Raw genomic sequence first — 230,686 nt, 5'->3', positions numbered from 1 at the left:
AGCAGGAGCGGCTCATGGACCCGGGCCAGCTCTACCGCCCGAGCGACCGCATGCCGCCAGGGCACCGAACCACCCGCGAGCGCCAGCGCGGGACGCGGAACGAGACGCGGCACCGGCGCCTCGGCAGGGCGCGCTTCGAGTACGGCGACGATCCCGAGGACGCGGCCCTCATGCCGTACGGGAGTGATCTCTGCGGTGCACCCGGCGCCGGCGGGGAGCGTCACGCCGTAGGACTGCTCCTGCACCGGACGGCGTCCGGTGCCGTGGGACCGGTCCACTACTGGACCGCCTCCGGCGTTGGTCGGCCGTTCCCCGATCGGATCGCCCCCGGTGTCGTGGGACCGTTCCACCACGGGACCGCCCCTGGTGTCGGTCGGCCGTTCCCGGCTCGGACCGTCCTCGGTGTCGTGGGACCGGTCCATCACTGGACCGCCCCCGGCGTCGGCGCCCCGCTCCCGGACCGGACCGCCCCCGACGTCGTAGGACCGTTCCAACACAGGACCGCCCCTGGTGTCGGTCGGCCGTTCCCGGCTCGGACCGTCCTCGGTGTCGTGGGACCGGTCCATCACTGGACCGCCCCCGGCGTCGGCGCCCCGCTCCCCGACCGGACCGCCCCCGGTGTCCTGAGGCGGCCGTGAGTCCTGGGGCGGCCGTGCGCCGGAGGTGCGCTCGCTCGTGCTGGACCGTTCCAGCGCGGCCAGTACCTGAGGTGTCGCGAGGCGGACCGCGGCCTCGCTGATGAGGCGGTTGCGGCCGTCGAGGGCGACGATCGCGCGGTCCGGGCCGTGGGCGGCCGCCCGGGTGTAGGCGTCGAGGAGCACCCGTTCGGCGGTGCGGGAGCGGGCGAGTAGTTCCGCTTCCACTGCCGTGGCCGTCGCCTCGGCGAGGGCGGCCCCCGGGTGCGGGCCGCAGCCTGCGCACAGGCCGGACGTGACGGTCACCGTGCCCAGCGCCTGCCCGGAATCCGGGGCGAGCAGCGGCACGCTGACGGCGGACACGTCCTGCCAGACGTCGAGGAAGTGCTCGGGGCCGTGCACCTCGGCGCGGCGGCGGGTGCGGAGGGCGAGGGCCGCGCTGTTGTGGCCCACCTCCCGCTCGGACAGGTCGCGGCAGCGGTCGTCACCCGGCACTTCGCCCGTGGTCCACAGCACCCGCAGCCGCTCGTCGGTGAGCAGCAGCGCCGAGTGGCCGAGGGCCGGTGCGATGCGGTCCAGCACGGGCCGCGCCGCCTCCAACAGGGCGGATTCGGCGGGCAGTTCGGGTTCGTGGACCGGTCCATCGAGGTCGTGCCGTACGCCGAAGAAGCGGGCGCGGCGCCAGGCCGCGAGGACCTCGTCCGGGACGTCGTCGGGAAGCGGGCGGCCGCTCAGGAACCGCTCGCGCGCCTGGCGGAGCGGGGCGAGGGCGGGGGAGTGATCCAGGGTGGTCATGACGCCTCTCACCGTATCGGGCCCGTGGCGGCGGCCGCCGAGGGGCTGTAACTGTCTCGTAATGAGACACCCGCGCGTGTCCGGCCCGCATCATGATCGTGAAGAGTCGGTGCCTTTCTCACCTCTGCCTCACCTCGTCTCAACCTGCCCCAGCCCGCCTCAACCTGCCCCACCTCCGTCGCACCCCTGCCTCACCCCTGGAGTGTCCCGCCGTGCACGTTGTCGAGACCGACGTACTGATCGTGGGCAGCGGCCCGGCCGGGGCCTGTGCCGCGCTGGCGCTGAGCACCTACGGCGTGCCCCACATCGTCGTCACGCGCTATTCGCGCCTCACCAGGACGCCCCGCGCACACATCACCAACCAGCGCACCATGGAGATCCTGCGCGACCTCGGTGTCGAGGACGAGGTGCTGGCCCAGGCGACACCGCAGAACCTGATGGGCAACACCACGTTCTGCACCAGCCTCGCCGGCGAGGAGCTCGGCCGGATCCGTTCCTGGGGCAACGAGCCGCTCGTGCAGGCCGCGCACGACCTGGCCAGCCCGACCCGCATGTGCGACATGCCGCAGCACCTGATGGAGCCGGTGTTGATCGACGCGGCGCTCGCGCGCGGCTCCAACGTCCGCTTCAGCACGGTCTACAAGTCCTTCGTCCAGGACGAGGACGGCGTCACGGTCACCGTCGAGGACCAACTGCGCGGCGACGAGTACCAGATCCGCGCCAAGTACCTCATCGGCGCCGACGGCGGCCGCTCGCAGGTCGCCGAGGACGCCGGGCTGCCGATGGGCGGCCAGATGGGCGTCGCGGGCAGCATCAACATCGTCTTCGACGCGGACCTGAGCAAGTACACCGCGCACCGCCCCTCCACCCTCTACTGGGTCCTCGCCCCCGGCGCGACCGTCGGCGGCATCGGCGCGGGCCTGGTGCGCTGCGTCAAGCCGTGGAACGAGTGGCTGATCGTGTGGGGCTACGACGTGAGCGCCGGCGCCCCCGACCTCACCGAGGAGTACGCGCTGTCCGTCGTACGGCAGTTGGTCGGCGACGACGACATCCCGGTGACCATCAAGTCGTCCTCGGCGTGGACGGTCAACGAGATGTACGCCGAGACCTACGCCAACGGCCGTGTCCTGTGCGCCGGTGACGCCGTGCACCGCCACCCGCCGTCGAACGGGCTCGGCTCCAACACGTCGATCCAGGACGCCTACAACCTGGCGTGGAAACTGAAGCTGGTCCTCGACGGCACCGCCTCGCCGAAGCTGCTCGACAGCTACGACGCCGAACGCGCTCCGGTCGGCAAGCAGATCGTCACCCGCGCCAACAAGTCCATCGGCGAGACCGCCCCGATCTTCGAGGCGCTCGACGGCCTTTCCCCGCAGACGCCGGAGCAGTTGTGGGCCAACATCGAGGCCCGCAAGGACTCGACCGAGGCCGCGGCCAAGCAGCGGGCCGCGCTGCGCGAGGCGATCGCGTTCAAGGTGTACGAGTTCAACGCGCACGGCGTCGACCTCAACCAGCGCTATTCCGCGGAGAGTTCGACCGCGGTCGTCCCGGACGGCACGCCCGACCCCGGCTTCGAACGCGACCGCGAGCTGTTCCACCAGCCCAGTTCCCGCCCCGGCGCCAAGCTCCCGCACGCCTGGATCACCTCCGGCACCCGCACCGTCTCGACCCTCGACACGGTCGGCAAGGGCCGCTTCACCCTCCTCACCGGCATCGGCGGCGAGATCTGGCTGCGGGCGGCCGAGGCGCAGTCCCTGGACATCGCGACGGTCGTGATCGGCCCCGGCCAGGAGTACGACGACCCGTACGGCGACTGGGCCCGCCTCAGCGAGGTGTCCGACGGGGGCGCCCTCCTCGTACGCCCCGACGGGTATGTCGCTTTCCGCCACGCCGACGCGGCCGGGAACGCGGGACAGTTGCTCACGGACGCGTTGCGGCGCATCCTCGGGCACGGCTGACATTTCACACAGGGGCAGTTCGCACAGGGTAGGGAGCCGCAATGACCACTGACGTCACCGTCACGGACGAGGCCGTCGCCAGTCTGGAGGGGACGGCCGATCCCCGCCTGCGTGAACTGCTGACCGGCCTGATCCGGCACCTCCACGCGTTCGCGCGGGAGACCGGCCTGACCCAGGCGGAGTGGGAGCGGGCGATCGGCTTCCTGACGGAGACCGGGAAGATGTGCACGGACACCCGGCAGGAGTTCATCCTCCTGTCGGACGTGCTCGGCCTGTCGATGCTGGTGGAGACGATCAACGGGGACCGGGCCGCCGGATCCACCGAGTCGACGGTGCTGGGCCCCTTCCACATGACCGAGTCCCCGGTGCGCGAACTCGGTGCCAATATCGACCTGGTGGGCGGCGGCGAGCCCTGCGTGGTCAGCGGCCGGATCGTCTCCGGCGACGGCACCCCGCTCCCCGGCGCACTCCTCGACGTGTGGCAGGCCGACGGCAACGGCTTCTACGACGTGCAGCAGCCGGACGTCCAACCCCCGGGCAACGGACGGGGGTTGTTCACCGCGGACGCCGAGGGCCGCTTCTGGTTCCGCACCTGCGTACCGAGCCCGTACCCCATCCCCACGGACGGCCCGGTCGGCGAACTCCTCAAGGCCACCGGCCGTCACCCCTACCGCCCCGCCCACATCCACTTCATCGCCTCGGCCGAGGGCCACGCCCCGGTCACCACGCACATCTTCGTGGCGGGCAGCGACTACCTGGACTCCGACGCCGTCTTCGCCGTCAAACAGAGCCTCGTCGAGGACTTCACCCCGACCGACGACCCGTCCCTGGCAAGGGAGTTCGGCATCGAGAACCCCTTCCGCCACGCCCGCTTCGACCTCGTGCTGGACCGCGCGTGAAGAACTTCCTGGACTTCGCCTACGACGCCCAGCCCATGCGGGTCGTCTTCCGCCCCGGCGCCGCGCTGACCGCGACCGCCGGAGAGGCCGAACGGCTCGGTCTGCGGCGGGTGTTGGTGCTCTCGGGCGCCCGAGGTGCCGAGACCGCGCAGGCGGTCGCCGACTCGCTGGGGGAGGTGTGCGTCGGCGTGCACGCGGAGGCGGAGATGCACGTCCCGGTCGAAGTCGCCGACCGCGCGGTGGAGTTGGCGCGCACGCTGGGCGCCGACGGCTGCGTCGCGGTCGGCGGCGGCTCGGCGGTCGGCCTCGGCAAGGCGATCGCCCTGCGCACCGGCCTTCCGCTGATCGCCGTGCCCTCCACCTACGCCGGCTCCGAGATGACCCCGGTCTGGGGCCTCACCGAGAACGGCGCCAAACGCACCGGCCGCGATCCCGCCGTCCTGCCCCGGAGCGTCGTCTACGATCCCGAACTCACCCTGGAACTCCCCGTACCGCTCACGGTGACCAGCGGCATCAACGCGATCGCGCACGCCGTGGAGGCCCTGTACGCGCCGGACACCTCGCCCCTGATCGGCCTCATGGCGGAGGAGGGCGTAGCGGCGCTTTCGAGTGCGCTGCCCCAACTGGCCGTCGAGCCAAGGTCGTTGGAGGCTCGGGGCGGTGCCCTGTACGGGGCGTGGCTGTGCGGTTCCTGCCTCGGTGCCACGACCATGGGCCTGCACCACAAGCTGTGCCATGTCCTCGGCGGCACCTTCGGCCTGCCGCACGCGGAGACGCACACGGTGGTGCTGCCGTACGCGCTGGCGTACAACGCGCCCGCCGCACCGCACGCGGCCGCCATCGTGGCCCGCGCGCTGGACGCCGAGGATGCCCCACGCGCCCTGTGGGACCTGGCGCGGCGGCTCGGCGCACCGCGCTCGCTCGCCGAACTCGGCCTGGAGGAGGGCGACTTGGCGACGGCGGCCGCGCAGGCGGTGAGCCAGGCGTACGCCAATCCCCGGCCGGTCACCGAGGACGGGGTGCTCGCGCTGCTGCGCGCCGCGTACGAGGGAACGCCCCCCGCGTAAACGGTCGTTCAGCGGTCCGTGCGGTCAGTGGTCCGTGCGGTCAGTGGTTCGTGCGGACGCCGTCCAGCGCGATCGCCAGGACGCGGTCGCGCTGGGCGTCGTCCGTGAACTTCGTCCCGGTGACCCCGGCCACCAGGCGCAGCAGATCACCGAAGTCCATGTCCGTACGGGCCACGCCCGCCTTCTGCGCGCGCTCGAACAGCGGACCGCCCGCCGAGAACATCGACTCGCGGCAGGTCCCGAAGATCTCCGAGTCGTTGTCCAGCGCCTCGCGCACCGCCTGCTTGGTCACCATGTAGCCCGCGAAACGGTTCAGCCATGAGGCCAGCGCCTCCCACGGCTCCTGGTCGGCGACGGACAGGGCGACCTGGCACAGCGCGTTCACCTCGTCCGCGTAGACGCTCTCGAAGAGGGCCCGGCGGGTCGGGAAGTTGCGGTACAGCGTGCCGATGCCGACGCCCGCGCGGCGCGCGATGTCCTCCAGCGAGGCCTCCGACCCGTGCTCCGCGAAGGCCTCGCGGGCGGCGGTCAGCAGGGCGTCGTAGTTGCGGGCGGCGTCCCTGCGGTGTGGTCTCTGGGCCGCGACGATCTCGCTGACGGGGAACGGCTGGGCCGTCACGGGTGCCTCCCTGGGGTGGGGCCCGGTTGAACCGGAGGTATGCCTCCGTTATGGTGGAGGGGTACCTCCACTTTAGCAGTGTGGGCGCGTTCCGCCGTAGAGCAATGCGCGGGCGCACCCCCGTTCGCTTGTTCCGGAGAGGCTCTCGATGCCCCGCAAGTCCTCCCGTCTCACCTTCGCGGTCCTCGCGACCGGTGCGGGCGTGTTCTCCATGCTGCAGTCGCTGATCGCGCCGGCCTTGCCGACCGTCCAGCACGCGCTGCACACCTCCCAGTCCACCGCGACCTGGGTGATGACTGCCTACCTGCTGTCCGCCTCGGTCTTCACCCCGATACTCGGCCGCGTCGGCGACCTGGTCGGCAAGAAGCGCACCCTCGTCGCCGTCCTCCTGGCCGTCCTCGCGGGCTGTCTGGTCGCCGCGCTCGCGCCCAGCATCGGCGTCCTGATCATCGCCCGGGTCGTCCAGGGCGTCGGCGGCGCGCTGTTCCCGCTGTCCTTCGGCATCATCCGCGACGAGTTCGACGTGTCCCAAGTCCCGGGCAGCATCAGCAACTTGTCCGCCGTGATCGCCGCGGGCGGTGGCGTCGGCATGGTGGCCGCAGGGCCCATCGTGACCGCGCTCGACTACCGCTGGCTGTTCTGGTTCCCCGTCGGCATCGTCGCCGTCACCACCCTCATCGCCGTGCGCTACGTCCCCGAGTCGCCCAACCGCGCCCAGGGGCACGTCAATTGGCTCGGCGCCGTGCTCCTTTCCGGCTGGCTGGTCGCCCTGCTGCTGCCGCTGAGTCAGGCCGGCAGCTGGGGCTGGGGCTCCGTGCGGGTCGTCGGCCTGTTCGCCGCGGCCGTCGTCCTCTTCGCGGCCTGGCTGCTCTCGGAGGCCCGCTCCAGCAGCCCGCTCATCGACCTCAAGGTGATGCGCCTGCCGTCCGTGTGGACCACCAACACCGCCGCGCTGCTGTTCGGTGCGGGCATGTACGCGATCTGGTCCTTCCTGCCCGGCTTCGTCCAGACCCCGTCGTCCGCCGGCTACGGCTTCGGCGCCAGCGTGACCGCGTCCGGACTCCTCATGCTCCCGATGCTGATCGCGATGTTCGTCTCGGGCGTGCTCAGTGGGCGCCTGGAACCGATAGTCGGCGCCAAGGTCCTGCTCACCACCGGTGCCGCCCTCGGCGCGGTCGCCTGCGCGATCCTCGCCCTCTGGCACGACCAGCAGTGGCAGATCGCCCTCGTGGCAGGCATCTTCGGCCTCGGCATCGGACTCGCCTTCGCCTCCATGGCCAACCTCATCGTCGGCAGCGTCCCGCCCGAGCAGACCGGTGCCGCCACCGGCATGAACGCCAACATCCGCACCATCGGCGGCTCGATCGGCGCCGCGGTCACCAGCGTCCTGGTCACCGGCCACCTCCAGGCCTCGGGCCTGCCGTACGACTCCGGGTACACCCACGGGTTCACGCTGCTGGCGGTGCTGCTCCTCGGCGCCGCGCTGGCCGCGCTCCTGGTACCGCGACGGTCCGGCCGTAGCGGAGGAAGGACCGTCAGCGCCTCCGAGTCGGCGCTCCTGAAAGCGGAGGAGGAAGCGTCGGTGATGGCTCCCGGCGCCCTGAACTGACCCGTCCGGTGTGCCAGCATGAACCGATGATCGAAGAGAGCGCGCGGGGCTTCCGCGCCGAACTCCTGGACGTCCACCGGCTCCGGCTCGTCGAGACCGCCGCTCCTCGGCTCGCGCCCGAGGAGCGGCTGGCGATGAACGAGGTGTGGGACGGGTTGGTGCGGGTCAACCCGAGCTTCTTCGACGGGCCTGTCCTGGTGTGCGCGGGCACGGAACGGGAGGGATCGGACGGCCTGACCATCTCCTGGGTCAGGACGACGTTCCGGCACTTCGCCCTCCGCCGTGTTCCCGGCAGCACCTCGTGGCTCCCGTCCTTCTTCGTCGCCGTTCTCCAACCGGCCGACGACGGACGCCTGTTGGTCGGCCGGATGTCGAACTCCACGGCGGCTCCGGGGCGTTGGCAGTTGCCGGGCGGCTCCCTCGAACCGCCCGAGGGGGACGAGCCGCTCGACATGATGGCCCTCCGCCGCCACGCCGCGCGGGAGTTGATCGAGGAGACCGGCATCGACACCCCGCCCGACGACCTCACCTACTGGAACGTGACCCGCGCCGGAAACGGCAGCATCGGTGTCCTGTTCCGAGCCCCGTCCCTCCCGGAGGCGTTGCTGCGCGAGCGGCACGAGGTCATGGTGGCGGCGGAGGCGGCGCAGGGCCGTGACCCGGAACTGGACCGCATCGCCCTGATCCACTCGACCGCTCAACTCCCGCTCCTGGCAGTCCCGCACGTGGACTACCTGGAACCGATCGTCCGCCGCTACGAGGCATCGGAGGCGTAACGGGCGTAACGGGTGTCTCGATATGAGACACCCGTTTCACCGCCGGAGCGCCAAGGATCGGGAACGTCGTGTCGTCTGGCGCCCTATGCCTGTACGGCTGCACGTGAAGAAAGGTGATCACCATGGCCCTCGCACTGCTCCGGCGCTGGCGGCCCCAAGGCGCCTCCGCCACGGCGCCGGGCCTCTCGCTCCCCCTCCCGCCCGGCGCGGGCGGCCTCGGCCGTGAGATCGTCGACCCGATGGGCTCTCCCATGCCGGCCGCCGACGTGACCGTGACGGCCCTGGACTCGCACCGCGTCACCGCCTCCGGTACGACCGACCCGTACGGCTTCTTCCTCGCGGCCCTGCCGCCCGGCCGTTACAGCCTCCTCGTCTCCGCCCAGGGGCTCCAGCCGCACCAGGAGACGGTCGAGATCGTCGCCGGAATCGCCGAGCCCACCGAACGCGTGTGGCTCCAGCCCGGCCGTGCCCAGGAACTCCCGCCGCCCGGCACCTGGCTCTTCGACCCGCCGCACACCGCGATCCGCTTCATCGCCAAGCATGTCGGCATGGCCCATGTGCACGGCCGGTTCGAGCGGTTCCAGGGCGGTATCCAGATCGCGCAGGAGATGACCGATTCCCGGGTCCACGTCCGCATCGACGCGTCCAGCATCACCACCGGCAACTCCACGCGGGACAACCACCTGCGCTCCGGTGACTTCCTCGACGTGGAGCGCTACCCGTACATCGACTTCGCCAGCACCCGGTTCGCCTACCGGGGCGGCAGCAAGTGGACGCTGCAGGGTTCGCTGACGATGCACGGCGTGAGTCGCTCGGTGAACCTGGACACCACGTATCTGGGCACGGTCAACGGCGGCTATGCGGAGGAACTCCGCTGTGCGGCCCTGGCCACGGCCGAGCTGCACCGCGAGGACTACACGTTGAACTGGCGCAGCATGCTGGCCCGGGGCATCGCCGTCGTAGGCCCCACCGTCCAGCTGGAGTTGGACATCCAGGCGATGTACCGCACCCACGACACCCCGACGCCGCCGAAGTGACCCGCCGTATGCGGTAGGGTTCACCTGCGCGTTCATCCGGGCTCCGGGTGCGGCGCGAGCGGGACGTGGCGCAGCTTGGTAGCGCACTTGACTGGGGGTCAAGGGGTCGCAGGTTCAAATCCTGTCGTCCCGACTGGAGACAGTCGTAGTTCAGGGCCGGTTTCGGAGTCGTCCGAGACCGGCCCTTGATCATTCCTGGGGACCGGTCGGCACACCGGGACGTACTCGCCGCCGCTCCGGACTCGCCCTCACCGCCGCGCGGGCCGCGCCCACCAGTGCGGCGTCCCCCGCGGAGCCGGTACGTCTCATCGCGTGCATACGCGGGTCGTCCGGCGGCCAGCCCCCGGTCAGGAGGCCGGCGGACAGGGCGGGGGCGACGAGGTCCCAGGAGCGGGCCATGGAGCCTCCGACGACCAGGGCTGTCGCGCCGAAGTCCACCATGCGCGGGCCCAGTACGACGCCCAGTGCGGTGAAGACGTCGTCCAGCACCCGCCGGGCCCGCTCTTCCCCCGCTCTGGCTCGTCCGGCGATGTCGTGCACATCGGCGCCGGGGTCGCCGTAGCGGGCGAGGATCGCCCGGCGGGAGACCGTGTCCTCCAGCGGTCGGCCGTCGATCTCGGTGAGGTCCATCCGCCCCTCGGGTGGTACGCCGGGACCGTTGTCACGGATGCGCCCGTCGGCGAGGAACGCCGAGCCGACACCGGTGCCGAGGGTGATGCCCACGGCGCGGCGGTGCCCGCGGACGGTACCCGCGGACCACTCGCCGGTCAGAAAGGCGTGGGCGTCGTTGAGGAACACGACGTCGCCGGGACGCTGCCGCAGTCCGTGCAGGAGCGCTGCTCGCACGTCCACCCCGTACAGGGCGTCGAACTTGCCCACGCCCTTGAAGAGGGCAACCCCCTTTGCGTAGTCGAACGGCCCGGGCACCGCCACGCCCCACCGCGCACCGGGCCGTACCGACAGCCCGTCGGCGCAGTGTCGTACGGCGCCGAGGATGGTCTCGGCATCGCCGTCCGCGTCGAGCGGCCGGCGCGTACGGCTCGTGACGCGGCCGTCACGCGGGTCGACGAGTGCCGCGGTGACATGGGTACCGCCGATCTCCAGGACAGGGATCAACGGACCAACGCCTTCACGACGCGCACCGGGCCGCCAGCTGCCGCTCGCAGGGTGTACGCGCCGACCGCGGCCGGCACGGTCAGCGTCTCCGCGTGGGCCAGTTCGTGCCGGTCTCCGGCCGCCGTGTGCACCGTGACGCCTTCGCCCTCCACCACGTTCAGGATGTGGAACCGGCCCTGTGTGTCGTCGGTCGCCTCGGCCCCGGCGTCGAGCACGAACCTCCTGACCTCGTAGAACATCTCGGCCAGCGCGCCGATGACCTCCTCCCGCCAGCCGGTGCCCTCGCGCAGGGTGCGCGGTTCTTGAATGAGGTCGCGGGCGACGGCCTCCCCGCGTCGTCCGGTCTCCAGGTTCGCGAACCCGTGCTCGTAGGGGAGGGGGCGCGGGTTGCCGTCGGCGCCGGGCCGTAGCCAGTCGTAGAACCTCAGGCTGTACAGATAGGGGGTCGCGCTGATCTCCAGCACGAGGTTGCCCGCGCCGCTCGCGTGCGGGGTGCCTGCCGGGATCATGAACAGCTGGCCCTGTTCGGCGGGGAAGGCCAGGACGTGGTCCTCGGGGTCCATGGGCACTCCGTCGGTGACTGCCCGCTCCACCTCCTTGCGGAAGGCGTCAACGTCGGCGTCCTCGCGCAGGCCGAGGAACACCTTGGTGTCGGTGCTGCCGAGGGTGAGGTAGTACGTCTCGTGCTGGGTGTACGCCCAGCCGAAACGCTCGCGCATGTACGACTCCTTCGGGTGGCAGTGCACGGAGAGGCTGCCCCCGCCGACGGTGTCCAGGTAGTCGAAGCGGATCGGGAACGACGTGCCGAAGCGGGTGTGCGCCTCTGCCCCCAACACGCTCAACGGTTCCAGCACGCACAGGAGTTGGAAGGGCACCTCGACCTGAGCTTCCGGTCCGGTGCCGATGAGGATGCCGGCCTCGGGCGCGATCAGTTCATAACCGAGCGCCGTGTTACGGGAGTCGGGGTTGAAGCCGAGCTCGCGCTGTGCCCAATGGCCGCCCCAGGGAGTGGAGTTGAAGTACGGGCGGGTGCGGACAGGCTGGCGGGCCAGGGCCGCGTAGGTCGCGCGCAGGCCTGTTCCGTCGATCCATGCCGGGTGGTCGGGGCGCTGCATGTCGAGCCAGGCGTCGAGGCGGTGGGCGAGCGCGTCGCGGTGCCGGTCGAGCATCGGCCAGTCGATGTAGAAGAGCCGTCTGAAGTCCGGCCTCTCGCCCGGCAGTCCGAGGTTGACACCCGGCTCGCCCGCACCGACGGCGGCCTCCGCGTAGCGCTTGGGGACATCGGCGTACCAGAGCAGGTCGTGCCCCACGAGGGCGGCGCCGGGGCCGTAGACGAGGAGCAGTCCTGCTTGTGGTGGTGCGGGTGCCGGGAGGGTCTCGAAGAGGTCGTCGAGGGGACTGTCGGCGAGTTTGCGGAAGTAGGGGTCGTCGGCGTCCGCGAGTCGTTCGGTACGGCTTCTGATGTGCGCCGGCGGTGCGTAGTGGCTGCGGACGTCGAGCAGGGTGACGGCGATGCCGCGTCCGGTCAGCTCGTGTTCGAGGCGGTCGGCGAGGAGGGGCCAGTCGACGGACGGGGGGCCGTCGATGGCCAACACCGCGGGGCCGTCGGGGAGTTGGGAGGCCATTGCCTGCCAGCCCGTGTCAAGGACGGCCTGCGGTGCGGGGGCGTAGCGCGGATCGAGCCGGTACACGGGGTTTCCTTTCGCGGACGTGGCGCCGCTCATTCCTTGCTCGATCCGGCGAGCATCCCGGACACCAGGGTGCGCTGCGAGAAGACGAAGAGCACCAGCACGGGAAGGATGGCGATGAGGATGGCCAGGGCGAGTTCGGGGATGGTCACGTTCAGACCGGCGCCGGCGACGGGGTTGAACGACGGTGTGGAGGTGAGGAGTTGGTTCAGGCCCACCTGGACGGGGAACTGCTCGCTGTTCGGCAGCACGAGATAGGGCAGGAAGAAGTTGTTCCAGTTGCCCACGAAGCTGAAGAACGCGACCAGTCCGACCACCGGTTTGGCGAGCGGGAGCGCGATGCGTGCGAAGAGCTGCCACTCGGTGCAGCCGTCGATGCGCGCGGCGGCCAGCAGGTCCCTGGGGAGGCTGCTCCCGAAGTAGATGTAGACCAGGTACACGCCGAACGGATAGAAGGAGAAGGGGAGTATCACCGACCAGATGGTGCCGATGAGATGGAAGCGGTTGAGTTCCAGGAAGATCGGCAGCACCAGGGTGGCCTGCGGCATGATCATGGTGACCAGGGTGATCACGAGGAGCGTCTTGCGCCCCCGGAACTTCGTCAGCGCCAGCGCGTAGCCGGCCGGAACGCTGACGGCCAGCGTCAGGACGAGTGAACCGCCCGAGTAGATGGCCGAGTTGAGCAGCCACCTCGTCATGGCGCCGTCCTGGAAGGCGAACAAGTGCCGCCAGGCCGTGCCTATCTGATGGAACGAACCGAAGGAGAGCGGGTTGTCCCGCACCACTTCGCCGGCGGTCTTCGACGGTGCGAGCAGCAGCCAGATCACCGGTAGCACGAAGAACACCAGGAGAAAGGCCAGGAGGAGCCCAACTGCCAGGAAGGGGAGGGTCCTTGACGGGCGGACCCGTCGCTTCACGGCCGTGCGGAAGAGAGTCGTCTGTGTCATTTCTCGTCCAACGTGAACAGGTTCGAGCGGGCGACCAGGAGACCGGCGGCGACGAGACCCACGGCGAGGAGGACGACGGAGATGGCGGCAGCACCGTTGAAGTCGCCCTGCTGGAAGGCGTAGACGTAGGCCAGTTGGTTGGGTGACCAGGTGGGGCTCACCCTTCCCAGGCTTGCGGTCTGGAGGAGTTGGGGCTCGACGAACAGCTGGGTGCCCGTCGCGAAGGCCATGATCGCCATGTAGACGATCCACTGCCGGATCATCGGGATCTGGATGTGCCAGGCGGTGCGCCACGGGCCCGCACCGTCCATGCGGGCCGCTTCCAGGACCTCGTCGGGGATGTTGTTCAACGCCCCGTACATCACGACCATCCAGCCTCCGGCGCCGGTCCAGAAGGCGATCAGCATGAGGATCAGCGGCAGGTTGCCGGGCGCCAGGACGGCGGCGAACGTCTTGAACCCCAGGGCGGTCAACAGCCGTGACACCGGGCTGACATCGGGGTCCAGCATGAACAGCCAGACCAGCACGCTCGCCACGCCCGCGAGGGCGCCGGGGATGTAGTAGAGGAAGCGGAAGAGCGCCGAGGTGCCCGGACGCACCCGGCCGCGCAGGACCACGGCGGTCAGCACGACCAGGACGACGAGCGCCACCAGCCACATGACCAGGTAGATCAGCATGTGGCTGAAGGCCGGGGCGAAGCGGTAGTCCTGGATGACCTTCGTGAACTGGTTGAGCCCGGTGAACTGGCCCCGGTCGTTGGTGAGCGACAGGTAGAACGCGTATCCGGTGGGGAAGACGCCGAACGCGAGCAGCAGCAGCGCGTAGCCGGCGACGAAGAAGTAGCCCGCGCGACCGCCGCCCGTGCGCCGCGGCGTGGCGCGGCGGCGCACGGGGGAGACGGCGACGCGTTCGGTCTTCAGCAGGGTCACTGATCGACCACCTTGTAGCCCTGGGTCTTCGCCTCGCCGGCTATCTCCTTCTGCCAGGCCGGCAGCGTCTCGGTCAGGCTCTTCCCGGCGGTCAGCGCCGGGAGGACGACGCTGGACCAGGCGGTGGAGTCCGAGAACCGGGTGTTCGACCAGCCGGTCCACACCTCGTTCGCGGCCTGCTCGAACGGCCCGCTCACGTCATTGGCGAAGTAGTCCTTGTTGGCCGGGTTGGCCAGCCACGCCTTTGCCGCCTGCGCGTAGGCCGGGTACGTGGGCGCGGAGGCCTGGTTCGCGTCGGAGGTGGTCAGCCAGGTGACCAGGTCCGCGGACGCCTTGAGGTTGGCGCTGTGCGAGGACACCATCCACACACCGCCGCCGACATTGCCCGTGGCAGCCGTGCTCTCTCCCTTCCAGGTCAGCGGGGGCGCCGCCGCTATCTGCTTGGCCGGAGTCCTGAAGCCGGCCTTGAAGAGGTACTGGCCGTACCAGGAAGGGCCGTACGCCATCAGCACCTTGCTGCCGCTGTCCTTGGCGAAGCCCTGGCTGAAGAAGCCCTGCGTGGCGACGGCCTTTGCGCTGATGAGGTTGTCCAGGAGCTTCGCCATCCGGGTGCACTTCGGGTCCTGGAGGTCGGTGCGCAGGGTGTCCGGCTTCGTCAGGCTGAACGCGGGGCACTGGCCCGACCAGAAGTACGACTCATGGGAGTTGGTGTCGCCGACCGAGCCGACGAGGTAGCCGGGGTGCTCCTTGGCGACCTTCGTGCCGAGGGCCTCGTACTCCTCCCACGTGGTGGGGACCTGGTAACCCCACTTGTCCATGAGGGACTTGTTGTACCAGAGGACGACCTGCGCGATGTCGTTGCGCATGCAGTAGGTGTGACCGTTGAACTGACAGGGCGTCAGCGAGCCCTTGGCGAAGCCGTCGAGCGTGCTCTGCGGGACGAGCTTCTCGTCCAGGGGCGCGGCGAACGGCTGCGCGCCTGGCTTGGTGGCCTCCGACGCCCAGGTCACGTCGGTCGGCGTGCCGAAGACCACGTCGGGCCAGCCGCTGCCGGTCCGGTCGAACAGCTGCACCTTCGACTGGAGATACGTCGATCCGTCGGCCCCGCCGTCGTACGTGACGACCTTCATCTTCACGTCCGGGTGCGCCTTCTGGTACGCCTGCACCGACGGCAGCCGGGTCGAGTCGGCCCACACCGTGATCTGTGAACTCGCCTTCTGCGCAACCGGCTTGAACGCCGACTGCTTGGCGGAGGAAGGGGTGGTGTCGGCGCTGGCGCAGCCTGACAGGGCGGCCGTGGTGGCCAGGGACAGCGTGACGGCCGCCGTGCGGAGCAGTGAGTGCCGCCGGCCGGTTCTCGGAGATCGGGAAGACTCCATCGTCTTGCCTTGCCTTTCTGTTCTTGCGCGGGTCAGCTCTGTTCTTGTGCCGGTCAGCGCGGTTGCTCGACGAACGGCAGGAGCTCGTCGCCGTAGTCGAAGTCGAGGGGGAGGGCTATGCCGGGCCCCGTGGGGGCGTGCACCAGGCCCTGGGCGTCCACATGGCGCTCACGGACGACGTTCACCGAGGTCACCAGGGACTCGTAGTAGGTGGTGTTGGAGATGGCCATGCACAGGTGGTGGTTGGGAATGTCCGAACCGTGCACCTCGGCCCGCAGTCGGTAGGCGTCGGCGAGATGCGCGGTGCGCATGGCGCCGGTGATGCCGCCCCGGAGGGTGGTGCCGGCCCGGACGCCGAAGGTGGCGGCACCGGACCGGATGAAGTCCGCCGCGTTCATGTGCGCCCCGTCGGAGGTCTCGGCCACCAGGAGCGGTACGTCCACGGTCTCGGCGAGCCGCTGATAGGCCGAGATGCTGAACTCGCGGATCGGCTCCTCGTACCAGAGGTAGTCGGCCTCGGAGAGCGCCCGCCCCAGCCGGATCGCGTCCGGCAGGTCGAAGCCCGCCGAACCGTCGTACATCAGAGGGACGTCGGGACCGACGTGCGCGCGCAGGGCCAGGCACAGGTCCGCGTCACGGCGGGCGTCGCCCCAGGCGTGCAGTTTGATACCGCGGTACCCCAGCGCCAGGCACTGGTCCGCCACGTCGAGGAACTCCGCCGTGCTGGAGAACGTCGAGGTGGAGGCGTACGCGGGGATGGCGTCCCGGAAACCGCCGAGCAGGCGCCAGACCGGTTCGCCGTGGTAGCGGCCGGCCAGGTCCCACAGGGCGATGTCGATCAACCCCAGGGTGGGGAGCGGGAGTTCGTGGATACGGTCCAGCTCCCACACCCGGTGCCACAGCCACTCCCGCTGGAACGGGTCGGCTCCGAGCAGTTCCGCGCGGAAGACCCGGTCCACCAGGTCCCGCAGGGTGGCGTGGGCGCCGGGACGGGCGAACACCGCCACGCCCTCGGCCCCCTCGTCCGTCCCGATGCGCAGGACCGCGCCGTCGCCCGCCGGAGCGCTTCCGCTCAGCCCGTCGCGCCAGCGGAAGGGCGGACTGGCCGGCGGAACATCGATCCGGTGTACTTCGACATGGGTGATCTTCATCCTGGCTTTCGTCTTCTGTAGGGAGAAAGGTTTCGGCTCGGCAGCGGAGTACGCGGCATGGGAGTACTCGACAGCGGAGTGCTCAGAAGCCGCCGTACGCCTGGAGCGCGTAGACGCTGCCGCCGTTCCCGCTGGAACCGGTGACGGTCAGGCGCAGGTAGCGTGCGGTGACGGGGGTGTCGGCGAAGGCGTAGTCGGTCCGCGCAGTGGTGTTCTCGGCCGTGTGGTCCTCGAACGTCGACCAGTTCTGGCCGTCGGTGGAGTACTCCAGGCGGTACTTGTAGCCGCTCGTCAACTCGAAGGTGGTGACCACGGCGGAGACGGCGGTGTCCTTGCCGAGGTCGACCCGGAGCCAGGACGGGTCGGGCAGTCCCAGGCCCTGCGCCCAGCGGGTCGACGGATCGCCGTCGACCGCCTTCGCCGGGGCGTAGCCCTCCGACTCGGAGGACGCGGTCGCCGTCCTGTTCAGGGCCAGGTCGTTGTCGGCCGGGGTGGTGACGACGGCCGCCTTGCTGGGGGCTGAGGTGTTCAGCGCCTCGTCGCGTGCCACGACGGTGAAGGAGTAGGACGTGTCGGCGGAGAGGCCGGAGACCCGCAGGGTCGTGGCGTCGGTGACACCGATCCGCTTGCCGTCCTGGTAGACGACGTAGCTGGTCACGCCGGTGTCATCGGTGGCCGCGGGCCAGCTGACATCGACCAGACCGGGCAGCAGCGGCTTGACCGTGGGCTGTCCGGGGGCGGTCGGGGCCGTGGGGTCCGTGACGGTCCTGGGGGTGCCGTAGACCTGGAAGTCGTAGATGCTGCCGCCGTTCCAACTGGAGCCGGTGACGGTCAGTCGTACGAAACGGCCCGCGACCGGGGTGTCCGTGTGGGCGTAGTCGGTCGCCGCCGTGGTGTTCGCGGCGGTGCGGTCCGCGAGGGTCTTCCAGTGGACCTCGTCGGGGGACACCTCGATGCGGTACTTGTATCCGCTCGCCTTCTCGAAGGTCGTGATCGCGCCGTTCACGTCGTACGACGCACCGAGATCGACCTGGATCCAGGACGGGTCGGGCAGGCCGAGGCCCTGGGCCCAGCGGGTGGAGAGGTCTCCGTCGACCGCCTTCTCCGGGGTGTTGGCCTCCGAGTACGACGATGCGGTGACCGTCTTCTTGAGGGCGAGGTCCGTGCCGGAGGGCATGGTGACGTGCAGGGTCGGGCTGGGAGCGGACTCGTTGCCGGCGGCGTCACGCGCGGTGATGCGGAAGGCGTACGCCTTTCCGGCGGTCAGGCCCGGGAGGCGCACCGAGGTGGTGCCCGTGGCGCTGACGAGCTTGCCGTCGCGGTAGACGGAGTAGCCGGTGACGGCGGTGTCGTCGGCGGACGCGGGCCAGGTGAGGTCCGCGATCGTCGGGAAGTCCGTGACCGCGCTCGGGGTGCCGGGCCTGCTGGGCGCCCGGTGGTCGGCGACGGCGGGGTCTGGGTCGAGGTGGCGGTAACTCGCCTGCAGGCCGGCGTTGTTGACGATGGAGGCCGGGAGCTGGTCGCAGGAACCCACCGTGGTGTTGCCGGTGATGGTGCTGCCCGTGCTGTTGGCCTGGGTCGAATAGGCGGGCTGGGTCGTGAAGTTGCCCGTGGCGTCGATGTCCATGCCGTGGTTGAGGAACAGCCACTGGTAGGCGACGTCGCACAGGGCGTTGCCGGTGTTCGTCCAGTACCGGCTGCCCTCGTCGTGGTAGATCGCGCCGTAGGCGGGCGGTGGTGTGCCGTGGATGTAGTTGCCGGACACCACGCCGCCGGGGTCGGAGCTCAGCGTGTAGATGGCACCGCCGTCGGCCTGCGACTTCATGATGTCGGAGATCTCGTTGTCCGTGACCTCGGTGTCGCGGCTGGTCGTGGGGGTGTCCCAGACCGGAACGCCCAGATTTCCCGGGTAGTTGGTGTCGCCGCCCTGGTCGGTGAGGCCCCAGCCCCAGCCGACGGAGATGCCGGTGTAGGGCAGGTCGTAGACCTTGTTGTGGGTGATGGTGGTGTGGTCGGTGTAGCCGGCCAGGATGCCGATGGAGCCGTTGTACTGGTCGGCGACCTTGGTGACCACGTTGTTGGCGACCCTGGTGTCCTTGGTGATGTCCCGGGGGTCGTCGGGGTGGGCGTCGATCACCTCGACCCCGCCGATCTGGATGCCGGTGGCGGCGATCTGGCGGAAGACGTTGCCCGTGATGTCGGTGCCCTGCGTGCCGGTGTTCAGGTTCAGCCCGACCGCGCCGAGATGGGTGAAGGTGTTGCCCTCGAAGCCGATCCCGTGGCCGTAGTCGACGTTGACGGCACCCGGCGTCTTCTGCCACTTCAGGCGGGTCGCGTCGAAGGTGGGGTCGTTGCCGACCATCCGGAAACCGGCCTGGCCCTCGATGAGGCCCTCGGACGAACTGGGAGCCAGCCAGGTGGAGTCGGAGAAGGTGATGCCCTCGAAGGACACGTTGCTCACCGGGGCGGTCCTGGTGCCGTTGAGGTCCACCAGGTCCTGCACCAACGGCACGGTGACGTTCGCGGTGGACAGGTTCTGGCCGGCCTTGGGCATGTAGTAGATCTCGCCCGCGCCCTTGTCCAGGTACCACTCACCGGGGGTGTCCAGCAGCTCGCGGGCGTTCTCCAGCCAGGTCGGGTTCTGGATCTCCTGGCCCTGCTGGAGATGCGCGTTGTGCCAACAGGGCTGCTGCATCGTCATCTTGTAGTCGGCGATCGACTGCACGGGGCAGCGCATCAGCTTCCAGCCCCAGGAGCTGACGACCTCCAGGTCCGAAGGACGCTTGTACGCGTTGAGGGCTGAGTCGGTGAAGGCGTAGCCGGTGGACGTCTGGCTGAAGCCGGCGGGGTTCTTGCCGCTCCGCGCCCGGGTCTCCAACTCGCCGTCCACATACAGCTGTCGGGTGTCGATGTCGCCGACCTCGGCCTTGTAGACCTTCCCCGCCGAGTCGGCCGGGGTCCAGCCGGTGACCTGCTTGCCCCCGCTGATCACCGGATGCGCGCCGGGGGCGGCCTCGTAGACGATCCGGTGCCCGTCGCGGCCGGAGTCCCGGGCGGTCAGGGCGAACGTACGGCTGAGTTGATAGGTGCCGGACATGAGCCGGACGTGGATGTCGCCCTTGGCCTTCTGCTTGACGTCGCGCACGTAGTCCCGTGCGTGGTCAAGGGACTTGAAGGGGTGGGCGGCGGTTCCCGATCCCACGTCCCGGCCGGTCGGGGAGACATAGACATTCAGGTCCGGGGGCGGGGGAGCCGCCTGGGCCGGCGCGGCGTTCAGCAGGGCGGCCACAACGGCCACCGAGGAGGCGGCCGTGAAACTTCTTCGCAGCGGCGCGAAGACGCCCCTGCGCGCAGACGGATGAGACACACGTATCCAATCGCCTGAGGGAGGTTGATACCTGCAAGTCCCGGTCGTCCACCGGGACTTGCAGGGCGTCGGGCGGCCCGGTCGCTGTGCCGCGGCACAGGCGGGGCCGGCCGGTTCTACGAGGCCGGTGCCTCCGGAGAGGGCGGTTGGGCCCCGGGGCTGAACAGCCGGTCGCGGATCTTGTTCTCGAACTGGCTCTGGGTGGTGGCGATGTGTTCCACCATCAGCTGCTCGGCGAGATCGGCCGCCCCCGCGGCGACCGCCTCCGCTATGGCCAGATGCTGATGTGCGGCGACTTCGAGCGATCCGGGCACGTCACCGTGGAAGAGCAGTACGTCGGACTGGGACGCCAGGCGCCGCACACCGGCGACGCTCGCCCTGAGGAACACGTTGTGCGAGGCGGCGCCCACCGCGTCGTGGAAGGCCGCGTCGGCCTTGGCGAAGGTGTCCACGTCGTTCATCGTGGCCGCCGTCAGGGAGCTCTCCGCGCTCTCCCGGATGGCCCGGACCTCGATCGGGGTGGCGTGGGAGGCGGCACGGCGTGCCGTCTCCGACTCGATCACCTTGCGGTAGTCCAGGAGCATGCGGACGTCTTCCATGCCGGTCGGCCGGAAGTGCGAGAGTTCGTCGTCCAGCAGTCCGCCGACCGAGGCGGCGACGAAGATGCCGGCGCCTCGCCGCACGGTGAGCCGGCCGATGGCGGCCAGGACCTTCACGGCCTCGCGGGTGACGTTGCGGGACGCTCCCAGGATCTGGGCCAGGCCCTGTTCGGTGGGGAGGCGGTCGCCGGGCCGCAGGTTCTGCTGGGCGATGTACTCCAGCAGTTGCTCCGCGACCACTTCATATCCCGGACGGTAGGCCGGTGTTGAGTCGCCCAAGGCGAGTCCCCTCTTGCGCCGCGAATGAATCAGGTTCATTTTCCGGGGCCAATATGGCACCGCCGTTGGGAGTTGGGAAGAGATCGGACAGATTTCAGCCCGGAGGCCTGACCGGATCCTGATAAAGCGCCATGAACTACGCACTTTCCTCAGGGTGTTGCGTGAAATGGATCCCATCCTTAAGGTCCTGCCTGCCAGATGAAGCAGATCCTTCTCTATGCGGCGAGGGCCGTGGAAGCGGGAACCTCGTGAGGGCACGCCCACTCGGTCGTACGAGCGTCCAGGTCGGCACGCTGGGATTCGGTGCCGCCCCCATCGGCAACCTCCACAGCGCGATCGACGACCGTCAGGCACAGGCCACCCTTGCGGCCGCCTGGGACGTGGGGGTGCGCTACTACGACACCGCCCCGCACTACGGCCTCGGACTGTCCGAGCGGCGGCTCGGCGATGCGCTCGCGCACCGCCCACGGCGGGAGTTCACCGTCTCCACCAAGGTCGGCCGACTGCTGGAACCCCACCCGGCACCCACCGGATCCGACCTGACGGCAGGAGGCTTCGCCGTACCCGACACACTGGTCCGGCGCCCCGACTACTCACGGGACGGGGTGCTGCGAAGTCTGGAAGACAGCCTGGAACGCCTGCGGTTGGACCATGTGGACATCGTCTATGTCCACGATCCCGACGACCATCTGGACGCCGCACTCGGCCATGCCCTGCCCGCGTTGACCGCTCTGCGCGACGAAGGCGTCATCGGTGCCGTCGGTGTCGGCGCGAACACGGTCGCCCCGCTGCTGCGCGTCGTCGCGGAGGCGGAGGTCGACGCCGTGATGGTGGCCGGACGGTGGACCCTTCTGGACCGCACCGCCCGCCCCTTGCTGGATGCGTGCGCCGAACGCGGGGTCGCGGTGGTGGCCGCCGCACCGTTCAACTCCGGTCTGCTGAGCCGCGCTTACCCCGCGAGCGACGCCACCTTCGACTACGGCCCCGCCCCGGAATCAGCGCTGCGTCGCGCTCGGCTCCTCGCCGAGGTGTCCGCTCGACACGGCACCGCACTCCCGCACGCCGCCCTGCGCTTTCCGCTGCGCGCCCCCGGTGTGGCCTGCGTGGTCGCGGGTTTCCGTACCCCGGAGGAGGTCGTGTCCGCCGCCCGCTGGGCCGCCACCGATCTGACCGAGGAAGCATGGCTGGACCTCGACGCGGCGACGGCCCGGGCGGCGGAAGTCCGGCCCTCGTAGCGGCAGTTGAGACGGCAGAACGCATGACCGGACTGAGGAGGTTCCGTTGCCGGGGTGGGACCGGTCGGGACCGGAGATGGGACCCGGCCCCGTTCCCGATCCCGGCCCCGATCCCGGTTCCCGCTACCCCAGCATCCAGCCCTCCGCCCGTCGCGCCGTGGCGCGGATGTTCTTGCGTGCGCCAGGAGGAAGGCGCCTCAACACCTCGCGGACGCCATGCCGAAGCCGGTGGTCGGCGGTGGTCCGGAGCAGCACGCGGCGGGTGGTGCCGATCCGGCCGGGTGTGCCGACGGTGAGCCGGAGTTGGCCGCCGGGCCCGGCCCAGGTGGGGGAGACGAGACGCGAGGGTGCGCCTACGGCGACGGTGCCGAGGAGGATGCGGGTGCTGCCCGGGGCGGCGGCCAGCCGGGGGCGGCGTCCGACGCCCAACAGCTGTGCGCTGGCCCAGACTTGATAGGCACCCGGGTTCATCGGCGCGTCACCGGTGAGGGTCAGCGGGTCGATGACCGTCTCGCCGGTGACCACGACCCGGTGGAGGTTTCCGCCGAGCGGTTCCAACATCGGCGTCAACTCCCCTTCGGGGTACCACCAGTGGTTGCCGGCGGTGTCGTGCACGATGAGTTCGCCGTACGCGTGGGAGAACGGATCGGGGACCTCCCAGTTCTCCGCTCCCCTTATGCCGTCCAGGAGTTGGGGGTCGAGGAACATCCGGCCGTCGCGCTCCACGACGGTCAGCGGCTCGCCGTCGCTCCGGACCATGCCGACGCGGGTCCGGATCACCAGCTTGTCGTTGCGCCAGCGCATGTCGTCCACCTCGACCTGCGCCCTGATCTGCTCGGTGCGGCGGGCGAGTTCGACCAGGGAGTCCAGCCGGTCCTGTACCAGCAGCTCCGCCCGCAGCCGGCTGATCGCCGGGAGGCCTTCGCTCACCCCCGGCGGATAACTCGTCATCGCCATCCGGCGGACGGTGGTGAAGTACTCCTCCAGGTCCTTGCCCTTGCGCCGCAGTATGCGCGGCTCGCTCACCGGCCGCAGCAGCTCCACGCGGTACGAACGGCGCAGCAGCCGGTCCTGGAGGTCGCCCGGCGGGGTGCCCTCCTTGATCGCCTCCACGACCTTGTCCAGGTGGCCGTAGTAGTCGTCGGCGGTGATCCGGCGACTGCTGTTGTTGCCGCCGTCCTCGCGCCGATTCCATTGGTAGCAGGGGTAGTTGCCGAGTATCGACACCGTCTTGGCCCGTACGTAGGTGCGCGCCATGAACAGCTGGTCCTCCAGCCTGACCCGTCCCTCCGGGAAGCGGATCCCGTGCTCGCGCAGGAACTCCCGGCGGAACATCTTGTGCGGCGTCAGGCTCTCGATGAGCGGTGCGTCGGCGACGGTGCACCGCTCCACCGTCCGCTTGAACACATTGCTGGGCCCCTGCATCGTCCCGTGCACCTTGCCCAGCACGATGTCCGACCCGTTGCGCTCCGCCAGCGCGTACAGCCGCTCCAGCGCCTCGTAGGACAACTCGTCGTCCTGGTCGACGAATTGGACGTACTTCCCCTGGGCCCGGTCCACCCCCACGTTCCGTGGCTTGCCCGGCCAGCCGGAGTTCTCCTGCCGGTAGACCCGGACGTGCGGATGGGCTTCCGCCAACCGTCCGAGGCGTTCGGCCGAGTCGTCCGTCGACCCGTCGTCGACGTACACGACCTCATATGCGTCCGCCCCCAGGCTCTGGTTGACCAGCGAAGGCGCACAACGGTCAATGTAGGAACCGGCGTTGTAGACGGGTACGACAATGCTTACCTTGATCAAAATATCCCCCCCGGGACAAGTGTTGTTGCCCTACGAGACACTTGTTGTTGGGGATAAGTTGTACGGCTGTTGGTGTGCGCCTTACCGAATGTGCGAGGGGCCGGCCGGACACGGCCGCCGCGTCACGCGGATTCCCTGATCACCAGCTCCGTCGGCAGGATGAGGGGCGTCGGCTGCTCACCGGCCAGCACGCGCACCAGCATGCGGGTCATCTCGCTCCCGAGGGCCACGATGGGCTGGCGGATCGTCGTCAGGGCGGGCTGGGTGTGCCGGGCGGTGAGGATGTCGTTGAAGCCGACGACCGCGACGTCCTGCGGGACGGACCGGCCGCGCTCGCGCAGGACGTGCAGGGCGCCCGCCGCCATGGCGTCCGAGGCGACGAACAGCGCGTCCAGGTCCGGGTGTTCGTCGAGGAGACGGACCGTCGCGGTGGCCCCGCCCAGCTCGCTGAAGTCACCGTGCGCCACGCGGTGGTCCTCCAGGCCGGCCAGGGCGACCGCCTCGCGGAAGCCCAGGTAGCGGGCGACACCCGCGTGCATGTCGAGCGGGCCGGTGACGGTGGCGATGGCACGACGGCCCGTCGAGATCAGGTGCTCCACGGCCTCGCGGGCCCCGCCCCGGTTGTCGGCGTCCACGTACCAGCGCGGCGCCTTCTCGAGGGAGCGGCCTCCGTGCACGACGGGGACGTTCCCCGCCTCGGCCACCTTCGACAGCGGATCGTTCTCGCGCAGGGCCAGCAGCATGACGCCGTCCGCACCCCGGGACTGGAGGATGCGGGTGAGCCGGGCCCGGCCCCGCTCGCCCGCGGCCAGGATCAGCAGGAGTTCGAGGTCGGTCTCCTCGATGACCGCGTTCACGCCGGTGATGACCTCCGCGAAGAAGAGGTTGGCGAACAACGCCGGATCGTCGCTCGAGATCGCCAGCACCACCGCGCCGCGCCGCTGCGAGGCGAGCGAACGGGCCGCCACGTTCGGCACATAACCCAGCTCCGCCACGGCACTCTCCACCGCCTGCCGCGCCTTCTGGCTCACATGCCGACGGTTGTTGATCACACGCGAGACGGTTCCGACGGACACCCCGGCGCGCAGCGCCACCTCGTCGAGCGTCGGCGGCCGTGTGGTCATGGGGGGCGACTCCAGTTCGTACGGAAGGGATGGGGGACGGAAGGGGCGGGCGGTAGCAGCACTGTAAGCGCTGACGGAGTCACAGGCCGCCGCGCCGGATGACCCCGGCGTACCAGTGGGCACTGTCCTTCGGCGTACGGCGCTGGGTCGCGTAGTCGACGTGCACGATGCCGAAGCGGGGCCCGTAGCCGAAGGACCACTCGAAGTTGTCGAGGAACGACCAGACGAAGTAGCCCTTGAGCGGCACCCCTTGGCCGATCGCCCGTGCGCAGGAACGGAGATGGGCGTCCAGGTAGGCGATCCGGTCCGCGTCGTGCACCGCTTCGTGCTCCCCGTCCGGCTCGACCACGTCGTCGAAGGCGGCACCGTTCTCCGTGATGTACAGGGGTACGGCCGGATAGTCGGCCTTGAGGCGCAGGAGGAGGTCCAGGAGCCCGCGCTCGTCGATCTCCCAGCCCATCGCCGTCTTCGGTCGACCGCCGTCGGCGACACGGGCCGACGGCGAGCCCACATAGGCGGATTGGACCGGTCCACTGCTGCCCGCGACGAGCATCGGCGCGTAGTAGTTGATGCCCAGGTGGTCCAGCGGCGCCCCGATCCGCTTCAGGTCGCCGTCGCGGATGTGGTCGGTGCCGGTGACCTCGCGGAGGTCGCCGAGCACGTCGTCGGGGTACGCGCCGCGCAGCAGCGGGTCGAGGAAGAGGCGGTTCTGCATGCCGTCGACACGGCGGGCCGCGTCCAGGTCGGCGGGGTCGGTGCCGAGCGGGGTGACATGGGTGAGGTTGAGCGTGATGCCGATGTGCGAGGCGCCCTCCCGTAGCGCCTCCGTCGCCAACCCGTGGGCGAGCAACAGGTGATGGGCGGCGCGTACGGCGGCGGCGGGCTCGCGGCGGCCAGGGGCGTGGCGGCCCGTGGCGTAGCCGAGGAAGGCCGAGCACCAGGGCTCGTTGAGGGTGGTCCAGTGGGCGACACGGTCGCCCAGCGCCTCGTGCGCGAGGGCCGCGTACTCGGCGAACCGCTCGGCCGTGTCCCGCACCGGCCAGCCCCCGGCGTCCTCCAGCGGCTGGGGCAGGTCCCAGTGGTAGAGGGTGGGCCACGGCTGGATGCCATGGTCCAGGAGGGTGTCCGTGAGCCGGCGGTAGAAGTCGAGGCCGCGCTGGTTCACCGGGCCGGAGCCGGTGGGCTGGATCCGGGGCCAGGCGAGCGAGAACCGGTAGGCGCGCAGGCCGAGTTGGGCCATCAGCGCGATGTCCCCGGGGAAGCGGTGGTAGTGGTCGGCCGCGACGGCTCCGGTGTCACCGCCCCGGACGGCGCCCGGGACGGCCGCGAAGGTGTCCCAGATGGAGGGACCCCGGCCGTCCTCCGCGACCGCGCCCTCGATCTGATAGCTCGATGTGGCGGCGCCCCACAGGAAGCCGGGATCGAACGTGCTCACTGAGGTGAACCTCCGTCTGCGGGAATTCTTCCTGGCATGTGATGGAACTGGGGTGACGCCACAGCTCGGCCGGTTCCTGTGCGATGCCTCCGAAAGAAACTGGAAGCGCTAACAGTCACAGGGTAGGAGTGGGACGTTCACTCTGTGAAGGGTCCCGACGAGGAAAAGGCTTCTGTGCGTTAAGACTTGACAGCCTCGTCGGCCCCGCTCACCATCTGGCACTGACGCCGCACCGAGCCGACCCTGTCACCGAGAAGGGCTCGGTATGTTCCGCAGGACCAGCTTCCGTAAGACCAGATTCCGCAGGACCAGATGGGCCGCGGTCCTCCTCGCGCCCGCCCTGACCGTCGCCACCCTGGCCGCGACCCCCGTGCTTCCCGTGACGTCCGCGCAGGCCGCCGACGCGCCCTACGAGCGGGTGCTCAACGGCACGTTCGACAACGGCAGGACCTCGTGGTGGAGCAGCGGCAACACGCCCTCCACGGTCGACCTGGGTCGCCTGTGCGCCGACGTCCCCGGCGGGACCGTCAACGTCTGGGACTCGATGATCGGCCAGAACGACATCCCGCTGGAGACCGGTCAGCCCTACACCCTGCGCTTCACGGCCTCCGCCACCCGGGACGTGTCGATCCACGCCGTACTGCAGCTGCCCGCCGCCCCGTTCACGACGACCTTCAACAAGACCGCCGCGATCACCACCGCACCGAAGACCTTCCAGTTCACCGGCAACTCCACCGTCGCCAACCTGCACGCCCAGCTCTCCTTCCAACAGGGCGGCGCCGCCCAGCCGTTCACCCTCTGCCTCGACGACGTCTCCCTCACCGGTGGCGCGACACCCCCGGGCGGCGGACGCGACTTCGGCTCTCCGGTGCGGACGAACCAGTACGGCTACGCGGTCCACGGTCCGAAGGAGGCGTCGATCGTCAACTCATCGACGAAGCCCGTGCGTTGGAGCCTGCTCGACGACTCGGGTGGGGTGGTGAGGACGGGACGCACCCGTGTCCAGGGCACGGACACCGCCTCCGGCGACCATGTGCACATCGCCGACTTCAGCTCGGTACGCAAGGCCGGTACGGGATACACGCTCGTCGTCGGCGACGCGACCAGCTATCCGTTCGCCATCGCGGAGAACCCCTATATCTCCCTGCGGAAAGACGCGTTGGGGTACTTCTACGACGTCCGCAGCGGCACGCCCATCGAGGCGCAGTACGCCGGTGACGCCTACGCGCGTCCCGCCGGACACGTCGGCGTGGCTCCGAACAAGGGCGACACCAACGTGCCCTGCCTGCCCGGCACTTGTGACTACTCCCTTGACGTCCAGGGCGGTTGGTACGACGCGGGCGACCAGGGCAAGTACGTCGTCAACGGGGCCCTTGCGGACTGGCAGTTGATGGACTCCTACGAACGCTCCCGTGCCGAGGGCGACACCGCCGGCCTGCGCGACGGACTGCTGAGCATCCCCGAGAACCACAACGGCGTCCCGGACGTACTCGACGAGTCCCGTTGGGAGACGGAGTTCCTGCTGAGCATGCAGGTTCCGGCGGGCGAACCGCTGGCCGGCATGGTCCACCACAAGGTCCACGACCTGGCGTGGACCGCCCTGCCCACCCGGCCCGACCAGGACTCCCAACCCCGTTACCTGCACGCCCCGTCCACGGCCGCGACCCTCAACCTGGCAGCCGCGGGCGCCCAGTGCGCCAGGGTCTGGGCCCGCTACGACGCGGCTTTCGCCCACACCTGCCTGACCGCCGCCGAGACCGCCTGGAAGGCCGCGCTCGCCCACCCCGACGTGTACGCCCCGAGCAGCGACAGTGTCGGCGGCGGAGCGTACGCCGACACGGACGTGACCGACGAATTCTCCTGGGCCGCAACGGAGTTGTACGCAACCACGCACGACCGTGCCTACCTTGCCCGCATCGACACGGAGATCACCCCGGCCGGGTTCTCCTGGCGGGACACCGGCGCGCTGGCCGACCTCACCGTCGTCCGGCTGCCGAGCCGTTTCCCCGCCCGCATGGTCGCCGCCGCCCGCAAGCGGGTCCTCGCCGTCGCCGACGGGTTCGTACGCGACGAGCGGTCACAGGGCTACCCGAACCCCAACCTGCCCACCGACGGCGCCTACGTCTGGGGCTCCAACAGCGTCACCGCGAACAACGCCATGGTCATCGCGACCGCCTACGACCTCACCCACCGGGACAGCTACCGCAGCGCCGTCCTGGAATCGATGGACTATCTCCTCGGCCGCAACGCCCTGAACCAGTCCTTCGTCACCGGCTACGGCACCCGGGCCAGCCACAACCAGCACAACCGCATCTGGGCCCACCAGATCGACGCCAACTTGCCCAGCCCGCCTGCCGGTTCGCTCGCCGGCGGCCCCGACTCGGCCCTCCAGGACCCGGTCGCGCAACAGAACCTGGTCGGCTGCGCCCCCGCCACCTGCTACATCGACGACATCTACTCGTACTCGACCAACGAGATCGCCATCAACTGGAACTCCGCGCTGGCCTGGGTGGCGACGTTCGCCGCCGACTCCGCGCGCTGAGCACCGCGGCCTCAATGACCGCACCGCCGTGGCTCCGCCCGCGCTTGGACGAGCGCGGGCGGGAGCCGAGCCGAGGGGCTCGCGGCAGCCCCGCCCCGAGAGATAGGGACGCACCATGCGCTGGAAAGCCCTGCTCAAAGCCAACCCTCTGGGAACCGCCTCACTGAACACCGGCCCGCGGAAATCCGCCGCGTCGAAATCCGCCGCGCTGCGAACCGCCACGCTCAAGACGGCCAAGCTCAAGACGGCCAACCTCAAGACCGCCTCGCTCAAGACCGCCACGTTGCGAACTGCCCTGGTCTGCCTGCTGGTTGCCCCGCTCCCGCTCCTCGCGGCCGGTTCGGCGGCAGCCGCCAGCCCGGTCTCCCTGACGAGCGGCTTCTACTCCAACCCCGACTCCGGCCCAGCTGTCTGGGTCCGCAACAACCCCTCCGACTCCCGCGCCGCCCGCATCCAGTCGGCTATCGCCTCCCAGCCGATCGCCCGCTGGTTCGCCAACGAGAGCGCGGGCATCGGACCGGCCGTGTCCGGCTACGTCGGCGCCGCCGACAGCCACGACAAACTGCCGGTCCTGGTCGCGTACAACATCCCGGGCCGGGACGCGTGCGGCGGCGAGTCCTCCGGCGGTGCGGGCAGCGTGGCCGCGTACCGCACCTGGATCTCCACCTTCGCGGCGGCGGTCGGCACCCACCCCGCCGTCGTCGTCATCGAGCCGGACGCCCTCTCGGACTTCAGCTGCCTGACCAGTGCACAGATCAGCGACCGCCTCGCGATGCTCTCCTACGCCACCCAGATGTTCCAGCAGAAGGCACCCAATACCTGGGCGTACCTGGACGCCGGACACACCAACTGGGTGGACCCCGCGACCATGGCGAGCCGCCTGAGGTCGGCCGGCGTGGCCAACATCCGCGGCTTCTCCCTGAACGTCTCGAACTTCTACACCACCCCGTCCTCGGAGACCTACGGCAACTCGATCAACTCGGCGCTCGGCGGCACCTCCCACTTCGCCGTCGACACCAGCCGCAACGGCAACGGCTCCAACGGCGAGTGGTGCAACCCCGCCGGACGCAAACTCGGCGTCACTCCACGGGTGGGAGGTGCCGAGGACCTGCTCCTGTGGGTCAAGACACCGGGCAACTCCGACGGGCAGTGCGGCGTCGCACCGACCGTGCCCGCCGGTCAGTTCAGTCCCGATCTCGCCGTCAGGCTCATCGACGGCACGTGATCGCGGTGTGGGGCGTGGGCCCCTGACAGCCCGCGTCCCACCCCGTCCCGTTCATCAACTCGGCGGCTCCAGGCGGACGTTGTCCAACGTCCCGTCGGGCCAGGTGACGGCGGCGAGGGCGCTGCCGTCACCGTCGTAACAGACCTCCAGCCGTACCGTTTCGGCGGCACCCGGCCCCGCGGCCACTCCGGAGAGGCAGACCAACGCTGCGTAGACCGCGCCCAGTTGGACCTCCGCCGTCGTAGCGAGCCAAGGTGTCGCCGAGTGCGGCCCGAAGGCGTTGGCGTCGCGCGTGGTGGCGATGCCCGCCTCGTCGAAGCCGCGCAGCCCAACCACCGTGCTGGAAAGGCCGGTCGGGCTGCGCACCCACGCGGCCGGCTGGGGCAACAGGTGCACGTCCGGCGGTTCGGTCGCGGCCAGGCAGTAGCCACCGAGCCGCAGCCGCAACGGCTCCCGCACCGACCCGTCGACCCGAACGAGCCGCACCTCCAGCGGCCCGTTCAGCACGGACGCCGTCGTGATCCACGGTCCTGTACGGAAGTTGGGCGCGGGATCGTGGGCGTACGGAGCGGGTACCGGACCGGCCGGCCAGTGCGCGCGATGCCGGGAGACCGCCGTACGCACACCCAGGTGCAGCCGGGTCAGCGGTCGGCGATGCGAGGGCCGTCCCTCGGCGTCGAGCAGCGCGATGTGCGAGTCGAGCGGGTCGTTCAGGCTCAACTCCGTGCTGTCGGGGGCGGCGTGGGAGGAGTAGGCGAGGCGGCTGTAGACCGGGTCGTCCGCCTCGGAGGCGGTGGCGTCACCGAAGGCGTGGTCGCTGCCGTGGTTGACGACGCGTACGACACCGTCCGCCGCCGTGCCGGAGACGAGCCACCCCGGGGCGGTCAACGTCCGTCGCACGTCCCGGGTTTCGATCGGCAGGGCCTCCTCCTTCTCCGTCCACACCGGGTGTTCCGCCGACAGGACCAGCCCGGCGAAGCCCTTGCTCGACCAGTACGGTGAGCCGGGCCCGGAGTACGGCTGCCGGATGGACGTGAACTCCCCGTGCCAGCCCAGCGGTTGGAGCCCGCGCCCGTCGAAGCAGCCGGCCTCGGTGAAGTGCCGAAGGACTCCGCTCGCCAGGCGGCGGGTACGGCCCGCCGGCAGGGGAGTGGCGTCGAAGACGGCGCCCGCCCACAGCGGGCAGAGCATCGCGTAGCGGTACGTCAGGGAGCGGCCCTGGTGCACCGGGGCGCCGTCGGCCGCCACCAGATGCTGGGCGTCGGCCAAGTAGCGGCGCAGCCGGGCCCGGTAGCGGGGGAGCAGGGCGGGATCCACGTCGGCGCCGGAGATACGGCAGTACCAGAGCGGGTAGTAGTGCATCGCCCAGCCCGAGTAGTAGTCGAAGTGCCGCAACGGGCCGCCGGTGCCGCCTCCGTCGGAGTACCAGCCCTTGCCCGCGTACCAGGCCTCGGTGCGCGCGATCGCGTGGTCGACGTCGGGCGCGCTCCAGGGGGCGCCGACCGAGCGCAGGAACGCCGATGTGATCGCCCTGAACCAGACCCAGTTGTTGTCGGGAACCTCGCTGCCGAGCAGCTCCGTCATCCAGGCGACGATCCGTTGCCGTACGCCGTCGTCGAGCCGGTCCCAGATCCAGGGCCGGGTCTCGTGCAGCGCGATCGCCACCGACGCGCACTCCACCTTGGCCTGCCCGCACTCGCGCATGCCCGGCCAGTGTTCCGGCGAGTGCGGGTCCGTGCCGGCGGTCAGGCCCTCGGCGTACCAACTGGCGTGGCCGTGCGGGTCGTTGTCACCGGACTGGGCCAGGCGGAAGCCCGCGAGGAGGAAGGTGCGGGCGAAGCCTTCGAGGCCGTCGCTGTGCCGGCCGTTGCGGCTGGCCGGGCCGGGGAGATGGAGCAGGGCGTGGCGGTCGGTGGCGTACGGGCGGACGGCGGTCAGTTGGGCGTCGGCCAGCGCCTCCCAGTGGGTACGCGTCCAGCCGGTGTGCGGGGAGAGGAGCCGGTCCTCCGGTATCAACTGTCCACCTTTCCAACGGTGTTGAGGCGGGCCGGGGGCGCCACCGACTGGCGTACGACGACGTGTGAGCCGAGCACCACGCGGCGGCTCGGCGGGTCCATGGGGCGGCGGTGCAGGGCCAACCGGGTCGCGGAGCGGCCGAGTTCCTGCTGCGGGACGTGCACCGTGGTCAGCCGGGGGTAGAGGTCCTCGGCGAGCGGGATGTCGTCGAAGCCGACCACGGAGAGGTCGTCGGGGACCGAACGGCCCAGGTCACGGGCGGCGGCGATGGCACCGGCCGCGCTCATGTCGCTGGCGCAGAAGATCGCGGTGGCGTCGGTGTCGGTCAGCAGACGGCAGGCCGCCTCGTAGCCGGACTCCCGCGTCATGTCGCTCTCGGCGACGAGCGCCGGGTCGGGCTTGACGCCGTGCGCGCGCAACGCCCGTTCGTACCCTTCCAGACGCTGGCCCGCCACGCTGAACTCGTGCGGGCCCGCCAGATGGGCCACCCGGGTGTGCCCGGCGGACAGCAGATGGCTGGTGGCGGCGAAGGCGCCGCTCTCCATGTCGCACTCCACGACATCCACCGGCGCCTTCGCACCGCCCTTCCATGGCCGGGCGCAGAGCACCAGACGTGAGCCCGCCCGCTCCAACCCCTCGGCGGCGGTGGTGAGTTGGGTGAGATGCTCCTCGGTCTCGGCCATGCCGCCGACCAGGATGATCGCCTCCGCACCCCGCTGACGCATCAGCTCGATCACCGACAGCTCGCGCTCCGGGACGCCCTGGGTGGAACAGACCAGGCAGACGCGACCGTCGGCGACGGCCTGTTCCTCCACTCCGGAGGCGACGTTCATGAAGAACGGCGAGGTGATGTCGTTGACCACCATCGCCACCATCCCCGAAGCCGTGTTCAGGGAGCGGGCGTTGGCGTTGACCACGTAGTCGAGGTCCTGCACGGCCTGCATGACCCGCTCGTGCGTCGCCGGGGGAGCGGTGTACGCCCCGCTGAGAATCCGCGAGACGGTGGCGACGGACACGCCCGCACGCGACGCCACGTCACGGATCGTCGCCCGGCCTGCGGAACCCCGACCTTGAGCCATGCTCTGCATCTCCTCGCCCCGGTGAACTGCCGATGTAAGTAACACCGATGAAAAAGTTACACAACTGGCGAGAGTTTCTCTACGCCCAAGATGCAGGCACCTGTTGGAAGTTGTCCAGGATCGCCGAACCTCTTGACGGCTGCGAGACCTGCCCTTAACGTCCCGGTTACTGTAAACGGTTCAGTGAACGTTACATGCCGCTCGGCATCCCCTGGCATGCGCTTCGCATCCCCACCGCATCCCTCTTCTCCGCTTCGGAGGAACACCAGATGACTTCGTCGAACGTCTCCAGACGCGGCCTCCTGCGCACCGCCGCACTCGGCGCCGGCACCCTCGCCCTGGGCGGCGGCCTGAGCGCGTGCGGCTCCGGCTCCCCCTCGTCGTCGGCGGACGCGCTCACGTACTGGGACTGGTACGTCACCCAAGCCCCTTGGGTGGACAAGGAGATCGAGCTCTTCGAGAAGGGCCACAGCGGCGTCAGCGTCAAGAAGACCACCCAACAGAACGCCAAATACCCGGACTTGGTCGCGCTCGCCAACCGCAGCGGCAACCCGCCGGACGTCTTCATGATTCCGCAGGTCCCCAGCGTCGCCGAGCAGGTCGCCAAGGGCTGGCTGTACCCGCTCGACGAGTGGGCGACGCCGGCATGGCAGTCACGCTTCCCCGAGGGCACCTTCCTGGAAGGCGCCAACGTCTTTGACGGCAAGGTCTATTCGGCCCCGCTCAAGGGGTCCGGCCCGCAACTCCAGCTCTACATCCACCACGGCGTCTTCAAGTCCGTCGGCCTGACGAACCCCGACGGCAGCGTCAAGATCCCCCGCACCTGGGACGAAGTCACCAGCGCCGCCCAGACGATCACCAAGAAGAGCGGCGGCAAGTCGTACGGCTTCGGCTTCGGCAACGCCGACGGCATCGGCGTCCTCGCCTGGTGGCTGGACCTGTTCGTCCGCGGAGCCGGCGCACCGGGCGGCGCCCCCACCGTGCCCGGCACCGGCATGGACTACCGCGTCGGCAAATGGACGTTCGGCACCGACCGCGCGTACGCCGACTTCCTGGAGCTGTTCGTCGAATGGAAGAAGCGCGGCTTCTTCCACCCCAACTCCGTGAGCCTGTCCGACGAAGCGGCCCGCGCGTTCTTCGAGCGCGGCAAGTTCGGCATGACCGTCGGCGGCGTGTGGAACCAACCCGAGTGGACCCAGCACAAGTTCACCGACTACAGCCTGGTCACCCTGCCCTCGCCGACCACGACACCGAAGGGCTTCTACTACGCCGACCCGGTCGGCAACGGTACCTTCGCCGCGGTCTCCGCCAAGAGCAAGAAGGCGCACGAGGGCTTCCAGTGGCTGGACGCGCTGACGTCACCCGCCGCCGGACGCCGCTGGGTGCAGGACCTCAACGGCGTCTCCGCCCACCCCGCCGACAACGACCCGGACGGCATCGACTCCAAGCCCTTCGCCGCCTTCATCGGCATGACCGAGCAAGTGCTGCGCGGCCCGGTGCCCCTCGTGCGCAACCCGGAGCTGGCCGGCGTCGCGCCCGGTGTCCCCAAGCCGGACATCAGCGATGTGGTGACCGGCGTCTACACCGGTCAAATCAAGGACGTACAAGGCGCGTTGACCAGCCTGGCCGACAAGAAGTTCCAGCTCCTGTCCGACGCGGTCGCCGCGGTGGCCAAGCAGGGCAAGAAGGTCAGCACGTCCGACTACGTCTTCCCGGACTGGGACCCCACCAAGCCGTACACCACGAAGAAGAAGGCGTGAGCCGTCACCATGTCACTCCTCGACACCCGCGAGCTCCGGCGAACGCCCCCGACTCCACCCCCGGTCGCCGCCCGCCCCGGCCTCGGCCGCCGCATCCGCGCCGCCAAGTGGTCGTACCTCTATCTGGCCCCCATGGCCGTACTCCTGCTGGCCTTTGTGGTCTACCCGATCTTCGCGTCCTTCGGCTACACCTTCTACCGCTGGAACGGCATCGGCGAGCCCGGCAACTACGTGGGCCTGGCCAACTTCCGGCAGATCCTGAGCGACAGCATCTTCTGGGGCGCGGTCGAGCACACCTTCGTCTACGCCTTCGTCCTCGTCCCGGTGCAGCTCCTGCTGGCGTTGGCGCTCGCGCTGGTACTGAACAACCCGAAGCTCAAGTTCGCGCTGTTCTTCCGGACCGTCTACTTCATCCCCGTCGTCACCTCGGCCGCGGTCGTCGGTGTCGTCATCCAGCTCATGCTCGCCAACTTCGGTGATTCGGCGGGGAGTCTGCTCGCCAAGACCGGCATGACCGACGGGCACATCGACTGGCTCGGCGACCCGCACACCGCGCTCGCCGTGATCATCGCGATCGGTATCTGGCACACCCTCGGCTACAACCTCGTCTACTTCCTCGCCGGACTGCAGACCATCCCGGCCGAGTTGTACGAGGCGGCGAAGCTCGACGGCTGCGGACCCGTGCAGTCCTTCTTCCGCATCACCATCCCGATGCTGCGCCAAGTCGGCGTCGTCATCGTGGTGTTGGCGTTCATCGGCAGCTTCCAGGTCTTCGACCTGGTGCAGGTCCTCACCGGCGGCGGCCCGTACTTCGCCACCGAGGTCGTCAACACGTACATCTACCACCTGGCCTTCGGTGGCTCGGCCGGCGCCGCCGCGCAGCCCGACATCGGCCTGGCGTCCGCCGCCTCGTTCCTCTACGGACTGCTGCTCATCGTGTTCTCCGCGCTCCAGGTCCTCGCCCTGCGCGGGATCAGCCGACGGCGCACGGCCGCCAACCAATAAGCCAACCGGTCAACGGCCGCCAACCAGCAAAGGGTCACGTCGATGTCCACACTGTCCCAACGCCCGCGCCTGCGAACGCAGTTGAGCCTGCGCCGAGGCCGACGCGGTCTGCTCTATCTCGCACTGCTCGGCGGCGGCCTCGTCTGGCTCTACCCGTTCCTGTGGGCGCTCGGCAGTTCACTCAAGAGCACCGACGGCTTCTTCTCCGGCGGGCTCAACCCGATCCCGTCCGAGTTCCACTGGTCCAACTACAGCGAGGCCTGGACCCAGGCCGACTTCAGCAAGTTCTTCGTCAACACGGTCCTGTTCGCGACCGGCACGGTCATCGTCACCCTGCTCGCCACCTCCATGGCGGGCTACGTCCTGGCCCGCACCGACTTCCCCGGCAAGAAGATCTGGCTCGGTCTCGTCGGCGTGACGCTGTTCCTGCCGCACGGCTACACGATCATCCCGGTCTTCGACCTCATCCAGCGCCTCCATCTCCTCAACACCCTCTGGTCGGTGGTCATCGTCCAGTCGGCGGGCGGGATGGTCTTCGGCACCTTCCTCTTCATGGGCTACTTCACGACGATCGACCGGGGCCTTGAGGACGCGGCCCGCGTGGACGGAGCCAACTTCCACCAGATCTTCTGGCGGATCATGCTCCCGCTCTCCGGACCGATGCTGGCGACCGTCGGCCTGTTCGCCTGCATCAACGCCTGGAACAGCTTCTTCATCCCCCTGGTCTTCACCCTGTCCCGGCCCGAACTCCACACCCTGTCCGTGGGCATGTTCAACTTCATCGGCCAGAACTCCACCGCGTGGACCCTGGTGTGCGCGGGCTCGGTCATCACCCTGCTGCCCATCGTCCTGATCTTCATCGTGCTGCAGCGCTTCTTCATCAACGGGCTGGCGGGCGCGGTCAAGCAGTAACGAGCAGTGGCCGCAAAGAAGTTGGGAGCAGCTGGATCACCCGCCGCCGTCCAGATCGACGCGCTGCCGCAGCACTCGCAACTCATCACCGACGACGTCCATCTCGTACAACTTCCCCCGCGCGTTCTCGAACGGCCGGTGCAGGATCATCATCAACTGCCCCTCGAACGTCCGGAACAGCATCCCGTGCCCGCTGTCCTCCCGCACCAACGGCCGCTCCTGCCGCCAAGGCCCTTGGATCTCACCGGACTTGGAGACGGCGTAGGTCTGGACGTAGCCCCCGGTGAGGCTGCCGTCCGCGCCGAGGACGTTCTTCTCGTACGTCGACCAGAGCATGAGCAGCGACCCGTCGGGGGCGCGGTACAGCTGCGGTCCGTCCGTGACGTACGGCGGGAGTTGGTGCGGTGCGCCGGCCGGGATCTCCTCGCCGATCCAGGGCGCGTCCGAGGCCTTGAACAGGAAGACCGGGTCGCCGACCGTCCCGGTCAGGTCCGGGGCGAGCCGGATCGCCTCCATCGTGCCGTCGACGGTCTGCAGCCACTCGTGCGCGTACACCATCCACGGCTGCCCGGACGGGTCGACGTACAGCGTGCCGTCCAGGGTCATGAGGCGCTCGGGCGGGGTGGGGCGTCCGGGGTCGACCGATGTGAAGGGGCCGAGCAGGGATTCGGACACGGCCGTGATCGTGCCCCGCCGATGGTTCGCGAGCTGAAACGGTGTGCCCCACCGGCCAGTTGGGGGCACCGGCAGCGGACTGCCCTCGTCGTGCAGCGTGGTGAACAGGTAGTACCTGCCCTGCCACGCGTGCACCTCCGGCGCCCAACCACCGTCGCTCGCCCAGAGGTTGTCCTGTTCCGCCGCCAGGAACACCACCACGGGACGCGTCCAGTCACGCAGGTCACGGCTCCGGTAGACCATCGTGCCGACGCCCTCCACCCCTGACACGGAAGGGTCGTTGGACGTGTAGAGGTAGTACGTGCGGGTCGTGTCGTCGGCGACGACGAACGGATCGTGCAACGGCATGTCGGGAAGCCGCATCGGTCCGCCGGTGGGCCGCGTCGGTTCGCTGTCCGCAATGATCGCCACGGTCGCAGAATACGTCGGCACGGTGTCCCCGCAAGCCCCTCAACGCCCCCTCCGCACCCCTGCTGTTGAGGGAAAAACGCTTGGACTGCACGGACGCCGTCGCGGGACACTGCCAGTCCTGGCCAGTCCGTATGCCGGGCGTTGGACGACACCCTGGGGTGGGGATGGGATCGCCTGAATCGCGCGACGTCGGGCCGCGCAAGGGCTCGGTGTTACTCGCACTTCGTTACTACGGACGGGAGTTGGCCCGGCTCCGCCGCTGGACCGCGCCCGCGACTCTGCTGCCCGCGGTGGGCAACATCGGCATCAACTACATCGCGCCGCTGATCGTCGCCAAGCTCGTCGGCCGCATCGCCGCAGACGCGGACATCAGCGTCCGCACGACACTGCCGTACGTCCTCGGGTTCGCCGGAGTGCTGCTGCTCGCCGAGGTGTTCTGGCGCCTCGGACTGCACTGTCTGAACCGGCTGGACGCGCTCGGCATCGAGCACCTGTATGTGATCGGCATGGACGAACTCTTCGCCAAGGACGCCGCGTTCTTCCACGACAACTTCGCCGGGTCGCTCACCAAGAGGGTGTTGAGCTTCGCCTCCCGCTTCGAGGAGTTCGTCGACACGATGACGTTCCAGGTGGTGGGCAGCCTGGTCCCGCTGCTGTTCGGCTCGGTCGTGCTGTGGCGCTACGAACCACTGCTCGTCGTAGGCCTGTTGGCGATGATCGCGCTCACCGCCCTGGTCGTCGCCCCCCTCATCCGGCGCCGCCAGGCACTCGTCGACCTGCGCGAGGAGGCCATCGCCCGGGTGTCTGGCCATGTCGCCGACAGCCTGATGAACATGGACACGGTCCGCGCGTTCGCCGCCGAGGAACGCGAGGCCGCCGAACACCGCTCCCGCGTCGCCCAGTCGAGGCGCCTCACGCTCCGCTCCTGGGACTACGGCAACCTGCGCATCGACACCCTCGTCGCGCCGCTCTCCGTGCTCACCAACGCGCTCGGCCTGCTCCTCGCGGTGGCCCTCGGCGGCGGTGAACACGGCGTCGAGGCGGTCGTGGTCGCGTTCACGTACTACACGAACGCGACCCGGATCATGTTCGAGTTCAACCAGATCTACCGGCGCCTGGAAAGCTCGATGACCGAAGCCGCCCAGTTCACCGAGCTGTTGATGGCCCCGCCCACCGTGGTCGACCCGGCCTCGCCCGAGCCGCTGCGGTCCCGGGCCACCGACGTGCGCTTCGAGAACGTGACCTTCGCCCACGCGGGCGCCGACACCCTCTTCGACGGGCTCGACCTGACCGTGCCCGGCGGCACGAAGATCGGCCTCGTCGGCCGGTCCGGCGGCGGCAAGACCACCCTCAGCCGACTGCTGCTGCGGATGACGGACATCGACGCCGGCCGCATCCTGATCGGCGGCCAGGACATCAGCAAGCTGCGCCAGGCCGACCTGCGCAGCCTGATCGCCTACGTCCCGCAGGACCCGGCGATGTTCCACCGCACCCTGCGCGAGAACCTCACCTTCGCCCGGCCCGACGCCACCGACGCCGAGGTCCGCCGGGCCGCCGAGGCCGCGCACGTCACCGAGTTCGCCGACGCGTTGCCGGACGGATTCGAGACGATGGTGGGGGAGCGCGGCATCAAGCTCTCCGGCGGACAGCGCCAACGCGTCGCCCTCGCCCGCGCGATCCTGCGGGACGCCCCGATCCTGCTCCTCGACGAGGCGACCAGCGCCCTCGACTCCGAGAGCGAGATCCTCGTCCAGGAAGCGCTGTGGCGGCTCATGGAGGGCCGGACCGCACTCGTCGTCGCCCACCGACTGAGCACCGTCGCCGGCATGGACCGGCTCGTCGTCCTCGACCGCGGCCGGATCGTCGAACAGGGCGCGCACCAGGAGCTGTTGGCCGCGGACGGCGCCTACGCGAAGCTCTGGCGGCACCAGTCGGGCGGCTTCCTCGACGACACCCCCGAGCAGGCCGCCGACCTGCACTGACGGCCCGAACAGCGGCCGGACTCCCGGCAGTTCGGCCATCGGATTCCCGGGGCTTCGGCCCTGCCTGGTCGACAACCGGTTTCTAGGCGACCACGTTCCGGACCTGTCTCGCCGAGGTTACCCAGTCTTTTCGAAAGTTCGCCCAAGGCCTTGACGCCGTTTCCGAGCCGGAAGAAGCTCTGCCCCAACGCGTGACAACCGGTTTCTATTGGAGGTGGTGCGGTCATGCACCCACGTGCTGGTGCGCCCCTGAGCCGCCGACGATTTCTCGCCCTCTCGGCGAGCGGTGCGGCGGCCGGCGCGGCGGTGCTCAACGGCTGCGCCCTCCAGGTGTCGACCGGGGTGAGCGGTGCGGGCGAGACCGTCACGGTGATGGTCAAGGACGGCGACATCACCACCGACCAGATCACGCAGGCCCACAAGGACCTTGGCATCAAGATCCACCTGGTGCGCTACGACCTCACCAAGCTGATCGCGATGATGACCACCGGTGCCCCACCGGACCTGGTGCGCGGCGTCGGCGCCGTGGACGCCCCGTACTTCGTGGCCCGGGACGTCGTCGAGAACCTCGACCCGTACTTCGCCGCGAGCACCGTCCTCAAGGTCGACGACCTCGATCCGGTCAACGACCTGTGGCGCTACGACGGACACACCCAGGGCAAGGGTCCGCGCTACGGCATGGCGAAGGACTTCTCCCAGGACTCCATGTACTGGTACAACACCGCGCACTTCGACACAGCGGGCGTCGCCTACCCGTCGGAGACTCAACCGGTCACCTACGAACAGTGGTTGGAGGACGCCAAGCGCCTCACCCGGCGCAAGAACGGGCAGACGACCGTCTTCGGCGGCAGCTACAACGGGCTCAACGCCCCTGGTCTGCTGGCCGGGTTGACGGCCGCCGCCGGTGGCAACCTGTTCAGCGACGACTTCTCCCGCGTCGACTTCACCACCCCCGAGGCGCGCAAGGCGCTGGCCTGGTACATCGACTACTGCCGGGCCAAGGTCGGCCCGAGCCTGATCCAGCCCGACCCCAACGGCTGGGACGGGCCCACCTATCAGGCCGGCCGGATGGCCATGACGGGCAGCGGCTACTGGCTCGGCGGCATGATCGACACCGACAGGAAACTGGCCCGGGTGTCCCGGCTCGCCCCCGCCCCGGTCTTCGCGGGCGGCCCGCGCCTGAGCCCCTGTCAGGGCGGCACCGGGCTGTGGATGCCGAAGAAGGCCCCCAACAAGGACGCCGCGTGGCGGGTCTTCGAGTGGTTCTTCGGCGAGGCACCGGCCAAGGAACGCGCGTCGAGCGGCTGGGGCATCCCGAGCCTGAAGTCCCTGCGCCCCTTGATGCCCAGTCAGGAGTCGTACCAGAAGCGGGTGTTGCGGGTGCAGGAGGCCGAGCTGAAGCACTTCTCGGTGACCGCCTTCACGCCCTACGCCTCGGCCGACGCGCTCGCCGCCCTCTTCAACCAGGCCGCCCCCGCCGCCATGTCGGGCGGGATCACCGTCGACACCCTCGCGGGCCGGCTGAACTCGTCCATGAACGAGCAGCTCAAGCGCGGTAAGGAGCAAGTGGGATGACGGTCGATCAGATCACCTCGGTCACGGGCCGCCCCGGCTCGGCCGCGAGCGGTGAACGGGCGCGGGCGGTACGGCAGCCGCGGACCACCGCGACCGGGCGCAGGCACCGCGCGTTCTACATGTTCACCTCGCCCTGGATCGTCGGCTTCCTGCTGCTGACCGTCGTCCCCATGGCGTACGCGCTGTGGCTGAGCTTCACCACGTTCGACGGCATCTCCCCGCACTGGCGCTACGTCGGCCTCGGCAACTACCGTGAGCTGGTCTCCGACTCGGTGACCTGGCACGCGCTGGGCCGCACGGGACTGTTCGCGGTGACCTCCGTGCCGTTGTCGATCGCGGCCGGGCTCGGGCTCGCGGTGCTGGTCAACCGGCCGCTCACGGCACGCGGGTTGTTCCGTACCCTGCTCTATCTGCCCGCGGTGGTGCCGCCGGTCGGCGCGGGCATCGCCTTCAAGCAGCTCTTCGACCAGAACTCCGGTGCCGCCAACGGGGTGTTGAACATCTTCGGCATCAACGCCCTTGGCTGGCTTGCCGATCCCTACGCCCGTTACGTGCTGCTGATGAGCGTGCTGTGGGGCGCCGGAAACGTCATGATCATCTCGCTGGCTGGGCTCCAGGACGTACCCCGTGAACTCCACGAAGCGGCCCGCATCGACGGCGCGAGCGCCTGGCGGACCTTCCGCAGCATCACCGTGCCGCTGCTGTCGCCGGTGCTGCTCTTCCAGACCGTGACCGGCGTGATCGCCTCCGTGCAGACCATCATGCCGCTCCTGCTGGCCCCCGACGGCACCACGGGCGGCGTCACCGCCATCCCGCAGTCCAACTACCTCTACATGATGCACGTGTTCGCGGAGTACTTCGCGCTCGGCCGCTACGGCTACGCCTCCGCACTGCTGTGGGTGCTCTTCGTCCTGATCCTCGCCGTGACCGGACTCATCTTCAGGTTCACGTCCGGCGTGGTCTTCTACAACGTCGCCCCGGAGGCCAACAAGTGAGCGCCGTCAGCCCGTTGGCGAAGTCCCCGGTCCGGGTACGGGCGGGCCGCCTGGTCCTCTACACCGTCCTCGTCGCCGTCACCGGCTTGTTCCTCGGCCCCTTCGGCTGGCTCGTCCTCGCCGGTCTGAAGACCCCCGCCGAACTCGCGGCCTCGCCCGTGCACTGGCTGCCCCAGCACATCCAGTGGCACAACTTCGCCGACGCCTACCAACTCATCGACTTCCTCGGCTACGCCCGCAACTCCCTGATCATCGCGACCATTTACGCCACGCTCGTCACTCTCAGCTCGGCGTGGGTCGGCTTCGGTTTCGCCCGCCTCTCCGCACCCGGCAAGAAGACCCTGTTCGGCATCCTGCTCGGCTCGATGATGCTGCCCCAGATGATCACCCTGCTGCCGACCTACCTGATCTTCGCGAAGCTCGGCATGGTCGACATCTACTGGCCGTGGGTGCTGTGGGGACTGGCCGCCGCGCCGTATCTCGTCTTCCTCTTCCGGCAGTTCTTCGCGGGCCTGCCAAGGGAGTTGGAGGAGGCCGCGATCGTCGACGGCTGCGGCTACGCCACCATCTTCTGGCGGATCTTCCTGCCGCAGTCCTGGCCGGTCCTGAGTGCGAGTTTCGTGATCGCCTTCACGTGGACCTGGGGCGACTACATCGCCCCGCAACTCCTCCTGTCCACCGACCGCACCACCCTCGCGGTCGCCGTCATGTCCACCTACGTCACCTCGGCCGGCACCCCGGTCGCCGACCTCCAGGCCGCCGCCTCCGTGATGTACGTCGTCCCGATCCTGCTGGTCTTCCTCGTCGCCCAGCGGGGGTTCGTCGCCGGGATGTCCACGACCGGCCTCAAGTAAGCCCTCTTCTCGCCCTGTTGCAAGGAGTCGCACCATGAACACACCCCTGTCCCGTCGCACCGCCCTCCAAGCGGCCGGCGCCACCGCCCTCGCCGCCGGGCTGACCGGCCTGACCGCCACGGCGGCCCACGCCGGTGGCGGCCACAACTCCCGCCCCAAGCTGGTCACTTACCCGCGTCCGGCGACCATGCCGACCAACACCAGCTTCCAGGTGCGGGTCCGCAGCACCCCGCACGGCGCCTGGCAGACCCTCGACATCTACCGGCCGCAGTTCGAGGAGATCAACGCCACCACCGGGTCGGGCAAGGTCTACAACTCGTCGATGGCGTACTTCGACTTCGACGGCTCGGTCGAGATCGAGGTGACGTACCTCAAGGGCGGCACCACCAAGGCCCGGGTGAGACCGGACGCGCTGGGCATCACGCCCGAACTCCTCGGCGACACCCTGCGGTTCACCCTCGACGAGCCCAAGGACGTCGTCGTTCAGATCAACGACGAGATCTTCGACGCCCTCCACCTGATCACCAACCGCGTCGAGCACCACACCCCGTCCCCCGACGACCCGAACGTCATCTACTTCGGCCCCGGCGTCCACACCGTCACCGGCAACGTCCTCACCGTCCCCAGCGGCAAGACCGTCTACCTCGCGGGCGGCGCCGTCCTGACCGCGCAGGTCTACTTCAAGGACGTGGAGAAGTCCCGCCTCATCGGACACGGGGTGCTCTACAACAACCCCGGTGGCGCGATCCTCAGCGAGGGCAGCAAGAACATCCGGATCGAGAACGTCATCATCCTCAACCCGGCCGGCTACGCGGGCACGTTCGGCGAGAGCGAGAACGTCCACGTCACCAAGGCGCGGGCGTTCAGCTCGAAGGGCAACGGCGACGGCTTCGACGTCTTCTCCTCGACCGGGATCACCTTCGACGGCTGTTTCATGCGCAACTCCGACGACTGCATCGCCATTTACTGCCACCGCTGGGACTACTACGGCGACACCCGCGACATCACCGTCAGGAACTGCACCCTGTGGGCCGACGTCGCCCACCCGATCAACGTCGGCACGCACGGCAACTCCGACGCCCCCGAGACGATCGAGAACCTCGTCATCAAGAACATCGACGTCCTCGACCACCGCGAACCCCAGATGAACTACCAGGGCTGCATCGCCCTCAACCCCGGCGACTCCAACCTGATCAAGAACGTCCACATAGAGGACGTCCGGATCGAGGACTTCCGCTGGGGCCAGGTCATCTACATGAAGGTCATGTTCAACACGAAGTACAACACCTCGGTCGGCCGCGGCATCGAGGACGTGTACGTCAAGAACCTCAGCTACACGGGCACGCATGCCAACCCGTCGCTCTTCCTCGGCTACGACGCCGAACACGCGATCAACAACGTCACGTTCGAGAACCTGGTGATCAACGGGCTGGTCGTCGCCGACTCGATGAAGAAGCCGAGCTGGTTCTACACCACCGACGAGATCCAGTGGTTCTACAACGAGCACGTCACCAACCTGAAGTTCCTCACCACCGCCGAGGCCGAGGCGGCCGCGGCGTCATGACGATCCCTGTACCTAGACGCTCCGCTAAAAGTGTCGGGAGGGGTCTTCGGTCGGCTGCGGCGTCGTCGTGGCTGGTCGCGCCGTTCCCCGCGCCCCTTAAAAGCGCTGCCGAACCGCAGGTGACTACTTCGGGTCCGCTCAGCCGCCGAGGATTCCTCGGCGGTGCCGCGGCCTTGCTGTTGGCCTCGGGTGCGAGCGGACTGCTCGTGCCCGGCACCGCGCGGGCCGCCGAGAACCACACTGCGGCTTTCACCCACCCCGGTCTGCTGCACACCGCCGATGACCTCGCCCGTATGAAGGCGGCGGTCGCCGCCAAGCAATCTCCGGTCCACGACGGTTACTTGGCGCTCGCCGCGAACGCCCGGTCCTCCTCGTCGTACGCCGTGCAGAACACCGGCCAGATCACCACCTGGGGCCGCGGCCCCGCTAACTACCAGAACCAGGCCGTCGCCGATTCGGCCGCCGCCTACCAGAACGCCCTCATCTGGTCCGTCACCGGAGACACCGCACACGCCGACAAGGCCCGCGACATCCTCAACGCCTGGTCCGCCTCGCTTACCGCCATCACCGGAGCCGACGGCCCCCTCGGCGCGGGCCTCCAGGCCTTCAAGTTCGTCAACGCCGCCGAACTGCTCCGCCACACCGGCTACGACGGCTGGACCGCCGCCGACATCGCCCGCTGCGAGGAGTCCTTCCTCCGCGTCTGGTACCCGGCCCTGTCCCCCTACACCCTCTACGCCAACGGTAACTGGGACCTGACGTCCCTTCAATCCCTCCTGGCCATAGGTGTGTTCTGCGAGGAATCCACCTTCTTCTACGACGCGCTCCGCTTCGCCGCGGCCGGCGCCGGCAACGGCAGCGTCCTCCACCGCATCGTCACCGACGCCGGCCAGGGCCAGGAGAGCGGACGGGACCAGGGCCACGAACAGCTCGCGGTGGGCCTGTTGGCGGATGCCGCGCAGGTCGCCTGGAACCAGGGCGTCGACCTCTGGGGCTTCGACGACAACCGCATCCTCGCCAACGTCGAGTACGCCGCCCGCTACAACCTCGGCGGCGACGTCCCCTTCGTCCCCGACCTCGACCGCACCGGCAAGTACATCAAGACGGCGGTCTCGGCGACTTCTCGCGGCACCCTGCCGCCCATCTACGAGATGGCGTACGCCCATTACGCCGGTGTGCGCGGCCTGGACACCCCGTATACGAAGAACGCCGTCTTCCGAGGCACCGGCGGAGTCCGCGCCATCGAGGGCAGCAACGACGACCTCCCGAGCTGGGGCACCTTCGCCTACGCGGGTGCTACGACCCCCTCGCCGACTGTTCCTTCACCACCGGCCGGTGTCACGGCGGTCGGCAACGACCGTTCCGTCACGGTGACTTGGCTGCCGGCGACCTGGGCCGACGCCTACACGGTCCTACGGGCCACCGACGCGGACGGCCGCTACGAGAAGATCGCGTCCGGCGTTGCCCGGCCGACGTACACCGACCGGAACGTGCACGCGGGGCGGACGTACTACTACACCGTCGCCGCCTCCAACGCCCTTGGCGGGAGCAGCAGTTCGGCATGGGCGGCCGCCTCCGCCGGTCTTCCCTCGCCCTGGTCGACCCGGGACGTGGGTGGGGTGAAGATCCCCGGTTCCGCCGCCTTCGACGGCGAGCGCTTCGTCCTGGAGGCCAGCGGGACCTCCGACACCTACCGTCTCGTCCATCTCCCGTTGCGCGGCGACGGTACGGTCACCGCGCGGATCGTGTGGCCGCTCAGCTCGCAGTACTCCAAGATCGGCGTCACCGTCCGCGCCTCCCTCGACCCGGACGCGGCGCACGCCTCGATGCTGATCCAGGGGCTGCCGCTGCACACGTGGAGCGGGGTTTGGACGGCACGCCCGTCGAGCGGTGCGGGCATCTCCGCGACCGGCAGCACCCCCGTACCGCCCTCCCAGCAGCAGGCGATCACGGTGAACGCGGCCTTCCCGATCTCCAGCCTCGGCACGCTGCCCGAGTCGGCAACGCCTCTGGAGGCGCCGTACGTTGAAGGCGCGGGCGACGGATACCGGCTCCGGGCGCCCTACTGGGTCCGCGTGACCCGCAAGGGCGCGCGCTGCACCGGCGCCATCTCCCCGGACGGCGTCCACTGGACCGAAGTCGGCTCCACCGACGTCGAGTTGGGCCGCACCGCATACGCCGGGCTCGCCCTCACCTCCTGCCTCGGCGTTGACGAGGACTACGCCGAGACCGGCACCGGCGCCTTCGACAACGTCACCGTGACCTCCTCGTCCGGCACGGTCTGGCGCGTACCCCGCCCGGCCCGCACCGCCACTGACCTACGGGCCGAAACCGGCGCGGACGCAGTCGAGTTGGCCTGGACCGACCCCGACCTCTCCGCCGAGTACACGGTGCTGCGCGCCACGCGCACCGGCGGACCGTACAAGACCCTTGCCACCCGCGTCGGCCCGGTCGGCTTCGGCACCCGCATCCGGTACGCCGACGCGACGGGGACGCCGGGAACGACGTACCACTACACGGTCGCGAAGACCAACACCGGTGGACGCGGGCCGCGTTCGGCGCCGGCGCTGGCCGTGATGCCGACCCCGACGCAACCCCAACTCACCTCGGCCACCGCCGCGTTCACGAACCAGGGCACTGCTTTCCAGTATTTGCTGCGGGCCTCACACGAGGCCGTGCGGTTCACCGCAGTCGGCCTGCCCGCCGGTCTCCGCATCGATCGCCGTACGGGCCTGATCTCCGGAATTCCCACGGAGACAGGCGATTTCACGGTCGCGACGACCGCCGCCAACGCCTCCGGAACCACGACCGGCTCCCTCGCCCTCGCGGTCGGCACCGCGCCGCCCGCGCCGTGGACGTACGGCGATCTCGGCGACACCGTGCTCGACGACCGTGCCTTCGGGACGCTGGGCGTGGTGGCGATCACGACGCCCGGGAGCACGTCGTACGACGGCGGCACCTTCACCGTGCGGGGCGCGGGTGTCGACCTGAACGCCAACGGCCAGGGAATGACAGGGCAGTTCGTACGGCGGACCGTCAGCGGTGACTGCGAGGTCGTCGCCCGGATCGTCTCCCGTAGCGGTGTGACCACCGACCGGGTCGGGCTGCTGATGGCGAAGTCGTTGTCGCCGTTCGACCAGGCCGCCGGGGCGATCGTCACCGGCGGGACCGGTGCCCAGCTCATGCTCCGCAAGACCGTGGCCGGTGCTTCCGCCTTCACCGGCGGAGCCGCTGTCACCCTCCCGACCCTGCTGCGGCTGAAGCGCGTTGGGACCGCCTTCAGCGCGGCGCTGTCCACCGATGACGGTGTCACCTGGACCCCCCTCGCCGACGGAGAGATCCCCGGCTTCGGTGACGCCCCCTACCACGTCGGGCTGGTGGTCTGTTCGCGCAGCCAACTGGTCCGCTGCACCACCGAGTTCGACGAGGTGAGCATCACGCCCACCTGATCCTTCATGGATTGGAGATGCACCGCAATGAGCCGCACGTCCCCCCACGAGCACCTCCGCGGAACCGAGTTGAGCCGCCGCGGTCTCTTGAAGACCGCGGGCGGGCTCACCGCAGCCGTCGCCCTGGGCGGCGCCACGGTGGCCACGACCGCGCACGCGGCCCCGGCCACGTTCACCCACCCCGGCATGCTGCACAACGCCGGCGACATCAACCGCGCCAAGGTCAGGGTCGCGGCGGGAACCGACCCCTGGCTGTCCGGCTGGAGCAGGCTGACCGCCAACTCCCACTCCCAGTCGACCTGGACGAACCGGGCGACGGCGACGATCATCCGAGGCGGCACGGGACAGAACTACAGCCTCCTCTACAACGACATCGCCGCCGCCTACCAGAACGCCCTGCGCTGGAAGGTCGGCGGCACCGAGGCCAACGCGGTCTGCGCCGCGAACATCCTCAACGCCTGGTCCACGAAGCTCACTTCGATCGGCGGCGACGCCGACCGGTTCCTCGCGGCCGGCCTCTACGGCTGGCAGTTCGCCAACGCGTGCGAACTCATGCGGGACTACTCCGGGTTCGACCTCGCCGCCGCGCAGGAGCTGATGGCGAACGTCTTCTACCCGATGAACAACAGCTTCCTGACCAACCACAACGACGCCTGCATCACCAACTACTGGGCCAACTGGGATCTGTGCAACATGGCGTCCGTGCTGGCCATCGGGATCCTCAACGAGGACTCCGCCAAGTACGACCAGGCCGTCACGTACTTCAAGTCCGGTGCGGGCAACGGCTCCATCGCGCACGCCGTGCCGTATCTGTACACCGACGCGGACGGCTACGCGCTGGGCCAGTGGCAGGAATCGGGCCGCGACCAGGGCCACACCGTCCTCGGCATGGGCCAGATGGGCGCGATCTGCGAGATGGCCTGGAACCAGGGCGACGACCTGTACTCCTACGACAGCCGCCGCTTCATGAAGGCCGCCCAGTACGTCGCGAAGTACAACAGCGGCAGCGACGTGCCCTACACCACCTACACCTGGGGCACCGGACAGAGCTGCGCCCAGTCGTCCCAGACGGTGATCTCCTCCGCCTCGCGCGGCCAGATCCGCCCGGTGTGGGCGATGCTCCACTTCCACTACAACCGGCGGATCGGCCTCGACGACAAGAACATCTCGGCCATGTACTACAACCTCGTCGCACCCGAGGGCGGGGGAGGTGACTACGGCTCCGACAGCGGCGGCTACGACCAGCTCGGGTTCGGCACCCTGATGTACGCGAAGTAGCCGCCCTGCATGTCCACGGGTCGGGCATCGGTGCCCGACCCGTGGACGCCCTCTTGACCCCGGGCGACGGCGGATCGACACTCCAGTAGGGAATCCTAGTGAACAGGTAGGGAAACATGGGGCTTGAGCCGGTCACCACTCGTCGCGTGGGCCGTTCGCCTCTTCTGACCTCCCGCCGTCACATCGACCTGCTGCGGGTCTGCAGCGCGCTGAACCCCCTGCGCTGAACCCCCGTCCACCGCACGACGACGCTTCCGCCGCGCGTACGTCCACGCGCCCGTACCCGGGGAGTCCCATGTCCAGCACGCCTCTCGCCGCCATCCCCTCACCCCGGTCCGCCCCCACGTTCCGGGGCCGGATCGGACGCGACGCGCGCAGCGGGCACTACGCCGTGCCGCGCCGCTACCGCCTCCATCTGTCCACCGCCTGCGCCGACGGCCTGCGCATCGCCGTCACCCACAGCCTGCTCGGCCTCGACGAGAGCTGTCCGGCCGTGTTCCTGTCCGCCGTACCCGACTGTCCGAGTGGTGGACACTCCGCGCTGCGCCCGCTCTACGAGGCGAGCGCGCACCGGTACTCCGGACCCGCCGCCGCGCCGGTGCTCAGCGACGACTGGTCCGGCCGGATCGTCAGCACGCATGCCCCCGACATCACGCGCGACCTCGCCCGGCACTTCGGCGAGGGCGGACCCCAGCTGTACCCGTGCGGCGCCGAGTCGGAGATCGAGGCCGTCGAGCGGCTGTGCGCGGACGGCATCGAGGACGCCGCGCAGCGCGCCGGCGCGGCCGGTGTCGAGCAGGAGGAGCGCGACGAGGCGGTCGCCCGGCTGCTGGAGACGCTGGGCTCGCTGGACCGGTGGCTGGACGGCCGCGAACACATGATCCGCGACGAACTCACCGCCGCCGACGTCGAGTTGTGGGTGTCCCTGGTCCAACTCGACACCGTGCACCGCAACCACCTGGACGCCGCCGCCGTCCAGCGCATCGCCGACCACCCCCACCTGTGGGCCTACGCCCGCCGCCTCGCCGCCCACCCGGCCTTCGGCACCCACCTCGACCTCGACGGCATCGCCCGCCGTCACCACGCCCACTGCCGGGGCCTGGAGGCCGCCGGCGCGGCTGTCCAGATCCTGGACTGGGCGGCCCACGCGGCGGACGAAACGGGAGCTTGCCGCAGCTGAGCGCGGTCTGTGCCGTCCAGTTGCTGGACGGCCATTGACATACGTTCGGACAATTGTCTTAACTTGCGAACCAGAACGGTCATGAGTGTCAGCGACAGGCCCTGGCTTGCTGACCGGCAACCCTCGCACGCGGTGGGGTGCCCCAGGTGACGACCGGACCGGATGACCTTTTCGGTAAGCGCGAGGCCCCGCGGGGCCGGAACAGTGACGGGTGACGCCATGTACGCAGCTCTCAGGACGGCCACATGCCGCCCGCAGGGCTGCGTACGGTCGTACGCCAACCTGTTCGTCGCCGACCGTGCTGTCGATCTGCTCCGGGTCAGCAGCGCACTGTGTACCGCGTCGGGCCGCGCCCGCTGTCGGGCCTGACGACCAGTCGGCCGACGCACCTCTGACGCACACCCGATCCCGTCGGTGTGCCTGCCCCCTCCCCGCCCCCGGTCCCGTGCACCCGCGCGTGCCGTCCGCCGTCGCGCGTCCACCGCCACGGACCGGGGTCTGTGAACCTGCCGGAGCCCTCCATGACTGAACCCCCGGGCACCACCGTGTCCCTGGCCGACGCCCCGTCCGCCGACGCCCCGTCAAAACCCCTGACAGCACAGCGAGTTCAGCCGCTGCGCCGGCCCGGCCGGTGGATCGTCACCCTGGTCGTGCTGGTACTGGTCGCCCAGTTCGTCCACGGCCTGGCGACCAACCCCTTCTACCAGTGGAGCCGCTTCGGTTACTGGTTCCTGCGCCCGACGATCCTCGACGGACTCGTCATCACCCTCGAAGTAGCCGCACTCAGCGCGGTGTTGGGCCTCCTCGGCGGCATTCTGCTCGCCCTGGCCCGACTCTCGAAGAGCCCCGTGCTGCGCGCGACGAGCTGGACCTATGTGTGGGCCCTGCGCTCGATCCCGCTCATCGTGGTCCTGATCTTCCTCTACAACTTCAGCGCCCTGTACCAGACGCTCAGCATCGGCGTCCCCTTCGGCCCCGCCTTCTTCTCCTTCGACGAGTCGAAGCTGGCCACCGACATGGCCGTCGCCGTCGTAGGACTCAGCCTCAACGAGGCGGCCTACGCGGCCGAAGTGGTCCGCGGTGGCATCCTCTCCGTCGACCAGGGCCAGCACGAGGCGGCCTCCGCCCTCGGCCTGCCCAAGGGCTACCAGTTCCGCAAGATCGTCTTCCCGCAGGCGCTGCGCTCCATCACCCCGAACTACGTCAACCAGCTGATCGGCCTGATCAAGAGCACCTCGCTGGTCTTCTACGTCTCGTTGCTCGACCTGTTCGGCTCCGCGCAGACGATGGGCTCCACCTACCCCGGCGACATCGTGCCGCTGCTCCTGGTCGTCACCGTCTGGTACCTGATCCTGACCAGCGTCGTGTCCGTCATCCAGTTCTACGTCGAGCGGCACTACGCCCGGGGCGCCACCCGCTCCCTGCCGCCGACCCCGATCCAGAAACTCCGCACCGGTGTCACCGACCTGCGGGCCCGCATCCGCAGGGAGGCCGCCGTATGACCACGAACACCGCCGAACCGCCGGCGGACATCACACCCGCCGCCGTAGAGGTGCACGACGTGCACAAGTGGTACGGCGCGCACCGGGTGTTGGACGGCGTCGACCTGACCGTACGGCCCGGCGAGGTCACCGTGATCCTCGGCCCGTCCGGCTCCGGGAAGTCCACGCTGCTGCGGGTCATCAACCACTTGGAGAAGCCCGAGATCGGCTACGTCAGCGTCAACGGCGAGCTGATCGGAGTGCGGCAACAGGGCGGCAGGCTCAAGGAGTTGAGTGAGCGGGCCATCCTCGCGCAGCGCAGCCGGATCGGGTTCGTCTTCCAGAACTTCAACCTCTTCCCGCATCTGACCGTGCTGGACAACGTGGCCGCGGCACCCGTCGCCACCGGCAGGCTCGGCAAGCCCGAAGCCCTGGAACTGGCCCGGGAGTTGCTCGGCCGCGTAGGTCTCGCCGAGAGGACCGGGGCCTACCCGAGGCAGCTCTCCGGCGGCCAGCAGCAGCGCGTGGCCATCGCGCGCGCCCTCGCCCTGCGTCCCGGGGTCATCCTCTTCGACGAGCCGACCTCCGCCCTCGACCCCGAGCTCGTCGGTGAAGTCCTCTCCGTCATCAAGGACTTGGCGACCAGCGGCACCACCCTCGTCATCGTCACCCACGAGATCGGCTTCGCCCGCGAGGTCGCCGACCGGGTCGTCTTCATCGACGGCGGAAAGATCGTCGAGCAGGGCCCGCCCCACGAGGTCCTCGACAAGCCACAGCACGAGCGGACCCGGGACTTCCTCAGCAAGGTCCTCTGAGCCACCCGCACTGAGCCCTTCAGCAACCCCGCACTTCCCCCTTCAGCAGCCCTCAACACCGAGCCTAGGAACAGCCATGCCCACTCCCAGCCTTCGCGGCAGAATCACTCGCGGACTCACCGCGGGAACCGTCCTCGCCTCCCTCGCCGGCGGGCTCGCGGCCTGCGGCGGCGACAGTGACGCGGCCACCACCGGCAGCGCCGCCTCCGGCACGGTCACCGTGGGCGCTCTCTCCAACGGTGCCGCCAAGGAGGCGACACTCAAGGTCGCCGAAGTGAAGTCGATCAGCGCCGAGTTGCCCAAGTCCATAGCGAAGAACGGCAAGTTGGAGATCGGCGTCGGCTTCCTGCCCGCCGGATCCCCGCCGCTCGGCTACGTCGGCTCCGACCAGAAGACCCTCACCGGCTCCGAGACCGACATCGCCCGCCTCGTCGCCGCCGTCCTCGGTCTCAAGCCCGAGCTGGACAACTCCACTTGGGAGAACCTCTTCATCGGCCTGGACAGCGGCAAGGTCGACGTCGCCTTCTCCAACGTCACCGACACCGAGGAGCGCAAGGCGAAGTACGAGTTCGCCTCCTACCGCGAGGACAACCTCGGCTTCGCGGTGAAGGCGAGCAACTCCTGGAACTTCGACGGCGATTACGAGAACCTCGCCGGCAAGACCGTCGCCGTGGGCGCGGGCACCAACCAGGAGCGGATCCTCCTGGAGTGGAAGAAGAAGCTGGCCGCCGAGGGCAAGAAGGCGCTCACCGTCAAATACTTCCAGGACAACAACAGCACCTACCTCGCGCTGGCAGCCGGGAAGATCGACGCCTACCTCGCGCCGAACCCCTCGGTCGCCTACCAGGTCTCCTCGACCAAGGGCACGGCGAAGGCCGTCCGCAGTGGCGGCACGTACTCCGGCGCCGGATCCTCCCTCCAGGGCCTGATCGCGGCCACCGCGAAGAAGAACAGCGGCCTCGCCAAGCCCCTCGCCGACGCCATCAACTACCTGATCAAGAACGGGCAGTACGCCAAGTGGCTGGCCGCCTGGAACCTCTCCGACGAGGCCGTCGCCAAGTCCGAGGTCAACCCGCCCGGACTGCCGCTCAGCGACTCCTGACCCACCCTCTCCGCAAGGGGACCCCGCCGCGTCACAGCGGGGTCCCCGCCCGTGCGACCAGTACCGGAGCCGTCACCCGATGTCTTCCACCGCCAGTATCGAAACCACCACCTCCACGTCCCACGTTCTGGACAACCCCGCCTGGGCCGCACTCACCGGCCCGCACGCCCATTTCGCCGAGCGCGTCGGCCGTGCCGCCCGCTACCCCGTCGACGTGGCCGGCTTCCATGCCATCACCGACAACGACGACCCGCGCGCCTGGGCCGACCTGGCCACCCTCGTGGGCCCCGACGGCACCGCCGCGGTGCGCGGCGTGAGCGAGACCCCGGCCGGCTGGGAGATCGTCCGCTCCGGTCAGGGTGTCCAACTCGTGGACACCGGGTTGCGGGCCGAGCCCGACCCCGAGGCCGTACTCCTCGGCCCCGACGACGTCCCCGAGATCCTCGACCTGGTCGCCCGCACCGAACCCGGCCCCTACCTGCCCCGCACCGTCGAACTGGGCACTTATCTCGGCATCCGGCACGAGGGACGCCTCATCGCCCTGGCCGGCGAACGCCTCCACCCGCCCGGCTGGACCGAGATCAGCGCCGTCTGCACCGACCCCGACCACCGAGGCCGGGGCCTCGCCACCCGCCTGGTCCGCGCGGTCGCCGCCGGTATCAGGGCACGCGGCGAGCACCCCTTCCTGCACGCCGCGGCCGGCAACACCAACGCGATCCGGCTGTACGAGTCGATCGGCTTCACACTGCGCGCCCGTACGGCCTTCTCGCTCGTCCGGCGCACTGGCCCGATTGCCGCCGCCGATCCGGAAGAAACGGCATAGCCGTGCCGTTGCCCCTTATGAAGCCGGATTCCGTGGAGGTGGAGCACATGTGTGGCGCATTCATCCTTCCCGTGCGTCTCACCACGCGGCAGCACATCGACCTGCTGCGCACGGCCGGCGCGCTCTGTCGCCCCTGACCCCGTTGTCCCAGCCGCCGTGCGCCCGTCTTCGAGGGCCGGCGATCTCGTACGGACCTCCAGGAAGGCACCCTCGTGTCCTCGACCCCCGTTTCTCCCCTCCACCTCGCCGTCGCCCTCGACAGCACAGGCTGGCACCCGGCCTCCTGGCGCGAACCGGTGGCCCGACCCCGGGACCTGTTCACCGCCGGATACTGGGCCGACCTGGTCGCCGAGGCGGAGCGCGGCCTGCTCGACTTCGTGACCTTCGAGGACGGCCTCGGCCTCCAGTCCTCGCACTACGGCGAGCTGGACGGCCGCACCGACCAGGTCCGCGGCCGCCTCGACGCAGTCCTCATCGCGGCCCGCATCGCACCGCTCACCAGCCACATAGGCCTGGTCCCGACGGTGGTGTCCACGCACACAGAGCCGTTCCACATATCCAAGGCGATCGCCACCCTCGACTACGTCAGCACCGGCCGCGCGGGCCTGCGTGTGCAGCTCTCCGCCCGCCCGCACGAGGCCGACCACTTCGGCCGCCGCACCTTCCCGCCGATCAGCCTGGAGAGCCTGCGGAGCGAGGCCGGGCAGGAGCGCCTCGCCGAGCACTTCGACGAGGCCGCCGACTACATCGAGGTCGTGCGCCGCCTCTGGGACAGCTGGGAGGACGACGCCGAGATCCGGGACATCGCCACCGGCCGCTTCGTCGACCGGGAGAAGCTGCACTACGTCGACTTCGAGGGTCGGCACTTCAGCGTCAAGGGCCCGTCCATCACACCCCGCCCGCCGCAGGGCCAGCCGATCGTCAGCTCCCTCGCCCACCAGACGATCCCGTACCGGCTGGTCGCCCGTGGCACCGACGTCGGCTACGTCACCCCGCACGACACCGACGACGCGCGGGCGATCGTCGCGGAGATCCGCGCCGAGCAGCAGACCGCCGGACGCGCCGACGAACTCCTGCACATCTTCGGCGACTTGGTGGTCTTCCTCGACGACGACGAGGCCACGGCGGTGGCCCGCCGCGAACGCCTCGACGCCCTCGCGGGGGAGCCGTACACCAGCGACGCCCGCATCTTCACCGGCACACCCGCCCAACTCGCCGACCTGCTCCAGGAGTTGCAGGAAGCAGGCCTGACCGGCTTCCGGCTGCGGCCCGCCGTCGCAGGGCACGACCTCCCGGCGATCACCCAGAAGCTGGTCCCCGAACTCCAGCGCCGGGGCGCCTTCCGCCAGGCCTACGAGGCCGACACCCTGCGCGGACTGCTGGGGCTCGCCCGCCCCGCCAACCGCTACGCCGCTGCCGCAGCCACCGCCTGAGCCGGAGGGACCGTACGACATGAGCAAGCCCCTGAAGCAGATCCACCTGGCCGCCCACTTCCCCGGTGTCAACAACACCACCGTGTGGAGCGACCCCGCGGCCGGCAGCCACATCGAGTTCAGCTCCTTCGCGCACTTCGCACGGACCGCCGAGCGCGCCAAGTTCGACTTCCTCTTCCTCGCCGAAGGGCTGCGACTGCGCGAACAGGGCGGCAAGATCTACGACTTGGACGTCGTCGGCCGCCCCGACACCTTCACGATCCTCGCCGCGCTCGCCGCCGTCACCGAACACCTCGGGCTCACCGGCACCATCAACTCCACGTTCAACGAGCCCTACGAGGTGGCCCGCCAGTTCGCCAGCCTCGACCACCTCTCCGACGGCCGCGCGGCCTGGAACGTCGTCACCTCCTGGGACGCGTTCACCGGCGAGAACTTCCGGCGCGGCGGCTTCCTGCCGCAGGACGAGCGCTACTCCCGGGCCAAGGAGTTCCTCGCCACCACCCAGGAACTCTTCGACTCCTGGCACGGCGACGAGATCGTCGCCGACCGGGCGACCGGCACCTTCCTGAGCGATGCCAAGGCCGGGGCCTTCGTCCACCAGGGCCAACACTTCGACATCCAGGGCCAGTTCAACGTGCCGCGCTCCCCGCAGGGCCGCCCGGTGATCTTCCAGGCCGGCGACTCCGACGAGGGCCGCGAGTTCGCCGCGGCCGGCGCGGACGCCATCTTCAGCCGGTACAGCACCCTCACCGAGGGGCAGGCCTTCTACACCGACGTCAAGTCCCGCCTCGCCAAGTACGGCCGCAGGTCCGACCAGTTGCTGATTCTCCCGGCCGCGACCTTCGTCCTCGGAGACACCGACGCCGAGGCCGAGGACCTCGCCAAGGAGGTCCGCCGCCAGCAGGTCAGCGGTGCCACGGCCATCAAGCACCTGGAGTTCGTCTGGAACCGGGACCTCTCGTCCTGCGACCCGGACGGCCCGCTGCCCGGCGTCGACCCGGACGTCAGCGACAACCACATCTCCAAGGGCCGGGCCCAGGTCCGCATGTACCGCGACCCGTTGGCGACCGCCCGTGAGTGGCGTGAGCGGGCGGAGGCGAACGGCTGGTCCATCCGCGACCTGGTCATCGAGACCGGCAACCGGCAGGCCTTCATCGGCTCCCCGTCCACCGTCGCGAAGACCATCAACGACTTCGTCCAGGCCGACGCCAGCGACGGCTTCATCCTCGTCCCGCACATCACGCCGACCGGCCTCGACCCCTTCGCCGACAAGGTCGTGCCGCTGCTCCAGGAACAGGGCGTCTTCCGCACCGAGTACGAGGGCCCGACCCTGCGCGACCACCTCGGCCTGGCCCACCCCGACGACGTGCGCGAGGAGCGGGCGGCATCGTGAAGTTCCTCGCGATCACCCTCATCGTCCACCGCCCGGACCCGACGACCGGCGTACGGAAGTCGACGCACGAACGCTTCCGCGAAGTCCTCGACAACGCCCTGCTCGCCGAGGAGTTGGGCTTCGACGGCTTCGGCGTGGGGGAGCGGCACGAACGGCCCTTCATCTCCTCCTCGCCGACGGTGGTCCTCAGCCACATCGCCGCGCTGACCCGCCGCATCCGCCTCTTCACGGCGGTCACCACGCTGAGCCTCCTCGACCCGGTCAGGGCCTACGAGGACTACGCCACGCTCGACCATCTCTCCGGCGGACGCCTGGACTTGATCATCGGCAAGGGCAACGGCACCGCCCAGCGCGAGCTGTTCCACGTCACGCCCGAGGACCAGTGGGAGCGCAACGCCGAGAGCTACGAGGTGTTCCGGCAGCTCTGGCGCCAGGACAAGGTGACGGCGCAGACCCGCTTCCGTCCGGAGCTGAAGGACGCGGAGGTGTGGCCGAAGCCGTACCAACAACCCGTCCGGGTCTGGCACGGCAGCGCCACGAGCAAGGAGAGCGTCGACCTGGCGGCCCGCTACGGCGACCCGCTGTTCTCCGCGAACGTCACCAACCCCATAGAGCCGTATGCCGAGTTGATCCGCTACTACCGCGAACGCTGGGAGCACTACGGCCACGACCCGGCCGACATCGCGGTCGGCGCGGGCACGGCAGGCCTCTACGTCGCGCCCACCACACAGGAGGCGCTGGCCGTCTACCGGCCGATCTTCGAGAGCAACCTCGCCTTCCAGAAGCAGGTGGGCCTGCCGATCGTCTTCGAGACCCTGGAGGACTACGTCGAACGCAGCTCCGCGCTGATCGGCAGCCCGCAGCAGGTCATCGACAAGGTGCACCGCTACCACGAGCAGTTCGGGCACACGGTGCTCCATCTCCACGCGGATGCCGGCGGCTTGACGGACAGCCAGCACCGGGCGTCACTCGAACTCTTCCAGTCGTCGGTGACTCCCGTGCTGCGCAAGGACATCCCGGACCCGCCGTTCGACTGGGGACCGGTGCTGCCCGAGCCCGCGCCCGCCGACCACTGAGGAAGGAGCGAGCACATGTCCATCCCTCTCGGCGTCCTCGACCTGGTCCCGATCTCCTCCGGCTCCACCGCGCCCGAGGCCCTGCGCAACTCCATCGAACTCGCGCGCAGGGCCGAGGAGTTCGGGTACACCCGCTACTGGTTCGCCGAGCACCACCTGAACCCGGGCGTAGCGGGCACGTCCCCCGCGGTGGTCCTGGCACTGACGGCTTCCGCGACCTCCACGATCAGGCTCGGCTCCGGCGCCGTACAACTCGGCCACCGCACCGCGCTGTCCACGGTCGAGGAGTTCGGCCTGATCGACGCGCTGCACCCCGGCCGCTTCGACCTGGGCCTGGGCCGCTCCGGGGGCCGCCCGTCGCCCCCGCTGCCGACGGCGACCCCGATCGTCGACGGCAAAGCTCCCAACGGCCTGCGCATCCCGCCCCGTTTCTCCTTCGAGCGCCTCCTCGGCTCACCCAGAATCGCCCTCCAGCGCAAACTGCTCCTGCTGCCCGACGCCAAGTCCCAGGTCTACGGCGACCAGATCGACGACGTCCTCGCCCTGCTGGCCGGCACCTACCGCTCGCCGGAGGGCGTCGAGGCCCACGTCGTACCGGGCGAGGGTGCCGACGTCGAGGTGTGGATCCTGGGCAGCAGCGGCGGTACGAGCGCCGAGGTCGCAGGCCGCAACGGCCTCCGATTCGCGGCGAATTACCACGTCAGTCCGGCCACCGTCCTTGAGGCGGCGGACGGTTACCGCGCTGCGTTCCAGCCTTCCGACGCCCTCGACAAGCCGTACGTCACCGTGTCCGCCGACGTCGTCGTCGCCGAGGACGACGCCACGGCCCGCGAACTCGCCACCGGCTACGGCCTGTGGGTGCGCTCCATCCGTACGGCCGAGGGCGCCATCCAGTTCCCCACCCCCGACGAGGCACGCGCCCACGTCTGGACCGACGAGGACCGCGAACTGGTCCAGGACCGCGTCGACACCCAGTTCGTCGGCTCACCCGGCAGGGTCGCCGACCAACTGGAACAACTCCAAGAGGCCACCGGCGCCGACGAGTTGCTCATCACCACCATCACCCACGACCACCCGGACCGGGTCCGCTCGTACGAACTGCTCGCCCAGGAATGGAGCCGACGGTGACATGATCGATGCCATGGACGTCCGTATCGAACCCGCCGATGTCACCGACCTCCACCGGGTGCTGGAGGACCACGCACGCTACTGGGGAGAGCGTGATCTTCGCGCGCTCCATCTCACCGCGCTGGTGCAGGAGTTCGGGTCCACCTGTCTGGTCGCGCGGGCCGCCGACGGCATCCGGGGATACCTCTTCGGGTTCGTCACCCCCGACCACACCGGATACGTCCACCTGGTGGCGACCCGGGACGACACACGCGGCACCGGACTCGGACGGAGCCTCTACGCGGCCTTCATCGAGGCCGCCGGTCGGCAGGGCGCGGTCCGTCTCAAGGCCATCACCTCGGTCACCAACGAGGGTTCGATCGCCTTCCATCGGACCCTCGGCTTCGACGCGCGCATCGTGGAGGACTACGACGGGCCGGGCCGACCCCGCGTCGTCTTCACCCGCGAACTGTCGCCCCGCTAGCGCCGCAGAGGTCCAACAGGCGCCGTCCGCTCTCCCCGGCGAACCACTCCGCGTGGCCCACGTAATACTCGTACGCCAGCCGCGTGTTCTCCGCCGACCGCGTCACGCCGTGGAAGTAGCCGAGCTCCGAGAGCGCGAACTCGGCGTGGACCAGGGGGAGTAGCGCGGGGAGCGCTTTCGACTCGGTGGGGCTCAGTGGCCGTACGGACTGGTAGCCGGCCAGGAGTGCGAGCGCGTCCGCCTCGCGGACCGGGAAGCCGGGCTGGAGCCACTGGACGGTGTTGCGTTCGATGGCCGTGGCAAGGTCGTGCACGGCTGTCGTGCGGTCGCTCATGCCGAAGTCGAGGGCTGTCGCGACCGAACCGTCCTCGTTCCAGAGGAGGTTGGAGGCGTGCCAGTCGTTGTGGGTCCAGAGAGGGGTGAGGCCGGGGAGGTGCGGCGCCAGTTCCTCGTACAGCGGGAGCAGGGCGCGGCGCGTGTCCTCCCGCCACGGGAAGTCCGCCAGCCCCTTTGCCAGTTGGGGGCGTTCCTCGACGTAGCGCTCCAGCTCCGTCTGTGGGTCGGCCGAGGCGAACACCGTGAACGACGCGACCAGCGGCTGCACTTGACGGCGTGGTGCGTCGAAGCCCTCCGCCGCCAGGTGCAGACGGGCCAGTGCCTCGCCGGCCGCCCGTGCGTGGGCGGGGGAGCGGAACGGGGACCAGGACAGGGCGTCGCGGTAGAGGTCGGTGCCGACTCCGGCCGAGTGCACCTCGTACGTCCACTCGCCACGTGTCGCCGCGTCCAGCACCTCGACGACCGGGGCGCCGTGCAGCCGTAGATGCCGTAGGAAGGCGTGTTCCTCGGCCAGGCCCTCTGCCGTGCGGACGGAGGTGTGGTGGCGTTTCACGAAGAGGCGGCGGTTGGACCGTTCCACGACGGCCGCCGCTGACAGCGGGCGCGGGCTGCGCCACACCACCCGGGCCGGGCCCACGATGTCCGTGACCTCGGTGTCCGTCAGCGGTGGCCAGTCGGGTTCGACCGGGTCGGTGCCCAGGCCGTGGGCGAGGAGTGAACTCACGCTGTCCGCACCGCCGTTGTGCCGCGCAGGGCATCCAGGACGCGGCGCTCGGTCGTCGCGAAGTCCGGGTTCGTGAAGTCGTCGGCGCCGCGTGGGCGAGCCAGGGGGACCTCGACGCGGTCGACGATCGTGGCCGGGCGGGGGGACAGGACATGGACCGTGTCCGCGAGCAGGACCGCCTCGCGGATGTCGTGGGTGACCAGGACGACCGTCCAGCGGTGGCGTTGCCACATGCCGGCCAGCCACAGCTGCATCTCGGTCCGGGTGAGGGAGTCGAGCGCGCCGAAGGGTTCGTCGAGCAGGAGTACCGGTCGCTCCAGGACCACCGTGCGCAGCAAGGCCGCTCGTTGCCGCATGCCGCCGCTGAGTTGGGACGGGTACGCCTTCTGGAAGCCGTCGAGGCCGAAGTCCGGGAACAGGGCGTCAGCCCGGCGCCGTGCCTCCTTCTTCCCAACTCCCTGTGCCTCAAGGCCCAGTGCCGTGTTGTCCAGCACGGTTCGCCAGGGGAACAGCAGGTCCTTCTGCGGCATGTAGGCCACCTTGCCGGACTCCACGCCGGCCGGCTCGCCCTCCACCAGGACCCGGCCCGTCGTGGGGCGGTCCAGTCCGGAGACCAGGTTGAACAGGGTGCTCTTGCCGCTGCCGCTCGGGCCGATGACCGCCGCGAACTCGCCCGGTTCCACCGCGAGTTCGAGGTTCCGTAGAACCTCCAACTGCCCGAAGGACTTGCCGACGCCCTCGATACGAAGACTGCTCATGACGCCTTCTCCTCCCTCAACGCCCGCTCCCACGGCAGGACCAGCCGTTGCAGCAGATAGGTCGCCCCGAACAAAGCGATGCTCAGCGCGGCCGTCACCGCGACCGCCGCGAAGACCAGGTCCGTGCGGAACGCGCTCTTCTGCGCCTGCATGTAGATCCCGAGGCCAGCCTCGGCGCCCGCGTACTCGGCGAACACGGCGCCGACGACGGCGTAGGTGATGCTCACGCGCAGCCCGGCGAAGAAGTACGGCATCGCGCTCGGCACCCGGACCAGGCGGAACGTCCGCCAGCGGCCCGCGCCCAGGGAACGCAGCAGCCGCATCGCCTCGCGGTCGGTCGCCGCGAAGCCCGCCGCGAGGTTCGCGGCGAGCGGGAAGAACGTCGTCAGGGTCACCACCAGCATCTTCGGCAGCAGCCCGAAGCCGAACCAGATGATCAGCAGCGGTGCCACGGCGACGATCGGGATGGTCTGCGAGGCGACGAGCAGCGGGTACAGGCCCCGGCGGGCCGCCGAGGAGAAGTCGAGGAGGACGGCGACCAGCCAGGCCGACGCGAACGACAGTGCGAAGCCGAGCAGCGTCTCCTGGAGGGTGGGGAGCGTCTGGTCCCAGAGGTCCTGACGGTTCAGCCAGCCCTGCTCCACTACCCGTGCGGGGGAGGGGAGTGTTGTGGGATCGACGCCGGCCGCGGTGACGTAGAGCTGCCAACCGCCGAGGACCACGGCGAGGACGAGGAGCGGCGGCCACAACGACCGCAGGAGCGGCCTCACTTGGCGTCCGGGAGATACGCGTTGGTGAAGAAGGTCGATGCCTTCGGGGTCGACGTCAGCTTCTTGCCGTTGGCGTCGACCAGCAGGCCCGCCTTGTACTCGAAGTCCGCGAAGGCCTGCCAGCGCGCTGCGCTCTGCGTGCCGATCGAACCGTCCGTGCCCTTGTAGTACTCCTTGGCCAGCAGCGCCTCGCTCTCCTTCACCAGCTTGGTGTTGGTGAGGACGCTCTTGTTCGCCGAGATCAGCAAGTCGGCTGCCTGGGAAGGGTGTTCGGCGGCGTAGCGGTAGCCCTTGTCGACCGCGGCCAGGAACTTCTTCGCGAGCTCCGGGTTCTTCTTCAGGAACTGGTCCGAGGACGCGACGAGGGTCGAGTAGATCGCCGGGAAGCCGTAGTCGGAGAGCTGGAAGTTCTTCAGCGGCTTGCCGTTCAGCTTCGCCTCCAGGCCCTCCCAGGTCGGCATCGGCATCGCGAAGTCCGCCTGGCCCGCGTAAAGGGCCGCGTACGCCGAGGTGTTGAGGGTGATCTGCTTGAAGTCGCCCTTGCCGCCCGCGTTCTGGATCACCTTCTGCAGCAGCGGCTTTTCGTACGGCGCGCCGAAACCGGCGTACGTCTTGCCGTCCAGGTCCTTCGGCGTGGTGATGTCGTCGCGGTCGGCACGTACCGCGATCGTCACGTCCGTCTTCTGCGTCACCGCGTAGACGGAGGTGATGTCCTGGCCCGCAGCACGCGCGGTGGTGACGCCCTCCTGGTACGAAATGCCGAAGTCCGCCTTGTGGTTGGCGATCAGCGTCTCGGGCGCGGTCGAACCGTACGGCACGATCTTCAGGTTGATCCCGGCGGCCTTGAACCAGCCCTTGGCCTGGGCGACGTAGATGCCGGTGTGGTTGGTGTTGGGCGTCCAGTCCAGGGCGAGGGTGACGGTCGTGGTGCCGTCCTTCGTGGCGGCCGTGGAGTCGGCGGAGCAGCCGGTGACCGCGAGGAGGGCGGCCGCGGCTATGGCGGAGAGGGCGGTACGGCGATGCATGTCGGGTCCTTCGAGGGGTGGGAGGGCTGGCGGGTCGGGCCGGTCACGGCCGACACAGCGCGCTGCCCACCCGCATGAAGTCGACGGCGAGGCGCCGGGTCAGCGTCCGAGCCTGGCAGGCCAGGGCTCTCATGTGGCCACGTCCAGCAGGCCGTTGGTGAAGGACTTCGCCCAGTCCCGGTCGTCCGGGATCGCGCCGTTCTCGGCGAGCCAGTGTGCGTACGGGCCCATCCGGCCCTCGTCGATGACACCCCAACGGCCGTCCGTGTCCGTCCAGGTGGGCGCGATCAGTGCCAGGGAACGGGCGATCAGCGGGCGCGGGAAGTACGGGATGACCTGCTCCAGCAACTCCAGGGTGGCGTCCGGCTCTTGGGCGGCGGCCGTGTAGCCGCGCGCCGTGACGGCGAGGAAGTCCCGTACGAGAGAAGGGTGTTGGGTCAGCAGGTCCTCGTTCGTGCCGAGCAGGTAGCTGTGGTATCGCGGGGCGCCGATCTCGTCGACCGGCCAGGTCAGGCGCTGCTCCTCGGGCAGGTCGCCGCGCAGGGCGTCCCAGGACCAGTAGTTGCCGAAGGTCGCGTCCGCCTCGCCGGCCGCGATGTCGTCCACGGTCAGCTCGCGGCTGCCCGCGTCAACGCCGATCACGGCGTCCGGGTCACCACCGTCGGCCGCCACCAGGTGACGCACCATGGCCCGGCCGCGCGGGGTGGGGTTGTAGGCGATGCGGCGGCCGGCCAGGTCGCGGGGGCGGGTGATCCCGGTCGACGTGGTGGTCTGGATAGCCTCCAGGCCCCGGTGGTTGATCGCGGACACGGCGACCAGCGGCTGGCCGTGCTCCGCGCGCCGGGCCAGCAGCCGGTTCGGCGGGAAGATCCCGAAGTCCACCTCGCCCCGGGCCAGGTACTCCAGCGTGTCCCCGCGTCCCGGATCCTGGACCACCAGCTCGACATCCAGACCGGCCTCCTCGTACCAGCGGCGGGCACGGGCGACGTACAGACCGGCCGAATTCGGCCACGGGTGGAAATAATCGAGCATGACCCGTATGTGCGGCATGGGGGTACTCCGGGATGTGCGCAGGCGTGACGGCGCCTGAAGGGAGGAGAAGGGGAGGGGTGTGCGAGGCGCTGGATCAGTGCATGCGACAACAACAGGAGCGGCGCGCACGGGTGTTGACCACCGGATGCTGAGGCTCGACTGCTGCAGACACGTGAACTCCTACGCGGGCGCTGAGGCGCGAGTGGTGCGGTCGGCGTCCCCATGGGGGCCGGACTCTCGACGAGCCGGTCCCAGACGCCCTCTCAGCCCAACCGGGTAGGGGCTCCCGCGTAGATGGCCGAACGATAACCGCACCACCCGGATTCTGTGCAAGTGGGGTCCGATATCCGAGACGGCCGTGCCCGAGGGGTGAGACGCCCAGCTCGCAGGCGTACGATCGGCCGCCATGACCACCTCCCTGCTGCCCGGTCCGCTGGTCGACGACACCTGGCTCGCCGCGCATCTCGCCGATCCCCGGCTGGTCGTCCTCGACGCCACCGCGCTCCTGCCCTCACCCTGTGAGGACGGTGACTACCGCTCCGCGAGCGGGCGCGAGACCTGGGCCGAACGGCACCTGCCCGGGTCGCGACACGCCGACCTGACCGGCGAGCTCTCCGACCACGACGCGCCGTACCACTTCGCCGTGCCGTCCCCCGAGGCCCTCGCCGCCGTGCTGGCCCGGCTGGGCGTGGGAGAGGGCAGCGAGGTCGTCTCCTACGACAGCGGCGGCGGGATCTGGGCGGCGCGGCTGTGGTGGATGCTCCGGGCGATCGGCGTACCGGCGGCGGTTCTGGACGGCGGTCTCGAAGCGTGGGAGACGGCCGGGCGTCCGCTGGCCTCCGGGGACGACACGGACGCGGTTCCGGCTGTCCGGCCCGTGACACCCGTCGTACGTCCGGATCTGTGGGCCGGCATCGAGGACGTGGCCGCCATCAGCCGTGGCGAGCACCCCGGCACCCTCGTGTGCGCCCTTCCCACCGGCGGCTACGACGGCTCGGCGCCGACGCGCTACAGCCGTCGCGGCCACATCCCCGCCAGCCGCAGCCTCCCGGGCCGGGGCCTGCTCGACGAGTCCGGTCACGTGCTGCCCGCCGAGGAACTCGCGGCGCGGGTCGGCGCGGTCCTCGACGCCGACGACTCACCGGTCGTCCTGTACTGCGGCGGCGGCATCTCGGCGGCGGGCGCCGCACTCGCGCTCACGCTGCTCGGGCGTACGGATGTGTCGGTGTACGACGGTTCGCTGGAGGAGTGGTCCAAGGACCCGGCGCGGCCAATGGAGTTGGGGTCCTAGAGCACAAGGTCCCGCGCAGGTGCGGGAGTTGAGGGGCTGCGCTTCAAGGGCCTTGCGTGCTCGATGAGTTGGACATGGCGGCGTGGCCGAGGAAACGTCTCCCTCCCCCGAAGGCGACGTTTCCTCGGCCGCTTCCCCCGGCGCCGGACAGTGGTCCGTCCGTCCGCGTGCGGCTGTGCCCGTGCTGTTACCAGCACATCACTGCGGTGTCCCCCGACCCCCACGTGGAGTACAGGCGCACACGGACGAAGTAGCGGCGGCCCTTGACGAGCCGAACCTTGAATGTGGCGTTGTGCGGTGTGCCCCCGTCGTCCTGCCCGGCGAGGAAGCGCGGTTCGCCGTCCCGTTCCTCGAAGACCACGACGACCGTGTCGCTGTCCCCGAAGGCACCGACGGCATACTCGCGCGTCTGGGTCGGTTCGACCGCGAAGTCGGCCTGCTCGCCCGGTCCCAGACGCAACGGCGCCGACCGGAACGGCACCAGTTCGGTCGGCCGGGGAGGGCCGGCGGGCGGGTACCAGCGCAGGACGAACTCCTTGTCGGAGGGGGAGAGGCCGCCGTGCGGGTGCAGACCCGTACGGTACTCCTCCGGCTCCAGGAGCAGTCCCGACGCGAACGGGAACTCCATGACCGACTGCGGGTCCCAGACGGAGCCGTTGACCTCGTCCGGGTCGAGCTTGCGCAGGATGTTGAAACGGGTCCTGTCCCGGCTCCAGAAGTTCGGCGGGCCCGCCAACTCGGCGTAGACGGCCTCGTCGTCCCAGTGGATACCGGCGAACGGGCTCTGGTGCTCGTGCAACAGCCCCAGGGCGTGCCCGATCTCGTGCAGGGCCGTACCGCGCTGTCCCGGTGCGGTCAGGTCCCAGCCGAAGTTCATGGTGCGGTCGGACAGACCGACCGTGAGCGCGTCGCGGCCCACCGCCGACCAGGAGCCGTCACCGGGCTGGAACCCGATGCGCAGCTCCGCCTCCGAACGGTCCCCCACCTCGGCGAAGTCGACGCCGATACCGAGGCCCTGCCACTCACGGAAGCACTCGCGTACGACGTCCTGCTGCTCCTTGGAGCCGGCCCACGGCACCCGCCGCATCTCGCCCGTCCCGGGAACCGGGATGACGGAGGTGTCGGTGGCCGCCGCGTTGTCTGCGTCGAAGAAGTAGTAGTGCAGGACCGTGCCGTTGACCCACATGCGGCTTCCGCCGATGAGCGCACTGCGTCGCTCGGCGGTCAGTCCCGGTGCGAACTCCGGGGCCGACTGCTGCGCGAGGGAGCAGTAGCGGGTGGTCATGCGACCAGATTGCCGGTGACCGTTCCCGGGCGCCTGAGTCGAGGGCTACTCAAGTCACCCTGTATCAGGGGTGAGTAGCCCGGCTCATAACTGTGTGATGACTTTCGAACAGGACGCGAAGACCCTGGAGCTGCCCTGGCCGTTCACCGGCCGGGAGGACGAACTGGAGCTGATCCGCGGTTCGTTGGCGGCCGGGCGGCACGGCATCGTGGTGACCGGTCCGGCCGGCCGGGGTAAGACCCGGCTGGTGACCGAGGCCGTCCGGGGCAGCGACTGCGCCAAGGTCACCGGGACGCCCGAGACCAGCCGGATCCCCTTCGCCGCGTTCGCGCACCTGCTCCCCGAGAGCGTCTCCCTGCACCGCGCGGTCCAACTCCTCTCCGGTGTACGGCTGTTGCTGGTCGACGACGCCCATCTGCTCGACGACTCCTCGGCCGCGCTCGTCCACCAACTCGCTGTGCACTGCCGGACCCGGCTGGTGGTCGTGGTGGCCGACGGCCACCCGGTACCCGGTGCGGTGTCCCGTCTGTGGACGGGCGAGTTGCTGCCGCGCCTCGCGCTGGAGCCGCTGCCCCGCGAGGAGACGGCCCAGCTGCTGGCCCTGGGTGCGGGTGGTCCGCTGGAACCCCTCACCGTGAACCGCCTGTACGGCCTCTGCCAAGGTGATCTGCGCCTGCTGCGCGACCTGTTCGGCGCGGTGCGCGAACGCGGCCTGCTGACCCGGGCCACGGACTCCGACGAGTGGGCGTGGCGCGGCCCGGTGCCGGTCACGGCCACAGTCCGCGAACGCACCGCGCAGGTCCTGGCCCGCACCGGCCCCGAGGAGCGCGAGAGCCTCGAACGCCTCGCGTTCGCCGAGCCGTTGGCGTCCTCGCTGGACGACTTCGACCTCGACATCCTCGAACGCCTGGAGACCGAGGCCCTGATCCGCGTCGACGACCAGGGCGCCGTCCGCCTCGCCCACCCCCTGCACGGCCCCGCGCTGCGAGCCGCCGCCGGCCGGCTCCGGGCCCGCCGACTGGCCCGCACCCCGGACCAGTGCGCGCCGGCCCTCGCGGCCGAACGGGCCGCGCTGACCGACCGCATCGACCGCACCGACGTACGCCCGCTGCCGACGCCCGTGGGGGAGTGGCTGGTCGCGGAGGGCGCACCGGTACCGGCCGGGTACGCCGCCGTCCGTGCACGTTTCGCACGACTGCGGGGCGAGCTGCGTGAGGCGGCGGCCTGGGCGCGGGAAGGGTTGCGCGAGGCCTCGGGCAACCGCGCCTGCGCGGCCGAACTCGCTCTGGCCGCCGCCCAGTCGGGCGACGTACCGGCCACCGACGAGGCCCTCGCCCAACGCCCCGCGTCCGGCGACGCGGGCAGCTGGGTGGCGGCGGCACGCGTCGATGTGGAGGCGGCCCGCGAGATCGCCGACGGCAGGTGGAGAGAGGGCGAGGAGCGCCGCGGCCTCACCGCCGAGGACGGCAGGCCCGCCGCGTACGTCCTCTACGACGCCGTACGCCTCGGCGCTCCCGAACGCGTCGCCGTCCGCCTCGCCAAACTGCCCGGCGACGGACCGGCCGTCCTCGCGAGGCATGCGGAGGCACTGGTCGACGGCAACGGCCCCGCACTGGACAAGGTGGCCGGGGAGTTGGAGCAACGCGGCTTCCTGCTCTTCGCGGCCGAGGCGCACGCCCAGGCGGTCCGCGCCCACCGCGACCCCCGTGCCGCCCGCATGTCCCGCACCCGAGCCGTCGCCCTGGCCCGCCGCTGCCAGGGCGCCCGCACCCCGGCCCTGTCCGGCCTGGTCCTCGGCGAACTCACCGCCCGCCAACGCCAGATCGTCACCCTCGCCGCCGCGGGCCTCAGCAACCGCCAGATCGCCGACCGCCTCACCCTCTCCATCCGCACCGTCGGCAACCACCTCTACAGCGCCTACGCCCGCCTCGGCGCGAGCGACCGCGGCGCCCTGCCGTGGCTGGTGGAACTGCCTGCGGCGCAGTCGGCGTGACGGGGCAGCGGCGCGGGGCCTGACCGGTGACCATCACGGCCCGGGTCCGACTCGGTTCGGTCGGCACGTAACTGCCCTGCTTGTCGGGGTGGTTGCTCGTCGCGCTTCACCGCCGACCGGGCAAGCCGGACGGCCGGGCGAGAATCCGTCGGTTCGGCCTGACCGGTCGAGGGGGCTGGTCAGGCCGAACCGGCAGGCGCTCGGGGCGACTTCGGTACGTCTGCGGGGTGCGGGTGGGTCCGAGCGAGGTCGGGCAGGCTGCGCCGGGAAGCCCGCGTCGTGGCCGGACCCACCGCCGAAGCCGAGTCGCCCCGCTGGTCGCCCCCAACTGCCCGGGCTCCGCCGACCGCCCAATCGCCCAGGCTCCGCCGACCGCCCGGCTCCCGGGCTCAGTCGACCGCCAGCTCTCCGGGCTTCGCCAACCGCCCAATCGTCCGGGCTCTGCCAACCACCCAAGCTCCCGGGCTCAGTTGACCGCCAGCTCTCCGGGCTTCGCCAACCGCCCAATCGTCCGGGCTCTGCCAACCACCCAAGCTCCCGGGCTCAGTTGACCGTTAGATCTCCGGGTTCCGCCAACCGCCCAATCGCCCGGGCTCTGCCAACCGCCTAGCCGCCCGGCCCCCGCCAGCCGCCCAGCCCCCGGGCTCCATTGACCGCCCGATCTTCGGGCTCCGTCCACCGCCCAGCCCCCAGGCTCAGTGAACCGCCCGCTACCTGGCCTCCGTCGCGACCGTCCCCCATCTCCCCCCGACCCCTCAACCCGCCCCGAACGCCGAGAACGCCCACCCCGTCGCCTGATGCACCGCATCACCGGGCAACGACGCCCGGGCATCGCGCAGTGCCTCCGCCAAGGGCAGGCCGGCGCGCAGGCCCTTGTGCAGGGCGAGCATCAGGGGGACGACCGCGGCGTCGTTGACGGGGGCGCTGCTCGCGATCACGCCCGCTGTGCCCAGGGGGAGCAACGCCGTGACCAGGCCGAGGAGTTCGTCGGCGCCGACCGACGCGAGGCGGGCCGTGTCGCAGCTGGACAGGATGATGCGGTATGGGCTGCGGGCGAGGCGTTCGAAGTCGTGAACGATGAGCGGGCCGTCGGCCATGCGGAGGGACGAGAACAGGGGACTGTCCGCCCGGAACGTGCCGTGGGCCGCGATGTGGGCCAGTGTCGCGCCGTCCAACTCGGCCAGCACGCGCGGGACTTCGGCGTCGTCGTGCTCCAGGACCGTGGGCCTGACATAGCGGTCGGCGAGGTCCGGGACCTCGGCGCCGCCGGTCGCGAGGCCCGGGCCGCGCACCAGGACGTGCCGGTCGCCGGGCGGGGGTTCGGTGTCCAGGGCGCGCAGCCAACTGCCCGCCGACGGCGACACGCTGAGCACTCGGTCGCGAAGTGACGGCAGCAACGCCCAAGGCACCCGGTGGAGTCGGCCCGGCGGGACCACCACCACCGGGCCGGAGCCCAGGTGTTGGGCTGCCTCGCCGAGGAGGAGTTCCTCCAGGCGTCGGCCCGCCGCCTCCACCACCGGGAGCCTCGCCTCCGCTCCGGGATGCGCCAGGCGCCGTAGACCCGCCTGTACGTGTTCCGCCTCGGCCATCGCCTCCGCGAGCAGGCCCGCCTCGAAGCGGCGTACCCGGCCCTCCCCGCAGAGCAGGGCGTGCACCCGGCCGTCCACCACGGCCAGTTCGACCAGGCGTCCCTCACCGAGGCGCGCCAACAGGCGAGTCGGGTCGAAACGGTCGCCCTCGTCGGGGGCGTCGCCGCGCATGTGGAGGGTGCGGGAGCGGATCTCCCGTTCCAGGCGCCGCTGTTCGCGTTCCAGGGTCGGTACCGGGTGGCCCTCCATGCGCGCCTCCTCCGCGCGGGCGGCGATCTCGCGGAACGCCGTCAAGTGGCTGAGCAGGGTCGGGTCGGCGGGGGGCCTGGTGGGGGGCGTCGAGAGGGCGGTCGCCCGCCAGCGTTCGCTCCAGACCAGGAGGCGTCGGGGGCCGCCGGACGCCAGGCTCGCGCGCTGGGCCAGTGCCGCCAGTTCCGCGCCCTGTGCCGTCGCCCGCGCCCTCAACTCCGAGGCGCCCAGGGTCGTTCGGTGGTCGTCGAGAACGTCGAGGCCGCGTCGGCAGGCCTCCAGCACGCCCCGTGCGGAGCCCGCGGCCTGCGCGCGCAGCGCCTGCGCCGCCCAGCCGGTCATCCGGGCCAGCGGCGGGCCGCCGCGTCTGCTGCGGGCGGCCACCGCCAAGTGCCGTTCCGCGTCCGCCGTCCAGCCGAGGGCGAGTGCAATGCGGCCCGCCAACAGCGAAGCCTCCGGTGCGGACGGCGAGCCGAACGCGGCCAGCCGGTCGGCCACCGAGGCGGCGTCCGCCACCAGGCGTCCGGACGCGCGCCCGGCCGCCAACCGGGCCTCGATCAGCACCAGTTGGGCATGCGTCTCCCACCAGGTGCGCCGCTGTGCGGCGAACAGCCGTACCGCCACGGCTGCCCGCGCGATCGCCGTGTGCGGATCGTCCGCGAGCCGTGCGGCCCGGGCGGCGACGAGGAGCAACTCCGCCTTGCGGGTGGACTGTCCGCCGATGCCGTCGAGCAGCCCGACCGCCGTGTCCGCGTGCGCCAGCGCCTCCCCGGCCAGGCCCGCGCTCATCAGCACCTCGCAGCGGCGGACGGTGAGCATGAAACTCGGGGTGGCGAGCTTGGCGTACATCTCCTCAGCCTCGTCGAGGAGTTGGAGCGCCACCGGGATGTCGCCCGACCGGAACGCGGCCAGCCCCCGGCTCTCCACCACGTCCGCCTTGTCGTGCTCCTGGCCGGTGGTCTCCCACAGCCGCTCGGCCGCCGTGAAGTCGGCGTCGGCCCGGTCCACCGCGCCCAGCGCGAGATGCACGGTCGCGCGCAGGGTGATCGCCCGCGCGATCCAGATCACGTCATCCGCCTGCCGCAGCACGGCAATTGCCCGCCGTACGTCCTCCAGCGCCTCGGAGTGCCGGCCCAGCACCCACCAGACGTACGCCCGCCGGTACAGCACCCGCGCCCGGGTCTGTCCCGTGCCGCGGGCGATGCCCCGCTCGAAGGCCTCCAGGCCCTGCCGGGTACGTCCCGCGTGCACCAACGCCACGCCGAGCGTGCCGAGTACGTCCGCCTCGCGGTCCGCGGAATCCGCGCGGGCCGCCAGGTCACGGGCGCGCCGCAGATGGTGCAGGGCGAGCCGCAGATCGCCGAAGTCCCGCTGCCACATGCCGATCGCGTGGTGCGCGACGGAGGCCCGGAACGGCGTCGGATCGCCGTCGAGAACCTCCCGCGCACCGGCCAGCGCCTCGTTCGGGGCCGCGAACACCATCGGCAGCAGTTCGAGAACCGAGTCGCTTCCCGCTGTCACTTCTCCCATGCTAGTGGTCCCAGGTGCAGACCACACAGGTTTGGTGCTGTATCAAGCAGCGGCCTGGCGGCTCTGATTGACGACCGCCGCCGCAGTGGGAGGAACACGCCATGGCGCCACAGCGATTCCACGAGCAGTTCGACCAGATCCAGCGCTCGATGCCCGACGTCCCCCTGGCGATGGGGCCGGACGACTCCGCCGAGTTCTTCTACGAGAAGGGCGTCGTGCTCGCCCGCGACGGCGAGGAGGCCCGCGTCGTCGAGGACGCCGTCCGTACGCACTTCACCGCGGCCACCGGCCTCAGCGCGGACTCCGTGCGCCGGGCGGGCCCCGAGACCAACCGGTCCGGCATCACCCGCATCCAGGTCGGCGACCCCGGCGTCGGCGACCGGCGCGGCGACCACGCCGTGGCGAACGCGCTGCGCGCCCTGCGCGAGCCGGAGGGCCGTGCCGGACGCCGACTGGTCAGCCGCAACCACGTCGTGTCGATCGCGGTGAACGCCTGCCCCGGCGACGAACCCGTGCCCGCCCCGATCACCGAAGGCGCCAACCCGGCTCCGGCGGAGGCCGGTTACGACCCCGACACCGCCGTGGGCGTCCTCGTCATCGACACCGGCCTCATGCACGACTACCGGTCGTACCCGCTGCTCGCCCACGTCCAGGGCGACGCGCAGATCCGGGAGACCGACGACGCGGGAGTGCTCCAACAGTACGTAGGACACGGCACGTTCATCGCCGGGCTCGTCGCGGCCGTCTCGCCCAACACCGAGGTCACCGTCCGCAACACCCTCAACGACGCCGGCGCCATCCTCGAATCCGACTTCGGCGAGGCCCTGTTCGCCGCCGTCGACCAGAACGGCTGGCCCGACGTCATCAGCCTCTCCGCCGGCACCTCCAACGGCCGCACCGACGGACTCCTCGGCGTCGAGGGCTTCATGCAGCAACTGCGCGGCCAGCGGACCCTGTTGGTGGCGGCGGCCGGCAACAACGCCAGCGCCACGCCCTTCTGGCCCGCCGCCTACGCCGACCTGCCCGACTACCAGGACGTCGTCCTCTCGGTCGGAGCACTGCGCAGCGACGGCGAGTTCGGCGCCTGCTTCAGCAACCACGGCGCCTGGGTCAAGGCCTACGCCCCCGGCGAGCGGCTCGTCGGCCCCCTCACCGGCTTCGGCGCACCCACGCCGTACGCCTACCAGCACACCACCTACGACGCCTGCCGGTTCGGCTTCACCTACTCCTGCACCTGCCAATCACCCACCCACAAGGGCGTGTTGAGCCAGGCCGGGGACGCCGAGCCGGGCAGCCCGGACCAGGTGACGTTCGACGGGCTCGCGCGCTGGAGCGGAACCTCGTTCGCCGCGCCCGTCGCCGCCGGCCTGGTCGCCGCCTTCATGACGGCCAACAAGGAGACCGACGCACGCACCGCCCGCACCCAACTCCTCACGGGGAACACCGAGTACGCCGAAGTGCGCGGGGCGCACGTACCGGCGCTGCGCCCACCCACCTGGCGCCCGGTCCCCGTCGTACCGCTCTCCCCTCCGGCATGACGGCCGGAACCCTCCCCTCCACGGCGTACGATGACATGCCGTACACGAGGGGTGGCACCGTGGAACGTGCAGAGGTCGGCGCGCTCGTCCAGTCCGCCGTCGACGGCGACACGGCGGCCTGGAAGGCGCTCGTGGAGGGGTTGAGCCCACTGGTCTGGTCAGTGGTGCGCGCCCACCGGCTCTCCGACGCCGACGGCCACGAGGTGTACCAGACCGTGTGGTTGCGTTTCTCCCAGCATCTGCGGCGCATCCGCGAACCCGAGAAGGCCGGCTCCTGGCTGGCGAGCACCGCGCGCAACGAGTGCCTGAAGGTGATCAAGTCGCTGCGGCGGCTCATGCCGACGGACGATCCCCAACTCCTCGACCGCATCAGCGAGGAGCGCACCCCCGAGCAGTCGCTGATCGACTCGGAGGAGGCCGCCTCGGACGCCGAGCGCATCCGGCGGCTGTGGCAGGAGTTCGAGCAACTGGGCGAGCGCTGCAGGCAGTTGCTGCGGGTGCTGATGGCGGCGCCGCCGCCCAGCTATCTGGAGGTGTCCGCCGGTCTGGGGATCGCCGTCGGCAGCATCGGCCCGATGCGCCAGCGCTGCCTGCGCCGGCTGCGGGCCCGACTCGACGCCCGGGGGGCGGTGTGAACGGCATGTACGACGACGGTCCCGACGCGTTCGGCGCCTTCGGCCAGGACCCTTTCGACGACGAGGAGTTCGCCGAGCAGGAGGGTGAACAGGACGACGGCGCGGGGGAGTTCGAGGACGGACTCCTGGAGGAGGAGCTGCGCCAGGCCGCCGCCATCCTGGACCCGGTCCCCGCCGAGCTGCGCCAGTTCGCCATGGACGCCTACGCGTTGTACGACCTCGATGCCCGGCTCGCGGAGCTGACCTTCGACTCCCTGGTCGACGCGATCCCGGTCAGAGGGGCCACTGACGTGCCCCGCATGCTGACCTTCACCGCGGGTGAGCTCAGCATCGACGTGGAGGTGACCAGCGAGGGCCTGATGGGCCAGGTGATGCCACCGCAGGCGGCCGGCATCGAGGTGCTGGGCGGCCCCCAGCCCCTGCGCCCCACCACCCTCACGGCCGACGCCATGGGCCGCTTCACCAGCGACGCACCTCCGACCGGCCCCTTCGCGCTACGGCTGAGGGCGGGCGGGGAGGTCGTCGTCACGGAGTGGCTGCGGGCGTGAACACCGGTGCGCGGGGCGGGTGTCGGGACACCTGCCTCGCGCACGGCGATGCGGACACTTCGACCTACCAGGTCACCGGCAACGTCTGCGGCCCCCGGATCATCGTCTTCCGGCGCCACACGATCTCCTCGGCGGGGACGGCGAGTTGAAGCTCGGGGAGCCGGTCGAGCAGCGTGTCGACGAGGAGTTCGGTCTGGAGACGGGCCAGTACGGCGCCGGTGCAGTAGTGCGAGCCGTTGCCGAGCGCCAGGTGCGGGTTCGGATCGCGGTCGACGTCGATGCGGTCCGGGTCGGGGAAGACGGCCGGGTCGCGGTTGGCGGCGAGGTAGGAGACGTAGACCGGATCGCCCGCGCTGATGCGCAGGCCGTGCAACTCGACGTCCTTCAGGGCGATCCGGGCCAGGCCGACCGAGGAGCGGTGCGGGATGTACCGCAGGAGTTCGTCCAACGCGACGCCCCTGCACTCGGGTTGGGCACGCAGGCGCTCCAGCAGTTCGGGGCGGGTGAGCATCAGGTACAGCATCTGGCCGCAGTTGTGGGTGACCGCCTCCCCGCCGATCTGCAACGGGCCCGCCACGCCGGACGCTTCCTCTTCGCTGATCTCGCCGCGGGCGACGGCACCGCCCAGCAGCGAGTACACATCGGTGCCGTCGCTCTCGGCGCGGGCGCGGATCGTGTCGGTGATCCACGCGTACATGCCCTGCTTGGCGCGGTCGGCGGCCTCGGCGCCGCCGGACATGGAGATGATCTGCCGCGTCCAGGCGTGCACCTGCTCCCGGTCCGCGTCGGGCACGCCCATGACCTCGCTGACCACGGCGATCGGGAACGGTTCGAGGACCCGCTCGATCAGGTCGGCGGGCGGCCCGTCCGCCACGACCCCGTCGACGAGCGTGTCGAGCAGTGACTGCGCGCGGGGCCGCAGCCGCTTCATCGCGCCGACCGTGAACGCGCCCGCGACCGCCTTGCGGAGCCGGTTGTGGTCGGGCTGGTCGGCGAACGCCAGTGACCCCGGGCGGGGCTTGAAGTGCGGGGCCATGCGCGTCACTTGACGGGTGGTGACCTCCGCGCGGCCGAACCGCGGATCGTTCGTGATCATCTTCACGTCGTCGTAGCGGGTGGCCAGCCACGCCCAGCCCTCACCGTGCGGCAGCCGGATCCGGGTCAGCGGGCCCTCGCGCATGAGCTCCGCGAGGACCGGGTCGAACTCCGTCCCGGTCAGGTCGAGCGGGGGCCAGTCCCGGACGGGGGGCGGGGCCTGGCCGGTCAGCGTGGTGGTCTCCTCGGTCATGCGTCCACCCTCGTACGCCCCCGCCCGCCTGTCCTGCGGGAGTGCTCCAGCCGGAGGGCCGGACGCTATCCGGATACGGCGTTCACGAGCGTCGTCAGCGCGGAGGCGAGCCGGGCGACTCCGGGGCCGTCAGCCGCACCGCCGGGCTCCGCCATGTACGTGTCCCGGCGGATCTCCACCATGAGTGCGCCGACCGCGGGCTCCTTGCCGTAGAACTCCAGCGGCACGTAGGTACCGATGAACGGGCTGTCGAGCCCGATCTCCCCGCACCCCGCGAACGCCTCGCGGGCCGCCGACAGGAGTGCGGGCGGGGTGTGGAGGGTGTCGGTGCCCAGGCAGACGGCGGGTCGCGGGTCGGTGCCGTGGAGTTCGTAGGGGAGCGGGGTGGTGGGGTAGGAGTGCAGGTCGATGACGACGGCCCGGCCGGTGGCGGCGAGGCGGTCGGCGACGGCTTCCGTCATCGCGCGGGCGTACGGGCGGAAGCAGCGGGCGATCAGCGGCTCGGGGTCGTGGTCGGCGGGCCGTAGGTCGGCGTGATGGGTGGTGCGGGTGTAGACGGCGCCCATGCCGACGGCGAGCATCTCCTCGCGCTCGTCCGGGAAGCGTTCCGGATCGACGACCAGACGCGACAACCGGTTCACGAACCGCCAGGGGGTGACCGCACACGCGCGTGCCGCCTCGGCGGCGATCCGGGCGGTGTGGCTGTCGGTGATGTGGTCCAGTTCGCGTTCCAACGCCGGGTCGTCCAGCAGGATGTCCGCGCGGACGTCGGCCGGTATCTCCCGTGCGGAGTGCGGCACATGGAGGATCACGGGGGATCCCGCGGCGCCGGGCAGCAACTCGAAGGACGGCTCGGTGGGGGACACGGGCGGCTCCCGGGGCGTTGTCAGTGGCGTGGTGCAGGATCAAGGTATCCGCAGCGACGATCACGGACCGGGGGAGCAGCACCATGCCCGTCAGCAACGAGCAGATCACCGAGCACGCCTTCCTGCGCGCGCTGTACCGGGACGAGTACTACCCCGACCACGTCGTCGACCTCGGCAAGGCGATCCTGCTGCGCCTGTGCGAGCGCATCGAGACCGAGCGCCCCGCCGACCTGCCCGCGCTGTATGCCCTCACCGAGGTTGCCACCGAGGAGTTCAACGCCCTGCAGGACGACTTCGAGGCGGCCGACAGCGAGATCGAGACGGTGGCGCGCGAGGAGATAGCGGAGGACTTCTGGTTCGTGGCGAAGGCGTACGGCTTCGGGGACGCGGATGTGGAGGAGCTCATTGCCGTACGGGACTGGTGAGCGGCCGGCCGGCGTGGGCGAACGCAGCCGCCCCGGCCGGAGATCCCGGCCGGGGCGGAGTGACTCGGAGTGCCTGCGTCAGCTCAGGGAAGCCAGCGCCTCGTTCCACGTCGTCGACGGGCGCATGACCTTCGCGGCCTTGGCCGGGTCGGGCTGGTAGTAGCCGCCGATGTCGACCGGGCTGCCCTGCACCGCGCCGAGCTCCTCGACGATCTTCTCCTGGGTGCCCGCGAGGGTCTCCGCGAGGGACGCGAACGCCTTCGCGAGGTCCGCGTCGTCGGTCTGCGCGGCCAGCTCCTGCGCCCAGTACAGGGACAGGAAGAAGTGGCTGCCGCGGTTGTCGATGCCGCCGACGCGACGGGTCGGCGACTTGTCCTCGTTGAGGAAGGTCGCCGTCGCGCGGTCGAGGGTGTCGGCGAGGACCTGGGCGCGGGCGTTGCCGGTGAACGTCGCGTACTGCTCCAGGGAGGGGACCAGCGCGAAGAACTCACCGAGCGAGTCCCAGCGCAGGTAGTTCTCCTTGACCAGCTGCTGCACGTGCTTCGGCGCGGAGCCGCCGGCGCCCGTCTCGAAGAGGCCGCCGCCCGCCATCAGCGGGACGACCGACAGCATCTTGGCGCTGGTGCCCAGCTCCAGGATGGGGAAGAGGTCGGTCAGGTAGTCGCGCAGCACATTGCCGGTCACCGAGATGGTGTCCTCGCCGCGGCGGATGCGCTCCACCGACAGCTGGGTCGCCTCGACCGGGGCGAGGATGCGGATGTCCAGACCCTCGGTGTCGTGCTCCGGCAGGTACGCGTTGACCTTGGCGATCAGCTGGGCGTCGTGCGCGCGGGTCTCGTCGAGCCAGAACACCGCCGGGTTGCCGGTGGCGCGGGCGCGGGTGACGGCGAGCTTCACCCAGTCCTTGATCGGGGCGTCCTTGGTCTGGCAGGCACGGAAGATGTCGCCCTTGGCGACCGCCTGCTCCAGGACGACGTTGCCGGCCTGGTCGACGAGGCGGACCGTACCGGCGGCCGGGACCTCGAAGGTCTTGTCGTGCGAGCCGTACTCCTCGGCCTTCTGCGCCATCAGGCCGACGTTCGGGACCGAGCCCATGGTGGACGGGTCGTAGGCGCCGTGGGCGCGGCAGTCGTCAAGGACGGCCTGGTAGACGCCGGAGTAGGAGGAGTCCGGGAGCACCGCGAGGGTGTCGGCCTCGGCGCCGTCCGGGCCCCACATGTGGCCGGAGGTGCGGATCATGGCCGGCATCGAGGCGTCGACGATGACGTCGGACGGCACGTGCAGGTTGGTGATGCCCTTGTCGGAGTCGACCATCGCGAGCGCGGGGCCCTCGGCGATCTCCGCGTCGAAGGACGCCTTGATCGCGTCGCCCTCGGGCAGCGCGGCCAGGCCCTTGAGGATGCCGCCGAGACCGTCGTTCGGGGAGAGACCGGCCGCGGCGAGCGTGGCGCCGTACTGCTCGAAGGTCTTCGGGAAGAAGGCGCGGACCACGTGGCCGAAGATGATCGGGTCGGAGACCTTCATCATCGTGGCCTTGAGGTGCACGGAGAACAGGATGTCCTCGGCCTTGGCGCGGGCGATCTGCGCGGTGAGGAACTCACGCAGCTCGGCGACGTGCAGCACGGAGGCGTCGACGACCTCGTCCTTGAGGACGGGTACGGACTCGCGCAGCACGGTGGTGGTGCCGTCCGCGGCGACCAGCTCGATCTTCAGCGAACCGGCGTCGGCGATCGTCACGGACTTCTCGGTGGAGCGGAAGTCGTTCTCGCCCATGGTCGCGACATTGGTCTTCGAGTCCGCCGACCAGGCGCCCATGCGGTGCGGGTGGGTCTTGGCGTACTTCTTGACCGAGGCGGGGGCACGCCGGTCGGAGTTGCCCTCACGCAGGACCGGGTTGACCGCCGAGCCCTTGATCTTGTCGTAACGGGACTGGATGTCCCGCTCCTCGTCGGTCTTCGGGTCGTCCGGGTAGTTCGGCAGCGCGTAACCCTGCTCCTGCAGCTCGGCCACGGCGGCCTTGAGCTGCGGGATGGACGCCGAGATGTTCGGTAGCTTGATGATGTTGGCCTCGGGCGTCTTCGCCAGTTCGCCCAGCTCGTGCAGGGCGTCCGGGATCCGCTGGTCCTCGGTCAGGTACTCCGGGAACACGGCGATGATGCGCCCGGCCAGCGAGATGTCCCGCGTGGTCACGGCGACACCCGCCTGCGAGGCGTACGCCTGGACCACCGGCAGGAAGGAATACGTCGCCAGGGCCGGGGCCTCGTCAGTGTGCGTATAGATGATGGTCGAGTCAGTCACCGGTGCTCCGCTCCACGTCTGCAACATTGCTCGACATCAAGATATCTCGTGCTCGGGTTCCGCTCGACAGCGGTCCGTCCGCACTGCGCGAACACCCGTGCGCGATCCGGGGGCAACCGACCGACCGGTTCGGCAGTCAGTAACGGGTGGATCGCCTTTACTGACCGACGGCCGGAGCTGACCACCCGGCCGCCCGAGCGAAAGCGGATCATGAGATATCGCAGCAGAGTGACGGCCCCCGCGGCCGCCCTGATCGGTACGGCCACGGCGCTGACCGTGGGTTCCCCGGCCTTCGCGGCCGGACGGGGGAAGGGAGACGAGACAACCGGACGGGGAAACGGCACCGAGGGCGCCGAGACCCTCGACGACCCGGTCTTCCCGACCCTCGGCAACGACGGCTACCGCGTCCTGTCCTACGACCTCGACCTCGCCTACGACCCGACGACCAAACTTGTCGACGGCACGGCCACGATCGAACTCCGCACGACCGAAGCCCTGAGCCGGTACTCCCTGGACGCCCTCGGCCTCGACATCCGCACGGTCCGCGTCCAGGGCCGTAGGGCCGACTTCGAGCAGGCCGGCGAGAAGCTGCGGATCACGCCCGTCAGGACGCTCCCGGCGAGGGCCCGGGTCTCCGTGTGCGTGGAGTACTCCGTCGACCCGGGCCGCGCCGCCGCGCCCACCGGCGGCTGGGTCGTCACCCCCGACGGTTTCGCGGTGTGCGGCCAGCCGAACCTGGCGCACACCGTCTTCCCCTGCAACGACCACCCCAGCGACAAGGCCGACTTCACGTTCCGGATCACCGTCCCGGACGGGCTGCGCGGGGTCGCGAACGGTCAACTGGTGTGCACCGAGCGGCTGGACGGCGACCGGACCGCGTTCAGCTACCGCTCGCGCTCGCCGATGGCGACCGAGCTGGTGCAGATCACCGTCGGCGACTACGTGATCAAGCACCGGCAGGGCCCGCACGGGCTGGCGCTGCGGGACGTCGTGCCGACCGCCCGCGCCGCCGCCCTGGAACCGGCGCTCGCGCTGACCCCCGGCCTCGTCGACTGGCTCGAACAGCGCCTGGGGGCCTACCCGTTCGAGACGTACGGACTGCTGCCCTGCAACTCCGACGCCCCGAACGCCTTTGATTTCACGGGACTTGAGACCCAGACCCTCACCCTCTACAAGCCGAACTTCCTGCTCCAGGAGGAGAGCAAGATCGGCTCGCACATGATGCACGAGCTGGTCCACTCCTGGTTCGGCAACAGCGTCAGCCCCGCCACCTGGGCCGACCTGTGGCTGAACGAGGGCCACGCCGACTTCTACGGACTCCTCTACCGCTACGAGCGCGGCTGGCCCGACTCCCTCGGCCTGACCACGATGGAAGCCCGCATGAAGGACACCTACGCCCGCGGCGACCAGTGGCGCCACGACTCGGGCCCGGTCGCCGCCCCGAACGCGGTCGACCTCTTCGACAACCAGCGCTACCTGGGCGGCGTCCTTGTCCTGTACGCCCTGCGGGAGTTCATCGGCGAGGACACCTTCCACGCCGTCGAACGCGCCTTCCTCGCCCGGTACCGCGACTCCTCGGCGACGACCGAGGACTACATCGCCGTCGCCTCGAAGGTCTCCCGCCAGGACCTGTCCGGCTTCCTGCGGGACTGGCTGTACGGTACGGCGACCCCGCGCATGCCCGGTCATCCGGACTGGACGGTGACGCCGGTGAACCCATCGCTCACCGTCCCGCACAGCCGGACCGGCGGGCACTACCGCGACAACTCCGCGACGCTCTGAGGGAGTTGACCGGTCAGGTCAGTCGAGCCGGGTGGAGGGGACTTCGCCCGGCTCGTCCTCGGAGATGCGCTGTTGCGGTATGGCGGCCACGCCCTGTGTGACCACCCCCTGCGGGAGCGCCCCCTGCTGGAGTGCCACCGTACGGGTCGGTGCCGGGATGCGGATGCCCTCGGCGCGGTAGCGCTTGTGCAGGCGCTTGATGAACTCGTGCTTGATGCGGAACTGGTCGCTGAACTCGCCGACCCCCAGAATCACCGTGAAGCCGATGCGGGAGTCGCCGAACGTGTGGAAGCGGATGGCAGGTTCGTGCTCCGGGAGCGCGCCGGTGATGTCGGTCATGACCTCGGCGATGACCTCCATGGTCACCTCCTCGACATGCTCCAGGTCGCTGTCGTAGCCGACGCCCACCTGGACCAGGATCGTCAACTCCTGCTCGGGACGCATGAAGTTGGTCATGTTCGTCTTGGCGAGCTGGCCGTTCGGTATCACGACGAGGTTGTTGGAGAGCGCCCGTACCGTCGTCTGGCGCCAGTTGATGTCCTCGACGTAACCCTCCTCGCCGCTGCTCAGCTTGATGTAGTCGCCGGGCTGCACGGTCTTCGAGGCGAGGATGTGGATGCCCGCGAACAGGTTGGCGAGGGTGTCCTGAAGGGCGAGCGCAACGGCGAGGCCGCCGACGCCCAGGGCGGTCAGCATGGGCGCTATCGAGATGCCCAGCGTCTGCAGCATCACCAGGAAGCCGATCGCAAGGACCAGTATCCGGGTGATGTTGACGAAGATCGTGGCCGAACCGGCCACCCCGGAGCGGGAGTTGGTGACCGCCCGGACCAGTCCCGCTATCACCCGGGCCGCCGACACCGTCACGGCCAGGATGATCAGCACCTTGAGGGTCTGGTTGACCTGGTGCTGGACCGTGCGCGTCAGCGGCAGCACCGCGCCCGCGACCGACGCGCTGCCGATGACCGCCGACCACGGCAGCACGCTGCGCAGCGCGTCGACCATCACGTCGTCACCGCTCCAGCGGGTGCGGTCGGCGTGCTTGCCGAGCCAGCGCAGCAGTATCCGCAGCAGGAACGCCGCCAACAGGCCCGAGGCCAGCGCTATTCCGGCGAGCATGAAGTCGTCCAGGGTCGGCGTGCGGTTCACCGGTCACCTCCGGGGAGAGAAACGGCGGCGAAGAGTGCCACCGACGGCCGGATGTGAAGAGTCGTCACGTAGTCCACCTGCTCGATATCGCGGGCATTGCCGGAAGTGCGGTCGCGCCGGCCGGAACGGTTCTCCGCACCGGCGCGACCGCTCATCCTGCCGTATCCGGACGGGGAGTTCGTACCTCCCCCGGGGCTGTGAGCACGGCTTTCAGACGATTCCCTCGGCCAGTTCGGCCTGGTCGCGGTCCGAGCCGTAGGCGGCCGTGGTCGGGGTGCCGTAGGAGCGGCGGGCGACGTACCACCACACACTGGCCAGGATCAGGACGACGGCGAGGGCGATGGACGCGTAGTTCATCGAGTCGGCCGTCACCGGCGAGGACTGCGGCAGACAGAACAGGACGGTCACGCAGGCCACCCACACCACGGCGACCCAGCCGACCGGTCTGCTCCAGCGGCCCAGGCTCCACGGACCCGGCTGAAAACGGTCCCCCGCGCGCAGACGCAGGAACACGGGGATGGCGTACGCGGGGGTGATCCCGATGACGTTGATCGCGGTGACCGCGCCGTACGCCGTCGTCGAGTAGAGGGACGGCAGGGCGAGCACTCCGGCCGCCACCACCGCCAGCCATACGGCGGCCACCGGGGTCTGTGTGCGGCTGCTGACCTTGCGCCACAGGGCCGAGCCGGGCAGGGCCTTGTCCCGGCTGAACGCGAAGACCATGCGGCTGGCGGCGGCGACCTCGGCGTTGCCGCAGAAGAGCTGCGCGACGATCACGACGAGGAGCAGGGCGCTCGCGCCGTCCGTGCCGAGGCCGTCGAGGAGGATCTGCGCGGGCGGCACCCCGGTGCTGCTGTTCCGGGTGCCCGCGTAGTCCTGGATCGCGAAGGTGAGGCCCGCGAGCAGGGCGAAACCCGCTATCCACGAGACCCAGATGGAGCGGACGATGCCGCGTGCCGCCGACACCGACGCGTTCGACGTCTCCTCGGACAGGTGCGCGGAGGCGTCGTAGCCGGAGAAGGTGTATTGAGCCAACAGCAGGCCAATTGCCGCCACGTACACGGGATTTGACCAGCCGGTGTCGTTCGCGAACTTCGTGAACACGAAGGACGCCGACTGGTGGTGGTCCGGGACGATCGCCAGCGCGCCGACGATCACCGCGACGCCGGCCAGGTGCCACCACACGCTGATCGAGTTGAGCACGCTGACCAGCCGGACGCCGAAGAGGTTGAGTAAGGCGTGCAGCAGCAGGATGCCCAGGAAGATCAGCATGGTCCTGCCGGGCGTCGGCTCGAAGTCCCACTGGATGCTCGCGAAGGCGCCGGTGAACAGGGCCGCGCCGTAGTCGATGCCGGCGATCGCGCCCAGCAGACCGAGCAGATTCAGCCAGCCCGTGTACCAGCCCCAGCGCCGGCCGCCGAGCCGGTCGGCCATGTAGTACAGGGCGCCGGACGTCGGATACGCGCTGGTGACCTCGGCCAGCGCGAGCCCCACGCAGAGCACGAACAGGCCTACGCCCGCCCAGCCCCACAGCATCACGGCGGGGCCGCCCGCGCCCATGCCGAAGCCGTACAGGGTCATGCAGCCGGACAGGACCGAGATCACCGAGAAGCTGATCGCGAAGTTGCCGAAACCGCCCATGCGGCGGGCGAGCACCGGCCGGTAGCCGAGTTCGCGCAGGCGCTGTTCCTCGTCGTGCTGCGGATCATCAGCGGAATTGAGCGTCGACAAGACGGAACCTCCGGGGGTAGGGGATGCGGGGATCTCAGGGGCGCCCACCGGGATCGCGGGCCGCCCGGCAGCGCGCGCGGGCCTGCACGAACACCTCCGCCGCCTGGGCCGGATCGCCCGGCAGCGGGGTGCGGTAGGCCCATGGCGCGGCCGTGTAGTACGGGCCGAGCGCGTCGAACACCCGGGCCGCGTCCGGGAATTGGAGCGCGCCCCACAGCGCGTGGGCGAGATGGTTCAGGTCCAGCAGCGAGCGCTCGGCCATGTGCGTGTGCTCGAACCAGAGGTGCAGGGCCCGGCGCGCCTCACGGCCGGCGTCCTCCGCCACCCAGTGCAGATCGAGGGCGGCATCCTGCCCACCGCCGCGCCGGTACCGCTCGACCCGCACATACAGCGGCAGGACGTGCAGCGCGGAACCCCGCGGCGCCGACTCCGCCGCCCAGTGCGCGTAGCCGACCGCCTCCGTCGGCCGCCCCGAGGACGCACGTGCGTACAGGAACTGCAGCATCCGGTGGTGCGCCTCGCGGTTGAACGGGTCGCGCCGGTCGGCCTCGGCCAGCAGCCCCCACGGCCCCGTCGGCAGCATCGGCTCCGGCGGCTCGGCCCGGTGCTCGTCCCAGCGCTGGTCCCGGTCGATCTGCGCGAGCGCCAGCAGACACACCCACGGCACCGGGTCGTGGGGCGCGACCCGCGTCGCGCTCTCGCTCGCGTCCCAGGCCTCGACCCACAGTTCGTGCGTACGACGGTGCTTCTCGCGGTGCGCACGCAGCGCGCGCTCCACCGCGACCCGGGCCCGCATCACCGCGGCCGGGACACTGTCCGGCTCCTCCGCGAGCCAGGCCCGCACCACGTCGGTACCGGCCGCCGCTGCCGCCAGGACCTGGGTGCGCTGCGTCCACTGCCACCACTGGGTGGTGTCGGCGAGCAGACCGCGCATCGCCATCCAGCGCCCGGTCCGCAGATCCTGCAGCGCCGCGCGCAGAGCCGTGTCGTGACCGGCGGGATCGTAGGCGGGACGTGCTCCGTCTCTCGCCATCAGCCGCCCGCCGCAGAGCGGTTGACGGGCATGACGGCAGGGTGGAGTAACAACAGCCCTCCTGCGGGCGGCGGTCGAGGAGATCACGTCGGTCCGCGGTCACTATAGAGGCGCCCGTTCCGCATCACCGCTCGTTTCCCGATCGTCCCCAACTCGGTGGATATATCTGCGAGTTGATCGATGATCAGAAACCCTTGACGTCCGGTGCGGACCGGCGGCAGTCTGTCGTGCGGTGATCTACGGGAGGGGTGGTATGACGGGTCCGGTACTCGCCGTCGACCAGGGAACATCCGGCACGAAGGCCCTGGTGATCTGTCCCGAACGCGGCGTGATCGGCACCGGGTTCGTCTCGGTGGGGACCCGCCGACTGCCGGGCGGCCTGGTCGAGGCCGACCCCGAGGAACTCTACGAATCGGTGCTCGTCGCCGGCCGCCGCGCACTCGCCGAGGCCGGTGAACCCGTGACCGCACTGGGCCTCGCCAACCAGGGCGAGACCGTCCTCGCCTGGGACCCCGACACCGGCATGCCGCTCACCGACGCACTCGTCTGGCAGGACCGGCGGGCGGAGAGCGTCTGCGCCGAACTCGCCGAGCACGCCGACGAGTTGCGCCATCTGACCGGCCTGCCGCTCGACCCGTACTTCGCCGCACCCAAGATGGCCTGGATCCGCCGCCACGTCACCCGCGACGGCATGGTCACCACCAGCGACTCCTGGCTCGTCCACCGCCTCACCGGCACCCACGTCACCGACGCGGCGACCGCGGGCCGCACCCAGCTCCTCGACCTCGACAGGGCCGCCTGGTCACCCCGCGCCCTCGACCTCTACGGCCTGTCCGGAGAACACCTCCCGGGTGTCGTCGACTGCGCCGGACTCATCGGTACGACAACGGCGTTCGGCGCGGAGATCCCGCTCACCGGGCTCGTGGTCGACCAGCAGGCGGCCCTCCTCGCCCAGCGCATCACCGCACCCGGCGGCGCCAAGTGCACCTACGGCACAGGGGCGTTCCTCCTCGCGCACACCGGCGACACACCCCGGCGCGGCGACTCGGGACTGGTGAGCTGCGTGGCGTGGCGGCTCGGCGGGCGGACCAGCTACTGCCTCGACGGTCAGGTCTACACGGCCGCGTCCGCCGTACGGTGGCTCACCGACCTCGGCGTCATCAGCGGCGCCGCAGACCTGGACCGGGTGGGCGGAGCCGTGTCCGACAGCGGCGGCGTCACCTTCGTACCGGCCCTCGCCGGGCTCGCCGCCCCCTGGTGGCGCGGCGACCTGCGCGGCTCCCTCACCGGCCTCGGCCTCGACACCACCTCCGGACACCTGGTGCGCGCCCTGTGCGAGGGCCTCGCCGCCCAGGTCGTCGAACTCGCCGAAGCCGCCGCGACCGACCTCGGCACACCCCTGGACGTCCTGCGCGTCGACGGCGGCCTGACCCGCTCGGCGCTGCTCATGCAGACGCAGGCCGATCTCCTCCAACGCCCCGTCGAGGTCTCCGCGCTGCCCGACGCGACCGCCCTCGGCGTGGGCGCGCTGGCCCAACTCGGCGCGGAGCCAGGGCTGTCGCTCGCCGACGCCCTGCCCGACTGGAAACCCGCCGCCGTCTACGAACCGCGCATCACCGCCGGCCACGCGGCCGAACGCCTCGCCGCCTTCCGCACCGAAGTCACGGCACTGCTCGACCGGACCCCTGCATGACGGTCACGGCCAACGGGCCGCTGCCGTCGGGGAGTTACGACGTGGCGGTGGTCGGCGCGGGAGTCGTCGGCTGCGCCATCGCCCGCGAACTCGCCCGCCGGCCGCGCCTGCGAGTGGCCCTCGTCGAGGCCCAGGACGACGTCGGCCAGGGCACCTCGAAAGCGAACACCGCCATCCTGCACACCGGCTTCGACGCGGTACCGGGCTCCCTCGAAGCACGGCTCGTCCGCGAAGGGGCACGCCGACTCGCCGCGTACGCCGCCGAGTCGGGCATCGCCGTCGAACCGGTGGGCGCGCTGCTCGTGGCCTGGGACGAGGAACAGCTGGCAGCGCTACCGCACTTGGCGGGGAAAGCCGTACGGAATGAATACGGCGACACCCGCCTGATCGACCCTCCCGAACTCTACGAACGCGAGCCACACCTCGGCCCGGGCGCGCTCGGCGCCCTGCACGTGCCCGGCGAGAGCATCATCTGCCCGTGGACGACGACACTGGCGTACGCGACCCAAGCGGTCCGGCACGGGGTCGACCTGCACCTCAACTCCCCTGTGAGTGAAGTCAGTCGGCGAGACGGAGCCCACCTCCTCACCACCCCCCGAGGAACCCTCCGCACCCGGCACCTCATCAACGCGGCCGGACTGCACGCCGACACCCTCGACCGTCACCTCGGTCACCACGACTTCACGGTCACCCCGCGCCGGGGCCAACTGATCGTCTTCGACAAGCTCGCCCGCGACCTGGTCCACCACATCCTCCTGCCCGTCCCCACGGCACTCGGCAAAGGGGTCCTGGTCACCCCGACCGTCTACGGCAACCTGCTCCTCGGCCCCACCGCCGAGGACCTGGACGACAAGCGCGCGAGCGGCTCGACCGCCGAAGGACTCGCCCTGCTGCGGGAGAAGGGCGCACGGATCCTCCCCGCGCTGCTCGGCGAGGAGGTCACCGCCGTCTACGCCGGTCTGCGCGCCGCCACCGAACAGGACGACTACCGCATCACCGCCCACCCCGAGCAGGCGTACATCACGGTCGGCGGCATCCGCTCCACCGGCCTGACGGCTTCCATGGCCATCGCCGCGCACGTGACCGCGCTGCTGGCCGACACGGGCCTCGACCTCGGCCCGGCCAAGGACTTGGACCCGGTCCGCATGCCGAACCTCGGCGACGCACACCCGCGCCCCCACCAGAACGCCCAACTCGTCGCCGCGGACCCGGAGTACGGCACCCTCGTCTGTCACTGCGAGCGGGTCTCGCGCGGCGAGATCCGGGACGCGCTCGCGAGTACGGTGCCGCCGCGCAACCTCGACGGACTGCGTCGGCGTACGCGGGCACGGGCGGGGCGTTGTCAGGGGTTCTATTGCGGGGCGGCGGTACGGGAGTTGTTCGAAGGAGCCGGGGCATGATCCACCCGACGCGCGAAGGCACCCGGCCATGACCCGCCAGGAACGCGAGGTCGACGTCCTCGTCGTCGGCGCCGGCCCCGCAGGACTCGCCGCAGCCGCGCGCCTCGCCGCCGCCGGTGTCGCCCGGGTCGAAGTCCTGGACCGGGAACAGTGCGCCGGGGGAGTGCCCCGGCACTGCCACCACGGCGGCTTCGGTACCTGGACGCATCCGCTCAACGGACCCGCGTACGCCCGCCTCGTCCTCGACGCCGCCGAACGTGCCGGTGCCGTTGTGCGTACCGGGGTCACGGCCCTCGACTGGGCGGGACCCCTCGCCCTCGACACCGTCGGTCCGCAGGGACCGGAGATCGTCCGTGCGTCCGCCGTCGTCCTCGCCACCGGTGCCCGCGAACGGCCCCGCGCGGCCCGGCTGGTGCCGGGGACGCGACCCAACGGGGTATACACGACAGGCGAGTTGCAGCAGGCGGTGCATCTCTACGGCCAGCGGATCGGTACCCGGGTCGTCGTGGTCGGTGCCGAGGACGTCTCCTATGCCGCCGCCGAGACTGTGCGGGCTGCCGGGGCCGAAGTCGTCGCGATGGTGACCGAGTTGCCCGTCTCCCAGGCGACAGCCACCCGCACCCACACCGCTCGCCTCCGTCACCGCATCCCCCTCCTCACCGACACCACCGTCACCGAACTCCTCGGCCACGGGCGGCTGTCCGGTGTCCGCGTCCGGCACCGGGACGGCCGTAGCGTCCAACTCGCCTGTGACACCGTCGTGTTCACCGGAGACTTCGTGCCCGATCACGAACTCGCCCGGCGGGGCCGCCTCGACCTGGACCCCGGCACCCGGGGCCCCGCCGTCGACGGAGCCCTGCACACCTCCCGGCCCGGAGTCTTCGCCGCCGGAAGTGTGCTGCACCCCGTGGAGAGTGCGGCCACCGCGACTCGCGACGGTGCTCATGTCGCCGCCGGTGTCCTGGAGTCGCTCGCCTGTGCCGAGTGGTCCCGCCCCACGGTGCCCCTGCTCGTCGAGCCGCCCCTGCGCTGGATCGCCCCGAACCGGGTCGCCCCGGGCGACGACCATCCGTACGTCCTGCGCACATCGGCCCTGGTGAACCGGCCGGTCCTGCAAGTCGTCCAGGACGGGCGGCTCTTGCACAAGGAGTGGCTGGGGACGGCCGTGCCGAACCGCACGCTGACTCTGACGGCGGAATGGACCCGGCTCGTCGACGTGACGGGCGGATCGGTGCGGGTGACGCTCACCGAGCGCTGAAGTTCGGACAGCCGGGTGGCCAACTTGCCGCAATGGGTGGCTACTTCGCGCATTCCCTGTTTACCGGGGCCCGCCGTGTCCCGATACGACGATGACCGACGCAACCGCGACAACGACCGTCCGGGCCGTTCAGGTGCGTGACCGGGCCACCTGGGCGGAGCTCTTCTTCGATCTGGTCCTCGCGTTCGGCGTGGGCCAGGTCGCGCACCTGCTCGCCGGGCACGCCACCTGGCCCGTGCTGGGACAGTGTCTGCTCGTGCTCGTCCCGCTGTGGTGGGCCTGGGTGGATGTCGTCATGGCGATGAACGCCGTGCACGAGACCAGCCTGCAGCGGGTGTTCCTGATGCTGACCGCACTCGCCGTCTACGGCATGGCAGTTGCCGCACCGCAGGCCCTGAACGACCGGGAACAGGCCCTGCTGTACGCGGGCAGTTACCTCGCCCTGCGCCTGCTCATCGGCGAGGCCATCCGCAGGGAATGCGCCCTCTACACCATCCACCCCTACCGTGCCGGACTCGCCTTCGCCCTCGTGCTGTTCGGCGCCGCCACGCTCCCCGCCCCCTGGCGCGAGGTGTGCTGGGCGGTCGCCGTGGTCGCCGAGCTGTCGGCGCCCGTGCTGCTCAGCGGTCATCTGCGGCGACTGGCCTTCGGCGTCAACCATCTCCCGGAAAGGTTCGGGCTGTTCATCATCATCGCGCTCGGCGAGAACATCTTCTCCGTGGGCGCCGGAGTCGCCAAAGGACCGCTCGACCCGGTCAGTCTGACCGCGCTCGTCCTCGCCTTCCTCATCGGCTGCGCCCTGTGGTGGCTCTACTTCCACCTCGTCGCCTCGGCCGTAGCCCACGCCCTGCGCACCCACCCGACCCCCGCGATCGTCGTCCGCGACGTCCTCAGCTACGGCCATCTCGTCCTGGTCGCCGGGCTGTTGCTGGTCTCCGTCGGCGCCGTACGGACCGTCCACGACCCGCTGCGGGTCCCGCACTCCGGTGCCGCCGGGCTGTTGCCGGTCGGCGCCGCCCTGATCCTGCTCACGTTCTGTTACACACGCCGCCGGATGTTCGGCGCCGCGTCCGCGACCCGTTTCTACTGCGGCCTCGTGCTGCTGGCCGCCGCCGCCGTGGCCCCGCTCGTGCCGGCCCTCGCCGTGCTGGCGTTCACCGCTCTGCTGCTCCTGCTGGTCAACGCCGTGGAGCACTGGTTGATCAGCTCCGGCCGCAGTGTGCCGCTGGTGCTGCGTTCACGGTCCTTCGCCACGACCTGACGTAGTGCGGGGACGGACCTCGGGCAGTGCCGGGGTCCGTCTCGCGGCGCGCGCGAGGGTCCGCGGGCCGCTCCTACGGTCACCGTATGCACCTTTCCCGTTCGGAAGAGGAGGTGGCGTGATGCCGTCCCGCAACAGCGCCTTACCGGCCTTGCTGTCGCTGTCACTCGGCTACTTCAGCCTGGGGACGATCTCGCTGGCGGTCGTCGGCCTGAACGGTCCGATCGGGGACGATCTGCACGTCCAGCCCGCCTCGGTGGGCATCCTCGTCACCGTCTTCGCGCTGACCTTCGCGGTCTGCGCGCCCACGGCCCCCATCCTGCTGCGCCGGTGGGACCGCAAGCGGGTCCTCCTCGTCGGCATCGGACTACTCACCGTCGGCGCCGCCCTCGGGGCCGTAGCCCCCAACTACGGCTTCCTCACGGTCACTAGGGTCCTCGGCGCGATGGGCGCGGCCGTCTTCGGACCCGGCGCCTCGGCGGCCGGCGCGCTCATCGTCCCGCCCGAGCGGCGGCAGCGGGCGCTGGCCACCGTCTTCGGCGGGATGACGGCGGCCGCCGTACTCGGGGTGCCGCTGGCCTCGTTCCTGGGCGGCAGTCTCGGCTGGCGTCCGGCGCTGCTCGGTGTGGCCGCGCTCTCCGCGATCGCCTTCGTGACGGTGTTCGTGTTCGTCCCCGAGATCCCGGCCGGCGAACCGCCCACCGTGCAGGCCTACCGCGGCGCGCTGCACACCCCCGCCACCGTGGCCACGGTCTCGACGACCCTGCTGTTCATGGCCGCCCAGTTCACTGTCTACGGCATCGCGGGCGCCTACCTCAAGGACCGCTTCGACGCGTCGTCCGGACTGATCTCGGTGACCCTGCTGGCCTTCGGCGTGATCGGTGTCGCGGGCAACGCGTCCGCGCCGAGGATCGCCGAACGGCTGGGCGGCGAACGGACGGTGGGCCTCGCGGTCATCGGACTCGCCCTGGGATTCGCCCTGTTGCTGGTCGCCCCGCACTCCACGGCCGGGCTCGTGTTCTTCGCGTTCTGGGCCTTCTTCAGCCAGCTCTACCAGGCCCCGCAGCAGGCCCGGCTGGTCGAACTGGTGCCGCTGCAACCGGGGTTGATCCTCGCGCTGAACGCCGCCGCGCTCTACCTCGGGATGAGCCTCGGCAGCTTCATCGGCAGCTCCTTGCTGCCGGGCGTGGGGGCGGGCCCCATCCCGGCCGCGGCCCTGGGCGTCCTCGTCCTCGCCGCGCTGGCCCATCTGCTGTCCGTCCGGCAGGCGTCGGCGGCCGAGGTCGCCGAGCAGTCCGCCACACCCGTACACATCAGTTAGCCAAGGAGAACTCATGAGCAGCCACCAGGTGCACTTCGTGCGCGACTACCTGGAGACCGTCTGGAACCAGGGGCAGACCGACCTGGCCGACAAGTACCTGGCCGCGGACCTCATCCAGCACAACCCGAACCTGCCCGACGGACGCAAGCCGCTGGTCGAGTTCATCGAGGGCTTCCGCAAGCAGCTCCCCGAGGCACGGTTCGAGATCAAGCGCGCGGCGGGCTCCGGGGACCTGGTCTTCGTGCACACCCACTTCCGCGCCACCTCGACGGACCGGGGCTCGGCCGTCGTGGAGATCTTCCGGCTCGAGAACGACCTGATCGCCGAGCACTGGGACGTCCGCGACGAGATCCCGGAGACCACGGTCAGCGGACACGACGTCGTCTGACGCCGGTCCACTTCAACTCCTGCCGCCCAGAAGGCTCCTGGCCTCCTGGGCGGCAGTTTTTTCACGAGAGAAGGAGACAGCAGTGACACGACAGCAACCCGACTCACGCCCCGCCTCCGGCCTCACCCGACGCGGACTCCTCGGCACCGCCACCGCCGCCGGGATCGCCGCGGCCGTGGTCCCCACCCGCGCCCTCGCCGCCGACCGCACGGTCACGGACACCGCCACTCCCGCCGCGGTCACCGTCGGCGCCTCGGACACCCGCTATCTCGACCTCACGTCCCGCGGCTACAACGCGAGATTCGTCGCCGCCCCCGACTCGATACGCCTCGTCCACACCACCGCCCAGGTGGTGTCCGTCGTCCAGGAGGCGGTCGACGCCGGCAAACGCATCGGCGTACGCGGCGGCGGGCACTGCCTCGACTCGCTGGTCGACGACCCGGACGTACGGATACTCGTCGACATGTCCGAGATGGACGCGGTCCGCCACGACCCCGCCCGCCGCGCCTTCCTCGTCGAGGGCGGCGCCACCCTCGGCCACGTCTACCGCACCCTGTACCTGGAGTGGGGCGTGTCCCTGCCCGGCGGGACCTGCCCGACCGTCGGCGTCGGCGGCCATGTCACCGGCGGCGGGTACGGCGCGATGTGCCGCCAGTACGGCGCCGTCGTCGACCATCTCTACGCCGTCGAGGTCGTCGTGGTCGACGCCTCCGGCACCGCTCGTGCCGTCGTCGCCACCCGCGAGGCCGACGACCCGCACCGCGACCTGTGGTGGGCCCACACGGGCGGCGGCGGAGGCACCTTCGGCATCGTCACCCGCTACTGGTTCCGAGCCCCCGACGCCACCGGCACCGACCCCGCCACCCTGCTGCCCAGACCGCCGAAGACCCTGCTGAAGTCGACGGTCGCCATCAAGTGGAGCGACCTCACGGAGGCCGCCTTCACCGCGCTGATCGCGAACCACGGCGCCTGGCACGCCCGCAACAGCGTCGCCGGCTCCTCCTACGACAGCCTCCACAGCGTCCTGATCCTCTACAACCGCATCCAGGGCAGCCTCGTCCTCAACACCCAGATAGACGGCACCCGTTCGGACGCCTCGGCCCTCCTCGACGCCTACGTCGCCGCGGTCACCGGCGGCATCGGAGTGCCGTACACCGACGCCCGCTCCTCCTGGCCCTGGCTGAAGACCACCCTCAAGGACCCTTACGACACAGGGCTTTACAACCGCACGAAGTCCAAGGGCGCCTATCTGCGCCAGGGTTGGTCCGCCGCGCAGGCGAAGACGCTCTACGGCTACCTCTCCGACGCCGCCTACGACGGGCACGCCGGCATCCTGCTCTACTCCTACGGCGGCAAGGTCAACACCGTGGCGTCCACGGCGACCGCGCTGGCCCAGCGGGACTCGGTCCTCAAGGCCAACTTCACTACGTACTGGCCGGACGCGGCACAGGACGACCGGCACGTGGCCTGGATGCGCGCCCTGTACCGCGACCTGTACGCGGACACCGGCGGGGTGCCGGTGCCGAACGACACCAACGACGGCTCCTACATCAACTACCCCGACACCGACCTCACCGACCCGGCCTGGAACACCTCCGGCGTGCCCTGGCAGACCCTGTACTTCAAGGGCAACCTCGCCAAGTTGCGGCAGGTGAAGGCCACTTGGGACCCGGGCAACGTGTTCCACCACAAGCTGTCGGTCGCCGCGAGCTAGCACCCGCACACCACGAAGCCCCCGCCTCGCGTGCACGAGGCGGGGGCTCGGTGGTGCGGTCGGCCGTTCAGCCCAGGTCGGCCGCTCAGCCGCTCAGGTCGGCCGGGAAGCTCACCCCGGTCAGCGACTCGCTCAGTGCGCGCAGCCGGGCCCGGTCGCGCTCGTCGTAGGCCTGGGCGCCCGCGCGGGACCGCTGGGTGCGGTTGAAGTAGGTGCCCGTGACGTTGTCGAGGGACGGGTCGGTGATCATGCGCAGGGTGCTGTGCACACCCTCCTCGACCGAGCTCTGCGGGGTGAACAGGTTCAGCACCATCTTCGTCGGCATGTACGACGCCGGGTGCAGGGCGTTGGCCGTCACTCCGGTGCCGCGCAGCCGCTCGGCCAGGTCGAAGGTCAGGCTGATCTGGGCGAGCTTGGCCTGGCAGTAGGCCTGCACCCCGTCCCAGTTCCGCTCCAGCATCACGTCACGGAAATTGATCGGCGCCTGGCCCGCGGAACTGACGTTGATGATGCGGGCCGGGGCCGAGCGCACCAGCAGTGGCGCGAGTCGGCAGCTGAGCATGTAGGCCGCCAAGTAGTCGACCTGGAAGGTGAGTTCCAGGCCGTCCTGGCTCTCCTGGCGGGCCAGCTCGACGCCGATGCCGGCGTTGTTCACCAGGGCGTCGAGCCGGTCGTGCGTGGAGAGGATCCGGTCGGCGAGCTTGCGGATGTCCTCCAGCGAGGAGAAGTCGGCCAGCTCGTAGCTGAGCCTGTCGTTGCCGGTGGACGCGCGCAGTTCGGCCAGCAGATCCTGGCCCTTGGCCGCGTTGCGGCCGTGCAGGATCAACGACGCCCCCTGCGCGGCGAGTTCACGGGCCAGCTCACGGCCCATGCCGTCGGTGGCGCCGGTGAGGAGGATGGTCTGGTCGGGGACGGGCCTCATGGTGGGGGACTCTCCTGTCAGGCGTACGTGGCCAGTTGGTCGGTGGACTGATCGGTGTATCCCTGGCTGACCTCGATCACGATGCCGTCCGGGTCGGACACCCACACCGTCTTCCAGCCGGGGATGAACGCGTCGAAGGTCAACGGGCCGAGCAGCGGCTCCAGTTCGCTCCCGGCGGCGGCGAGGAACGCGTCCACGTCGTCGACCTGGAACGCGAGATGGCGTGCCGTGCCGGGGTTGTCCGGGCCGTCCTTCGCCGTGGTGAACAGGGCGTCCGCGTCGGTCCCGAACAGCTCCAGATAGACGGGGCCGTTGCGCAGGAACACCACGCGGACCCCGTCGGCCTCCACCACCCGGGCCCGGGCGAACCCGAAGTGCCGGGTGTAGAAGTCCTCCGTGGCCTTCTGGTCACGGCAGTTGAGGCCGACGTGCGACCAGCGCAGGCCGGCCGGGGCAGCGGTCGTCATCGCCGTCACTTCCCGGTGACCGCGGCGAACGGCACGCTGTCGTGGAAGTTCGCGAAGTAGGTGATGAGGCCGCCGGTGACGCGGAAGTAGTTGCACACCTTGGCCTCGACGGTGATGCCGTCATGGGTGCGGCCGGTGATGTCGGAGACCACCGCGGCCTGTTCGCCGTTCACGACCACGTGCCGGGGGACGTTGGCGAAGGAGGCGTACATCTCCGGGAAGTCCTTCATCATCTCCCGGAGGGTCTCGCGGCCCTCGACATGTCCGGCCAGCTGCTCGTCCATGGTCTGGTCGGCCGCGAACAGGTCGCACCAGGCGTCCCACTCGCCGGAGTTGGCCAGCCGGTAGTACGTGTCGACCACTTCTCGGGTGTCCATGCGCCCGTCCTTTCTGTGGCTGTTCCGGGGTACGGGATGGTTCAGGGGAGCGGGACGCCGACCTGGCGCATCAGACCGGCGGTGTCGGCCTGCACCCAGCGCTCGACGACCTTGCCGTCCTCCAGGCGGTAGACCTCGAGGCTGGTCCAGGAGACCTCCTTGCCGGTCGGCTCCTGGCCGAAGAACGGCGCGATGTGCTTGCCGTGGAACGTGATGTGCATGATCACCTTGTCGGGCGAGGCCGGGTACAGCGCGTCGAGGCCCACGGAGAAGTCGAGCCCGTCGTACGCGCCCTGGATGATCCCCTTCAGCTCCTCCAGGCTCTCGCAGCTCCACGCCGGGTTGTTGTCGTGGAACGTCGGGCCGAACAGGTCGTCGAGGTCGTCCAGGCGGCGCTGGTTGACGGCGTCGCTGACCTGCTGGACGACGGCCAGGTTCAGGGCGTCCGAGGAGATCTGCTCGCGCAGGCCGAGCATGTCGTCCTGCGCCCAGCGCTCCACGAACAGGCCGCCCTCGACCCGCCAGATCTCGGTGGTGGACCACTCCACCTTGCGGCCCGTGGCCGGGAGGCCGAGCAGCGGCGCGAGATGCGTGCCGGTCAGCTTGACCCGGGTCAGCACCCGGTCCTCGCCGAGCGCCGACAGCTCGTCCAACTCACCCTTCAGATCAAGGGAGTTGTACGCCCCCCGCAGCGCCTCCAGGTAGGAGTCGATGCCGGTGATGTCGAAGCCGGGGTGGTGGTCGGTGAATCCCGCGGCGATGACCCGGGGGATCTCCGCGAGGTCGCCGGAGTTGAACGCGTCGAGGAAGCGCCGGTACAGCGCCAGGTTGTCCTGCTGGGTCTGGTCGAGGTTGGACATGCTGCATCCCCTAGCTCAAGTGGACGTCGGACAGGGACGGTTGGGAGAGAGGCGGCACGGACTCCGAAGAGGCGGACCGGGAGGGGGCGGCGGCCTCGCGGACGAACGCCGCCGCACGCTCGCCGATCATGACGCTGGGCGCGTGCGTGTTGCCCGCGGTGATCGACGGCATCACCGACGCGTCCGCGATCCGCAGCCCCGCGATGCCGTGCACCCGCAGCTCCGGGTCCGTGACGGCGTCCGCGCCCGTGCCCATCCGGCAGGTGCCGGCCGGGTGCCACAGGGTGGTCGCGTTCGCGGCGACGTACCCGCGCAGCTCCTCGGGGCCGGTGATGTCCTTGCCGGGGCCCAACTCGTCGCCACGGAACGGGTCGAAGGCCCGGGTGGCGGCCAACTCGCGGGCCAGCCGCACCCCGTGGACCAGGACGTCGACGTCGGCCGTGGAGGTGAGGTAGCCGGCGCTGACGACCGCGTTGGACTCCGGGCTGCTGTCGCGCAGCCGTATTCGGCCCCGGCTCTGCGGCCGCAGCGCGATCGGCGCGAAGGTGAAGCCCGGCCCCTCCCACTGGTCGGCGGGAGCGTCGGTCGGCAGGAACTTGATGGGGCCGAACGTGAACTGCAGGTCGGGGGCGTCCTCCGGGCCCGCCTCGCGGGTGTGGGTGAACAGCCCCGCCTCGGACAGCAGTGCCCCGTCCGGGTGCTCCTGCAGCGACTGGTAGCAGATCGGCACGAACAGGTGGTCCTGCAGTCCCGCGCCGACGCCCGGCAGATCCTGGACGCAGCGGATGCCGTGCTCCCGCAGATGCGCGGCCGGACCGATGCCGGACAGCATGAGCAGCTTCGGCGTCTCGAACGCCCCGGCGGACACGATGACTTCACCCTCGGCGCGCAACTGGCGCCGGATGCCGTCCTGGACGTACTCCACACCCGTGACCCGTGTCCCGTCCAGCAGCAGCCGGGTGACCAGGGTGTCGGTGAGTACGGTCAGGTTGGACCGTTCCAGGGCCGGGCGCAGATAGGCGTCGGCGGTGCTGCACCGGTGGCCCGCGTCGTCGCGGAACGTCTGGTACAGGAAGCCGAAGCCCTCCTGCCGGGCCCCGTTGTAGTCCCCGTCGGTGTCCGTGGCGTAGCCGAGTTCACCGGCGCCCGCCACGAACGCCCGCGCGATCGGCGCGGGCCGGTCGAGCTGCCGGACCCGGACGGGACCGCCCACGCCGTGGTACGCATCTGCGCCGCCCGAGTAGTCCTCGGCCTGCCGGAAGAACGGCAGGACCTCGTCGTACGACCAGCCGGTGGCGCCCTCGGCGACCCAGCGGGTGTAGTCGTGGCGGCTGCCGCGCACCCACATCAGGGCGTTGACGGAACTGCAGCCGCCGACGACCTTGCCACGGGCCACGGGGACTCGGCGGCCCTCCATGCCCGCCTCGGACTCGGTGACGTAGCCCCAGTCGATCGCGCTCCGCCACTCGGCGGTGAGCAGCGAGAGGACCGAGGCCGCGTCGGCCCGGTGGATCTCGGGGCGCTCGTCCCAGCCGCCCGCCTCCAGCAGGACCACGCTCACGGACGGGTCCTCGCTCAGCCGGGCCGCGACCGCGCAGCCGGCCGAGCCGGCGCCCACCACGATGTAATCGGCCCCTGAGGGCACCGACTTCGACGGCATGTCAGCCTCCAAAAGGTGACGGGAATCAGATGGCGGCCGGCTCGCCGACCCGGTAGTCGACGATCAGCGGACGGGCACCCGGCGTGGAACGTTCCAACTGCCACTTCTGGTTGATCCGGAAGGACGAAACGGTGCCGTCCGCCGACGACTTGGCGGTCCACACCACCGTGACGTCGACATCGATACGGGTGCCGTCCTCGTGGGAGGCGACCGCCTCCACGGTGTGGCTCTGGTCGGTGTAGGCCTCGCCGACGGCCGTGTACCAGTCGAGGAAGTCCGCGTGGCTGTACAGGGTCCGCTCCGGGAAGGCCATCACCAGGCCCTGGTCGGCGACGAAGGGCAGCAGCTCCTCCACCGGCGCATGCTCGCTCAGCAGGTCGTACCAGCGTTGCACGAACGCGGCGATCTCCCGGTCGGAGCCGGTCTGTTCGCTCGGCATGAAAGTCTCCGCTCATCGGGGTTCCGCTCCCGGGGGCCGGAAGCGACACACGTCCGATGACCCCACAACCGCGCCCGCCCCGGCCGCTCGCGCACGGGGACCGGCCGCACTGTGCGAAGTCGCCGCGAGAGCTGCGGCAACTCCCGCCGGACGCCCCCGGGTTCACAGGTCGAAGATCGATGGCCAGGACATGCCGTAGTGCGTTCGGCCACTTGAGGATGTGCCGCGACCCGGGCCCCGCCGACGACCGGCGCGAACTCCGCCGACGTACACAGGAATTCGCCAGTCGGCACCGTCCCGCCGAACGGGAGGAACCCCATGAGCAAGCGCATTCTGGTCGTCCTGTCCGAATACGGTTACTGGGGTGAGGAGTTGATCGGCCCCCTGGAGACCTTCGACCAGGCCGGCTATCACCTCACCTTCGCCACCGCGACCGGCAAGCGCCCGCACGCGCTGCCGCCGAGCATGGATCCCGAGTACGTCGACCCGCCGCTCGGCCGGTCCGTCACCACGCCGGAGACGGCGGACAAGGTACGCAAGGTCGAGACCTCGGACCGGCTCGACAACCCCCTCGACCTGTCGTCCTGGCTGCCCGACCGGCCCTACCGGTCCAAGCCGTACTTCCTGCGCGACTGGGAGGCCTACAACACCCGCCTGGAGCAGGTGCGTTCACAGATCGCCGACCGCTACGACGCGCTGCTGATCGTCGGCGGCAGCGGACCGATCGTCGACCTCGCCAACAACTGGCGGGTCCACGACCTGATCCTCGCCTTCCACGCGCTGGACCGGCCGATCGCCGCCGAGTGCTACGGCGTCGCCTGCCTCGCCTTCGCCCGCGACCAGGAGACCCGCGTCTCCCTCATCCGCGGCAAGCACGTCACCGGCCACTGCATCGAGTACGACTACAAGGACGGCACCGGCTTCCTCGGCACCGACTTCGTGATGGGGCCGCCCCCGTACCCGCTGGAGTACATCCTGCGCGACGCCACCGCACCCGGCGGCGCCTACCACGGCAACTTCGGCAAGACGACCTCCGTCATCGTCGACTACCCGTTCATCACGGGCCGTTCGACGCCCGACTCCTATCTGACCGGTCAGAAGACCGTCGAGGTCCTCGAAGAGGGCCTGCGGCAGTGGGGGTTCACGGCGACCGACTGAGGCCGCCCGACGCCCTTTGCTCCGACGAGAGGTGAGCACACGATGGACAGCAGGCCCGCGCGGATCGCGCTGCTCGAACAACTGCAGGCCGAAGGGGTCCGGTTCATGTTCGGCAACCCCGGCACGGTCGAGCAGGGGTTCCTCGACGAACTGCGCTCCTTCCCCTCGATCCAGTACATCCTGGCCCTGCAGGAGTGCACGGCCGTCGGCATGGCGGACGGCCACGCACGCGCCACCCGCACCCCGGCGGTCCTCCAACTCCACTCCGGAGTCGGGCTCGGCAACGGCATCGGCATGCTCTACCAGGCGATGCGCGGCCACGCCCCGATCGTCACCCTGGTCGGCGAGTCCGGACTGCGCTACGACAGCATGGACGCGCAGATGGCCGCCGACCTGGTCGGCATGGCGAAGCCGGTGACCAAGTGGGCGACCCGCGTGGTCGATCCCGACTCCACGCTGCGCGTCCTGCGCCGCGCCTTCAAGGTCGCCGCGACCCCGCCGTACGGTCCGGTGCTGGTCGTGCTGCCCGCCGACGTCATGGACCACGAGACCGCCGAACCGGTGGTGCCCGTGTCCTACCCGGAGACCCGCAGCCTGCCGACCCCGGACACCGTGGCGAAGGCCGCGGCCCTGCTCGCCGACGCCCGCAAGCCGATCGTCATCGCCGGTGACGGGGTCCACTTCGCGGGCGCCCAGGCCGAGTTGGGGAAGCTGGCCGAGGTGTGGGGCGCCGACGTGTACGGCGCGGACTGGGCCGAGGTCAACCTCTCCGTCGAACACCCCGCCTACGCGGGCCAGTTGGGCCACATGTTCGGCGAGCAGAGCCGGAAGATCACCGGTGCCGCCGACGGTGTGCTCATCGTGGGCACCTACGCGCTGCCCGAGGTGTACCCGGCGCTCGACGGCGTCTTCGGGGCGGGCGTCCCGGTCGTGCACATCGACCTGGACTCCGGCGCGATCGCCAAGAACCACCCCGTCGACCTCGGCATCGTCGCCGACCCGAAGGCCACCCTGCGTCTCCTCGCGGACGCGCTGGGCCGGGAGATGGGCCTGGGCCGGCGCACGGCGGCGGCCGAGCGGCTGCGCCGGCATGCCGCGCAGCGCGCGGCCGCCCTCGCCAAGGCCGACGAGCGGGCCGAGGCCGCCGCCGAGGCCGCGGAACTGCCCACCATCGCCCTCGCCAAGGAGTTCGCCCGGCGGCTGCCGGCGGACGCGATCCTCTTCGACGAGGCACTGACGGCGTCCCCGGCGCTCTTCCGCCGGCTCCCGCCGACCGTGCCCGGCCAGTGGATGCAGACCCGCGGCGGCTCCCTCGGCGTCGGCATCCCCGGCGCGCTGGGCGCCCAACTCGCCCACCCCGACCGTACGGTGGTCGGCTTCACCGGCGACGGCGGCAGCATGTACACCTTCCAGGCACTGTGGACGGCAGCCCGCTACGGGCTCCCCACCAAGTTCGTCATCTGCAACAACGGCAGCTACAAGCTTCTCGAGGACAACATCGAGGAGTACTGGCGGGACCAGCGCATCCCCGCCCACGAACAGCCCGAGATCTTCGACCTGAGCAGCCCGGCCGTCGACTTCGTCTCCCTCGCCGGCTCGCTCGGCGTGGCCGCCGTACGGGTCGAGAAGCCCGGGCAGGCGGAGGAGGCGGTCGCGCAGGCGCTCGCGCACCGCGGGCCGTTCCTCATCGACCTGGTCACCGCGAAGGGGAAGGGGTAGCCGCCGTGCGACTCTCCGGTCACAAGATCGCTGTCCTGATGGAGAGCGACTTCTACGAGCCCGAGATCCTCTACTACCGCTACCGCTTCCCCGAGGAGGGAGCCGAGGTCCACTTCCTGTCCCGGCTGTGGGGCAACGAGCAGATGACCTTCCAGGGCCATGAGCACCGCATGCCCTTCGAGGTCACCGAGTCCTTCGAGGACCTCGACGAGTTCGCGCTGAAGGAGTACTCCGCGGTCATCGTCCCCTCCGGGATGGTCGCCGACCGGCTGCGCTTCACCGAGGACACCCAACTGCTGCCGCCCGCCTCGCAGTTCCTGCGCCGCGCGTTCGCCGACCCGGCGATCCTCAAGGGCATCATCTGCCACGGCATGTGGCTCGCCGCGCCCGTGCAGGGCCTGATGCGGGGCAGGCGCGCGGTGGTGCACAACAACCTGCTGGGCGATCTGCGGAACATGGGCGGCGAGTACGTCGACCAGGACGTCGTCATCCACGACGACCTGGTCACCGGCCGCACCGGCAACCACTGCCACCTCTTCGCACGGACCATCATCGACCTGCTCGCAGCCCGGACGCCGGCCCCGACCGGGCTGCGCTGACGGGATCCGAGCGGGGAGGAGTCGACCATGACACCGGTGACCGGGCGCATCCCCGTCCTCGACGTCCAACCACGCGTGCGGGACGGAGAGTTGCCCGCCAAGGCCGTGACGGGAGAACACCTCGACATCACGGCCGTCGTCTTCCGCGAGGGCCACGGCGCCGTCGCCGCGGACGTCGTCCTGCACGACCCCGCGGGGCGCCCCGCCCACCGGGTCCCGATGACCCTCGTCGACGAGGACGCCGACCGCTGGCAGGCCACCGTGGTGCCCGACACGGAGGGCCTGTGGACCTTCCGTGTCGAGGCCTGGGCCGACCCGCTGGAGAGCTGGCGGCACGACGCCACACTGAAGACAGAGGCGGACGTCGACACCGAACTCACCCTGGCCGAGGGCGCGTTGCTGCACGAACGGGCGGCACTCGGCATCACCGCATCGGACCGCCGGGAGGCGGTCTCCGCGGCCGTGGCCATGCTCCGCGACACCCTGGGCCCCCCTCCGGCCCGGCTGTCCGCCGTCACCACCCCCCGGGTGACGGCCGCCCTGGGGCGCTACGCGCTGCGTGACCTCGTCACCGCCTCCCGGCCCCTGCCCCTGCGCGTCGAACGCCGGCGCGCCCTCGTCGGCTCCTGGTACGAGCTGTTCCCGCGCTCGGAGGGAGCGGTGGTCCAGGCGGGCAGCCGCCCGGTCGGCGGCACACTGCGGAGTGCCGCCGAGCGGCTGCCCGCCGTCGCCGCGATGGGCTTCGACGTCGTCTACCTCCCGCCCGTCCACCCGATCGGCACCACCCATCGCAAGGGCGCGAACAACACGCTCCACGCCGACCCCGACGACGTCGGCTCGCCCTGGGCCATCGGCTCCCGGCACGGCGGCCACGACGCGATCCACCCCGACCTCGGCACCGAGGACGACTTCCGCCACTTCGTGGCCACCGCAAGGGAGTTGGGCCTCGAAGTCGCCCTGGACCTCGCCCTCCAGTGCTCACCGGACCACCCCTGGCTCACCGAGCACCCCGAGTGGTTCCACCACCGCGCCGACGGCTCCATCGCCTACGCCGAGAACCCGCCCAAGACGTACGAGGACATCCACCAACTCGACTTCGACGGCGACCCCGAGGGCCTGTACGCGGAGGCGCTGCGGATCGTGCGGCACTGGATGGACCTGGGCGTGCGGATCTTCCGCGTGGACAACCCGCACACCAAACCCGTGCAGTTCTGGGAGTGGCTGATCGCCGAGGTCAACGCCACCGACCCCGATGTGCTGTTCCTGGCCGAGGCGTTCACCCGGCGGGCGATGGTGCACGCGCTGGCGCAGGCCGGGTTCCAGCAGTCGTACACCTACTTCACCTGGAAGAACACCAAGGAGGAGCTGACCGAGTACCTGCCCGAACTCGCCCAGGACAGCGCGGACTTCATGCGGCCCAACCTGTTCGTGAACACCCCCGACATCCTGCACGCCTACCTCCAGCACGGCGGCAGACCCGCCTTCGAGGTACGGGCTGTGCTCGCCGCGACGGCCGCACCGAGCTGGGGTGTCTACGCCGGCTACGAGCTGTGCGAGAACACCCCGCTGGCGGAGGGCACCGAGGACTACCTCGCCTCGGAGAAGTACCAACTCAGGCCCCGGGACTGGGCACTCGCGGAGGCCGAGGGCCGCACCATCACACCCCTGATCACCCTGCTCAACCGGCTCCGCCGACTGCATCCGGCCCTCCAGGAGTTGCGCAACCTGCGCCTCCAGAGCACCGACTCCGACCAGATCCTCGCCTACACCAAGAGCGTCGAACTCCCGGACGGCGGCACCGACTTGGTGCTCGTGATCGTCAACCTCGACCCGCACCACGCCCACGAGGCCACGGTCACCTGCGACCCGGCCGCCCTCGGCCTGTCCGCCGACGGCACGCTCAAGCTGCGCGACGAACTCACCGGGGCGACCTACGCCTGGGGCGAGTCCACCTATGTACGCCTCGATCCGGCCCACCAGGTCGCGCACGTGCTCACACCCGCGGAGGGATCATGAGCGATGGCATCCTCGAACCCCTGCTCCCGGCCCTCGGACCCTGGCTGGAAGGCCGCCGCTGGTTCGACTCCCGCTTCACCGGGGCCCGCCTCGAAACCCGCGCGGCCTCCGCGCTCGGCGACGAACCACCCCTGCTGCTGCACGCCGTGGTCGCGGCCCGCCGCCCCGACGGACAGACCCTGCACTACCAACTCCTGCTCGGCCTGCGGCCCGAGCTCCCCGCCCGCCTCGAACCCGCCGCGATCACCACCGTCCCGGCCGGCCCCTGGCAGGGCTGGCGGGTCTACGACGCGCTCGCCGACGGCGCCCTCCTCGGACTGCTGCTGCGCAAACTGGCGGGCGGCGGCACGGCCCCGGGCCCCCGCCTGGAACGCACCGGTCGCTACCCGCTCCCCGTAGGCCTCGTGCCCCACCCGCTCGACGGCGAGATGAGCAACACGGCCGTGGCGTACGGCGGCCGGATCCTCCTCAAGATCTTCCGCCGCCCCGAGCCGGGCCCGCACACCGAGGTCGAGGCCCTGCACGCCCTCACCCGGGAGCACTGCGCCCGCACACCCCGCCTCTACGGCGCCCTGCACAGCGACGCGCCCGGCGCGGAGGGCCTGGTGCTCGGCCTCGTCGAGGAGTTCCTGCCCGACGCACGGGACGGCTGGGAGGAGGCGGTACGGCACGCGAGCGACTGCATGGACGACGCGTGCCGGGGCGTACCGACCGGCGGCGGATTCACCCCGCACGCGCACAGCCTGGGCCGGGCCGTCGCCGAGGTGCACGGCGCGCTGGACAAGGCGTTCGGCCGCAGCCGGCTCACCGCGCAGGACGTGGCCGAGGAGGCGGCGGGGATGAACATGCGGCTCAAGGAGGCCGCCGAGGAGGTCCCGGCGCTGGCCCGCTACGCCACCCGGATCGGCGCCCTCTTCGACGACTATGCCCGGATCGCCGGGCGCGGCAACCCCGTCTTCGCCCAGCGCACCCACGGCGATCTGCACCTGGGCCAGGCGCTGCGCACCGTCGACGGCTGGCGCATCGTCGACTTCGAGGGCGAACCGGCCCGCACCGCCGCCGAACGCGCCCTCCCGCAACCGGTGTTGAGGGACGTGGCCGGCATGCTGCGCTCCTTCGACTACGCGGCCCGCACCGGCCTCGCCGGCCTGGAGTCCGCCGACCCCGAGGACGGCTCGCCCGCGCGGCGGCTGCGCCGGCGACGACGGGCGTCCGCGTGGGCGGTGCGCAACCGGCGCGCGTTCGTCGAGGGCTACGCGGCGGCCGGCCGGGAGGACCCGCACTGCCAACCCGTGGTGCTGCGCGCCTTCGAGGCGGACAAGGCCGTATACGAGGCCGTGTACGAGTCCCGGCTCCGTCCCGAGCGGCTGCCGATCCCGCTCGCCGCCGTGCACCGCTTGGCGAACACCTCCCGCTGACGGCCCCCGCCGCCGGGAATTCCCTTGCACCGACCGGGAATTGAGAACCGGGCCGCATTACGGAATTCCCGTCGGCGGCGTGCGGCAGGAATTCCCGTGACAGAAAAGGAGCGCCGCCCGGCGGCCTTGTACCGGCGAACGGCGCGGTAATTCGGGGGAGTTCGTCGGCCCGCCGCCGGCGCCCCGACCGGAGACACGACGAACCCCCCGGCCCGGACACTCTTCCAGGCGGGGGGTTCGGAGGGCTCCGGTCCGGCGGGAAACGGAACCGGGCGGCCTGCTTCACCGGACTGTTCGACGTCGAATGGTCCATGCCTTTACCAGGCACAACGGCCAATGGTCCATGCCTTTGCGTGGCGCCGCCCACGGGCTGAACTCCACCTGGACGGTAGGGAACTCGGCCGGATTCGGGAATACGGCCGGGAGCTCAGGAACGGTGGTGCTCGGTGAAGATCTGGCTGGGGTCGCGGTGCGGTGCCATGCCGGCCGCCGACAGGGCCCGGTCGTACGCCTTGAGGGCCTCGGCGGTGTTGCCCTGCCGCTTCCACAGGTCGCCCAGGTAACGCCAGTTGAGAGCCACCTGGTGGGACGGCCGGAACTGGCGCAACTGCCGGGTGGCGGCCTGGAGATACTGCGCGGCCTGGTCGAAGTTGCCGCGCATCAACTGGATCTCGGCGAGCGTGCCCCGGGCGCCGACGGCCTGGATGCGGGACTCGGTGCCGGTCAGCCCGAGCGCGCGCTCGGCGTGCGCCGCGGCCTCGTCCCACTGCCCGAGCATCGCGTCCGCGTCGGCGAGGCCGATCTCGCACTGGGCCAGCTCCGGCGCGTTGCCCACCTCGGCCAGCAGTTGCTGCGCCTCCTCCAACAGCTGCTTGCCGCGCGCCGGTTCGGGCTCGTCAACCTGGAGCAGGAGCGAGCCGTAGTTCATCTTGAGCATGGCGAGATGGCGCAGGTTGTCGTCCTCGGACATCAGCGCGAGCGCCCGCTCCACCAGGGCCATGGCCTCGTTGAGCTGGCCGCGGGAGCGGGCCACCAGACCCGCGTTCCAGTACACGGCGCCCCGCGCGGCCCGCGCGCCCTGCTTCTCGGCGGCGTCGAGGAGCTTGCCGCCCATGAGCTGGGCCCGGGTCAGGTCACCGCGCATGTGGTACGACGCCATGAGCGTGGCGCCGAGCTGGACGTGGTCGACCGTCACGTCCAGGCCGAGGGCGTCCAGCCGGGACATGGCCCGCTCGCCGATCTCGATGCTGAGCGTGATGTCGCCGGCGTCGCGGTAGCAGCGGCACAGGGCGACCGCCGTCTGGCACCACTCGGTGGAACCCGGGGCCAGGTCGGGGTCGCGGTAGAGCTCTTCCAGGACCGCGATGGCGGCCTCGGTGCGGTCGAGCTTCTCCAGCGCGGAGGCCTGGCCCATGCGGGCGCGCCGGGTCATGGAGACGTCCAGGAGGCTGGGCCTGGTCAGCAGTTCGCTGAGGGTTTGCAGCGCCTCGCCGTTGCTGCCGTTGCGCAAAGCCATCTCGCCGAAGGCCAGCCGCAGACGCGCTTCTTCCAGCTCGTGGTCGTCCCGGCCGCTGCGCAGGTACTCCGCGGAGCAGCCGAGGCGCTCCGCGAGCGCGGCGAGCACGGACTCCGAGGGGGCGCGCTTGCCGGATTCGATCAAGGAGATGTAGCTCGCCGATATCTCGCTGGACGCCAGATCCTGCTGCTTGAGGCCGCGTTTGCCGCGCAGCAGCCGGATGCGCTCGCCCAGCCCTGTCGTCGTCGTGTTTTCGAGGGGGTCCATGTGGGCTCCTTGGAGGTGGCTATGACCACCGGGATGACAGATCAACGTTACCAGTAAGTCGCCGACGATCCAATGGAGTCGACATGATCGATTCGCTGGCGCGAAGTGGTCTGGGCAGGCATTTTTTGAATTGACGCCAATTCAGATTTAATATGGGTAAGGGCATTCCGCTTTTCGAGATCGTCTTTTGCTAGATTAATACTTGACTGATTGAGTAAGTTCTTGTTGACTCTTCTTGTCAACGCGTCATCCGTAAATGCTCGGAGAGGAGATTTTCATGAGCATCAAAGTATTCACGCTCATAGCAATCGTCGTCTTCGTCGGTGGACTTGTGACGAGCGGACTCTGGTTGAGCGGATCGGGTGCCACCACCCATCCCCTGCGCGAAGGCATCGCACAGTCCAGCGGTGCGAGCGGTGCCTGCTGCTGAGACGAGGCCCGTACGGACAACGCACTTCAGGCTCAGTGGACCGGTGGACGGTCCGGCGGTCAGTACGACGGCCGGCCGGACGTCCCCCGGTCTGTCCGTATGTGCTGCCAGGGCATTCCACCGTGCGGGAAATGACAGGCCACGGTGTGCGTGCCGGCGACGGTGACCTGAGCGGCCCGCGGAATCTCGTTCTCGCAGCGCGTACGCCGCCCCGGCGCGAGCAGCGCGGCGACCGGACAGCGGGCCAGGAACCGGCACCCCGCCGTGACCGGCACCCCTGACGGAGGGTCGCCGGGCAGCACGATCCGCCGCCGGGCGCGCTCGGCGACCGGGTCCGGCAGCGGGACGGCCGACAGGAGGGCCCGCGCGTAGGGGTGCCGGGGCGCGTCGAAGATCTCGTCCACCGGCCCGGTCTCCACCGTCCGCCCGGCGTACATCACCGACACCCGGTCGGCGATCTGCCGGACCACCGCGAGGTCGTGCGACACGACCAGATAGGCGGGCCCCAACTCCCGCTTGAGCCGCAGCAGCAGATCCAGGATCTGCGCCTGCACGGACACGTCCAACGCGGACACGGGTTCGTCGAGCAGCAGCAACGCGGGTTCGACGGCCAGCGCCCGCGCGATGGCGACCCGCTGGCGCTGGCCTCCGGAGAACTGATGCGGATAGCGCTCCGCGTCTGTCGGATCCAGGCCCACCTGGCTCAGCAACCGAGGAACCCGTGACGCTACGACGTCCCGAGGCACCCGCCGTGCGTACAACGGCTCGGCGACGATGTCCCCCACCGGCATCCGCGGATCCAGGCTCGACATGGGATCCTGCGGCACGATCTGCACGGCCCCGCGCAGCAGCCGTGCCGTCCGCCGGGTCAGCCGCGCGACGTCCTGCCCGAGGATCTCCACGACACCCGCCTCGGGCGCGACCAGCGACACGATCTCCATGAGCGCCGTGGACTTCCCGGCCCCGGACTCACCGACGAGCGCGAGAGTCTCACCGCGGCGGACCTCCAGGTCGATCTCTTCTACGGCGACGACCGCGCGCTCGCGCCGACGCCGGCCGCTGGGCGGGGTGTAGGACTTGGCCAGGCCGGTGACGCGGAGGACGAGTTCGGGTGTGGGTGGGGCGGGGAGTCCCACTGTCCCTGGGTATCCGCCGCCCGCCACCGGCGGCGTGGTGCGTCCCTGCGTCTTCGGGGCCCGGCCGCCCGGTGCTGACGGCAAGGCCCGGCTCCGCGATTCAGGGTCCCCGTCGCCGGGGCTGAGCAACGCCGGGCCCTCCAACCCTCCCTCACCCCGCGCACCCCCTCCCACCTCCCCGCTCGGCGGGAACAGTTCCACCGCCGTTCGTTGCGACACGAGCCGGATCCGGCGGCAAGCCGACTCGTGGGCGTCGATGCCCGCGAGGCCTGCCCTGGACGGGCTGTCCACGCCCAGGAGTTGGATGTCCGAGGTGACGCAGTCCGGTTCCGCGAGGGGGCACCGTGGGGCGAAAGCGCAGCCGGGGTCCGCGGTGCCCGGAGCGGGGGCCGTGCCCGGGATCGGAGTGAGAGGGGAGCGGGCGTCGGGGCGGGGTACCGAGCCGACCAGGCCGAGGGTGTACGGCATCCGGGGGCGGGTGAGTACTGCCTCTACCGGGCCCGTTTCCACGATGCGGCCCGCGTAGAGCACCGCGACCCGATCCGCTGTGCCCGCGACCACCCCCAGGTCGTGAGTGACCAGGAGCAACGCCGCGCCCGTTTCGCGCCGGGCGTCGGCCAGCGCCTCCAACACCTGTGCCTGGACGGTGACATCGAGCGCGCTGGTGGGCTCGTCCGCGACCAGGACGTCGGGGTTGTTGGCCATCGCCATGGCGATCATCGCCCGTTGGCGCATCCCGCCGGAGAGCTGGTGGGGGTACGCGCGTGCCGCCCACCCGGGCCTCGGCACCCCTACGAAGTCCAGCAGTTCCACCGCCCGGCGCTGCGCCGACTCCCGGCGTGGGCGCGGGTGGTGGTGGATGCGCAGGGCCTCCGCGATCTGGTCGCCGACCCGCTGTACCGGGGTGAAGGCGTGCAGCGGGTCCTGGAAGACCATCGCGATGCGGCGGCCGCGGATACGCGCCAACTCCCTTACCGGCAGCCCCAGTAGCTCCTCGCCCAGTAGTCGTACCGAACCGCCGACCTGGGCACCCGGCGGTGCCAGACCCATCAGGGCCAGTGCCGTGAGCGTCTTGCCGGTGCCCGACTCGCCGACCAGGCCCAGGACTTCGCCGCGCCGGAGGGTGAGGTCGACGCCGCGCACCACGGGCAGCGGGGGACGCCGCTCGACCCCGACGGCGACCGTCAGGCCACGGACCTCCAGCACGGTGGTCAACCGGGTATCCCTGACAGGGGAGTTCGGGACGGGCGGCTCGTGGAGTCCACCGTCGTCGGGTCCAGCGCGTCCCGCAGGGCGCCGCCGACCAGGTTGACCGCCAGCACGAACGCGATCAACAGGCCCGTGGGGAAGAAGAACATCCAGGGATACACCAGCGCCACATCCGTCGCGTCCGCGATCAGCGTGCCGAGGGAGACGTCGGGCGGCTGGACGCCCAGACCGAAGTACGACAGCCCGGTCTCGCTGATCACCGCCCCGCCCACGGCGATCGTCGCGTCCGTGATCAGGAACGACGCCGTGTGCGGCAGCACATGCCGCCAGATGATCCGCGCGGACGAGACGCCCATCAGCCTTGCCACCACCACGAACTGACGCTCCTTCAGGGACAGCGTCATGCCGCGCACCGCCCGCGCCGTGACCATCCAGCTCAGGAGCGCCAGCAGCCCGACCAGCGCGATCCAGCCCCGGTCCCGCAGCTTCGGGGCGACCACCACCAGCACGAGCAGCCCCGGGAGGACGAGCATCAGGTCCACGACGAACATCAGCACCCGGTCCGTCCAGCCGCCGAAGTAGCCGGCACACGCACCCACCGCCGCCGCCAGAACAGTGGAGAACAGCGCGACCAGCAACCCGATCAGCAGCGACTTCTGCAGCCCCCGCACCACCTGGGCGAACACGTCCTGCCCGATCCGGTTCGTGCCCATCCAGTGCCGCGCGTCCGGCGGTTGCCGTAGCGCCGTGTAGTCGACGTCCGTGTGCGTCCAGGGGCTCACCAGCGGCCCCGCGAAAGCCAGCGCGAACAGCAACAGCAGGACCGCCAGCCCGCACAACGCCCCGGGCCGCCGCACCATCCGCCGCAGTACCGCCCGGCCCCGGCCTCCCCGACCGCCGACGCCCGTCACGGCTGCCGTACCCGGGGATCGAGGAGCGCGTGCACGACGTCGGCCAGCAGCCCGGCGAGCAGCACGACAGCCGCGGCGAACAGGTCGATCGCCACCACCGAGTTGATGTCGCCCTTCTGCACCGAGTCGACGAGCCAACTGCCCATGCCGGGCCAGCCGAAGATCTCCTCGGTGAACACGGCCCCGGTGAACAGGGTCAGCATGCCGAAGGAGAAGAACACCGACACCGGGACGAGCGAGATCCGCAGCCCGTGCCGCAGCAGCGCCCGCCCCGGGGTGAGCCCCTTGGCCTGGGCGGTGCGCAGATGGTCGGCGCCGAGCACGTCGAGGGTCGCGGCGCGCTGGTAGCGGCTGTACGAGGCGATCGCGGGGAGGGCCACGCAGATCGCCGGGAGGAGCAAGTGGGCGGCCGTGTCGCGCAGTTGGGCCACCCAGTCGCCCTGCAGCGCCGGGGTGTGCTCGCCCGTGTAGAGGATGACCGTGCTGCCCGCGGCCCGGTTGACCGCCAGGGCGCCGGTCTTCAGCAGCAGCGCCAGCACGAACGTCGGCACGCACAGCACCGCGAACGAGAACACCGTCAGCGCCCGGTCGCCCAGCCCGCCGCGCCGGACCGCCGCCCACACCCCGGCCAGCACCCCGACGGCCGTACCGGCCACGGTCCCCACCAGCAGCAGCCGCACGGACACCCCGACCCGGCGGCCGAACTCGGCGTCCACGGACTCGCCGTCGATGGTCCGGCCCAGGTCGCCGTGGGCGGCCCGGTCCGCCCCGTGCGCGAAGCGTTCCGGCAGCGGGGCGCGGTCGTCCATGCCCAGCCGGGTCAGCTCGTCGTCGACGACCCGGCTGGGCGGGGGCGGCTGCCGGCCCTCGAAGTAGGCGCGCGGATCGAGCGCGGTCGAGGCGAGGGCGTAGGTGAGGACGACGGAGGAGAGGAAGAGGATCGTGCAGTGGACCAGGCGCCTGAGGATCAGGGTGAGCATGGAACTCGTTCCGCTTCATGTGGGTGACACATCGTGATGTTAAGCTCCGGCTCCGCAATTCGCGTGACAGTTCGGGCAGTTGACGGTTCGTCCGCACTGGGAGGGCCGTTAGGTGCAGCGGTTACGGGTCTGGTCCGCGTGGGCGGTGGCCTGCGCACTCACCCTCCTCGTGGCCGGCTGTTCCGGCTCCCCGGACCCCGACCGGCACCCGGCCCTGCCGACGTACGGCACGTACGACATCAACTCCCGGCCGTCGGACGCCCTTCGCTCGGGCGGGACGCTGACGCTGCCGATCGCGCAGATGATCACGCAGTTCAACTTCGACCACGTCGACGGGGCGTTGGACGACGTGTGGACCGTCGACAGCATGACCGAGCCCCGGCTCTTCGCCCGTGACGTCAAGGGCGTCCCGCACGCGGTCGCCGAGTACCTTCTCTCCGCGTCCGTCACCGGCACCTCGCCCCAGGTCGTCACCTACCGGCTCAACCCGAAGGCCCGCTGGTCCGACGGAACGGCCCTGGGCTGGCGGGACTTCGCCGCCCAGTGGCACGCGCTCTCCGGCTCCGACCAGCGCTACCTGGTCGCCGACACCAGCGGCTACGACCGCATCGCGGACGTCCGCCAGGGCGCCGGCCCGCACGAGGTGCGCGTCACCTTCAAGCAGCCGTACGCCGACTGGCGCAGGCTGTTCACCCCGCTCTTCCCGGCCGCCGGCTATGACACCCCGCAGCGCTTCAACTCCGGCTGGCAGGGTCAACTGCCCATCACGGCCGGGCCGTTCAAGCTCGGCTCGGTCGACAGGACCGCGCAGACGCTCACCTTCGTGCCCGACCCCCGGTGGTGGGGTACCAGGCCCCGGCTCGACCGGATCGTCTTCCGCGTCCTCGACGCCGACGCCGCCCTCCAGGCCTTCCTGAACGGTGAGGTCGACGCGGTCAACGCGGCCACCAGCGAGGCCTATGCCCAGCTGAAGAAGGCGCAGGACAGTGACATCCGCATCGGGTCCGCGTGGGACGAGGTGCACATCACCCTCGACGGCGCGGGCGGCCCGCTCGCCGACCGGGCCGTCCGCAACGCGGTCCAACAGGCCGTCGACCGCACGGCGTTGGCCGATGTCGCCGCCGAGGGCCTCCCGGTGAAGGTGCCGCTGCTCGGCAACCACTTCTTCATGACCAACCAGCCCGGATACACCGACAACTCGCGCCCGTACGGGAGTTACGACCCAGGCGCCGCCGAACGCGCCCTGGACGCGGCGGGTTGGAAGAGCCCGGGGAGCGGCAGGACCCGCGTCAAGAACGGCCGTAGCCTCACCCTCCGCTTCGTGCTCAGCGAGGGCACCAACCGGCTCGGCGAGGATCTCGCCCAGCTCGTCCAGCACATGCTCGCCCAGGTCGGCGTCCAGGTCGTCATCCAGCAGGTGCCGGCCTCCGCGTACGCGCCGCAGTACCTGGAGAAGGGCAACTTCGACCTCGCCATCTTCCGCTTCACCGGCCTGACGTACCCCAGTTCCGCCTACGCCATCTACCGCCGCCCCGAGAAGGGACAGGCCTTCCAGAACTACGGAGGGGTCGGCTCGGCCGAGGTGGACGAGCTCCTCGCCCAGGCCGTCGGCACCCTCGACGAACGGGCCGCCGAGAAGCTCTACGACCGGGCGGACGCCGCGATCTGGAAGCTCGGCCACGACATCGAGCTGTACCAGCGGCCCCAGATCCTCGCCGTGCGCAAGGGGTTGGCGAACTACGGGGTGCCGGGCCTGGGTGACGTCGACTTCAGCCGGGTCGGCTGGGAGAAGTGAGCGTGCGAAAGCCCCGTACGGACGGATCCGTACGGGGCCCTCGCGGCGCGCGCACTCAGGCACGTGCGCGGGTCAGCGCTCTCTCGTCGGCCTGCTGGCGCACCATGTCGTAGCCGAACGCGGCCGAGGCCAGCGTCACATGGTGGTGCCAGCCGCGGAAGGACCGGCCCTCGAAGTCGCCGAGCCCGAACTCCTCGTGCATCCGGCCCAGCGCCTCCTCCGCGAACCTGCGCAGCTGCGCCAGCGGCACGATCTCCGCGAGCCGGCGGGCCGGGAGGTTCGTCAGCCAGTAGGCGCGCGGCCGGGGGCGGCCGTAGGGCCAGTCCGCGAGGAGCAGGCGCGGCCGGGGGACCGCACCGGAGGCCGGGTCCGCGCGGAGCAGGACCGGGCCCGTCACGAACTCCGAGTGCCGCATGCGTTCGGTCACCGGGTCGTGCCAGGTCACCGAGGTGCGCTCACCGTGCCGGGCCGCGTGCCCGGCGAGTTCGGCGAGCGTGCCGCGCATCCCGGGGGTGGTGGCCTGCCGCCGGGGCAGCAGGACCGGGGTGTGCGGCGCGGCCTGCACGAGATAGCCCAGGCCGCGCGCCTCAAGGCCGCGCAGGAGCGGGTCGGGGTCGCTCTCGCAGCGCCAGTCGGCCAGCACCGGCAGCGGTTCCAGGGACCACTCGTCGAGCATCTCGTCGAGTGCCTCCAGGACGTAGCTCCAGCGTGGCCGGCAGCGTTCCTGGACTGGTACATGGGCCTGGCCGCGCAGGCGTTCGTCGCGGTCCCAGCGGGCCGGCAGCATCAGCCGCCAGTTCACCGGGACCCCGCCGGCCTGCCCCACCAGCGAGGCGGCGAGGGCCAGTTGGCAGTTCACCGTCCGCTCCTGCGAGGCCGCGTACTGCCGGGCCACGCCCACCGACCGGTCGCCGTTCTTGGCGAAGACGACCTCGTCGATGGACCAGGCCTCGGCCCGCGAGGCCCGTACCACCTGCCGGGCGAGCCGCCCCCGTACGGGAGCGGACGCCCACGGACTCTGGTTCACGAACTGCTGGATCTGCTGCACGGCCCGCTTCCCGAGCACCTGCTCGGAGATCCGGGCCGGTGTCTTGCGCCCGGGCACGTCCAGCAGCCCGCGCACGTACACCTCGCCCCAGCGCCGCTGGTCGGCACGGGTGAAGTCGCCGAACAGATCACGGCAGTAGGCGGGGAGACCGGCGGAGGTGCCCGGCGGTGCCCCCGGGGCGCGCATCGGGGGTAATGGGAGGGTGAAGGTCGCGAGTTCAGTCATGGTTGCACTCGTCACCCCCAGCCAGCAGGAAGGCGTCGGTCGCGAGCAACGCGTCCGCCACGTCCGGCAGCGCGCAGCCCACGATGACGAAGTCGACGTCCAGGCCCGCCTTGGTGCGCTGGAAGAGCAGCTCGTTGATGGCGGGCCGGCACATGCCCCCGACCTCGCAGAGGTGGAACTCCACGCGGCGCGGGGTCGCGGCCATGACCTCGGCCAATATGCGGCGGAACTTGCCCAGTTCGGCCGCGTCGATCACCCCGTGGCAGACGACGTGCGCGGTGCCGCCGTCGAACGTGGTGCGCATCCGCAGCCGCATCGTGGCCGGCTCCAGCTCGACGCGGACCCGGACGGGTTCGTCGCCGCGCGGCAGCCGGACGGTGAGGGCCTTGCCGTCGAAGTCCTGGTGCGGCCGGTCGTCGATCCACACCCGGGTCAGCTCCACGGTGCCCGCGGGCAGCAGATCGGGCGCGACGCGCAGCACCCGGTCCGGGAGGTCCTCCGGGCGGGGCTTGAAGTGCAGGGTGATCGGGTCGTTGCTGAGCAGCAGCCCGGTGTAGGTGGCCGCGAGGTAGCACAGCTCCAGCGCGTGGTAGCCGGCCATGGCGTGGCTGCCCTTGAGCCGCTCGGTGCCCAGCAGGTACGGGATACCGCTGGCGAGGACGTTGAAGTAGACGCCGCCGTCCTGGTAGTCGAGGAAGAAGGCGTTGTAGAACGCCGCCGCCTCGCGCCCCAGCCGCAGTTGCTCCGGGTCGCCGGTGGTGCCGGCCAGGATCAGATAGGCGAGGATCGCCTGCTCCTGCTGCCACCAGGCCTTGCGGTCGTGCCACACCATGCGGTGGATGCCGCTGTCCGGGTCGGGCTGCCGCTCGACCACGTCCAGCCAGCCGCCGCGCAGCCCGTCGCTGCCCACCGCCGGCATGATCTCGGCGATGCGCTCGGCGGTCGTGGCGTACTCGGTCTTGTCGAACAGGGACTTTATGCGGGTCAGGTTCCAGGCGATCTTCAGGTTGTGGCCGACGACCGCCCGGTCCTGCTGCCAGCCCCAGGTCCGGTCCGGACTCCAGTCCGCGTGGAACCGCTCCTGGACGAACGGGCTGTTCGGCTCGTCGGGGAACCGCTCCACGATGGTGTCCGCGGTCTCCTCCAGGAGCGCCGCGAAGTCCGAACGGCCCGTCGCCAGAAAGGCGTTGATCAGGTACGCCGGGGCGTGGTCGCCCACCGAGTTCCAGTTCTTGCGGGCCCGGTTGCGGCCGAGCGAGTCGGCGTTCGGGTCCAGGGTGATCGGGTCGATGTGCGAGAAGAACCCGCCGCGCACGGGGTCGCGGAAGTACTTCTGGAACAGGGCGGACGTCCGGTCGATGTCCTCCAGGATCCGCGGGTCGCCGGTGATGCGGAACGTCTGGGTGGGGCCGGCGAGCGCGTAGATCTGCTCGTACATCGGGATCGCGTCGAAGTCGTCGCCGAACTCCGAGGCGAAGACCGGGCGGTGGCCGGACGAGGTGATGTCGATGCCGTGGTACCAGTAGGTGATGCCGTCGGCGACGTCGTCCACCCGCATGTGCTCGCGCAGGTACAGGGTGCCGGCCTCGGCCGCCTGCAGGAAGCGGTCCTCGCCGGTCAGCAGGTACGCCGTGGACAGGCCGTAGACGAGCCGGGAGATGGTGTCCGTCTCCTGGCGCACGTCCCCGCCGGCGAAGTCCGGCAGATGGGTGCCGCTGAGCGTGATGTGGGTGCGGAAGTTGCGCCAGTCGTACACCCCGTCGGGGAACTGGCCGCGCAGGTAGAAGTCGGCGATGGCGGTGGCCTGTTGGACCCACCAGTTCGGGTGCTCGAAGACGTACTGGCCGCGGGTCTCCTCCGGGAAGGTGATCTCCTTCGCGTCGAACCGGGAGCCGCCCTCCCACTCGTAGAGGATGCCGTACGCGAAGACGAACCGGCCCTCGGCCAGCATGTCGACGGTCTCGGCGGTGGTGTCGCGGTAGTCGTCACCGAGGTTGCGGACGATGCGGGAGACGGCGTTGGACGCCAGGTGGACGGTGAACTCCCGTTCGTCGGAGGTGCGCAGGCCGAAGCGGCGGCCGGTCGGGCTGTAGTACGTGACGTAGCCCGCGAGGGTGTCGGAGTGGATGCGGCGTTGGGCAGGGGTAGTCATCTCAGGTGCCCTTCTCGTCGGGCAGGGCCGCCAGCAGGACGACGCTGCGGCCCTGGGCGTGGTGGGTGGGACCGTCGACCAGCTCCTCTTCTCCGGGCGGCGGGATGTCGTCGGGGCCGGGGCGGGCCGTGTCGAGCACGCGGTGCCAGCGGCGACCGGGGATCTCGGGCAGCTCGAAGTCGAGGCCCAGGTGGTACATGTTGAGGATCAGATGCAGATCCGGGTCACCGTCGAAACCGCCGTACGTGCAGGCCAGCACCCGGGCGTTGGGGTCCTCCCAGCCGGGTTGGTCGAGCCGGGTGCCGTGCCACGTGATGTCGGGCAGGGAGCGGGAGTTGAGGCGTTCGGAGAAGAACTGCGGTTCGCGCAGGGTGCGGTAGCGCTTGCGGAGCTGGATGACCCGCTGCGTGAAGCCGGTGGTCTCCTTCTCCTTCCTGGCCTGGTTCCAGTCGAGCCAGGAGACCTGACTGTCCTGGCAGTAGCCGTTGTTGTTGCCGCCCTGGCTGTTGCGGAACTCGTCGCCGGCCAGCAGCATCGGGACGCCTCGGCTGAGCATCAGCAGGGACAGCAGGTTCTTGATCTGCCGCACCCGCAGGCACTCGACGTCGGCGTCGTCGGTGGGGCCCTCGACGCCGCAGTTCCAGCTGTAGTTCTCGTCGGCGCCGTCGGCGTTGGCCTCGCCGTTGGAGTGGTTGTGCTTGGCGTTGTAGCTGACCAGGTCGTTGAGGGTGAAGCCGTCGTGGCAGGTGATGAAGTTGATGCTGTTGGTGGGGAGTTCGCCCTGGGCCGCGAACAGGTCTGCGGAGCCGCCGAGCCGTGAGGCGACCTCGCCGACCATCCCGGCGTCGCCGCGCACGAACCGCCGTACGTCGTCCCTGAATGGACCGTTCCACTGCGCCCAGCGCTTCCCCGGGAACCGGCCGACCTGATAGAGGCCGCCACCGTCCCACGGCTCGGCGATGATCTTCGTCTCGGCCAGCACCTGCGACAGCTCGATCGCCCACAGGGCCGGCGGCACCGCCATCTCGTAGCCGAGGGGGCCGCGGGAGAGTTCGGAGGCGAGGTCGAAGCGGAAGCCGTCGATGTGGTGCTCGGTCACCCAGTACTCGAGGCTCTCCACGATGAACTTGGTGACCATCGGGTGGTTGGCGTTGACCGCGTTGCCGCACCCGGTGAAGTCCATGTAGTGCGAGCGGTCCTGCGGCCACAGGTGGTAGTACGCCTCGTTGGCCGCGCCCCGGAAGCTGATGGTCGGGCCGAACTCGTTTCCCTCGCTGGTGTGGTTGAAGACCACGTCGAGGATGACCTCGATGCCCGCCTGGTGGAACGCCTTCACCATGTCGCGGAACTCGGTGATGTGCGTGGCGAGATGGGGGCTGGAGCAGTAGCCGGTGTGCGGGGCGAAGAAGCCGTAGGGGTCGTAGCCCCAGTAGTTGCGGCGCGGGGTGCCGTCGGGCCCGGTGCGCAGGACCTGGGTCTCGTCGAAGTCGAAGACCGGCAGCAACTCCACGGCGGTGACGCCGAGTTCGCGCAGATGCGGGATCTTGTCGATGACGGCGGAGAAGGTGCCGGGGCGCTCGGTGTCCGAGGTCGGCGACGCGGTCAGACCGCGCACGTGCATCTCGTAGACGACGGTCTCCGCCATCGGGGTGCGCAGCGGGGTGTCGCCCTCCCAGTCGTAGTCGTCGAGGTCGACCACCAGACTGCGCATGCAGCTCTCGACGTTGTCGCCGGGGCCGATCGCGTGGGTGCGTTCCCAGCGGCCGTTGATGTTGGCGCGCGCGTACGGGTCGATCAGCACCTTGCGGTGGTCGAACCGGGTGCCCAACTCGCCGTTGTCGCGCGGTCCGTCGATGCGGAAGGCGTAGACCTGGCCGGCGCCGATCCCGCTGACGTGGCAGTGCCAGAAGTGGAAGCTGCGGTGGCGGTCGGGCAGGAGCGTGATGGTGCGGTAGGGCTGCGGGCTGTCGCAGTGCTCGAAGAGCAACAGGTCGACCCGTGTGGCGTGTTCGGAGAAGAGCGAGAAGTTGACACCGTCGGCGTCGACGGTGGGGCCCAGCGGCTGTGGCCGCCCGGGGGTGACGTCGGAGGGACGGCCGCCGGGGGAGGAGCCGGTGGCCTGGTCGGGGCGTAAGGTCAGCTGTTCTGTCATGGCATCGGTCGCAGAGTCCGTCGGGGTGTCGTACACATCGGTGGCCACCTCAGGTGAGTGCGGCCCGGGCCGCGGTCGGGGCGTCGGCACGGAGGCCGGCGAAGAGTTCCTGCCAGGGCACGGGAGTGGCACCCGGCCCCGTCTCGCTGCGCATCTCGAAGGTCACGCCCTGGGCGGCGGGGGAGTACAGCGCCTGCACACAGGCGTCGGCGACGAGCGGGCGGGCCACCCGGCCGTCGCCCAAGTCGCCCTGTTCCAGGTGCAGATGACCGTGGTCGGGCTCGTCGGTCAGCCAGCCCGGACGGATCACGGTGTACGGCAGCCCGGAGGAGCGCACCGCGTTCTCGCCGGCCAGCCGCCAGTCCAGCATCCGGCCGTAGGCGTTCATGGGGTGGTCGCGGCGGGTCACATGGCGCTGGCTGATGAGCACGAAGTGCGGTGCCGCGGCAGTGGAGTTGACAGCGTCGAGGACATGGCGGACCCCGGTGTGCAGGGTGGTCTCGGGGCTGTCGGGACCGGCGTCGTCGGTGCCCGGCTCCACGATGTAGACGACCGCCGAGCAGCCGTACAGCGGGGTGCGGACGGAGTCGGGGGAGCGCACGTCGGCCGCGAAGAACTGGGCCTGCGGCGGCGTGTGGCGGCGGGCGCGCTGGGTGCTGCGGCCGATGACGCGGACGCTCTCGCTCCGGGCGAGCAGTTGACGGGCGACGAGCCGGCCTGTGCGGCCGGTTCCTCCTATGACGGCGATCGGGCTGTCCATCGAGGTCTCCACGGGGGCTGCGGAAGAGCCGGAAAGGGCGGGGGAGTTGGCGGGGGCGCGCTCAGATCCAGTGCAGGATGTCGTCGGAGCTGGTCAGATGGGTGCCGGTGGGCAGCCCGGTGACGGCGGGCACCCGCAGCCGCGGATAGACGCTCACCCCGGACAGCCGGGTGCCGGGCCGCAGATCGGCGGCCTCGCCGATCGCGGAGTGGACGAGCCGGACCGGGTTGTCCCGCTCGGAGTGCACCCGCGCCATCGGCCCGACGTACGAGTCGGTGATGCGGGCGTACGGCCCGACGACCGCGCTGTCGCCGATGGCCGTCCGGCTGAGCCGGGCGCCCTCGTCCACGTCGACGCCGTCACCGATGTCGCTGAACCGAAGCTTCACGCCCGGCCCGATCTCGGCGTTGCGGCCGATGCGCACGGCGGGGCCGATGACCACACTGCCCTCGGAGATCTTCTGGGCGAGGGTGGTGCCGGTGACGCTGTCCTTGGTGCGCAGGCTGGACTCGTGGATCCAGTACGGCGGGTCGGTGTTCGTCGGTTCGCCCATGGCCCGGGTCATCCACCGGTAGCGACCGCCGAGCACGTCGCCGAGGGTGGCGAGGTAGTCGGCGATGCTGCCGAGGTCACCGAGCCGGTCGATGGGCGCGGCGGCGACCGGCAGTCCGCGCCCGACCAGCCAGGGCAGCAGGTCGCCGCCCCAGTCGAGGCGCTGCTGGGCGAGCCGGATCATCTCGGGGTTGCGCGCGGCCAGCCGCAGCCGGCCGCAATCCACCAGGTACATCCCGGCGTTGGTCGGCAGGGTGCGGACGGAGGACGGTAACGACGTCTCGGGGAAGATCCGGTGGACGCGGTCCAGGGTGGGCTTCTCCACGAACCCCGAGACCAGTCCGTCCGGGGAGGTCTGCATCACGCCGTACTTGCCGGCGATCTCCTCGGGGGTACGGCCGACCGAGGCGACGGTCACGACGGCGTCGGCGGCGTCGTGCGCGTCCTTCAGCCTGTTCAGGTCGAACTCGAAGACGGAGTCGACCGGCAGCACCAGGGCGCGGCCGGTCAGGTCCCACTGTTCGAGGTTGTGCAGGGTGGCGGCGCCCGAGCCGACGTTGTACCGGTCGAGGCGGGCACGGGAGTAGTGGATCTCCACGCCGAACCGTTCGCCGTGGCCGAGCACGAGCTTGATCTGGCTGTGGTTCTCGGCGCCCTGGGCGATCACGTAGAAGCGGCGGATGCCCTGGTCGCGGCAGGACTCGACGAGCCACTCGACGACCGAGCGGCCGACGAACGGGATGAGGGCCTTGCTGCGGATGTAGTCGGACGAGGCGAGGGTGAGCGGCTTGGCGCGTTCGCCCCTGCCTCCCGCCAGGATGATTCCTAACGTCTCGTCCCCCATGACAGTCCTGCCTCCTCGGCTGACAAATCAACGCTCTTCAGTCAACTCTCGCTGTCATGCGAAGTCAAGTTAAAAGTAAAGCAAGGTAGTTGGGGTGAACGCGAAGAAGCCCCGGCCGATGTTCCGACCAGGGCTGATGTCGCTTTACAGGAATGTTCGGACGAACCCGAGAATCAGATGACTCTCAGCCGGACGAGCGCACCGAGCGTCAACGCGCCCGGAATGATGGGGATCCACACGGTGATGATCCGGTAGGCCAGCACCACCGCCGTGGCCACCGCGACCGGGCCGCCCGCCGCGACCAGAGCGATGATGAGCGCGGCCTCGACGGAGCCGATGCCGCCGGGCGTGGGTATCAGCGCGACGGCGACCGTCGCCGCGAGATAGGCGACGACCATGGACGCGGGCGGCACGGGCAGCCCCAACGCCAGCCCCACCGCGACGAGTCCGGCCGCCTGGAGTGAGGGGAAGGCGAGCACGCCGCCCCACAGGGCGAGCGCGCGGGACGGCCGGGTGTGCACCGACCTGGCCTCGCCCAGCGCAGAGCGTACGAAGGCGATGAGGGCGGTACGGAGCCTGCGGGCGAGCAGCAGGACCAGCACCGCCGCGCACGCCACCAGGCCGATGCCGAGCAGCAGCGGACCGGCCGCCCCGTGCGGGAGCAGCGAGCCGATCTCCAGCGCGTCTGGGAAGGCGACCAGCAGCGCCAGCAACAGGCCGACCCGGGCGACCGATTCGGCCAGCAGATACAGCGCGACGGCGGCCGAGGAGCGCGCCAGCGGCACCCCGCACACGGCCATGAACCGCAGATTGACCGCGCTCGCGCCGAGCCCCGTCGGCAGCAGATGGTTGGCCGCGCCCGCCGCGAACTGCGTGGCCAGCAACCGGCGTACGGGCAGCCGCTCGACGAGCGCACCCTGCCGTCCGGCGGACGCGGCGACCCAGGTGCCGCAGGTCGCGGCCGCCGCGGCCAGCAGCCACGGCCAGTCGGCATCCCTGAGGTGACCGAAGCCCTCGACGAGCACCGACCAGTGGCGCACGGCGATCCACAGCACGAGCGCGAGCGGGACCAGCATCAGGATCTGCCGGAGGGGGAGACGCTTGAGACCTTGGGCGATTCGGACGACCATCACATCCCGAGAGGGTCCCCATGCCACGTCAACTGCGGGTTGCGGCAGCGGGGACAGTTCCTTACGCGCGCCCCTACACGAGCCCCCGCACCCGTCCCCGCACGACGATGCGGCGAATACGTTGACCTCAACGACGCTTGAGGTCCTACGGTCTCTCCCATGAGCATGGAGAGCACGGCCTGGACCCAACTGCACAGTGTCATGACCGCCGAACAGGAGCGCCGCCCCTTCGCCCGCGCCACACTGCGCCGCATCGCGGAGTTCGCGCGACCGCACCGCCGCCCGATCGCGCGCTTCGTCCTGCTCGGGGTGGTGACCGCACTCCTCGCCGTCGCGACCCCCGTCCTGGCCGGACATGTCGTCGACGCGATCGTGTCGGGCGGTGACGACGGCACCGTCGTACGCCTCGCCCTGCTCATCGCCCTGATCGCGGTCGCCGAGGCGGCGCTCGGCATCCTGGGCCGGCGGCTCTCCTCGGCGCTGGGGGAGGGGCTCATCCTCGATCTGCGGACGGCCGTGTTCGACCATGTGCAGCGCATGCCGGTCGCGTTCTTCACCCGCACCCGCACGGGAGCACTCGTCTCCCGGCTCAACAACGACGTCATCGGCGCCCAACGCGCGTTCAGCAACACCCTGTCCGGAGTGGTGAGCAACTTCGTCACGCTCCTGCTCACGCTGGTCGTCATGCTCACCCTGTCCTGGCAGATCACCCTGCTCGCACTCGTGCTGCTCCCGGTGTTCGTGATCCCGGCCCGCCGGATGGGCAGCCGGATGGCCGGCATGCAGCGCGAGGCGGCCGGGCTCAACGCCGCGATGAGCACCCGCATGACCGAACGCTTCTCCGCACCCGGCGCCACCCTCGTCAAACTCTTCGGCCGCCCCGACGAGGAGTCCGTGGAGTTCGCCGCCCGCGCGAGCCGCGTCCGCGACATCGGCGTCCGCACGGCCACCGCCCAGTCGGTCTTCATCACCTCGCTGACCCTCGTCTCCGCCCTGGCCCTCGCCCTCGTCTACGGCCTCGGCGGCTGGTTCGCCCTGCACGGCACCCTGGAGCCGGGCGCGGTCGTCTCGCTGGCGCTCCTCCTGACCCGCCTCTACGCCCCGCTCACCGCCCTCGCCGGAGCCCGCGTCGAGGTGATGAGCGCCCTCGTCAGCTTCGAGCGCGTCTTCGAGGTCCTCGACCTCAAGCCCCTCATCGAGGACAAGCCGGACGCCCGTGAGGTCCCCGAGGGCCCGGTCGCGGTCGAGTTCGACGAGGTCCGCTTCGCCTACCCCTCCGCCGACAAGGTCTCCCTCGCCTCACTCGAAGAGGTCGCCTCCCTCGACACCCGCGGCGGCGCCGAGGTCCTGCACGGCATCTCCTTCCGCGCCGAACCCGGCCAGACCATCGCCCTCGTCGGGTCCTCCGGCGCCGGCAAGTCCACCGTCGCGCAACTCCTGCCCCGCCTCTACGACGTGGACGAAGGCGCCGTACGCATCGGAGGCGTCGACGTCCGCGATCTCACCGCCGCCTCCCTTCGCGCGACCCTCGGCATGGTCACCCAGGACGGCCACCTCTTCCACGACTCGGTCCGCGCCAACCTCCTGCTGGCCCAACCCGCCGCCACCGAGGACGAGTTGTGGGACGCGCTGCGCCGCTCCCGTCTTGACGATCTCGTACGGTCGCTGCCCGACGGCCTGGACACGGTCGTCGGGGAACGCGGCTACCGGCTCTCCGGCGGCGAGCGCCAACGCCTCACCATCGCCCGGCTGTTGCTGGCCGGCCAGCGCGTCGTCATCCTCGACGAGGCCACCGCCCACCTGGACAACACCTCGGAGGCGGCCGTCCAGGAGGCGCTCACCGAGGCGTTGCAGGGCCGCACGGCGGTCGTGATCGCGCACCGGCTGTCCACCGTGCGCTCCGCCGACCAGATCCTCGTCGTCGAGGCGGGCCGGATCGTGGAACGCGGCACGCACGACCAACTCCTCGCCGGCGATGGGCGATACGCGGAGCTGTACCGCACGCAGTTCGAGAAGCAGCCGGAGATTGGACCGGTCCAGGAAGCGGTGGTGTAAGAGCGTAGTGGCGTAACAGGCGTCAGGGCTCGCGGTGTTCGTGCGCCGCCTGCTCCAACTCCTCCGCCTCCGCCTCGGCCACGCGGATCTCGGCCTCCACGTCGATCGAGCGGCTCAGCCACCAGTACAGCAACCCGGCGACCGGCAGTCCGACGAACAGGGAGAGGTCGGCGCCGTCCATGGCGTGTGCGATCGGGCCGACGTAGAGGGTGCCGACGGAGAAGAACGGCACCATGACGCCGAAGCCCACCAGGTAGGAGATGATCCCGTGCCAGCCCCAACGGCCGTAGATGCCATGGGGGTTGAAGATCTCGGCGATCGCGTAGTGGCCGCGGCGCACCACGTAGTAGTCCATCAGGTTGACCGCGGTCCACGGGATGAACAGATAGAGCACCAGCAGCAGGAAGTTGTTGAAGTTCGTGAGGAAGTTCGCGGTCGCGGCCATCGCGCCGGCCAGGGAGAGCGCGGCGGTCAGGCCGATCGTCAACGCCCTTACGGACACGGTCGGTTGGACCTTCTTGAACGAGTCGATCGCGCTGATCAGGGTCAGTGAACCGCCGTACATGTTCAGCGCGGTCACCGAGACCAGGCCCAGGGTGGCGAAGAGGAGCACGATCGCGCCGAAGCCGCTGAACACCTTGTCGCCCGCCGCGTTGATCGAACGGATCGTGTCGAAGTCCTTGCCCGCCCAGGCGGCGAGCAGCGCGCCGAGCGTCATCAGCCAGACCCCGCCGAGCGCCGAGCCGAAGTAGGTCCAGTAGAAGGTCTTGCGGACGGTCACGTCCGGCGGGAGGTAGCGCGAGTAGTCCGAGACGTAGATTGCCCAGCTGATCTGGTAGCCGGCCACCACACCGAACTGCGCGAGGAACGGCGTCCAGGAGAAGCCGCCGAGGTCGAAGGAGCCGGCCGGGTAGTGCAGGGTCGCCAGCACGCCCACGGTGAAGATCCCGAAGACGACCAGGAAGGTGTACGTCAGGAACTGCTCGGCCTTGTGGATGACGTCGTAGCCCACCAGCGCGATCACGAAGCCGACGACGGTGACCACGGCCACCCACATCTTGGTGCCGCCGTGCACCGTGGTGTGCAGGGCCTCCCCGGCGAGGATCGTGTTGAAGACGTTGAAGCCCGCGTACTGCACATACGCGAACAGCCACACCAACAGGGCGCCCACGTAACCGAACTGGGGCCGCGACTGGATCATCTGCGGCAGCCCCAGCTGCGGGCCCTGGGCCGAGTGGAACGCCATGAAGAAGGTGCCGAGCAGGGTGCCCGCGACGATCGCGATGAGCGACCAGATGAGGTTGCCGCCCTCGGTGATGCTGATCAGGCCGACGGCGAGGGTGGCGATCTGCGCGTTCGACATGAACCACAGCGGGCCAAGGTGCCACAGCTTGCCGTGGCGCTCGTTCAGGGGGACATAGTCGATGGAACGTATCTCCAGCCCCGACACCCGGGGCTCTGAAGCGGTGGTCACGGCGCCTCCCAGGTGCTGATCCAGCCTCTGTGGCCACATTCATCCCCCGGACGGCACCCGGCAACCGCAAGCGAAACTGTGAACCACGGTCTTTACCTGGTCCTTACGGGACCTGGCCCCTACGGGAGCCATGTCCGGCCGGTCGTCGTGAGGCCGGGGAAGCCCGGCGGACTTCGAGCGGACTTCAAGTCCAAGATCCATCGGGCCATCGACGCCGAGATGCTGGACGCCGCCCATCTCGTGCATCCCGGAGACCTGGTGATCATCATCAGTTAGGCTCAGGTGTCCGACGCCGAGGCGCGGGCGCTTCGGCCTCGGGTCATGCACGTGGACTCCGCCATCCGGATCGTGGACCTGGGCGCCGATCCGTCCGAGCCGGTGCCGGGTTCGGAGCGGACGCGCGGCCCGCAGGCCGTCACGGCCTGACCATCGCACCAGGAGGATGCCCATGAGCGAGATCGAGATCCGCGACGACCGGGCGGCGGGCCGCCTGGAGGCGATCGCCGGCGGTGAAGTCGTAGGCCACATCGAGTACTTCGTCCTCGAGTCCCCCGCGCGCGCCCTCGTCCCGGTCCACACGCTCGTGGAACCGGCCCACGAGGGAAAGGGCATCGCGGGATCCCTGGCCCGCGAGCTGTACGGCATCGCGGCCCGCGAGGACATCGTCGTCGCCCCGCTGTGCCCGTACGTCGTCAAGTGGGCGGAACGTCATCCTGACGAGGCACCGGCCGCGGACCCGAAGTTGCAGCGGGCGGCGATGGAGTGGCTCAGGGCGCATCCGGGTCGCTTCTAGGACCCCGGTCACCGGACGCGGGTGGTCCGGGAGCCGGCCTCGGATGTCGCGAGACCGGCTCCAACTCCCGGGCCGGGCTCGCCCGTTGAGAGGCCGGCCCCGCCTCCCGCCGATGACTCTCCGGACGCGTCCCTTCGAACCTGGAGAAAGGCCCCGCCCCGAACCTGGAGAAAGGCCCGCCCTCGTGCTCGCCCTTCTGCACACCTCGCCCGCGCACATCCCGGTCTTCGACGCCCTGCGCGACGAGGACCATCAGGGCCTGGAACTACGGCACTTCGTCGACGAGGAGCTGTTGGCACGGGCCCGGCGCGAGGGACCGGAAGCGGTGACCGGGGCGGTACGCGACGTGCTGGAAGAGGCCGTCGCTGAAGGGGCGCGGGCGGTGTTGTGCACCTGCTCGACCATCGGCGCGGTCGCGGAGACCGCCGGTGCGCGGATCGGCGTACCGGTGCTGCGCGGTGACCGCCCGATGGCGGCGGCCGCGGTGGCCGCCGGTCCACGTGTCGTCGTGGTGGCGACACTGGAGAGCACCCTGGGACCGACCGTCGCGCTGGTCGAGGAGGAGGGGCGGCGCGCCGGCCACCCTCGTGAACTCCTCGCCGTCCGCACCCTGTTCGTCGAGGACGCCTGGACCCGCTTCGAGACGGGCGACACCGAGGGCTGCGCCCGGCTGGTCGCGGACGCCGTCGACGCGGTCACCGGCGCCGACGCGATCGTCCTCGCGCAGGGGTCCATGGCACCGGCCCAGCGGCTCACGACCACGGCGATCCCGGTGCTGTCGAGTCCCCGGCCGGGGCTGGCCTCCGGTGCCCGGGCGGCGCGGGTCGGTTGAGCCCGGCTGGGTGGGTGGCGGTGTGGGTGACGGGTGGTGCGGGGGCCGTGGCCTCCGTCCGCTCCTGGTGCTGTCGGGCTCTGTCTCGGCCGGCCGCCGGTGCCCGGGCGGCGCCGGTCGGCTGAGCCCACCCGGGTGAGTGTCCGCGCCGGTCACGGGTACGCGGGGGAGTAGTCCAGGGCCGACGTAGCCGACATTCACCACTGACTGGAGGACGCGATGACCCACCCGTACCCCGACCCCGTACCCCCGGCACCCACCCCGGGGCCCGGTCCCACGCCGGACCCGGTGCCCGGACCCGGTCCCGTACCGGTGCCGGACCCGGAACCCCCGGTACCGCTGCCCGCGCCGCCGCCGGGCCCCGGCCCCACTCCGGGGCCGTCGCCGTCCCCGATTCCGCCGGGCCCGGACCCCGTACCGAGCCCGGAACCGGGACCGCCGCTCACCTGAACCGGGTCACCCGGCGCCGGCACCGCCGTCCTGGCAGGATGCCCCCATGGAACGTGTGCTTGGAATCGGCGGATACTTCCTGCGGGCCACCGACCCGGAGGCCCTGAGTGCCTGGTACCGGGACTGCCTCGGACTGGACGCCGACGAGCACGGTCTGTGGGGTCAGGAGGCCGGGCCGACGGTGTTCGCGGCGTTCGAGTCCGGGACCGACTACTTCGGGTCCCGGACCCAGCAGACCATGCTCAACTTCCGCGTCCGCGACCTCGACGCGATGCTCGCGCAGCTGCGCGCCAAGGGCGCGGACGTGGCGGAGGAGACGCAGGACATGGAGGGCGTCGGCCGCTTCGGCTGGGTCACCGATCCCGAAGGCAACCGCGTCGAACTGTGGCAGCCCGCCTGACCGCGACCCGGCTGACGTCCCGTCGGCCCAGGGGGACAGCCCCTGGGCCGACGATCCGGGGAACAGCCCTCAGGCCGTGACCTCCGACCGGTCTCCACCCCACAGCGTGTGGAACGCCCCGTCCCGGTCCACCCGCCGGTACGTGTGCGCCCCGAAGAAGTCCCGCTGCCCCTGCGTGAGCGCCGCGGGCAGCCGCTCGGCGCGCAGCGCGTCGTAGTACGCGAGGGCCGCGGAGAAGCCGGGTGTCGGGACGCCCTGCCGGGTGGCCGCGACGACGACCTCGCGCCAGTCGTCCTGCGCCCCCGCGATCTCCCGCGCGAACGTCTCGTCGGACAGCAGGCTCGGCAGGTCCGCGCGGGCGTCGTACGCGGCGCGGATGCGGTCGAGGAAGGCCGCGCGGATGATGCAACCGCCGCGCCAGATCGAGGAGATGGCGCCGAGGTCGACGTTCCAGTCGTACTCCTCGCTGCCCGCCGCGATCTCGTGGAAGCCCTGTGTGTACGACACGATCTTCGACGCGTACAGCGCCTGCTCGACCCGGTCCGCGAAAGCCCCCGCGTCGGACTCGCTCAGGGGAGAGGCCGTGGGACCGGCCAGCCCCCGCGAGGCCTCGCGCAGCGCCGCGTGGCCGGAGAGGGAACGGGCGAAGACCGCCTCGGCGATGCCGGAGACCGGGACGCCGAGGTCGAGGGCGATCTGGACCGTCCAGCGGCCGGTGCCCTTCTGCTCCGCCTGGTCGACGACCACGTCCACGAACGGCTTGCCGGTGGCCGCGTCCACGTGGGACAGCACCTCGGCGGTGATCTCGATCAGATAGGAGTCCAGCCGGCCCGTGTTCCAGGTGCGGAAGATGTCCGCGATCTGCGCGGGCGAGTAACCGGCGACATCGCGCAGCAGCTGGTACGCCTCGCCGATCAACTGCATGTCGGCGTACTCGATGCCGTTGTGGACCATCTTCACGAAGTGCCCGGCGCCGTCGGGACCCACATGGGTCACACAGGGCGCCCCGTCCTTCGCCTTCGCGGAGATCTTCTCCAGCATCGGACCGAGCGAGTCGTACGACTCCTTCGGGCCACCCGGCATGATGCTCGGCCCGTGCAGCGCGCCCTCCTCGCCGCCGGAGACACCCATGCCGACGAAGTGGATGCCCTGCTCGCGCAGCGCCTTCTCACGGCGCCGGGTGTCCTCGAAGTGCGCGTTGCCACCGTCGATGATCATGTCGCCGGGCTCCAGGAGAGGGGCGAACTCCTCGATCACCGCGTCCGTCGGGTCACCGGCCTTCACCATGACGACCAGGCGGCGGGGCCGCTCCAGCGCCGCCACGAAGTCCTTGGCGGTCTCCGCCGCGATGAAGTCGCCCTCGCCGCCGAACTCCGCCACCAGGTCGCGCGTGCGGGACGCGGTCCGGTTGTGCACGGCGACCGTATAGCCGTTGCGCGCGAAGTTGCGGGCGAGGTTGCGGCCCATGACCGCGAGACCCGTGACGCCGATCTGCGCTGAAGTGCTCATTCGGTTGGCTCCTAAAGATCAGGAAGGTCCTGACATCGGTGGTACCGGTCGTGCTCGCCAGTATTGCCCCACCGACCATCCTGGCCCGCCGGTACCCCGACCGCACGTGCTGGCCGTGCGAAGTTGTCCGCCTTCGGTCGGTGTTCCTCCCGGGCTCCTTCCGCGCACACGCACGTCCAACCCCACCAGCCCCACCCGTTTCCCAACAGGCGTGGAATACCGGTCACTTGAGTCACAGAGCGGCCGGTTGCCGCCTTGTCATGGCCTGTTCGGGGCGCTTATTTTTGGCCCTCCTGACGCATGTGGAGGGGGATTCCCCATGGCCGTACGCGGCCGGCACCGCCGGTATCAGCCGAGCAGGATCAACCGGGCCTCGCTGCTCACGGTCACGGCGGGCGGCGCGGGCATCGCGATCCCGCTCGCGACCGTCGGCGCGGGCACCGCCCAGGCGGCCGAGGTGAGCACCTGGAACAAGGTCGCCGCCTGTGAGTCCAGCGGCGACTGGAGCATCAACACCGGCAACGGGTTCTACGGCGGGCTGCAGTTCACCCAGTCCACCTGGGAGGCCTACGGCGGCACGGCGTACGCGCACCGCGCCGATCTCGCCACCCGGGACCAGCAGATCGCCATCGCGGAGAAGGTGCTCAAGGGCCAGGGCCCCGGTGCCTGGCCGGTGTGCTCGGTGCGCGCCGGACTCACCCGGGGCGGCGGCACCCCCGACATCCACGTCGGCGGCACGAAGACCGAGAGCACCGCGGCGCACCAGGCCAAGGCCAAGGACGCCAAGACGCGGACCGTGGTGAAGCGGTCCGTCAAGGACGTCCAGCCGCAGACCACACCGCAGTCCCGCGCGGGCACCGCCGAGATGTACACGGTCGTGCGCGGCGACACCCTCTCCGGGATCGCCGACACCGAGCGCGTGGACGGCGGCTGGCACGGGCTCTACGCCGCGAACCGCACCACCGTGGGGGACGATCCCGACCTGATCCTGCCGGGCCAGCGGCTCAGCCTGCACGGCAAGGCGGCGCCTGCGGCCCACACGGCGACGAAACCGGCCACCAAGTCGTCGACCACCAAGTCCTCGAAGAAGAAGGCCTCTTCGGACACCGCCGAGAAGGTCACCCACAAGAAGACGACGAGCCACTCCCTCGTCGCCCCGGTGAACGCCCCCATCGGCACCGCGTACCACGCGACGGGCTCCTCCTGGTCGAAGGGCTACCACACCGGCGTCGACTTCCTCGTCCCCACCGGCACGTCGGTGAAGGCCATCGAGAACGGGACGGTCGTCAGCGCGGGGTGGGCGGGGTCGTACGGCTACCAGGTGGTGATCCGGCACGCCGACGGGCGGTACTCGCAGTACGCGCACCTGTCCGCGATCTCCGTGCGGGACGGTCAGTCGGTCGGCGAGGGGCAGCGCATCGGGCGCTCCGGGTCCACCGGAAACACCACGGGCCCGCATCTGCACTTCGAGGTGCGGACGGGGCCCGGCTTCGGTACCGACATCGACCCGCTCGCCTATCTGCGGGCCGGCGGCGTCAGGATTTGACTCGGGTACGGTGCCGGTCGTGGACCGGCATCATCACGTACAGCCCGGCGTGGAACGGACCGAAGTAGCCGACCGGTTCACCGGCGGAGCCGGCCGGCTCCAGGGTCTCGTAACCCTCTCCGGCCGGAATCGCCGCCTGGGCCGGGACGAGGATCCCGTCGCCCGGTGCGCCGGCCGTGATGTCCGCGGCCGGCACGTCGACGTTCGCGCTCACGCCGACGGGCTGTCCAGGGAGGGCGTCCAGCAACTCCTCGACGGGCGAGGGAGCCACGGGAGCCGTACCGGCGTCGGCCGGTGCGGTCTTCTCCAGGCGCTCCGTGGTCAGCAGGATCAGGCCGCCCGCGGCGACCACTCCGGCGCTCAGGGCGAGGAGGGTGCCCGTCGTGCCGTAGCGGAAGGTCTCACCGAACATCGTGATGCCGACCGCGGCCGCCACCACCGGGTTCACGACCGTCAGGACCGCCAGCGGAGCCGCCAGGCCGGCGCCCCGGTAGGACGCCTGCGAGAGCATCAGACCGGCCACCGCGAACACCGCGATCACGCCGAGGAACGGGATGTCGGTCGCGGTGACCGCGCCGTTGTCCCAGTCGACCGTCACCGTCTTGGTGAACACCGAGGACATGCCGAAGGCTATGCCGGACGCGGTCGCCAGCAGCACGCTGCGCACCGCCGGGTGCCGGTGGGCCGCGCGGCCCGCGATCATCAGGGTCACGACCACCGCGCCGGTGAACACGGCCACGGACACCCGCTGGGCGGTGCTCAGCGACTGACCGTCGGAGGTGCCGACGAGGGACAGCAGACCCGCGAGACCGATCGTCGCCATGATGGCGCCGCGCCAGGCGGTGGAGCCGGCCTTGCGGCCGACGAACAGGGCCGCCATCGGCAGCGCGAACACGATCGTCAGCGCGCCAAGGGGCTGCACGAGGCTCAGCGGGCCGTAGGCCAGCGCCACCACGTGCAGCAGACCGCCGGTGCCGTTCAGTCCGACCGCCGCCCACCAGCTGGGGCGGCGCAGCGGCGCGTACTCCTGGTCGGGGGAGGACACCGCGACGCGCTCCTGCACGATCGCTCCGCCGGCGTAGGCCACGGCGGAGACGAGCGACAGCAGGATGGACAACGCGAGGGCGCTCATCGGCAGCTCCTCTGCGTCAGGCGGGCACCTCTGGCACCACGCGGCGAACGGTCGGCTTTCATACAGAACACGATGCCGCTCGATGTTCTTCCCGTCGTCGTACCTGAGCACCGATTGGGTAGTACTGCCGATGGAGTACGAAAGGCCCCTTGTCCTCCCCAAGGTGGGTGACACCGGACGACACCCCCTGGGGGAAACCCCTAAGAGCCTTGGTACTACTGCTGTTCGTGGACCTCGACCCCGAACTCGCCGCGCTCCGCCCCCTCGGCGGCTTCTTCGTACTACGCACGGGCGCAGCCCCGCACGGCCCGCTGCCGACGCTCGCGCGGACCTACGAAAACCCGGCCTCGGAGGTTTACGGAAATCCCCTGACTTTTCGTGTCCGAGTTGTCGCGGACCGTCTCCAGGCCCCTGAGCTGCGCGTTGCCGCCTCGATCGCCCAGCAGGCGCTCGCGGCCCGGCTGTGGTCGGTCGCGCTCGGCTGCGCAGCCCTGTACGGCCGGATCCCCGACCTCGACCCCGGACTGCTGCACTGGGACGCCGACGGCAGCGCGCCGGACGACCTGTGGCTCGCCGAGGTGCGCCCGCTGCCGGCCGACGCCCTCGCCGAGACCGTGCTCCACGGCCACCTGGAACCCCTGAACGCGGCCCTGGTCGCCCGCCACCGCACGGCCACCGGCCTTCTGTGGGGCAACGTGGCCTCCGCGCTCGCAGGCGCCGCCCGGGAACTGGACCGCTGGGCACGCACGCGTGGCCGTACGGAAGTCGCCACGCGCGCGCGTGCTCTGACCGCGGAACTCTTCGCCCACCCGCTCCTCGCCGGAACCGGAACGTTCACCGGCACATCCTTCCGGCGCCGCAGCTGCTGCCTCTACTATCGGATCCCCGGTGGCGAGGTGTGCGGCGACTGCTGCTTCACACAGCCGCCGGGCTCTTCCCCGAACGCGGCTTCTGGGTGACCATGAGGGCAATCTGCCGCCGAGAACAAGGGGTTTCGGGTGCGAGTGGGACTGCTGACCCGGGAGTACCCGCCGGATGTGTACGGCGGCGCGGGCGTCCATGTGGAGTTCCTCGCCCGGGAGTTGAGGCCCCTGGTCGATCTCGACGTGCACTGCTGGGGTGAGGGCCGCACCGAGGGCGTCGTACGCCACCGCTCCTGGCCCACTCTCGACGGCGCCAACGACGCCCTGCGCACCTTCTCCGTGGACCTCTCCATGGCCGCCGCCCTCGAAGGCCGCGAACTCGTCCACTCCCACACCTGGTACGCCAACCTCGCCGGCCACTTCGCCAAGCTCCTCTACGGCATCCCGCACGTGATGACCGCCCACTCCCTGGAGCCGCTGCGCCCCTGGAAGGCCGAGCAGCTCGGCGGCGGCTACGCCCTCTCCAGCTGGGCCGAGCGCACCGCGATCGAGGCCGCGGACGGCGTGATCGCCGTGTCGGGAGCCATGCGCGAGGACATCCTCACCTGCTACCCGACGCTGGACCCCGGCAAGGTGCAGGTCGTCCACAACGGCATCGACACCACGCTCTACCAGCCCGACCACGGCACAGACGTCCTCACCCGGCTCGGCATCGACCCCGACCGCCCCTACGTCCTGTTCGTCGGCCGGATCACCCGCCAGAAGGGCGTGCCTCACCTGCTGCGCGCCGTGCGGGACATCGACCCGGCCGCACAGGTCGTGCTGTGCGCGGGCGCGCCGGACACCCCCGAGATCGACCGCGAATTCCGCGAGCTCTTCCAGGAGCTGAGCAGCGTCCGCGCGGGCGTCCACTGGATCCCGCAGATGCTGCCGCGCCCGGAAGTGATCCAGCTCCTCACCCACGCCACCGTGTTCGCCTGCCCCTCGGTGTACGAGCCCCTCGGGATCGTGAACCTGGAGGCGATGGCCTGCGGTACGGCCGTGGTCGCCTCCCGCGTCGGGGGCATCCCGGAAGTGGTGGCGGACGGGGAGACGGGGCTGCTGGTGTCCGTCGACGACGACTTCGAGGCGAACCTGGCGCTGGCTCTCGACTCCGTGCTCGCCGACCCGGAGACTGCGAAACGGATGGGCGAGGCCGGGCGGGAGCGCGCGGTGGGCGAGTTCGGCTGGGACGCCGTGGCGCTGCGCACCGCGCGGCTCTACCGGGAGATCGCCAAACAGGCTTAGTGTGCGCTGCTCAGGGGCAGGCTGGGGTCAACCAGGGTGAGGGGAGCGGCCATGCGTCGTGGCGGACCTTCGGTGCTCGGGATCGTACTGGCGGGCGGTGAGGGCAAGCGGCTGATGCCCTTGACCGCCGACCGGGCCAAACCCGCGGTCACCTTCGGCGGAACGTACCGCCTCGTGGACTTCGTGCTGTCCAATCTCGTCAACGCGGACATCCTCCGCATCTGCGTGCTCACGCAGTACAAATCGCATTCGCTGGACCGCCACATCACCACCACCTGGCGCATGTCCAGCCTGCTTGGCAACTACGTCACACCCGTCCCGGCCCAGCAGCGCCTGGGCCCGCGCTGGTACCTCGGCAGTGCGGACGCGATCCTGCAGTCGCTGAACCTGATCTACGACGAACGCCCCGAGTACGTCGCGGTGTTCGGCGCCGACCACGTGTACCGCATGGACCCGCGCCAGATGCTCGCCCAGCACATCGAGAGCGGCGCGGGCGTCACGGTGGCCGGTATCCGCGTGCCGCGCGCCGAGTCCTCGCAGTTCGGCGTGATCACCCCGGGCTCGGACGGCCAGACGGTGGAGAACTTCCTGGAGAAGCCCGCCGACCCGCCCGGTCTGGTGGACGACCCGGAGTGCGTCTACGCCTCGATGGGCAACTACATCTTCACCACCAAGGCGCTGATAGAGGCACTCCAGCGGGATGCCGAGGAGCTCGACTCGGTGCACGACATGGGCGGTTCGATCCTGCCCGCGCTCACCGACCGGGGCGAGGCCGCGCTCTACGACTTCAGCGCCAACCACGTCCCCGGCGAGACCACCCGGGACCAGGGCTACTGGCGGGACGTCGGCACGCTCGACGCGTACTACGACGCCCACATGGACCTCATCGCCGAGCGCCCCGCCTTCAACCTCTACAACCGCAACTGGCCCATCTACACCCACTCCGGCCAGCTCTCCCCGGCCCGCTTCAACGCCGGCGGCATGGCCAGCGAGTCGATCATCAGCTCCGGGTGCCTGATCCGCGGCCAGGTCACCCGCTCGGTGCTCTCCCCGGGCGTGGTGGTCGACCCCGGAGCCGTCGTCCAGGGCTCGATCCTGCACGACAACGTCCACATCGGCCGGGGCGCGGTGGTCCGGGGCGCGGTCCTGGACAAGAACGTCGAGGTACCGCCGGGCGCGACGATCGGCGTCAACCCGGAGCGGGACGCCGACCTGTACACGGTTTCGAAGGGCGGCGTCATCGCACTCGGGAAGGGCCAACTGGTCACGTAACGGCACGTTTTGGCGATGCACGGCCCCGGTGCTTTTCAGCCGCACCGGGGCTTCGCCGCGTCGGGGTGCTTTCCATGGCCGCGCTTGTCATGTCCCTGGACGGAATCCGGAATCCGTGTTGTCATGCCAACTGCCGCCTATGACAACGTTGTTATGGAGGTTCCGTGCGCATCAGACGACTCAGAGACCGACTCGCGCTACTCCTCGCGCTGGCCCTCGGCATCGCCGGGCTGGCCGCCGTCCCCACCGCGAGCGCCACCGCCGCAGACGACCCCGTCGAGATCCACGGCCTGAAGGGCGAGTACTACACCCAGTCCGCCCCCGGCGCCTTCGACTTCGCCGACCTCAAGGCAACCGGCGTCGACCCGAACCTCGACTTCGACAACCTCGAACCCCGACTCGCCTTTGCCACCGGCCAGTCGGACGACGTGAGCATCCGCTGGACCGGCAAACTCGTCCCGACGAAGACCGGCCCCCACACTTTCTCGATCATCGGCGACAACGGGTTCCGCCTCTGGATCGGCGGCCAGCTCGTCATCGACCACTGGGTCGACGACTGGGACACCGAACAGACCTCCACCCCCGTCGAGTTGACCGCCGGCACGGCCTACGACATCAAGGTCGAGTACTTCGAGCACTACGGCGGCTCCAACCTCCACGTGCGCTGGACCGAGCCCGGCGGCACGAAGGTGGCCATCCCGCAGTCGGCCTTCCGCCTCCCCGACGGCTACGACTACGACGGCGCCCTCGCCGCCACGGTCACCAGCACCGGCCGCACCCTGAAGCTCGACTTCGCCCAGCCCCTCGCCGCACCCCCGGCAGGCCTGACCGACCACCTCGAAGCGGTGATCGGCGGCGCCAAGTGGCCGCTGGGAGCAGCCAAGTTGGACCCGTCCGACCCGCGGACGCTCCTCATCCCGCTCACACAACCCGTCGTGGGCAACAAGACCGGCACCGCATCCGGCACCGCGGACATCCGCTACGACGGTGAAGCCGGTCTCGCCACGGCCGATGGCAACGTTATCAACGGCTTCTGGAGCACCGGCCCGAACCGTTCCACCTACGAACTGCGCACCCAGTGGGCCGACCAGGTGGGCCCGCACAACGCCCTCCCCGAGTACCCGCGCCCGCAGCTCACCCGCACCGACTGGCGGAACCTCAACGGGAGTTGGCAGTTCGCCGCGGCCACGGCGGGCGAACAGCCCCCGGTCGGCAAGAACCTCGCCGAGCGCATCCTCGTCCCGTACCCCGTCGAGTCCCAGCTCTCAGGCCTGGAACGGCACGAGGACCGCATGTGGTACCGCCGCACCTTCACCGTCCCCGCCGACTGGAGGATCGGCTCGGGCAAGCGGCTGATGCTCAACTTCGGCGCCGTCGACTGGCGCGCCGAGGTCTACGTCAACGGCACGAAGGTCACCGAACACCAGGGCGGCTACGACAAGTTCAGCGCCGACGTCACCGACGCGCTGAAGCCCGGCCGTACCCAGGAGCTGATCGTCGGCGTCTACGACCCCACCGACGCGGCGAACGGCGAGAACCCGCCCATCGGCAAGCAGCGCCTCGACCCGAGCGGCATCTGGTACACCCCGACCTCGGGCATCTGGCAGACGGTCTGGATGGAACCGGTCGCACCCGACCACGTCGACTCCCTCAAACTCACCCCCGACGTGAGCAAGAGCCAACTCACCGTCGAGGCACAGGGAGTTCGGGCCGGCGTACCGATCACGGCGACGGCGTACGACGGAAAGCGCGCGGTAGCCACGGTGCATGGCCGGACGGGCAGCCCGCTGACCCTGGCCCTCCGCAACCCGCGCCTCTGGTCACCCGACGACCCGTTCCTCTACGACCTGAATGTCACCGTCGGCCACGACCGCGTCGGCAGCTACTTCGGGATGCGCTCGATCGCCGTCGAGAAGGTCAACGGCGTTCCGCGCACGGTCCTCAACGGCAAGCCCGTCTTCATGATGGCCACGCTCGACCAGGGCTTCTGGCCGGACGGTCTCTACACCGCCCCGACCGACGAGGCGCTCGCTCATGACCTCAAGGTGCACAAGGAGTTGGGCTTCAACGCGGTGCGCAAGCACATCAAGGTCGAGCCCGACCGCTGGTTCTACTGGGCCGACAAGCTCGGCCTCATGGTGTGGCAGGACATGCCCGCGATGACCGCCGGGGTGAACCCGTCCGCCGCCGCACGTGCCGAGTACGAGCGCGAGATGAAACAGATGATCGACGAGCACATCAGCAGCCCGTCGGTCGTCATGTGGGTGACGTTCAACGAGGGTTGGGGCCAGTACGACGAGGCCCGGATCGCCGATCAGGCGAAGGCATGGGACCCGACCCGGCTCGTGAACAGCATGTCCGGCATCAACCTCGGCGTGGACGGCGGCACCGGCGACATCATCGACGAACACGGCTATCCCAGCCCCGCCCTGCCACCCCGTCCGGACGGTCAACGCGCCCTGGTCAGTGGGGAGTACGGCGGTCTCGGGCTCGCGGTGCCGGGGCACGCGTGGTCGGTGCAGCAGTCGTACGTGGACGTCGATCCGGCGGCCTACACCGACGACTACCTCGCCAAGCTCGCCGAGGTGCACGCCCTGACCTGCCAGGGCAGCAACGGCGCGGTCTACACCCAAATATCGGACGTCGAGGGCGAGTTGAACGGCCTGATGACCTACGACCGGCGGGTGCTCAAGCCCGACGCGCAGCGGGTGAAGGCCGCTCAGCAGGCCCTGATCCGTGATGCCTCGCAGGCGACGCCCGCGAACTGCCCCACCAGCTGACCCCTTTCGCCAACTGGAGGCCCACCCGCATGAGATGGACCCGGCGCCTGCGCCTGTGCGTGGCGGGGGCGGTGGCAGCGTCCGCGCTGTTCGCCGTCCCCGGCACGGCCGAAGCCTCTGCCCATGGTCAACTCACCGATCTGGTCAACCCGTTCATCGGTACCGAGAACGACGGGAACACCTATCCCGGCGCCGCCGTGCCCTTCGGCATGGTGCAGTTCTCGCCGGACACCGGCCACAACACCGGCTACGACTACTCCCAGAACCACATCCGCGGCTTCTCCCTCGTGCACCTCTCCGGCGTCGGCTGCGGCCTGGGCGGAGACCTGCCCGTACTGCCGACGACCGGTGACGTGACGCAGACGGACTACGCCCAGTACGCGGCCGAGTTCAGCCACGACGACGAGCACGCGAGCCCCGGCTACTACCAGGTCGGCCTGAAAACAGGCATCGAGGCCGAACTGACGGCGACCGCCCGCACCGGCGTCCAGCGCTACACCTTCCCGGCCACCGACAAGGCCAACGTCCTGCTGAACGCGGCCCAGTCGCTCCACAGCGGTGTCACCTCGAAGGTGGAGGTCCTCGACAACCGGACCGTACGCACCTCCATCACCAGCCGGGGCTTCTGCCAGGACACCAAGCCGTACACCGTCCACACGGTCACCCGCTTCGACCGGCCCTTCACCACGTACGGCACGTGGAACGGTCCAACGGTGATCGCCGGTTCCAGGACCGGGAGCGGCGGCGCGTACGTCCGCTTCGACACGTCGAAGGACCGTACGGTCGAGGCGACCACCGCCCTGTCGTACGTCGACGCACACGGTGCTGACGTCAACCTCCGTGCGGAGGGCGGGAGTTCCTTCGACGCGGTGCGCCACCGCGCCCAACGGGCCTGGGAGGACCGGCTCGACGACGTGCGCGCACAGGGCGGTTCCGACAGTCTGCGCCGGACCTTCTACTCGTCCCTGTACCGGTCCTTCCTCGCGCCCAACATCGGCAGCGACGCCGACGGCCGCTACACCGGCTGGGACCAACAGGTCCACCGGGCAGGGGACTTCACGTACTACCAGAACTGGTCCCTCTGGGACACCTACCGCACCCAGTCCCAACTCCTCGCCCTGCTCGCACCCCGGGAGGCCCGCGACATGGCGATCTCGGTGATCAAGATCGACGAGGAGAGCGGCTGGCTGCCCAAGTGGGGTTACGGCACGGTCGAGACGAACATCATGACCGGCGACCCGGTCACCCCGTTCCTCACCAACGCCTACCAGCAGGGCTTGCTCAAGGGCTATGAGGAGCGCGCCTACCGGGCGTTGAAGCAGAACGCCGACGGGGTGCCGCCCGCAGACTCGGCGGCGGTGGGCAGGGAGGCCAACAAGGAGTACCTCGCGAACGGGTTCGCGCCGTACATCAAGGACCGCCCGCACGCGAAGCCGGGCGACTCCGACTACGACCACGGCGCCTCGGCCACCCTGGAGTACGCCCTCTCGGACGCGATGCTCGCGCAGATGGCCCGCGACCTCGGTCACGGTGCCGACGCTGCGCGCTATGCCGCCCGTGCCCAGAACTACCGGAACATCTTCGACCCCTCGACCGGCTTCTTCCGCGCCCGTGACGCCTCCGGCGCCTTCGTCGGACCGGCCGATCCGGCGCAGAGCGAGGGCTTCCACGAGGGCACGTCGTGGCAGTACCAGTGGCTGGTGCCGCAGGACCTGCCCGGCATGGTCGACCTCATCGGCGGTCGGCAGTCGGCCAACGACCGGCTCGACTCCTTCTTCGCCTACGACCAGCTGCTGGCCGACCCGGCGAAGACCGCCCGCGAGGTGTGGGTCAACGGGCCGTACGACTACTACAACGCGGACAAGTACAACCCGCAGAACGAGCCCGACCTGATCGCCCCGTACACCTACCTGTCCACCGGTCGGCCGTGGAAGACGACCGACGTCGTGCACGCCGCGCTGACCCTGTTCACGGACGGTCCGACCGGCATGACCGGCAACGACGACCTCGGCACGATGTCCGCGTGGAACGTGCTGTCGTCGATCGGGATCTTCCCGGTCCAGCCCGGCTACGACACCTGGGGCGTGTCCACGCCCGTGTTCGACCGGGTCGACCTGACCCTGGACCGCCGTTACTACCCGCACGGCGCCCTGACCATCAAGGCGCCCGGTACCTCGGCGACCGACCGCTACATCCAGGACGCCCGGACGGACGGGGCGTCGTACGACCGGACGTACCTGACGACCGGCGATCTCCGCTCCGTACGGTCGCTCGACTTCACGGTCGGCCCGCACCCGTCGGAGTGGGGAACGTCACCCCAGGCGGCGCCACCTGCGCTGAAGTGATCCCGTGTGCCTCTAGAGTCCCGCCCCTCCCAGAGGGGCGGGATCGGGGTCGGATGTAATCTGCTGTTAACTGTGCGTAGCTTGATCGTACTTGACCGTAATCGCTTGTCAGCGCTTGACTGCTGGCTCACCCCTAGTCGACGCGAGGCAAGCAATTGACTTCTGACCTGCTCGCTCCTCTCGACCTTGCGTTCTGGAACATCGAGTCCGACCGGAACCCGATGCACCTGGGCGCACTCGGCGTCTTCTCGGCACACTCGCCGACCGCGGGAGCCCACGCCGCCGACCTCCTCGCCGCCCGTGCCGCCGCCGTCCCCGGGCTGCGGATGCGCATCCGGGACGTGTGGCAGCCGCTGTCGCTGTCCTTCGGGAGCGCCACCCGCGAGGCCGATCCCGACTTCGACCCGCTGCACCACGTGCGGCTGCATGCCCCGACCGCCGACTTCCAGGAGGACGCGGGGCGGCTCATGGAACGCCCGCTGGAGCGCGGCCGGCCCCCGTGGGAAGCCCATGTGCTGCCCGGCGAGGACGGTGTCTCGTTCGCGGTGCTGTTCAAGTTCCACCACGCCCTGGCCGACGGACTGCGGGCGCTGACCCTCGCCGCCGCCATCCTCGACCCGATGGACATGCCCGAGCGCCGCCCACGCCCCGCGGAACCCGCGCGCGGCATCGTCCCCGACGTGCGCAAGCTGCCCGAACTGGTCCGCGGCGCCCTGTCCGACGTCGGCCGGGCCCTCGACATCGGGGCGTCCGTCGCCCGCTCCACCCTGGACGTCCGCTCGTCCTCGGCGCTGACCTCCGAACCCTCGGGCACCCGCCGTACCGCCGGAGTCGTCATCGACCTCGACGACGTGCACCGCATCCGCAAGACCGTCGGCGGCACCGTCAACGACGTGCTCATCGCGGTCGTCGCCGGCGCCCTGCGCAGCTGGCTCGACGAACGCGGTGACGGCAGCGAGGGCGTCGCGCCCCGCGCCCTGATCCCGGTCTCCAAACGCCGCCCGCGCTCCGCTCAGCCACAGGGCAACCGGCTCTCCGGCTATCTGATACGGCTGCCCGTCGACGACCCGGACCCCCTCGCCCGGCTCGACTCCGTGCGCGCCGCCATGGACCGCAACAAGGACGCGGGACCCAACCGGGGCGCCGGCGCCGTCGCCCTGCTCGCCGACCACGTTCCCGCGCTCGGTCACCGCCTCGGCGGACCCTTCGCCGCGCAGGCCGCCCGGCTCTGGTTCGACATCCTCGTCACCAGCGTCCCGCTGCCCGGCATCGGCCTGAAGCTCGGCGGCAACCCGGTCACCGCGGTCTTCCCGTTCGCCCCGCTGGCCCGCGGCCAGTCCCTCGCGGTCGCCGTCTCGACGTACCGCGGACAGGTCCACTACGGCCTTGTCGCCGACGCCGAGGCCGTACCCGATCTCGATGTGTTCGCCCGCGCGCTGACCGAGGAGGTGGAGACGCTCATCACCGCCTGCGGGTCGTGACCTGGAGCGGGTTTGGTGCTGCGGCCCGGCGCTCCGTAAAATTCCCGGTTCGACGGTGTGCGCGATCGAGCGCCCCGCGGACGACCCAAGGAAACGGCAGCGCGATGACGGTGACAGAGGACGGCTCCATGACCCCGGACGAGGTCGTGTACGGGCCCGGCATCGACCCCGAGCGGCTGGCCGTCTGCCTCAGCGTGCTCGACGAACTCGAGAGGATCGACGTCGACCACCCCGACGCGATCACCGTCCGCCGCGCCACCGCGGGCATCTACCGCAGCGTCAAGCAGCGCCGCCGCCAGGAGCGCCGGGCCGCGAAGACCGCGCACGACAAGGCCGTCACCGAGTCCACGGCGACCGGCTCCGCCCAGCGCATCGACGACGAGACCGAGGGCCTGCTCCCGTCGTCGGTGACGGAGGAGGGCCGGATCGCCGGGATACTCCAGCGGCCGCGCTCCTGCTACACCTGCAAGACCCGGTACGTGGAAGTCGACTACTTCTACCACCAGCTCTGTCCCGACTGCGCCCGCCTGAACCGCGAGAAGCGCGACGACCACGCCGACCTCACCGGCAAGCGCGCCCTGCTCACCGGCGGCCGCGCCAAGATCGGCATGTACATCGCGCTGCGGCTGCTGCGGGACGGCGCCCACACGACGATCACCACGCGCTTCCCGAAGGACGCGATCCGCCGCTTCAAGGCCATGGACGACTCGGGGGACTGGCTGCACCGCCTGGAGGTCGTCGGCACCGACCTGCGCGACCCGGCGCAGGTCGTCGCCCTGGCCGACCAGGTCGCCGAGGCGGGCCCCCTCGACATCCTCATCAACAACGCGACCCAGACCGTACGGCGCCTGCCGTCCGCCTACGCCGCCCTCGTCGACGGCGAGAGCGCCCCGCTGCCCGCCGGTGAACTCCCCGCCCACCACGTCATCGGCGCCTTCGGCTCCGGCGCGGTCGACGGCCTGGCCGCGCTGCCCGTCGGCATCAGCAGCCTGGACGCCCAGCAGGTCGCCGACCTCGCCCTGGTCGCGGGCAACGCCAGCGTCGCCAGACACCTCGACGGCACCGCGATCGACGCCGGCGGCCTGGTCCCCGACGTCGTCGACACCAACACCTGGGTGCAGACCATCGAGCAGATCTCCCCGGTGGAGCTGCTGGAGACCCAACTCTGCAACTACACAGCCCCGTTCATCCTCATCAGCAAGCTCCGCCCGGCCATGGCCGCAGCCGCCAAGGCCGCCAAGAGCGGACGCGCGTACATCGTCAACGTCTCCGCGATGGAGGGCGTCTTCGGCCGCGGCTACAAGGGCGCCGGGCACCCCAACACCAACGCCGCCAAGGCAGCCATGAACATGGTGACCCGCACCAGCGGCCAGGAGATGTTCCAGTCCGACGGCATCCTCATGACCTCCGTCGACACCGGCTGGATCACCGACGAACGCCCCCACTACGACAAGCTCCGCCTCGCCGAGGAGGGCTTCCACGCCCCGCTGGACCTGGTCGACGGCGCCGCCCGCGTCTACGACCCGATCGTGCTCGGCGAGCAGGGCGAGGACCTGTACGGGGTCTTCCTCAAGGACTACGCGCCCGGCAAGTGGTGACCGGCCTCTCTCGTCACGAGGGCTGAGGCGGCGCGGCCGACCTCAGCCGGTCGTGGACGGCGTATCCACCGGAGGTGTGCGCCGCCCTGACCCGGGTTCCGCCGTCCACCAGCAGATCCGCCCCGGTGATCCACTCGGCCTGGTCGGAGGCCAGCCACAGCACGGCCCGTGCGATGTCGGCCGGTTCCCCGATCCGGCCGAGCGGCAGCCCGGCGGCGACCTCCGCTTCACCGGGCTCCCACACGAACCGGGCCATCTCGGTGCGGACGAGCCCGGGGGAGACGGAGTTGACCCGCACCTTCGGCGCCAGCTCGCCGGCGAGCTGTGCGGTCAGATGCATCAACGCTGCTTTGCTGGTGCCGTACGCGCCCACGTTCGGCCCGACATGCCCGGCGCCCTCCGTGCACACGTTGACCACCGCGCCGCCGTGCTCCCGCATCCACGCCCGCCACACGCACTGCACCAACCGCAGTGGCGCCTCGACGTTCACCGTGAACGCCGTCCGCCACGCGTCCGGATCGGCGTCCATGAGCGGGCCGTACGGCTGGTTCGTCGCCGCGTTGTTGACGACCACGTCGATCCGCCCGAACGCGCGCAACGCCAACTCGGCCAGTTCGCGCAGGTGTTCCGGGTCGGCGACGTCCCCGGCCAGACCGACACCGCCCAACTCCTCGGCGGTGCGCCGCACTTCGTCGGCGTTCCGCGCGCTCACGCACACCAGCGCACCGGCCCCGGCGAACGCCTCGGCGACCGCGCGCCCGATCCCGCGGGTGCCTCCGGTGACCAGGACGGCCCGGCCTCGCAGCCCGTACGACGACGTCATCGCCGTACCGTCTCATGACGGACCGTCAGTCGACAGCCCCCAGGCGGGAGTTGGGGATCCGTGAGTTCCGTGCGGCCACGATGTCCAGGACCGTGCGCCAGTCCTCCAGGACCCCGGCGTCGAGGCCGACGACCTTGCCCGCGTCGTCGGCCTGGCGCAGGGTGATCGCGTCGTCGGCGAGCGGGTCGCGCTCGAAGGTGGCGGCCTCGGCGGGGGACATGGGGCCGCCCTGTGCGCGGAGGGTCAGTGCGCTCTGCGCGGACAGGGCGCGGCCGGGGGAGGAGGTCGCCAGGTAGCGCTTCGCGGGTACGTGCAGGCGGACCAGGTGGGCGACCCGTTCGCCGAGCAGGGCGCGGACGGCGTCCGCCGCGTGGTCCGCGTGTCCGGCGTCGTCGCCGGATCGCAGCAGATGCCCGATGTCGTGGACCAGGCCGGCCACCTGAAGTTCCTTGTCGGCGGGGCGACTTCGGCGCAGCAACGCGGCCGTCTGCAGCGCGTGGTCGTGCAGATCGACCGGATCACCGCTGCGGTCGGGGGTGTCCCAGGCGCCCCGACACGCGTACAGCAGATCCATCAGCTCCTCGACGCTGCGCAACTCCATGCGTCAGTCCTCCCGCGAGACAGCCTGTGCGGAACGCCAGGAGATCATGGCGAGCTTTCGACTCAGCCAACGGGACCTGAACTGCGCGACCCGCGCTCAGCGCCAGCCGAGCTCCGGTGCCACCTGGGTCAGGATGCTCTCCAGCACGTGGGCGTTGTAGTCGACCCCGAGCTGGTTCGGGACGGTCAGCAGGAGGGTGTCCGCGGCCTGGATGGCCTCGTCCTCCTGGAGCTGCTTCACCAGGACGTCCGGCTCGGCGGCGTACGAGCGTCCGAAGATCGCCCTGGTCGTGTCGTCGATCATGCCGACCTGGTCGCGCGAGTTGCGGTCGTTGCCGAAGTAGGCCCGGTCCATGTCGTCGGTCAGGGCGAAGATGCTGCGGCTGACGGACACCCGCGGCTCGTGCGCGTGGCCCGCCTCCTTGTACGCCTCGCGGTACGCCTCGATCTGCTTGCGTTGCTGGACGTGCAGCGGTTCGCCGGTCTCGTCGTCCTTCAGGGTCGAACTCTGCAGGTTCATCCCCAGCTGCGCGGCCCAGACGGCGGTCGCGTTCGAGCTGGAGCCCCACCAGATCCGGTCGCGCAGCCCCTCGGAGTACGGCTCGACGCGCAGCAGCCCCGGCGGGTTGGCGAACATCGGCCGCGGGTTCGGCCGCGCGAAGCCCTCGCCCTCGATCACCTTGAGGAAGGCCTCGGCGTGCTGACGGGCCATGTCAGCGCCGGTCTCGCCCTCCGCGGGCGCGTAGCCGAAGTAGCGCCAGCCGTCGATCACCTGCTCCGGTGAGCCGCGGCTGATGCCGAGCTGCAGCCGGCCGCCGGAGATGAGGTCGGCGGCGCCCGCGTTCTCGGCCATGTAGAGCGGGTTCTCGTAGCGCATGTCGATCACGCCGGTGCCGATCTCGATCTTCGAGGTCCGCGCGCCGATGGCCGAGAGCAGCGGGAACGGGCTGCCCGCCTGCTGTGCGAAGTGGTGCACGCGGAAGTACGCGCCGTCCACGCCCAGCTCCTCGGCGGCGACCGCCAGGTCGATGGACTGGTGCAGGAAGTCCGCGGCCGACCGGGTCTGGGAGTGCGGACTCGGAGACCAGTGACCAAAGGAGAGAAAACCAATCTTCTTCACGCAGGCCACAGCGCCCGGCAGCCACGTTTGATTCCCTCCCGCCGGCACACGGCGGCGGCGCCTGAAGCTGTGTCTATCTTCACAAAACGTGCTCTTGGGTCCATTTCGTGGCACCGGTCACCTCATGGAACCGTCGCCTCGCCTACGTTCGCAGGTCTGTTCCCCGCCCCCGAACTGCCGAGGTCCCATCCATGCCGTACCGCCAGAATCCCCGCTCGACCACACGCAGCGTCGGCGCGCCCGGCGTCCGCGCGGCGCTGCTCACCGGCTCCGTGGCCGCCCTGCTCGCGGTCGGCTTGGTCGGTCCGGCCTCGGCAGCCGGTAGCACGCACGCGCGCGTGACGACCGCCGTGCTGGATCTGGACCACCCCGCCCGGAGTGCACAGGTGCGCGGGAAGGACGTCCCCTACGACACGGCCAGCATCGTCAAGGTCGACATACTCTCCGCGTTGCTCGTCCAGGCGCAGGACGCCGGTCGTGGCCTCACCCAGCAGGAGCGCACCCTGGCCGAGGCGATGATCGAGCACAGCGACAACGACGCGGCGAACGCGCTCTGGCGGGAGATCGGCCGGGCGCCCGGCCTGGAGGCGGTGAACAGGCGGCTCGGCCTGTCCTCGACCGTGGGCGGGGCCGGCGGCCTGTGGGGACTCACGCGCACCACGGCCACCGACCAGGTCCGCCTGCTGGGCGCGGTGTTCGCCGACGGCGGGACCTCGTCCGCGAGCGGGTCCGCACTGACGAAGACGTCCCAGAGCTATCTCCGTACGCTGATGACCCGCATCGCCGCCGGACAGTCGTGGGGTGTCTCGGCGGCCTCCGACGGCGGCGCCGGATGGGCGCTCAAGAACGGCTGGCTGCAGCGCAGCACCACCGGCCTGTGGGACATCAACAGCGTCGGACGAGTTACGTCGGGAACGCACCACTACCTCGTCGCGGTCCTCTCCGACGGCAACGCGTCGATGACGGGCGGCATCGCGGCGGTCGAGAGCGCGGCCCGCACGGCGGTCTCCTCGGCGCGGGCGGCCGGCTGACGGCACGGAGCCGCGAAAGCCGTCAGGGGCTCGCCTCCGCGCGTTGCGTCACGGGTGGTGCCGCCAGCGGCCTTCGGAGATGACGTCCACCTTGCCGTCCCGGACGCGGACGGCCGTGTCGTCGTCGATGAAGTAGATCGGGAAGTCCGCCCGCGCGGTGATGCGATCGGCCCAGGTGTCGTCCCGTTCGGGGAAGTTCGGCGAGTACAGGTGGGGCTTGAGGTACCAGTCGAAGAGGCCGAACGGCGGCTCCACGGTCGTCGCGCCGAGGACGTGGAGGTCCGCGGTGTCGCCGATGACGTCGGCGGAGTGTGCGGTGAGGTTGCGGCTGAAGATCATCGAGCCGGCGCTGACGCCCACGTAGACCCGGTTCTCCAGCGCGTCCAGGAAGCCGTCGGCCAGGCCGTTGCCGGTGATGCTGCGCGCGAGGTGGTAGTGGTTGCCGCCCTCGACGTAGACGACGTCGGCGTGCAGCAGCCGGTCGAGCACGAGGCGCCGGGGCAGGCCGTTCAGCTCCAGGACGTCGAACTCCCGCCAGCCGAGGCCGTACAGCCGGTTCATGTCCTCGACGAACCACCCGTGGTCCCCGGGCTCGGCGACCGACGCCGTGGGGACGTACACGACGTTCGCCGACCCGAACGGCTTTCCCAGCATGTCCCGCAGCGCGTCCCGCAGGGTCTCGTTGCGCAGGCCACTCGCCGTCAGCAGAAGGTTCATCGGGCGAGCCAAGCACGGCGGACGGGCACGCGCAACGAAGCCGGGATCCCGGAATCCCTTGTGCGTCACACCAGTTCGCCGCCGGTGTCCGGGGCCGACCGGCGGGTGCCGAGCCGGTTCGCGAGTTCCGTTCGTGAGCGTACGGAGAGTTTGCGGTAGATCCGGGTGAGGTTGGCCTCGACGGTCTTGACGGACATGAACAGCAGGTCCGCGGTCTCCTGGTTGGAGCGGCCCTCCCCGACGAGTTCGGCCACGCGGTGTTCGCTCGCCGTCAGTGTGCCGGTGGCGGGGCGCAGTCCGGTGCGTTCGGCCTCGGCGAGCGCTCGTTCCGACCAGCGCGGCACACCGAGCTCGTCGAAGGCGCGAGCGGCCGCGTTCAGGGTCTCGTTGGCGAGGGCCTTGTGGCCCGCGCGGCGGTAGACCTGTCCCAGCGCCAGCCGGGACCGGGCCGCCTCGAAGGGGCTTTCCGCGTCCGGCAGTCGGACGATCGCCCGGAGCTGGGCCAGCGCCTCCTCGATGTCTCCGGCGGCGGCCGTCAGCAGGGCCTGGCACCGGTCCGCGGCGACCGCCGCCTCCGGCTGGCCGGCCGCCGCCTGGCGCCGCAGGATGCCGATGGCGGTGCGGGCCTCGTCGTGGGAGCCCGTCTGCAGTGCCGCGTCGCAGTGGTCGACGGCCCACAGGAGTTGCTCCAGAGCGACCATCCCGGTGGCGGTGAGGATGCCGGCGACCTCGCGCAGGGCGCCGAGCGCCGCCGGCCAGTCGCGGGCCGAGGCCTCGATGAACCCCAGGAGGGCGAGGACGATGCCCCGCCAGTAGGTCGAGGAGCTGACGAGCGGCCGGGCGACCGCGCGCCGGGCGCAGCTCCGGGCCTCGTCGAGGTTCCCCTCGTACGCCGTCACCAGGATCCTGGCCATGTCCTCCTGCAGGGCCCCGGTGGAACTCGTCCAGGCCCCGGAGTGGTCCGCCTCCCGGAGCGCGGCACGGGCCTCGCGGAATTCCGAGCGGCGGACGAGGACGAGGATCAGACACATGTAGAGGTACGACAGGTCGGCGTACCGTCCGGCGTCGACCGCCGAGGCGATGGCGTCGCGTGTGTGCCCTTCGGCCGCCGGGTCGTGCCATGAGGCGAAGAACGCGTGCATCCAGGCCCACTCCCATCCCTCCGGCGGCTGGTCCCGGCCCGCGCCGGTGGCCAGCTCCCGGAATTCGTGAAGTGACCGTCCGGGGACGCCGGTTCCCCAGAGCCGTTCGATGGCCTGGCGCTGGGTGAGGGCGGCGAGCTGGATGTCCTGGCGCCGGTGTGCCGCGGCCTGGACGAGCGCCATCTGGGTGAGCCGCAGCGCGAGGCCGCCCCGGCCCTCCATGCGGTGATGTCTGCCGAGTCTGTACAGGATCTCGGCGCGGAGCTCGCCGTCGGGCGGCGAGAGCCGGAAGGCCTGTTCGGCGAAGAGCCGCCCCGAGGGGATGTCGTCGGCCAACTGCGAACGCCGGACCATCACTTGGGCCTGCCGCTCGGGGAGCCCGGCCAGGGCGGTGGCCCGGTCCAAGGCCGTTCGGGCCGCCTCCTCGTCGCCGGCGTCGACGTAGTTGTCCGCCGCGCGCAGCCAGCGGCCGAAGGCGGCCTGCCCGTCGTCTCCGTACGGCGTGGCCAGCGCGGCACCCTCCAGCAGCTCCCCGGCCAGCTGCCGGGCCCCGCGGGCGCGTGAGATGCCGGCGGCCCGTTCCAGTTCCCCGGCGACCCGGTCGTCGGGGACGGTGATGGACTTCGTGCGGTGGCGTGCGCGTTCCACCGGATCGTCGAGGGTGTCGGCGAGGAGCCGGTGGGCGCGGCGGCGGTCCGCCGGGGCGGCGGCGTCGTAGAGGGCCGAGGCCAGCAGCGGGTGGGCGAAGGCGACGGCGGACTCGGCGCCCACGGTGGCCACGTCGGCGTCGGCGGCGGCTTCCAGGGCCGATGCGAGCCGGTCCGGCGCGACGATCGCCTGCAGTTGAGCGAGGGTCAGCCGGCCCGCCGCGGACACCAGGGTGAGGACGTCACGGGCGTCGTCCGGCAGTCGTGTCACGCGCTCGCCGAGCAGTCCGGCCAGGGTGGGCGGGACCGGGAAGACGGGATCGTTGCCCCGCCAGGTGATGCCACCCCGATGCGGCCCGTCGGCCTGCATGGCCTTGGCGATCTCCAGGGCCAGGAACGGATTTCCGGCACTGGCGCGCGCGACTCCGGCGCACCTCGGCGGGGTCCACCGGGGGCCCAGGCGGCTGCGCAGCAGTTGTCCGACGGCCCGTTCGTCCAGGGGGCGCAGCACGAGGTCGCGGCGCGGCTCGGTCAGACTGCGCAGCAGGTCGGTGCCGGTGTCCGGGTCCGGCCGGGTCGCGACCAGGACGCTCAGCCGGTCCGGCCCGGTGGAGACGCCGCGGACCGCGAACCCGAGGCTGCCCACGCTCGACTGGTCGAGCCACTGGAGGTCGTCGATGAACAGCGCCACCGGCTCCGACCGGCACAGGTGATCGAGCACACCCCGGACGGCCAGGGGCACCGCCAGCGCACTGACCTCGGGCCCGTCGGGTTCGGCGTGCTGCAACGCGACCGCCAGGGCGTGCCGTTGAGGCTGCGGAAGGTGCCGGTCGATCCCCTCCGGACACTGGCCGATCAGCTCGGCCAGCCCGGCGAACGGCAGACCCCGCTCGAACTGCGTCGGGGTGATCGCCAGCACCCTCCGCCCCTGACGGCGTGCCAGCTGTTTCGCGACCTTCATCAGGCTGGTCTTGCCCGCGCCCGGAGCGCCGACGGCGACGACGCTCCCGCCCCCGGCCAACAGCTCGTCCACGACGTGCACGGCGTCCTCGCGGCCGTACAACTCATGCTTGATCCCTGCCTCGTTCACGCACACATCATCGACATGTCTCGCACATCCGTGTCGAGGGTTCCGCGATTTCCGACGGGGTCCCCGCCCCGCCGTCGAGGGTTTCCCCTGATGCCTCCCTCCGCGCCCCGGCCGGAAGCTGGACCCGCAGCGAGAACAAGGAAGTCGACGGAAGCCGACGCAGGTCGCTTCGCAGGGAGAGGGTCATGAGCGAGATCAAGAACGTCGTTCTCGTCCACGGCGGTTTCGTGGACGGATCGGGATGGCAGGAGGTGCACAAACTGCTCACGGCGGACGGCTTCCGGGTGGCGGTGGTCCAGAACCCGACCCTGTCGTTGGCCGGTGACGTCCTGGCCACACTGCGGATCGTGCGGTCACTGGACGGCCCGTGCGTGCTCGTCGGCCACTCCTACGGCGGAGCGGTGATCACCGAGGCCGGACTCGACGAGAAGGTGGCCGCCCTCGCCTACATCGCCGCGTTCGCGCCCGACGCGGGCGAGTCGGTCAACACCCTGATCGCGGATCCGCCGCCCGGCGCCCCGGTCCCGCCGATCGTGCCGTCCCCGGACGGGTTCCTGTTCCTGGACCGGGAGCAGTTCCACACCTCGTTCGCCGCCGACCTGCCCGCGACCGAGGCGGGCTTCATGGCGGACTCCCAGGTCGCCTGGGGCACGGACGCGCTCGGCGGCCAGATCACCCGGCCCGCCTGGCGCACCAAGCCGTCCTGGTACCTGGTCGCCACCGACGACCGGATGATCCCGCCGGCCGCCCAGCGCATGATGGCCGACCGCGCCGGCGCCAACGTGGGGGAGGTCGCCGCGAGCCATTCCGTGTACGTCTCCCAGCCGCAGGCCACCGCCGACCTCATCAAGCAGGCCGCGGCTTCGGCCGGCCACTGAACTCGCCCCCAGGGTGCGAGCGTTCCAGTCATTTCCCCGAACGAACCCGAGCAGACGTCTCGGACGAAGGAGGCAGTGTCGTGACCACAGGTCAGGAAGTGAAGAACATCGTGCTGGTGCACGGTGGTTTCGTGGACGGCTCCGGCTGGCAGGGGGTGTACGACCAGCTGGTCCCCGACGGCTACCGGGTCTTCGTCGTGCAGAACGCGACGCTGTCGCTGGCCGACGACGTCGCCACGACCCGGCAGGTCCTGGACGGGCTCGACGGCCCCGCCGTGCTGGTGGGCCACTCCTACGGCGGCGCGGTCATCACCGAGGCCGGCACCCACCCCAACGTCGCCGCGCTCGCCTACATCGCCGCGTTCGCGCCCGACAAGGGCGAGTCGGTCAACACCCTGATCGCGGACCCGCCGCCCGGCGCTCCGGTTCCGCCGATCCTGCCGCCCCAGGACGGGTTCCTCTTCCTGGACCGGGAGAAGTTCGCGGCCTCGTTCGCCGCGGACGTACCCGAGAAGCTCGCCGCGTTCATGGCCGACTCGCAGGTCCCCTGGGGCGTGGAGGCGCTCGGCGGCGCGGTCACCGACCCCGCCTGGCGGACCAGGCCGTCCTGGTACCTGGTCGCCACCGACGACCGCATGATCCCGCCACCCGCCCAGCGGATCATGTCCGAGCGGGCCGGGGCGACCGTCACCGAGACCGCCGGCAGCCACGCCGTGTACGTGTCCGACCCGGCCGCCGTGGCCGCGGTCATCGCCCGGGCCGCCACCGCCGTCAGCGGCCGCTAGAGGGACGGCGCCGTCGCGCCGCACGTACCGCCAGATCGACGCGCCCGGCAGCTTGCATCCGGTGCCGGGCGCGTCACCCGACCGGTACGCCCGAATGCCTTGACTCCCTTGATGGCACCGCTAGTTGTGGACGGACTCAACGCCATTGACGGCACCGCCAGTTGTCTGAGGCCCCCACACCGTTGACGGCGAAGCGTGTTGTAGACGGCCCCAACACCGTTGACAGCAGCGCGAGTCAAGGCATCGCGATGTCTGAGATCTTCCGCCGTCGGATGATTGTTCCCGCGCGGACCTCTCTCGGGCCGACCACACTCATGGAGGCCACCCAGCGCCCCTTCGGCGTGAATTGCTTCGCCGACGTCAGCACCGCCGCCCGGCGCGACGTCTACGCCAGGGGGCTGGTCGCCGGCGGCCAGGACAAGGTCATTCCGGCCGCGCTGGAGCGTTGGTTCTGCCGACGCGCGGGTGCCCGCGAGGCGTAGAGGCGCCCCGTCCTCCCGCGTCGCCATGACCAGCCACTCCGGCGTCACCCGCCCGCCTCATCAAGGCGGCGGCCGAGGCCATCGGCTGACCCGGCTTCCGTCGGCCCCGGGCCGTGTCGCCGTGGGGCGGGGCTCGTCGTCCGCCCAGCGTTGTCTCCCCGGGCTTCGCCGTGTGCGTCGGTCACCTCGAGCGGTAAAATCTGCCCATATCGGACAGGTGTGGGCAACGTCAGCGCGTATGCGATGACCGGCGTCGTGACAGCGAAGGGCACCACCATGGACCGCTCGGATTCCGAAGGACGTCCCGGCGACGACTTGGGGCGTGGAGCACCGGGGGTCGCGGCGCGCGGCCGTGGGCCCAATCGCCCCGGTGACATCTCGCAGGAGGACGACACGGCACCCTCGGCGGGGTGGGGTGCCGCGCGCAGTGTGACGCGGGTCCTCGCCAGGACCCGCGAGCCGGTCAGCGGGCCGCTGGCGATCGTGAGGATGAACCACGAGAACGGCGGGTTCGACTGCCCGGGGTGCGCGTGGCCCGACGACCGCAAGGGCCTGCACCTGGACATCTGCGAGAACGGGATCAAGCACGTCACCTGGGAGATGACCCGCAAGAAGGCCGGCCGGGAGTTCTTCGCCGCGCACACGGTCACCGAGCTGGCCGACTGGCCGGACCACGCGCTGGAGGACCAGGGCCGGCTGACGGAGCCGATGGTCTACGACGAGGCCACGGACACGTACGTCCCGATCTCCTGGCCGGACGCGTTCGCGCTGGTCGGGCAGACACTGCGCGGCCTGGACAGCCCCGACCAGGCCGCTTTCTACACGTCGGGCCGGCTCAACAACGAGGCGACGTTCCTCTACCAGCTGTGGGTGCGCGAGTTCGGCACCAACAACCTGCCGGACTGCTCCAACATGTGCCACGAGGCTTCCGGGCGTGCCCTGCAGGCCGCTCTGGGTACCGGCAAGGGCACATGCGACATCGCCGACTGGGACGCGGCCGACCTGCTGTTCGTCATGGGCGTGAACGCGGCGTCAAACGCCCCGCGCATGCTCACCACGCTCGCCAAGGCACACCGGCGCGGCGCACAGATCGTCCACGTCAACCCGCTCGTCGAGGCCGGGGCGCGACGCACGATCGTGCCGCACGAGTTCGCTGCGATGGCCGCCTTCCACGCCACCGCGACCGGGGACCAGAACGTGCAGGTCGGCATCGGCGGCGACCTCGCCCTGCTGCGCGGGGTCGCCAAGGCGGTGTTCGAGCGGGCCGAAGAGAACCCGGCGGTGCTCGACGCCGACTTCGTCGAACGGCACACCTCGGGCTTCGCGTCGTACCGCGACCTGGTGCGCGCCACCGACTGGGCCGAGCTGGTGCGGCAGTCCGGGGTGAGCGAGACCGAGATCCGCGAGGTCGCCGACCGCTACATGGCCGCCGACCGCACCGTCATCTCCTGGTGCCTCGGCGTCACCCAGCAGGACCACGGGGTGGACACCGTCCGCGAGATCGTGAACCTGCTGATGCTGCGCGGCAACCTGGGCCGCGAAGGCGCCGGCCCCTCGCCGGTGCGCGGCCACAGCAACGTCCAGGGCAACCGCACCTGCGGCATCGACCACCGCCCCACGCCCGAGTTCCTCGACGCGCTCGACGAGGTGTGCGGGATCTCCGCGCCCCGTGACCACGGTCTTGACACCGTCGGCACCATCAAGGCGATGCGGGACGGCCGGGTGAAGGTGTTCGTCGCGATGGGCGGCAACTTCGTCCTCGCCGCCCCCGACACCGACGCGACCACGGCCGCGCTGCGCACCACCGAACTGACCGTGCAGGTGAGCACGAAACTCAACCGCAGCCATCTCGTCCACGGCCGCAGGGCGCTCATCCTCCCGTGCCGGGGACGCACCGAGAAGGACACCCAGGCGACGGGGGAGCAGGGCGTGAGCGTCGAGGACGCGATGAGCGAGGTGCACCTCTCCTTCGGCATGCGCAAGCCGCCCGCCGAGACCCTCAGGTCCGAGTGCGCGATCGTCGCCGGGATGGCACGGGCGACACTGCCCGACTCGACAACACCGTGGGAGTGGTACGTCGAGGACTACGACCGGATCCGCGACACCATGGCCCAAGTCCTCCCGGGCTTCGAGGACTTCAACCGCCGGGTGCGCGAACCGCTCGGTTTCCGCATCACCCAGCCCGCCCGCGAGCGCGAGTTCCACACCGCGTCCGGCCGTGCCGAGTTCCACGCGAGCGAACTCCCCGACGTGATCCCGCCCCAGGGCATGCTCGTCCTCTCCACGATGCGCTCGCACGACCAGTGGAACACCACCGTGTACTCCGACGACGACCGTTACCGCGGGGTCAAGAACCTGCGCACCCTGCTCTTCATGAACCCCAAGGACATGGCCGACCGGGGCCTGGCCGAGTTCGACCTGATCGACATCACGAGCCACGCCCGCGACGGCAGCACCCGGTCGGTCTACGGCTACCGCGTCATCGCCTACGACATCCCGCCCGGCAGCGTCGCGGGCTACATGCCCGAACTCAACATCCTCTGCGGACTCGACGACTACAGCAGGCAGAGCGACCAGCCCCTGATGAAACACCAACTCGTCACCGCCACCCCGGCACAGGACGGGCGAACACTATGAACGCAATGATCGACGGGTAGTCCCCGCTCACGGCGGTTCCTAACATCACGGTGCGCAGGGCAACTTCGCACAGCGAATTCATAGGAGCCGCTCCCGTGACGACACTTGACGCGCCCGTACCGGTACGCCGGAGACTCCCGGCCCCTCGCCACCGTCGGGCCGTACTGGCCGCCGGTGTGGCCGCGGCACTCCTCGGCACGCTCGGCAACGCCCCCGCGCCCCGGGCAGAGACCGAGCGGCCCGCGGTGACCGACTGCCCGCCCAACCTCCTTGGCAGGGCGACCTGTTACACCGGCCAGGACACCAACGGGGCGTACTACACGATGGCCGTGCCGACCCACTGGAACGGATCCCTCGTCGTGCACGCGCACGGCGGACCCGACCTCGGCGACTCCTCCGACCCGGCACGCAGCACCGACGACCTGAACCGTTGGGCGGTGATGGTCGAGGAGGGCTACGCCTGGGCCGGCTCGTCCTACCGCCGCGGTGGCTACGGCACCCGGATGGCCGCCGCCGACACCGAGAACGTACGAAAGCTGTTCGTCTCGGAGTTCGGCAAGCCGAAGCGGACCTATGTGCACGGCCAGTCCTGGGGCGGCGACGTGGCCGCCAAGGTCGCGGAGACCTACGGCCGACACCCCGGCGCCTACGACGGCGCACTGCTCACGAGCGGTGTCCTGGGCGGCGGTTCACGCGGCTACGACTACCGGGTCGACCTCCGGGTGGTCTACCAGTACTACTGCCACAACCACCCCCGCCCGAGCGAGCCGCAGTACCCGCTGTGGCAGGGGCTGCGCGCGGACTCCACCATGACGAGCGCCGGGCTCCGAGCCCGCCTCCAGGAGTGCACGGGATACGCCTCCGACCCCGCGGACCGGACCGCGCTCCAACAGCGCAACCTCGACGACATCCTCGCCGTCACCCGCATCCCGGAGCGCTCGCTCGCGTCCCATCTGCAGTTCGCCACCTTCACGTTCCGGGACATCGTGTCGAGCCGCCTCGGCGGCCGCAATCCCTTCAGCAACCGGGGCGTTCGGTACTCGGGTTCACACGACGACAAGGCGCTCAACGCCGGTGTCGAACGGTTCTCGGCCGACCCCACCGCACGCCGCGACCTCTCCTACGACAGCGACCTGACGGGCAGGGTCACCATCCCGGTCCTCACCCTGCACGCGATCGACGACCCGACGGCCTTCGTCGAGCACGAGGCGGCCTACCGCGCCACGCTCCAGGGCGCGGGCCGGGGCGGCAACCTCGTCCAGACCTTCACGAAGGAGACCGAGCACAGCGCACTGAGCGACTCCGAGTACGCCGACTCCATTGCGGCTCTGGACACTTGGGTTCGCCATGGACGCAAGCCGACCGCGCGCTCGGTCGCGGCGTCGTGCGCGGCCTTCGACCGGAAGTACGGCAGCGGGTGCTTCTACGACCCGGCGTTCCGCCCCGCGCCGTACGCCTCACGGATCCGCCCCCGGCCGGGCGCGCTCGCCTGGCCCGCCATGACCGCGGCGCAGGAGCGGGCGTGGAGCCGGATCGACGGCGTCGGGATCGCTCCCTAGCGGCTGGTCGGGTCCCGGGCCGGTCCTGACGGGCCGGCCCGGGAGGCTCACTGGACGTAGGTGTAGTGCGGGCTGTCGTACTGAGGCCCGTTCTTCTCGTAGGTGAACCAGTAGGTCAGGGTGGAACCGGTGGTGAGCGAGACGTTCTGTGTCCAGGTGCCGCCGCTGTTGGTCATCCGGAAGTTCTGCTGGTTGGAGCCGTTGACGAGGTAGTGCACATCGACGTACGCCGCAGGTGTGGTCGGAACGAACGTGATCTGCGCCTGACCGGCGCTCACCCGCGTCACACCGGCGGTGTAGTCCGGTGTCGTCGTGGTCCCGCCGGTGCTTCCGCCCGTTGTACTGCCACCCGTCGTGCTGCCTGTGGTGCCGCCGGTCGTCGTGCCGCCGGTGGTGCTCCCGCCCGGGCTCTGCTGGTAGACGGCGAACCAGTCGACGCTCATCGCGGCACCTGATGTGATGCTGCCCGCCTGCGCGGCCGAACTGCAGCCGCAGACCTTGTCGGGATAGGAACCGGCGATCGCCAGGTCGAAGATCGCCATGAAGCCGTGATCGACGGCCGCCTGCCACGTCGCGACCGACACCTGGTTCTCATTGACGGTGAAGGTCAGACTGCCGTCGAGGTAGAAGCGGAGCTGCTCCGCCGCGGTGTTCGTGCGGTCGATGATCGCGGAGTACGTGTGGTAGCCGGTCTGGCAGCCCGCGCACGGCTGGAGATCGCTGGTGATGCCGTCGGGGTCGTGGCACTCGCCCGCCCACACACCGCAGTGGAAGGTGGTGGAGTGCTTGCTCAGCGCGTTGACGTCCTCCATGATGTCGAACTCGCCGATGCTCGGCCAGTTCGTCGCGCCGACCGGGCGGGCCGCTCCGCCCATCGCCCAGAACGCGGGCCAATAGCCCAGTCCACTGGCCGGGTTGGGCTGGAGGATCGACGCGCTCATCTGGAGCTGTCCGCCGGCCGGGGCGGCGAAGTCGGTGCGCTGGGTCTCGATGCGTCCCGAGGTCCAGTGGCCGGACCCGTCGCGGAGAGCCTTGATGACCAGGTGTCCCTGGCCGTCCTGGTAGACGTTGCTGGTGGAGTCGGTGGCCGATTCGACTTCGCCCGTTCCCCAGTTGGCGGCACCTCCGGCGTAACCGGTGCCCAGGTCGTACAGCCAGTCGGTCCGGTTCAGCGCGCTGCCGGACGTGCCGTTGAAGTCGTCCGAGAAGAGGGTGGTCCAGCCGGTCGGAGCGCCCGGTACGGCCGCCGAGGCGCTGCCGCCGCCACCGATCAGGCCTACGAGCGCGCCGATGAGCAGCACCAGAGCGCTGCCCAGAACGAGGGGGACGGTTCTCTGTCTGCCGGCCGGTGCGACGGCAGGCGGTGGGGAGGTTCTCATCGTTGTGGTTCTCCCTGTCAAGCATGCGGGATGGGAGTGCTGCAGGGGCCTGCCTCCTGGTGGGGCCGGGGAGCAGGTCGTCTCCGCCGTCTGGCGACATGGTCCGCTGACATCTTTGAGAGCGCTCTCAGGGCGATCATGGGTCCGCGGTCTCTCGTCGTCCTCCTCTGCGTCGGCGCCGCCGCACCGTGGGTCCCGGTGCACGCGGCTGCTCACGGACGATCCGTCATGTCGGGTGGGACGAGCCTGAGTTGGCTGCTCACCGGGCGGAAATCGCCGTATCAATGCAGGAGTGTCCGGCTCGGGTCTCCCTGCGTCAATGGCTTCAACATGATCGGTTCAGGAGCAGGTCTCCTGGCGACGCTCTATGGAGTTCCGGTACAGGTCCGAACCAAGTTCCGCCGGGCTGTGGAGCGCTCTCCAGCGGTCGGTCGAGCTCGGTGTCGTCTCGTTGAGCTGCGGTTCTGTGAGGGCGGCGTCAGGGAGGGGGCCTGTCGTCCGGGCGACGGCCTTTGCCGACGTCCGGACGACCTCGCACAGCGGCTTCAGGAGTCGAAGACAACCGCTCCGAGGGACTTCATGATCCGCCGGACGGAACCTGGTCGAGTCGCACGGGCACGCACGCGATGCGCACCGGCTCGGGCAGCCCGCAAGGTCCGGGCAGGCCGGCCCCGGTGGCTGCATGTCTCTAATCTTTACCCCATGTTTTCAGCCCCATCGAGCGGCGGGCTGCTCATTTGGTTAACCTGAGGCAGACGGACAGCGACAAGGGGTCCCACCCACACCCATGGTCCGTCCCGGGACAAGCCGGTCACAACGGTCTGCTCTCACACGAGTAACTGGCGCCACCGCGTCCGAACTGCCTTCAACCCACACCCGAGCGGGACTCAGGTACCGGACCGGAGACTGGCCGGTATGCCCCGCGGGTGACCCGACACATAAGGAGTGCGCGGTGACACCGGAAAAGACGAATCGCGAGCAACGCCCCAACGAACCCACGGAGCGTGCGGGCCACCGGTCCGACGAGCTCGGCAGCCTGGCCGTGTGGGCGCGGTCCGCCCCCATCCGACTCGCGGGCTACGAGGACGACCTCGCCGAGCCCCACATCCTGCCCAGCGTGGACTGACACCCACGGGACCCGTCGCGATCGCCGACAGCATGGGCGTGCGAAAATCACGCCCATGCTGATCAGAGAAGCCGTGGCCGACGACTGGCCGCGGATCTGGCCTTTCTGGCACCGGATCGTCGCCGCAGGAGACACCTACACCTGGGCCCGGGACACCTCCGAGGAGGCGGCCCGGGCCCTGTGGACGAGCCCGCCGAAGCGCGTGTACGTCGCCGAGGACGAGACCGGAACCGTCGTCGGCTCCGCCTTCGTCACCCCGAACTACGGCGGCCCCGCCGACCGCATCGCCAACGCCGGCTTCATGGTCGACCCCGACCACGGCGGCCGCGGCATCGGCCGTGCCCTCGCCGAACACATCCTCACCACCGCCCGCGACCAGGGCTTCCGAGGCATGGTCTTCAACGCCGTCGTCGAGACCAACCCCGCCGTCAAGCTCTGGCTCTCCCTCGGCTTCACGATCCTGGGCACGGTGCCGGACGCCTACGACCATCCCCGCGACGGACGCGTCGGCCTGCACGTCATGTACCGCGCCCTCTAGCCGAGATCTACCGGGCTCTTCAGTCGAGCGGCGCCGTCCGCACCCACGGGCGCAGCTTCTCCAGCTCCTCCGCCAGCTCCAGCAGCGCCGCCTCCGACCCCGGCCGCCCCACCAGTTGTACGGCGCAGGGCGCGCCCGAGGGCAGCGTGCCGAACGGGACCGACATCGCGGGCCAGCCGGTGAGGTTCCAAGGAGGCGTCAGCGGCGAGTAGTTGGTGTTCGCCAGCACATTGCGCAGCCAGCCCCGCTCGTGCCACGGCCCGGCCTTGGGGGAGCGGCGGGCCAGTGCCGCCGTCAGCAGGATGTCGTGCTCGGCGAAGAACGGCGCGAGGCGCTCCCGGAGTTGCTCCCGAGCCTTGCCGGTACGGACGCTCTTCACGAACCGCCGCCCGATCGCCGCGTGCACCCGGCTCCGCCGCGTCAGCTTCCGCGGGTCGAGTCCCGCCGCGTCCACCGAGGTGCCGGCCGTCCAGTGCGCGAGTGACGCGGTGCTCAGGGACAGCGGATACGGCGGATCGGCCCGCTGCACGGTGTGCCCGGCCCTGTTCAGCAGCCCGGCCGCCTCCCGCACGGCGGTCGTATACGGCTTGCTGACGGCCACTCCGGCGAGCGGGCTGCGCACGGAGGCGGCGATCCTCCGGGTGGTGGGCTCGTCGGGGCGTACGACCTCGATGTCCGCGATGACCGAAAACATCAGCCGGGCGTCCTCGACGGTCGTCGCGAGGGGGCCGTTCTCGGACATTCCGAACCAGTCGCCGTCGCCGATACCGGCCGGGACCACCCCGAACCCCGGCTTGATGGTGACCAGGCCGCAGTTGGCCGCGGGGATGCGCAGCGAGCCCATGCCGTCGTTGCCCAGCGCGATCGGCACCATGCCGACGGCCACGGCGGCCGCGCTGCCGCCCGAGGAACCGCCCGCCGTGCGGGTCGTGTCCCACGGGTTGCGGCTGGTGCCGTGGACGCCCTCGGTCGTACCGAAGATGCACAGCTCGGGCACGTTCGTGAGCCCTACGACGATCGCGCCCGCCGCCCGCAGCCGGGCCACGGTGACGTGGTCGTGGTCGGCGGGCGTGTCCGGGGTGGCGGCGGAGCCGACCCGGTTGGACTCGCCGGTCACCGGGAGGTTGTCCTTGACGGCCACCGGCACGCCCGCCAGGGGGAGTTCGGCCAGATCGGCCCGCGCGCCCACCTCGTCGGCCTCCGCGAGCGCCGCCTCCGCCCGCACCACCCGGAACGCGCCGATCCGCCCGTCGAGCCGCTCGATCCGGGCGAGATGCTCGGCCACCACCTCACGGGGTGTGACCCGCTTCTCGCGTACGGCGGCGGCGATCTCGACGGCGGTACGGCCGACCCAGCTGGTCACGGGCGCGCTCCTTCTCACTACTCGCGAGTATGTAGGGAGAACTGTGCCTCGGCCGGGGCGGTCCGTCGAGAGCTGACCGGTCGTGGAAACCAAGGGCTTCCGGCCTTGGACATTTGAGGCCGTCTTCTTGGACTTTTCGCGAGGCGGTACCGGGCGGGGGCCGACTGAGCTGCTGGTCATCCGATCAATGGCTCAACTTGACTGCTCCCACCGCCCATTGACAGCCCCTGAGAGCAGTCCAATCATCAGTCGTCCGATCAATCGCGACCGGTGGAGTGGCATGGCTGAGCGCAGGAAGAGACGGTTCCGGTTCATCGGCTTCGCGGCGGTGTTCGCACTGCTCGCGGTACCCGTACCGGCGGTCGCGGTCCAGGAGGGGCCGGAGCAGCCGGTGCCGGTGACCGTGCCCGCGCTGTCCAACTGGACGCCTGAACCCGGGAGTTACGACTTCAGGCCCGGAACCCGCCTCGTGGCCGACAGCAAGGGCGAGCGCGATGTCGCCGGCACCCTCGCCGACGACCTGAAGGCGGCCGGTCACGGAACGGTTCCTGTCGTACGTGGCGGTGCCGCCCGCCCCGGCGACATCGTGATCGAAGTCCGGCCGACCAAGGGCTCGTTGGGCGCGGAGGGCTATCAACTCCAGGCGGGCAAACGGCTGTCGGTGACCGGCGCGACCGAGACCGGCGCCTTCTACGGCACCCGGACCCTCCTCCAACTCCTCGCGCAGGGTGACCACATCCCCGCCGGACGCACGGTCGACGTACCGCGCTACAGGGAACGCGGGGTCGGCGTCTGCGCCTGCTACATCCACGTCTCCCTGCCCTGGCTGGAGAACCTGGTGCGCGAGATGGCGTACCACAAGCTCAACCAGCTGCTCCTCGAACTCAAGGTGAAGAGTGCCGCGCACCCCGAGGCGAACACGTGGGGCTACTACACCCGGGACGAGATGCGCCGCCTCGTCGCCCTCGGCGACAAGTACCACGTCGAGATCATCCCGGAGATCAACTCCCCGGGCCACATGGACCCGTGGATCGAGAACCGTCCCGATCTCCAGCTCACCGACAGCGACGGCAACAAGCAGCCCGCCCGGCTCGACGTCACCCAGCAGGCGGCGTTCGACTACTACACGAGCCTGATGGACGAGTGCGCGCAGGTCTTCACCGCGTCGTCCTGGCACATGGGCGCCGACGAGTACATGCTCGGCTCCGACTACTCCAAGTACCCGCAGATGCTGCGCTACGCCCGGGAGAAGTACGGCGCGAACGCCACCCCGCAGGACGCCTACATCGACTTCATCAACCGCGTCCGGGGCTACGCCGCGAGCAAGGGCAAGAAGCTGCGCATCTGGAACGACGGACTCACCGGCGCCAACACCGTGCCGGTGGCGGCGGGCACGACGGTCGAGCACTGGCTGAACGTCACGGAGAAACCGAGCCGACTCATCGCCCAGGGCTACCCGTTGATGAACGCGGCCTACTCCCTCTACCTCGTCCGCGGCGGCTTCCACAGCGACACCGAGGCGCTCTACGACCAGAGCTGGGACCCCCGCAGCTTCGAGGGCGAGAAACTCACCTCCAGCAACGGCATCACCGGCGCGAAGATCAGCCTCTGGCCCGACAACGGCCGTGGCGAGACCGAGAACGAGGTCACCGCCGACACCGAGCCGGCGCTACGGCACCTCGCCCAGGCGACCTGGGGCGATCCGCATCCCGACGCCACGTATGCGGCATTCACCGCCCGGGGTACGGCAGTTGGGCACGCGCCCGGGTGGCGGGACCTGACCCGGGTACCGGTGGCGGACGGGACGTACACATTCCGGACCGAGGGAGCCTCCTTCGACGCCGCGGTGCAGCGCACGCCGGACGGCTACGCGACGCTGCGGACCGCCGACGGCTGCCTCGAGGTGCAGGGCGGCAAGCTCACCCTCAACGTGCCGCTCCAGCCCGGGGTTTCGGCGACCCCGCAGTTCTGCGATGCCGCGAACACCATGCAGCGCTGGGAGTTGGCGCCCGCGGCGGGCGGCTATCGACTCGTGAACGCGATCACGCAGATGGCGCTGAGCGTCGCGGACGACGGCCGGCTCGTGCAGTACCCACCGGACCAACACCGCCCCGCCATCTGGCACTTGACCGCCCACTGAGCAACCAGAGGAGTCCCACCCCATGGCCCTCTCCAGGCGTCTCTTCGTCCTCTCGGCCACCGCGCTCGCCGCGACCGGCACCGCCACGGCATCCGCCCTCGCGGCGACCCCACCCCCGACCGACTCCCGCTCCCGCATCCCTGTCAGCCCCGACGACACCGAGGCCGAGCTGGTTCGCAAGGCCTCCCAAGTCCGGCCGACCGCACGGCAGGTGGCCTGGCAGCAACTGGAGCGGACGGCGTTCCTGCACTTCGGCGTGAACACCTTCACCGGCCTGGAGTGGGGGACCGGCGACGAGGACCCGAACGTGTTCCAGCCGACCGGCCTCGACACCGACCAGTGGGCCCGCGCCCTGCGCGACGGCGGCTTCAAGCTCGCCATCCTCACCGTCAAGCACCACGACGGCTTCGTCCTCTACCCCTCCCGCTACACCGACCACACGGTCGCGTACAGCAGTTGGCGTGCGGGCCAGGGCGACGTACTGCGCTCCTTCGCCGACTCCATGCGGCGGTACGGCCTCAAGGCCGGCGTCTACCTCTCGCCCGCCGACGAGAACCAGTACCTCCACGGCGTCTACGCCAACGGCAGCGCACGCACCACACGTACGATCCCGGCCCTCGTGGACGGCGACGACCGTGCCCCGGACGCCTACTACACCTTGGACGCCACCGACTACGGCGCCCATATGCTCAACACCCTCTACGAAGTGCTGACCGAGTACGGCCCGATCGACGAGGTCTGGTTCGACGGCGCCCAGGGACGCATCCCGCCGGGCCACGTCGAGGACTACGACTGGGACAGCTGGTACACCCTGGTCAGATCGCTGGCCCCGGACGCGGCGATCGCCGTGACCGGCCCGGACGTGCGCTGGGTCGGCAACGAGGGCGGTATCGCGCGGGAGGACGAGTGGAGCGTCCTCCCGGTCAAGGAGGAGCAGTACGGGCGCACGGACTGGGCGTTGTCGTACGACACCCCCGACGAGGGCAGCCGTGGCGCGCTCGTCTCGGCGCAGCCGGACACCGACTACCTCCAGTGGTGGCCGGCCGAGTGCGATGTGTCGATCCACGACGGCTGGTTCTACCACCCGGACCAAGTCCCCAAGAGCGTCGACGAGTTGATCGACATCTACTTCGGCTCGGTCGGCCGCAACGCGGTCCTGCTGCTCAACGTGCCACCGGACACGGACGGCCTGCTGGCGGCCCCGGACGTGGCGCGCCTGCGGGAGTTCCGCGAGCGTGTGGACCGGGAACTGCCCGAGGACCTGGCGCACGGGGCCCGGACGGCCGTCTCGCCGGGCCGGGTCACCGTCGACCTCGGCGCCGAACAGGCCGTAGACCGCGTCCGGTTGGCGGAGGACATACGGCGCTACGGCCAGCAGGTCGAGGCCTTCGTGGTCGAGGCGTACGTCGACGGGGCCTGGACAGAGGTCACCCGCGCCGGAACGATCGGCGCGAGCCGCATCCTGCTGCTGACCGCCCCTGTACGCGCCCGGCGGTGGCGAGTTCGCGTGACGGCGGCCCGGGACGCCGTGAAGATCGCGGAGTTCGGGCTGTACCGGTCGCGGGTCTGAGCGGCGGCCGGAAACCGCCTGTCCTCACATCTCGGTGAGGAGCTTCTCCAGGAAGGTCACCGACTCGGGAGCCGGTGAGGCCACCATGCTCAGCCGGTCCATGACCGCGAGGTAGCGGTCGACCTCTTCGGGCTTGTCCAAGTAGAGGGCGCTGGTGAGCTGTTCGAGGTAGACGATGTCCGGCAGGTCCGGCACCGGGAAGCGCAGCACGGTGATCGGACCGCCGGCGGCCGCGTGGCCGCCCACGTGGAACGGCAGCACCTGGAGCGTGACGTTCGGCAGGGCGGCCGTCTCGATGAGGTGCCGCAGCTGCTCGCGCATCACGTCCGCTCCGCCGAGCGGACGGCGCAGTGCGGCCTCGTCCACCACGACCCAGAGCTTCGGAGCGCCGGGCCTGGTGAGCAACTCCTGCCGGGTCATGCGGAGTTCGACGCGGCGCTGGATCGCGTCCGGGGTGTCGACAGGACGGCCGAGCCTGATGACGGCCTCGGCGTACCCGGCGGTCTGCAACAGGCCCGGGATGAACTGGACTTCGTAGGTGCGGATGAGGGAGGTGGCCTCCTCCAGCCCCAGATGCTGCTCGAACCAGGTCGGGAAGGCGTCGCCGTACGCGCGCCACCAGCCGGGTTCGTTGGCTCGGCGGGCGGAGGTCAGGAACTCCTCACGCACATCCGGCTCTTGGAGGCCGTACAGGGTCAACAGGTCCGCCACGTCGCGCTCCTTGAAGCCGACGCGGCCCAGCTCCATGCGGCAGAGCTTGGCGTCCGAGGCGCGTATCGCCGAAGCGGCCGTGTCCCGGGTGATGTTGAGGGACTCGCGCAGGCGGCGCAGGCGCGTGCCCAGCATGATGCGCTGGACCGTCGGACCGCCGCGCTGAAGGCTCAGCACGTCCGAACCCGAGGGAGCGTATTCCGGTTGAGCTGCAGTCATGTTCATCCCCTCGGCGGTCGCGCCGATACCGTCCGCAAGTTTTCGGGACTCAAAAGAGGATCGTAGCACCGAGGTTCCGGATAACTGCAGGGAGTGAAGGAGCCGGAAGGTGCCGGCCTGTGTCCGGCGCCTTCCGGCCGATCCGCGGGTTTGCCTGACCTCAGCGGCCGGGGAGTAGGCCGTCGAAGTCGCCGTCCTTCACACCGCGGACGAACGCGGAGATCTCGGCGCTGGTGTAGACGAGCGCCGGACCTTCGGGGTGGCGCGAGTTGCGTACGGCGACCTGGCCGTCGGAGAGCGCGGCCAACTCGACGCAGTTTCCTTCAGGGTTGCTGTGGTGGCTCTTGCGCCACTGCGCGTCGCTCAGCAGGGTCGCCGACATGCCGTTCGCGTGCTCTATGTGAGGCCTCATCGCTCCCCCGGAAGATCGAATGCAATTGCAGCTTCAATTGCATCCATTGGTGATGTGGAGGACGATAGCCCTCGGGCCGACCGCTCGCAAGATCGTCTGCAATTGCAGCGGTAATTGCCGATGCACTTGCGCTTGCAGGGTCAGGCGGAGGACGATGCTCCGGACAGGTGTAGTGCGCGCAGTTGTTCTCTCCCAGGGGTCTCAGGGGTCGCGATGTCCGCAGAGCAAGTCGTACGACCGGTCGACACCCTGCGGATCGAGGGGACTTGGGAGTGGCTGTGCCGGGCCGTCGACCAGGTGGGCCCGCCCGAGCCGGGGCGGACCGTCACCCTGGTCCCCGCCGTCGGCGACGGACGCGACCCCGCCCTCTGTTCCGTTCTGGTCGTGCCGCCGATGCCCCAATCGGCCCAGGTGGCACGGGACTTCACCCGGGCGGCGCTCGCCGACCGGGCCGGGGACGAACTCGTCGACGACGTGACGGTCACCGTGTCGGAGTTGGTGAGCAATGCGCTGCGCTACGGCCGCGCGCCCAACTCCCTTGTGGAACCGCAGCCTTCGCTGTGGCTCGCGGTGTGGGACCGGCTGCCGTACGCGGTGTGCGCGGTCACCGACGACAGCGATCGCATACCCGTGGAGGGGCACCCCGACGAGTTCGCGGAGTCCGGGCGCGGTCTGCAGGTGGTCTCCGCGCTGAGCGAGTCGTGGGGCTGGAACCTGCGGACGGGCGGCGGGAAGACGGTCTGGGCGCTGTTCCGGATCTGACCCAACGGCACAGAACGACAAAGAGGGGCACCGGCAACTTTGGTGCCCCTCTTCGGTGTTGGCGCTCAGGCCTTGCGGCCGATGCCGCAGATCGTGTTCTCGACGGATGGATCACGGCCCACGTCGACCGGCTCCGGGTGCCACCGTGAAATGGGGACGATGCCGGGTTCGACGGCATCGAGGCCGTCGAAGAACGCCGCTATCCGCTCGGGGCTGCGCAGGTGGTAGGAACTGGCGGAGTTGGCGTTGTACACCGAAATCGCCTGGTTGAGCGCCGCGTTGGTGTCGGTGCCGTCGGTCAGCGCGAGATAGCTGCCCGGGGGCAGCGCGTCGAGGAAGCGGGCCACGACGGCCTCGGGCTCGTCCGAGTCCGGGATCTGCCCCAGGATGCCCAGCATCGTCAGCGCGATCGGCTGGCTGAAGTCCAGGGTCTGGGCGGCGGCTTCGAGAATCCTCTCGGGGTCGCGCACATCGGCGTCGACGTAGGCGCAGGCGCCCTCCGGAGTGCTGGTGAGCAGCGCCTGCGCGTGCACCAGCACCAGCGGGTCGTTGTCGACGTACACGATGCGGCTCTCGGGCGCGATGCGCTGCGCGACCTCGTGCGTGTTGTCGACGGTGGGCAGGCCCGTCCCGATGTCGAGGAACTGGCGGATGCCCGCCTCTTCGGCGAGGTAGCGCACCGCCCGCACCAGGAACCGGCGTTGGAGGCGGGCGAGCAGGGCGATGTCCGGGAACATCTGGACGATCATCTCGCCGGCCTCGCGGTCGGCGGCGTAGTTGTCCTTGCCGCCCAGGAGGAAGTTCCACACACGGGCGGAGTGCGGCCGGTCGAGTTGGAGCCGGTCGGCCAGCGGGTCTTCGGAGGTCATGGGCAAAGCCTCACACGAAGTACCCGGCGGTGTCCGGCGATTCGGACTCGAAACGGGGGACACGCCCCCTTTCATGCCCGCGCCGGTCCCGTGCTGTCCCGTTCGATCAGCCGCGGCACCGGTACCCGCACGGTGCGCGCCGGACCGCCGTCCAGCAGAGCGGTCAACTCCCGGGCCGCCGTACGCCCGAACTCCACACTGTCCCGGGACAGCGCGGACAGCCACGGCCGGACCATGCGGCACAGCGCGGAGTCCTCCCAGGCGACCACCGACACGTCCGCCGGTACGGAGAAGCCGAGTTCGGTCGCGGCGGCCACCCCGGCGACGGCCATCACGTCGTTGTCGTAGATCAACGCCGTTGGGGGAGCGGCGACTTCGAGGACCCGGCGGGTGACGGCGGCACCGGCCGCGTCCGAGTAGTCGGTGGTCACCGAGTGGACCTCGGTCAGCCCGCGGCGGGTGGCCTCGGCGCGCAGGGCGCGGATACGGCGCTCGGTGTGCGCGAGGCCCGGCAGACCGGCGATGTGCACGATCCGCCGGTGGCCGCGCGCGTACAACTCGTCGACGACAGAGGTCATCGCGCCCGCGTCGTCGGCCCACACCGTCGACAGACCGGGATGCCGTTCGTCCGGTGCGCCGCCGATCACCACGGCAGGCAGGCCGAGTTCATCGAGGAGGTCGGGCCGCGGGTCGGCGGTGCGGGGATCGGCCACCAGGACGCCGTCCACCCGGTGTTCGGCCCACCACCGCCGGTACACCGCGCACTCGTCCTCGACGTCCTCGGCCATCTGGAAGAGCAGACCGAGATGGCGTTCGGCCAGCACCTCCTGGATGCCCGAGACGAGTTGGAGGAAGAAGGAGTCGACGCCGAGGGTGTCCGCGGGCCGGGCGAGGACGAAACCGACCGTCGCCGCGCCCTCCCCGGACAGCGCCCGCGCCGCCGTACTGGGCCGCCAGCCCAGCTGCTCCGCGACGCGGCGGACCCGGTCGCGGGTGATCTCGGAGACGCCGGGCCGGCCGTTGAGCGCGAAGGAGACCGCGCTCTCGGACACGCCGGCGCGCTGCGCGATGTCCTTCATCGTCGGCCGACGCGCGGGCGACCGCTTGCCTGACAAGCCCGCTCTCCATTCCGCAGGTGCCGCGCACTAATGCGCTTGAGTCCGCACACCCTAAAGCGCATTAGTGATCCACCGCAAGAATGCGAACACACCTCGCTGACCAGTGCAGTTGGCCGGATCCGGCCAACTAATGAATTTAGCTGAGCGGAATCCATTGACGGGCCCCGTGAACACCGTGCAAGGTCTGCCCCGGCACGATCAGCCAACCCCACTGGCAAAGGAGCCACTCGCCGTGCGCATCTCCCGCAGAGCCTTCGCCGCAGCTGCCGCCGCCGTCGTCCTCATGCCGCTGAGCGCCTGCGGTTCCGGGGGAGACGACGGCGGATCGACCGACGCCTCGGGCAAGGTCGAGGGCGACATCACCTTCCAGACCTGGAACCTCCGCGCCAACTTCAAGTCGTACTTCGAGGGCGTGATCTCCGGCTTCGAGAAGCAGTACCCCGGCACCCACGTGAAGTGGATCGACCAGCCCGCCGAGGGCTACGCCGACAAGATCAGCGCGGACGCCGCCGGCGGCACCCTGCCCGACGTCGTCAACGTCTCCCCGGACCTCGTCGCCCCTCTCGCCAAGGCGGGCCTCGCGCTCGACCTCGACAAGTCGGCCGCGAAGTACAAGAGCGAGTACCTGCCGGGTGCCTGGGCCAGCCACGAGATACCGGGCATGACCGGCACCTACGCCTTCCCCTGGTACCTCAACACCGGCCCGCTCTTCTACAACAAGTCCCTCTTCGAGCAGGCCGGACTCGACGCCGACCAGCCGCCGAAGACGTACGACGAACTCTTCGCCCAGGCACTCCAGTTGGCGAAGAAGACCGACGGCAAGGTCGCCACCCTCGCCAACGTCCCCACCGTCGAGGACTTCGGCCGCTACGGCGTCGAGCTGATGAACAAGGCCGGTACCGCCTTCGCCTTCAACGACGCGAAGGGCATCGAACTCCTCACCAAGTACAAGGAGTTGTACGACGCGAAGGCCCTCGACCCGCAGGCGCTCACCGCCACTCCCGAGTCGTCCGGCAAGAAGTTCCTCACCGGCGCCGTCGCCATGAACCCGGGCAGCGCCCTGGACCTCGACAACTTCAAGAAGCAGGCGCCGACCCTGTACAAGAACATCGGCATCACCGATCAGATCACCAGCACCGGGCACGTCAACATGTACGTGATGGGCGTGATGGTCAACTCCAAGACCAAGCACACCCCGGCCTCCGTGGCCTTCGCGCACTACGTCACCGACGCCCAGCAGCAGATGTCGTTCGCGAAGAAGGTCGCCATTTTCCCGAGCACCGCCGGTTCCCTCGACGACCCGTACTTCACCAAGGAGGACGGCACCGACGAGACCCGGGTACGGATCGCCGCCGCCAAGTCCCTGAAGAACGCGGTCAACTACACGCCGGTGCTGTTCAGCGAGCAGATGAAGACCGCGCTGCGCAACGAGGTCGCCAAGGCGCTGCAGGGCAAGGAGAGCCCGAAGACGGCTCTCGACAACGCTGTCAAGCAGTGCGACACGCTGCTCCAGCAGGAAGGCTGAGAGTCCTCATGGCCGACGTGTCCCGCGTGCGGCGCCAACTGCCCACCAGCCCCTGGCTGTTCGCCGCCCCCGGGCTGCTCGTCGTCGGCGCCTTCGTGCTGTATCCCTTCGCCTCCACCGTGATCAACTCCTTCACGGACCGGCGCACCCTGATCCCGGGCCACTTCGTGGGCTTCGCCAACTTCCGCGAGCTGTGGCACGACGACATGTTCTGGACCGGCCTGCGCAACAGCACCCTGTACATCGTCGGGGTGGTGCCGGCACTGGTCGTACTTCCTTTGCTGCTGGCCCTGTTGGTGCAGAAGAACATTCCCGGCATCACCTTCTTCCGGTCCGCCTTCTACACCCCGGTCGTCGCCTCGATCGTCGTGGTCGGACTGATCTGGGTCTGGCTGCTGGACGAACGCGGCCTGGTCAACTCGCTGTTGGAGACGATCGGCGTCGGACAGATCGGCTTCCTCAGCGACCAGTGGCTGCTCCTGCTGAGCGCCATGGCCGTCACGGTCTGGAAGGGCCTCGGCTACTACATGATCATTTATCTGGCCGCACTCGCCAGCGTGCCGCGCGAACTGCACGAGGCCGCGTCGGTCGACGGCGCGGGGGCGGTGCGCCGCTTCTTCACGGTGACCGTGCCCGCCGTCCGTTCCACGATGGTGCTGGTGGGTGCGCTGTCCTCGGTCGCCGCCTTCAAGGTGTTCTCCGAGGTCTACCTGATGGCGGGTCCCAGCGGCGGACCGGCCGGTGAGGACACCACCCTCGTGATGCTCGTCCAGCGCACGGGTACCGGCCTCACCGGCCGCGTCGGATATGCCTCCGCGCTCTCGGTCGTCGTCTTCGTCGTCACCGTCGCCCTGATGCTGCTCGTGCTGCGGGCCGACCGTAAGGAGGACGCTTGAGCGTCATCGAGCGCACAAGGCCCGTCCAGGAGACGGCGGTTCGCGAACCACGCATCACCGACGAGCACGGCCGCCGCATCCGCGTCTGGGAACTCGCCCTGCGCTACACGCTGTTGCTGATCGTCCTCACCATCACCGTCGGCCCCTTCGTGTGGCAGCTCTCCACCTCGCTCAAGGGCCCGACCGAGGACATCTACAGCTCGCCCCCGACCTTCCTCCCCGAACACCCCACCCTGCACAACTACAAGCGGGTCGCCGACACCATCCCCGTGTGGGACTACGCCTTCAACTCGCTGAAGGTCGCCGCCGGCAACGTCGTGACGAACTGCGTCGGTTCGGCCCTCGCGGGCTACGCGCTGGCCCGACTGCGGTACCGGGGCCGCCGCGTCGCCACCCTCGTCTTCATCCTCGCGATGCTCGTGCCGGTCGAGGGCATCATCATCGCCCAGTTCACCACCATGCGGGAGCTGGGCCTCAACAACACCCTGATCGGCGTGGTCCTCCCGGGCTGCATCGGCGCGATGAACGTGCTGCTGATGCGCAACGCCTTCCTCAACCTGCCGTACGAGATCGAGGAAGCGGCCTTCGTCGACGGCGCCAACGTGTGGCAGCGGTTCCTGCGGATCGCGCTGCCGTCCGTGAAGGGCACCATCGCCGTCGTCGCGATCTTCGCCTTCATGGGCGCCTGGGACGACTTCCTGTGGCCGCTCATCGTGCTCAGCGACCCGTCCAAGTTCACGCTCACCATCGGCCTCAACTATCTGCACGGCACCTTCGCCAACGACGAACGCCTGGTCGCCGCCGGCACGGTCATCGCCGTGGCACCGCTGATCGCCCTCTTCGCCTGCCTCCAGCGGTACTTCTTCCGGGGCGTCGGCGAAGGCGCGGTCAAGGGCTGACGTTCCCTCGCATTCAGGTACGCACTACAGAACCAGGATCCCGATGTCTTCTGCCGTGCGCTTCGGCGTCAACTACACGCCCAGCCAAGGGTGGTTCCACCACTGGCTCGACTTCGACCTCGACTCCGTACGCGCCGACCTCGACTCGATCGCCGAGCTGGGCCTCGACCACATCCGCGTCTTCCCGCTGTGGCCGTACTTCCAGCCCAACCGGACCCTGATCCGAACCAAGGCCGTGGAACAGCTGGTTCAGCTCGTGGACGCGGCCGGTGAGCGCGGGCTCGATGTCAACGTCGACGGTCTGCAAGGGCACTTGAGCAGCTTCGACTACCTGCCGGCCTGGACCCGCACCTGGCACCGGCGCAACCTCTTCACCGACCCGGACGTCCTCGACGGCCAGGCCGCCTACCTGCGCACGCTCGCCGCCGCCCTTGCCGATCGCCCGAACTTCATCGGCATGACCCTCGGCAACGAGGTCAACCAGTTCTCGGCCGGCCCGCATCCGGACCCCGACCGGGCGACCGAGGACCAGATCGACGCCTGGCTGGAGCGGATGCTCACGGCCTGTGCGGAGGGTGCGCCCGGCAAGCCGCATCTGCACGCGGAGTACGACGCGACCTGGTACCAGGACGACATGCCGTTCACCCCGGCCCAGGCCGCTCGGCACGGTGCGATGACGGCCGTGCACTCCTGGGTCTTCAACGGCACCGCCCAACGCCACGGCCGTAGTTCGGTTCCCTCCGAGCACCACGCCGCGTACCTGATCGAGCTGAGCAAGGCCTGGGCCGAGGAACCGCACCGGCCCGTCTGGCTCCAGGAGGTCGGCGCACCCCAGCCGCTCGTACCCGCCGAGCACGCGGCCGACTTCGCCTCCGCGACCATCGCCAACGCCCTTGACTGCCCTGACCTCTGGGGCATCACCTGGTGGTGCTCGCACGACGTGTCCCGTGACCTCGCCGACTTCCCCGAACTCGAGTACGGGCTGGGCCTGTTGACCAACGACCGGCAACCCAAGGACATCGCGCTGGTGTTGGCGGAGGCGGCCCGCGAGCCCACGTACGAACCCGGTGTCCGCACCACGGCGCTCGTCGTGCCCGCCGATCCGTCGGTCCGTTCGGGCTGCGGTCCCGGTGGACCGGTCTTCGACGCCTACTTCCGGCTCGTCGCCGACGGAGCCCGCCCGGCGACCGTCCTCGATGTGCGCGCGGACGACAAGGAACACCTCGCCGCGCGGGGCATCACCGAAGTCGTCACTCCCGACCAGGTACTCCCCACCCCGCGAGGAGCCACCGGCTCGTGAATCCCCAAGGCCCCACCAGACGCACCGTCCTGCCCGCCGAACAGGGCGAGTGGCACGCGTGGTTCGAACTGCGCGCGACAGGGGAGCTCTACACAGCGTCGGCCCCCGTGACCGTCACGTACGCCTGGTAACACCCGCTTGGCACCACCCCTGCCCCAACCCGCAACCGAGCTACGGAGCACCCCGCATGCATGACGACCGCAGCCTGGTCGAAGCCCGCCTCAAGCGTGTCCTCGAAGAGCGCATCCGTCCCGCCGTGTATCCCGCGTCCGTGCCGCTGGAGGTGGCCGTCTGGCACGCGCCCGACGAGCCGGTGCCCGTGGCCGAGGGACTCGCGGGCACACCCGAACCGATCGCGGTGGGTGCCCGGTGGGGTGCTCCCTGGGGCACCAGCTGGTTCCGCGTCACCGGGACCGTCCCCCAGGAGTGGGCCGGGAAGACCGTCGAGGCGCTGCTCGACCTCGGCTTCGACGAGAACATGCCCGGCTTCCAGTGCGAGGGCCTCGTCTACCGGCCCGACGGCACCCCTGTGAAGGGCCTCAACCCGCGCAACCAGTGGGTCAGGATCGGCGCGCCCGTCGCCGGCGGCGAGGAGGTGCGGCTGCACATCGAGGCCGCGTCCAACCCGGTGGTCCTGGACTACCACCCGTTCCTGCCCACGCAGTTGGGCGACAAGGAGACCGCGGGCAGCGAGCCGCAGTACACGCTGACCCGCATGGACCTCGCCGTCCTCGACGAGAACGTCTGGAACCTCGTCCTCGACCTGGAGGTCCTCGGCGAGCTGATGGCCGAGCTGCCGGTGGACTCCGCACGTCGCTGGGACCTGCTGCGGGCGATCGAGAAGGCGCTCGACGCCGTGGACCTCCAGGACGTCAACGGCACGGCGGAGCAAGCCCGTTCACAGCTGGCGGCCGTCCTGACCTCGCCCGCCGTCCCGTCCGCGCACCGGATCAGCGCCATCGGGCACGCGCACATCGACTCGGCGTGGCTGTGGCCGCTGCGCGAGACGGTCCGCAAGGTCGCGCGCACAACGTCCAACATGGCGGCCCTCCTTGAGGACGAGCCCGACTTCATCTTCGCCATGTCGCAGGCCCAGCAGTGGGCTTGGGTCAAGGAGCACCGGCCCGAGGTGTGGGCCCGGGTCAAGAAGGCGGTGGTGGACGGGCGGTTCGTGCCCGCCGGTGGCATGTGGGTGGAGTCGGACACCAACATGCCGGGCTCGGAGGCGATGGCCCGTCAGTTCGTGCACGGGAAGCGGTTCTTCCTCGACGAGTTCGGCATCGAGAACGAGGAGGCCTGGCTGCCCGACACCTTCGGCTTCGCCGCCGGACTCCCGCAGATCATCAAGGCGGCCGGTTCCAAGTGGCTGCTGACCCAGAAGATCTCCTGGTCCCAGACCAACAAGTTCCCGCACCACACCTTCCGTTGGGAGGGCATCGACGGCACCCGGATCTTCACCCACTTCCCGCCCGTCGACACCTACAACTGCTCCATGCAGGGCCGCGAGATCGCCCACGCGGCACGCAACTTCAAGGACAAGGGCGTCGCCCGGCACTCCCTCGCGCCCACCGGCTGGGGCGACGGAGGCGGCGGCACCACCCGCGAGATGATCGCCAAGGCGGCTCGCCTGCGCGATCTCGAAGGCTCGGCGACCGTGGCCTGGGAGACCCCCAAGGAGTTCTTCGAGAAGGCCGAGGCCGAGTACCCCGAACCCCCGGTCTGGGTCGGCGAGTTGTACCTCGAACTCCACCGCGCCACCCTCACCAGCCAGGCCAGGACCAAGCAGGGCAACCGCCGCAGCGAACACCTCCTGCGCGAAGCGGAGCTGTGGGCGGCGACGGCCGCCGTACGGGCCGGATTCCCTTACCCGTACGAGGACTTGGACCGGATCTGGAAGACAGTCCTGCTCCACCAGTTCCACGACATCCTGCCCGGCTCCTCCATCGCCTGGGTGCACCGCGAGGCCCGCCGGACCTACGAGCGGATCGCCTCGGAACTCGACGCCATCATCGACGCGGCCCAGCGCGCACTGGCGGGGGAGGGCACGACCCCCCTCCTCTTCAACTCCGCGCCCCACACCCGCGAAGGCGTCCCCGCAGGCGGTGCCCAGATTCCGGCCGTCCAGGGAGAGACGGCACTCGCGACCCGGGTCGGCGGCGGACACGTACTGGAGAACGGACTGCTCCGCGTCGAGATCGACGCCCGGGGCCTGGTCGTCTCCGCCTACGACATCGAGGCCGACCGCGAGACGATCGCACCCGGCCGAACCGCCAACCTGCTCCAACTCCACCCGGATTTCCCGAACATGTGGGACGCCTGGGACGTCGACGAGTTCTACCGCAACACGGTCACGGACCTCACGGACGCGGACGAGGTCGTGGCGGACGGGAACGCGGTGCGGATCGTGCGGTCCTTCGGCGCGTCCAAGGTCACCCAACTCCTGTCCCTCGCCCCCGGCGAGCGGCGACTGCTCATCGACACCGAGGTCGACTGGCACGAGACCGAGAAGTTCCTCAAGCTCGCGTTCCCGCTGGACGTGCACGCCGAACGGTACGCGTCCGAGACCCAGTTCGGGCACTTCCACCGCCCGACGCACACCAACACCTCATGGGAGGCGGCCAAGTTCGAGGCCTGCAACCACCGCTTCGTGCACATGGAGGAGCCCGGCTGGGGCGTCGCCGTCGTCAACGACTCGACGTACGGCCACGATGTGACCCGTACGGTCCGCGGCGACGGCGACAACGGTACGACCACCACCGTCCGCGTCTCGCTCCTCCGCGCCCCGCGCTTCCCGGACCCCGAGACCGACCAGGGCGTCCACCGCTTCCGGCACGCACTGGTGCCCGGCGCGGGCATCGGCGACGCGGTCCGCGAAGGGTGGCGGATCAACCTGCCGGAGCGGCGAGTCGAGGGCGGGCAGGAGGTCGCGCCGCTGGTGCGCGTCGACCGGGACGCGGTCGTCGTCACGGCGGTGAAGCTCGCCGACGACGGGAGCGGTGACGTCGTGGTCCGCTTCCACGAGGCGCACGGGGGACGGGCCAGGGCGACACTGACGGTGGGCTTCGCGTTCGACGCGGTGGAGGTCGTGGACCTGCTGGAGCGGCCGTGGGCCGACGCCGAGGAGGTGACCCGCGAGGGTGATCAACTCGCCTTGCGGCTGCGCCCGTTCGAGCTGGTGACGCTGCGGTTTCGGCGGTCCTGAGCCGGAACGCCTTTCGCCGGCGGCCGTGATCGCCCGATGATGTGGCGATGAGACGAAGAACGGCCGTCGGCCAGGCCTGGGCCTCCCAACCCGATCCTCTCCTGGGGCTCGCCCGGCAGGAGTTGGAGTTCTACGCGGGGGCGTGCGACCGGGCCAGGTGGCTGCACTACACGACGGAACTCGGCGCTCTCGCCGCCACGTCCGCGACGGTCGTGGCGGCGGGACTGCACGCGCCTGCCTGGCTCACCGCCCTGATCGCGGGCAGCGCCGTCTTCTTCACCGGCATGCGCCAGCTGTTCAGCCCGGGCTCGCGCTGGGTTCTGGCCGCACAGGCGCGGGAGGGCCTGCGGCGGGCGATCGACCACTACCTGCTGCTGCCGCAGGGCGAGCGCGACGCGGACGCGCGGGCCGCCCTGCACCGGGCGGTCGACGAGGTGGGCACCAGCGAACTGCGCGGATGGGCGGAGGTCCAGGGCCAACGCGGCGAACCGCCACTGCCCACCGGGGGCGCCTGAACGCCGGGACGGGACGGGCATCCTGCCCTGCTCGCCGCGGGCGCCCCGGGACCGCACGGGTGTGTTCCGTTGTCCGCCGCGGGCGTCTGAGTGCCGGGTCAGGCGAGGTGCCCTGCGCTGTCCGCGGCCGGACCCTGAGTACCGGAACCGCACGCACGCGTTCCGTTGCGCCGCAGGCGTCTGCATGCCGGACCCACGCGCATGCCCTCTACTGTTCGCCGCGGGTGCCCTGCGTGCCGGAACCGCGCGGACATCCTCCGGTATCCACCGCGGGCGCCTGAAAACCAGGGCGGCGCGGGTGCCCAGCGTTGCTCGCCCCGGGCCTCTGAGCCCCCGTTGCTACGCCCCGAGCTGCGCCCGCAGCCACTCCTCCACCTCGCCCACGTGCGAGGCCGCCGCCGCGCGGGCCGCCTCCGGGTCGTGGGCCACCAACGCCCGGTGGATCGCGGCGTGTTCGCGGCGGGTGCGGGCGAAGGCGCCCTCCTCCTGGTAGCCGCGCCAGACCCGGGCGCGGAACGTCCGCGACGACAGGCCCTCCAGGATCGCGGCCATGGTGTCGTTGCCGGCGGCGGCCGCGATCTCGCGGTGGAAGGCGAGGTCGTGGGCGAGGATCTCCTCGGGGTCGTCGGTGGCGTTCATCGCCGTGAGGTGTTTCTCGACCTCGGCCAGCTGGTCCGGGGTGATGCGGGCCGCGGCCAGGGCGGTCGCCGTCGACTCCAGAATGCGGCGGACTTCGAGGAGTTCCACCAGACCAGGGCCCCGCGAGAGATCGGCGACGACACCGAAGGTCTCCAGCAGGTCGCCGGCCTCCAACTGCGTGACGTAGATGCCCGATCCGTGCCGCGCTTCAAGCACGCCCAGCACCGTGAGCGCGCGGATCGCCTCGCGCATCGAGCTGCGGGAGATGCCCAGTTGGGCCGCGAGATCGCGTTCGGTGGGCAGCCGCTGGCCCGGCTCCAGACGGCCCTCGCCGATCAGCGCCTTGATCGAGTCGATGGCGCGCTGCGTCACCGTGCCCTTCGGCGCGGCGGCCCCCGGGTCCGTCTCACTCGGCAGGGTCTCGTCCACGCCACTCCTCCTGTCGCCGGTCCGCGCAGTCTAGCCACGGATGTGGTCGGACCACTACGGCCAGAAAGCGCGAAAATTTGGCTCCTGAGGGTGTTGTAGCCCCGAAGTGGTCTGATAAATATTCCGGCAACTGCTCGAACCCGCTCGATGAGGAGCCCGACAGATGGCCGGCAGCACAGTGCGCAACGGACGACAAGGCAGGCGTTTCTCCTCGTGGGCGGTGCGTGCGACGGCTGCGGCCGCGTGCGGCACCCTCGCGCTCACGGCATGCGGCAGCACCAAGGACACCGGCGCGTCCAGCTCCGGCGGGGGCGGCACGGGCAAGGTCGGGGTGATCCTGCCCCTGCTGACCTCGCCGTTCTGGCAGTCGTACAACGACTACGTGCCGAAGATGGCGAAGTCCGAAGGTGTCCAGGCACTGAAGACGGTCAACTCCAACAGCGACCCCTCGCAGCAGATCACCGACATCAACAACGAGCTGAACCAGGGCGTCAAGGGCCTGGTCGTCGCCCCGCTGGACAGTGCCGCCATCGAAGCCGGCCTCGACCAGGCCGAGCGCAAGGGCGTGCCGGTCGTCGCCGTCGACGTGGCGCCCGACAAGGGCAAGGTCGCGATGGTCGTGCGCGCCGACAACGTCGCGTACGGCGAGAAGGCCTGCGACTACCTCGGGGCGCACATCACCAGCGGCAAGGTCGTGCAGATCATGGGCGACCTCGCCTCGGTCAACGGCCGTGACCGGTCGGAGGCGTTCAGGGCCTGCGTCAAGAAGAAGTACCCGAAGCTCAAGGTCCTGGAGATCCCCGCCAAGTGGGAGTCCGACACCGCGGCCTCCAAGCTGGACACGCTCCTCAACGCCAACCCCGACATCAAGGGCATCTACATGCAGGCGGGCGGCGTCTACCTCGCGCCCACCCTCCAAACGCTCAAGTCCAAGGGCCTGTTGAAGAAGGCGGGCCAAGCCGGGCACATCACGATCGTCTCGAACGACGGCATCCCGCAGGAGTTCGACGCGATCCGCAAGGGTGAGATCGACGCCACGGTCTCCCAACCGGCCGACGCCTACGCCAAGTACGGCATGTACTACATCAAGGCCGCGATGGCGGGGAAGACCTTCAAGCCCGGCCCCACCGACCACGACTCCACGATCGTCAAGCTGCCCAGCGGCATCCTCGAGGACCAGCTGCCCGCGCCCCTGGTCACGAAGGACAACGTCGACGACGCCAAGCTCTGGGGCAACACGGTCAAATGAGCACTTCAGTGACCACTCCGCTGGTGGAGGCGACGGGAATCGTCAAGCGGTACGGCCCGACCGTCGCCCTCGCCGACGGCCGACTCACCGTCCTGCCGGGCGAGTCCCATGCCCTCGTCGGCCGCAACGGCGCCGGCAAGTCCACCCTCGTCACCGTCCTCACCGGCCTGGCGGCCCCCGACGAGGGCACGGTCCGCTTCGACGGCGAGCCCGCGCCCCCGCTCACCGACCGCGACGCCTGGCGCGCCAAGGTCGCCTGCGTCTACCAAAAGCCCACTGTCGTACCCGAGTTGACGGTCGCAGAGAACCTCTTCATCAACCGCCAGCCGCAGTCCCGGGGCGGCATCATCAGCTGGCGCCGGCTCCGCACCGAGGCCGCCGAACTCCTCGACACCTGGGACGTGCACGTCGACCCCGAGGCGCGCACCGCCGACCTCAAGGTCGAGGACCGCCAAATGGTGGAGATCGCACGGGCGTTGAGCTTCGGCGCCCGGTTCATCGTCCTCGACGAACCGACCGCGCAGCTCGACAACCGGGAGATAGAGCGCCTCTTCACACGGATGCGGGCGCTCCAGGAGTCCGGTGTCACCTTCCTGTTCATCTCGCACCACCTCCAGGAGGTGTACGAGGTGTGCCAGACCGTCACCGTGCTGCGCGACGCCCGGTGGATCACCACCGCGCCGGTCGCCGACCTCCCGCGCCGGGCCCTGGTGGAGGCCATGGCGGGGGAATCCATCGCCGAACTCGAAGTGCAGCTCAGGGAGTTGGACACCGAGGCGCCCGTCCTCCTCGACGCGCGCGGGCTCACCTCCGAGTCGTACGAGAACGTCGATCTCACCGTCCGCCGGGGTGAGGTCGTCGGACTCGCCGGATCGAGCGGCAGCGGCAAGATCGAGCTGGCCGAGTCCTTCACCGGGCTGTACACGCCGACCGGCGGCACGGCCCAACTCGACGGAGAGAAGCTGCCGTTCGGGGATGTGCAGGCCTCGCTGAAGGCCGGGGTCGGCTGCGTTCCGCGCGACCGGCACGGGCAGGGGCTGGTCTTCGGCATGTCCATCGGGGACAACGCGACCATGACGGTCCTGGACCGGCTCGGCCGCTTCGGGTTCGTCGGCACCGAGCGCAAGCGCGCCTTCGCCACCGAGCTGATCGACCGGCTCGACATCCACACCGAGGGCCCCGAACAGCCCGTCTCCGACCTGTCCGGCGGCAACGCGCAGAAGGTCGTCATGGCCCGCGCACTCGCCTCCGACCCGAGACTGCTGGTCCTCATCAACCCCACCGCGGGCGTCGACGTGAAGTCCAAGGAGTCATTGCTCGCCCGCATGGACAGCGCCCGCGACGACGGCACCGCGGTGCTCGTCGTCTCCGACGAACTCGACGACCTGCGGCGCTGCGACCGCGTCCTCGTCCTCTTCCACGGCCGTGTCGTCGCCGAGCATCCGGCGGGCTGGCGCGACCACGAGCTGATCGCCTCCATCGAAGGAGTGGACCATGGCTGACACCAAGGCGGCCCCGGCGCTCGCCGCCCCCCGCGCCGCCGGGGCGCGCTCGGCCCGGACGGTCCTGCTCCGCCGGGCCCGTGAACTCGCCCTCGTACCAGCCCTGTTGGTGCTACTGATACTCGGCGCGATCGTCAACGACTCGTTCCTCACCGAACGGAACCTGATCTCCATCCTGGGTGCCTCCGCCGCCCTCGCGATGGTGGTCCTCGCCGAGTCGCTGATCCTCATCACCGGCAAGATCGACCTGTCGCTGGAGTCGGTGGTCGGCATCGCGCCCGCCATCGGCGCCCTGCTGGTCCTGCCGTCGGCCGAGTCGGGCTGGGGCACGGAATGGTCGGCCCCGCTCGCCCTCGTCGCGATCCTCGTGGTCGGCGGGATCATCGGCGCCTTCAACGGCATCCTCGTGGTGAAGTTCAAGCTCAACGCCTTCATCGTCACCCTCGCGATGCTGATCGTGCTGCGCGGTCTGCTGGTCGGCGCCACCAAGGGCAAGACGCTGTTCGGGATGCCCGACTCCTTCTTCACCCTGGCCACCTCCACCTTCCTGAACGTCCCGATGTCGGTGTGGCTGGCCGCGGTCTGCTTCGCGGTCGCCGGGTTCGTGCTCAAGTACCACCGCGTCGGCCGCGCCCTCTACGCGATCGGCGGCAACCAGGAGGCGGCCCGCGCGGCCGGCATCCGCGTCGACCGGATGCTCCTCGGGGTCTCCGTCATCGCGGGTGTCCTCGCCTCGGTGGGCGGCATCATGCAGACCGGTTACGTCGGCGCGATCAGCGCCAACCAGGGCAACAACATGATCTTCACCGTGATGGCGGCGGCCGTCATCGGCGGCATCAGCCTGGACGGCGGCAAGGGCACGATGTTCGGCGCCCTAACCGGCGTACTCCTCCTGGGAGTTGTGCAGAACCTGCTCACCCTCGCCCAGGTCCCGTCCTTCTGGATCCAGGCCATCTACGGCGGGATCATCCTGGTCGCCCTCATGATCGCCCGCGTGACGACAGGCCGAGCCCAGGACTGACCCACCGGCCTCCGGCACCCGCACGGCACCGGATCCCTGTACCCGACCGAAAGGCCCTCCGTGTCCCCGACCCCCGCCCGCGTGATCGCGGTCGACACCTACGACATCCGTTTCCCCACCTCGCGCGAGCTCGACGGCTCCGACGCGATGAACCCGGACCCCGACTACTCGGCCGCGTACGTCGTGCTGCGCACCGACGCGGCCGACGGGCACGAGGGGCACGGGTTCTCCTTCACCATCGGGCGGGGCAATGATGTCCAGGTCGCCGCGATCGACGCGTTGCGGCACCATGTGATCGGCCGGTCCGTGGACCAACTCTGCGCCGATCCGGGGTCGTTGAACCGCGAGCTGATCGGCGACAGTCAACTCCGGTGGCTGGGGCCCGAGAAGGGCGTGATGCACATGGCGATCGGCGCCGTGATCAACGCGGCCTGGGACCTCACCGCGAAGCGCGCCGGCAAACCGCTGTGGCAGCTCCTCGCCGACGCCGACCCCGAATGGCTCGTCAGCCAGATCGACTTCAGGTACATCACCGACGCGCTCACCCCGGACGAGGCCCTCGACATCCTGCGCCGAGGCAAGGCGGGCGCGGAAGGCCGTAGGAACATCCTGTTGGAGCGCGGCTTCCCTGCCTACACCACCTCCGCCGGGTGGCTCGGCTACGACGACGAGAAGCTCACCCGGCTCGCGGCGCAGGCCGTCGCCGACGGCTTCCGGCAGATCAAGCTGAAGGTCGGCGCCGACCTCGACGACGACATCCGCCGCTGCCGGGTGGCCCGTTCGGTGGTCGGGCCCGACATCCGGATGGCGATCGACGCCAACCAGCGCTGGGACGTGGCCGAGGCGATCCGCTGGACCAAGGCACTCGCCGAGTTCGACCCGTACTGGATCGAGGAACCCACCAGCCCCGACGACGTGTTGGGCCACGCCACGATCCGCGCGGCCGTCGCCCCGGTCAAGGTCGCCACCGGCGAACACGTGCAGAACCGCATCGTCTTCAAGCAGTTGCTCCAGGCCGGAGCCCTCGACATCCTCCAGATAGACGCGGCGCGCGTCGGCGGCGTCAACGAGAACCTCGCGATCCTGCTGCTGGCCGCCAAGTTCGGCGTCCCCGTCTGCCCGCACGCGGGCGGCGTCGGACTGTGCGAACTCGTCCAGCATCTCTCGATGTTCGACTACCTCGCCGTCGCCGGGACGACCGACGACCGCGTCATCGAGTACGTCGATCATCTGCACGACCACTTCCTGGATCCGGTGGTGATCCGAGAAGGTCATTACATGGCACCCACCGCACCCGGGTTCTCGGCCACCATGCGGCCCGAGTCCATCGCGCGCTACACCTTCCCCGGCGGTACCTTCTGGGCCGCCGACCTCGACCGCCAGAAGGGACACGCGGCATGACCGACTTCGAGGGACTCAAGGCCCTGGTCACCGGAGGCGCCTCCGGCATCGGCCGGGCCACCGCCGAACTCCTCGCCGAACGCGGGGCGTTGGTGGCGGTGCTCGACCTCGACCCCTCCTCCGTCGAGAAGCCGCTGCTCGGCTACCGCGCCGACGTCACCGACGACACCTCCGTACGACAGGCCGTGGCCTCCGCCGTCGCCGACCTCGGCGGACTCGACGTGGTGGTCAACAACGCGGGCATCGGCGCGCAGGGAACCGTCGAGGACAACGACGACGAGGAATGGCATCGCGTCTTCGACGTGAACGTCCTCGGCATGGTCCGCGTCGCCCGGGCCGCGCTCCCGCACCTGCGCGAGTCCTCCCACGCGGCCGTCGTCAACACCTGCTCCATCGCGGCCACGGCGGGACTGCCCCAACGCGCCCTGTACAGCGCCACGAAGGGCGCCGTGTACTCCCTCACCCTCGCCATGGCCGCCGACCACCTCCGCGAGGGCGTCCGCGTGAACTGCGTCAACCCCGGTACGGCGGACACCCCTTGGGTCGGCCGCCTCCTCGACTCGGCATCCGACCCGGCCGCCGAACGCGCCGCCCTGGCGGCCCGCCAGCCCTCGGGCCGACTCGTCTCGGCGGCCGAAGTCGCGGGCGCCGTCGCCTACTTGGCAAGCCCGCTGTCCGGCGCCACCACCGGCACCTCGCTCGCCGTGGACGGCGGCATGCAGGGGCTGCGGCTGCGACCGGTGGGCCAGTGAGCGCCCTCGGGGAGAGCGGGATCGAGGTCAGCGGGCTGGGCTTCGGCGGGGCCGCGATAGCCAACCTGTACACCGAGGTCGACGACGATCAGGCACACCTGGCCGTCAACACGGCCTGGCAGCAAGGCATTCGCTACTTCGACACCGCGCCGCACTACGGCCTCGGTCTGTCCGAGCGGCGGCTGGGTGCGGCCCTGCGTGAGCGTCCGCGTTCGTCGTACGCGATCTCCACCAAGGTCGGACGGCGGCTGGAGCTTGTTGGGACGGCGACGGGTGACGACCTCGCCCATGGTTTCGCCGTGCCTGCCACGCAGCGCCGGGTCTGGGACTTCAGCGCCGACGGGATACGCCGGACCCTGGAAGCCAGCCTCGAACGGCTCGGCCTCGACCGCGTCGACGTCGTCTACCTCCACGACCCCGACGACCACGCCGAACAGGCCTTCCGCGAGGGCTATCCGGCACTGGAGAAGCTCCGCGCGGAGGGTGTCGTCGGGGCGATCGGCGCGGGCATGAACCAGGCCGAGATGCTCACCCGGTTCGTCCAGGACACGGACGTGGACGTGGTGTTGTGCGCGGGCCGCTACACCCTCCTCGACCAGAGCGCGCTTGCCGAACTGCTCCCGGCCGCCGTCGCACGCGGCAAGTCGGTGGTCATCGGCGGGGCCTTCAACTCCGGTCTGCTGGCGGATCCGAAGCCCGACGCGACGTACAACTACGCACAGGCGCCTGCGGAGTTGCTGGACCGCGCCCTCCGGATGAAGGCCGTGGCCGAGCGGCACGGCGTCACGCTGCGCGCCGCAGCCCTCGCCTTCTGCGCGGCTCACCCGGCCGTGGCGAGCGTCCTGGTCGGCGCCCGGTCGGAGGCCGAAGTGCGGGACTGCGCCGAGCAGTTCGCCGTTGCCGTGCCCGCGGGGTTCTGGCAGGAGCTGCGGGACACGGGGCTGCTGTCAGCCGACGCCCCGATCCCCACCGAGGAGCCGTCATGAGAGTCGCCCTGCACACCAAGGTCCGCCCCGACCGCATCGCCGAGTACGAGAGCGCCCACCTCGACGTCCCCAAGGAACTCACCACCGCCATCCGCGCCGCCGGTGCCACCTCCTGGACGATCTGGCGCAGCGGCACCGACCTCTTCCACGTCCTGGAATGCGACGACTACGCCCGCCTGCTCGCCGAGTTGGACCAGCTCCCGGTGAACGTGGCCTGGCAGGCGCGCATGGCCCAGCTCCTCACCGTGGTGCACGACTACTCCGGCCAGGGCGCCGACGCGGGCCTGCCCGTCGTATGGGAGCTGCCATGACGATCGACGCCCACCACCACGTCTGGGACCTCTCCGTCCGCGACCAGGACTGGATCGAAGGCCCCGAACTCCAGCCCCTGCGCCGCGACTTCACCGTCACCGACCTCGAACCCGAGGCGCGGGCGGCCGGCGTCGACCGTACGGTCCTGGTCCAGACGATCACCGTCGCCGAGGAGACCCCCGAGTTCCTCGCCCTCGCCGACGCGCACGACCTGATCGTCGGAGTCGTCGGCTGGACCGACCTCACCCGCCAGGACATCACCGACGAACTGGCCCGCCTGCGTGAGCTCCCCGGCGGCCACTACCTGAAGGGCATCCGCCACCAGGTACAGGGCGAGCCCGACCCCAACTGGCTGCTGCGCCCGGACGTACGCCGAGGCCTCACCGCCGTCGCCGACGCGGGACTCGTCTACGACCTGCTGGTCCTGCCCCACCAGTTCCCGGCCGCCGTGGAAGTGTCCGCCGCCCTACCCCAACTCACCTTCGTCCTCGACCACTTGGGCAAGCCGCGCATCGCCTCGGGACAACAGGAACCCTGGGCGACCTCCCTCCGCTCCCTCGCCGCGCTCCCCAACACCTACTGCAAACTGTCCGGCCTGGTCACGGAGGCCGACTGGAAGACCTGGAGCGCGGAGGACCTCCACCCCTACGCGGACACCGCGCTCGACGCCTTCGGCCCGAGCCGACTGATGTTCGGGTCGGACTGGCCGGTGTGCACACTGGCGGCGACGTACGGCCAAGTCACGGACGTGGCTGGTGAGTTGACCGACGACCTGAGTGCCTCCGAACGCGCCGAGGTCTTCGAGGGCACAGCCACCCGCGTCTACGGCCTCTGAGTGTCCGCCGCCAACCGCGTCGGCGGCAGATACTCCCGTACGAACGTCCGCTCCCAGCACGCGCCCGTCTCCCGCAACTCCCGCCAACTCGTGTAGCGGTAGCGGAAGAGGCGGGCCCGGACGAAGCGCGGGGGCGCGTCGGGCGGGAACGGGGAGCGGCGCAACAGCCGTAGCGTGTCCCGGTCGTTCTCCAGGAGGCGCTCCACCAGGGCGCCGAACCACGGGTCGGCGTAGCCGGGGGAGAGGGCAGCGAACCACATCATCCAGTCCAGCCGCAGATGGTACGGCGCGAACTGGCGTGGCCAGCGCTGTGGATCGCCGGGCTTGCCCCTGAACTCGTACTCCTGCCAGCCGGACTCCTCGTGGGGTACGGCGTCGGCCGTGCCCTCGACCACCACCTCGTAGCGGATGCGGCTCACGGTGCCGAACGCGCCGTAGGAATTGACCAGATGGAGCGGGTCGAAGGAGCGGTTCATGATCTGGCGGCGGGAGATCATGTTGCGGACCGGGCGGTGGCCGAGCCAGAGCAGGAGGGCCGCGACCGTGAGGACCACGACCTCGTACCAGGCGGGCGGGCCGGATGCGGGCGGCGGTGTGCGGGGGAGGTGGATCGCGGACACGGCCAGCACGATGGTGATCCAGTTCAGCCAGGAGAAGTTGCCGGACAGGACCAGCCACAGTTGGGTGGCGATCATCAGGGTCGCGGCGGCCGTCGCGATGGGCTGAGGGGTGAACAAGAGGACGGGGACGAGGAGTTGGGTGACGTGGTTGGCCGCCACCTCGACTCGGTGCAGGGGGTGGGGGAGGTGGTGGAAGAACCAGCTCAGCGGGCCCGGCATCGGCTGGGTCTCGTGGTGGAAGTCCAGGCAGGTCAGCTTCCGCCAGCAGGCGTCGCCGCGCAGTTTGATGAGACCCGCGCCGAACTCCACCCGGAACAGGATCCAGCGGAGCAGGAACAGCACCACGACCGGCGGGGCCACCTCGTCGTTGCCGAGGAAGACGGCCAGGAAGCCGACCTCCAGCAGCAGTGACTCCCAGCCGAACGCGTACCAGGTCTGGCCGACGTTGACGATGGACAGGTAGAGCGCCCACGGCACCAGCCACATCACCATCCCTGCCCAGAGCGGGAGTTGGGAGTCGAGCCCGCACGCCAGGGCTGCCGACACCGCGCAGCCCGTCCAGGCGCAGGCCGCGAAGAAGCGGTCCGTGTAGTGGAGTTGGAAGATGCCCGGGGCCTGGCGGAACGGCGTACGGGCGAGGAGGCGGGGGACCGGCAGCATGCCGCGTTCGCCGATCAGTGCGCGGAACTGGCGGGCCGCCGTGAGGAACGCGATGAGGTAGATGCCGGCCAGCGCCCGCTGGAAGATCAGTCGGCTCAGCCAGTAGTCGGGTGCGGTGAACCATCCCATGACCGTGCGTGCCTCCCTTCGTCGTCGCGCCTGAGCAGACCGTCACTCTCCGCGTTCCGTGCCTCCGGTTGCGTAACCCAAGTGAGTGAAGCAGACAATAGTGGCGAATCACCCGGCTTGAGGCGGGAGAACCTGGTGCGCACATCCACCGGAACCATCGCCACGGCCTGCGCGCTCTCGGCGACGCTCCTCGTCGCCGGGTGCGGCGGCGACGGCGGCAAGGACACGAAGTCGAGCGGCGAGATCTTCCTGCAGCCCGTCGCGGCTCAGGGCCCCGACCCCTTCACGGACTCCACGGCCACCGCGCCGAGCGCTCCACCACGGGTCACCCGAACGCCGCAGTCCACACCTCGGCAGTCGACGCCTCCGCAGGTGACACCTACCGGGACCGTGTCGACGCCGTCCGGCCGTATGCGTTCCGTCTCCGGTGCCACGCCCGGGCTGTACGGCGGGACCGCGCGGACCGGCAGTTGTGACGTCGAGCGGCAGATCTCCTATCTCACGCGCGACCAGGCCAAGGCCGGCGCCTTCGCGCAGGCCGAGGGGATCTCCCCGGGCGCGATTCCCGGCTATCTGCGCGGGCTGACCTCGGTCGTGCTGCGCGCCGACACCCAGGTCACCAACCACGGGTTCCGGGACGCACGGGTGACCGGGTTCCAGTCGGTCCTCCAGGCCGGTACCGCCGTCCTCGTCGACAACCGGGGCGTGCCCCGGGTCCGCTGCGCCTGCGGCAACCCGCTCAAAGCGGGTGCGGCGAGCCAGGGGGCGATGGCTGACAACGGGCGGCCCTGGTCCGGGTTCCGGCCCGCCGAGGTGGTCGTGGTGACCCCGGCACCCCAGGTGATCACCAACATCACGATCATCAACATCGTCGACAACACGTGGATCGAACGGCCCCTCGGTCATCGCGGGCCCCATCACGACCACGTCGTACCCCGGCCGCCGCACGTGACGCCGACGCCGTCGCACACCGGGCCGTCGCCGCGGCCGCACGACAGCGGGTCCGGCGTCCCTCCCGGCACCAGCACGAGTCCCTCACAGAGCCCTAGCGACAGTGCGAGCGCCTCCCCGAGCTCGAGCGGCAGTACGAGCGCCTCGCCGAGCGACGAGAGCGTGTCGCCCGGCGGCAGTCCCACCCCGGAGGGCTCGGCCACCGACTGTGTCACCCCGACCGTCACGGTCACCCCGGGCGTGCCCGGCGACGCACCGTCCCCGGGTGCCACGGACTGCCCCGCCGCCACCGTCACGGCCACCCCGACGACCAGCCCGCCCGGCAGCACGCTCACCCCCTCGCAGCGCGGCACCTCCCCCAGTGCCGGGACGGTCGTACCGGAGCCGTCCCAGGGTCAGGACTCCCCGGACGAGATCGGTCCGTCGAGCGTGCCGGAGACCCCCGACCTGCCCGACGGCGGCGGGCTGATCCCCGACGACACCACCACCGGAAGCATCTTCGACAGCCCGACGGACGTGTTCGACGGCTGAGCGCACGGGGTGCCGTCGTAGCGCTCGGACAAGTCGAATAATCGGGCAAATCCTGGCAAGGTGGGCCGCATGGTTGATCGGGGAGCGAGCGCCCTGTCACTCCCGGACGACTGGCCCGCCCACCCGGACCCGATCCTGGCGCTCAACCGCATGGGCAGCTTCGACTGGGACCTGGACAACGGTCTGTTCCACATGGACGCCCAGGCCCACGAGGTCTTCGACCTGCGCCCCGACGAATACGACGGACGCCCCGAGTCGCTGGCGATCCGGGTACCGCCGCCGGAGGGCTACCGGCTCGACGGTCTCGTCTCGCAGGCCATGAAGGACGGCAGCGAGAACTACGGCGCCTACTTCCGCATGCGGCTGCGCGACGGCACCCTGCGCTGGACCCACACCCAGGGCTACATCCGGCGCGACGAGACGGGGCGCCCGCGCCGGATCATCGGCATCGTCCGGGACGCCACGCAGGAACTCGCCGAGAGCGCGGCCCGCCGTGAGCAGGCGGCCCAGGACGCGGCGCTGCGCCGGCAGACCAACGTCGTGCAGCTCACCACCGCCGCCCTCGCGCACGCCCGTACCGTCCAGGACGTCATCGACGTCCTCAAGGACACCCACGGTCTCGTCCACCTCGGCGCGACCAGCCTGGTCATGGGCCTGGTCGAGGCCGGCCGTATCCGACTGGTCGCGGAGGGCCCCGAGGACAGCTTCGTGCCCGGCACCGAGGTCACCCGGATCGACGAGCAGTACCCGATGGGGGAGGTCGTACGGACCCTCGCGCCGGCGTTCATCGAGTCGCCGGAGGAGTTCGCCGAGCGGTATCCGCTCCTGTGGCCGCACATCACCGAGCTGAACATCACCGCGGCCGCCTATCTGCCGCTGATCGCCCAGGCGCGGCCGATCGGGGCGATGGGGCTGCTCTACAACGACCGGAGCGGTTTCACGGCGGACGAGCGCAACGTGCTCGTCGCGCTGGGCAGCAGCATCGCGCAGAGCCTCCAGCGGGCCATGTTCTACGAGCAGGAGAAGGACCTCGCGCAGGGCCTTCAGCAGGCGATGCTGCCGCGCGCGATCCCGAGTGTCCCGGGCGCGGACATCGCAGTCCGCTACCGGTCCGCGAAGCTCGGGCGCGACATCGGCGGTGACTGGTACGACCTGATCCCGCTGCCGGGCGGGCGGGTCGGCGCGGTCATCGGTGACGTGCAGGGGCACGACACGCACGCGGCCGCCGTCATGGGGCAGTTGCGCATCGTCCTCAAGGCGTACGCCGCCGAGGGGCACACCCCGGCCACGGTGATGGCCCGTGCCTCCGTGTTCCTGCACGAACTGGACACCGAGCGCTTCGCCACCTGCCTCTACGCCGAGGTCGATCTGTCGACCGGAGTGGTTCAGGTGGTCCGGGCCGGTCATATCGACCCGCTGGTGCGGCAGTTGGACGGGACGTCCCGCCGTATGACCGTCGTGGGCGGGCTGCCGCTCGGCCTGTCCGCCGAGTTCGGGCGGCTCGAATATCCCGTCTCCACCATTGAACTCGACCCGGGCGAGACCCTGTTGCTGTGCACCGACGGCCTCGTCGAACAGCCCGGGGCCGACCTCGACGACGGCATGCAGACCCTCGCCGCGCTCATCGCCTCCGGCCCCGACGACGTACGAGACCTCGCCGATCTGCTCATCGACGTGGCCGAGGAACGCGGTGGCGAGGACGACGTGGCGCTGCTCCTGCTGCGTCGGCGCGGCCTCGACGCCCCACAGTCCGGCGGGCGGCTCCAGCAGCATGTGGCCCCCGGCGACTCCGAGGCCCTCACCGAGGCGCGGCACATGATCCGGGCGGCGGTCCGCGCGTGGGGCGCGGGCGAGCGTTCCGACGAGGTCGAGCTGGTCGCCGACGAGCTGATCACCAACGCGCTGATGCACACCGAGGGCTCGGCGATCGTCACCCTCAGGGTCCTCAACGGCACCGAACGCCGGCTGCGCGTCGAGGTCGAGGACTCCTCCAGCGCCCTGCCGCGCCGCCGCGAGGCGGGCGAGAACGGGGTCTCCGGGCGCGGTCTGCTCCTCGTCGACCTGCTCACGGACGTGTGGGGCGTGGAGGCGCGCGGCAGCGGCAAGTGCGTGTGGTGCGAGTTCCTGGTCCCCGACCGGACCTGAGCCCAGTGGAGCTGACCCCACGGGCCTCTGATGGCACCCTGGACGTATGCCGGAACTCCCCGAGGTCGAAGCGCTGAAGGACTTCCTGACCGAACACCTCGTCGGCCACGAGATCGTACGGGTGCTGCCCGTCGCCATCAGCGTCCTGAAGACCTACGACCCTCCGCTCACCGCGCTGGAGGGGCACGAGGTGGTGGCCGTGCACCGTTACGGCAAGTTCCTGGACGTCGAGACGGACGGCGGCCCGCACTTCGTGACCCACCTCGCCCGCGCGGGCTGGCTGCACTGGAAGGACCGCCTCCCGGACGGCCCGCCCCGCCCCGGCAAGGGCCCCCTCGCGCTCCGCGTGGCCCTGGAGACGGGCGAGGGCTTCGACCTCACGGAGGCGGGCACGCAGAAGCGTCTCGCGGTGTACGTGGTCGCCGACCCGCAGGAGGTCCCGGGCGTCGCCCGCCTCGGCCCCGACCCCCTGGCCGACGGCTTCGACGAGCCGGCCCTCGCCGCACTCCTGAAGGACGAACGCCGCCAGCTCAAGGGCGCCCTCCGCGACCAGACCCTCATCGCCGGGGTGGGCAACGCGTACAGCGACGAGATCCTGCACGCGGCCAAGATGTCCCCGTTCAAACTGGCGTCGTCCCTGACCCCGGCCGAGACGCACACGCTCTACACGGCCCTGCGCACCACCCTCACGGAGGCCGTCGAACGCTCCCGAGGCGTGGCGGCCGGCCGTCTGAAGGCGGAGAAGAAGAGCGGCCTACGCGTCCACGGCCGCACCGGCGAACCCTGCCCGGTCTGCGGCGACACCATCCGCGAGGTCTCCTTCAGCGACTCGTCCCTCCAGTACTGTCCGACCTGCCAGACAGGAGGCAAGCCGCTGGCGGACCGGCGGATGTCGAAGCTGCTGAAGTAGGCGCGCCGCACCGGCACGGCCCGCTCCACGGCTCAGCTCACCAGGGCACCCCCGTCCCGTCCCACGACAGGAACCGCCCCGTAGGCCCGTCGTCCGGCAGCAGTGCCAGGTCGACGGCCCCGCGCGCCGCCTCCGCCGGGTCCCCGTCACTCGCCGCCGCCCGTTCGTTCAGGTCCGTCGCCCGTAGGCCGGGGGCCAGCGCGTTCACCTTGAAGCCTTCCGCCGCGAGGGACTGGGCGTAGAAGAGGGTCAGGGCGTTGAGGGCCGACTTGGACGAGCGGTACGCGGCGCCCGCGCCGGCGTGGGCGGCGAACTCCCGCTCCGGGTCGGCGCTCCAGGTCAGGGAGCCGGTGCCGCTGGAGATGTTCACGATGCGGGGGTGCGGCGAGCGGCGCAGGGCCGGGAGAAAGGCGTTCGTGACGGCCAGGACGCCGAAGACGTTCGTCTCGTAGGTGCGGCGGAAGTCGTCGAGGTCCGCCTCGGGTGCCGGGCTGCCGCCGGCCATGATGCCAGCGTTGTTGACCAGAACGTCGAGGGTGTCCACCTGCTGTGCCGCTTTCGCGATGCTGTCGGGGTCCGTGACATCGAGGGTCAACAGCCTTGCGCCGCCGCCCAGTTCGGCTACGGCCCGCTCGCCCCGGCCCGCGTCGCGCGAGCCGACGAGGACCGTGAATCCCTCGGCTGCGAGCAGGCGGGCAATTTCCCTGCCGATGCCCTTGTTGGCACCGGTGACCAGTGCTGTGGAATCGTTGGAATCGTTCATGGGGACGACGATTCCGCAGCCGGAGCCCCCGAACCAGGGACAGCCGATCCCTGGCAGCCGGAGAGCGGGCGGAAGGCCGCGGGGGAGTGATCGAAGGCCGTCGGACGGAGGCACCGTGACCGGGAAGCAGGAGCTGGCCCGATTTCTGCGCGGGCGGCGGGAACTGCTGGTACCCGCCGATGTGGGGCTGGCCGGTGAACCGTCCCGGCGGACCCTCGGGCTGCGGCGGGAAGAGGTCGCCGAGCTGGCCCACATGTCCGTCGACTACTACGCCCGCCTCGAGCAGGCCCGCGGCCCGCGTCCGTCGCCCCGCATCCTCGACGCCCTCAGCGGAGTGTTCCGGCTGACCCCGGCCGAGCGGATCCATCTGTTCCGGCTGGCGGGGACCCAGGTGACGCCGCTCGCCGCGCCGGTGCGGACCGTCCGCCCGCACGTGGCGGAACTGCTGTGCCGAATCCCGGACACGGCGGCCGTCGTCACCGACGCCACCTACGACGTCATCGCCTGGAACCCGCTGGCGGGTGCCCTGTTCGGCGGTGATGCCGACGCGCGGCCGAACCTGGCGCGTCGGCGCTTCCTCGGGCGGCCCCAGGAGAGTTCCAGCGCCGAGGAGTTCGGCCACGTCGTGGTGTCCCGGCTGCGGCGCGCCGCCGACCGCTACCCCTACGACCCGGGACTCGCCCGTCTGCTGGCCGAACTGCGTGCCGGGAGCGAGGAGTTCAGGGCGATCTGGGAGACGGATCCGGTGCACGCCCCCGGCCATCGCACCAAGACCCTCACCCACCCGAAGGTGGGCCGACTCCACGTCAACTGCGACGTGCTCACCGTCCCGCACGACGACCAGCAGGTCGTCTTCGTCACCGCGGACCCGGGGACCCCCTCCGCACGGGCCCTGCGGCAACTGGCCGCCGCAGGACGGGACTTCAGTGCGAGGTGAGCCGTACCAACTGCTGTCCGTCGGCCGTCCGCACGTCGTAGTGGTCGATGTCGGTGGGGTGCATCGCCGAGCCCCCCTGCATCGTGATCATCGTCGCGTCGTGCTCGGGCACCATCCAGCTCGTCACGGTCTGCTCGGAACCGTCGCGGCCGACGACCACGAGACGACACGACCGGGGGCCCGCACCGTCCTTGATCTTCAGGGACACATCACTGCCGTAGTTCTCGTTCGCGGCCGTGACCTGCGCCCACACGCCCGACTTGGCATCGGTCGCCGTGAGTTGCACGGCACTGTCGCCGTGCGCGGCGAGCGTCGCCGCCGCGGGACCGCCCACGGCGAACACCACCGAGGCGGCCACGGCGTACAGAAACCGCCGCCGTCCGGCCCGGTGCCGTGTGGCCACCTCGCCGAGCAACCGGTCCAGCAGACGTGGACCGGGTTGTGCCATGGGGTGCACAGAGCGCGGCGTCGCACGCCGGTACAGCATCAACTGCCGTGAGGCGGGACCGAATTCGGTCACATGAGCCGCGCAACTGGTGCACTCCATGAGGTGATCCTCGAAGCGGAAGGCGTCCGCCTCGTCCAGCACGCCGAGCGCGTACGCGCCGACGTCGCGATGCCTTTCCAGGGACCTCATGCCGAATCCTCGTGCCGTTAGGTGCGGGTGGGGTTACTCCTTGCTCCCATCGGTACGCACCAGACAGTCGAATCACTCAAGGCACACAGAATCCCAAGCAACTGATTCGGAGCGGCCGGGCCCGCGGATTGGTCCCATTTCAAAAAAGATGGATGGCGAGATGGCCGAGCGGCAGACCCAGCTGCCAGGCGGGCGTCCAGACCTTCGGTCCGTCGTCCTCACCGGTCACCGGACCGCCTCCTGGTCCCGGCACCGCGTCCAGGTCCGGCGCGAGCAGCTCGGTCTCCTCCAGCCAGCGCCAGGCGGCCTCCGCGAGTGCCAAGTCCGGTGCGTCCGCGCCGGATTCGGCGGCCTCGGCCGTCAACCTGGACATACGTGTCGCGACCCAGTCCTGCCACGGCTGGTCGTACGCCGTGAGCGAAAGCCAGGTCTCCAACTGGGTCACCACTCGGATACCGGACAACTCGCCGTCCGTGTCGGAGAGGAAGATGGTCAGCGCCAGCGCGTCCCGACCCGCGCGGAACTCGAAGGACGTCGGCGGCATCAGGTCGCCGGTCCGCAGCAACTCGTCGGCGATGTACTCGGCGTACAACCACGCCATGGGGACGGTGAGTTCACCGCCACCGGTGCCGTCCGTGCTCTCTTGACCTCTGTGCAGCATCCCTTCCTGCCTTCCTCCGGTGCGTGCGCGTCGCCCGGCCCGGGGCTCCGTCAGGAACCCCGAGCCCCCCAGTCCGGAACACGGATGAGGACAGCCGATTACTCAACAGGGGTGCCGAGCAAGGCGCTTTACGGAGGTTTGACCAATGGATTGGTTTCACCGCAGGTCGGCCGCGTAACCCGGCAACACCCGGCGCAGGGCACGCAGGGCGTAGAACGCACGGGACTTCACCGTACCGGGCGGAATACCGAGGGCTGCCGCGGCCTCCGCCACACTCGCCCCGTGGAAATACACCAGCACCAGGACTTCACGGTGCTCCGGAGTGAGTGTCTTCACAGCCTCCCGCACATCGAGCGTCTCCGCCGACCGTTCCGCGTGATCGGCACAGACGCGTGCGTTCTCCAGCACCGCGTCCCCGACCTCCGGAGGTCGGGCCTGCCGGGCCCTGCGTGCGTCGATGGCGAGCCGCCGGCCCACCGTCAGCAGCCAGGGCCGTACGGACTCGAAGGCGTCGGCACGCAGCGCCTCGGGGTGCTGCCAGGCCCGTACGAGGGTCTCCTGGACGAGGTCCTCGGCGCGCTGGCGGTCGCCGTCGCAGAGCCGGAGCAGCAGCGCGAAGAGCGGCCTGCCGTGCTCGCGCTGCAGTGCGGCGAGCTCGTGCTCGGCGGTCGTTCCGTCTCTGAGCGTGGGTCCGGCCGTCATGGCCGTATGGCATCGCAGGGGGCCGCCCGGGGACAGGGGGCGCACGAGGGGCTTGCGGCGGACGGTCGATCGCGTCGACGAACGGTGCGACGAACGGTCCGCGTCACCCGGCGATCCGCCGCACGCGCACACCGGACGGGTCATCAGAGGCCGGAAGTCGTTTGCGGGGACGGTGAAGTTCATACCTATTGGTGGGTAAATATGACCACAGTGGGGTGAATTGATGATCGCACGCAGACAGCAGGTGGCCGTCGCCGTCGCCGGCCTTCTCACCGCGGCCGCCGCCTGCCAGGCCCAGCACCACGACTCCAAGGCGACCGGCCGCCCGGCGCCCCCCGCCGCCCGCGGCTTCACCCTCGTCGCCGCCGGGGACGTCCTCCCGCACAGCGCCGTCGTCGACCGCGCCCGCTTCGACGCCGGCGGCACCGGCTACGACTTCCGGCCGATGCTCGCCCCGGTCCAACCCCTCGTCTCCCGCGCCGATCTGGCGCTGTGTCACATCGAGAGCGTCTACGGCGACTCCACCACCGGCGCCGCGGCCCTCACGTCCCCGCCCGAGGTGGCCCAGGGGCTCGCCGCGACCGGCTACGACAGCTGCTCCACCGCGTCCGACCACAGCCTCGACGCCGGCACCGCCGGCATCCAGCGCACCCTCGACACCCTCGACCGCGCGGGCGTACGGCACGCGGGGACGGCGCGCACCGACGCCGAGGCGCGCACGGTCACCCTGCTGCGCGCCGGTCCGGCGAAGGTCGCCCACCTCGCGTACACCGCCGACACGAACGGCGTCCCGCTCCCGCCGGCCGAGCCCTGGGCCGTCAACGTCCTCGACCCCGCCCGCGTCCTCGCCGACGCCCGGGCCGCCCGTCGCGCGGGCGCCGACGTGGTGGTCGTCTCCCTGCGCTGGGGCACGGCCGGCCAGAACACGCCCGACCCGCAACAACTCGCGCTGGCCAGGGAACTCACCGCCGCCCGCACCGGCGGCCGCCCCGACATCGACCTGATCCTCGGCACCCAGGCCCACGCCCCGCAGCCGTACGAGAAGGTGAACGGCACCTGGGTGGTCTACGGGCTCGGCGATCAGATCACCGGCGAGATGTACGACAACGCGGGCACCCAGGACCCCGGCGGCAACCTGAGCACCCTGGGCCGCTTCACCTTCGTGCCGCCGGCCCGGCCCGGCGGGCGCTGGGAGGTGACGAAGGCGGAGTTCGTCCCGCAGCTGTTCGACATCGACGCGGGCCGGGTCGTCGACGTCAACCAGGCGATCGGCCAGGGCGCCGACCTGACCGGCGACCGCGACCGCATCCGCGAGGTGGTGCTGAGTCGGGGCGCGGCGAAGGACGGGCTGGTGATGGGGAAGTAGCGGACGGTCAGTCCGCGTCCACGTCCACGTGGTCGAAAGTCCGGAGGATCTCGGTGAGAACCCGCACGCACGCGCTGACCTCGGCGTCGGTCAGATCGCCGCCGACCTGGCGGTTCAGGTGGTGCTCGCGGCCGAGGACGGACGTGATGACGGCGCGGCCCTCCTCGGTGAGCCGGATCAGGGAGGACCGCTGGTGTGCGGGGTTGGGTGTGGCCTCCACCCAGCCGTGGACCGACGCCTCGTTGACCATGCGCTGCACGAACTGCCGACTCAGGGCCTGGGTCCGGCCCATCTGGGGCACCGTCATGGGCCCGTGCTGTCGCAGCAGGTCCAGTACGGCGCGTACGCCGACGGAGACCCCCTCGACCGGTTCGCCCTGCTCGACCTTGCGCAGGGCGCGCCGGTAGAGCGGGCCCACCAGGTCGAACACCTCGGTGAGGCGATGGCCGAGTTCGTCGGGGGAGAGGGGAGTGGAGTCGTTCACGGCCACATCATGACACCTGGGTTGCCAAACTCCCGCCAGGATGACACCTTGGTTGTCATGACAGCTGCTTCGGAACTGAGCTTCTTCGCATCTGCCGACGGGGACCTGGCCTACCGCGACGTGGGCACCGGCGACCCCGTGGTCCTCCTCCACTCCGGCTTCGCCGACCACCGCGTCTTCGACGCCCAACTGCCTTCCCTCGCCGCCGACTTCCGCGTCATCGCACCCGACATCCGGGGCCACGGCTTCTCGGCCAACGCGAGCAAGCCGTTCCGCTGGGCCGACGACCTCGCCGCTCTCCTGCGCCACCTCGACCTCGGGCCGGTGGTTCTGGTCGGCCTGTCCATGGGTGCGGCCGTCGCGACCGACACCGCGATCGAGCACCCCGAACTGGTCCGCGCGATCGTCGTCTGCGGCGGCGGGACCAGCGCGTTCGAGTACAAGGACCCCGAGTTGCTGGAACACACGGCCCGCGCCGGCCAACTGCTCGGGGCCGGCGACATCACGGGCTGGCTGGACCACTTCCCCCAGGGCGTGGCAGGCCCGCGCCGCACGCCGGACGAGGTCGACCCAGCGGTCCTACGACGCCTGCGCGAACTGACCGCCCACACGATCTCCAAGCACACCCCGGGCGAGAAGGACTGGTACGTCCCGCTGACCGACCCGTGGTCCGGCGTCCCGAAACTGGACGTCCCGGTGCTGGCCATCCACGGCGCCCTCAACTGGCCCGACAGCCTCGCCATGGCGAACCGCTTCGTCGACACGGTCCCGAACGGCCGCTCCGTGACGATCGAGGGCGTCGGCCACTACCCGAACATGGAGAAGCCGGAACGCTTCAACGAGATCCTGATGGACTTTCTCGGCGCGCTCTGACGGAGCGAGGCGACGGGCCGACCGGAGCGCAACCGCCGGCGGCCACGGCATCACCGCCTGGCTGCGCACGGCGGCCGGTGGCTACGGCGTTACCGCCCGGCTCCGGCCCTATTACCACCGGCTATGGCACTACCGCCGCCGGGCTGCGGCGCCCCCGCCGGGCTGCGGCGCGGCCGCCGGGCTGCGGCGCGGCCGCCGGGCTGCGGCGCGGCCGCTGGCGGCTAGGGCGTCACCGCCCGGCGAGCGCTCCACCTTCACCGTCTACGGCGCGGCCGTCGGCGGCTTGGGCCTCACCGCCTGGCCACCGCTCCGCCCCCACCGACTACCGCCCGGCGGTTACGGCATCACCGCCGGGCCACGGCACCACCGTCACCGGCTACACGGTCACCGCCCAACGATCACCGGCCACCATCCCACCCCACCCCACCGGTGATGCCACCACCGTGACCGACCCCCGCCCAACCGCCGGAGGCTACGGCACCACCGTCACCGGCCACCGCCCCGCCTTCACCAACCGCACCGCCACCGAGCCGATGATCCGGTGCCCCGCCTGCTCCGAGGCGCCCACGATGACCGCGTCGGCCTTGAGTTCGTCCGCCGCCTTCACCAGGCCGCCGTAGGGATCGCCGCGGAACGTGTGGAACTCCCAGCGGATGTCGAATATCCCCTTCACGCGCTCGGTCTCGTGGCGGATCTGGGCGACGAGGTTCTCGGCGATCTCGTCGGTCGTGTCGGCGACCGGTGCTCCCATGGCCGCGCCCGCCGCCAGCACCGGCTGCACGTACACGAGGGCGAGCAGCGCGCCCTGGCGCCTGGCCAGGCCCGCGGCGTAGGACGCGGCCCGGAGGGAAGAGTCGGAGCCGTCCATTCCGGCCACGATCACCTTGGGCCCGTCCGTGCCCCGCTCGAACTGAGTTGAGTGCTGTTCCGTCACGGCCGTGAGGCTATCGGAATCCCCAGGTCCTGAACCCGCCCGGGAGCGCTCGACGGGCGGGCCGCCCGCCCTGTTCCTACAGTCGGAACCATGACTGCCACGGTGGAGGCTGCCAGGCCCAAGGACACCAAGGGTCCGATACGGCCGCCCGGCCACGGCTTCCTCAGCCATGTGCCCGAGGGCTTCGCGACCTTCTTCGGCGCCCTCGGCCTGCTCTGCGTCCTGCTCGCCTTCATCGCCCCGCTGCGCCGCGTACTGCGCCCGGTGGTCCGCTTCCTCGACCTGCTGATCGTCCCGGTCAGCGCCAACCTCGCGTACGCCGTCTTCCTGTTCCTGCTCGCCGCCGCGACCGCGGCCCGCAAGAGGATCGCCTGGTGGCTGGTCGTCGTCTACCTCGGCCTGCTGGTCCTGACGGACGTCCTGGGCGTGGCCCTGGGCCTGTACGCCGAGTCCCTCCCGTCCCTCATCGTGTGCGTCCTGCTGCTGGTCCTGCTGATCGTGGCCCGCAGCCAGTTCTATGCCGCGTCCCGCCGCGCGGCCGTACGACGGGCCCTCGCCGTCCTCCTCGTCGGGCTCGCCGTCGCGATCCTCGTCGGCTGGGGACTCGTCGCCCTGTTCCCCGGCACGCTGCCCACGAGCCAGCACCTCGGCTGGGCAGCCGACCGGGTCTGCGGCGGCCTGGTCTCCGGCCGCTCCTTCGACGGCCGCCCGCCCCGCGCCCTGTTCTTCCTGCTCGGCCTGTTCGGCGCGCTCGCCCTCCTGAACGCGGCCACCGTCCTCTTCCGCTCCCAACGCCTCGAAGCGGCCCTGCACGGCGACGAGGAGGACCGCATCCGCGCCCTCCTGAAGACCTACGGCGGCCACGACTCCCTCGGCTACTTCGCCACCCGGCGCGACAAGGCCGTCGTCTTCTCGCCCAGCGGCAAGGCCGCCGTCACCTACCGCGTCGAGGCCGGCGTCTGCCTCGCCAGCGGAGACCCGGTCGGCGACCGCGAGGCCTGGCCGCACGCCATCGCCGCCTGGCTGGACCTGGCCCGCCGCCACGGCTGGGCACCCGCGGTGATGGGAGCCTCCGAGGACGGCGCCCGAGCCTTCGCCCGCGCCGGACTCGGCGCCCTGCAACTCGGCGACGAGGCCATCCTGCACGTCGCCGAGTTCGACCTCGCGGGCCGCGACATGCGCGTCACCCGCCAGGCCGTGAGCCGCGTCCGCCGCGCCGGTGCCACCTGCCGTATCCGCCGCCACGCGACCCTCACCGACACGGAGATGGAGGAGGTCGTCGACCGCGCCGACGCCTGGCGCGACACCGAGACCGAACGCGGCTTCTCCATGGCCCTGGACCGCCTGGGCGACCCGGCCGACGGTGACTGTCTCCTGGTCGAAGCCCTCGGCGAGGACGGCAAGTTGCTCGCCCTGCTCTCCCTCGTCCCCTGGGGCAGCGACGGCGTCTCGCTCGACCTGATGCGCCGCGACCGCACCGCCCCGAACGGGGTCATGGAGTTCATGGTCGCCGAACTCTGCGCCGCCGCACCGAAGTTGGGCGTCCGCCGGATCTCCCTCAACTTCGCCGTGTTCCGCTCGGCCTTCGAGGAGGGCGCCCGCATCGGCGCGGGCCCGGTGCTCCGCCTGTGGCGCCGCCTCCTGCTGTTCTTCTCCAAGTGGTGGCAACTGGAGGCCCTTTACCGCTCCAACGCCAAGTACCACCCCGAGTGGTACCCCCGTTTCATCTGCTACGGCGAGACCGCCTCCCTGGCCCGCATCAGCCTCGCCTCGGGTATCGCCGAGGGCTTCGTCTCCGTACCGTCGCTGCGCCAACTCTGGGGAAAGGGGCACCAGAAGAGCGGACCGCGGCCCGCGACCACGGCGGACCTGCCGCCCCTGTCGGTGCTCGGCCTCGACAGCGGGGGCGAGGCCGACGGTCCTGAGAGCGGCCTGCCCGAACAGGTCCGCGTCCGGCACCACAAGCTCGACCGCCTCCGCGCCGCCGGCATCGACCCCTACCCGGTCGGCGTCCCGCAGCGCACCCACACCCTCGCCGAGGTCCGCACGGGGGACCAAGTCACCGTCGCCGGGCGGGTGATGCTCGTGCGCGACCTCGGCGGCATCGTCTTCCTCACCCTGCGCGACTGGTCCGGCGGCCACCAACTCGCCCTCACCCGAGCCGAGTCGGGCCCCGACCTCGACCGCTTCGTCACGGACACCGACATCGGCGACCACATCACCGCGACGGGCCGCGCGGGCACCAGCGACAAGGGCGAGCCCACCGTCTTCGTCACCTCCTGGCAGCTCACCGGCAAGTGCCTGCGCCCGCTGCCCGACAAACACCGCGGCCTCACCGACCCCGAGGCCAAGGTCCGCATGCGCTACCTCGACCTCGTCGCGAGCCCCGCCGCCCGCGATGTGGTGCGCGCCCGCTCCACCGCCGTACAGGCCCTGCGGCAGGGCCTGTTGGAGCGCGGCTACCTGGAGGTGGAGACCCCGATGCTGCAGCAGATCCACGGCGGCGCCAACGCCCGCCCCTTCACCACCCACATCAACGCCTACGACCTGGACCTCTATCTGCGCATCGCTCCCGAGCTGTACCTCAAGCGGCTCTGCGTCGGCGGTATGGAGAAGGTCTTCGAGATGGGCCGTACCTTCCGCAACGAGGGCGTCTCCTACAAGCACAACCCCGAGTTCACGATGCTGGAGGCCTACCAGGCGTACGCCGACTACGACGTGATGCTCGACCTCGTCCGCGAACTCATCCAGGGTGCCGCGACCGCCGCCTTCGGCTCGCCCGTCGCCCGCAAGGACGGCCAGGAGTACGACATCTCCGGGACCTGGCCGGTCAAGACCGTCCACGGCGCGATCTCCGAGGCGCTCGGCGAGGAGATCGACGCAGACACCGAACTGGCCCGCCTGCACCGGCTGTGCGACCGCGCGGGTGTGCCGTACGGCGCCGACGACGGGCGCGGGGACGTCGTACTGGAGATGTACGAGCGGCTGGTGGAGGAGCCGACCCGGCTGCCCACCTTCTACAAGGACTTCCCGACCGACGTCTCCCCGCTCACCCGCCAGCACCGCACCGACCCGCGGCTCGCCGAACGCTGGGACCTCGTCGCGTTCGGCACCGAACTCGGCACCGCCTACTCCGAGCTGACCGACCCCGTCGAACAGCGCCGCCGCCTCACCGCGCAGTCGCTGCTCGCCGCCGGGGGAGACCCCGAGGCGATGGAGCTGGACGAGGACTTCCTCGACGCCCTCGAATACGCGATGCCGCCCACCGGCGGACTCGGCATCGGCGTCGACCGACTCGTCATGTTCCTCACCGGCCTGACCATCCGTGAGACGCTGCCGTTCCCCCTCGTCCGGCGCCGCTGAGCGCGCGAACGCTGGGCCGGGCGGGTGTTTTCCTGCCGCCGCACCGGTGTTGCCGTGGGGCGCCGGGTCCCGCACGGGCGACTGATGAGTCATGAAGAAGGATCAGTTGCTCACGCGCCGACGGGCCCTGCTCGCCGGCGCCGCCGCCGTCGGGGCGGCCGGCACCGCCGGTCTGCTGTACTCCGGACTCTCGGACGACGCCCCGGTCCGGGCCGCCGCGCCCGCCGCCGGACCCCCACCGCGCCTCGCACGCAAGCCCTCCTCCTACCGCCTCCAGCCCGTGGCCGGATACAGCGCGCCCCACGCCGCCCCCGCCCACGTCCCGGTGCGGCACGAACCCTTCCTGCGCATGTCCGGACGCGGCAACACCATGGTCCTGACCTTCGACGACGGACCCGACCCCCGCTACACCCCGCACATCCTCGACACCCTCGCCGAGTACGACGTCCGCGCCACGTTCTTCGTGTGCGGCGAGATGGCCGACTGGAACCGTGACCTGCTCGCCCGGATGTCCGACGAGGGCCACATCGTCGGCAACCACACCTGGTCCCACCCGCTGCTCACGAAGATGACCCGGGGTCAGATCCGCTCGGAGATGGAACGCACCAGCGACGTCATCGAGGACGCCTACGGCGAACGCCCGCAATGGTTCCGCGCGCCCTACGGCGCCTGGAACCGGGCCGCCTTCCAACTCGGCTCCGAGATGGGCATGGAACCCCTCGCGTGGACCGTCGACACCCTCGACTGGGACACCCCCGGCGTCCCCCACATCGTCAACGCGGTCGAGGACGGCGCCGCCCCCGGCGTCGTGGTGCTCTCGCACGACGCCGGGGGCGACCGGACCCAGAGCGTGAAGGCGCTGCGCGAATACCTGCCGCACCTGCTGGACTCCGGCTACCACATGACACTGCCGCGCCGCCGCACCACCGCCTGACGGGACTTCGCCCGCCCGGCCGGGGAACGCTCAGCGGACCTCGACCAGGCGGGCGAAGACGACGACGTTCCCGTCGTAGCCGTTCTGCTTGGAGAAACCGCCGCCGCAGGTGATGACACGGAGTTCCGGAGTTCCCTTGGACGCGTAGACACGATCGCCGGGGAAGTCCTTCTTCTCGAAGACCTCGATGCCGTAGATCTCGAATACGGCCGTCTTTCCGTCCTTGCGCTCGACCTCGACGCGATTTCCCTTCTTGAGGGCCCCCAGTCCGTAGAACACGGCGGGGCCCATTTTGTTGTCGACGTGGCCGACGACGACCGCCGTGCCCTTTTCGCCGGGGGAGACGGCGCCGGTGAACCAGCCCGCCAGATTCGGGTCCTCCGGCGGCGGAGCGCCCACCCAGCCGTCCGCGTCCAGGCCCACCGGCATGACCGGGGCGTCGACCCGGATCGCGGGGATCCGCACCCGGTCGGCCACGGAGTACGGCAGCGGGGCCGGGACCTTGCCGAACGTGGTGTGGCCGGTCCGGGCGTCCGCGGCGGCCGCCGTGGCCGGCTGCGGTGGCCCCACGTCGAACTCCCCCGAACCATTCCGAATGAGCGCGAGACCGGTCAGCAGAACAAGCGCTATCACTCCCCACGGGGCGCGCTTCTTCTGCCGCTCCTCCTCTTCGGCAAGCTCGGACAGCTCCGACGCAGACATTCGCCATCCCCTCTCGACGCGGCCGTCGCCACGTCAATCGCGCATACGAGAACGCTAAGTCCCGAAGCCGGAACCGGCGACGGGGAAAGCGCGAACGGGTGGCCCGGACATCCTTATGTGCGCCATATGAGTTGGCAGTCACAGGATTTTTCTGACGGTGTGTGACCTGCGGCAATATCCGATTGTGCGCTTTCCCTCCGGCGTGTCCTCTCACCAGGACGGACCATTCTCGAAATGCGGGCGCGCGCAAGGCATCTGAGGGTGCGTCTGGGAGGCGTTTTCTCGCCGATCGACCGGGGACGGGTCCCGGGGCGCCTTCCGCGGAGGATGACATGCGTACTACTCGTGCCCTGGCTGCCGCCGGTGCCGCGGTGGCCGTCCTGGGGCTCGCCGCCCCGGTGGCCGTCGCGGACGGCATGGGCGCCAGCCCCAGCAACATCGTCGCCCTGCCCAGCGTGATCGCCCGCGGCGGACAGCTCACCGTCACGGTCGACGGGTGCTTCAGCGGCGGCAACGCCATCGCCACCTCACCGGGGTTCGAACGCCCCGCCAACCTCTCCCTGCTCGGCGGCTCCGGTACGACGTCCAGCGGAACGGCCAGGATCAGCCGGTCGGCCACCCCGGGCTCGTACAGCATCACGGTCCGCTGCTCCAACGGCTCCTCGCTGACCCGTGACTCCGCCTACACCGTCATCGGCGGTGTCCGCGGCGGGCTCGGCGGCAGCAGCAGCGCCGGGGCGACCCCGACCGACATGGCGATCGGCGGCGGCCTGGTCGCCGCGGCCGTCGTGGGCGGCGGGGTGTTCTGGATGCGCCGCCGCACCGAGCGCGGGATCTGACCTCCTCCCCTTCGGAGTTCAGGCGCATGTGACAGGCCTTCGCCCCGGACCCTTGCGGGTACCGGGGCGAAGGCCTGTGCGGGTGGTGCCGAGGTCAGGCGCCGTCCTCTCCGGTACGGCGGCGGGAGAAGTGGTACGCCGCTCCCACCGAGCCCGCGATGAGGGCCGCGCCGATGCCGAGCTCCTTGAGGTCGAAGCCGGCGATGCTGCCGCCCTCACCCGCGTGGACCCCTCGCGGAATCTGCTGGGCCGGCTGGAGCGGCTGGATGTTGTTGTTCGTGCGGCCGGAGGCGATGGTCAGACCCGTGGAGCCGCTCACGCCGTCACACGTGAACGTCACCTGGTACACCGCGCCCGGCCGCGCGTCCCAGTCGACCATCGCCGACGCCGAGGACTGCCCCGGCGAGATCCGGACGGTGTCGAAGACCCCGGAGGAGACCGTGGCGGAGCCCTTGCAGCCGCCCTGGTCGCGGTCGAGCTGCAGGGTCACCTGGCCGCCCGCCGCGATCGTCGAGGGCAGGACGCTGAAGCCGAACGGCGTGATGTTGTGGTTGCCGTCGCCCTTCGCGACGGCGACCGGCGCGGACAGGGCGAGGGCGCTGATGCCCAGCAGTGCGGCCGAAGCGACGCGTATCGCGCGCATGGTGATTCCTCCGGGTCCCCGAGGAGCAGCAGCGGACCTTTTCCGCTTGCGCCGTAAATGCACCTCGATGACCGAAACGCTAGGAACATGTGTGCGCTCCCGCGATCGCAGTCGCGCGAATGGGGCAACGGTGTGGGCCGCACAGGGGACACCGTTCGTGCGACCGGGGGACGCCCGCGGTGTGGCGGACGTCCCCCGGTGACCGGCTCCGGTGAGGGGCCGTCAGTCCTTGATGTGCGGGAAGAGGTTCAGGAACGGCTGCGCGGATGCCGTGATGCCACGGCTGTACGGCGCGTCGAAGTCCCAGATCAGGAACAGCAGGAAGGCGATCAGCGCCGAGAACAGCCCGGCGAGGATCAGCTCCCGTGTCGTACGCCGGATCTGCAGCGCGAAGACCATGCCGATCGTGATCACGGCTCCGGCGAGCAGCCCGAACCACACCACCGACGGCATGGTCGCCCCGGTGGAGTCCGAACGGGCGTTGCGTGCCGCGTCCACGGCCGTCACCTGGTCGACGAGCGGCTGGTAGGCCTGCGCCTGGAAGTCCGTCGTCGGCTGGTAGTCGGTGACGTCGGCGCGGATGCGCTGCAGGAGGTCGGTGCCGCGCTGGGTGAGCTTCTCGTGGTCGGCCATCGTCTTCCACTCGACGTTGACGACCTGTGAGACATAGGCCTCGACGTCGGCCCGGACGCGGTCACGCTCGGCGGGCGGGTAGACCCGCACCCGCTCCGAGATCTCGTGCAGCGCCTGTGCCTCCGCCTGCACATGGTCCTGGGCGGCGCTGCGGGCCTCCCAGACGCCGGCGATCGCGAGGCCCAGGACGATGGCGTACACCACGCCGATCCACATCGTCATGTACTCGATGACGTCCGGGGTCTCACTGGGGTCCTCGTCCTCGGACGCCGAGCGTTCGCGAAGGAAGGTGACGATGACGACGACGACACAGGCCGCCGCCATCGCGAGGACGAGAACAAGCCATTCCGACAAGAGGTTCCTCCGGGGATCAGCGTGGACGCAGCGCGACGATGGCGACCACCGCGGGCAGGGTGATGAGCAGGACGTAGACGACCGGCGGCGTCTGGTTGGTGGCCGGCCGCGGACGCGGCTGGGCGTGGTACTTCGGATAACTCACCGGGGCCGCCGAGGGATGCGGGGTGGGCTTGGGCGATGGCGTCGGAGTCGGAGTCGGAGTCGGAGTGGGTGTCGGCGTGGGCGTCGGTGTCGGGATCACCCGAGGCACCGGAGCCGCAGGGGCCGGGCGCGGCGCCGGAGCGGGCGGCGGCGGGGTCGGCTTAGGCGTGGGCCGCGGCTTCGGCGTCGGCTTGGGTGTCGGGGTCGGGGTGGGTTTCGGCGGAGGAGGCGGTGTGGGCTTCGGCGGTGGCGGGGTGGGGGTCGGCGAGGGGCAGGGCGGCGGCGGGGTCGGCTTCGGGCAGACCGGGGGAGTAGGCCAGTCGCCCCCCGCGACCGCCACCGCCTCCGTGCCGTCGGGCCCCGTCGAGGCGTACGCGCACGCGTCGGCCGCTGCCAGGCCCGCCGGTGCGCCCGCCAGCAGCCAGGTCAGCGTCACCAGGGTCAACACCCTTGCGGCGAGGGCGGTTCGGGTCGGTTCGGGTCCATGCACGACGGAGATCATGAGCCCTCGCGGGCGGGGGCGCGCCGGGGCGCGGGAGGAATGCCCCGAAGGAGTGGAAGACGGGGTACGGCCGTTTGACGCACCGACCGCCGGGCATGGCCGGATGCGCACGGGCGTACGAGACGGACCCGCCGGGTCACAGGGGTCGGAAAGAAATTTGTGCGGCGGTTGAACACTTCCGTGGTCCCCACCCGTACCTAGGACCGTGCGGCGGCACAGACGGGCGCTGCAACATCCAGGTGATTATGGGGAGTTGACGATGAAGACCTCCTGGCGGAGCGCCTCACTCGCGGCGACGGCCGTGTCCGTCATGGCGTTGACGGCGGCGTGCGGTTCGGAAAACGTGACCACGCCTTCCTCTGCGGCACAGAACGTCGGTGCCACGGCGGCGGCCGGAGGTTACGGAAGCGTCGGTGCAACGGCGAGCGCCAGCACCGGTGCCGGCAACGGTTACGGAGCCGACGGCCAGCAGGCCGCGGCCGCCGAGCCCGCGGGCCAGTTGACTGTTGCCAGCAACCCCGACCTCGGCAAGGTGCTGAGCGACGGTGCCGGCCTCACTCTCTACCGATTCGACGCCGACACGGCCAATCCCCCCAAGTCGAACTGCGACGGCGACTGCGCCACCGCGTGGCCGCCGGTTCCCGCGGACGACGCCACGGCCGGCGCCGGTATCGACAAGTCCCTGCTCGGCGAGGTGACCCGCACCGACGGCACCAAGCAGCTGACCATCGGCGGCTGGCCCGCCTACCGCTACGCCAAGGACGTCAACGCCGGTGACGTCAACGGCCAGGGCGTGGGCGGCAAGTGGTACGCGCTCGCCCCCGACGGCAAGAAGGCGACCCTCGCCTCGCTGCCCGGCCTCTCCGTCCGCAAGGACGCCAAGCTCGGCGACATCGTCGTCGACAAGAACGGCCGTACGGTCTACCGCTTCCTCAAGGACAAGGCATGGCCGAAGTCGGTCTCGAACTGCCTCGGTGCCTGCGCGGACAAGTGGCCGGCCGTCGGCATCGTCTCGGCGAACGACACCAAGGGTGTGCAGAAGAAGGGCCTCATGGGCTTCACCCGCCCCGACGGCGTCAAGCAGATGACCGTCAACTGCTGGCCCATCTACACCTTCTCCGGTGACACGGCCGCCGGACAGACCAACGGACAGGGCGTGGGCGGCACTTGGTACGCCGTCTCCCCTGAAGGCAAGCCGGTCGGCGCGCCCGCGGAGTAGCGAGAACCTCCCCAGGGTTGATCGCCCCCCGCCCACTCGGCACCCGAAACGCGGAAGGGAGGGTCGCGGGCAAGCGACAGAAATGCCGAACAACACAGCAGCGCGCGCGACCCAGGTCCGCCCCCTCCGCACCGCACGGAGGGGGCGGACCCCTTTGGCGTATTCCGCGCGCCAATTCCGGCATTCTCCGCGCTTCTCCGCATGTCCCGCACGTCAATTCGGCACGTGCCACCGGCAATCAGCGGGAACGGATGGTCAATTTCCGTTTCCGCTCGACCCTTTGGCGGGCGATCAGTAGCCTCAGCTCGAACACCGGATCGCCTACGCCTTGGAGAGATACATGGAGCGTCCCGCCTGGGCACCACGAAGCATCGACATCTCGGTGCCGAGCGTTTCGCGTATCTACGACTACTACCTGGGCGGTTCGCACAACTTCGAGGTCGACCGGGAGGCGGCCCGCAAGGCCATGGAGTTCCTCCCGGGACTTCCCAAGATCATGCAGGCGAACCGGGCGTTCATGCGTCGCGCCGTACGTTTCGCGGCCGCCGAGGGCATCACCCAGTTCCTCGACATCGGCTCCGGAATTCCCACCTTCGGAAACGTCCACGAGGTCGCCCAGAAGGCCATCCCCGGCGCCCATGTCATGTACGTCGACCACGACCCGGTGGCGGTCGCGCACAGCCAGGCCGTCCTCGCGGGCAACGCGACCGCGGACGTTGTCGCGGCCGACCTCCGCAAGCCCCAGGAGATCCTGGCGAGCGCCGAGGTGCAGCGGCTGATCGACGTGAATCGGCCAGTGGCGCTGCTTCTCGTTGCCATACTGCACTTCGTGGAAGACGCGGACGACCCGTACGGAGCGGTGGCACAGCTGCGCGAGGCACTCGCGCCCGGCAGCCTGCTGATCCTCACGCATGCCTCGTACGAGGGAATCCCGTTGCCACCGGAGCGGGCGGAGGGCGCGGTGGACGTGTACAAGGACATTCGCAATCCGCTGATCATGCGCTCGCGCGACGAGATCGCGCGGTTCTTCGAGGGGTACGACATGGTGGAACCGGGACTGGTGCCGATGCCGGACTGGCGGCCGGACACGGCGGAGGACGAGGATCCGTTCTCCTACTCGGGTTTCGCCGGCGTAGGACGCGCGGCGTGATCGCGGAGCCGGACGGGCCGGAAGGCAGACTGCGCAGGTTCGCGACCATCTGGAGCCGGGCGGTGTTCCCGGCGACCTCCACGTCGCTGACCCGGCCCGAGTTCGAGGAGCTTCTCCTGCCGCTGGCACGGCGGTTGAGCGAGGCACTGCGCGCCAGGACCTTCGAGGCCGAGGAGGGCAAGGCGGTCGGCGCCGCCCTCGTCTCCGCGCACTGCACCGACCCCGACGCCCTCACCCGCAGCCTGGAGTGCGTCGACGCCTACCTGGTGCTCTACTGCGGCGGCGACGGCTCCCAGGAGGACCTGCGGATCCGCTCGGCCCGCCTCCAGCACGCCATGGCCGCCGGCTTCGCCCAGGCACTGCGCGAGCGCACCCTGGCCGAGCAGGAGGCCATCTCGGTGGCCGCGCTCCAGGCCCAGGGCGTCGTCGCCCAGGCCCTGCACGCGACCGAGGCCCGCTTCCGCGCGGTCTTCGAGGGCGCGGCCATAGGTATCGGCATGGCCGACCTCGACGGCAACATCCTCCAGGTCAACGGCGCGCTGCTGCGCATGTTCGGCATCAACGACCAGACCATGGGCGGCCGCAACGTCCGCGAGTGGACCCATCCGGACGACGCCCCCCAGACCTGGACCCTCTACGACGAACTCGTCCGCGGCGAGCGCGAGCACTACCACGTCGAGAAGGCGTTCTACCGGCCTGACGGAACGGTCCTGTGGACCAACCTCACGGTCTCCCTGCTGCGCGACGCCGACGGCAACCCGCAGTACCAGCTCGCCCTCATGGAGGACACCACCGAGCGGCGGCTGCTCAACCTGCGGCTGCGCTACGAGGCGACGCACGACGCGCTCACGGGCCTCCCGAACCGCACCCTGTTCTTCGAACGTCTGGAGAAGGCGCTGGGCGCGGGCAACAACCAGCGGTTCGGCCTGTGCTACCTCGACCTCGACGGCTTCAAGACCATCAACGACAGCCTCGGCCACGCGGCGGGCGACCGGCTCCTCGTCGAGGTCGCCGACCGGCTGCAGTCCTGCGCGACCGCGCCCGGCGAGATGGTCGCCCGGCTCGGCGGCGACGAGTTCGTCGCGCTGACCACCGGCCCCGACACCGAGCGCGAGGTCGACGAACTCGCGGGCCGCATCATGAACGCGCTGATCACCCCCGTCAGCATCGACGGCCGTGACCTCACCGTGCGCGGCTCCATCGGCATCGTCGAGGGCCCGGCCGGCGAGCGCGGTCCGGCGGAGGTGCTGCGCAGCGCCGACATCACGATGTACCGAGCCAAGTCCGCGGGCGGCAACCGCTTCGAACTCGCCGACCCCGAGGCCGACGCCCGCGCGATCACACGCCACGGCCTGACGACGGCACTTCCGGCCGCCCTGGACCGCAACGAGTTCTTCATCGAGTACCAGCCGCTGGTCCACCTCGGCGACGGCAGCGTGCGCGGCGCCGAGGCCCTCGTCCGCTGGCTGCACCCGCAGCACGGCGTCCTTGGCCCCGACCGCTTCATCCCGCTCGCCGAACACACCGGCCTCATCGTCCCGTTGGGCCGCTGGGTCCTGGAACAGTCCGTACGACAGGCCCGCGCCTGGCGCGAGACCTACGGCGACGGCGTCCCCCTGCGCATCAACGTCAACCTCTCGCCCTGCCAGCTCACCCACCCCGGCCTGGTCCAGGACACCGTCGACATCCTGGAGCGCACCGGCGTCGCCCCCGACGCGCTCTGCCTGGAGGTCACCGAGTCGGCGCTGATCGGCGCCGACGACGACCTCCTGAAGCCGCTGCGGCGCCTCGCCGAGATGGGCGTCGACATCGCCCTGGACGACTTCGGCACCGGCTACTCGAACCTCGCCAACCTCCGCCGGCTGCCGGTCAGCATCCTCAAGCTGGACCGCTCCTTCACCCAGAGCATGCAGCAGTTCCCGGCCGACCCCGTCGACCTCAAGATCGTCGAGGGCATCGTCTCCCTCGCCCACAGCCTGAACCTCGCGGTGACGGTCGAGGGCGTCGAGACCGGCGCCCAGGCCGAACAGCTCCGCATACTGGGCTGCGACACGGCCCAGGGCTGGTACTACGCCCGCCCCGGCCCGCCGGAGCGGCTGCACGACCTGGCGCTGGTGGACGCGACGGGGTGAGGGCGTAAGTCGCTTGCGGGAGGCCCGGGTTCGCGGGTGATCATGTGCGGGTGAATGACGAAGCACATGCGTCGGACGACGTGAACCAGGCGATCGAGGGCGAACTGGCCCTCATGGACCCGGCCGTCCGCTCCTCCCGCGGCGAGGCCGTCCGCTTGCTGGACCCGGAGTACGTCGAGGTCGGCGACTCGGGGAGGCACTACACGTACGAGCACATGCTCGCGTGGCTCCCCGAGCACGCGGGCAGCGCGGCGGACGGTCCCCGCTACCGCCCGTCCGCCATCACGGGCATCGTCCTGGCCCCGGGCCTGGTGCAGCTCCGCCACGAGACCGACTTCGACGGCCGCCGCGCCCGCCGCACCTCCCTGTGGCGCAAGCGCGACGAGGAGACGGGCTGGCGGATGTTCTACCACCAGGGGACTCCGGTGCCGCCGGACATCGACCAGGACCTGTGCGCGAGGCGTCGGCGGGGGAGGATGCCCTCATGGCGGCCGAACAGCCGACCAAACAGCTGATCGAACAGCCTCCCGCGCCTCACCGAAGGAGTTGGGCTCGATGAGTACCGAACTGCAGGGCAGGACCGCCGTGGTGACGGGCGCCAGCAAGGGCATCGGGCTGGCGGTCGTGACGGCGCTGGCCGGGGCGGGCGCGAGCGTCGTCGCCGGGTCCCGTACGACCACCGAGGGGCTGGACGCGCTGGTCAAGGAGGGCTCCGTCACCTGGGTACCGGTCGACCTCGCGGAGCGCGGCGCGGCCGAGCGGCTGATCGAGGCGGCCGACGGGCGTGTGGACATCCTGGTGAACAACGTCGGTACGGCACCGCCCCGCACCGGCGGCTTCCTCTCGGTGACCGACGAGGACTGGCAGCGCACTCTCGACCTCAACCTGCTCACGGCGGTACGTGTCACCCGCGCCGCCCTGCCCCTGATGCTGGCCGCAGGCCGGGGCTCCGTGATCACGATCGGCTCGGTCAACGCCACGCTGCCCGACCCACTGGTCATCGACTACAGCGCGGGCAAGGCCGCCCTGGTCGCCTTCTCCAAGGCCCTGTCCAAGGAGGTCGGCCCGAAGGGCATCCGCGTCAACACGGTCAGCCCCGGCCCGGTCGAGACGGAACTGTGGCTCGGCGGCGGTGGCGTGGCCGAAACCGTGTCGGCCGCCACCGGCCTCACCCCGGCCGAGGTCGCGGCCCAGGCCGCCGGCGCCACCGTCACCGGCCGCTTCTCCAAGCCCACCGAGATCGCCGACGTGGCCCTCTTCCTAGCCGGCGACCGAGCGGCCAACCTCACCGGCAGCGACCTGGTGATCGACGGAGGCTTCATCCCGACCTGGTGAGCCGGGGGACGATGAACTCCCGTACGGCGCAGCCCGGTTCCCGCTGCTCCTACGGCGCCTACCGCACTCGGCACCGGCAGCGGCGACCGCGCGGAACCACACGGCCCCGCCCCCGCACCACCTGCCACACCTGGCGCCGGGGCGGGCCCGCGAGGCTGACTGCTCCCACCGCACTGGCGCGATCGGCGTCAGCCGCAGCACCCGGGCGAGGCGCTGCGGCTCACGGTTCCCGCGGCATGCGGATCAGGGTCCCGCCGAGTTCGCGGGGTTCACCGCTTCCACAGCCGCCAGCGCACGGGTGGGCCCGGGAGGCGGACCGCTCCCGTAGCACCTGCTGCGCTGGGCGCCAGCGGCAGCGCCTTGGTGGGGCGCCGAGGCTCACCAGGCCTACGGCATCCGCACGAGGGTCCGGCAGGGTTCGCGGGGGTTCACCGCTTCCACATCAGCTGGCGCATCCGGCATCCGGCATCCGGCATCCGGCATCCGCGCCGGCGTCCGGGCGAGCTCGCGAGGCGGGCTGCTCCCGTAGCACCTGCTGCGCCGGGCATCAGCGACAGCGCCCGGGCGAGGCGCTGCGACTCACAGCTCCCGCGGCATGCGGACCAGGGGCCCACCGAGTTCGTGGGGGATTCACCGCAGCCGCCGCAGCCGACATCCGCGCCCGCCACCTCCCGAACCCGCAGCCCGCGCTTCCGCTGCAACCGGCATCCGCACCACCCACCCCGCCGAGCCCGCGCATCTGCTGCAACCGGCCCGCACCAGCCCGTCCCCGCCGAGCCCGCGCAGCTCACCTCGCCTCCCTCACCGCTCCAACAACATCCGCTGCAACTCCCTCGCAGCCCGCGGCGGAGCCACATCGCTGCGGTGTGCGAGGGCGATCGTCCGGTGCAGTCCGGGACGGGCCAGCGGGGTCACCCGCAGCCCCCGCCCGGACTTCGTCGCGACCATGCGCGGTACGACGGCCACGCCGAGCCCCGCCCGCACGAAGCCGAGGACCGCGTCCATCTCGCCGCCCTCCACCGCGAAGTCGGGTTCGAAGCCCTCGGCGCGGCACGCGGCGACGGTCAGTTCACGCAGGTCGTAGCCGTGCCGGAACATCACCAGGCGTTCGCCCTCGAGGTCGGAGATCCGTACCATCCGGCCGCGGCCCGGTGCCGGTGCCTCCGGGGAGGACACGACCACGAGGTCCTCGCGCAGCAGCTCCACCGTCGTCAACGCCGGTGAGGGGGTGGGCAAGGGAAGGACCACCAGCGCCAAGTCGAGGGCGCCGCGCGCGAGTTCGCGTACGAGATCGTGCGAACCGCCCTCCTCGATCAGCAGCCGGATGCCCGGATAGCGGTCGTGGAAGGCGCGGAGGACGTCCGGGAGCAGGCCCGTGCACAGGCTCGGGGTCGCGCCCAACCTGATCCGCCCGCTTCGGAGTTGGGCCAGTTCCTGTACCTCGTGCCGGGCCGTGTCCGCGTCGGCCAGGATGCGTCGGGCCAGTGGCAGCAGCGCCTCGCCCGCGTCCGTGAGCGTGATGTTGCCGCGGGCCCGCAGGAACAGGTCCGCGCCCAGCTCCCGCTCCAGCGCCTTGATCTGCTGGGACAGCGAGGGCTGTGCGACATGGACCAGATCGGCGGCCCGGGTGAAGTGCCGGGTCTCGGCGACGGCCACGAAGTACTGGAGCTGCTGGAACTGCATGCACCTACGATAGCTGCAGCCTATGGAAACCAGGCAGACCATGTCTTGGACCGATCGGCCCTCGGGCGTCTAGCGTCCGTAGACATGGCTCTGGCAACGCGGACGGACCGACGGCCGTCGATGGCGCGCACGGTGTGGGACAGCTCCGTCGGCAAGAAGACAGTGATGGCGGTCAGCGGCCTGATCATGCTGCTGTACCTGGTCGTCCACATGATCGGGAACCTGAAGATCTTCTTCGGCGCGGGCGAGTTCAACCACTACGCCCACTGGCTGCGCACCGTCGGCGAACCCTTCATGCACTACGAGTGGACGCTCTGGCTCATCCGGATCGTCCTCGTCGTCGCCGTGATCGCCCACGCCGTCTCCGCGTACCAGCTCAGCCGCCGCGACATCAAGGCGCGCCCCAGCAAGTACGTGCACAAGAAACGCCGGGCGCCCTACGCCACCCGCACCATGCGCTGGGGCGGCATCATCCTCGCCCTGTTCATCGTCTGGCACATCCTCGACCTGACGACCGGCACCGTGCACTCGGGCGGTTTCCAGGAGGGCCACCCGTACCAGAACGTCGTGGACACCTTCTCCACCTGGTACGGCGACACCATCTACATCGTCGCGATGCTCGCCCTCGGCCTGCACGTCCGGCACGGCTTCTGGAGCGCGGCCCAGACCCTCGGCGCGGGCAGCCGCAGCCGCGACCGCGCCCTGAAGACCGTCGCCAATGTCCTCGCGCTGCTGCTCACGGCCGGCTTCATCGCCGTGCCCGTGGGCGTCATGACCGGAGTGGTGAGCTGAAATGGCCCTTGAATACGCCGACTTCACGACCGGGGAACCCGTCACCGACACCAAGTCGCCCACCGGCCCCGTCAACGAGCGCTGGGACACGCGCCGTTTCGAGGCCAAACTCGTCAACCCCGCCAACCGGCGCAAACACACGGTGATCGTCGTCGGCACCGGCCTCGCGGGCGGCTCCGCGGGCGCCACCCTCGCCGAACAGGGCTACCACGTCGTCCAGTTCTGCTATCAGGACTCCCCGCGCCGCGCCCACTCGATCGCCGCCCAGGGCGGCATCAACGCGGCGAAGAACTACCGCAACGACGGCGACTCCGTCCACCGCCTCTTCTACGACACCGTCAAGGGCGGCGACTTCAGGGCCCGCGAGTCCAACGTCCACCGCCTGGCGCAGATCTCGGTGGAGATCATCGACCAGTGCGTCGCGCAGGGCGTGCCCTTCGCCCGCGAGTACGGCGGCCTGCTCGACACCCGCTCCTTCGGCGGTGTGCAGGTGTCGCGGACCTTCTACGCCCGTGGCCAGACCGGGCAGCAACTCCTCCTCGGCGCCTACCAGGCCCTGTCCCGGCAGATCGCCGCCGGGAACATCGAGATGCACCCGCGCACCGAGATGCTCGACCTGATCGTCGTGGACGGGAAGGCGCGGGGGATCGTCGCCCGCGATCTGATCACGGGCCGTATCGACACGTACTTCGCGGACGCCGTCGTCCTCGCCAGCGGTGGTTACGGCAACGTCTTCTACCTGTCGACGAACGCCATGAACTCCAATGCCACCGCCGTCTGGCGGGCGCACCGGCGCGGCGCGCTCTTCGCCAACCCGTGCTTCACGCAGATCCACCCCACCTGCATCCCGCGCACCGGCGACCACCAGTCCAAACTCACGCTGATGAGCGAGTCGTTGCGCAACGACGGCCGGATCTGGGTGCCGACGGCGCAGGGCGACCAGCGCCCGCCGAACGAGATCCCCGAGGCCGAGCGCGACTACTACCTGGAGCGCATCTACCCGGCCTTCGGCAACCTCGTGCCCCGCGACATCGCCTCCCGCGCCGCCAAGAACGTGTGCGACGAGGGCAGGGGCGTCGGCCCCGGCGGACAGGGCGTCTACCTCGACTTCGCCGACGCCATCGGGCGGTTGGGGCGGAAGGCCGTCGAGGAGAAGTACGGCAACCTCTTCGACATGTACGCCCGGATCACCGCCGAGGACCCGTACACGGTCCCGATGCGGATCTACCCGGCCGTGCACTACACGATGGGCGGACTCTGGGTCGACTACGACCTCCAGACCACGATCCCGGGCCTGTTCGCGATCGGCGAGGCCAACTTCTCCGACCACGGCGCCAACCGCCTCGGCGCCTCCGCGCTGATGCAGGGCCTCGCCGACGGCTACTTCGTCCTCCCGGCGACGATCAACGACTACCTCGCGCGGAACCCCGGACACGAGGAGATCGGCGTCCAACACCCCGCCGTACAGGAGGTGTTGGCGGAGACCGAGGACCGGCTCAACCTCCTCCTCGCGGTGGACGGCGACCGCACCCCCGACTCCTTCCACCGCGAACTCGGCGAACTCATGTGGGAGTTCTGCGGCATGGCCCGCACCGACAGCGGACTGCGCAAGGCGCTGGAACGCATCCCGCAGATCCGCGAGGAGTTCTGGCGGCGGATCAAGGTCCCGGGCACCGGCGAGGAGTTCAACCAGTCGCTGGAGAAGGCGAACCGGATCGTCGACTACCTCGAACTCGCCGAGCTGATGTGCCTCGACGCACTCAACCGCGCCGAGTCCTGCGGCGGTCACTTCCGCGAGGAGTCGCAGACCCCGGACGGCGAAGCGGAGCGCAGGGACGAGGAGTTCAGCTACGCGGCCGCCTGGGAGTTCACCGGCACCGGATCGTCTCCCGTACTGCACAAGGAAGACCTGGTCTTCGAGTACGTCCACCCCACTCAGCGGAGCTACGCATGAAGCTCACCCTGCGCGTCTGGCGGCAGAAGAACGCCGACGCCGAAGGCGCCATGTCCACCTACCAAGTGGACGGAATCTCCACGGACATGTCGTTCCTGGAGATGCTCGACACCCTCAACGAGGAACTCATCCTCAAGGGCGAGGACCCGGTCGCCTTCGACCACGACTGCCGCGAGGGCATCTGCGGCGCGTGCTCCCTCGTCATCAACGGAGACGCGCACGGCCCGGAGCGCACCACCACCTGCCAGCTCCACATGCGGTCCTTCGAGGACGGCGACACGATCGACATCGAACCGTGGCGCGCCTCCGCCTTCCCGGTCGTCAAGGACCTCGTGGTCGACCGCTCGGCCTTCGACCGGATCATCCAGGCCGGCGGCTACATCACCGCCCCGACCGGCGCCGCCCCCGAGGCTCACGCCACCGCCGTACCCAAACCGGACGCCGACTTCGCCTTCGAGCACGCCGAGTGCATCGGCTGCGGAGCGTGCGTCGCCGCGTGTCCGAACGGGGCCGCGATGCTCTTCACCTCCGCCAAGGTCAACCACCTCAACGTCCTTCCGCAGGGCGCCCCCGAGCGCGAGACCCGCGTCCTCGACATGGTCGCGCAGATGGACGACGAGGGCTTCGGCGGCTGCACCCTCGCCGGCGAGTGCGCCACCGCCTGCCCGAAGGGCATCCCGCTGGTCTCCATCACCGGCATGAACAAGGAATGGCTGCGGGCCACCCGCAAGGCCGCCAAGCGCTGAACTCCCGCGCGAACTCCCTCATGGGACAAGAACGTTCGCCGACAAGGTGCGGACGGGCGGGACCGGGAGTGGTGCTCATCCCCGGTCCCGCCAGGCATTTTCGACCGGCCGAGGGGATCGGGGAACTCCCATCGGACCCCCGTCGTTGACGGCTTACGGCCGTCGGCCGCCGTTCCGGGACACCGCCGGACCGCGCCCGAGTGAACGCCAGGTGCTGGGCACCGGGGTGTGAGGACGCCGTTCAACAAGCCCACATCCCGGCTCCGGGCACAGGTCACGCGCAGGACGCCCGGCGTAGGAAGAACTGTTGCGGCTGGACTTACGGAACCGGCCAGCCAGTTCCCCCGCCGAACCCGGCCCGTGATCAGGGAGAGCCATGACCGGCGTTTCCACCCTCGACCGTCCCTCGCAGCCCGCCGCGCCGACCCGCTACACCGTCACGCTCGCCCGCGACGAGGACGATGTGCGTGCCGCGCAGCGGCTGCGGCACGACGTCTTCGCCGGGGAGATGGGCGCCCACCTGTCCAGCCCGCAGCCCGGCCTGGACGTCGACGCCTTCGACGCCTACTGCGACCACCTCCTCGTCCGCGACACGGTCACCGGGCAGGTGGTCGGCACCTACCGGCTGCTGCCGCCCGAGCGCGCCGCGGTCGCCGGACGGCTCTACTCGGAGAGCGAGTTCGACCTCGCCCCCCTCGACTCGATCCGCCCGGGCCTCGTCGAGGTCGGCCGCTCCTGCGTCCACCCCGACCACCGCGACGGCGCCGTCATCGGCCTCATCTGGGCCGGCATAGCCCGCTACATGGTCGACCGCGGCCACGAGTGGCTCGCCGGCTGCTGCTCCATCCCGCTCGCCGACGGCGGCGCCCTCGCCGCCGGCACCTGGGACCGGGTCAGCGCCAAGCACCTCGCCCCCGAGGAGTTCCGGGTCCGCCCGGTGCTGCCCTGGAGCGCCGACGGCGTCACCCGCCCCGCCGGCCGCGTCGAACTCCCGCCGCTGCTGCGCGGATACGTCCGCCTGGGCGCCTGGGTGTGCGGCGAGCCCGCCCACGACCCGGACTTCGGGGTCGCCGACCTGTACGTGCTGCTGTCGATGCGCCGGGTCAACCCGCGCTATCTGCGGCACTTCCTCTCGCTCGTCCCGGCGTGATGAGCGTCTGGCTGCCCAGCGCGCCCTGCACCCCCAGGTCGTGCATCGAGTCGAAGGGGTCCGTCACGGCCGTACCGCGCGCCGTGCTGCGCTTCGTGACGGTCCTGGTCGTGGTGGCCGCCGGGGCCGCACTCACCCCCGTCGGCAAGCGGATCCCCGCCCGCGCGGTGCGCTGGTGGTGTCGGACGATCGTCCGGTCCGCCGGCATCCGGCTCCGCATCACCGGCACCACCACGTCCACCGGCGGACTGCTGCTGGTGGCCAACCACATCTCGTGGCTGGACATCCCGCTGCTGGCCGCCGTACGCCCCGCCCGCATGCTGGCCAAGGCCGAGATCCGGCACTGGCCCGTCGCCGGGACACTGACCGCGGGCAGCGGCGCCCTGTTCATCGACCGCGACCGGCTGAGCGCCCTCCCCGAGACGGTCGCCTCCATCGCGGGCGCCCTGCGCGCAGGCGGGGCGGTCGCCGTCTTCCCCGAGGGCAGCACCTGGTGCGGCCGGGCCCAGGGCCACTTCCGGCGGGCCGTCTTCCAGGCCGCACTCGACGCCGGAGTCCCCGTCCAGCCCGTCGGCCTGCACTACCTGACCGACGGCACCGCCAGCACCGCGCCCGCCTTCGTCGGCAGCGACTCCCTGCTCACCTCGGTGTGGCGGGTCGTGTCGACGCGCGGGCTCGTCGCCGAGGTGGAGGTGGGCGAGACCATCGCCCCCGGCAGCCACCCCGACCGCCGCTCCCTCGCCCACGCGGCGCAGGCCGGGGTCGCCGCTCAGCCCCAGCACCAGGACCACTGCACGTCGGTGGCGCAGACCCAGCTGAAAATCCGCAGGACGGCGCGGAGGCGTCCTGTTAGCGTTGCGTCCATGAGGATCATCAGGCACACCCACACCACCGCGACCGCGCGAGCGACCAGCTCGCCGGCCGCCGACGCCTGAACCTCACTGACCTCTCCCGGCGGCCGGAAACGGACCGCCGGGTGTGTCGTTTCCAGCCCTCTCGCACGCCGCCCCGCGGTCCCTTCCGGTCCCCGACCGACCCGCGAAGGACTCACCGCCATGAACACCGACGACGTCGTCCGTACGTTCCTCGACTTCTACCGCGAACGCGGGCACGAGCTGATCACCGGAAGCTCGCTCCTGCCGCCGCCCTCGGACCCGGTCCTCTTCACCACGTCCGGCATGCACCCGCTCACGCCGTACCTCCAGGGCCGCCCGCATCCACAGGGGCGGCGGCTGGTCAACGTCCAACGCTGTCTGCGCACCACGGATCTCGACGAGGTCGGCGACCTCACCCACCTGACCGTGTTCGACATGCTCGGCTCATGGTCGTTGGGCGACTACGGCCATCCACAGAGCCTGCGTTGGGGGTACGAGCTGCTGCGGGACGGCTTCGGTATCCCGCGCGAGAAGTTGTACGTCACTGTCTTCGGCGGCGATGAGCAGGTTGGGCCTGATCTTGAATCGCTGGGTACCTGGCGGGAGTTGGGGCTGCCGGTTGAGTCGACCCGGGACGAGAACTGGTGGTCCAACGGGCCTGTGGGGCCCTGTGGGCCTGACTCGGAGATCTTCTTCTGGACCGGGGACGGGCCGCCGGAGGGGAGCCCTACCAGTGATTCGCGCTGGGTGGAGATCTGGAACCACGTGCACATGCGGCTTGAGCGGGGTGAGGACGGTGGGCTCGTTCCGTTGCGGCAGGTGAGCGTTGATACGGGGATGGGGTTGGAGCGGCTGGTGTCCGTCCTTCAAGGGCGCCGGTCGGTCTATGAGACGGATGTGTTCGAGCCGTGGGTGCGGATTGTTCCGACGCTGTGGGATCTGGACGAGCGGTCCCTGCGGGTCGTCTGTGACCATCTGCGGTCGAGCGTCGTCGTCATCGGGGAAGGGGTGCGGCCGTCCAACACCGGGCGGGGCTATGTGGTGCGGCGGTTGATTCGGCGGGTGCTTACCGTTCTGCGGCGGGGTGACGACTCTCGTACGTTGGGTGATTTGCCGGGGGAGCTTGTTGGTGGGGGCTCTGTGCGGGGGGTTTTGCTGGAGGAGGAGCGGCGATTCAGTCAGCTTCTCGAGCGGGGGCGGCGGGTGTTGTCCCGGCCTGAGTTTCGGGGGGTGTTGGGTGATGAGGAGTATCGCTACCTTCACGACACTTATGGGTTGCCCCGGGAGTTGGTTGTCGGGCTTCTGAGGTAGTTGGTCGGGTGCCGGCCGGTGGGGGCTGGTCGCGCAGTTCCCCGCGCCCCTGAAAGAAGGGGGTCTACGCTAGCGCGTTTGCCAGGTAGGGGGCCGTTGCGCTGTCGCTCGCCCTTGCTGCCTTCCTCGGCGGCCCTGCCGCCACGACCCTTCCGCCCTCTTCCCCTCCACCCGGCCCCATGTCGATCACCCAGTCCGCGCCCGCCACCACCGCCATGTCGTGTTCGACCACCACCACGGTGTGGCCGGCGTCGACGAGGCCGTGGAGTTGGCGGAGGAGGACTTCGACGTCGGCAGGGTGGAGGCCGGTTGTCGGTTCGTCGAGGAGGTAGAGGGTGTGGCCGCGGCGGGCGCGCTGCAACTCCGTGGCCAGTTTGATGCGTTGGGCCTCGCCGCCGGACAACTCGGTGGCGGGCCGGCCCAGATGGAGGTAGCCGAGGCCCACGTCCAGGAGCGTGGTCAGGCTGCGGGCCACGGACGGAGTGTCCGCGAAGAACTCCGCCGCGCTCTCCACCGTCAGGTCGAGGACCTGTGCGATGTTCCGTCCCCGGTACGTCACTTGGAGTGTCTCGGGGTTGTAGCGCGCCCCGCCGCAGTCGGGGCACGGGGCGTAGGTGCTGGGGAGGAAGAGCAGCTCTACGCTGACGAAGCCCTCGCCCTGGCAGGTCTCGCAGCGGCCGCCCGTCACGTTGAAGGAGAACCGGCCGACGCCGTAACCCCGTAGGCGTGCTTCGTCCGTCGACGCGAACACCTTGCGGACGACGTCGAAGAGGCCGGTGTACGTCGCCAGGTTCGAGCGTGGGGTGCGGCCGATCGGCTTCTGGTCCACCGACACCAGGCGGCCCACGCCCGGCAGTTCCTCGGTGATCTCGCCGATCAGTGTGGACTTGCCTGAACCCGAGACGCCGGTGACCGCTGTGAACACGCCCAAGGGGAACTCCGCTGTCACGGCGCGCAGGTTGTGCCGCGTCACCGGGCCCACCTTCAACTCGCCTCGCGGTGAACGGACTTCGCGGGCAGGCGTGGGGGAACCGTCGAAGAGGAAGCGGGCCGTCGCCGATTCCTCCACCGCCGCGAGCTCCGCCACCGGTCCGCTGTGCAGTACCCGTCCGCCGTGCTCGCCGGCCAGCGGGCCCACGTCCACCAGCCAGTCGGCGGCGCGCATCACGTCCAGGTGGTGCTCCACCACGAACACCGAGTTGCCCGCCGCCTTGAGCCGGTCCAGCACCGTGAGCAGGGCCTTCGTGTCCGCGGGGTGCAGGCCGGCGGACGGTTCGTCCAGGACGTAGACGACACCGAAGAGGCCGGACCTCAACTGGGTTGCCAGGCGCAGGCGTTGGAGTTCGCCTGCCGAGAGGGTGGGGGTCGCGCGGTCCAGGCTGAGGTAGCCGAGGCCCAGTTCGAGGATCGGGGCGATGCGGGAGGTGAGGTCCTCGGTGAGGACGCGTGCCGCCTCCGATGTGCCGTGCAGTGTGTTCGCCAACTCCGCGAGTGGCAGCGCGGCCAGGTCGGCGATCGTGCGGCCCGAGACGGTCACCGCGAGGGACTCGGCGCGCAGTCTGCTGCCCCCGCACAGCGGGCAGGGGGCGCTGGTCAGGAAGCGTTCCGCCTTCGCCCGTAGGGTCGGGCTCTTTGTGTCCGCGAACGTCTTCATGACGTAGCGGCGGGCGCTCATGTACGTGCCCTGGTACGGGCGTTGGATGCGGTCCGCGTCCCGGACGGGGTGGACCGTCACCACCGGTTGTTCGTCCGTGAACAGGATCCACTCCCGCTGTTCCGTGGGGAGGTCGCGCCACGGCACGTCCACGTCGTGTCCGAGGGTGTCGAGGATGTCGCGCAGGTTCTTGCCCTGCCAGGCGCCCGGCCACGCGGCGATCGCGCCCCCGCGGATCGAGAGGGAGGGGTCGGGGACGAGGGACTCCTCGGTGGTGCGGTGGACCCGGCCCAGGCCGTGGCACTCCGGGCACGCGCCCGCCGCCGTGTTGGGGGAGAAGGCGTCCGAGTCGAGGCGTTCCGCGCCGGGCGGGTAGTCGCCCGCTCGGGAGAACAGCATCCGGAGGGAGTTCGAGAGGTTGGTGACCGTGCCCACAGAGGAGCGGGAGGTCGGGGTCGAGCGGCGTTGCTGGAGGGAGACCGCGGGAGGGAGGCCGGTGATCTCGCCGACCTTCGGGGCGCCTACCTGGTGGATCAGCCGGCGGGCGTACGGCGCCACCGACTCGAAGTAGCGGCGCTGGGCCTCCGCGTAGATCGTGCCGAAGGCGAGGGACGACTTTCCGGAGCCGGAGACGCCTGTGAACACGGTCAACACGTCCCGCGGGATGTCGACGTCGACGCCCTGGAGGTTGTGCTCGCGGGCGTCGCGGACACGTACGTAGGAGTCCGGGACGTGGGGGATGCGGGGGGTGCCGGGGCTGTGCATGACCCGGCGAGTCTATGCGAGCACCCCGTGTGCCGCCCGGTGACCTGCGGGGGTGCGGGGGCGTCCGCGCTGTGCCAGGTTGGAAGACACGGATACCAGTCGCCGCCCAGTCGCCGCACGGAAGGTCCGTGGTCATGAGCACTCCCGGATTCGGTTTCGGACGCAGCCCCTTCGAGGAATTCGACGAGCTGATGTCCCGGTATTTCGGCGGTTCGGGACCGGCGTCACCGTCGCGCCGGGCCCAGCGCGTCGACATCGGGAGTCTTCTCTCCGAACGGGCCCGTGAACTGGTCGCCCAGGCGCGGGACATCGCCGCCGTCGAGGGCAGCGAGCAGCTCGACGCCCGGCATCTGCTGGCCGCCGCCACCGAGCAGGAGTCGACCCGACGGCTCCTCGCCGAGGCGGGCGCGGACCCCGACCGGATCCGGGAGCGGCTGACCGCCGGGGCCGGGGCCGGCCCGAAGACCGAACCCACCACGCTCACCCCGGCCGCCAAGCGGGCCCTGCTCGACGCGTACCAGATCTCCCGCGCCGAGGACTCCTCGTACATCGGCCCCGAGCATCTGCTGCGGGCCCTGGCCGCCAACCCCGAGTCGGCCGCCGGACAGGCCCTCGCGGGCAGCGGCTGGGAGGGTGACCGGATGCCCACCGGCGCCGAGCCCGAGCGGAAGAAGCCCAGCAGTACGCCCACCGTCGACGAGTACGGGCGTGACCTCACCGAGGACGCCCGCGCCGGGCGGCTCGACCCGGTGATCGGGCGGGACGACGAGGTCGAGCAGACCATCGAGGTGCTGTCGCGGCGCAGCAAGAACAACCCCGTCCTCATCGGCGACCCCGGCGTCGGCAAGACGGCCGTCGTCGAGGGCATCGCCCAGCGCATCGTCGCCGGTGACGTGCCGAAGACCCTGGCGGGCAAGCGGCTCGTGTCGCTGGACCTGGCCGGGATGGTCGCGGGCACCAAGTACCGGGGCGAGTTCGAGGAGCGGTTGAAGAAGCTTCTCGACGAGGTGAGCGAGCACAGCGACGAACTGGTGCTGTTCCTCGACGAGTTGCACACCGTCGTCGGTGCGGGCGGAGGTGGCGACGGCGCTCTCGACGCGGGCAACATGCTCAAACCCGCCCTGGCCCGTGGGCAGTTGCACCTCATCGGTGCCACCACCGTCGACGAGTACCGCAGGTACATCGAGAAGGACTCCGCGCTGGAGCGCCGCTTCGCGCCCATCCTGATCGGCGAACCGACCGTCGACGACACCATCGAGATCCTGCGCGGCCTGCGCGACCGCTACGAGGCCCACCATCAAGTCCGTATCACCGACGAGGCGGTTGTCGCCGCGGCCGAACTCTCCGACCGGTACATCACCGCCCGCTTCCTGCCCGACAAGGCCATCGACCTGATGGACCAGGCCGCGGCCCGGGTACGGCTGCGCGCCAGGACGCCGCTGTCCGACGATCGGGAGGTCGAGGACCGGCTCGCCGCCCTCAACCGGGAGAAGGACCAGGCCGTCGCCGACGAGGAGTACGAGCGGGCCAAGGAGATCCGGGACCGGATCAAGGACACCGAGGCCGAGTTGAAGGCGGGCGGCTCCGCGGAGGAGCAGGCGCCCAAGGTCACCGCCGAGGACATCGCCGAGGTCGTCTCCCGCACCACCGGCATCCCCGTCGCCCAGCTCACCGAGGAGGAACGCGCCCGGCTGATGAAGCTGGAGGAGCACCTCCACGAGCGGGTCGTCGGCCAGGACGAGGCCATCACCGCCGTCGCCCGTGCCGTACGCCGTGCTCGTGCCGGCATGAGCGACCCGAACCGGCCCATCGGCAGCTTCCTCTTCCTCGGCCCCACCGGCGTCGGCAAGACCGAACTGGCCCGCGCGCTCGCCGCCGCCCTCTTCGGCGACGAGAACCGCATGATCCGCCTCGACATGAGCGAGTTCCAGGAACGGCACACCGTCTCCCGGCTGGTCGGCGCCCCGCCCGGATACGTCGGCCACGAGGAGGCCGGCCAGCTCACCGAGGCCGTCCGCAGGCAGCCGTACGCCGTGCTGCTGCTCGACGAGGTCGAGAAGGCGCACCCCGACGTCTTCAACACGCTCCTCCAACTCCTCGACGACGGACGGCTCACCGACTCGCAGGGCCGCACGGTGGACTTCAAGAACACCGTCGTGATCATGACGTCGAACATCGGCGCCGACCGCATCCTCGCCGCGGGCGTCGACGACTACGCCAAGGTCCGCGAGACGGTGATGCCGGTCCTGAACCAGCACTTCCGCCCCGAGTTCCTCAACCGCATCGACGAGATCATCGTCTTCCGGGGCCTGGAACGGACCCAACTGCGGGAGATCGTCGAGCTGTTGCTGGAACACACCCGGCGCAGGCTGCACGCCCAGGACGTCACCCTCGAGGTCACCGACGCGGCGGCGGACCTGCTGGCGAACCTCGGTTACCAACCAGACTTCGGCGCCCGCCCGTTGCGCCGCACCATCCAGCGCGAGGTCGACGACCGGCTCGCCGACATGCTCCTCGCCGGCGAGTTGAACGCGGGCGACCAGGCACAGGTCGACGCGACCGACGGCACGATCGAGATCAGGGCACGCCAGGCGGCCGAGCACTAGTCCGACCGCATTCGCACCCCTCTGGGAGACAGGTATGAGCAGTTATCGAGTCGCGCAAGTGGGCGCGGCCGGCGGCGAGTTCACGGTCGTCGAGCGGGACGTGCCGGAGCCGGGACCGGGCCATGTGCGGATCGCCGTGGAGGCCTGCGGGATCTGCCACAGCGACACCTTCTTCGTGAACGCCGGAGTGCCGGGCGTACGGTTCCCGCTCGTCACCGGGCACGAGATCGCCGGGCACATCGACGCGCTCGGCGAGGGTGCCTCGGACAGCGGCTGGCGGATCGGCGACCGGGTGTCCGTCGGCTGGTTCGGCGGCAGTTGCGGCCACTGCACCCCGTGCAGGCAGGGCGACTTCATCGTCTGCGAGAACATGAAGGTGCCCGGCTGGGCGTACGACGGCGGCTTTGCGGAGATGACCGTGGCGCCGGTCGACGCACTCGCCCGGATCCCCGACAGCCTCTCGGCGAGCGCCGCAGCGCCCATGGGGTGTGCGGGCGTGACCACCTTCAACGGGCTGCGCCGCAGCTCCGCGAAGCCGGGCGACCTGGTCGCCGTCCTCGGACTCGGCGGCCTCGGTCACCTGGGCGTGCAGT

The 230,686-nt window shown here is 70.5% G+C and carries 185 protein-coding genes, 1 tRNA gene, 1 pseudogene and 1 riboswitch (2 of these 188 cut by a window edge); of the genes and pseudogenes, 113 read left to right on the top strand and 74 right to left on the bottom strand.

The features are described 5' to 3' along the window. Positions 1–1,430, bottom strand: the 5' portion of a protein-coding gene (locus tag OG504_RS09035) for a helix-turn-helix domain-containing protein (protein WP_405989295.1). The gene continues 703 nt to the left of window position 1, outside the view; the window shows 1,430 of its 2,133 coding nt (coding positions 1–1,430); the start codon lies at positions 1,428–1,430; the stop codon falls past the left edge of the window. A 212-nt stretch (positions 1,431–1,642) separates the two neighbouring features. Between OG504_RS09035 and OG504_RS09030 the strand changes: the two genes are divergently transcribed. Genes OG504_RS09030 through OG504_RS09020 form a run of 3 tightly spaced genes read left to right on the top strand, consistent with a single transcriptional unit; the run spans position 1,643 to position 5,354 of the window. Next, a complete protein-coding gene (locus OG504_RS09030) occupies positions 1,643–3,388 on the top strand; it encodes an FAD-dependent oxidoreductase (protein WP_405989294.1) in 1,746 nt (581 codons plus the stop codon). A 41-nt stretch (positions 3,389–3,429) separates the two neighbouring features. Beyond that, a complete protein-coding gene (locus tag OG504_RS09025; protein WP_405989293.1) occupies positions 3,430–4,287 on the top strand; it encodes an intradiol ring-cleavage dioxygenase in 858 nt (285 codons plus the stop codon). Further along, complete coding sequence (locus tag OG504_RS09020) at positions 4,284–5,354, top strand: maleylacetate reductase (RefSeq protein WP_405989292.1); 1,071 nt, start codon at positions 4,284–4,286, stop codon at positions 5,352–5,354. Before OG504_RS09025 ends, OG504_RS09020 begins: the two co-directional genes overlap by 4 nt. A 40-nt stretch (positions 5,355–5,394) precedes the next feature. Here OG504_RS09020 and OG504_RS09015 read toward each other — a convergent pair whose 3' ends face one another. Beyond that, entirely contained in the window at positions 5,395–5,973 is a 579-nt protein-coding gene (locus OG504_RS09015) for a TetR/AcrR family transcriptional regulator (protein WP_405989291.1), read from the bottom strand. Positions 5,974–6,121: 148 nt separating this feature from the next. On the opposite strand from OG504_RS09015, the gene OG504_RS09010 reads away from it, so the two are divergent. The 4 genes from OG504_RS09010 to OG504_RS08995 all read left to right on the top strand — a co-directional run bounded on the left by OG504_RS09010 (position 6,122) and on the right by OG504_RS08995 (position 9,528). Continuing rightward, a complete protein-coding gene (locus tag OG504_RS09010; protein ID WP_405989290.1) occupies positions 6,122–7,582 on the top strand; it encodes an MFS transporter in 1,461 nt (486 codons plus the stop codon). Positions 7,583–7,608: 26 nt separating this feature from the next. Next, positions 7,609–8,358, top strand: a complete 750-nt coding sequence (locus tag OG504_RS09005) for an NUDIX domain-containing protein (protein WP_405989289.1) — start codon at positions 7,609–7,611, stop codon at positions 8,356–8,358. A gap of 122 nt (positions 8,359–8,480) precedes the next feature. Further along, positions 8,481–9,395 carry a YceI family protein gene (locus OG504_RS09000; RefSeq protein WP_405989288.1) on the top strand — a complete coding sequence of 305 codons (915 nt, stop codon included), beginning with the start codon at positions 8,481–8,483 and terminating at the stop codon, positions 9,393–9,395. 59 nt (positions 9,396–9,454) lie between these two features. Continuing rightward, positions 9,455–9,528 (top strand) — tRNA-Pro (locus tag OG504_RS08995). Positions 9,529–9,584: 56 nt separating this feature from the next. On the opposite strand, the gene OG504_RS08990 is transcribed toward OG504_RS08995, so the two are convergent. From OG504_RS08990 to OG504_RS08955, 8 genes are all read right to left on the bottom strand, one after another. Continuing rightward, positions 9,585–10,511, bottom strand: coding sequence for an ROK family protein (locus OG504_RS08990; protein WP_405989287.1), 927 nt, complete (start codon positions 10,509–10,511; stop codon positions 9,585–9,587). Then, positions 10,508–12,202, bottom strand: coding sequence for a class I mannose-6-phosphate isomerase (locus tag OG504_RS08985; protein WP_405989286.1), 1,695 nt, complete (start codon positions 12,200–12,202; stop codon positions 10,508–10,510). Before OG504_RS08985 ends, OG504_RS08990 begins: the two co-directional genes overlap by 4 nt. A gap of 29 nt (positions 12,203–12,231) precedes the next feature. Continuing rightward, a complete protein-coding gene (locus OG504_RS08980; protein ID WP_405989285.1) occupies positions 12,232–13,146 on the bottom strand; it encodes a carbohydrate ABC transporter permease in 915 nt (304 codons plus the stop codon). After that, positions 13,143–14,075 carry a carbohydrate ABC transporter permease gene (locus tag OG504_RS08975; RefSeq protein WP_405989284.1) on the bottom strand — a complete coding sequence of 311 codons (933 nt, stop codon included), beginning with the start codon at positions 14,073–14,075 and terminating at the stop codon, positions 13,143–13,145. The genes OG504_RS08980 and OG504_RS08975 overlap by 4 nt, the downstream gene beginning before the upstream one ends. Continuing rightward, on the bottom strand, positions 14,072–15,454 hold the full coding sequence (locus OG504_RS08970; RefSeq protein ID WP_405989283.1) for an ABC transporter substrate-binding protein: 1,383 nt from the start codon (positions 15,452–15,454) through the stop codon (positions 14,072–14,074). The genes OG504_RS08975 and OG504_RS08970 overlap by 4 nt, the downstream gene beginning before the upstream one ends. A gap of 53 nt (positions 15,455–15,507) precedes the next feature. After that, positions 15,508–16,605 (bottom strand): enolase C-terminal domain-like protein, encoded by a 1,098-nt coding sequence (locus OG504_RS08965; RefSeq protein WP_405989282.1) that lies wholly within the window; start codon positions 16,603–16,605, stop codon positions 15,508–15,510. Between the two features lie 82 nt (positions 16,606–16,687). Further along, positions 16,688–19,972 carry a discoidin domain-containing protein gene (locus OG504_RS08960; protein ID WP_405989281.1) on the bottom strand — a complete coding sequence of 1,095 codons (3,285 nt, stop codon included), beginning with the start codon at positions 19,970–19,972 and terminating at the stop codon, positions 16,688–16,690. 116 nt (positions 19,973–20,088) lie between these two features. Beyond that, on the bottom strand, positions 20,089–20,889 hold the full coding sequence (locus OG504_RS08955) for a FadR/GntR family transcriptional regulator (RefSeq protein ID WP_405989280.1): 801 nt from the start codon (positions 20,887–20,889) through the stop codon (positions 20,089–20,091). A gap of 209 nt (positions 20,890–21,098) precedes the next feature. On the opposite strand from OG504_RS08955, the gene OG504_RS08950 reads away from it, so the two are divergent. Continuing rightward, complete coding sequence (locus OG504_RS08950; protein ID WP_405989279.1) at positions 21,099–22,085, top strand: aldo/keto reductase; 987 nt, start codon at positions 21,099–21,101, stop codon at positions 22,083–22,085. A 123-nt stretch (positions 22,086–22,208) separates the two neighbouring features. Here OG504_RS08950 and OG504_RS08945 read toward each other — a convergent pair whose 3' ends face one another. The 3 genes from OG504_RS08945 to OG504_RS08935 all read right to left on the bottom strand — a co-directional run bounded on the left by OG504_RS08945 (position 22,209) and on the right by OG504_RS08935 (position 26,441). Next, positions 22,209–23,882, bottom strand: coding sequence for a glycosyltransferase family 2 protein (locus OG504_RS08945; protein WP_405989278.1), 1,674 nt, complete (start codon positions 23,880–23,882; stop codon positions 22,209–22,211). Positions 23,883–24,004: 122 nt separating this feature from the next. Continuing rightward, entirely contained in the window at positions 24,005–25,006 is a 1,002-nt protein-coding gene (locus OG504_RS08940) for a LacI family DNA-binding transcriptional regulator (RefSeq protein WP_405989277.1), read from the bottom strand. A 79-nt stretch (positions 25,007–25,085) separates the two neighbouring features. Continuing rightward, complete coding sequence (locus OG504_RS08935) at positions 25,086–26,441, bottom strand: GH1 family beta-glucosidase (protein WP_405989276.1); 1,356 nt, start codon at positions 26,439–26,441, stop codon at positions 25,086–25,088. Between the two features lie 265 nt (positions 26,442–26,706). Between OG504_RS08935 and OG504_RS08930 the strand changes: the two genes are divergently transcribed. Together OG504_RS08930 and OG504_RS08925 are read left to right on the top strand one after the other, a co-directional pair. Next, positions 26,707–28,983: a glycoside hydrolase family 9 protein gene (locus OG504_RS08930; RefSeq protein WP_405989275.1), complete on the top strand. Its 2,277-nt coding sequence runs from the start codon at positions 26,707–26,709 to the stop codon at positions 28,981–28,983. 115 nt (positions 28,984–29,098) lie between these two features. Further along, positions 29,099–30,208: a glycoside hydrolase family 6 protein gene (locus OG504_RS08925; RefSeq protein ID WP_405989274.1), complete on the top strand. Its 1,110-nt coding sequence runs from the start codon at positions 29,099–29,101 to the stop codon at positions 30,206–30,208. 54 nt (positions 30,209–30,262) lie between these two features. Here the strand turns inward: OG504_RS08925 and OG504_RS08920 are convergent, their stop codons facing one another. Then, positions 30,263–32,224 carry a DUF2264 domain-containing protein gene (locus tag OG504_RS08920; RefSeq protein WP_405989273.1) on the bottom strand — a complete coding sequence of 654 codons (1,962 nt, stop codon included), beginning with the start codon at positions 32,222–32,224 and terminating at the stop codon, positions 30,263–30,265. Then, the gene (locus OG504_RS08915; protein WP_405989272.1) at positions 32,221–33,303 is read right to left on the bottom strand and encodes a LacI family DNA-binding transcriptional regulator; all 1,083 of its coding nucleotides are present in this window, start codon (positions 33,301–33,303) and stop codon (positions 32,221–32,223) included. Before OG504_RS08915 ends, OG504_RS08920 begins: the two co-directional genes overlap by 4 nt. Before the next feature lie 269 nt (positions 33,304–33,572). Here OG504_RS08915 and OG504_RS08910 point away from each other — a divergent pair, with 269 nt between their 5' ends. The 3 genes from OG504_RS08910 to OG504_RS08900 are packed head-to-tail and all read left to right on the top strand — an operon-like array spanning position 33,573 to position 36,980. Further along, a complete protein-coding gene (locus tag OG504_RS08910) occupies positions 33,573–35,063 on the top strand; it encodes an ABC transporter substrate-binding protein (protein WP_405989271.1) in 1,491 nt (496 codons plus the stop codon). Between the two features lie 9 nt (positions 35,064–35,072). Next, entirely contained in the window at positions 35,073–36,068 is a 996-nt protein-coding gene (locus tag OG504_RS08905; RefSeq protein WP_405989270.1) for a carbohydrate ABC transporter permease, read from the top strand. Positions 36,069–36,110: 42 nt separating this feature from the next. Then, positions 36,111–36,980 carry a carbohydrate ABC transporter permease gene (locus OG504_RS08900; protein ID WP_405989269.1) on the top strand — a complete coding sequence of 290 codons (870 nt, stop codon included), beginning with the start codon at positions 36,111–36,113 and terminating at the stop codon, positions 36,978–36,980. Between the two features lie 36 nt (positions 36,981–37,016). Here the strand turns inward: OG504_RS08900 and OG504_RS08895 are convergent, their stop codons facing one another. After that, positions 37,017–38,018, bottom strand: a complete 1,002-nt coding sequence (locus OG504_RS08895; RefSeq protein WP_405996283.1) for a glycoside hydrolase family 43 protein — start codon at positions 38,016–38,018, stop codon at positions 37,017–37,019. A gap of 212 nt (positions 38,019–38,230) precedes the next feature. On the opposite strand from OG504_RS08895, the gene OG504_RS08890 reads away from it, so the two are divergent. From OG504_RS08890 to OG504_RS08805, 18 genes are all read left to right on the top strand, one after another. Further along, positions 38,231–40,048, top strand: a complete 1,818-nt coding sequence (locus tag OG504_RS08890) for an ABC transporter ATP-binding protein (RefSeq protein ID WP_405989268.1) — start codon at positions 38,231–38,233, stop codon at positions 40,046–40,048. 225 nt (positions 40,049–40,273) lie between these two features. Further along, a complete protein-coding gene (locus OG504_RS08885; protein WP_405989267.1) occupies positions 40,274–41,623 on the top strand; it encodes an extracellular solute-binding protein in 1,350 nt (449 codons plus the stop codon). After that, positions 41,620–42,618 (top strand): carbohydrate ABC transporter permease, encoded by a 999-nt coding sequence (locus OG504_RS08880; protein WP_405989266.1) that lies wholly within the window; start codon positions 41,620–41,622, stop codon positions 42,616–42,618. The genes OG504_RS08885 and OG504_RS08880 overlap by 4 nt, the downstream gene beginning before the upstream one ends. Beyond that, complete coding sequence (locus OG504_RS08875; protein ID WP_405989265.1) at positions 42,615–43,472, top strand: carbohydrate ABC transporter permease; 858 nt, start codon at positions 42,615–42,617, stop codon at positions 43,470–43,472. Before OG504_RS08880 ends, OG504_RS08875 begins: the two co-directional genes overlap by 4 nt. Before the next feature lie 34 nt (positions 43,473–43,506). Next, complete coding sequence (locus OG504_RS08870) at positions 43,507–45,036, top strand: glycosyl hydrolase family 28 protein (protein ID WP_405989264.1); 1,530 nt, start codon at positions 43,507–43,509, stop codon at positions 45,034–45,036. Between the two features lie 119 nt (positions 45,037–45,155). Beyond that, positions 45,156–48,485, top strand: a complete 3,330-nt coding sequence (locus OG504_RS08865; protein WP_405989263.1) for an alginate lyase family protein — start codon at positions 45,156–45,158, stop codon at positions 48,483–48,485. 27 nt (positions 48,486–48,512) lie between these two features. Next, positions 48,513–49,763, top strand: coding sequence for an alginate lyase family protein (locus OG504_RS08860; protein ID WP_405989262.1), 1,251 nt, complete (start codon positions 48,513–48,515; stop codon positions 49,761–49,763). Between the two features lie 116 nt (positions 49,764–49,879). Continuing rightward, the gene (locus OG504_RS08855) at positions 49,880–49,990 is read left to right on the top strand and encodes a putative leader peptide (RefSeq protein ID WP_352181201.1); all 111 of its coding nucleotides are present in this window, start codon (positions 49,880–49,882) and stop codon (positions 49,988–49,990) included. Between the two features lie 68 nt (positions 49,991–50,058). Then, positions 50,059–50,943 carry a glutathione S-transferase C-terminal domain-containing protein gene (locus tag OG504_RS08850; protein ID WP_405989261.1) on the top strand — a complete coding sequence of 295 codons (885 nt, stop codon included), beginning with the start codon at positions 50,059–50,061 and terminating at the stop codon, positions 50,941–50,943. Between the two features lie 77 nt (positions 50,944–51,020). Further along, positions 51,021–51,130, top strand: a riboswitch (SAM riboswitch). Positions 51,131–51,464: 334 nt separating this feature from the next. Then, positions 51,465–52,445, top strand: coding sequence for an amino acid ABC transporter permease (locus OG504_RS08845; protein WP_405989260.1), 981 nt, complete (start codon positions 51,465–51,467; stop codon positions 52,443–52,445). Further along, entirely contained in the window at positions 52,442–53,239 is a 798-nt protein-coding gene (locus tag OG504_RS08840) for an amino acid ABC transporter ATP-binding protein (RefSeq protein ID WP_405989259.1), read from the top strand. The genes OG504_RS08845 and OG504_RS08840 overlap by 4 nt, the downstream gene beginning before the upstream one ends. A 76-nt stretch (positions 53,240–53,315) precedes the next feature. Beyond that, complete coding sequence (locus OG504_RS08835; protein ID WP_405989258.1) at positions 53,316–54,341, top strand: transporter substrate-binding domain-containing protein; 1,026 nt, start codon at positions 53,316–53,318, stop codon at positions 54,339–54,341. A 79-nt stretch (positions 54,342–54,420) separates the two neighbouring features. Then, complete coding sequence (locus tag OG504_RS08830) at positions 54,421–55,164, top strand: GNAT family N-acetyltransferase (RefSeq protein ID WP_405989257.1); 744 nt, start codon at positions 54,421–54,423, stop codon at positions 55,162–55,164. A gap of 212 nt (positions 55,165–55,376) precedes the next feature. After that, positions 55,377–56,597 carry an LLM class flavin-dependent oxidoreductase gene (locus OG504_RS08825; protein ID WP_405989256.1) on the top strand — a complete coding sequence of 407 codons (1,221 nt, stop codon included), beginning with the start codon at positions 55,377–55,379 and terminating at the stop codon, positions 56,595–56,597. Positions 56,598–56,616: 19 nt separating this feature from the next. Further along, positions 56,617–57,990 (top strand): NtaA/DmoA family FMN-dependent monooxygenase, encoded by a 1,374-nt coding sequence (locus tag OG504_RS08820; RefSeq protein WP_405989255.1) that lies wholly within the window; start codon positions 56,617–56,619, stop codon positions 57,988–57,990. Next, positions 57,987–59,066: an LLM class flavin-dependent oxidoreductase gene (locus tag OG504_RS08815; protein ID WP_405989254.1), complete on the top strand. Its 1,080-nt coding sequence runs from the start codon at positions 57,987–57,989 to the stop codon at positions 59,064–59,066. The genes OG504_RS08820 and OG504_RS08815 overlap by 4 nt, the downstream gene beginning before the upstream one ends. Positions 59,067–59,081: 15 nt before the next feature. Beyond that, positions 59,082–60,194, top strand: coding sequence for an LLM class flavin-dependent oxidoreductase (locus OG504_RS08810; protein WP_405989253.1), 1,113 nt, complete (start codon positions 59,082–59,084; stop codon positions 60,192–60,194). Between the two features lies 1 nt (position 60,195). Then, a complete protein-coding gene (locus OG504_RS08805) occupies positions 60,196–60,657 on the top strand; it encodes a GNAT family N-acetyltransferase (RefSeq protein ID WP_405989252.1) in 462 nt (153 codons plus the stop codon). On the opposite strand, the gene OG504_RS08800 is transcribed toward OG504_RS08805, so the two are convergent. The 5 genes from OG504_RS08800 to OG504_RS08780 all read right to left on the bottom strand — a co-directional run bounded on the left by OG504_RS08800 (position 60,632) and on the right by OG504_RS08780 (position 65,320). Then, on the bottom strand, positions 60,632–61,717 hold the full coding sequence (locus OG504_RS08800) for a phosphotransferase enzyme family protein (RefSeq protein ID WP_405989251.1): 1,086 nt from the start codon (positions 61,715–61,717) through the stop codon (positions 60,632–60,634). The genes OG504_RS08805 and OG504_RS08800 overlap by 26 nt on opposite strands. Then, positions 61,714–62,475: an ABC transporter ATP-binding protein gene (locus tag OG504_RS08795; protein ID WP_405989250.1), complete on the bottom strand. Its 762-nt coding sequence runs from the start codon at positions 62,473–62,475 to the stop codon at positions 61,714–61,716. Before OG504_RS08795 ends, OG504_RS08800 begins: the two co-directional genes overlap by 4 nt. Beyond that, on the bottom strand, positions 62,472–63,245 hold the full coding sequence (locus OG504_RS08790; RefSeq protein ID WP_405989249.1) for an ABC transporter permease: 774 nt from the start codon (positions 63,243–63,245) through the stop codon (positions 62,472–62,474). Before OG504_RS08790 ends, OG504_RS08795 begins: the two co-directional genes overlap by 4 nt. Next, complete coding sequence (locus tag OG504_RS08785) at positions 63,242–64,270, bottom strand: ABC transporter substrate-binding protein (RefSeq protein WP_405989248.1); 1,029 nt, start codon at positions 64,268–64,270, stop codon at positions 63,242–63,244. The genes OG504_RS08790 and OG504_RS08785 overlap by 4 nt, the downstream gene beginning before the upstream one ends. Positions 64,271–64,399: 129 nt before the next feature. After that, positions 64,400–65,320, bottom strand: a complete 921-nt coding sequence (locus tag OG504_RS08780) for an ABC transporter substrate-binding protein (protein ID WP_405989247.1) — start codon at positions 65,318–65,320, stop codon at positions 64,400–64,402. A gap of 388 nt (positions 65,321–65,708) precedes the next feature. Between OG504_RS08780 and OG504_RS08775 the strand changes: the two genes are divergently transcribed. Beyond that, positions 65,709–66,593: a sulfurtransferase gene (locus tag OG504_RS08775; protein ID WP_405989246.1), complete on the top strand. Its 885-nt coding sequence runs from the start codon at positions 65,709–65,711 to the stop codon at positions 66,591–66,593. Between the two features lie 187 nt (positions 66,594–66,780). Here OG504_RS08775 and OG504_RS08770 read toward each other — a convergent pair whose 3' ends face one another. Further along, the gene (locus tag OG504_RS08770; RefSeq protein ID WP_405989245.1) at positions 66,781–67,878 is read right to left on the bottom strand and encodes a M12 family metallopeptidase; all 1,098 of its coding nucleotides are present in this window, start codon (positions 67,876–67,878) and stop codon (positions 66,781–66,783) included. Between the two features lie 97 nt (positions 67,879–67,975). On the opposite strand from OG504_RS08770, the gene OG504_RS08765 reads away from it, so the two are divergent. Continuing rightward, positions 67,976–69,871 (top strand): LuxR C-terminal-related transcriptional regulator, encoded by a 1,896-nt coding sequence (locus OG504_RS08765; protein ID WP_405989244.1) that lies wholly within the window; start codon positions 67,976–67,978, stop codon positions 69,869–69,871. A gap of 755 nt (positions 69,872–70,626) precedes the next feature. Here OG504_RS08765 and OG504_RS08760 read toward each other — a convergent pair. Beyond that, positions 70,627–73,230, bottom strand: coding sequence for a CHAT domain-containing protein (locus tag OG504_RS08760; protein WP_405989243.1), 2,604 nt, complete (start codon positions 73,228–73,230; stop codon positions 70,627–70,629). Positions 73,231–73,340: 110 nt separating this feature from the next. Between OG504_RS08760 and OG504_RS08755 the strand changes: the two genes are divergently transcribed. Genes OG504_RS08755 through OG504_RS08745 form a run of 3 tightly spaced genes read left to right on the top strand, consistent with a single transcriptional unit; the run spans position 73,341 to position 75,960 of the window. Continuing rightward, the gene (locus tag OG504_RS08755; RefSeq protein ID WP_405989242.1) at positions 73,341–74,777 is read left to right on the top strand and encodes a S8/S53 family peptidase; all 1,437 of its coding nucleotides are present in this window, start codon (positions 73,341–73,343) and stop codon (positions 74,775–74,777) included. Further along, the gene (locus tag OG504_RS08750) at positions 74,774–75,412 is read left to right on the top strand and encodes an RNA polymerase sigma factor (protein ID WP_405989241.1); all 639 of its coding nucleotides are present in this window, start codon (positions 74,774–74,776) and stop codon (positions 75,410–75,412) included. Before OG504_RS08755 ends, OG504_RS08750 begins: the two co-directional genes overlap by 4 nt. 5 nt (positions 75,413–75,417) lie before the next feature. After that, positions 75,418–75,960 carry a hypothetical protein gene (locus tag OG504_RS08745; protein WP_405989240.1) on the top strand — a complete coding sequence of 181 codons (543 nt, stop codon included), beginning with the start codon at positions 75,418–75,420 and terminating at the stop codon, positions 75,958–75,960. A 64-nt stretch (positions 75,961–76,024) separates the two neighbouring features. Here the strand turns inward: OG504_RS08745 and OG504_RS08740 are convergent, their stop codons facing one another. Both OG504_RS08740 and OG504_RS08735 read right to left on the bottom strand, forming a co-directional pair. After that, the gene (locus tag OG504_RS08740; RefSeq protein ID WP_405989239.1) at positions 76,025–77,248 is read right to left on the bottom strand and encodes a cytochrome P450; all 1,224 of its coding nucleotides are present in this window, start codon (positions 77,246–77,248) and stop codon (positions 76,025–76,027) included. Positions 77,249–77,313: 65 nt separating this feature from the next. Continuing rightward, on the bottom strand, positions 77,314–78,114 hold the full coding sequence (locus tag OG504_RS08735) for an N-formylglutamate amidohydrolase (protein ID WP_405989238.1): 801 nt from the start codon (positions 78,112–78,114) through the stop codon (positions 77,314–77,316). A gap of 83 nt (positions 78,115–78,197) precedes the next feature. Between OG504_RS08735 and OG504_RS08730 the strand changes: the two genes are divergently transcribed. Continuing rightward, complete coding sequence (locus OG504_RS08730) at positions 78,198–78,539, top strand: DUF5713 family protein (protein ID WP_405989237.1); 342 nt, start codon at positions 78,198–78,200, stop codon at positions 78,537–78,539. A gap of 78 nt (positions 78,540–78,617) precedes the next feature. Here the strand turns inward: OG504_RS08730 and OG504_RS08725 are convergent, their stop codons facing one another. After that, entirely contained in the window at positions 78,618–80,837 is a 2,220-nt protein-coding gene (locus tag OG504_RS08725) for an NADP-dependent isocitrate dehydrogenase (RefSeq protein WP_405989236.1), read from the bottom strand. 210 nt (positions 80,838–81,047) lie between these two features. Here OG504_RS08725 and OG504_RS08720 point away from each other — a divergent pair, with 210 nt between their 5' ends. Further along, positions 81,048–82,619: a M1 family metallopeptidase gene (locus OG504_RS08720; protein WP_405989235.1), complete on the top strand. Its 1,572-nt coding sequence runs from the start codon at positions 81,048–81,050 to the stop codon at positions 82,617–82,619. An 18-nt stretch (positions 82,620–82,637) separates the two neighbouring features. Here OG504_RS08720 and OG504_RS08715 read toward each other — a convergent pair whose 3' ends face one another. From OG504_RS08715 to OG504_RS08705, 3 genes are all read right to left on the bottom strand, one after another. Further along, a complete protein-coding gene (locus OG504_RS08715; protein WP_405989234.1) occupies positions 82,638–83,765 on the bottom strand; it encodes a mechanosensitive ion channel family protein in 1,128 nt (375 codons plus the stop codon). A gap of 210 nt (positions 83,766–83,975) precedes the next feature. Beyond that, positions 83,976–85,496, bottom strand: coding sequence for an amino acid permease (locus tag OG504_RS08710; RefSeq protein WP_405989233.1), 1,521 nt, complete (start codon positions 85,494–85,496; stop codon positions 83,976–83,978). Positions 85,497–85,530: 34 nt separating this feature from the next. Further along, on the bottom strand, positions 85,531–86,529 hold the full coding sequence (locus OG504_RS08705; RefSeq protein WP_405989232.1) for a hypothetical protein: 999 nt from the start codon (positions 86,527–86,529) through the stop codon (positions 85,531–85,533). A gap of 253 nt (positions 86,530–86,782) precedes the next feature. On the opposite strand from OG504_RS08705, the gene OG504_RS08700 reads away from it, so the two are divergent. The 7 genes from OG504_RS08700 (at position 86,783) to OG504_RS08670 (ending at position 95,564) form a co-directional block, all read left to right on the top strand. Next, the gene (locus tag OG504_RS08700) at positions 86,783–88,222 is read left to right on the top strand and encodes an FGGY family carbohydrate kinase (protein WP_405989231.1); all 1,440 of its coding nucleotides are present in this window, start codon (positions 86,783–86,785) and stop codon (positions 88,220–88,222) included. Then, positions 88,219–89,622, top strand: a complete 1,404-nt coding sequence (locus tag OG504_RS08695) for an FAD-dependent oxidoreductase (protein ID WP_405989230.1) — start codon at positions 88,219–88,221, stop codon at positions 89,620–89,622. Before OG504_RS08700 ends, OG504_RS08695 begins: the two co-directional genes overlap by 4 nt. 28 nt (positions 89,623–89,650) lie before the next feature. After that, a complete protein-coding gene (locus OG504_RS08690) occupies positions 89,651–90,880 on the top strand; it encodes an NAD(P)/FAD-dependent oxidoreductase (protein WP_405989229.1) in 1,230 nt (409 codons plus the stop codon). Between the two features lie 91 nt (positions 90,881–90,971). Beyond that, the gene (locus OG504_RS08685) at positions 90,972–92,141 is read left to right on the top strand and encodes a low temperature requirement protein A (RefSeq protein WP_405989228.1); all 1,170 of its coding nucleotides are present in this window, start codon (positions 90,972–90,974) and stop codon (positions 92,139–92,141) included. Positions 92,142–92,262: 121 nt separating this feature from the next. Beyond that, entirely contained in the window at positions 92,263–93,462 is a 1,200-nt protein-coding gene (locus tag OG504_RS08680) for an MFS transporter (protein ID WP_405989227.1), read from the top strand. 13 nt (positions 93,463–93,475) lie between these two features. After that, positions 93,476–93,850 (top strand): ester cyclase, encoded by a 375-nt coding sequence (locus tag OG504_RS08675; RefSeq protein ID WP_019060084.1) that lies wholly within the window; start codon positions 93,476–93,478, stop codon positions 93,848–93,850. An 82-nt stretch (positions 93,851–93,932) separates the two neighbouring features. Beyond that, positions 93,933–95,564 (top strand): FAD-binding oxidoreductase, encoded by a 1,632-nt coding sequence (locus OG504_RS08670; RefSeq protein WP_405989226.1) that lies wholly within the window; start codon positions 93,933–93,935, stop codon positions 95,562–95,564. An 85-nt stretch (positions 95,565–95,649) separates the two neighbouring features. Here OG504_RS08670 and OG504_RS08665 read toward each other — a convergent pair whose 3' ends face one another. The 6 genes from OG504_RS08665 to OG504_RS08640 are packed head-to-tail and all read right to left on the bottom strand — an operon-like array spanning position 95,650 to position 100,289. Beyond that, entirely contained in the window at positions 95,650–96,486 is an 837-nt protein-coding gene (locus tag OG504_RS08665; protein WP_405989225.1) for an SDR family NAD(P)-dependent oxidoreductase, read from the bottom strand. A 17-nt stretch (positions 96,487–96,503) separates the two neighbouring features. Then, positions 96,504–96,953: a VOC family protein gene (locus OG504_RS08660; RefSeq protein ID WP_405989224.1), complete on the bottom strand. Its 450-nt coding sequence runs from the start codon at positions 96,951–96,953 to the stop codon at positions 96,504–96,506. 5 nt (positions 96,954–96,958) lie between these two features. Then, positions 96,959–97,330 (bottom strand): nuclear transport factor 2 family protein, encoded by a 372-nt coding sequence (locus OG504_RS08655; RefSeq protein ID WP_405989223.1) that lies wholly within the window; start codon positions 97,328–97,330, stop codon positions 96,959–96,961. Positions 97,331–97,371: 41 nt separating this feature from the next. Beyond that, positions 97,372–98,190 carry an ester cyclase gene (locus tag OG504_RS08650; protein ID WP_405989222.1) on the bottom strand — a complete coding sequence of 273 codons (819 nt, stop codon included), beginning with the start codon at positions 98,188–98,190 and terminating at the stop codon, positions 97,372–97,374. Positions 98,191–98,200: 10 nt separating this feature from the next. Next, positions 98,201–99,850, bottom strand: a complete 1,650-nt coding sequence (locus OG504_RS08645; protein WP_405989221.1) for a GMC family oxidoreductase — start codon at positions 99,848–99,850, stop codon at positions 98,201–98,203. Between the two features lie 25 nt (positions 99,851–99,875). Then, positions 99,876–100,289: a hypothetical protein gene (locus OG504_RS08640; protein ID WP_405989220.1), complete on the bottom strand. Its 414-nt coding sequence runs from the start codon at positions 100,287–100,289 to the stop codon at positions 99,876–99,878. Positions 100,290–100,607: 318 nt separating this feature from the next. Here OG504_RS08640 and OG504_RS08635 point away from each other — a divergent pair, with 318 nt between their 5' ends. From OG504_RS08635 to OG504_RS08615, 5 genes are read left to right on the top strand one after another with little or no spacing between them, the layout of a single operon-like run. After that, entirely contained in the window at positions 100,608–101,447 is an 840-nt protein-coding gene (locus OG504_RS08635; protein WP_405989219.1) for a type 1 glutamine amidotransferase domain-containing protein, read from the top strand. A gap of 42 nt (positions 101,448–101,489) precedes the next feature. Continuing rightward, positions 101,490–103,166, top strand: a complete 1,677-nt coding sequence (locus OG504_RS08630; protein ID WP_405989218.1) for a thiamine pyrophosphate-binding protein — start codon at positions 101,490–101,492, stop codon at positions 103,164–103,166. A 5-nt stretch (positions 103,167–103,171) separates the two neighbouring features. After that, positions 103,172–103,765: a DJ-1/PfpI family protein gene (locus OG504_RS08625; protein ID WP_405989217.1), complete on the top strand. Its 594-nt coding sequence runs from the start codon at positions 103,172–103,174 to the stop codon at positions 103,763–103,765. Between the two features lie 27 nt (positions 103,766–103,792). Beyond that, positions 103,793–105,781, top strand: coding sequence for an alpha-1,4-glucan--maltose-1-phosphate maltosyltransferase (locus OG504_RS08620; RefSeq protein ID WP_405989216.1), 1,989 nt, complete (start codon positions 103,793–103,795; stop codon positions 105,779–105,781). Continuing rightward, complete coding sequence (locus OG504_RS08615; protein WP_405989215.1) at positions 105,778–107,199, top strand: maltokinase N-terminal cap-like domain-containing protein; 1,422 nt, start codon at positions 105,778–105,780, stop codon at positions 107,197–107,199. The genes OG504_RS08620 and OG504_RS08615 overlap by 4 nt, the downstream gene beginning before the upstream one ends. Before the next feature lie 427 nt (positions 107,200–107,626). Here OG504_RS08615 and OG504_RS08610 read toward each other — a convergent pair whose 3' ends face one another. Then, a complete protein-coding gene (locus OG504_RS08610; protein WP_019060071.1) occupies positions 107,627–108,982 on the bottom strand; it encodes a helix-turn-helix domain-containing protein in 1,356 nt (451 codons plus the stop codon). A gap of 277 nt (positions 108,983–109,259) precedes the next feature. On the opposite strand from OG504_RS08610, the gene OG504_RS08605 reads away from it, so the two are divergent. Continuing rightward, positions 109,260–109,412 (top strand): hypothetical protein, encoded by a 153-nt coding sequence (locus OG504_RS08605; RefSeq protein ID WP_405989214.1) that lies wholly within the window; start codon positions 109,260–109,262, stop codon positions 109,410–109,412. Between the two features lie 59 nt (positions 109,413–109,471). Here the strand turns inward: OG504_RS08605 and OG504_RS08600 are convergent, their stop codons facing one another. From OG504_RS08600 to OG504_RS08590, 3 genes are read right to left on the bottom strand one after another with little or no spacing between them, the layout of a single operon-like run. Continuing rightward, a complete protein-coding gene (locus OG504_RS08600) occupies positions 109,472–111,763 on the bottom strand; it encodes a dipeptide ABC transporter ATP-binding protein (RefSeq protein ID WP_405989213.1) in 2,292 nt (763 codons plus the stop codon). Next, the gene (locus tag OG504_RS08595) at positions 111,760–112,668 is read right to left on the bottom strand and encodes an ABC transporter permease (RefSeq protein WP_405989212.1); all 909 of its coding nucleotides are present in this window, start codon (positions 112,666–112,668) and stop codon (positions 111,760–111,762) included. Before OG504_RS08595 ends, OG504_RS08600 begins: the two co-directional genes overlap by 4 nt. Continuing rightward, positions 112,665–113,648 carry an ABC transporter permease gene (locus tag OG504_RS08590; protein ID WP_405989211.1) on the bottom strand — a complete coding sequence of 328 codons (984 nt, stop codon included), beginning with the start codon at positions 113,646–113,648 and terminating at the stop codon, positions 112,665–112,667. Before OG504_RS08590 ends, OG504_RS08595 begins: the two co-directional genes overlap by 4 nt. Positions 113,649–113,760: 112 nt before the next feature. Here OG504_RS08590 and OG504_RS08585 point away from each other — a divergent pair, with 112 nt between their 5' ends. Then, entirely contained in the window at positions 113,761–115,443 is a 1,683-nt protein-coding gene (locus tag OG504_RS08585; protein WP_405989210.1) for an ABC transporter family substrate-binding protein, read from the top strand. A gap of 55 nt (positions 115,444–115,498) precedes the next feature. Here the strand turns inward: OG504_RS08585 and OG504_RS08580 are convergent, their stop codons facing one another. From OG504_RS08580 to OG504_RS08555, 6 genes are all read right to left on the bottom strand, one after another. Further along, a complete protein-coding gene (locus OG504_RS08580) occupies positions 115,499–116,716 on the bottom strand; it encodes an IS701 family transposase (protein ID WP_405989209.1) in 1,218 nt (405 codons plus the stop codon). Continuing rightward, the gene (locus tag OG504_RS08575) at positions 116,709–118,868 is read right to left on the bottom strand and encodes an AGE family epimerase/isomerase (RefSeq protein ID WP_405989208.1); all 2,160 of its coding nucleotides are present in this window, start codon (positions 118,866–118,868) and stop codon (positions 116,709–116,711) included. The genes OG504_RS08580 and OG504_RS08575 overlap by 8 nt, the downstream gene beginning before the upstream one ends. 1 nt (position 118,869) lies before the next feature. Next, complete coding sequence (gene glgX / locus OG504_RS08570; protein ID WP_405989207.1) at positions 118,870–121,020, bottom strand: glycogen debranching protein GlgX; 2,151 nt, start codon at positions 121,018–121,020, stop codon at positions 118,870–118,872. Positions 121,021–121,069: 49 nt separating this feature from the next. Continuing rightward, on the bottom strand, positions 121,070–121,780 hold the full coding sequence (locus OG504_RS08565; protein WP_033279106.1) for an NAD(P)H-binding protein: 711 nt from the start codon (positions 121,778–121,780) through the stop codon (positions 121,070–121,072). Positions 121,781–121,841: 61 nt separating this feature from the next. After that, on the bottom strand, positions 121,842–123,176 hold the full coding sequence (locus tag OG504_RS08560) for a sugar phosphate nucleotidyltransferase (protein WP_405989206.1): 1,335 nt from the start codon (positions 123,174–123,176) through the stop codon (positions 121,842–121,844). Between the two features lie 173 nt (positions 123,177–123,349). Further along, positions 123,350–124,306: a YbhN family protein gene (locus OG504_RS08555; RefSeq protein ID WP_405996282.1), complete on the bottom strand. Its 957-nt coding sequence runs from the start codon at positions 124,304–124,306 to the stop codon at positions 123,350–123,352. A gap of 165 nt (positions 124,307–124,471) precedes the next feature. Here OG504_RS08555 and OG504_RS08550 point away from each other — a divergent pair, with 165 nt between their 5' ends. Further along, the gene (locus tag OG504_RS08550) at positions 124,472–126,361 is read left to right on the top strand and encodes an ABC transporter ATP-binding protein (RefSeq protein ID WP_405996281.1); all 1,890 of its coding nucleotides are present in this window, start codon (positions 124,472–124,474) and stop codon (positions 126,359–126,361) included. Between the two features lie 22 nt (positions 126,362–126,383). Here OG504_RS08550 and OG504_RS08545 read toward each other — a convergent pair whose 3' ends face one another. After that, positions 126,384–127,835, bottom strand: coding sequence for a purine-cytosine permease family protein (locus tag OG504_RS08545; protein WP_405989205.1), 1,452 nt, complete (start codon positions 127,833–127,835; stop codon positions 126,384–126,386). Positions 127,836–128,063: 228 nt separating this feature from the next. Between OG504_RS08545 and OG504_RS08540 the strand changes: the two are divergent. The 4 genes and pseudogenes from OG504_RS08540 to OG504_RS08525 all read left to right on the top strand — a co-directional run. Then, positions 128,064–128,261 (top strand): annotated as a pseudogene (locus tag OG504_RS08540) (aspartate 1-decarboxylase); the annotation flags it as partial. Positions 128,262–128,283: 22 nt separating this feature from the next. Further along, positions 128,284–128,628, top strand: a complete 345-nt coding sequence (locus OG504_RS08535; protein ID WP_405989204.1) for a GNAT family N-acetyltransferase — start codon at positions 128,284–128,286, stop codon at positions 128,626–128,628. A gap of 184 nt (positions 128,629–128,812) precedes the next feature. Further along, entirely contained in the window at positions 128,813–129,460 is a 648-nt protein-coding gene (locus tag OG504_RS08530) for an aspartate/glutamate racemase family protein (protein ID WP_405989203.1), read from the top strand. 496 nt (positions 129,461–129,956) lie between these two features. After that, positions 129,957–130,310, top strand: coding sequence for a VOC family protein (locus OG504_RS08525; RefSeq protein ID WP_365299073.1), 354 nt, complete (start codon positions 129,957–129,959; stop codon positions 130,308–130,310). A 69-nt stretch (positions 130,311–130,379) separates the two neighbouring features. Here OG504_RS08525 and gndA read toward each other — a convergent pair whose 3' ends face one another. After that, positions 130,380–131,819: an NADP-dependent phosphogluconate dehydrogenase gene (gene gndA / locus OG504_RS08520; protein ID WP_405989202.1), complete on the bottom strand. Its 1,440-nt coding sequence runs from the start codon at positions 131,817–131,819 to the stop codon at positions 130,380–130,382. Positions 131,820–132,138: 319 nt separating this feature from the next. Between gndA and OG504_RS08515 the strand changes: the two genes are divergently transcribed. Further along, the gene (locus OG504_RS08515; protein WP_405989201.1) at positions 132,139–133,365 is read left to right on the top strand and encodes a transglycosylase family protein; all 1,227 of its coding nucleotides are present in this window, start codon (positions 132,139–132,141) and stop codon (positions 133,363–133,365) included. Here the strand turns inward: OG504_RS08515 and OG504_RS08510 are convergent. After that, entirely contained in the window at positions 133,355–134,497 is a 1,143-nt protein-coding gene (locus OG504_RS08510) for a DMT family transporter (protein WP_405989200.1), read from the bottom strand. The genes OG504_RS08515 and OG504_RS08510 overlap by 11 nt on opposite strands. A 209-nt stretch (positions 134,498–134,706) precedes the next feature. On the opposite strand from OG504_RS08510, the gene OG504_RS08505 reads away from it, so the two are divergent. From OG504_RS08505 to OG504_RS08475, 7 genes are all read left to right on the top strand, one after another. Next, positions 134,707–135,456, top strand: a complete 750-nt coding sequence (locus OG504_RS08505; protein ID WP_405989199.1) for a (2Fe-2S)-binding protein — start codon at positions 134,707–134,709, stop codon at positions 135,454–135,456. Positions 135,457–135,495: 39 nt separating this feature from the next. After that, on the top strand, positions 135,496–136,647 hold the full coding sequence (gene glgA / locus OG504_RS08500; protein ID WP_405989198.1) for a glycogen synthase: 1,152 nt from the start codon (positions 135,496–135,498) through the stop codon (positions 136,645–136,647). A gap of 51 nt (positions 136,648–136,698) precedes the next feature. Further along, complete coding sequence (gene glgC, locus OG504_RS08495) at positions 136,699–137,919, top strand: glucose-1-phosphate adenylyltransferase (RefSeq protein WP_078652287.1); 1,221 nt, start codon at positions 136,699–136,701, stop codon at positions 137,917–137,919. A gap of 164 nt (positions 137,920–138,083) precedes the next feature. Further along, complete coding sequence (locus OG504_RS08490) at positions 138,084–140,699, top strand: PA14 domain-containing protein (protein ID WP_405989197.1); 2,616 nt, start codon at positions 138,084–138,086, stop codon at positions 140,697–140,699. Positions 140,700–140,728: 29 nt separating this feature from the next. Next, entirely contained in the window at positions 140,729–143,044 is a 2,316-nt protein-coding gene (locus OG504_RS08485) for a GH92 family glycosyl hydrolase (protein WP_405989196.1), read from the top strand. Positions 143,045–143,199: 155 nt separating this feature from the next. Then, positions 143,200–144,525, top strand: coding sequence for a wax ester/triacylglycerol synthase family O-acyltransferase (locus OG504_RS08480; RefSeq protein WP_405989195.1), 1,326 nt, complete (start codon positions 143,200–143,202; stop codon positions 144,523–144,525). Positions 144,526–144,629: 104 nt separating this feature from the next. Then, positions 144,630–146,123: an SDR family NAD(P)-dependent oxidoreductase gene (locus tag OG504_RS08475; protein WP_405989194.1), complete on the top strand. Its 1,494-nt coding sequence runs from the start codon at positions 144,630–144,632 to the stop codon at positions 146,121–146,123. A 13-nt stretch (positions 146,124–146,136) separates the two neighbouring features. On the opposite strand, the gene OG504_RS08470 is transcribed toward OG504_RS08475, so the two are convergent. From OG504_RS08470 to OG504_RS08460, 3 genes are all read right to left on the bottom strand, one after another. Further along, a complete protein-coding gene (locus OG504_RS08470) occupies positions 146,137–146,946 on the bottom strand; it encodes an SDR family oxidoreductase (protein ID WP_405989193.1) in 810 nt (269 codons plus the stop codon). 25 nt (positions 146,947–146,971) lie between these two features. Continuing rightward, positions 146,972–147,547: an HD domain-containing protein gene (locus tag OG504_RS08465; RefSeq protein ID WP_405989192.1), complete on the bottom strand. Its 576-nt coding sequence runs from the start codon at positions 147,545–147,547 to the stop codon at positions 146,972–146,974. Between the two features lie 96 nt (positions 147,548–147,643). Then, on the bottom strand, positions 147,644–148,666 hold the full coding sequence (locus OG504_RS08460) for an LLM class flavin-dependent oxidoreductase (protein ID WP_405989191.1): 1,023 nt from the start codon (positions 148,664–148,666) through the stop codon (positions 147,644–147,646). 191 nt (positions 148,667–148,857) lie between these two features. Between OG504_RS08460 and OG504_RS08455 the strand changes: the two genes are divergently transcribed. Then, on the top strand, positions 148,858–149,697 hold the full coding sequence (locus tag OG504_RS08455) for a serine hydrolase (RefSeq protein WP_405989190.1): 840 nt from the start codon (positions 148,858–148,860) through the stop codon (positions 149,695–149,697). Positions 149,698–149,745: 48 nt separating this feature from the next. On the opposite strand, the gene OG504_RS08450 is transcribed toward OG504_RS08455, so the two are convergent. After that, on the bottom strand, positions 149,746–150,414 hold the full coding sequence (locus tag OG504_RS08450; protein WP_405989189.1) for a peptidase E: 669 nt from the start codon (positions 150,412–150,414) through the stop codon (positions 149,746–149,748). 65 nt (positions 150,415–150,479) lie between these two features. After that, entirely contained in the window at positions 150,480–153,293 is a 2,814-nt protein-coding gene (locus OG504_RS08445) for an AAA family ATPase (protein WP_405989188.1), read from the bottom strand. 185 nt (positions 153,294–153,478) lie between these two features. Between OG504_RS08445 and OG504_RS08440 the strand changes: the two genes are divergently transcribed. The 5 genes from OG504_RS08440 to OG504_RS08420 all read left to right on the top strand — a co-directional run bounded on the left by OG504_RS08440 (position 153,479) and on the right by OG504_RS08420 (position 159,634). Beyond that, on the top strand, positions 153,479–154,171 hold the full coding sequence (locus tag OG504_RS08440) for an alpha/beta fold hydrolase (RefSeq protein ID WP_405989187.1): 693 nt from the start codon (positions 153,479–153,481) through the stop codon (positions 154,169–154,171). An 80-nt stretch (positions 154,172–154,251) separates the two neighbouring features. Next, positions 154,252–154,956, top strand: a complete 705-nt coding sequence (locus OG504_RS08435; RefSeq protein ID WP_405989186.1) for an alpha/beta fold hydrolase — start codon at positions 154,252–154,254, stop codon at positions 154,954–154,956. A 248-nt stretch (positions 154,957–155,204) separates the two neighbouring features. Continuing rightward, on the top strand, positions 155,205–155,438 hold the full coding sequence (locus tag OG504_RS08430; protein ID WP_405989185.1) for a hypothetical protein: 234 nt from the start codon (positions 155,205–155,207) through the stop codon (positions 155,436–155,438). A gap of 276 nt (positions 155,439–155,714) precedes the next feature. Then, on the top strand, positions 155,715–158,075 hold the full coding sequence (locus OG504_RS08425; RefSeq protein WP_405996280.1) for an FdhF/YdeP family oxidoreductase: 2,361 nt from the start codon (positions 155,715–155,717) through the stop codon (positions 158,073–158,075). A gap of 95 nt (positions 158,076–158,170) precedes the next feature. Further along, positions 158,171–159,634, top strand: a complete 1,464-nt coding sequence (locus OG504_RS08420; RefSeq protein WP_405989184.1) for a hypothetical protein — start codon at positions 158,171–158,173, stop codon at positions 159,632–159,634. Positions 159,635–159,681: 47 nt separating this feature from the next. Here the strand turns inward: OG504_RS08420 and OG504_RS08415 are convergent, their stop codons facing one another. Next, the gene (locus OG504_RS08415) at positions 159,682–161,013 is read right to left on the bottom strand and encodes a glycoside hydrolase family 16 protein (protein WP_405989183.1); all 1,332 of its coding nucleotides are present in this window, start codon (positions 161,011–161,013) and stop codon (positions 159,682–159,684) included. 952 nt (positions 161,014–161,965) lie between these two features. On the opposite strand from OG504_RS08415, the gene OG504_RS08410 reads away from it, so the two are divergent. Then, a complete protein-coding gene (locus OG504_RS08410) occupies positions 161,966–162,139 on the top strand; it encodes a hypothetical protein (RefSeq protein WP_405989182.1) in 174 nt (57 codons plus the stop codon). Between the two features lie 55 nt (positions 162,140–162,194). Continuing rightward, positions 162,195–162,677, top strand: a complete 483-nt coding sequence (locus tag OG504_RS08405) for a GNAT family N-acetyltransferase (protein WP_405989181.1) — start codon at positions 162,195–162,197, stop codon at positions 162,675–162,677. Between the two features lie 19 nt (positions 162,678–162,696). On the opposite strand, the gene OG504_RS08400 is transcribed toward OG504_RS08405, so the two are convergent. After that, the gene (locus OG504_RS08400) at positions 162,697–164,040 is read right to left on the bottom strand and encodes an amidase (RefSeq protein ID WP_405989180.1); all 1,344 of its coding nucleotides are present in this window, start codon (positions 164,038–164,040) and stop codon (positions 162,697–162,699) included. A 280-nt stretch (positions 164,041–164,320) separates the two neighbouring features. On the opposite strand from OG504_RS08400, the gene OG504_RS08395 reads away from it, so the two are divergent. Then, entirely contained in the window at positions 164,321–166,180 is a 1,860-nt protein-coding gene (locus OG504_RS08395; protein WP_405989179.1) for a family 20 glycosylhydrolase, read from the top strand. A gap of 22 nt (positions 166,181–166,202) precedes the next feature. Then, on the top strand, positions 166,203–167,750 hold the full coding sequence (locus OG504_RS08390; RefSeq protein WP_405989178.1) for an alpha-L-fucosidase: 1,548 nt from the start codon (positions 166,203–166,205) through the stop codon (positions 167,748–167,750). 24 nt (positions 167,751–167,774) lie between these two features. Here the strand turns inward: OG504_RS08390 and OG504_RS08385 are convergent, their stop codons facing one another. Together OG504_RS08385 and OG504_RS08380 are read right to left on the bottom strand one after the other, a co-directional pair. Then, a complete protein-coding gene (locus tag OG504_RS08385) occupies positions 167,775–168,680 on the bottom strand; it encodes a helix-turn-helix domain-containing protein (protein ID WP_405989177.1) in 906 nt (301 codons plus the stop codon). A gap of 160 nt (positions 168,681–168,840) precedes the next feature. Further along, complete coding sequence (locus OG504_RS08380; protein ID WP_033279071.1) at positions 168,841–169,092, bottom strand: DUF397 domain-containing protein; 252 nt, start codon at positions 169,090–169,092, stop codon at positions 168,841–168,843. 213 nt (positions 169,093–169,305) lie between these two features. On the opposite strand from OG504_RS08380, the gene OG504_RS08375 reads away from it, so the two are divergent. Beyond that, the gene (locus OG504_RS08375; RefSeq protein WP_405989176.1) at positions 169,306–169,854 is read left to right on the top strand and encodes an ATP-binding protein; all 549 of its coding nucleotides are present in this window, start codon (positions 169,306–169,308) and stop codon (positions 169,852–169,854) included. A gap of 65 nt (positions 169,855–169,919) precedes the next feature. Here the strand turns inward: OG504_RS08375 and OG504_RS08370 are convergent, their stop codons facing one another. Together OG504_RS08370 and OG504_RS08365 are read right to left on the bottom strand one after the other, a co-directional pair. Beyond that, a complete protein-coding gene (locus tag OG504_RS08370; protein WP_405989175.1) occupies positions 169,920–170,723 on the bottom strand; it encodes an SAM-dependent methyltransferase in 804 nt (267 codons plus the stop codon). 71 nt (positions 170,724–170,794) lie between these two features. Continuing rightward, positions 170,795–171,802, bottom strand: coding sequence for a LacI family DNA-binding transcriptional regulator (locus OG504_RS08365; RefSeq protein ID WP_405996279.1), 1,008 nt, complete (start codon positions 171,800–171,802; stop codon positions 170,795–170,797). Positions 171,803–172,073: 271 nt separating this feature from the next. On the opposite strand from OG504_RS08365, the gene OG504_RS08360 reads away from it, so the two are divergent. Genes OG504_RS08360 through OG504_RS08330 form a run of 7 tightly spaced genes read left to right on the top strand, consistent with a single transcriptional unit; the run spans position 172,074 to position 180,178 of the window. Beyond that, the gene (locus OG504_RS08360) at positions 172,074–173,366 is read left to right on the top strand and encodes an ABC transporter substrate-binding protein (RefSeq protein WP_405989174.1); all 1,293 of its coding nucleotides are present in this window, start codon (positions 172,074–172,076) and stop codon (positions 173,364–173,366) included. 8 nt (positions 173,367–173,374) lie between these two features. Then, positions 173,375–174,262: a carbohydrate ABC transporter permease gene (locus OG504_RS08355; protein ID WP_405866112.1), complete on the top strand. Its 888-nt coding sequence runs from the start codon at positions 173,375–173,377 to the stop codon at positions 174,260–174,262. After that, positions 174,259–175,161, top strand: a complete 903-nt coding sequence (locus OG504_RS08350; RefSeq protein WP_405989173.1) for a carbohydrate ABC transporter permease — start codon at positions 174,259–174,261, stop codon at positions 175,159–175,161. Before OG504_RS08355 ends, OG504_RS08350 begins: the two co-directional genes overlap by 4 nt. Positions 175,162–175,204: 43 nt before the next feature. After that, positions 175,205–176,461, top strand: coding sequence for a glycosyl hydrolase (locus OG504_RS08345; protein ID WP_405989172.1), 1,257 nt, complete (start codon positions 175,205–175,207; stop codon positions 176,459–176,461). Further along, positions 176,458–176,592 (top strand): hypothetical protein, encoded by a 135-nt coding sequence (locus tag OG504_RS08340; RefSeq protein WP_405989171.1) that lies wholly within the window; start codon positions 176,458–176,460, stop codon positions 176,590–176,592. The genes OG504_RS08345 and OG504_RS08340 overlap by 4 nt, the downstream gene beginning before the upstream one ends. A 56-nt stretch (positions 176,593–176,648) precedes the next feature. Further along, a complete protein-coding gene (locus OG504_RS08335; RefSeq protein ID WP_405989170.1) occupies positions 176,649–179,663 on the top strand; it encodes an alpha-mannosidase in 3,015 nt (1,004 codons plus the stop codon). A 47-nt stretch (positions 179,664–179,710) separates the two neighbouring features. Continuing rightward, entirely contained in the window at positions 179,711–180,178 is a 468-nt protein-coding gene (locus OG504_RS08330; RefSeq protein WP_405989169.1) for a DUF4231 domain-containing protein, read from the top strand. Positions 180,179–180,517: 339 nt separating this feature from the next. Here OG504_RS08330 and OG504_RS08325 read toward each other — a convergent pair whose 3' ends face one another. Then, entirely contained in the window at positions 180,518–181,246 is a 729-nt protein-coding gene (locus tag OG504_RS08325; protein ID WP_366433393.1) for a FadR/GntR family transcriptional regulator, read from the bottom strand. A 163-nt stretch (positions 181,247–181,409) separates the two neighbouring features. Here OG504_RS08325 and OG504_RS08320 point away from each other — a divergent pair, with 163 nt between their 5' ends. From OG504_RS08320 to OG504_RS08285, 8 genes are read left to right on the top strand one after another with little or no spacing between them, the layout of a single operon-like run. Beyond that, a complete protein-coding gene (locus tag OG504_RS08320) occupies positions 181,410–182,495 on the top strand; it encodes a sugar ABC transporter substrate-binding protein (RefSeq protein ID WP_390164829.1) in 1,086 nt (361 codons plus the stop codon). After that, entirely contained in the window at positions 182,492–183,997 is a 1,506-nt protein-coding gene (locus OG504_RS08315) for a sugar ABC transporter ATP-binding protein (protein ID WP_405989168.1), read from the top strand. The genes OG504_RS08320 and OG504_RS08315 overlap by 4 nt, the downstream gene beginning before the upstream one ends. Beyond that, positions 183,990–185,018, top strand: coding sequence for an ABC transporter permease (locus OG504_RS08310; RefSeq protein ID WP_405989167.1), 1,029 nt, complete (start codon positions 183,990–183,992; stop codon positions 185,016–185,018). The genes OG504_RS08315 and OG504_RS08310 overlap by 8 nt, the downstream gene beginning before the upstream one ends. 60 nt (positions 185,019–185,078) lie before the next feature. After that, a complete protein-coding gene (locus tag OG504_RS08305) occupies positions 185,079–186,419 on the top strand; it encodes an L-fuconate dehydratase (protein ID WP_405989166.1) in 1,341 nt (446 codons plus the stop codon). Continuing rightward, positions 186,416–187,171 carry an SDR family NAD(P)-dependent oxidoreductase gene (locus OG504_RS08300; protein ID WP_405989165.1) on the top strand — a complete coding sequence of 252 codons (756 nt, stop codon included), beginning with the start codon at positions 186,416–186,418 and terminating at the stop codon, positions 187,169–187,171. The genes OG504_RS08305 and OG504_RS08300 overlap by 4 nt, the downstream gene beginning before the upstream one ends. Beyond that, positions 187,168–188,157, top strand: a complete 990-nt coding sequence (locus OG504_RS08295; protein WP_405989164.1) for an aldo/keto reductase — start codon at positions 187,168–187,170, stop codon at positions 188,155–188,157. Before OG504_RS08300 ends, OG504_RS08295 begins: the two co-directional genes overlap by 4 nt. Then, positions 188,154–188,468, top strand: a complete 315-nt coding sequence (locus OG504_RS08290) for an L-rhamnose mutarotase (protein WP_405989163.1) — start codon at positions 188,154–188,156, stop codon at positions 188,466–188,468. Before OG504_RS08295 ends, OG504_RS08290 begins: the two co-directional genes overlap by 4 nt. Next, positions 188,465–189,304 (top strand): amidohydrolase family protein, encoded by an 840-nt coding sequence (locus tag OG504_RS08285; protein WP_405989162.1) that lies wholly within the window; start codon positions 188,465–188,467, stop codon positions 189,302–189,304. The genes OG504_RS08290 and OG504_RS08285 overlap by 4 nt, the downstream gene beginning before the upstream one ends. Here the strand turns inward: OG504_RS08285 and OG504_RS08280 are convergent. Then, positions 189,292–190,713 carry a lipase maturation factor family protein gene (locus OG504_RS08280; protein ID WP_405989161.1) on the bottom strand — a complete coding sequence of 474 codons (1,422 nt, stop codon included), beginning with the start codon at positions 190,711–190,713 and terminating at the stop codon, positions 189,292–189,294. The genes OG504_RS08285 and OG504_RS08280 overlap by 13 nt on opposite strands. 135 nt (positions 190,714–190,848) lie before the next feature. Between OG504_RS08280 and OG504_RS08275 the strand changes: the two genes are divergently transcribed. The 3 genes from OG504_RS08275 to OG504_RS08265 all read left to right on the top strand — a co-directional run bounded on the left by OG504_RS08275 (position 190,849) and on the right by OG504_RS08265 (position 195,250). Continuing rightward, on the top strand, positions 190,849–192,195 hold the full coding sequence (locus OG504_RS08275; RefSeq protein ID WP_405989160.1) for a DUF6777 domain-containing protein: 1,347 nt from the start codon (positions 190,849–190,851) through the stop codon (positions 192,193–192,195). Positions 192,196–192,264: 69 nt separating this feature from the next. Beyond that, positions 192,265–194,340 (top strand): SpoIIE family protein phosphatase, encoded by a 2,076-nt coding sequence (locus OG504_RS08270; protein WP_405989159.1) that lies wholly within the window; start codon positions 192,265–192,267, stop codon positions 194,338–194,340. 46 nt (positions 194,341–194,386) lie between these two features. Next, positions 194,387–195,250: an Fpg/Nei family DNA glycosylase gene (locus tag OG504_RS08265; protein WP_405989158.1), complete on the top strand. Its 864-nt coding sequence runs from the start codon at positions 194,387–194,389 to the stop codon at positions 195,248–195,250. Positions 195,251–195,287: 37 nt separating this feature from the next. Here OG504_RS08265 and OG504_RS08260 read toward each other — a convergent pair whose 3' ends face one another. Next, positions 195,288–196,013 carry an SDR family oxidoreductase gene (locus OG504_RS08260; protein ID WP_405989157.1) on the bottom strand — a complete coding sequence of 242 codons (726 nt, stop codon included), beginning with the start codon at positions 196,011–196,013 and terminating at the stop codon, positions 195,288–195,290. 115 nt (positions 196,014–196,128) lie between these two features. Between OG504_RS08260 and OG504_RS08255 the strand changes: the two genes are divergently transcribed. Beyond that, the gene (locus OG504_RS08255) at positions 196,129–196,950 is read left to right on the top strand and encodes a helix-turn-helix transcriptional regulator (protein WP_405989156.1); all 822 of its coding nucleotides are present in this window, start codon (positions 196,129–196,131) and stop codon (positions 196,948–196,950) included. Here the strand turns inward: OG504_RS08255 and OG504_RS08250 are convergent. From OG504_RS08250 to OG504_RS08240, 3 genes are all read right to left on the bottom strand, one after another. Further along, positions 196,937–197,587, bottom strand: a complete 651-nt coding sequence (locus tag OG504_RS08250; RefSeq protein ID WP_405989155.1) for an anti-sigma factor family protein — start codon at positions 197,585–197,587, stop codon at positions 196,937–196,939. The two genes, OG504_RS08255 and OG504_RS08250, sit on opposite strands and share 14 nt — an antisense overlap. 139 nt (positions 197,588–197,726) lie before the next feature. Beyond that, positions 197,727–198,248 carry a hypothetical protein gene (locus OG504_RS08245; protein ID WP_033279047.1) on the bottom strand — a complete coding sequence of 174 codons (522 nt, stop codon included), beginning with the start codon at positions 198,246–198,248 and terminating at the stop codon, positions 197,727–197,729. Between the two features lie 156 nt (positions 198,249–198,404). Then, on the bottom strand, positions 198,405–198,950 hold the full coding sequence (locus tag OG504_RS08240; RefSeq protein ID WP_405989154.1) for a sigma-70 family RNA polymerase sigma factor: 546 nt from the start codon (positions 198,948–198,950) through the stop codon (positions 198,405–198,407). Positions 198,951–199,173: 223 nt separating this feature from the next. On the opposite strand from OG504_RS08240, the gene OG504_RS08235 reads away from it, so the two are divergent. Further along, entirely contained in the window at positions 199,174–200,316 is a 1,143-nt protein-coding gene (locus tag OG504_RS08235; RefSeq protein ID WP_405989153.1) for a CapA family protein, read from the top strand. Positions 200,317–200,323: 7 nt separating this feature from the next. Here the strand turns inward: OG504_RS08235 and OG504_RS08230 are convergent, their stop codons facing one another. Continuing rightward, positions 200,324–200,800: a MarR family winged helix-turn-helix transcriptional regulator gene (locus OG504_RS08230; RefSeq protein WP_405989152.1), complete on the bottom strand. Its 477-nt coding sequence runs from the start codon at positions 200,798–200,800 to the stop codon at positions 200,324–200,326. Positions 200,801–200,857: 57 nt separating this feature from the next. On the opposite strand from OG504_RS08230, the gene OG504_RS08225 reads away from it, so the two are divergent. Further along, the gene (locus OG504_RS08225) at positions 200,858–201,673 is read left to right on the top strand and encodes an alpha/beta fold hydrolase (RefSeq protein WP_405989151.1); all 816 of its coding nucleotides are present in this window, start codon (positions 200,858–200,860) and stop codon (positions 201,671–201,673) included. A gap of 472 nt (positions 201,674–202,145) precedes the next feature. Here the strand turns inward: OG504_RS08225 and OG504_RS08220 are convergent, their stop codons facing one another. Further along, positions 202,146–202,607, bottom strand: coding sequence for a universal stress protein (locus OG504_RS08220; RefSeq protein WP_019057588.1), 462 nt, complete (start codon positions 202,605–202,607; stop codon positions 202,146–202,148). A 90-nt stretch (positions 202,608–202,697) separates the two neighbouring features. Here OG504_RS08220 and lysX point away from each other — a divergent pair, with 90 nt between their 5' ends. Both lysX and OG504_RS08210 read left to right on the top strand, forming a co-directional pair. Beyond that, positions 202,698–205,970, top strand: a complete 3,273-nt coding sequence (lysX, locus tag OG504_RS08215; protein WP_405989150.1) for a bifunctional lysylphosphatidylglycerol synthetase/lysine--tRNA ligase LysX — start codon at positions 202,698–202,700, stop codon at positions 205,968–205,970. A 91-nt stretch (positions 205,971–206,061) separates the two neighbouring features. Then, complete coding sequence (locus OG504_RS08210; protein WP_405989149.1) at positions 206,062–206,904, top strand: polysaccharide deacetylase family protein; 843 nt, start codon at positions 206,062–206,064, stop codon at positions 206,902–206,904. Between the two features lie 30 nt (positions 206,905–206,934). On the opposite strand, the gene OG504_RS08205 is transcribed toward OG504_RS08210, so the two are convergent. Continuing rightward, the gene (locus tag OG504_RS08205) at positions 206,935–207,606 is read right to left on the bottom strand and encodes a class F sortase (protein WP_366491755.1); all 672 of its coding nucleotides are present in this window, start codon (positions 207,604–207,606) and stop codon (positions 206,935–206,937) included. A 332-nt stretch (positions 207,607–207,938) separates the two neighbouring features. On the opposite strand from OG504_RS08205, the gene OG504_RS08200 reads away from it, so the two are divergent. Then, complete coding sequence (locus OG504_RS08200) at positions 207,939–208,445, top strand: hypothetical protein (protein WP_393756116.1); 507 nt, start codon at positions 207,939–207,941, stop codon at positions 208,443–208,445. 94 nt (positions 208,446–208,539) lie between these two features. Here OG504_RS08200 and OG504_RS08195 read toward each other — a convergent pair whose 3' ends face one another. The 4 genes from OG504_RS08195 to OG504_RS08180 form a co-directional block, all read right to left on the bottom strand. Further along, positions 208,540–209,088, bottom strand: a complete 549-nt coding sequence (locus OG504_RS08195) for a hypothetical protein (RefSeq protein ID WP_318020460.1) — start codon at positions 209,086–209,088, stop codon at positions 208,540–208,542. 222 nt (positions 209,089–209,310) lie between these two features. Then, the gene (locus OG504_RS08190) at positions 209,311–210,045 is read right to left on the bottom strand and encodes a DUF4239 domain-containing protein (protein ID WP_405996278.1); all 735 of its coding nucleotides are present in this window, start codon (positions 210,043–210,045) and stop codon (positions 209,311–209,313) included. Between the two features lie 46 nt (positions 210,046–210,091). Further along, positions 210,092–210,220 (bottom strand): hypothetical protein, encoded by a 129-nt coding sequence (locus OG504_RS08185; RefSeq protein WP_405989148.1) that lies wholly within the window; start codon positions 210,218–210,220, stop codon positions 210,092–210,094. Between the two features lie 160 nt (positions 210,221–210,380). Further along, positions 210,381–210,599: a hypothetical protein gene (locus OG504_RS08180; RefSeq protein ID WP_405989147.1), complete on the bottom strand. Its 219-nt coding sequence runs from the start codon at positions 210,597–210,599 to the stop codon at positions 210,381–210,383. A 381-nt stretch (positions 210,600–210,980) separates the two neighbouring features. Here OG504_RS08180 and OG504_RS08175 point away from each other — a divergent pair, with 381 nt between their 5' ends. From OG504_RS08175 to OG504_RS08155, 5 genes are all read left to right on the top strand, one after another. Continuing rightward, a complete protein-coding gene (locus OG504_RS08175) occupies positions 210,981–211,940 on the top strand; it encodes an SCO0930 family lipoprotein (protein ID WP_405989146.1) in 960 nt (319 codons plus the stop codon). Between the two features lie 340 nt (positions 211,941–212,280). Then, entirely contained in the window at positions 212,281–213,090 is an 810-nt protein-coding gene (locus OG504_RS08170) for an SAM-dependent methyltransferase (RefSeq protein WP_405989145.1), read from the top strand. Beyond that, positions 213,087–215,222, top strand: a complete 2,136-nt coding sequence (locus OG504_RS08165) for a putative bifunctional diguanylate cyclase/phosphodiesterase (RefSeq protein ID WP_405989144.1) — start codon at positions 213,087–213,089, stop codon at positions 215,220–215,222. Before OG504_RS08170 ends, OG504_RS08165 begins: the two co-directional genes overlap by 4 nt. A 113-nt stretch (positions 215,223–215,335) precedes the next feature. Beyond that, complete coding sequence (locus OG504_RS08160; protein ID WP_405996277.1) at positions 215,336–215,737, top strand: DUF4440 domain-containing protein; 402 nt, start codon at positions 215,336–215,338, stop codon at positions 215,735–215,737. 40 nt (positions 215,738–215,777) lie between these two features. Beyond that, complete coding sequence (locus OG504_RS08155) at positions 215,778–216,557, top strand: SDR family NAD(P)-dependent oxidoreductase (protein WP_405989143.1); 780 nt, start codon at positions 215,778–215,780, stop codon at positions 216,555–216,557. A gap of 801 nt (positions 216,558–217,358) precedes the next feature. Here the strand turns inward: OG504_RS08155 and OG504_RS08150 are convergent. Next, complete coding sequence (locus OG504_RS08150; protein WP_405989142.1) at positions 217,359–218,240, bottom strand: LysR family transcriptional regulator; 882 nt, start codon at positions 218,238–218,240, stop codon at positions 217,359–217,361. A gap of 120 nt (positions 218,241–218,360) precedes the next feature. Between OG504_RS08150 and OG504_RS08145 the strand changes: the two genes are divergently transcribed. The 6 genes from OG504_RS08145 (at position 218,361) to OG504_RS08120 (ending at position 225,068) form a co-directional block, all read left to right on the top strand. Then, on the top strand, positions 218,361–219,032 hold the full coding sequence (locus tag OG504_RS08145) for a succinate dehydrogenase (RefSeq protein WP_405996276.1): 672 nt from the start codon (positions 218,361–218,363) through the stop codon (positions 219,030–219,032). Position 219,033: 1 nt separating this feature from the next. Further along, positions 219,034–220,986, top strand: coding sequence for a fumarate reductase/succinate dehydrogenase flavoprotein subunit (locus OG504_RS08140; protein ID WP_405989141.1), 1,953 nt, complete (start codon positions 219,034–219,036; stop codon positions 220,984–220,986). Next, the gene (locus OG504_RS08135) at positions 220,983–221,732 is read left to right on the top strand and encodes a succinate dehydrogenase/fumarate reductase iron-sulfur subunit (protein WP_318020470.1); all 750 of its coding nucleotides are present in this window, start codon (positions 220,983–220,985) and stop codon (positions 221,730–221,732) included. Before OG504_RS08140 ends, OG504_RS08135 begins: the two co-directional genes overlap by 4 nt. Positions 221,733–222,108: 376 nt before the next feature. Continuing rightward, positions 222,109–222,882, top strand: coding sequence for a GNAT family N-acetyltransferase (locus OG504_RS08130; protein WP_405989140.1), 774 nt, complete (start codon positions 222,109–222,111; stop codon positions 222,880–222,882). Continuing rightward, positions 222,882–223,817, top strand: a complete 936-nt coding sequence (locus OG504_RS08125; protein WP_405989139.1) for a lysophospholipid acyltransferase family protein — start codon at positions 222,882–222,884, stop codon at positions 223,815–223,817. The genes OG504_RS08130 and OG504_RS08125 overlap by 1 nt, the downstream gene beginning before the upstream one ends. A gap of 120 nt (positions 223,818–223,937) precedes the next feature. Then, a complete protein-coding gene (locus OG504_RS08120) occupies positions 223,938–225,068 on the top strand; it encodes an alanine--tRNA ligase-related protein (protein ID WP_405989138.1) in 1,131 nt (376 codons plus the stop codon). Positions 225,069–225,132: 64 nt separating this feature from the next. Here the strand turns inward: OG504_RS08120 and OG504_RS08115 are convergent, their stop codons facing one another. Next, the gene (locus OG504_RS08115; RefSeq protein ID WP_405989137.1) at positions 225,133–227,487 is read right to left on the bottom strand and encodes an ATP-binding cassette domain-containing protein; all 2,355 of its coding nucleotides are present in this window, start codon (positions 227,485–227,487) and stop codon (positions 225,133–225,135) included. Positions 227,488–227,621: 134 nt separating this feature from the next. Between OG504_RS08115 and OG504_RS08110 the strand changes: the two genes are divergently transcribed. Next, complete coding sequence (locus OG504_RS08110; protein ID WP_405989136.1) at positions 227,622–230,093, top strand: ATP-dependent Clp protease ATP-binding subunit; 2,472 nt, start codon at positions 227,622–227,624, stop codon at positions 230,091–230,093. Positions 230,094–230,127: 34 nt separating this feature from the next. After that, positions 230,128–230,686: the 5' portion of an alcohol dehydrogenase gene (locus OG504_RS08105; protein ID WP_405989135.1), read on the top strand. Its footprint extends 464 nt past the window's final position; only the first 559 of its 1,023 coding nucleotides appear in the window; it begins with the start codon at positions 230,128–230,130; its stop codon lies off the right edge, out of view.

This window comes from Streptomyces sp. NBC_00986, from assembly GCF_045162565.1.
Taxonomy (GTDB): Bacteria; Actinomycetota; Actinomycetes; order Streptomycetales; family Streptomycetaceae; genus Streptomyces.
Note: the sequence above shows the minus strand (reverse complement) of the source record. Positions and strands in the feature narration are given on the sequence as shown.

Bases quoted from the DNA above. Each gene is read 5' to 3' on its own strand.
- OG504_RS09025 (WP_405989293.1), top strand. From the start codon at position 3,430: ATGACCACTGACGTCACCGTCACGGACGAGGCCGTCGCCAGTCTGGAG.
- OG504_RS09010 (WP_405989290.1), top strand. From the start codon at position 6,122: ATGCCCCGCAAGTCCTCCCGTCTCACCTTCGCGGTCCTCGCGACCGGT.
- OG504_RS09005 (WP_405989289.1), top strand. From the start codon at position 7,609: ATGATCGAAGAGAGCGCGCGGGGCTTCCGCGCCGAACTCCTGGACGTC.
- OG504_RS09000 (WP_405989288.1), top strand. From the start codon at position 8,481: ATGGCCCTCGCACTGCTCCGGCGCTGGCGGCCCCAAGGCGCCTCCGCC.
- OG504_RS08980 (WP_405989285.1), bottom strand. From the start codon at position 13,146: ATGACACAGACGACTCTCTTCCGCACGGCCGTGAAGCGACGGGTCCGC.
- OG504_RS08970 (WP_405989283.1), bottom strand. From the start codon at position 15,454: ATGGAGTCTTCCCGATCTCCGAGAACCGGCCGGCGGCACTCACTGCTC.
- OG504_RS08965 (WP_405989282.1), bottom strand. From the start codon at position 16,605: ATGAAGATCACCCATGTCGAAGTACACCGGATCGATGTTCCGCCGGCC.
- OG504_RS08955 (WP_405989280.1), bottom strand. From the start codon at position 20,889: ATGAACCTGATTCATTCGCGGCGCAAGAGGGGACTCGCCTTGGGCGAC.
- OG504_RS08940 (WP_405989277.1), bottom strand. From the start codon at position 25,006: ATGACCACACGGCCGCCGACGCTCGACGAGGTGGCGCTGCGCGCCGGG.
- OG504_RS08930 (WP_405989275.1), top strand. From the start codon at position 26,707: ATGTTCCGCAGGACCAGCTTCCGTAAGACCAGATTCCGCAGGACCAGA.
- OG504_RS08925 (WP_405989274.1), top strand. From the start codon at position 29,099: ATGCGCTGGAAAGCCCTGCTCAAAGCCAACCCTCTGGGAACCGCCTCA.
- OG504_RS08915 (WP_405989272.1), bottom strand. From the start codon at position 33,303: ATGGCTCAAGGTCGGGGTTCCGCAGGCCGGGCGACGATCCGTGACGTG.
- OG504_RS08910 (WP_405989271.1), top strand. From the start codon at position 33,573: ATGACTTCGTCGAACGTCTCCAGACGCGGCCTCCTGCGCACCGCCGCA.
- OG504_RS08905 (WP_405989270.1), top strand. From the start codon at position 35,073: ATGTCACTCCTCGACACCCGCGAGCTCCGGCGAACGCCCCCGACTCCA.
- OG504_RS08900 (WP_405989269.1), top strand. From the start codon at position 36,111: ATGTCCACACTGTCCCAACGCCCGCGCCTGCGAACGCAGTTGAGCCTG.
- OG504_RS08895 (WP_405996283.1), bottom strand. From the start codon at position 38,018: ATGCGGCTTCCCGACATGCCGTTGCACGATCCGTTCGTCGTCGCCGAC.
- OG504_RS08890 (WP_405989268.1), top strand. From the start codon at position 38,231: ATGGGATCGCCTGAATCGCGCGACGTCGGGCCGCGCAAGGGCTCGGTG.
- OG504_RS08885 (WP_405989267.1), top strand. From the start codon at position 40,274: ATGCACCCACGTGCTGGTGCGCCCCTGAGCCGCCGACGATTTCTCGCC.
- OG504_RS08880 (WP_405989266.1), top strand. From the start codon at position 41,620: ATGACGGTCGATCAGATCACCTCGGTCACGGGCCGCCCCGGCTCGGCC.
- OG504_RS08870 (WP_405989264.1), top strand. From the start codon at position 43,507: ATGAACACACCCCTGTCCCGTCGCACCGCCCTCCAAGCGGCCGGCGCC.
- OG504_RS08860 (WP_405989262.1), top strand. From the start codon at position 48,513: ATGAGCCGCACGTCCCCCCACGAGCACCTCCGCGGAACCGAGTTGAGC.
- OG504_RS08855 (WP_352181201.1), top strand. From the start codon at position 49,880: ATGGGGCTTGAGCCGGTCACCACTCGTCGCGTGGGCCGTTCGCCTCTT.
- OG504_RS08850 (WP_405989261.1), top strand. From the start codon at position 50,059: ATGTCCAGCACGCCTCTCGCCGCCATCCCCTCACCCCGGTCCGCCCCC.
- OG504_RS08845 (WP_405989260.1), top strand. From the start codon at position 51,465: ATGACTGAACCCCCGGGCACCACCGTGTCCCTGGCCGACGCCCCGTCC.
- OG504_RS08840 (WP_405989259.1), top strand. From the start codon at position 52,442: ATGACCACGAACACCGCCGAACCGCCGGCGGACATCACACCCGCCGCC.
- OG504_RS08835 (WP_405989258.1), top strand. From the start codon at position 53,316: ATGCCCACTCCCAGCCTTCGCGGCAGAATCACTCGCGGACTCACCGCG.
- OG504_RS08830 (WP_405989257.1), top strand. From the start codon at position 54,421: ATGTCTTCCACCGCCAGTATCGAAACCACCACCTCCACGTCCCACGTT.
- OG504_RS08820 (WP_405989255.1), top strand. From the start codon at position 56,617: ATGAGCAAGCCCCTGAAGCAGATCCACCTGGCCGCCCACTTCCCCGGT.
- OG504_RS08810 (WP_405989253.1), top strand. From the start codon at position 59,082: ATGTCCATCCCTCTCGGCGTCCTCGACCTGGTCCCGATCTCCTCCGGC.
- OG504_RS08805 (WP_405989252.1), top strand. From the start codon at position 60,196: ATGATCGATGCCATGGACGTCCGTATCGAACCCGCCGATGTCACCGAC.
- OG504_RS08795 (WP_405989250.1), bottom strand. From the start codon at position 62,475: ATGAGCAGTCTTCGTATCGAGGGCGTCGGCAAGTCCTTCGGGCAGTTG.
- OG504_RS08785 (WP_405989248.1), bottom strand. From the start codon at position 64,270: ATGCATCGCCGTACCGCCCTCTCCGCCATAGCCGCGGCCGCCCTCCTC.
- OG504_RS08780 (WP_405989247.1), bottom strand. From the start codon at position 65,320: ATGCCGCACATACGGGTCATGCTCGATTATTTCCACCCGTGGCCGAAT.
- OG504_RS08775 (WP_405989246.1), top strand. From the start codon at position 65,709: ATGACCACCTCCCTGCTGCCCGGTCCGCTGGTCGACGACACCTGGCTC.
- OG504_RS08770 (WP_405989245.1), bottom strand. From the start codon at position 67,878: ATGACCACCCGCTACTGCTCCCTCGCGCAGCAGTCGGCCCCGGAGTTC.
- OG504_RS08765 (WP_405989244.1), top strand. From the start codon at position 67,976: ATGACTTTCGAACAGGACGCGAAGACCCTGGAGCTGCCCTGGCCGTTC.
- OG504_RS08755 (WP_405989242.1), top strand. From the start codon at position 73,341: ATGGCGCCACAGCGATTCCACGAGCAGTTCGACCAGATCCAGCGCTCG.
- OG504_RS08750 (WP_405989241.1), top strand. From the start codon at position 74,774: ATGACGGCCGGAACCCTCCCCTCCACGGCGTACGATGACATGCCGTAC.
- OG504_RS08745 (WP_405989240.1), top strand. From the start codon at position 75,418: ATGTACGACGACGGTCCCGACGCGTTCGGCGCCTTCGGCCAGGACCCT.
- OG504_RS08740 (WP_405989239.1), bottom strand. From the start codon at position 77,248: ATGACCGAGGAGACCACCACGCTGACCGGCCAGGCCCCGCCCCCCGTC.
- OG504_RS08730 (WP_405989237.1), top strand. From the start codon at position 78,198: ATGCCCGTCAGCAACGAGCAGATCACCGAGCACGCCTTCCTGCGCGCG.
- OG504_RS08720 (WP_405989235.1), top strand. From the start codon at position 81,048: ATGAGATATCGCAGCAGAGTGACGGCCCCCGCGGCCGCCCTGATCGGT.
- OG504_RS08705 (WP_405989232.1), bottom strand. From the start codon at position 86,529: ATGGCGAGAGACGGAGCACGTCCCGCCTACGATCCCGCCGGTCACGAC.
- OG504_RS08700 (WP_405989231.1), top strand. From the start codon at position 86,783: ATGACGGGTCCGGTACTCGCCGTCGACCAGGGAACATCCGGCACGAAG.
- OG504_RS08695 (WP_405989230.1), top strand. From the start codon at position 88,219: ATGACGGTCACGGCCAACGGGCCGCTGCCGTCGGGGAGTTACGACGTG.
- OG504_RS08690 (WP_405989229.1), top strand. From the start codon at position 89,651: ATGACCCGCCAGGAACGCGAGGTCGACGTCCTCGTCGTCGGCGCCGGC.
- OG504_RS08685 (WP_405989228.1), top strand. From the start codon at position 90,972: ATGACCGACGCAACCGCGACAACGACCGTCCGGGCCGTTCAGGTGCGT.
- OG504_RS08680 (WP_405989227.1), top strand. From the start codon at position 92,263: ATGCCGTCCCGCAACAGCGCCTTACCGGCCTTGCTGTCGCTGTCACTC.
- OG504_RS08675 (WP_019060084.1), top strand. From the start codon at position 93,476: ATGAGCAGCCACCAGGTGCACTTCGTGCGCGACTACCTGGAGACCGTC.
- OG504_RS08665 (WP_405989225.1), bottom strand. From the start codon at position 96,486: ATGAGGCCCGTCCCCGACCAGACCATCCTCCTCACCGGCGCCACCGAC.
- OG504_RS08660 (WP_405989224.1), bottom strand. From the start codon at position 96,953: ATGACGACCGCTGCCCCGGCCGGCCTGCGCTGGTCGCACGTCGGCCTC.
- OG504_RS08655 (WP_405989223.1), bottom strand. From the start codon at position 97,330: ATGGACACCCGAGAAGTGGTCGACACGTACTACCGGCTGGCCAACTCC.
- OG504_RS08650 (WP_405989222.1), bottom strand. From the start codon at position 98,190: ATGTCCAACCTCGACCAGACCCAGCAGGACAACCTGGCGCTGTACCGG.
- OG504_RS08645 (WP_405989221.1), bottom strand. From the start codon at position 99,850: ATGCCGTCGAAGTCGGTGCCCTCAGGGGCCGATTACATCGTGGTGGGC.
- OG504_RS08640 (WP_405989220.1), bottom strand. From the start codon at position 100,289: ATGCCGAGCGAACAGACCGGCTCCGACCGGGAGATCGCCGCGTTCGTG.
- OG504_RS08635 (WP_405989219.1), top strand. From the start codon at position 100,608: ATGAGCAAGCGCATTCTGGTCGTCCTGTCCGAATACGGTTACTGGGGT.
- OG504_RS08630 (WP_405989218.1), top strand. From the start codon at position 101,490: ATGGACAGCAGGCCCGCGCGGATCGCGCTGCTCGAACAACTGCAGGCC.
- OG504_RS08620 (WP_405989216.1), top strand. From the start codon at position 103,793: ATGACACCGGTGACCGGGCGCATCCCCGTCCTCGACGTCCAACCACGC.
- OG504_RS08615 (WP_405989215.1), top strand. From the start codon at position 105,778: ATGAGCGATGGCATCCTCGAACCCCTGCTCCCGGCCCTCGGACCCTGG.
- OG504_RS08610 (WP_019060071.1), bottom strand. From the start codon at position 108,982: ATGGACCCCCTCGAAAACACGACGACGACAGGGCTGGGCGAGCGCATC.
- OG504_RS08605 (WP_405989214.1), top strand. From the start codon at position 109,260: ATGAGCATCAAAGTATTCACGCTCATAGCAATCGTCGTCTTCGTCGGT.
- OG504_RS08590 (WP_405989211.1), bottom strand. From the start codon at position 113,648: ATGCTCACCCTGATCCTCAGGCGCCTGGTCCACTGCACGATCCTCTTC.
- OG504_RS08580 (WP_405989209.1), bottom strand. From the start codon at position 116,716: ATGACTGAACTCGCGACCTTCACCCTCCCATTACCCCCGATGCGCGCC.
- OG504_RS08575 (WP_405989208.1), bottom strand. From the start codon at position 118,868: ATGACTACCCCTGCCCAACGCCGCATCCACTCCGACACCCTCGCGGGC.
- glgX (WP_405989207.1), bottom strand. From the start codon at position 121,020: ATGACAGAACAGCTGACCTTACGCCCCGACCAGGCCACCGGCTCCTCC.
- OG504_RS08565 (WP_033279106.1), bottom strand. From the start codon at position 121,780: ATGGACAGCCCGATCGCCGTCATAGGAGGAACCGGCCGCACAGGCCGG.
- OG504_RS08560 (WP_405989206.1), bottom strand. From the start codon at position 123,176: ATGGGGGACGAGACGTTAGGAATCATCCTGGCGGGAGGCAGGGGCGAA.
- OG504_RS08555 (WP_405996282.1), bottom strand. From the start codon at position 124,306: ATGGTCGTCCGAATCGCCCAAGGTCTCAAGCGTCTCCCCCTCCGGCAG.
- OG504_RS08550 (WP_405996281.1), top strand. From the start codon at position 124,472: ATGGAGAGCACGGCCTGGACCCAACTGCACAGTGTCATGACCGCCGAA.
- OG504_RS08535 (WP_405989204.1), top strand. From the start codon at position 128,284: ATGAGCGAGATCGAGATCCGCGACGACCGGGCGGCGGGCCGCCTGGAG.
- OG504_RS08525 (WP_365299073.1), top strand. From the start codon at position 129,957: ATGGAACGTGTGCTTGGAATCGGCGGATACTTCCTGCGGGCCACCGAC.
- gndA (WP_405989202.1), bottom strand. From the start codon at position 131,819: ATGAGCACTTCAGCGCAGATCGGCGTCACGGGTCTCGCGGTCATGGGC.
- OG504_RS08515 (WP_405989201.1), top strand. From the start codon at position 132,139: ATGGCCGTACGCGGCCGGCACCGCCGGTATCAGCCGAGCAGGATCAAC.
- OG504_RS08510 (WP_405989200.1), bottom strand. From the start codon at position 134,497: ATGAGCGCCCTCGCGTTGTCCATCCTGCTGTCGCTCGTCTCCGCCGTG.
- glgC (WP_078652287.1), top strand. From the start codon at position 136,699: ATGCGTCGTGGCGGACCTTCGGTGCTCGGGATCGTACTGGCGGGCGGT.
- OG504_RS08485 (WP_405989196.1), top strand. From the start codon at position 140,729: ATGAGATGGACCCGGCGCCTGCGCCTGTGCGTGGCGGGGGCGGTGGCA.
- OG504_RS08475 (WP_405989194.1), top strand. From the start codon at position 144,630: ATGACGGTGACAGAGGACGGCTCCATGACCCCGGACGAGGTCGTGTAC.
- OG504_RS08470 (WP_405989193.1), bottom strand. From the start codon at position 146,946: ATGACGTCGTCGTACGGGCTGCGAGGCCGGGCCGTCCTGGTCACCGGA.
- OG504_RS08465 (WP_405989192.1), bottom strand. From the start codon at position 147,547: ATGGAGTTGCGCAGCGTCGAGGAGCTGATGGATCTGCTGTACGCGTGT.
- OG504_RS08455 (WP_405989190.1), top strand. From the start codon at position 148,858: ATGCCGTACCGCCAGAATCCCCGCTCGACCACACGCAGCGTCGGCGCG.
- OG504_RS08450 (WP_405989189.1), bottom strand. From the start codon at position 150,414: ATGAACCTTCTGCTGACGGCGAGTGGCCTGCGCAACGAGACCCTGCGG.
- OG504_RS08440 (WP_405989187.1), top strand. From the start codon at position 153,479: ATGAGCGAGATCAAGAACGTCGTTCTCGTCCACGGCGGTTTCGTGGAC.
- OG504_RS08430 (WP_405989185.1), top strand. From the start codon at position 155,205: ATGTCTGAGATCTTCCGCCGTCGGATGATTGTTCCCGCGCGGACCTCT.
- OG504_RS08425 (WP_405996280.1), top strand. From the start codon at position 155,715: ATGGACCGCTCGGATTCCGAAGGACGTCCCGGCGACGACTTGGGGCGT.
- OG504_RS08415 (WP_405989183.1), bottom strand. From the start codon at position 161,013: ATGAGAACCTCCCCACCGCCTGCCGTCGCACCGGCCGGCAGACAGAGA.
- OG504_RS08405 (WP_405989181.1), top strand. From the start codon at position 162,195: ATGCTGATCAGAGAAGCCGTGGCCGACGACTGGCCGCGGATCTGGCCT.
- OG504_RS08395 (WP_405989179.1), top strand. From the start codon at position 164,321: ATGGCTGAGCGCAGGAAGAGACGGTTCCGGTTCATCGGCTTCGCGGCG.
- OG504_RS08390 (WP_405989178.1), top strand. From the start codon at position 166,203: ATGGCCCTCTCCAGGCGTCTCTTCGTCCTCTCGGCCACCGCGCTCGCC.
- OG504_RS08385 (WP_405989177.1), bottom strand. From the start codon at position 168,680: ATGACTGCAGCTCAACCGGAATACGCTCCCTCGGGTTCGGACGTGCTG.
- OG504_RS08380 (WP_033279071.1), bottom strand. From the start codon at position 169,092: ATGAGGCCTCACATAGAGCACGCGAACGGCATGTCGGCGACCCTGCTG.
- OG504_RS08375 (WP_405989176.1), top strand. From the start codon at position 169,306: ATGTCCGCAGAGCAAGTCGTACGACCGGTCGACACCCTGCGGATCGAG.
- OG504_RS08370 (WP_405989175.1), bottom strand. From the start codon at position 170,723: ATGACCTCCGAAGACCCGCTGGCCGACCGGCTCCAACTCGACCGGCCG.
- OG504_RS08365 (WP_405996279.1), bottom strand. From the start codon at position 171,802: ATGAAGGACATCGCGCAGCGCGCCGGCGTGTCCGAGAGCGCGGTCTCC.
- OG504_RS08355 (WP_405866112.1), top strand. From the start codon at position 173,375: ATGGCCGACGTGTCCCGCGTGCGGCGCCAACTGCCCACCAGCCCCTGG.
- OG504_RS08345 (WP_405989172.1), top strand. From the start codon at position 175,205: ATGTCTTCTGCCGTGCGCTTCGGCGTCAACTACACGCCCAGCCAAGGG.
- OG504_RS08335 (WP_405989170.1), top strand. From the start codon at position 176,649: ATGCATGACGACCGCAGCCTGGTCGAAGCCCGCCTCAAGCGTGTCCTC.
- OG504_RS08330 (WP_405989169.1), top strand. From the start codon at position 179,711: ATGAGACGAAGAACGGCCGTCGGCCAGGCCTGGGCCTCCCAACCCGAT.
- OG504_RS08320 (WP_390164829.1), top strand. From the start codon at position 181,410: ATGGCCGGCAGCACAGTGCGCAACGGACGACAAGGCAGGCGTTTCTCC.
- OG504_RS08315 (WP_405989168.1), top strand. From the start codon at position 182,492: ATGAGCACTTCAGTGACCACTCCGCTGGTGGAGGCGACGGGAATCGTC.
- OG504_RS08310 (WP_405989167.1), top strand. From the start codon at position 183,990: ATGGCTGACACCAAGGCGGCCCCGGCGCTCGCCGCCCCCCGCGCCGCC.
- OG504_RS08300 (WP_405989165.1), top strand. From the start codon at position 186,416: ATGACCGACTTCGAGGGACTCAAGGCCCTGGTCACCGGAGGCGCCTCC.
- OG504_RS08290 (WP_405989163.1), top strand. From the start codon at position 188,154: ATGAGAGTCGCCCTGCACACCAAGGTCCGCCCCGACCGCATCGCCGAG.
- OG504_RS08285 (WP_405989162.1), top strand. From the start codon at position 188,465: ATGACGATCGACGCCCACCACCACGTCTGGGACCTCTCCGTCCGCGAC.
- OG504_RS08280 (WP_405989161.1), bottom strand. From the start codon at position 190,713: ATGGGATGGTTCACCGCACCCGACTACTGGCTGAGCCGACTGATCTTC.
- OG504_RS08270 (WP_405989159.1), top strand. From the start codon at position 192,265: ATGGTTGATCGGGGAGCGAGCGCCCTGTCACTCCCGGACGACTGGCCC.
- OG504_RS08265 (WP_405989158.1), top strand. From the start codon at position 194,387: ATGCCGGAACTCCCCGAGGTCGAAGCGCTGAAGGACTTCCTGACCGAA.
- OG504_RS08260 (WP_405989157.1), bottom strand. From the start codon at position 196,013: ATGAACGATTCCAACGATTCCACAGCACTGGTCACCGGTGCCAACAAG.
- OG504_RS08250 (WP_405989155.1), bottom strand. From the start codon at position 197,587: ATGAGGTCCCTGGAAAGGCATCGCGACGTCGGCGCGTACGCGCTCGGC.
- OG504_RS08245 (WP_033279047.1), bottom strand. From the start codon at position 198,248: ATGCTGCACAGAGGTCAAGAGAGCACGGACGGCACCGGTGGCGGTGAA.
- OG504_RS08240 (WP_405989154.1), bottom strand. From the start codon at position 198,950: ATGACGGCCGGACCCACGCTCAGAGACGGAACGACCGCCGAGCACGAG.
- OG504_RS08235 (WP_405989153.1), top strand. From the start codon at position 199,174: ATGATCGCACGCAGACAGCAGGTGGCCGTCGCCGTCGCCGGCCTTCTC.
- OG504_RS08225 (WP_405989151.1), top strand. From the start codon at position 200,858: ATGACAGCTGCTTCGGAACTGAGCTTCTTCGCATCTGCCGACGGGGAC.
- lysX (WP_405989150.1), top strand. From the start codon at position 202,698: ATGACTGCCACGGTGGAGGCTGCCAGGCCCAAGGACACCAAGGGTCCG.
- OG504_RS08210 (WP_405989149.1), top strand. From the start codon at position 206,062: ATGAAGAAGGATCAGTTGCTCACGCGCCGACGGGCCCTGCTCGCCGGC.
- OG504_RS08205 (WP_366491755.1), bottom strand. From the start codon at position 207,606: ATGTCTGCGTCGGAGCTGTCCGAGCTTGCCGAAGAGGAGGAGCGGCAG.
- OG504_RS08200 (WP_393756116.1), top strand. From the start codon at position 207,939: ATGCGTACTACTCGTGCCCTGGCTGCCGCCGGTGCCGCGGTGGCCGTC.
- OG504_RS08195 (WP_318020460.1), bottom strand. From the start codon at position 209,088: ATGCGCGCGATACGCGTCGCTTCGGCCGCACTGCTGGGCATCAGCGCC.
- OG504_RS08190 (WP_405996278.1), bottom strand. From the start codon at position 210,045: ATGGCGGCGGCCTGTGTCGTCGTCGTCATCGTCACCTTCCTTCGCGAA.
- OG504_RS08175 (WP_405989146.1), top strand. From the start codon at position 210,981: ATGAAGACCTCCTGGCGGAGCGCCTCACTCGCGGCGACGGCCGTGTCC.
- OG504_RS08170 (WP_405989145.1), top strand. From the start codon at position 212,281: ATGGAGCGTCCCGCCTGGGCACCACGAAGCATCGACATCTCGGTGCCG.
- OG504_RS08160 (WP_405996277.1), top strand. From the start codon at position 215,336: ATGGACCCGGCCGTCCGCTCCTCCCGCGGCGAGGCCGTCCGCTTGCTG.
- OG504_RS08155 (WP_405989143.1), top strand. From the start codon at position 215,778: ATGAGTACCGAACTGCAGGGCAGGACCGCCGTGGTGACGGGCGCCAGC.
- OG504_RS08150 (WP_405989142.1), bottom strand. From the start codon at position 218,240: ATGCAGTTCCAGCAGCTCCAGTACTTCGTGGCCGTCGCCGAGACCCGG.
- OG504_RS08145 (WP_405996276.1), top strand. From the start codon at position 218,361: ATGGCGCGCACGGTGTGGGACAGCTCCGTCGGCAAGAAGACAGTGATG.
- OG504_RS08140 (WP_405989141.1), top strand. From the start codon at position 219,034: ATGGCCCTTGAATACGCCGACTTCACGACCGGGGAACCCGTCACCGAC.
- OG504_RS08135 (WP_318020470.1), top strand. From the start codon at position 220,983: ATGAAGCTCACCCTGCGCGTCTGGCGGCAGAAGAACGCCGACGCCGAA.
- OG504_RS08130 (WP_405989140.1), top strand. From the start codon at position 222,109: ATGACCGGCGTTTCCACCCTCGACCGTCCCTCGCAGCCCGCCGCGCCG.
- OG504_RS08125 (WP_405989139.1), top strand. From the start codon at position 222,882: ATGAGCGTCTGGCTGCCCAGCGCGCCCTGCACCCCCAGGTCGTGCATC.
- OG504_RS08120 (WP_405989138.1), top strand. From the start codon at position 223,938: ATGAACACCGACGACGTCGTCCGTACGTTCCTCGACTTCTACCGCGAA.
- OG504_RS08115 (WP_405989137.1), bottom strand. From the start codon at position 227,487: ATGCACAGCCCCGGCACCCCCCGCATCCCCCACGTCCCGGACTCCTAC.
- OG504_RS08110 (WP_405989136.1), top strand. From the start codon at position 227,622: ATGAGCACTCCCGGATTCGGTTTCGGACGCAGCCCCTTCGAGGAATTC.